The sequence below is a fragment of the Streptomyces sp. NPDC111606 genome (assembly GCF_055656945.1).
Window position 1 is genome coordinate 381,086 of record NZ_JBVKBY010000006.1, and the last position, 228,740, is coordinate 609,825.

General features: G+C 71.0%; 195 protein-coding genes and 6 pseudogenes (1 of these 201 cut by a window edge). 87 read left to right on the forward strand and 114 right to left on the reverse strand.

Translation table 11 applies throughout. The features are described 5' to 3' along the window. Positions 1-197 (reverse strand): annotated as a pseudogene (locus ACZ7M7_RS23265) (NPCBM/NEW2 domain-containing protein); the annotation flags it as partial. A 175-nt stretch (positions 198-372) separates the two neighbouring features. Between ACZ7M7_RS23265 and ACZ7M7_RS23270 the strand changes: the two are divergent. Beyond that, the gene (locus ACZ7M7_RS23270) at positions 373-1,269 is read left to right on the forward strand and encodes an ABC transporter permease (protein WP_472119900.1); all 897 of its coding nucleotides are present in this window, start codon (positions 373-375) and stop codon (positions 1,267-1,269) included. A 37-nt stretch (positions 1,270-1,306) separates the two neighbouring features. Further along, complete coding sequence (locus ACZ7M7_RS23275; protein ID WP_472119903.1) at positions 1,307-2,056, forward strand: ABC transporter ATP-binding protein; 750 nt, start codon at positions 1,307-1,309, stop codon at positions 2,054-2,056. Positions 2,057-2,097: 41 nt separating this feature from the next. Here the strand turns inward: ACZ7M7_RS23275 and ACZ7M7_RS23280 are convergent, their stop codons facing one another. Then, a complete protein-coding gene (locus tag ACZ7M7_RS23280; protein WP_472119906.1) occupies positions 2,098-3,339 on the reverse strand; it encodes an endonuclease/exonuclease/phosphatase family protein in 1,242 nt (413 codons plus the stop codon). Positions 3,340-3,515: 176 nt separating this feature from the next. Here ACZ7M7_RS23280 and cyc2 point away from each other — a divergent pair, with 176 nt between their 5' ends. Beyond that, positions 3,516-5,675 (forward strand): germacradienol/geosmin synthase Cyc2, encoded by a 2,160-nt coding sequence (cyc2, locus tag ACZ7M7_RS23285; protein ID WP_472119909.1) that lies wholly within the window; start codon positions 3,516-3,518, stop codon positions 5,673-5,675. On the opposite strand, the gene ACZ7M7_RS23290 is transcribed toward cyc2, so the two are convergent. After that, positions 5,668-7,188, reverse strand: a complete 1,521-nt coding sequence (locus ACZ7M7_RS23290) for a hypothetical protein (RefSeq protein WP_472119912.1) — start codon at positions 7,186-7,188, stop codon at positions 5,668-5,670. The two genes, cyc2 and ACZ7M7_RS23290, sit on opposite strands and share 8 nt — an antisense overlap. 187 nt (positions 7,189-7,375) lie before the next feature. Next, positions 7,376-8,119, reverse strand: a complete 744-nt coding sequence (locus tag ACZ7M7_RS23295) for a CTP synthase C-terminal region-related (seleno)protein (RefSeq protein WP_472119915.1) — start codon at positions 8,117-8,119, stop codon at positions 7,376-7,378. Positions 8,120-8,214: 95 nt separating this feature from the next. Here ACZ7M7_RS23295 and ACZ7M7_RS23300 point away from each other — a divergent pair, with 95 nt between their 5' ends. From ACZ7M7_RS23300 to ACZ7M7_RS23320, 5 genes are all read left to right on the forward strand, one after another. After that, positions 8,215-9,081: a LysR family transcriptional regulator gene (locus ACZ7M7_RS23300; protein WP_472119918.1), complete on the forward strand. Its 867-nt coding sequence runs from the start codon at positions 8,215-8,217 to the stop codon at positions 9,079-9,081. A gap of 151 nt (positions 9,082-9,232) precedes the next feature. Next, a complete protein-coding gene (locus tag ACZ7M7_RS23305; RefSeq protein ID WP_451175018.1) occupies positions 9,233-9,832 on the forward strand; it encodes a PDZ domain-containing protein in 600 nt (199 codons plus the stop codon). Positions 9,833-9,917: 85 nt separating this feature from the next. Beyond that, on the forward strand, positions 9,918-10,538 hold the full coding sequence (locus ACZ7M7_RS23310) for a LysE family translocator (RefSeq protein WP_472119922.1): 621 nt from the start codon (positions 9,918-9,920) through the stop codon (positions 10,536-10,538). Between the two features lie 123 nt (positions 10,539-10,661). After that, a complete protein-coding gene (locus tag ACZ7M7_RS23315) occupies positions 10,662-11,789 on the forward strand; it encodes an aminopeptidase P family protein (protein ID WP_383604053.1) in 1,128 nt (375 codons plus the stop codon). A 66-nt stretch (positions 11,790-11,855) separates the two neighbouring features. Beyond that, a complete protein-coding gene (locus ACZ7M7_RS23320) occupies positions 11,856-12,803 on the forward strand; it encodes an aminoglycoside phosphotransferase family protein (RefSeq protein WP_453822983.1) in 948 nt (315 codons plus the stop codon). A gap of 36 nt (positions 12,804-12,839) precedes the next feature. Here the strand turns inward: ACZ7M7_RS23320 and treZ are convergent, their stop codons facing one another. Further along, positions 12,840-14,585, reverse strand: a complete 1,746-nt coding sequence (gene treZ, locus ACZ7M7_RS23325) for a malto-oligosyltrehalose trehalohydrolase (RefSeq protein WP_472119926.1) — start codon at positions 14,583-14,585, stop codon at positions 12,840-12,842. 185 nt (positions 14,586-14,770) lie between these two features. Here treZ and ACZ7M7_RS23330 point away from each other — a divergent pair, with 185 nt between their 5' ends. The 3 genes from ACZ7M7_RS23330 to ACZ7M7_RS23340 all read left to right on the forward strand — a co-directional run bounded on the left by ACZ7M7_RS23330 (position 14,771) and on the right by ACZ7M7_RS23340 (position 17,247). After that, complete coding sequence (locus tag ACZ7M7_RS23330) at positions 14,771-15,322, forward strand: DUF1707 and FHA domain-containing protein (protein ID WP_328421918.1); 552 nt, start codon at positions 14,771-14,773, stop codon at positions 15,320-15,322. A gap of 138 nt (positions 15,323-15,460) precedes the next feature. Continuing rightward, entirely contained in the window at positions 15,461-16,831 is a 1,371-nt protein-coding gene (locus ACZ7M7_RS23335; protein ID WP_451175005.1) for a M14 family zinc carboxypeptidase, read from the forward strand. After that, a complete protein-coding gene (locus ACZ7M7_RS23340) occupies positions 16,828-17,247 on the forward strand; it encodes an SSI family serine proteinase inhibitor (RefSeq protein WP_472119930.1) in 420 nt (139 codons plus the stop codon). Before ACZ7M7_RS23335 ends, ACZ7M7_RS23340 begins: the two co-directional genes overlap by 4 nt. A 51-nt stretch (positions 17,248-17,298) precedes the next feature. Here the strand turns inward: ACZ7M7_RS23340 and ACZ7M7_RS23345 are convergent, their stop codons facing one another. Together ACZ7M7_RS23345 and treY are read right to left on the reverse strand one after the other, a co-directional pair. Continuing rightward, a complete protein-coding gene (locus ACZ7M7_RS23345; protein WP_472120267.1) occupies positions 17,299-18,549 on the reverse strand; it encodes a M14 family zinc carboxypeptidase in 1,251 nt (416 codons plus the stop codon). Positions 18,550-18,948: 399 nt separating this feature from the next. After that, entirely contained in the window at positions 18,949-21,324 is a 2,376-nt protein-coding gene (gene treY, locus ACZ7M7_RS23350) for a malto-oligosyltrehalose synthase (RefSeq protein ID WP_472119933.1), read from the reverse strand. 81 nt (positions 21,325-21,405) lie between these two features. Between treY and ACZ7M7_RS23355 the strand changes: the two genes are divergently transcribed. Continuing rightward, entirely contained in the window at positions 21,406-22,734 is a 1,329-nt protein-coding gene (locus tag ACZ7M7_RS23355) for an MFS transporter (RefSeq protein ID WP_472119936.1), read from the forward strand. Here the strand turns inward: ACZ7M7_RS23355 and glgX are convergent. Next, the gene (glgX, locus tag ACZ7M7_RS23360; RefSeq protein WP_383623014.1) at positions 22,731-24,905 is read right to left on the reverse strand and encodes a glycogen debranching protein GlgX; all 2,175 of its coding nucleotides are present in this window, start codon (positions 24,903-24,905) and stop codon (positions 22,731-22,733) included. The two genes, ACZ7M7_RS23355 and glgX, sit on opposite strands and share 4 nt — an antisense overlap. A 180-nt stretch (positions 24,906-25,085) precedes the next feature. Here glgX and ACZ7M7_RS23365 point away from each other — a divergent pair, with 180 nt between their 5' ends. The 4 genes from ACZ7M7_RS23365 to ACZ7M7_RS23380 all read left to right on the forward strand — a co-directional run bounded on the left by ACZ7M7_RS23365 (position 25,086) and on the right by ACZ7M7_RS23380 (position 29,522). Beyond that, a complete protein-coding gene (locus ACZ7M7_RS23365) occupies positions 25,086-25,907 on the forward strand; it encodes a Tat pathway signal sequence domain protein (protein WP_472119939.1) in 822 nt (273 codons plus the stop codon). Between the two features lie 85 nt (positions 25,908-25,992). Beyond that, positions 25,993-27,309, forward strand: coding sequence for a copper amine oxidase (locus tag ACZ7M7_RS23370; RefSeq protein WP_472119942.1), 1,317 nt, complete (start codon positions 25,993-25,995; stop codon positions 27,307-27,309). A gap of 103 nt (positions 27,310-27,412) precedes the next feature. Further along, positions 27,413-28,654: an SAV2148 family HEPN domain-containing protein gene (locus tag ACZ7M7_RS23375; protein WP_472120269.1), complete on the forward strand. Its 1,242-nt coding sequence runs from the start codon at positions 27,413-27,415 to the stop codon at positions 28,652-28,654. Positions 28,655-28,784: 130 nt separating this feature from the next. Then, positions 28,785-29,522: a 3'-5' exonuclease gene (locus tag ACZ7M7_RS23380; RefSeq protein WP_383623009.1), complete on the forward strand. Its 738-nt coding sequence runs from the start codon at positions 28,785-28,787 to the stop codon at positions 29,520-29,522. A 132-nt stretch (positions 29,523-29,654) separates the two neighbouring features. Here ACZ7M7_RS23380 and ACZ7M7_RS23385 read toward each other — a convergent pair whose 3' ends face one another. Beyond that, entirely contained in the window at positions 29,655-30,164 is a 510-nt protein-coding gene (locus tag ACZ7M7_RS23385) for a YbaK/EbsC family protein (protein WP_472119945.1), read from the reverse strand. Further along, positions 30,128-31,105, reverse strand: a complete 978-nt coding sequence (locus ACZ7M7_RS23390; RefSeq protein WP_472119947.1) for a DMT family transporter — start codon at positions 31,103-31,105, stop codon at positions 30,128-30,130. The genes ACZ7M7_RS23385 and ACZ7M7_RS23390 overlap by 37 nt, the downstream gene beginning before the upstream one ends. Positions 31,106-31,199: 94 nt before the next feature. On the opposite strand from ACZ7M7_RS23390, the gene ACZ7M7_RS23395 reads away from it, so the two are divergent. Beyond that, positions 31,200-32,114 carry a LysR family transcriptional regulator gene (locus ACZ7M7_RS23395; RefSeq protein ID WP_472119949.1) on the forward strand — a complete coding sequence of 305 codons (915 nt, stop codon included), beginning with the start codon at positions 31,200-31,202 and terminating at the stop codon, positions 32,112-32,114. Between the two features lie 33 nt (positions 32,115-32,147). Here ACZ7M7_RS23395 and ACZ7M7_RS23400 read toward each other — a convergent pair whose 3' ends face one another. Beyond that, a complete protein-coding gene (locus tag ACZ7M7_RS23400; protein ID WP_472119952.1) occupies positions 32,148-33,011 on the reverse strand; it encodes a phosphotransferase enzyme family protein in 864 nt (287 codons plus the stop codon). 181 nt (positions 33,012-33,192) lie between these two features. Between ACZ7M7_RS23400 and ACZ7M7_RS23405 the strand changes: the two genes are divergently transcribed. The 7 genes and pseudogenes from ACZ7M7_RS23405 to ACZ7M7_RS23435 all read left to right on the forward strand — a co-directional run bounded on the left by ACZ7M7_RS23405 (position 33,193) and on the right by ACZ7M7_RS23435 (position 39,932). After that, the gene (locus ACZ7M7_RS23405; RefSeq protein WP_383604008.1) at positions 33,193-34,131 is read left to right on the forward strand and encodes a carbohydrate ABC transporter permease; all 939 of its coding nucleotides are present in this window, start codon (positions 33,193-33,195) and stop codon (positions 34,129-34,131) included. Then, positions 34,128-34,961 carry a carbohydrate ABC transporter permease gene (locus ACZ7M7_RS23410; protein WP_472119955.1) on the forward strand — a complete coding sequence of 278 codons (834 nt, stop codon included), beginning with the start codon at positions 34,128-34,130 and terminating at the stop codon, positions 34,959-34,961. Before ACZ7M7_RS23405 ends, ACZ7M7_RS23410 begins: the two co-directional genes overlap by 4 nt. Continuing rightward, complete coding sequence (locus ACZ7M7_RS23415) at positions 34,961-36,250, forward strand: ABC transporter substrate-binding protein (protein WP_472119958.1); 1,290 nt, start codon at positions 34,961-34,963, stop codon at positions 36,248-36,250. Before ACZ7M7_RS23410 ends, ACZ7M7_RS23415 begins: the two co-directional genes overlap by 1 nt. A gap of 257 nt (positions 36,251-36,507) precedes the next feature. After that, positions 36,508-37,287 (forward strand): ErmE/ErmH/ErmO/ErmR family 23S rRNA (adenine(2058)-N(6))-methyltransferase, encoded by a 780-nt coding sequence (gene erm, locus ACZ7M7_RS23420; protein ID WP_472119961.1) that lies wholly within the window; start codon positions 36,508-36,510, stop codon positions 37,285-37,287. Further along, positions 37,284-38,550: pseudogene (mgt, locus tag ACZ7M7_RS23425) on the forward strand (macrolide-inactivating glycosyltransferase). Before erm ends, mgt begins: the two are co-directional and overlap by 4 nt. Positions 38,551-38,662: 112 nt before the next feature. Beyond that, positions 38,663-39,303, forward strand: a pseudogene (locus ACZ7M7_RS23430) (GAP family protein). 134 nt (positions 39,304-39,437) lie between these two features. Then, positions 39,438-39,932 (forward strand): hemerythrin domain-containing protein, encoded by a 495-nt coding sequence (locus tag ACZ7M7_RS23435; protein WP_472119964.1) that lies wholly within the window; start codon positions 39,438-39,440, stop codon positions 39,930-39,932. Positions 39,933-40,030: 98 nt separating this feature from the next. Here the strand turns inward: ACZ7M7_RS23435 and ACZ7M7_RS23440 are convergent, their stop codons facing one another. Further along, positions 40,031-42,298: an MMPL family transporter gene (locus ACZ7M7_RS23440; RefSeq protein ID WP_472119967.1), complete on the reverse strand. Its 2,268-nt coding sequence runs from the start codon at positions 42,296-42,298 to the stop codon at positions 40,031-40,033. A gap of 325 nt (positions 42,299-42,623) precedes the next feature. On the opposite strand from ACZ7M7_RS23440, the gene ACZ7M7_RS23445 reads away from it, so the two are divergent. Genes ACZ7M7_RS23445 through ACZ7M7_RS23455 form a run of 3 tightly spaced genes read left to right on the forward strand, consistent with a single transcriptional unit; the run spans position 42,624 to position 44,576 of the window. Next, the gene (locus tag ACZ7M7_RS23445) at positions 42,624-43,169 is read left to right on the forward strand and encodes a DUF1697 domain-containing protein (RefSeq protein WP_472119970.1); all 546 of its coding nucleotides are present in this window, start codon (positions 42,624-42,626) and stop codon (positions 43,167-43,169) included. Further along, complete coding sequence (locus ACZ7M7_RS23450) at positions 43,162-43,533, forward strand: nuclear transport factor 2 family protein (RefSeq protein WP_472119973.1); 372 nt, start codon at positions 43,162-43,164, stop codon at positions 43,531-43,533. Before ACZ7M7_RS23445 ends, ACZ7M7_RS23450 begins: the two co-directional genes overlap by 8 nt. 2 nt (positions 43,534-43,535) lie before the next feature. Beyond that, on the forward strand, positions 43,536-44,576 hold the full coding sequence (locus tag ACZ7M7_RS23455) for a ketopantoate reductase family protein (RefSeq protein WP_472119976.1): 1,041 nt from the start codon (positions 43,536-43,538) through the stop codon (positions 44,574-44,576). An 8-nt stretch (positions 44,577-44,584) separates the two neighbouring features. Here ACZ7M7_RS23455 and ACZ7M7_RS23460 read toward each other — a convergent pair whose 3' ends face one another. The 15 genes from ACZ7M7_RS23460 to ACZ7M7_RS23530 form a co-directional block, all read right to left on the reverse strand. Continuing rightward, positions 44,585-45,325, reverse strand: a complete 741-nt coding sequence (locus ACZ7M7_RS23460) for a sirohydrochlorin chelatase (protein ID WP_427839331.1) — start codon at positions 45,323-45,325, stop codon at positions 44,585-44,587. A 5-nt stretch (positions 45,326-45,330) separates the two neighbouring features. Beyond that, positions 45,331-46,221 carry an ABC transporter permease gene (locus ACZ7M7_RS23465; RefSeq protein WP_383603978.1) on the reverse strand — a complete coding sequence of 297 codons (891 nt, stop codon included), beginning with the start codon at positions 46,219-46,221 and terminating at the stop codon, positions 45,331-45,333. Then, the gene (locus ACZ7M7_RS23470; RefSeq protein ID WP_383622988.1) at positions 46,208-46,996 is read right to left on the reverse strand and encodes an ABC transporter ATP-binding protein; all 789 of its coding nucleotides are present in this window, start codon (positions 46,994-46,996) and stop codon (positions 46,208-46,210) included. Before ACZ7M7_RS23470 ends, ACZ7M7_RS23465 begins: the two co-directional genes overlap by 14 nt. A gap of 36 nt (positions 46,997-47,032) precedes the next feature. Then, entirely contained in the window at positions 47,033-48,133 is a 1,101-nt protein-coding gene (locus tag ACZ7M7_RS23475) for an aliphatic sulfonate ABC transporter substrate-binding protein (protein ID WP_472119979.1), read from the reverse strand. A gap of 208 nt (positions 48,134-48,341) precedes the next feature. Then, positions 48,342-49,676 (reverse strand): sulfate adenylyltransferase subunit 1, encoded by a 1,335-nt coding sequence (locus ACZ7M7_RS23480; protein WP_328878430.1) that lies wholly within the window; start codon positions 49,674-49,676, stop codon positions 48,342-48,344. Between the two features lie 2 nt (positions 49,677-49,678). After that, complete coding sequence (gene cysD / locus ACZ7M7_RS23485) at positions 49,679-50,626, reverse strand: sulfate adenylyltransferase subunit CysD (RefSeq protein WP_383603968.1); 948 nt, start codon at positions 50,624-50,626, stop codon at positions 49,679-49,681. Then, complete coding sequence (gene cysC, locus ACZ7M7_RS23490) at positions 50,623-51,201, reverse strand: adenylyl-sulfate kinase (RefSeq protein WP_383603965.1); 579 nt, start codon at positions 51,199-51,201, stop codon at positions 50,623-50,625. Before cysC ends, cysD begins: the two co-directional genes overlap by 4 nt. Positions 51,202-51,204: 3 nt before the next feature. Next, positions 51,205-51,915, reverse strand: a complete 711-nt coding sequence (locus ACZ7M7_RS23495) for a phosphoadenylyl-sulfate reductase (RefSeq protein WP_383603962.1) — start codon at positions 51,913-51,915, stop codon at positions 51,205-51,207. Continuing rightward, a complete protein-coding gene (locus tag ACZ7M7_RS23500) occupies positions 51,912-52,091 on the reverse strand; it encodes a hypothetical protein (RefSeq protein WP_314205404.1) in 180 nt (59 codons plus the stop codon). Before ACZ7M7_RS23500 ends, ACZ7M7_RS23495 begins: the two co-directional genes overlap by 4 nt. Beyond that, on the reverse strand, positions 52,088-53,785 hold the full coding sequence (locus ACZ7M7_RS23505; RefSeq protein ID WP_472119985.1) for a nitrite/sulfite reductase: 1,698 nt from the start codon (positions 53,783-53,785) through the stop codon (positions 52,088-52,090). The genes ACZ7M7_RS23500 and ACZ7M7_RS23505 overlap by 4 nt, the downstream gene beginning before the upstream one ends. 126 nt (positions 53,786-53,911) lie before the next feature. Beyond that, complete coding sequence (locus ACZ7M7_RS23510; protein ID WP_349817346.1) at positions 53,912-53,995, reverse strand: putative leader peptide; 84 nt, start codon at positions 53,993-53,995, stop codon at positions 53,912-53,914. A gap of 126 nt (positions 53,996-54,121) precedes the next feature. Continuing rightward, a complete protein-coding gene (locus ACZ7M7_RS23515) occupies positions 54,122-54,694 on the reverse strand; it encodes a GNAT family N-acetyltransferase (protein ID WP_472119987.1) in 573 nt (190 codons plus the stop codon). Between the two features lie 70 nt (positions 54,695-54,764). Beyond that, positions 54,765-56,054: a hypothetical protein gene (locus ACZ7M7_RS23520; RefSeq protein WP_383603956.1), complete on the reverse strand. Its 1,290-nt coding sequence runs from the start codon at positions 56,052-56,054 to the stop codon at positions 54,765-54,767. A gap of 144 nt (positions 56,055-56,198) precedes the next feature. Beyond that, complete coding sequence (locus ACZ7M7_RS23525) at positions 56,199-57,488, reverse strand: GAF domain-containing protein (protein ID WP_472120271.1); 1,290 nt, start codon at positions 57,486-57,488, stop codon at positions 56,199-56,201. A gap of 360 nt (positions 57,489-57,848) precedes the next feature. Further along, positions 57,849-59,483, reverse strand: coding sequence for an acyl-CoA dehydrogenase family protein (locus ACZ7M7_RS23530; RefSeq protein ID WP_472119989.1), 1,635 nt, complete (start codon positions 59,481-59,483; stop codon positions 57,849-57,851). A 136-nt stretch (positions 59,484-59,619) separates the two neighbouring features. Here ACZ7M7_RS23530 and ACZ7M7_RS23535 point away from each other — a divergent pair, with 136 nt between their 5' ends. Then, entirely contained in the window at positions 59,620-60,762 is a 1,143-nt protein-coding gene (locus ACZ7M7_RS23535) for a YihY/virulence factor BrkB family protein (protein ID WP_472119991.1), read from the forward strand. A 17-nt stretch (positions 60,763-60,779) separates the two neighbouring features. Here ACZ7M7_RS23535 and ACZ7M7_RS23540 read toward each other — a convergent pair whose 3' ends face one another. Continuing rightward, a complete protein-coding gene (locus ACZ7M7_RS23540; protein ID WP_383603948.1) occupies positions 60,780-61,631 on the reverse strand; it encodes an NmrA family NAD(P)-binding protein in 852 nt (283 codons plus the stop codon). Positions 61,632-61,711: 80 nt separating this feature from the next. On the opposite strand from ACZ7M7_RS23540, the gene ACZ7M7_RS23545 reads away from it, so the two are divergent. Together ACZ7M7_RS23545 and ACZ7M7_RS23550 are read left to right on the forward strand one after the other, a co-directional pair. After that, complete coding sequence (locus ACZ7M7_RS23545) at positions 61,712-62,692, forward strand: AraC family transcriptional regulator (RefSeq protein WP_472119993.1); 981 nt, start codon at positions 61,712-61,714, stop codon at positions 62,690-62,692. A gap of 69 nt (positions 62,693-62,761) precedes the next feature. Beyond that, positions 62,762-63,454, forward strand: a complete 693-nt coding sequence (locus tag ACZ7M7_RS23550) for a helix-turn-helix domain-containing protein (RefSeq protein ID WP_472119995.1) — start codon at positions 62,762-62,764, stop codon at positions 63,452-63,454. Here the strand turns inward: ACZ7M7_RS23550 and ACZ7M7_RS23555 are convergent. After that, entirely contained in the window at positions 63,431-63,838 is a 408-nt protein-coding gene (locus ACZ7M7_RS23555) for a VOC family protein (RefSeq protein WP_383603939.1), read from the reverse strand. The genes ACZ7M7_RS23550 and ACZ7M7_RS23555 overlap by 24 nt on opposite strands. A 722-nt stretch (positions 63,839-64,560) precedes the next feature. On the opposite strand from ACZ7M7_RS23555, the gene ACZ7M7_RS23560 reads away from it, so the two are divergent. After that, the gene (locus ACZ7M7_RS23560) at positions 64,561-65,613 is read left to right on the forward strand and encodes a sigma-70 family RNA polymerase sigma factor (RefSeq protein WP_472119997.1); all 1,053 of its coding nucleotides are present in this window, start codon (positions 64,561-64,563) and stop codon (positions 65,611-65,613) included. Between the two features lie 32 nt (positions 65,614-65,645). Here the strand turns inward: ACZ7M7_RS23560 and ACZ7M7_RS23565 are convergent, their stop codons facing one another. Then, positions 65,646-66,278 carry a VOC family protein gene (locus tag ACZ7M7_RS23565; protein WP_472119999.1) on the reverse strand — a complete coding sequence of 211 codons (633 nt, stop codon included), beginning with the start codon at positions 66,276-66,278 and terminating at the stop codon, positions 65,646-65,648. 583 nt (positions 66,279-66,861) lie between these two features. Here ACZ7M7_RS23565 and ACZ7M7_RS23570 point away from each other — a divergent pair. Next, positions 66,862-67,533, forward strand: coding sequence for a ThuA domain-containing protein (locus tag ACZ7M7_RS23570; RefSeq protein WP_472120002.1), 672 nt, complete (start codon positions 66,862-66,864; stop codon positions 67,531-67,533). Between the two features lie 46 nt (positions 67,534-67,579). Here the strand turns inward: ACZ7M7_RS23570 and ACZ7M7_RS23575 are convergent, their stop codons facing one another. From ACZ7M7_RS23575 to ACZ7M7_RS23590, 4 genes are all read right to left on the reverse strand, one after another. Then, the gene (locus tag ACZ7M7_RS23575) at positions 67,580-68,737 is read right to left on the reverse strand and encodes a ferritin-like domain-containing protein (RefSeq protein WP_472120004.1); all 1,158 of its coding nucleotides are present in this window, start codon (positions 68,735-68,737) and stop codon (positions 67,580-67,582) included. Between the two features lie 198 nt (positions 68,738-68,935). Then, a complete protein-coding gene (locus ACZ7M7_RS23580) occupies positions 68,936-69,400 on the reverse strand; it encodes an SRPBCC family protein (RefSeq protein WP_383603927.1) in 465 nt (154 codons plus the stop codon). Between the two features lie 118 nt (positions 69,401-69,518). Next, positions 69,519-70,571: a LacI family DNA-binding transcriptional regulator gene (locus ACZ7M7_RS23585; protein ID WP_472120006.1), complete on the reverse strand. Its 1,053-nt coding sequence runs from the start codon at positions 70,569-70,571 to the stop codon at positions 69,519-69,521. Between the two features lie 175 nt (positions 70,572-70,746). After that, complete coding sequence (locus ACZ7M7_RS23590; RefSeq protein ID WP_472120008.1) at positions 70,747-71,760, reverse strand: hydroxyacid dehydrogenase; 1,014 nt, start codon at positions 71,758-71,760, stop codon at positions 70,747-70,749. A gap of 276 nt (positions 71,761-72,036) precedes the next feature. Here ACZ7M7_RS23590 and ACZ7M7_RS23595 point away from each other — a divergent pair, with 276 nt between their 5' ends. Then, on the forward strand, positions 72,037-73,617 hold the full coding sequence (locus ACZ7M7_RS23595; protein ID WP_472120010.1) for a carboxylesterase/lipase family protein: 1,581 nt from the start codon (positions 72,037-72,039) through the stop codon (positions 73,615-73,617). 169 nt (positions 73,618-73,786) lie between these two features. On the opposite strand, the gene mmuM is transcribed toward ACZ7M7_RS23595, so the two are convergent. Next, positions 73,787-74,710 (reverse strand): homocysteine S-methyltransferase, encoded by a 924-nt coding sequence (gene mmuM / locus ACZ7M7_RS23600; RefSeq protein WP_472120012.1) that lies wholly within the window; start codon positions 74,708-74,710, stop codon positions 73,787-73,789. 74 nt (positions 74,711-74,784) lie between these two features. Further along, positions 74,785-76,890 (reverse strand): autotransporter-associated beta strand repeat-containing protein, encoded by a 2,106-nt coding sequence (locus tag ACZ7M7_RS23605; RefSeq protein WP_472120014.1) that lies wholly within the window; start codon positions 76,888-76,890, stop codon positions 74,785-74,787. Between the two features lie 172 nt (positions 76,891-77,062). Between ACZ7M7_RS23605 and ACZ7M7_RS23610 the strand changes: the two genes are divergently transcribed. Beyond that, entirely contained in the window at positions 77,063-78,181 is a 1,119-nt protein-coding gene (locus tag ACZ7M7_RS23610) for a glycoside hydrolase family 43 protein (protein WP_472120016.1), read from the forward strand. A 1-nt stretch (position 78,182) separates the two neighbouring features. Next, positions 78,183-79,595: a family 43 glycosylhydrolase gene (locus tag ACZ7M7_RS23615; protein ID WP_472120018.1), complete on the forward strand. Its 1,413-nt coding sequence runs from the start codon at positions 78,183-78,185 to the stop codon at positions 79,593-79,595. A gap of 7 nt (positions 79,596-79,602) precedes the next feature. Here ACZ7M7_RS23615 and ACZ7M7_RS23620 read toward each other — a convergent pair whose 3' ends face one another. Continuing rightward, positions 79,603-81,264 carry a rhamnogalacturonan lyase B N-terminal domain-containing protein gene (locus ACZ7M7_RS23620; RefSeq protein ID WP_472120020.1) on the reverse strand — a complete coding sequence of 554 codons (1,662 nt, stop codon included), beginning with the start codon at positions 81,262-81,264 and terminating at the stop codon, positions 79,603-79,605. Positions 81,265-81,451: 187 nt separating this feature from the next. On the opposite strand from ACZ7M7_RS23620, the gene ACZ7M7_RS23625 reads away from it, so the two are divergent. After that, positions 81,452-82,480, forward strand: coding sequence for a rhamnogalacturonan acetylesterase (locus tag ACZ7M7_RS23625; protein ID WP_472120022.1), 1,029 nt, complete (start codon positions 81,452-81,454; stop codon positions 82,478-82,480). 70 nt (positions 82,481-82,550) lie between these two features. Continuing rightward, complete coding sequence (locus ACZ7M7_RS23630) at positions 82,551-84,245, forward strand: DUF2264 domain-containing protein (RefSeq protein WP_472120024.1); 1,695 nt, start codon at positions 82,551-82,553, stop codon at positions 84,243-84,245. Here the strand turns inward: ACZ7M7_RS23630 and ACZ7M7_RS23635 are convergent. Further along, on the reverse strand, positions 84,235-84,897 hold the full coding sequence (locus ACZ7M7_RS23635; protein WP_472120026.1) for a hypothetical protein: 663 nt from the start codon (positions 84,895-84,897) through the stop codon (positions 84,235-84,237). The two genes, ACZ7M7_RS23630 and ACZ7M7_RS23635, sit on opposite strands and share 11 nt — an antisense overlap. A 152-nt stretch (positions 84,898-85,049) precedes the next feature. On the opposite strand from ACZ7M7_RS23635, the gene ACZ7M7_RS23640 reads away from it, so the two are divergent. The 3 genes from ACZ7M7_RS23640 to ACZ7M7_RS23650 all read left to right on the forward strand — a co-directional run bounded on the left by ACZ7M7_RS23640 (position 85,050) and on the right by ACZ7M7_RS23650 (position 86,830). Continuing rightward, positions 85,050-85,508: a hypothetical protein gene (locus tag ACZ7M7_RS23640; protein WP_472120028.1), complete on the forward strand. Its 459-nt coding sequence runs from the start codon at positions 85,050-85,052 to the stop codon at positions 85,506-85,508. Between the two features lie 26 nt (positions 85,509-85,534). Beyond that, entirely contained in the window at positions 85,535-86,287 is a 753-nt protein-coding gene (locus tag ACZ7M7_RS23645) for an isocitrate lyase/PEP mutase family protein (protein ID WP_472120030.1), read from the forward strand. Positions 86,288-86,404: 117 nt separating this feature from the next. Continuing rightward, entirely contained in the window at positions 86,405-86,830 is a 426-nt protein-coding gene (locus ACZ7M7_RS23650; protein WP_383603869.1) for an NUDIX hydrolase, read from the forward strand. Here the strand turns inward: ACZ7M7_RS23650 and ACZ7M7_RS23655 are convergent. The 5 genes from ACZ7M7_RS23655 to ACZ7M7_RS23675 all read right to left on the reverse strand — a co-directional run bounded on the left by ACZ7M7_RS23655 (position 86,817) and on the right by ACZ7M7_RS23675 (position 91,537). After that, complete coding sequence (locus ACZ7M7_RS23655) at positions 86,817-87,545, reverse strand: hypothetical protein (RefSeq protein ID WP_472120032.1); 729 nt, start codon at positions 87,543-87,545, stop codon at positions 86,817-86,819. The genes ACZ7M7_RS23650 and ACZ7M7_RS23655 overlap by 14 nt on opposite strands. Positions 87,546-87,597: 52 nt before the next feature. After that, positions 87,598-89,031 carry a prenyltransferase/squalene oxidase repeat-containing protein gene (locus tag ACZ7M7_RS23660; protein WP_472120034.1) on the reverse strand — a complete coding sequence of 478 codons (1,434 nt, stop codon included), beginning with the start codon at positions 89,029-89,031 and terminating at the stop codon, positions 87,598-87,600. Between the two features lie 59 nt (positions 89,032-89,090). After that, entirely contained in the window at positions 89,091-89,693 is a 603-nt protein-coding gene (locus ACZ7M7_RS23665; protein ID WP_383603861.1) for a TetR-like C-terminal domain-containing protein, read from the reverse strand. A 267-nt stretch (positions 89,694-89,960) separates the two neighbouring features. After that, positions 89,961-90,644: a response regulator gene (locus ACZ7M7_RS23670; RefSeq protein ID WP_472120036.1), complete on the reverse strand. Its 684-nt coding sequence runs from the start codon at positions 90,642-90,644 to the stop codon at positions 89,961-89,963. Further along, positions 90,641-91,537: a sensor histidine kinase gene (locus ACZ7M7_RS23675; protein WP_472120038.1), complete on the reverse strand. Its 897-nt coding sequence runs from the start codon at positions 91,535-91,537 to the stop codon at positions 90,641-90,643. The genes ACZ7M7_RS23670 and ACZ7M7_RS23675 overlap by 4 nt, the downstream gene beginning before the upstream one ends. A 139-nt stretch (positions 91,538-91,676) precedes the next feature. On the opposite strand from ACZ7M7_RS23675, the gene ACZ7M7_RS23680 reads away from it, so the two are divergent. Both ACZ7M7_RS23680 and ACZ7M7_RS23685 read left to right on the forward strand, forming a co-directional pair. After that, positions 91,677-92,384, forward strand: coding sequence for an ABC transporter ATP-binding protein (locus ACZ7M7_RS23680; protein ID WP_451172146.1), 708 nt, complete (start codon positions 91,677-91,679; stop codon positions 92,382-92,384). Then, positions 92,381-94,696, forward strand: a complete 2,316-nt coding sequence (locus ACZ7M7_RS23685; RefSeq protein ID WP_472120040.1) for an ABC transporter permease — start codon at positions 92,381-92,383, stop codon at positions 94,694-94,696. The genes ACZ7M7_RS23680 and ACZ7M7_RS23685 overlap by 4 nt, the downstream gene beginning before the upstream one ends. A 48-nt stretch (positions 94,697-94,744) precedes the next feature. Here ACZ7M7_RS23685 and ACZ7M7_RS23690 read toward each other — a convergent pair whose 3' ends face one another. Next, positions 94,745-95,335: a GNAT family N-acetyltransferase gene (locus ACZ7M7_RS23690; RefSeq protein WP_472120042.1), complete on the reverse strand. Its 591-nt coding sequence runs from the start codon at positions 95,333-95,335 to the stop codon at positions 94,745-94,747. A gap of 84 nt (positions 95,336-95,419) precedes the next feature. After that, complete coding sequence (locus tag ACZ7M7_RS23695; protein WP_472120044.1) at positions 95,420-96,739, reverse strand: jacalin-like lectin; 1,320 nt, start codon at positions 96,737-96,739, stop codon at positions 95,420-95,422. A gap of 234 nt (positions 96,740-96,973) precedes the next feature. Here ACZ7M7_RS23695 and ACZ7M7_RS23700 point away from each other — a divergent pair, with 234 nt between their 5' ends. Together ACZ7M7_RS23700 and ACZ7M7_RS23705 are read left to right on the forward strand one after the other, a co-directional pair. Then, positions 96,974-98,701 carry a PHP domain-containing protein gene (locus ACZ7M7_RS23700; RefSeq protein WP_472120046.1) on the forward strand — a complete coding sequence of 576 codons (1,728 nt, stop codon included), beginning with the start codon at positions 96,974-96,976 and terminating at the stop codon, positions 98,699-98,701. Between the two features lie 17 nt (positions 98,702-98,718). Then, a complete protein-coding gene (locus ACZ7M7_RS23705) occupies positions 98,719-99,210 on the forward strand; it encodes a hypothetical protein (RefSeq protein ID WP_472120048.1) in 492 nt (163 codons plus the stop codon). Between the two features lie 8 nt (positions 99,211-99,218). Here the strand turns inward: ACZ7M7_RS23705 and ACZ7M7_RS23710 are convergent, their stop codons facing one another. From ACZ7M7_RS23710 to ACZ7M7_RS23735, 6 genes are all read right to left on the reverse strand, one after another. Next, positions 99,219-102,098: a glycoside hydrolase family 2 TIM barrel-domain containing protein gene (locus ACZ7M7_RS23710; RefSeq protein WP_472120050.1), complete on the reverse strand. Its 2,880-nt coding sequence runs from the start codon at positions 102,096-102,098 to the stop codon at positions 99,219-99,221. A gap of 28 nt (positions 102,099-102,126) precedes the next feature. Next, positions 102,127-103,023, reverse strand: coding sequence for a carbohydrate ABC transporter permease (locus tag ACZ7M7_RS23715; protein ID WP_383603831.1), 897 nt, complete (start codon positions 103,021-103,023; stop codon positions 102,127-102,129). Further along, the gene (locus tag ACZ7M7_RS23720) at positions 103,020-103,985 is read right to left on the reverse strand and encodes a carbohydrate ABC transporter permease (protein ID WP_383603828.1); all 966 of its coding nucleotides are present in this window, start codon (positions 103,983-103,985) and stop codon (positions 103,020-103,022) included. The genes ACZ7M7_RS23715 and ACZ7M7_RS23720 overlap by 4 nt, the downstream gene beginning before the upstream one ends. A gap of 20 nt (positions 103,986-104,005) precedes the next feature. Further along, positions 104,006-105,271, reverse strand: a complete 1,266-nt coding sequence (locus ACZ7M7_RS23725; protein WP_472120052.1) for an ABC transporter substrate-binding protein — start codon at positions 105,269-105,271, stop codon at positions 104,006-104,008. 212 nt (positions 105,272-105,483) lie between these two features. Continuing rightward, positions 105,484-106,734 carry an ROK family transcriptional regulator gene (locus tag ACZ7M7_RS23730; protein ID WP_472120054.1) on the reverse strand — a complete coding sequence of 417 codons (1,251 nt, stop codon included), beginning with the start codon at positions 106,732-106,734 and terminating at the stop codon, positions 105,484-105,486. A gap of 117 nt (positions 106,735-106,851) precedes the next feature. Beyond that, on the reverse strand, positions 106,852-108,105 hold the full coding sequence (locus ACZ7M7_RS23735) for a D-arabinono-1,4-lactone oxidase (protein ID WP_472120056.1): 1,254 nt from the start codon (positions 108,103-108,105) through the stop codon (positions 106,852-106,854). A gap of 147 nt (positions 108,106-108,252) precedes the next feature. Here ACZ7M7_RS23735 and ACZ7M7_RS23740 point away from each other — a divergent pair, with 147 nt between their 5' ends. The 5 genes from ACZ7M7_RS23740 to ACZ7M7_RS23760 all read left to right on the forward strand — a co-directional run bounded on the left by ACZ7M7_RS23740 (position 108,253) and on the right by ACZ7M7_RS23760 (position 114,775). Continuing rightward, a complete protein-coding gene (locus ACZ7M7_RS23740) occupies positions 108,253-109,572 on the forward strand; it encodes a radical SAM protein (protein ID WP_383603816.1) in 1,320 nt (439 codons plus the stop codon). 190 nt (positions 109,573-109,762) lie between these two features. Then, positions 109,763-111,256 carry a cellulose binding domain-containing protein gene (locus ACZ7M7_RS23745; RefSeq protein WP_472120059.1) on the forward strand — a complete coding sequence of 498 codons (1,494 nt, stop codon included), beginning with the start codon at positions 109,763-109,765 and terminating at the stop codon, positions 111,254-111,256. A 241-nt stretch (positions 111,257-111,497) separates the two neighbouring features. Continuing rightward, entirely contained in the window at positions 111,498-112,592 is a 1,095-nt protein-coding gene (rsgA, locus tag ACZ7M7_RS23750) for a ribosome small subunit-dependent GTPase A (RefSeq protein ID WP_383603810.1), read from the forward strand. 159 nt (positions 112,593-112,751) lie between these two features. Beyond that, positions 112,752-114,239: a DNA-3-methyladenine glycosylase 2 family protein gene (locus ACZ7M7_RS23755; protein ID WP_383623381.1), complete on the forward strand. Its 1,488-nt coding sequence runs from the start codon at positions 112,752-112,754 to the stop codon at positions 114,237-114,239. Between the two features lie 2 nt (positions 114,240-114,241). After that, positions 114,242-114,775 carry a methylated-DNA--[protein]-cysteine S-methyltransferase gene (locus ACZ7M7_RS23760; RefSeq protein WP_383622902.1) on the forward strand — a complete coding sequence of 178 codons (534 nt, stop codon included), beginning with the start codon at positions 114,242-114,244 and terminating at the stop codon, positions 114,773-114,775. On the opposite strand, the gene ACZ7M7_RS23765 is transcribed toward ACZ7M7_RS23760, so the two are convergent. The 4 genes from ACZ7M7_RS23765 to ACZ7M7_RS23780 all read right to left on the reverse strand — a co-directional run bounded on the left by ACZ7M7_RS23765 (position 114,772) and on the right by ACZ7M7_RS23780 (position 119,244). Continuing rightward, entirely contained in the window at positions 114,772-115,143 is a 372-nt protein-coding gene (locus ACZ7M7_RS23765) for a PPOX class F420-dependent oxidoreductase (RefSeq protein WP_472120062.1), read from the reverse strand. The genes ACZ7M7_RS23760 and ACZ7M7_RS23765 overlap by 4 nt on opposite strands. 81 nt (positions 115,144-115,224) lie before the next feature. Beyond that, on the reverse strand, positions 115,225-117,540 hold the full coding sequence (locus tag ACZ7M7_RS23770; RefSeq protein WP_472120064.1) for a glycosyl hydrolase family 95 catalytic domain-containing protein: 2,316 nt from the start codon (positions 117,538-117,540) through the stop codon (positions 115,225-115,227). Positions 117,541-117,654: 114 nt separating this feature from the next. After that, on the reverse strand, positions 117,655-118,137 hold the full coding sequence (locus tag ACZ7M7_RS23775) for a DUF456 domain-containing protein (protein WP_383603798.1): 483 nt from the start codon (positions 118,135-118,137) through the stop codon (positions 117,655-117,657). Positions 118,138-118,254: 117 nt separating this feature from the next. Then, on the reverse strand, positions 118,255-119,244 hold the full coding sequence (locus ACZ7M7_RS23780) for a helix-turn-helix domain-containing protein (protein ID WP_383603795.1): 990 nt from the start codon (positions 119,242-119,244) through the stop codon (positions 118,255-118,257). Between the two features lie 240 nt (positions 119,245-119,484). On the opposite strand from ACZ7M7_RS23780, the gene ACZ7M7_RS23785 reads away from it, so the two are divergent. Both ACZ7M7_RS23785 and ACZ7M7_RS23790 read left to right on the forward strand, forming a co-directional pair. After that, complete coding sequence (locus tag ACZ7M7_RS23785; protein ID WP_472120067.1) at positions 119,485-123,225, forward strand: S8 family serine peptidase; 3,741 nt, start codon at positions 119,485-119,487, stop codon at positions 123,223-123,225. A 221-nt stretch (positions 123,226-123,446) separates the two neighbouring features. Continuing rightward, positions 123,447-124,751: a PP2C family serine/threonine-protein phosphatase gene (locus tag ACZ7M7_RS23790; protein WP_383622896.1), complete on the forward strand. Its 1,305-nt coding sequence runs from the start codon at positions 123,447-123,449 to the stop codon at positions 124,749-124,751. A gap of 12 nt (positions 124,752-124,763) precedes the next feature. Here ACZ7M7_RS23790 and ACZ7M7_RS23795 read toward each other — a convergent pair whose 3' ends face one another. After that, complete coding sequence (locus ACZ7M7_RS23795) at positions 124,764-126,113, reverse strand: helix-turn-helix domain-containing protein (protein ID WP_472120070.1); 1,350 nt, start codon at positions 126,111-126,113, stop codon at positions 124,764-124,766. 201 nt (positions 126,114-126,314) lie between these two features. Here ACZ7M7_RS23795 and ACZ7M7_RS23800 point away from each other — a divergent pair, with 201 nt between their 5' ends. Beyond that, positions 126,315-126,932, forward strand: a complete 618-nt coding sequence (locus ACZ7M7_RS23800; protein WP_472120072.1) for a hypothetical protein — start codon at positions 126,315-126,317, stop codon at positions 126,930-126,932. A 591-nt stretch (positions 126,933-127,523) separates the two neighbouring features. Beyond that, positions 127,524-128,006 carry an ATP-binding protein gene (locus tag ACZ7M7_RS23805; protein ID WP_383603780.1) on the forward strand — a complete coding sequence of 161 codons (483 nt, stop codon included), beginning with the start codon at positions 127,524-127,526 and terminating at the stop codon, positions 128,004-128,006. 119 nt (positions 128,007-128,125) lie between these two features. Here the strand turns inward: ACZ7M7_RS23805 and ACZ7M7_RS23810 are convergent, their stop codons facing one another. Both ACZ7M7_RS23810 and ACZ7M7_RS23815 read right to left on the reverse strand, forming a co-directional pair. Next, the gene (locus tag ACZ7M7_RS23810; RefSeq protein WP_383609346.1) at positions 128,126-129,163 is read right to left on the reverse strand and encodes a DUF2637 domain-containing protein; all 1,038 of its coding nucleotides are present in this window, start codon (positions 129,161-129,163) and stop codon (positions 128,126-128,128) included. Between the two features lie 304 nt (positions 129,164-129,467). Beyond that, positions 129,468-130,319 carry a (2Fe-2S)-binding protein gene (locus ACZ7M7_RS23815; RefSeq protein WP_472120074.1) on the reverse strand — a complete coding sequence of 284 codons (852 nt, stop codon included), beginning with the start codon at positions 130,317-130,319 and terminating at the stop codon, positions 129,468-129,470. 155 nt (positions 130,320-130,474) lie between these two features. On the opposite strand from ACZ7M7_RS23815, the gene ACZ7M7_RS23820 reads away from it, so the two are divergent. Beyond that, positions 130,475-131,332, forward strand: coding sequence for a GntR family transcriptional regulator (locus ACZ7M7_RS23820; protein WP_472120076.1), 858 nt, complete (start codon positions 130,475-130,477; stop codon positions 131,330-131,332). 5 nt (positions 131,333-131,337) lie between these two features. On the opposite strand, the gene ACZ7M7_RS23825 is transcribed toward ACZ7M7_RS23820, so the two are convergent. Both ACZ7M7_RS23825 and ACZ7M7_RS23830 read right to left on the reverse strand, forming a co-directional pair. Beyond that, positions 131,338-132,126 carry a hypothetical protein gene (locus ACZ7M7_RS23825; protein ID WP_383609354.1) on the reverse strand — a complete coding sequence of 263 codons (789 nt, stop codon included), beginning with the start codon at positions 132,124-132,126 and terminating at the stop codon, positions 131,338-131,340. 153 nt (positions 132,127-132,279) lie between these two features. Next, complete coding sequence (locus ACZ7M7_RS23830; RefSeq protein ID WP_451172081.1) at positions 132,280-133,956, reverse strand: PucR family transcriptional regulator; 1,677 nt, start codon at positions 133,954-133,956, stop codon at positions 132,280-132,282. A gap of 374 nt (positions 133,957-134,330) precedes the next feature. Here ACZ7M7_RS23830 and ACZ7M7_RS23835 point away from each other — a divergent pair, with 374 nt between their 5' ends. The 5 genes from ACZ7M7_RS23835 (at position 134,331) to ACZ7M7_RS23855 (ending at position 141,166) form a co-directional block, all read left to right on the forward strand. Further along, positions 134,331-135,224, forward strand: a complete 894-nt coding sequence (locus tag ACZ7M7_RS23835; RefSeq protein WP_383609360.1) for an FAD binding domain-containing protein — start codon at positions 134,331-134,333, stop codon at positions 135,222-135,224. After that, positions 135,224-135,808, forward strand: coding sequence for a (2Fe-2S)-binding protein (locus ACZ7M7_RS23840; protein WP_328421739.1), 585 nt, complete (start codon positions 135,224-135,226; stop codon positions 135,806-135,808). Before ACZ7M7_RS23835 ends, ACZ7M7_RS23840 begins: the two co-directional genes overlap by 1 nt. 4 nt (positions 135,809-135,812) lie before the next feature. Then, positions 135,813-138,197, forward strand: a complete 2,385-nt coding sequence (locus ACZ7M7_RS23845) for a xanthine dehydrogenase family protein molybdopterin-binding subunit (protein ID WP_383609363.1) — start codon at positions 135,813-135,815, stop codon at positions 138,195-138,197. 300 nt (positions 138,198-138,497) lie between these two features. Continuing rightward, positions 138,498-139,955: an NCS2 family permease gene (locus tag ACZ7M7_RS23850; protein WP_383609366.1), complete on the forward strand. Its 1,458-nt coding sequence runs from the start codon at positions 138,498-138,500 to the stop codon at positions 139,953-139,955. A gap of 59 nt (positions 139,956-140,014) precedes the next feature. Beyond that, complete coding sequence (locus tag ACZ7M7_RS23855; protein ID WP_472120080.1) at positions 140,015-141,166, forward strand: XdhC family protein; 1,152 nt, start codon at positions 140,015-140,017, stop codon at positions 141,164-141,166. Between the two features lie 44 nt (positions 141,167-141,210). Here ACZ7M7_RS23855 and ACZ7M7_RS23860 read toward each other — a convergent pair whose 3' ends face one another. Both ACZ7M7_RS23860 and ACZ7M7_RS23865 read right to left on the reverse strand, forming a co-directional pair. Next, entirely contained in the window at positions 141,211-141,378 is a 168-nt protein-coding gene (locus ACZ7M7_RS23860) for a hypothetical protein (protein ID WP_383609371.1), read from the reverse strand. Between the two features lie 27 nt (positions 141,379-141,405). Then, positions 141,406-141,762, reverse strand: coding sequence for a PRC-barrel domain-containing protein (locus ACZ7M7_RS23865; protein ID WP_383609374.1), 357 nt, complete (start codon positions 141,760-141,762; stop codon positions 141,406-141,408). 178 nt (positions 141,763-141,940) lie between these two features. Here ACZ7M7_RS23865 and ACZ7M7_RS23870 point away from each other — a divergent pair, with 178 nt between their 5' ends. The 3 genes from ACZ7M7_RS23870 to ACZ7M7_RS23880 all read left to right on the forward strand — a co-directional run bounded on the left by ACZ7M7_RS23870 (position 141,941) and on the right by ACZ7M7_RS23880 (position 143,474). Then, complete coding sequence (locus ACZ7M7_RS23870) at positions 141,941-142,117, forward strand: hypothetical protein (RefSeq protein WP_328421727.1); 177 nt, start codon at positions 141,941-141,943, stop codon at positions 142,115-142,117. Positions 142,118-142,216: 99 nt separating this feature from the next. Next, complete coding sequence (locus ACZ7M7_RS23875) at positions 142,217-143,215, forward strand: sialidase family protein (RefSeq protein WP_472120083.1); 999 nt, start codon at positions 142,217-142,219, stop codon at positions 143,213-143,215. 109 nt (positions 143,216-143,324) lie between these two features. Then, positions 143,325-143,474 carry a hypothetical protein gene (locus ACZ7M7_RS23880; RefSeq protein WP_472120085.1) on the forward strand — a complete coding sequence of 50 codons (150 nt, stop codon included), beginning with the start codon at positions 143,325-143,327 and terminating at the stop codon, positions 143,472-143,474. 82 nt (positions 143,475-143,556) lie between these two features. Here the strand turns inward: ACZ7M7_RS23880 and ACZ7M7_RS23885 are convergent, their stop codons facing one another. The 4 genes from ACZ7M7_RS23885 to ACZ7M7_RS23900 form a co-directional block, all read right to left on the reverse strand. Beyond that, the gene (locus ACZ7M7_RS23885; RefSeq protein WP_472120087.1) at positions 143,557-145,386 is read right to left on the reverse strand and encodes a glycoside hydrolase family 2 protein; all 1,830 of its coding nucleotides are present in this window, start codon (positions 145,384-145,386) and stop codon (positions 143,557-143,559) included. 66 nt (positions 145,387-145,452) lie between these two features. Further along, entirely contained in the window at positions 145,453-146,352 is a 900-nt protein-coding gene (locus ACZ7M7_RS23890) for a carbohydrate ABC transporter permease (RefSeq protein ID WP_383609384.1), read from the reverse strand. 2 nt (positions 146,353-146,354) lie between these two features. Beyond that, the gene (locus ACZ7M7_RS23895) at positions 146,355-147,305 is read right to left on the reverse strand and encodes a carbohydrate ABC transporter permease (RefSeq protein WP_472120090.1); all 951 of its coding nucleotides are present in this window, start codon (positions 147,303-147,305) and stop codon (positions 146,355-146,357) included. 21 nt (positions 147,306-147,326) lie between these two features. Then, positions 147,327-148,688 (reverse strand): extracellular solute-binding protein, encoded by a 1,362-nt coding sequence (locus tag ACZ7M7_RS23900; protein WP_472120092.1) that lies wholly within the window; start codon positions 148,686-148,688, stop codon positions 147,327-147,329. 261 nt (positions 148,689-148,949) lie between these two features. On the opposite strand from ACZ7M7_RS23900, the gene ACZ7M7_RS23905 reads away from it, so the two are divergent. Together ACZ7M7_RS23905 and ACZ7M7_RS23910 are read left to right on the forward strand one after the other, a co-directional pair. Further along, a complete protein-coding gene (locus ACZ7M7_RS23905; RefSeq protein ID WP_472120094.1) occupies positions 148,950-150,032 on the forward strand; it encodes a LacI family DNA-binding transcriptional regulator in 1,083 nt (360 codons plus the stop codon). Positions 150,033-150,284: 252 nt separating this feature from the next. Continuing rightward, positions 150,285-151,178, forward strand: a complete 894-nt coding sequence (locus ACZ7M7_RS23910; protein WP_472120097.1) for a S1 family peptidase — start codon at positions 150,285-150,287, stop codon at positions 151,176-151,178. A 9-nt stretch (positions 151,179-151,187) separates the two neighbouring features. Here ACZ7M7_RS23910 and ACZ7M7_RS23915 read toward each other — a convergent pair whose 3' ends face one another. From ACZ7M7_RS23915 to ACZ7M7_RS23925, 3 genes are read right to left on the reverse strand one after another with little or no spacing between them, the layout of a single operon-like run. Then, positions 151,188-152,477 (reverse strand): lanthionine synthetase LanC family protein, encoded by a 1,290-nt coding sequence (locus ACZ7M7_RS23915; protein ID WP_472120099.1) that lies wholly within the window; start codon positions 152,475-152,477, stop codon positions 151,188-151,190. 24 nt (positions 152,478-152,501) lie between these two features. Continuing rightward, positions 152,502-153,074, reverse strand: coding sequence for a class I SAM-dependent methyltransferase (locus tag ACZ7M7_RS23920; protein WP_472120101.1), 573 nt, complete (start codon positions 153,072-153,074; stop codon positions 152,502-152,504). Beyond that, entirely contained in the window at positions 153,071-153,511 is a 441-nt protein-coding gene (locus ACZ7M7_RS23925) for an SRPBCC family protein (protein WP_472120103.1), read from the reverse strand. The genes ACZ7M7_RS23920 and ACZ7M7_RS23925 overlap by 4 nt, the downstream gene beginning before the upstream one ends. Positions 153,512-153,695: 184 nt before the next feature. On the opposite strand from ACZ7M7_RS23925, the gene ACZ7M7_RS23930 reads away from it, so the two are divergent. Continuing rightward, positions 153,696-154,715, forward strand: coding sequence for a DUF2278 family protein (locus tag ACZ7M7_RS23930; RefSeq protein ID WP_472120105.1), 1,020 nt, complete (start codon positions 153,696-153,698; stop codon positions 154,713-154,715). Positions 154,716-154,773: 58 nt separating this feature from the next. Here ACZ7M7_RS23930 and ACZ7M7_RS23935 read toward each other — a convergent pair whose 3' ends face one another. The 3 genes from ACZ7M7_RS23935 to ACZ7M7_RS23945 form a co-directional block, all read right to left on the reverse strand. Further along, entirely contained in the window at positions 154,774-155,565 is a 792-nt protein-coding gene (locus ACZ7M7_RS23935; RefSeq protein ID WP_472120107.1) for a polysaccharide deacetylase family protein, read from the reverse strand. A gap of 78 nt (positions 155,566-155,643) precedes the next feature. Beyond that, the gene (locus ACZ7M7_RS23940) at positions 155,644-157,065 is read right to left on the reverse strand and encodes a family 43 glycosylhydrolase (protein ID WP_472120273.1); all 1,422 of its coding nucleotides are present in this window, start codon (positions 157,063-157,065) and stop codon (positions 155,644-155,646) included. Between the two features lie 52 nt (positions 157,066-157,117). Next, positions 157,118-158,617, reverse strand: coding sequence for a family 43 glycosylhydrolase (locus ACZ7M7_RS23945; protein ID WP_383622836.1), 1,500 nt, complete (start codon positions 158,615-158,617; stop codon positions 157,118-157,120). Positions 158,618-158,855: 238 nt separating this feature from the next. Between ACZ7M7_RS23945 and ACZ7M7_RS23950 the strand changes: the two genes are divergently transcribed. Next, complete coding sequence (locus ACZ7M7_RS23950) at positions 158,856-160,859, forward strand: flavin monoamine oxidase family protein (protein WP_472120109.1); 2,004 nt, start codon at positions 158,856-158,858, stop codon at positions 160,857-160,859. A gap of 31 nt (positions 160,860-160,890) precedes the next feature. On the opposite strand, the gene ACZ7M7_RS23955 is transcribed toward ACZ7M7_RS23950, so the two are convergent. The 7 genes from ACZ7M7_RS23955 to ACZ7M7_RS23985 form a co-directional block, all read right to left on the reverse strand. Then, positions 160,891-161,742 carry an ABC transporter ATP-binding protein gene (locus ACZ7M7_RS23955; RefSeq protein WP_472120111.1) on the reverse strand — a complete coding sequence of 284 codons (852 nt, stop codon included), beginning with the start codon at positions 161,740-161,742 and terminating at the stop codon, positions 160,891-160,893. After that, positions 161,739-161,930, reverse strand: coding sequence for a hypothetical protein (locus tag ACZ7M7_RS23960; RefSeq protein ID WP_383622827.1), 192 nt, complete (start codon positions 161,928-161,930; stop codon positions 161,739-161,741). Before ACZ7M7_RS23960 ends, ACZ7M7_RS23955 begins: the two co-directional genes overlap by 4 nt. Further along, complete coding sequence (locus tag ACZ7M7_RS23965; RefSeq protein WP_472120113.1) at positions 161,927-162,952, reverse strand: ABC transporter ATP-binding protein; 1,026 nt, start codon at positions 162,950-162,952, stop codon at positions 161,927-161,929. The genes ACZ7M7_RS23960 and ACZ7M7_RS23965 overlap by 4 nt, the downstream gene beginning before the upstream one ends. A gap of 6 nt (positions 162,953-162,958) precedes the next feature. Continuing rightward, positions 162,959-163,816, reverse strand: a complete 858-nt coding sequence (locus ACZ7M7_RS23970; RefSeq protein WP_472120115.1) for an ABC transporter permease — start codon at positions 163,814-163,816, stop codon at positions 162,959-162,961. After that, positions 163,813-164,766 carry an ABC transporter permease gene (locus ACZ7M7_RS23975; protein WP_472120117.1) on the reverse strand — a complete coding sequence of 318 codons (954 nt, stop codon included), beginning with the start codon at positions 164,764-164,766 and terminating at the stop codon, positions 163,813-163,815. The genes ACZ7M7_RS23970 and ACZ7M7_RS23975 overlap by 4 nt, the downstream gene beginning before the upstream one ends. A gap of 6 nt (positions 164,767-164,772) precedes the next feature. Next, positions 164,773-166,419, reverse strand: a complete 1,647-nt coding sequence (locus ACZ7M7_RS23980; RefSeq protein ID WP_472120119.1) for an ABC transporter substrate-binding protein — start codon at positions 166,417-166,419, stop codon at positions 164,773-164,775. A 67-nt stretch (positions 166,420-166,486) separates the two neighbouring features. Beyond that, entirely contained in the window at positions 166,487-167,623 is a 1,137-nt protein-coding gene (locus ACZ7M7_RS23985; RefSeq protein WP_451172024.1) for a C45 family autoproteolytic acyltransferase/hydolase, read from the reverse strand. A 111-nt stretch (positions 167,624-167,734) separates the two neighbouring features. On the opposite strand from ACZ7M7_RS23985, the gene ACZ7M7_RS23990 reads away from it, so the two are divergent. Then, positions 167,735-168,649 carry a MurR/RpiR family transcriptional regulator gene (locus ACZ7M7_RS23990; protein ID WP_383609442.1) on the forward strand — a complete coding sequence of 305 codons (915 nt, stop codon included), beginning with the start codon at positions 167,735-167,737 and terminating at the stop codon, positions 168,647-168,649. A gap of 39 nt (positions 168,650-168,688) precedes the next feature. Here the strand turns inward: ACZ7M7_RS23990 and ACZ7M7_RS23995 are convergent, their stop codons facing one another. The 4 genes from ACZ7M7_RS23995 to ACZ7M7_RS24010 form a co-directional block, all read right to left on the reverse strand. Further along, positions 168,689-171,388, reverse strand: a complete 2,700-nt coding sequence (locus ACZ7M7_RS23995; RefSeq protein WP_472120122.1) for a SpoIIE family protein phosphatase — start codon at positions 171,386-171,388, stop codon at positions 168,689-168,691. Between the two features lie 137 nt (positions 171,389-171,525). Then, on the reverse strand, positions 171,526-172,662 hold the full coding sequence (locus tag ACZ7M7_RS24000; protein ID WP_451172018.1) for a PP2C family protein-serine/threonine phosphatase: 1,137 nt from the start codon (positions 172,660-172,662) through the stop codon (positions 171,526-171,528). 104 nt (positions 172,663-172,766) lie between these two features. Continuing rightward, positions 172,767-173,546 (reverse strand): IclR family transcriptional regulator, encoded by a 780-nt coding sequence (locus tag ACZ7M7_RS24005; RefSeq protein WP_472120124.1) that lies wholly within the window; start codon positions 173,544-173,546, stop codon positions 172,767-172,769. A 71-nt stretch (positions 173,547-173,617) separates the two neighbouring features. Next, a complete protein-coding gene (locus ACZ7M7_RS24010) occupies positions 173,618-175,684 on the reverse strand; it encodes a SpoIIE family protein phosphatase (RefSeq protein ID WP_472120126.1) in 2,067 nt (688 codons plus the stop codon). A 253-nt stretch (positions 175,685-175,937) separates the two neighbouring features. On the opposite strand from ACZ7M7_RS24010, the gene ACZ7M7_RS24015 reads away from it, so the two are divergent. Continuing rightward, positions 175,938-178,409 (forward strand): SpoIIE family protein phosphatase, encoded by a 2,472-nt coding sequence (locus ACZ7M7_RS24015; protein ID WP_472120128.1) that lies wholly within the window; start codon positions 175,938-175,940, stop codon positions 178,407-178,409. A gap of 99 nt (positions 178,410-178,508) precedes the next feature. Here ACZ7M7_RS24015 and ACZ7M7_RS24020 read toward each other — a convergent pair whose 3' ends face one another. Continuing rightward, entirely contained in the window at positions 178,509-179,777 is a 1,269-nt protein-coding gene (locus ACZ7M7_RS24020) for a hypothetical protein (RefSeq protein WP_472120130.1), read from the reverse strand. Positions 179,778-179,991: 214 nt separating this feature from the next. After that, entirely contained in the window at positions 179,992-180,462 is a 471-nt protein-coding gene (locus ACZ7M7_RS24025; protein ID WP_472120132.1) for a flavodoxin family protein, read from the reverse strand. Between the two features lie 316 nt (positions 180,463-180,778). On the opposite strand from ACZ7M7_RS24025, the gene ACZ7M7_RS24030 reads away from it, so the two are divergent. Further along, positions 180,779-181,327 carry a DUF1062 domain-containing protein gene (locus ACZ7M7_RS24030; RefSeq protein WP_472120134.1) on the forward strand — a complete coding sequence of 183 codons (549 nt, stop codon included), beginning with the start codon at positions 180,779-180,781 and terminating at the stop codon, positions 181,325-181,327. A 63-nt stretch (positions 181,328-181,390) separates the two neighbouring features. Here ACZ7M7_RS24030 and ACZ7M7_RS24035 read toward each other — a convergent pair. After that, positions 181,391-181,582: pseudogene (locus tag ACZ7M7_RS24035) on the reverse strand (CorA family divalent cation transporter); the annotation flags it as partial. A gap of 811 nt (positions 181,583-182,393) precedes the next feature. On the opposite strand from ACZ7M7_RS24035, the gene ACZ7M7_RS24040 reads away from it, so the two are divergent. Genes ACZ7M7_RS24040 through ACZ7M7_RS24070 form a run of 7 tightly spaced genes read left to right on the forward strand, consistent with a single transcriptional unit; the run spans position 182,394 to position 188,924 of the window. Beyond that, a complete protein-coding gene (locus tag ACZ7M7_RS24040; RefSeq protein ID WP_472120275.1) occupies positions 182,394-183,665 on the forward strand; it encodes an NAD(P)/FAD-dependent oxidoreductase in 1,272 nt (423 codons plus the stop codon). Next, a complete protein-coding gene (locus ACZ7M7_RS24045) occupies positions 183,662-184,396 on the forward strand; it encodes a DUF1365 domain-containing protein (protein ID WP_472120136.1) in 735 nt (244 codons plus the stop codon). Before ACZ7M7_RS24040 ends, ACZ7M7_RS24045 begins: the two co-directional genes overlap by 4 nt. Next, a complete protein-coding gene (locus ACZ7M7_RS24050; protein ID WP_472120137.1) occupies positions 184,393-185,667 on the forward strand; it encodes a class I SAM-dependent methyltransferase in 1,275 nt (424 codons plus the stop codon). Before ACZ7M7_RS24045 ends, ACZ7M7_RS24050 begins: the two co-directional genes overlap by 4 nt. Then, positions 185,664-186,968 carry a class I SAM-dependent methyltransferase gene (locus ACZ7M7_RS24055; protein ID WP_472120139.1) on the forward strand — a complete coding sequence of 435 codons (1,305 nt, stop codon included), beginning with the start codon at positions 185,664-185,666 and terminating at the stop codon, positions 186,966-186,968. Before ACZ7M7_RS24050 ends, ACZ7M7_RS24055 begins: the two co-directional genes overlap by 4 nt. Then, complete coding sequence (locus ACZ7M7_RS24060; RefSeq protein WP_472120141.1) at positions 186,965-187,768, forward strand: DUF1295 domain-containing protein; 804 nt, start codon at positions 186,965-186,967, stop codon at positions 187,766-187,768. Before ACZ7M7_RS24055 ends, ACZ7M7_RS24060 begins: the two co-directional genes overlap by 4 nt. A 10-nt stretch (positions 187,769-187,778) precedes the next feature. Continuing rightward, on the forward strand, positions 187,779-188,498 hold the full coding sequence (locus ACZ7M7_RS24065; protein ID WP_472120143.1) for an alpha/beta hydrolase: 720 nt from the start codon (positions 187,779-187,781) through the stop codon (positions 188,496-188,498). 48 nt (positions 188,499-188,546) lie between these two features. Then, positions 188,547-188,924: a hypothetical protein gene (locus tag ACZ7M7_RS24070; RefSeq protein ID WP_472120145.1), complete on the forward strand. Its 378-nt coding sequence runs from the start codon at positions 188,547-188,549 to the stop codon at positions 188,922-188,924. 7 nt (positions 188,925-188,931) lie between these two features. Here the strand turns inward: ACZ7M7_RS24070 and ACZ7M7_RS24075 are convergent, their stop codons facing one another. The 3 genes from ACZ7M7_RS24075 to ACZ7M7_RS24085 all read right to left on the reverse strand — a co-directional run bounded on the left by ACZ7M7_RS24075 (position 188,932) and on the right by ACZ7M7_RS24085 (position 192,345). Beyond that, entirely contained in the window at positions 188,932-189,780 is an 849-nt protein-coding gene (locus tag ACZ7M7_RS24075; RefSeq protein ID WP_472120147.1) for a DUF4394 domain-containing protein, read from the reverse strand. Positions 189,781-190,021: 241 nt separating this feature from the next. After that, entirely contained in the window at positions 190,022-190,675 is a 654-nt protein-coding gene (locus tag ACZ7M7_RS24080) for a fasciclin domain-containing protein (RefSeq protein WP_472120149.1), read from the reverse strand. A gap of 71 nt (positions 190,676-190,746) precedes the next feature. After that, entirely contained in the window at positions 190,747-192,345 is a 1,599-nt protein-coding gene (locus tag ACZ7M7_RS24085) for a sulfite oxidase (protein ID WP_472120151.1), read from the reverse strand. A 263-nt stretch (positions 192,346-192,608) separates the two neighbouring features. Here ACZ7M7_RS24085 and ACZ7M7_RS24090 point away from each other — a divergent pair. Continuing rightward, positions 192,609-192,833 (forward strand): annotated as a pseudogene (locus ACZ7M7_RS24090) (RNA polymerase sigma factor); the annotation flags it as partial. A 185-nt stretch (positions 192,834-193,018) separates the two neighbouring features. Here the strand turns inward: ACZ7M7_RS24090 and ACZ7M7_RS24095 are convergent. The 6 genes from ACZ7M7_RS24095 to ACZ7M7_RS24120 all read right to left on the reverse strand — a co-directional run bounded on the left by ACZ7M7_RS24095 (position 193,019) and on the right by ACZ7M7_RS24120 (position 199,023). After that, positions 193,019-193,348 (reverse strand): TfoX/Sxy family protein, encoded by a 330-nt coding sequence (locus ACZ7M7_RS24095; RefSeq protein ID WP_472120153.1) that lies wholly within the window; start codon positions 193,346-193,348, stop codon positions 193,019-193,021. A 3-nt stretch (positions 193,349-193,351) separates the two neighbouring features. After that, entirely contained in the window at positions 193,352-193,816 is a 465-nt protein-coding gene (locus ACZ7M7_RS24100; protein ID WP_472120155.1) for an SRPBCC family protein, read from the reverse strand. A gap of 30 nt (positions 193,817-193,846) precedes the next feature. After that, a complete protein-coding gene (locus tag ACZ7M7_RS24105) occupies positions 193,847-195,178 on the reverse strand; it encodes a hypothetical protein (RefSeq protein ID WP_472120157.1) in 1,332 nt (443 codons plus the stop codon). Positions 195,179-195,917: 739 nt separating this feature from the next. Then, positions 195,918-196,670 (reverse strand): class I SAM-dependent methyltransferase, encoded by a 753-nt coding sequence (locus ACZ7M7_RS24110; protein ID WP_472120159.1) that lies wholly within the window; start codon positions 196,668-196,670, stop codon positions 195,918-195,920. A gap of 258 nt (positions 196,671-196,928) precedes the next feature. Continuing rightward, on the reverse strand, positions 196,929-197,891 hold the full coding sequence (locus ACZ7M7_RS24115) for a DUF389 domain-containing protein (RefSeq protein WP_472120161.1): 963 nt from the start codon (positions 197,889-197,891) through the stop codon (positions 196,929-196,931). A gap of 73 nt (positions 197,892-197,964) precedes the next feature. Continuing rightward, positions 197,965-199,023, reverse strand: coding sequence for a PucR family transcriptional regulator (locus tag ACZ7M7_RS24120; protein ID WP_472120163.1), 1,059 nt, complete (start codon positions 199,021-199,023; stop codon positions 197,965-197,967). Between the two features lie 242 nt (positions 199,024-199,265). Between ACZ7M7_RS24120 and ACZ7M7_RS24125 the strand changes: the two genes are divergently transcribed. Next, complete coding sequence (locus ACZ7M7_RS24125) at positions 199,266-199,694, forward strand: hypothetical protein (protein WP_472120165.1); 429 nt, start codon at positions 199,266-199,268, stop codon at positions 199,692-199,694. A gap of 60 nt (positions 199,695-199,754) precedes the next feature. Here the strand turns inward: ACZ7M7_RS24125 and ACZ7M7_RS24130 are convergent, their stop codons facing one another. The 8 genes and pseudogenes from ACZ7M7_RS24130 to ACZ7M7_RS24165 all read right to left on the reverse strand — a co-directional run bounded on the left by ACZ7M7_RS24130 (position 199,755) and on the right by ACZ7M7_RS24165 (position 207,288). Next, a complete protein-coding gene (locus ACZ7M7_RS24130; protein WP_472120167.1) occupies positions 199,755-200,015 on the reverse strand; it encodes a hypothetical protein in 261 nt (86 codons plus the stop codon). A gap of 17 nt (positions 200,016-200,032) precedes the next feature. Then, on the reverse strand, positions 200,033-201,331 hold the full coding sequence (gene nhaA, locus ACZ7M7_RS24135) for a Na+/H+ antiporter NhaA (protein WP_472120277.1): 1,299 nt from the start codon (positions 201,329-201,331) through the stop codon (positions 200,033-200,035). Between the two features lie 258 nt (positions 201,332-201,589). Beyond that, a complete protein-coding gene (locus ACZ7M7_RS24140) occupies positions 201,590-203,125 on the reverse strand; it encodes an alanine/glycine:cation symporter family protein (protein WP_472120169.1) in 1,536 nt (511 codons plus the stop codon). A 364-nt stretch (positions 203,126-203,489) separates the two neighbouring features. After that, complete coding sequence (locus ACZ7M7_RS24145; RefSeq protein ID WP_472120171.1) at positions 203,490-203,834, reverse strand: STAS domain-containing protein; 345 nt, start codon at positions 203,832-203,834, stop codon at positions 203,490-203,492. A gap of 520 nt (positions 203,835-204,354) precedes the next feature. Further along, on the reverse strand, positions 204,355-205,107 hold the full coding sequence (locus ACZ7M7_RS24150) for an anti-sigma factor (RefSeq protein WP_472120173.1): 753 nt from the start codon (positions 205,105-205,107) through the stop codon (positions 204,355-204,357). Beyond that, positions 205,104-205,688 carry an ECF RNA polymerase sigma factor SigK gene (sigK, locus tag ACZ7M7_RS24155; protein WP_472120175.1) on the reverse strand — a complete coding sequence of 195 codons (585 nt, stop codon included), beginning with the start codon at positions 205,686-205,688 and terminating at the stop codon, positions 205,104-205,106. The genes ACZ7M7_RS24150 and sigK overlap by 4 nt, the downstream gene beginning before the upstream one ends. A 783-nt stretch (positions 205,689-206,471) precedes the next feature. Continuing rightward, positions 206,472-206,836: pseudogene (locus ACZ7M7_RS24160) on the reverse strand (hypothetical protein). 14 nt (positions 206,837-206,850) lie between these two features. Next, positions 206,851-207,288 carry a tetratricopeptide repeat protein gene (locus ACZ7M7_RS24165; RefSeq protein WP_472120177.1) on the reverse strand — a complete coding sequence of 146 codons (438 nt, stop codon included), beginning with the start codon at positions 207,286-207,288 and terminating at the stop codon, positions 206,851-206,853. 18 nt (positions 207,289-207,306) lie between these two features. On the opposite strand from ACZ7M7_RS24165, the gene ACZ7M7_RS24170 reads away from it, so the two are divergent. After that, on the forward strand, positions 207,307-207,684 hold the full coding sequence (locus ACZ7M7_RS24170; protein WP_472120179.1) for a hypothetical protein: 378 nt from the start codon (positions 207,307-207,309) through the stop codon (positions 207,682-207,684). A 313-nt stretch (positions 207,685-207,997) separates the two neighbouring features. On the opposite strand, the gene ACZ7M7_RS24175 is transcribed toward ACZ7M7_RS24170, so the two are convergent. Then, positions 207,998-209,158, reverse strand: a complete 1,161-nt coding sequence (locus ACZ7M7_RS24175) for a magnesium and cobalt transport protein CorA (protein ID WP_472120181.1) — start codon at positions 209,156-209,158, stop codon at positions 207,998-208,000. A 144-nt stretch (positions 209,159-209,302) separates the two neighbouring features. Between ACZ7M7_RS24175 and ACZ7M7_RS24180 the strand changes: the two genes are divergently transcribed. After that, complete coding sequence (locus ACZ7M7_RS24180) at positions 209,303-210,424, forward strand: winged helix DNA-binding domain-containing protein (RefSeq protein WP_472120183.1); 1,122 nt, start codon at positions 209,303-209,305, stop codon at positions 210,422-210,424. Positions 210,425-210,457: 33 nt separating this feature from the next. On the opposite strand, the gene ACZ7M7_RS24185 is transcribed toward ACZ7M7_RS24180, so the two are convergent. The 4 genes from ACZ7M7_RS24185 to ACZ7M7_RS24200 form a co-directional block, all read right to left on the reverse strand. After that, on the reverse strand, positions 210,458-211,108 hold the full coding sequence (locus tag ACZ7M7_RS24185; protein ID WP_383609474.1) for a LysE family translocator: 651 nt from the start codon (positions 211,106-211,108) through the stop codon (positions 210,458-210,460). A gap of 135 nt (positions 211,109-211,243) precedes the next feature. Next, positions 211,244-212,029: a S1 family peptidase gene (locus tag ACZ7M7_RS24190; RefSeq protein ID WP_472120185.1), complete on the reverse strand. Its 786-nt coding sequence runs from the start codon at positions 212,027-212,029 to the stop codon at positions 211,244-211,246. A gap of 266 nt (positions 212,030-212,295) precedes the next feature. Continuing rightward, on the reverse strand, positions 212,296-215,115 hold the full coding sequence (locus tag ACZ7M7_RS24195) for a helix-turn-helix transcriptional regulator (RefSeq protein WP_472120187.1): 2,820 nt from the start codon (positions 215,113-215,115) through the stop codon (positions 212,296-212,298). Positions 215,116-215,308: 193 nt separating this feature from the next. Continuing rightward, positions 215,309-216,160 carry a helix-turn-helix transcriptional regulator gene (locus ACZ7M7_RS24200; protein ID WP_472120189.1) on the reverse strand — a complete coding sequence of 284 codons (852 nt, stop codon included), beginning with the start codon at positions 216,158-216,160 and terminating at the stop codon, positions 215,309-215,311. Positions 216,161-216,282: 122 nt separating this feature from the next. Here ACZ7M7_RS24200 and ACZ7M7_RS24205 point away from each other — a divergent pair, with 122 nt between their 5' ends. Both ACZ7M7_RS24205 and ACZ7M7_RS24210 read left to right on the forward strand, forming a co-directional pair. Then, on the forward strand, positions 216,283-217,953 hold the full coding sequence (locus tag ACZ7M7_RS24205; protein ID WP_472120191.1) for an AMP-binding protein: 1,671 nt from the start codon (positions 216,283-216,285) through the stop codon (positions 217,951-217,953). Beyond that, positions 217,950-219,548 (forward strand): AMP-binding protein, encoded by a 1,599-nt coding sequence (locus ACZ7M7_RS24210; RefSeq protein ID WP_472120193.1) that lies wholly within the window; start codon positions 217,950-217,952, stop codon positions 219,546-219,548. The genes ACZ7M7_RS24205 and ACZ7M7_RS24210 overlap by 4 nt, the downstream gene beginning before the upstream one ends. Positions 219,549-219,570: 22 nt before the next feature. Here the strand turns inward: ACZ7M7_RS24210 and ACZ7M7_RS24215 are convergent, their stop codons facing one another. Both ACZ7M7_RS24215 and ACZ7M7_RS24220 read right to left on the reverse strand, forming a co-directional pair. Further along, positions 219,571-220,086: a GNAT family N-acetyltransferase gene (locus ACZ7M7_RS24215; RefSeq protein WP_472120195.1), complete on the reverse strand. Its 516-nt coding sequence runs from the start codon at positions 220,084-220,086 to the stop codon at positions 219,571-219,573. A 41-nt stretch (positions 220,087-220,127) separates the two neighbouring features. After that, complete coding sequence (locus ACZ7M7_RS24220) at positions 220,128-220,817, reverse strand: hypothetical protein (protein ID WP_472120197.1); 690 nt, start codon at positions 220,815-220,817, stop codon at positions 220,128-220,130. Between the two features lie 248 nt (positions 220,818-221,065). Here ACZ7M7_RS24220 and gcl point away from each other — a divergent pair, with 248 nt between their 5' ends. After that, on the forward strand, positions 221,066-222,850 hold the full coding sequence (gene gcl / locus ACZ7M7_RS24225) for a glyoxylate carboligase (RefSeq protein ID WP_383609496.1): 1,785 nt from the start codon (positions 221,066-221,068) through the stop codon (positions 222,848-222,850). A gap of 208 nt (positions 222,851-223,058) precedes the next feature. Here the strand turns inward: gcl and ACZ7M7_RS24230 are convergent, their stop codons facing one another. The 4 genes from ACZ7M7_RS24230 to ACZ7M7_RS24245 form a co-directional block, all read right to left on the reverse strand. Continuing rightward, entirely contained in the window at positions 223,059-223,307 is a 249-nt protein-coding gene (locus ACZ7M7_RS24230; RefSeq protein ID WP_383609499.1) for a hypothetical protein, read from the reverse strand. Positions 223,308-223,707: 400 nt separating this feature from the next. Next, positions 223,708-225,165 (reverse strand): catalase, encoded by a 1,458-nt coding sequence (locus ACZ7M7_RS24235; RefSeq protein ID WP_383622790.1) that lies wholly within the window; start codon positions 225,163-225,165, stop codon positions 223,708-223,710. 195 nt (positions 225,166-225,360) lie between these two features. Continuing rightward, entirely contained in the window at positions 225,361-226,251 is an 891-nt protein-coding gene (locus tag ACZ7M7_RS24240) for a 2-hydroxy-3-oxopropionate reductase (protein ID WP_472120200.1), read from the reverse strand. Between the two features lie 159 nt (positions 226,252-226,410). Further along, positions 226,411-227,250 carry a TIM barrel protein gene (locus ACZ7M7_RS24245; RefSeq protein WP_472120202.1) on the reverse strand — a complete coding sequence of 280 codons (840 nt, stop codon included), beginning with the start codon at positions 227,248-227,250 and terminating at the stop codon, positions 226,411-226,413. A 136-nt stretch (positions 227,251-227,386) separates the two neighbouring features. On the opposite strand from ACZ7M7_RS24245, the gene ACZ7M7_RS24250 reads away from it, so the two are divergent. From ACZ7M7_RS24250 to uraH, 4 genes are all read left to right on the forward strand, one after another. Then, the gene (locus tag ACZ7M7_RS24250) at positions 227,387-227,638 is read left to right on the forward strand and encodes a YkoF family thiamine-binding protein (protein WP_328421642.1); all 252 of its coding nucleotides are present in this window, start codon (positions 227,387-227,389) and stop codon (positions 227,636-227,638) included. Next, complete coding sequence (locus ACZ7M7_RS24255) at positions 227,635-228,003, forward strand: helix-turn-helix domain-containing protein (protein WP_472120204.1); 369 nt, start codon at positions 227,635-227,637, stop codon at positions 228,001-228,003. The genes ACZ7M7_RS24250 and ACZ7M7_RS24255 overlap by 4 nt, the downstream gene beginning before the upstream one ends. A 152-nt stretch (positions 228,004-228,155) precedes the next feature. Further along, positions 228,156-228,665: a 2-oxo-4-hydroxy-4-carboxy-5-ureidoimidazoline decarboxylase gene (uraD, locus tag ACZ7M7_RS24260; RefSeq protein WP_389440398.1), complete on the forward strand. Its 510-nt coding sequence runs from the start codon at positions 228,156-228,158 to the stop codon at positions 228,663-228,665. A gap of 32 nt (positions 228,666-228,697) precedes the next feature. Next, positions 228,698-228,740, forward strand: the 5' portion of a protein-coding gene (uraH, locus tag ACZ7M7_RS24265; RefSeq protein ID WP_451171969.1) for a hydroxyisourate hydrolase. It continues 350 nt past the right edge of the window; only the first 43 of its 393 coding nucleotides appear in the window; it begins with the start codon at positions 228,698-228,700; the stop codon falls past the right edge of the window.

Here is a 228,740-nt window from a genome sequence, read left to right on the forward strand (position 1 = left end):
GCTTCCGGCTGTGGGGCGAGGGTGTCGATCGGGTCGGGGGCCGGGGTGGCTTCCGGCTGTGGGGCGAGGGTGTCGATCGGGTCGGGGGCCGGGGTGGCTTCCGGCTGTGGGGCGAGGGTGTCGATCGGGTCGGGGGCCGGGGTGCTTTCCGGCTGTGGGGCGAGGGCGTCCATCGGGTCCGGGGCCCGGGTGGCCACCGGTTCTGGGCCAAGGTGCCCATCGGCTCCCGGCCCGCGATGGCCACCGGCTCCCGGCCCCCGGCACCCACCGGCTCGAGCCACGCCGCTCCCCGGCTCCCGGCCCCGACCCGCCAGGCCGACGACCGCGGCGCACACACCGAACACTCCCCGCATCGCCCCGCGAGGACCCTGAATGAACGAGCCCCGCACCACCGCATCCGAACGCGCCGCACCCCCCGGCCGACGCCCACCCCCTCCGCGTAGCGTGCGCGTCCCCTCCCTCGTCCGCCGCGCCCTCGCCCCCGCCCCCGTACGGCACGCCCTGCTCCGCTGGCTCGTCCTCGCTCTCGCCGTGGCCGTCTGGCAACTGGTCACCCGAGCTCACGGCAGCGTCTACTTCCCGCCGCCCGCCGAGATCGCGGGGCACGCCCACGAGCTCTGGTTCTCGGGCCCCGCCCGGCACTTCTTCCTCACCGAGGCCGCCGTCGCCGACATCCTGCCCAGCCTCGGCCGGATGGCCGCCGGGTTCGGGATCGCCGCCGTCGCCGGGATCGCACTCGGTGTCGCCATCGGCCGCTCGCGACGCGTGTACGCCCTCTGCGACCCGGTCCTGCAGTTCGCCCGGGCCGTCCCGCCGCCCGCCCTGGTCCCCGTCTTCGTCGTACTCCTCGACTTCGGTACGCCGATGCAGATCGCGTCGATCGTGTTCAGCGCCGTCTGGCCCGTACTGATCAACACGGCGGACGGGGCCGGCAACACCGACCCGCTGCGCCTCGAAGTCGCCGCGGTCCTGCGCCTCACCCCGGCCGAACGGCTCCGCTTCCTGATCCTCCCCTCCGCGCTGCCCCGCATCTTCGCCGGGCTGCGTCTGAGCCTGTCGCTCTCTCTCATCCTCATGGTGTTCTCGGAGCTGCTTCCCGGCACCGCGAACGGCATCGGCTTCACCCTCACCGACGCCCAGTCCCGCTCCGACCTGCTCACGGTCTGGGCGGCGCTCGTCCTGCTCGGCGCCCTCGGCCATCTCCTCAACACTGTCCTGCTGGCGGTCGAGAAGCGACTCGTCGGCACAGGGAGGACGGCGACCGTATGACCCGTACACCCCCTACAACCTCTGCGCAGGGACATCCATGCTCCGCCTTGACGAGGTCGGCCAGCACTACGGCGACCACCAGGTCCTGCACGACATCACCCTCACCGTGCCGAGCGGCCAACTCCTGTGCGTGGTGGGCCCGTCCGGCTGCGGAAAGTCCACGCTTCTGCGGACCATCGCGGGCCTGCTGCCGGCGTACGACGGCACGATCACCCTGGACGGCACACCCGTGCGCGGTGTCCCCGACCATCTCGCCGTCGTCTTCCAGGACTACGCCCGCTCCCTCTACCCCTGGCTCACGGTCCGCGAGAACGTGGCGCTCCCGCTGCGCCGCAGGAGCCTGCCGAGAGCGGAGCGCCGGGCCGAGGCCGACCGCATCCTGGCCCGGGTCGGCCTCACCGACATGGCCCGCCGCCACCCCTGGCAGCTGTCGGGCGGCATGCAGCAACGCGTGGCGATCGCGCGTGCCCTGGTCTGCCGTCCCTCCCTGCTGCTCATGGACGAACCCTTCGGCTCCCTGGACGCCCAGACCCGCGAGGACCTGGAGGACCTCCTGCTGGAGGTCCACCGCACCGACGGCACGACGATCGTCTTCGTCACCCATGACATCGACGAGAGCGTGTACCTGGGCGATCGCGTCGTCGTCCTGTCCCCGGGGCCCGGCGCCAAGGTCGTCCTGGACCAGCCGGTCGAACTCCCCGGCACCCGGGACCAGATCACGACCCGGGGCCTCGCGGAGTTCGTCGCACTGAGGTCGGAGGTGGGGCGGGCGGTGCGCAACAGGTAGGGCATCCGAGAGCCGCCGCCACCTGCCCGTGCCCCCGCCGCTCAGCCCACGTGCACGTCCTGCCACACCAGCCGGTGGTCGGACGTCGGCACCGTCTTCCCGTCCCCCACCAGCCGGTACAGCGGGTCGTCGGAGGTCGGCCAGAAGACGCCGTTCGCGCCCGGTGTCAGACCCCTGGACGGGATGACGTAGTCGACACGCAGGTTCCCCGGAGCGGTGTCGCCGAAGTCGGAGGTGTCGTACGCCGGGTTGCCGAGGTGTGAGGCGTTGGCGCCGCCCTGGAGCCTCGCCGCCTCGACACCGCCCGCGCTGGCCGGCGGGGTGGCCGGGAGATTCACCGCCGGGTGGTCTAGCAGTTGCCGGATCGCGTGGGCGTAGCTGTCGCCGTCGTACGGGTCGGCGTTGTTGTCGCCCGCGATCACGAACCGTGCTCCGGACCGCAGTCCGCCGCGCACGCCCTGGTCGTCGTAGAGGTAGGAGCTGCGCCGGCGTCCTCCGATGTAGTCCGCCCACAGCCGGATCTCGTCGTGGTTGCGGCGGCCGTTGCGGTCCTCGGTGCCGTCGAAGGTGGGCGGCGTCGGGTGCGACACCAGGAAGTGCACGGTGGAGTGGCCTATGCACACCGGCACGTCCCAGTGGCTCTTCGACGACAGGCGCAGGATCGCGCGGGCCTGGTCGCTGTAGTAGCCCGGGGGCATCACGTGGCCCGGCATGTCCCGCCACAGGAAGCGCTGGAAGGTGCGCACCGCGCGCGTGTCGATCGGGTACTTCGACAGGACGACCATGCCGTACTGCCCCGGGAACCAGCCGTAGCCGTACGCGTCCTGCCCGTACGCGTCCGAACCGGGGGTCGTGACCGCGCCGTTCTTCCCGTCGAGGTCCACACCGGTGGCGACGCCTGTGTTCACCGGGCCGGTGAAGTGGTACGGGAAGCGGATCGGCTTGGCCCCGTTGTGGCCGACGGACAGGTAGTTGCGCAGGAACAGGCGGACCGCCCTGCCCCGCTCGTCGTGGTCGAACTCGTTGATCAGCAGGACGTCCGGGTCGACCCGCTGGATCGTCTCGGCGGCATTGCGCGCCTGGGCGTTGTCCGGTGTGGACAGGTCGGTGATCAGCGCGCCCTCGGTGCCGCGGTTCAGGGAGGCGTTGAAGGTGGCGAACCGTACGGACCGGCGGCCGTGCCGCTCGGCCGCCGAGGCCGGGAACGCCGCGGTCGTGGCCAGCGCCGCCCCGGCGAGGGAAGCGAGTGCTGTGCGGCGGGAGAGAGATCCGGTGTGGTTCATCGCGACTCCGGGGAGGGAGGGGGCACGGGGGACATGAGACTCGAAAAGTCTGCGCGCGTAGAGATGAACGCCGCAAGGCCCGTCGAGAACTCCCGGATTCACCCGCGATTCACGCGATGGTGTGATCATGTCCCGCCCCGCGGATGCCCGTTGGGGCCCAGGGGTAGGGCCCGGCCATGACGCAGCAGCCCTTCGAACTCCCCCACTTCTACATGCCATATCCCGCGCGGCTGAACCCACATGTCGACGAGGCCCGTGCCCATTCGACCGAGTGGGCACGCGAGATGGGCATGCTGGAGGGGTCCGGGATCTGGGAGCAGGCCGATCTCGACGCGCACGACTACGGCCTGCTCTGCGCCTACACCCACCCCGAGTGCGACGGCCCCGCGCTCTCCCTGATCACCGACTGGTACGTGTGGGTCTTCTTCTTCGACGACCACTTCCTGGAGATCTTCAAGCGCACTCAGGACCGCGTCGGCGGCAAGGCCTACCTCGACCGCCTGCCTCTTTTCATGCCGATGGACCTGTCGACCCCGATGCCGGAGCCGCAGAACCCGGTCGAGGCGGGCCTCGCCGACCTGTGGACGCGCACCGTGCCCTCGATGTCGGCCGACTGGCGCCGCCGCTTCGCCGTCGCCACCGAGCACCTGCTGAACGAGTCCCTGTGGGAGTTGTCCAACATCAACGAGGGCCGGGTCTCCAACCCGGTCGAGTACATCGAGATGCGCCGCAAGGTGGGCGGCGCCCCCTGGTCGTCCGGCCTCGTGGAGTACGCGACGGCCGAAGTGCCCGCGTCCGTCGCCGAGTCGAGGCCGCTGCGCGTCCTGATGGAGACGTTCTCGGACGCCGTGCACCTGCGCAACGACCTGTTCTCCTACCAGCGCGAGGTAGAGGACGAGGGCGAGCTCAGCAACGGCGTGCTGGTGCTGGAGACCTTCTTCGGCTGCACCACCCAGGAGGCCGCCGACACCGTCAACGACGTCCTGACCTCCCGCCTCCACCAGTTCGAGCACACCGCCCTCACCGAAGTTCCCGCCGTGGCCCTGGAGAAGGGACTCACCCCCGGCGAGGTCACCGCCGTCGCCGCGTACACCCAGGGCCTTCAGGACTGGCAGTCCGGCGGCCACGAATGGCACATGCGCTCCAGCCGGTACATGAACGCGCGCGCCGAACCGACGGCGCCCTGGAAGGGCCTGACGGGTCCGGGCACTTCGGCCGCGGACGTCGGCGCGCTGCTCGCGGCGGCCGGCGCCGAACGCCTGCGTGCGCACACGCACGTGCCGTTCCAGAAGGTCGGCCCGTCCCGGCTTCCCGAGTTCTACATGCCCTTCCAACTGGAGCTCAGCCCGCACCTCGAGGGGGCCCGGCACCGCCTGACCGAGTGGACGCACCGCATGGGCATCCTTGAGGAAGGTGTCTGGGACGAGGACAAACTGGCCGCCTACGACCTCCCGCTGTGCGCCGCGGGCATCGACCCGGACGCCACGCCCGAGGCCCTCGACCTCAGCTCCCACTGGCTCGCCTGGGGCACCTACGGCGACGACTACTACCCCCTCGTCTTCGGCCACCGCCGTGACCTCGCCGCCGCCCGGCTGACCACCCAGCGCCTGTCGGCCTGCATGCCCCTCGACGGCGAGGTGGCCACCGTGCCCCTCGACGCCATGGAGCGCGGCCTCACCGACCTGTGGGCACGTACGACCGTGGACATGAGCCCCGAGGACCGGCGTTTCCTGAAGGACTCGGTCGACGTCATGACCGAGAGCTGGGTGTGGGAGCTGTCCAACCAGCTGCAGAACCGCATCCCCGACCCGGTCGACTACCTGGAGATGCGCCGTGCCACCTTCGGCTCCGACCTCACCCTCAGCCTGTGCCGGATGGGCCACGGCCCCGCCGTCCCACCCGAGGTCTACCGCAGCGGCCCGGTCCGCTCGCTGGAGAACGCCGCCGTCGACTACGCCTGTCTCCTCAACGACGTCTTCTCGTACCAGAAGGAGATCGAGTACGAGGGCGAGATCCACAACGCGATCCTCGTTGTACAGAACTTCTTCGGCATCGACTACCCGGCCGCCCTGGACGTCGTCCACGACCTGATGACCCAGCGCATGCAGCAGTTCGAGCATGTGGCCGCGCACGAACTGCCCATCGTGTACGAGGACTTCGGGCTTTCGCAGGAGGCTCGGGAGATCATGACGAACTACGTGGTCGACCTCCAGAACTGGCTGGCGGGCATCCTGCACTGGCACCGGGAGGTCGACCGCTACAAGGCCGAGTACCTGTCGCGCCGCGCACACGGCTTCGTGCCGGACTGTCCGCCGGCCGTCCCCGTCCTCAGCTGAGCTCGCGCACCAGCGCGGCCGTCTCCTCGGCGAGCTCTCGTACGCCCTTCGCGGCGTTCTCCGAGAGCTCGCCGAGTATCGCCTCGGCGGCCGGGAGGAGCATGCGTGCCTCGTCGGGGAGGGCCTCTTCGGCCAGGGCGCGGGTGAGCCGATAGTGCTCCTCGGCTATGAAGCGGCCGAGGTTCACGCCTTCCCAGTGGCGCAGGGAGTCGTCCCCGGGAGTTGCAAGGATTTTCCGCAGCGCAGCCAAGGTCTGCACGGCTTGCTCCAGTTGACTGTCCGTACGCTCCAGACGGGCCTGGGTGAGGCGGGCCGAGACGCGGTGCCAGGCCGTCTCCTGCAATGCGGCGTGGAGGCGCTGGGCGCGCAGGGCCTGGGTGAGGTCGCCGAGTTCCTTGAAGTCGCCGGCGAGAGCGCCCAGCGTCGCCGTGTTCAACGCCTGCGGCGCGTCGGGCCGGCGGAGCCTGCTCTGGTCCATGACGATCGCGTCGAGTTCGCGGATCAGCGTCACCCGGGCGAGCTCGGTCATGCCCTGGTTCCGGGCGAGGTCGGTCCAGGTGGCCACCGGCTCGTCAGCGGGATCCGTACCGAACAGCGAGTCGTCGAGCCCCTGCGCCCAGTCCCGCAACTCCTGCGAGCTCGCGCCGGGTTCGGGCATCCCGCCGAGACCGCACGCTGTGTCGAAGTCCGTCTCACGCACCTCGTGCAGCAGCGGCAGATCGCCGACGTCTCCGCGCAGCCCCACCAGCACGGCTGCGAGCCGCAGTTCGTCCGTCATCGAGGACTGCGTCTCGTGCCGCAACAGATGCCGCAGCAGTTCCAGGTCGCCCTTGGCCCGGTCGAACTGCGCGGCCCGCAAGGCGAGCCGGCGCCGCACGGGATCCCCGGCCACCGCGTCCCACGCCACACCGTCGCCCGCACGCAGCAGCGTCAGATCGGCGCGGCCGCTCGCGAGCACCGGCTCCCACAGGGGTGGGCGCGGATACGAGTCGAGCAGCTGATAGGCGTTGTGATCCGCCCCGTTCAGCAGCAGGAAGTCGGGCTCGGTGCGCAGGAGCGCCGCCCGGAGCATGGCTTCGAGCTCGGCGGGGGAGCGCTCCGGAAAGCCCAGCGCGGCCCGCAGCTCGGTTCGCGCCGCTTCAAGGCGAGGGAGGCGGCTGCGCTCCGCTCCGTCCCGATCGTCGTCCTCCCCGTCGAACTCCTCCTCGTCCTCCTCGTCGTCGTCTTCGACCTCCTCCAGGCCGATCATGATCTCCAGCGCCTCGTCGACGCTGGAGCCGACGATCCCGGCCGAGCCCTCCGAGTCGGCGTACAGCATCGACCCGTCCGCGCACACGAAGTACGTACCGCCGGTGTCGTCCCCCGCCACGATGTCGAGCGGGCCGCCCGAGGCGAGGCGGACCTCTTCGACGTGGCCGTGGGCGGCACGGCCGATGTCGAAGTTGAAGGGGTAGGCCGCAAGTTCGGCCAGGCGGGGGTTCTTCCGGAGCACCCGCAGCGCATGATCGGTCATGTCACTGAACGTAACAGCCGCCACTGACAACGGACTTCCTGCCTACGGATGCCGTCGCCGAAACTTTTCGCGCGGAACGGGACATTCAGGGAACTTCGATGCTGAGCGGGCTGACGTACGGGTGCGTGGCGCGGTGACGGACGAATGGGCGTCACGCACGCGTGTGCGGGCGACGGACATGCGGGCCTCACGCGCGTGTGGAGACCCTCCGCGCCGCGTGCTCGACGGCGGCTCGTGCCAGCGCGTGGACGATCGGGTGCGGGCGCGAGCCGTCGCCGGACAGTTCCGGCTGGAAGAGCGTGGCCAGGAAGAAGGGATGGCCGGGCAGTTCGGCGATCCGGACGTGACCGTCCTCGTCGTGCCCCGAGAAGCGCAGGCCGTGCGCGCTCAGGGTGTCGAGGTGGCGGGAGGGGCCGTAGGCACAGAAGTACCGCTCCACGGTCCGTTCCGAGCCGATCACCGACTGGGCGAGCGAGCCCGACTCGACCCGGACCACCGCTTCGTGGCCGACCAGCGAGCAGGCCAGGGGTTCGATGAGGAAGTCGTCCGCGTCGGGGTCGTTCTCGGCGTGGGCGACCCGGCTCAGCCCGCACACCTCGCGGGCGTACTCGAGGAGCGCGTGCTGGAAGCCGCCACAGGTGCCGAGGAACGGGATCCCCTCCTCGCGCGCCGTGCGGATCGCGGACAGCACACCCGCCTCGCTGCGGTACGGGCTGCCCGGCAACACCCACACGGCGTCGAAGCCGCGTACGGCGTCATCAGCGACCGCGTCCTGCGACGGGATCCAGTAGGCGTCGAGGACGAGCCGATCGCGCTCCGCGAGAGCGTCCAGCAGCAGCGGCACGCGCGTGTGCGAGGCGACGCTGGGGGAGCGGTCCCCGACCAGGGCGAGCCTTGCGGTCGTTGCTGCTTGAGCAGCGGTGTTCGTCATGGCCGTCATCCTGGGCGCGGCCCGTCCTTCACGTCCAACGATGATTACTGGACCTCCGATAAGCAGCACTGATGGCGTGCGAGATGCTCTGGCGCATGGACCCGCACCTGCTGCGCACCTACGTCACCGTCGCCCGTCTCGCCTCGTTCTCCGAGGCCGCCCGCGAGCTCGGCTACACCCAGTCGGCGGTGTCCCAGCACATAGCCTCGCTCGAACAGGACCTCGGCGCACCGCTGCTCACCCGTCGCCCCGTGGCGCCCACGGCGGCCGGTGAGCGGCTCCTCGAACACGCGGGCCCGCTGTTGCTGCGCCTGGAGGCGGCCCGCGCGGACGTCGTAAGAATGGCGGCCGCGCCCGACCGCGGACTCACGCTCGCCGCCGCGTCGACCGCACTCGGACCCCGCGTCCTCGCCGCGCTCCCGGCCTCCGGCGTGACCCTGCGCGTGCTGCCCCGCGACGAGGTCCCCGCGGCCGTCGCCACCGGCACGGCCGACCTCGGCCTCGTCGACGGCCTCGCCGCCCCCAGCGACCCGCTGCGACTGCCGGACGTGGCCCCGCTGACCACGTACGGCGTGGGGGAGGAGCCCGTCTGCGTCCTCCTGCCCGACACCCACCCGCTCGCCGGGCGCACCGGCCTGCGCCTCGGCGACCTGGCCGACGCACGCTGGCTGGAGGCACCCGACGCGGGCCTGCCCCTCGCCCACCTCCGCGCCGCGAACGGCGGCCACGGCTTCCGCCCCGCCCTGCGCTACGAGGGCACCGACATCCACGCCCTCACCACCCTGGCCGCGACGGGCCACGGCCTGACCATGCTGCCGCGCTCGGTGGCCACCGGGGTGCCCGGCGCGGTCGCCGTACCGCTCACGGAACCGCGGGTCGTACACCGGACGGAACTGGTGTACGCCGGGGCCCTCCGGGGAGCGTCCGCAGCGGTCGCGGAGGCGTTGCTCGAACCGGTGTGAGGCAGGGCCCGCCCCGCCGCCGCCCCTCCCTGACGTCCCGTTTTCTGCCGTGACGCCTATGGCTTCCCGTTCTTGACCACTGGTCAGTCTCACTCGATCGTGGCTCGTCGTGCGCCGGTGCGCAGGGTAGTCACCAGCCGGAGGCGATCCGATGGAACAGACTGCGTTGCGACCCAAGCCCATGCCAGGTCAGGGGCCCGGCGACGAGGCCAAGCCCGCCCCCGGCGCACGGCGTCCGCACGCCGCGCCCCACCGGCGCGGCCGACGACTCACGACCCTGCTGTGCGCGCTACTGGTGGGAATGGTCCTGATCCTGTCCGGGGTCGGCCTCGGCACTCTCGGGGCCACGGTGATCGGCATGAGCAAGCTCGCCGAGCTGAAGCGACAAGCAGGCCTGGGCGCCCCCGGAAGCCCGTCCGGGTCGGCACACCCCGCTTCCTCCGCCCCCGCATCCCCGACGCCCACCTCCTCGCCGCGTCCGGCCGCCGTCGCCACTCTCGGCGTGGAGGCGGTGGACGCCGAGAAGCCGGGCGCCCTGCTCGTCGGCGTCCATGTCCCAGGACCGGGATACGCGGCCGGCCTGGTCCGCGGTGACGTGCTCCTGGCGTTCGGCAGGACCCGCATCGACTCGGCCGCCGACCTCGCGCGAGCCGTCGCCAGGGCCCGCCCGGGCCGCGAGGTCACCCTCACGGTGCGCCACCGCAGCGGCGGCTACCAGCAGCTGACGGCGATCCCGGGCGTCGTCACCTGACCGCCACGCGTCTCGAGCGAAGGCTTGAGGGAGGAGTCCACGAAATCCACTGGTCCCGTTCCGCCGGCCGGGCCACGATGACCCCATGCTGACCACGCTCATCGCCTTCCTGGGAGCCTGCTCCCTCGTCGCCGCCTCGCCGGGGCCCAGCACGGTGCTGATCATCAAGCAGTCCCTGCACAGCAGACGCTCCGGATTCCTGACCGTGTTCGGCAACGAGACCGGGGTCTTCGTCTGGGGCGTGATCGCCGCGTTCGGCCTGACCGCGCTGCTGACGGCCTCCGAGGTGGCGTACGACGTGATGCGGATCGTCGGCGCGGTCGTGCTCGTCTGGTTCGGCATCCAGGCGCTGCGGCAGGCCCGCCGCGCGAAGGGGGAGCAGGAGACCGCGTGGGAGGGCATGCGGAAGAGCGGCTGGGCCTCCTACCGTGGCGGGCTGCTGCTCAACCTCGCCAACCCCAAGGCGGCCGTCTTCGCCCTGTCCTTCCTCCCGCAGTTCGTCCCGGAAGGCGCGCCGCACCTGCCGACCATGATCGGCCTCGCCGCACTCTGGGCGGTCTACGAAGTCGGCTACTACGGCCTCTACGTGTGGTTCGTCGGCCGGATGAAGAACGTGCTGTCCCGCGCGGGCGTGCGCCGGCGCCTGGAACAGTTCTCCGGAGGCGTGCTGCTCCTCCTCGGTGTCCGCATGGCACTGGACAGCTGACTCACGCCGCGGGCCGGGCTGCCCGACGAGCCGCTCGAAAGACCCGCCGATCGGCTCGCGCCGCCCCCTCCGTACGGGCAGGATGCTGCCCGTAGTCCTTTCACGCGCCCAGGGAGGCCCCGGATGACCGGCACCGCACCCGCGCCCTTCACCGCCGACGACTACGAGGCCCGCATGGAACGTGCCGCGCGGGCGGCCGCGGACGCCGGCCTGGCCGGGCTGCTGGTGGCCCCCGGCCCGGACCTGGTGTGGCTGACCGGCTACGCGCCCACCGCGGAGACCGAGCGGCTCACCCTGCTGGTCCTCGTCCCCGGCCGGGCCCCCGTCCTCGTCGTCCCCGCCCTGGAGGCCCCGGACGCCGCGCAGGCCACCGGCGCACCCGGCCTGGCCCTGCGCGACTGGACCGACGGCAAGGATCCCTACGCCGCCACCGCCGCCCTCCTCGACGCGAGCGGCCGGTTCGGCATCAGCGACAACGCCTGGGCCCTGCACCTGCTGGCCCTGCAGAAGGCTTTGCCCGGCACCTCCTACGCCTCCCTCACCGACGCGCTGCCGATGCTGCGCGCCGTCAAGGACGCCGCCGAGCTGGAGCTGTTGGCGGCCGCGGGTGCGGCCGCAGACGCAACGTTCGAGGAGATCCGGAAGGTTCCCTTCGGCGGTCGCCGCGAGTCCGAGGTCGCCGCCGACCTCGCCCACCTGCTGCGCCGCTTCGGCCACTCCCAGGTCGACTTCACGATCGTCGCCTCCGGCCCGAACGGCGCCAACCCGCACCACGAGGTGGGCGACCGTGTGATCGAACGCGGCGACATGGTCGTCCTCGACTTCGGCGGCCTGAAAGACGGCTACGGCTCCGACACCTCCCGCACGGTCCACGTCGGCGAACCCACCGACGAGGAGCGCCGGGTCCACGACCTGGTGCGCGCGGCCCAGGAGGCCGGCTTCCGTGCCGTACGGCCCGGCGTCGCCTGCCAGGAGGTCGACCGGGCGGCCCGCGCGGTCATCGCGGAAGCCGGTTACGGCGAGTACTTCATCCACCGCACCGGGCACGGCATCGGCGTCACCACCCACGAGCCGCCGTACATGATCGAGGGCGAGGAGCAGCCCCTCGTGCCCGGCATGTGCTTCTCCGTGGAGCCCGGGATCTACCTGCCCGGCCGCTTCGGAGTGCGTATCGAGGACATCGTGACGGTTACCGAGGACGGCGGCCGGCGCCTCAACGACACGACCCGCGAGATGGTCATAGTGGACTGACCCGGCCACCGATCCGGGAACAAGGAGCCCGGCCCCCGTAGACCCCCGAGCGACGACGGCGCGACCATGACCCAGGCACCGACACCCACCGCGGACACCGTCCGCCGACTGGTCCGTTCCCTGCTCAAGAACGGCGCGGACGACTCGGCCGGACCGGAGGTCCGTCCTGCCGCCGCGGGCGCCGAGCCCGCCACCTGGTGGGTCGGCACCCGCCATGTGCTGCGCCTCGCCCCCGACCGTGAGGCCGCCGCCCGCCAGCGCCGCGAACTGCGCCTGCGCGACCTCGTCCGCCCGCACGTCCCCGTCACGCTGCCGACGAGCGTCGCGTACGGCGAGTGGGCGCCCGGACTGACCTGCACCCTGGACACCAAGGTGCCCGGCGGGGCGGGCGGGCAGCACGACGTGTCCGCCGTCGGCGAGGCCGACCTGGCCGGGCTGCTCACGGGGCTGCGCGAGGTCCCGGTACGGCAGGCCGAGACGCTCGGCGTGCCGCGCGCCGCACCGCGCTCCCTGGAGGCCCTGCGCCGGGCCGCCGAACGTGCCGCGGCCCGCCTCGACACCGCCGACGAGTTCGACGCCGCCCGCGTGCGCCAGCTCACCCAGCAGGCCGCCGGACAGCTCGCCGCCCAGTCCGCGACGGCCGTCCTCGTCCACCACGCCCTCACCGCCGACCACCTCGTCGTCAGCGCCGACGGCCGGGTCCGCGGCGTCCTCGGCTGGGCCGACACCGTCCTCGGCGACCCCGCCGAGGACATCGCCGGCCTGGCCCTCGCCGTCGGCTCCCCGGCCGCCGTACGCGCCGCCACCCTCGCCGGCTACGGCGCCCGCCCCTGCCTACGAGGCCTCTGGCTCGCCCGCTGCGACGCGGTCGTCCGCCTCGCGGACCGCCTCGGCGGCAAGGGCGAGTCACCGCCACCGCTGCTCAGAGCGCAGCTCCACCACGCGTGGGAGCCGATCCTGCTGGAGCGGGTGACGGAGCTCAGGGAGGACGACGACGGGGAGGAGGAGTTGTAGGGGCGGACCCGACGGCGCCCGCCGTGGCGGCCCCGCTCACCCCTGCAACAGCACCACACCCGACTCCCCGGGCACATGCAGCACCCCGTCCGCGCCCGGCGCCTCCACGGGTTCCCACGCCGCCAGTACGGCCGCCTGCCGGGGCCCCAGCGGGATCGCCGCCGGTTCCTTGGCGAGGTTGACGGCCACGCGTACGTCGCCGCGCCGGAAGGCGAGCCAGCGCCCCCGCTCGTCGTAGGCCACCTTGGTGTCGGCGAGGTCGGGATCGGTGAGGTCGGGCTGCTCGTGGCGCAGGGCGATGAGGCGCCGGTACCAGGCCAGCACGCGCGCGTGAGGCTCGCTGTCGAGCTCGGACCAGTCGAGGCAGGAGCGGTCCCGGGTCGCCGGGTCCTGCGGGTCGGGCACCTCCTCCTCGGCCCACCCGTGCGCCGCGAACTCCCGCCGCCTGCCGCGCCGTACGGCTTCGGCGAGCTCCGGATCGGTGTGGTCGGTGAAGAACTGCCAGGGCGTGCCCGCGGCCCACTCCTCGCCCATGAACAGCATCGGCGTGAACGGCGCCGTCAGCGTCAGCGTGGCCGCGCAGGCCAGCAGCCCGGGGGAGAGGACGGCCGCGAGCCGGTCGCCCTGGGCCCGGTTGCCGACCTGGTCGTGGGTCTGGCTGTAGCCGAGGAGGCGGTGCGCCGCCACGCGCGTGCGGTCCAGGGGGCGCCCGTGACGGCGGCCCCGGAAGCTCGAGTACGTGCCGTCGTGGAAATAGCCGCCGGTGAGGGTCTTGGCGAGGCCCGCCATGGGAGCGCGCGCGAAGTCGGCGTAGTAGCCCTGGGCCTCGCCGGTCAGCGCGGTGTGCAGAGTGTGGTGGAAGTCGTCGTTCCACTGGGCGTGCAGACCCAGGCCGCCCGCCTCGCGCGCGGTGATGAGCCGAGGGTCGTTCAGGTCCGTCTCCGCGATCAGACACAGCGGCCTGCCCAGATCGGTGGAGAGGGCGTCGACGGCCGTCGACAGCTCCTCCAGGAAGTGGCACGCGCGCGTGTCCACCAGTGCGTGCACCGCGTCCAGGCGCAGCCCGTCGATCCGGTAGTCCCGCAGCCAGGCCAGTGAGCTCTCCACGAGAAACGCGCGCACGTCGTCCGAGCCGGGCGCGTCCAGGTTGACCGCGGAGCCCCACGGCGTGTGATGCGTGTCCGTGAGGAAGGGGCCGAAGACGGGCAGGTAGTTCCCGGACGGGCCGAAGTGGTTGTGCACCACGTCGAGGAGCACGCCCAGACCCAGTTCATGGGCCCGGTCGACGAAGCGTTTCAGCGCCTCGGGGCCGCCGTACGGCTCGTGCACGGCCCACAGCGAGACGCCCTCGTAGCCCCAGCCGTGCCGCCCCGGGAAGGGGTTCAGCGGCATCAACTCGACGTGTGTGACGCCCAGTTCGACTAGATGCCCGAGCCGCTCGGCGGCCGCGTCCAGCGTGCCCTCACGCGTGTACGTGCCCACGTGCAGCTCGTACAGCACCGCACCGGGCAGCGGGCGCCCGGCCCACTCGGTACGCCACTGGTGGAGGCCGTGGTCGACGACCGCACTGAGTCCGTCCGGGCCGTCCGGCTGCCGGCGCGAACGCGGATCGGGCAGCACCGGCCCGTCGTCCAGTGCGAAGCCGTACCGCGTCCCGTCGCGCGCCTCCGCCTCCCCCCACCACCATCCCGCCCGATCAGGATCGCGCTCCAACGCGCGCGTGGCGTCCTCGCAATGGAGCGTCACACGGCCGGCCTGCGGTGCCCACACCTCGAACTGCACGGACGGTTCCCCTTCGTCTGCTCACCGTGATGTAGCCCGTCCATGGTGCTTCAAACGAGATCAATCCGCTTTTGAATCTTCCCTTTTGCGGCGGGTGTCGTGACCTGTCTCGGCGATCACGCGCGTGTGGTGGTCGTTTCCCCGTTTTCTGGACACCGGGGGTCCGCTGACCGACAATCAGCAGCGTGACGTCGTCTTTCGAGTTCAACACGTACCCCGCGCGGCTCTCCGACGTGGAGCGCGACAAGGCGCTGAAGGTGCTGCGTGACGGCGTCGCCATGGGACGGCTGTCGCACGACACGTTCGTGCGCCGCATGGAACTCGCCCTCTCCGCCCGCCGCGCGGACGAGCTCGCGGCGCTCACCGCCGACCTGCCCTCCGAGAGCCGGCTGTCCCGTCTGGTGTTCGGCACCGTCGAGGCGGTCTCCGGCTTCACGGTACGGCTGCGCAGGGCATGGCAGGCCGAGCGGCTGCCCAAGCTGCTGCTGCCCCACCCCGGGTCCGGTCATCCGCTGCGCATAGGGCGCGACCCCGCCAACGGGCTGCGGCTGACCCACGAGACGGTGTCCCGGGTGCACGCCGAACTGAGCCACCAGGCCGGCCTGTGGGTCCTGCGTGACCTCGGCTCCACCAACGGCACCACGGTCAACGGCAGGCGCGTCATCGGTGCCGTCGTGGTCCGCGAGGGCGACCAGGTCGGCTTCGGCCGGATGTCGTTCCGGCTCGCCGCGAACTGAGCCGACCAGCGGCTCGGGGCCTCCCCTTACTTGAAGCGTTGACTCAAGTCCCTTTGCCCTCGGTGGTGTTGACGTACTGGCCAAGTCGTGACTGACTGTGCGTACACCATGCACACCAGGTGAACCGACGGCACCGCATTGTGGAGGTGTGCCCTGCCGCCACTCCTCCGCTACCCGACCGTCGACGAGCTGAGCGCCCGGGCGGCCGCGCTCGTCGCCCGCCGTCCCCGTGACGCACGACTGCGCCGTGTCGGCACGTCCCGCGCGGGCACGCCCCTGTGGCTGCTGTCCGTCGGCCACGGCAGCCGCCAGGCCCTCGTCGTGGCCGGCCCGCACGCCAACGAACCGGTGGGCGGCGCCACCGTCCTGCGGCTGGCCGAACGGGTGCTCGCCGACCCCCGCCTGCACGAGGGCGCCGACGCCACCTGGAACCTGCTGCTGTGCCTCGACCCCGACGGCCTGCGCCGCAACGAGGGCTGGCTGCACGGCCCGTACGCGCTCGCCGACTACTTCCGGCACTTCTTCCGGCCCGGCTTCCTGGAACAGCCCGAATGGCTGCCGGACGGCGCGGACGCCGCCACGCTGCCCGAGACCCGCGCCCTGCTCGAACTCCAGGACGAACTGCGACCCTTCCTGCAGTGCTCCCTGCACGGCGTCGACGTCGGCGGCGGCTTCGTCGAGCTGACCCATGACCTGCCCGGCCTCGCCCAGCGCATCGCGCACACGGCGGCCCGCCTCGGCATCCCGCGCGAGCTGGGTCCCTACGACACCCTGTACTGGCCGGAACTGGGCCCCGCCGTCTACCGGATCCCCAGGCCCCGCCGGGGTGACCTGGCAGCCGCCATCACCGAGGCGGCCGTGGAGTCGACGTGGTTCCATCCGTACCGGCACGGCACCGTCACGGCGGTCGTGGAGGCCCCCATGTGGGGTGTGGCCGCCGTGCAGGACGGTGCTCCGCCCGCCGATGAGGAAACGGTCCTGCGGAGGGTGAGCCATACCCTCCGCCACGACACCCTCCTCCTGCAGCGGCTGCTGGAACGCCTGCGGCCCCACCTGCCCGCCGGACCGGACTCGGCCCGGCTGCTCGCTCCGGTCGACGACTATTTACTGGTCTGTCCAGGGCTCGCGAACACCTGGGACCCCGACGTGCGGGACCCGGTCGGCGTACACCCGCTTCCCCCGCTCAGCACCGCCCATCTGGCCGCCCTGCGCATCGCCGGCCGACGCCTCGCCCTGCGCACCGCCGGGCTGCTGCACCAGCTCGTGACGGGCGCCGGGCGCGACCCCGCCGGGGTGCTGCCGGAGCTGGACCGGCTCCTCGACGAGTGGTGCGACGACTACCGCGACGGCTGCGGGGCCCGCTGGATCCCGGTCGCGCGCCAGGTGGAGTACCAGGCGCGGGTGGTGCTCGCCGCGTTCGAACTCGCCGGACGGTACGCGCCCGCGTGCTCCCGTTCGGGTGAGTCGGGGTGGAATGCCGGGGCCGCTGTGCCGATGCATCGGGAATGACGCAATCAATCACGGCGAAAGCGGTACGGAGCGGCCTGCTGGCGGCGGCTGCCATGCTCCTCCTCGGCGCGACCCCGGCGCCGGCGGCGGCCCAGGAGTCGGACTCGGGGAACTGGCTCTTCCTGACGGTCACCCGGGGCGACGCCCGCCACGGTGACCCGCGCGGCACGCTGCTGCTGTGCGACCCGCCGCAGGGCCACGGGAAGGCGGCGCAGGCCTGCGCGGAGCTCGAGAGGGTGGGCGGCGACATCAGCCTGCTCCGGACGGCGGACGCCTTCTGCCCGATGATCTACGCCCCGGTGACCGTCCACGCACGCGGGGAGTGGCAGGGGCGGCCGGTCGACTACCGGGAGACATTCGCCAACGGGTGCGCGATGGGTGCTCGGACGGGAGCCGTGTTCGCGCTGGACGCCTGACGCCGTGCCGCATCGGCCGTATCGCACAGGGCGGCGCGGCTCACGCGCGGCTCACGTCGGCCGGTCGCGCGCGTGCAGCGCTGCCGCGACGACCGTGCGGGACTGGTGCTCGACCTGGTGCTCCAGCGGCACCCAGCGGGCGCGGAAGCGCTCGGCGAAGGCGTCGCTCCAGGTCGCCACCAGGTGTTCGAGGCGCTGTGCCCCGCGGTCGTCGGCCTCGCGCAGGACACGCAGCAGCATGGCCGCCGCCCGCAGCGGCAGCCGGCGCCCGAAGGCATCCACGCTCCCGACGTACGCCATGGTGTTGTCGGCGGGCGGCGTGCGCATCCAGTCGGCGGCCAGCCCCGGCACCAGCTCCAGCGCCCACTTCGAGGCCCGCAGCAGGGGCCCGTCGACGCCGTCCAGGTGGGGGAGCGCGTCGGTGAGGACCCGCTCCACCTCCAGCGCGTCCCGCAGCAGCCGGGCCGCCAGCCGCCGCAACGCCCTGGCCGGGGCCGGATGCGGCGCCGGGTCGTCCACCAGGTCGCTGGCCCACATCGGCACCTCGACGACCGCGGTCAGGCCGCCGTAGCGGTGCACGTGGTACCAGGTGCTGCTGCGCGCGTCGTCAGGCATGCTCGGATAGGCCGCGCCGGCGCCAGGCGCCGGCATCACATGCACCCCGGGTCCGGACGCGGGCCAGCCCGCCGCGTCCGAGGCTCCCGTCTCCACCGGGATGTGCAGCTGGGCCGCGGACTTCGCGAACGGCTCGGCGAGGCCGGGGACGTCCTTCGTCAACTGCACCCAGCTGCCGCCCAGATCGGTGCCGTGCAGGGTCACCTGGAGGTAGGGCCGCAGTTCGTCGATGACCCGGGTCAGCGCGCGCGTCTCGGGCGGCAGCCGGTCGGCCGGCAAAGTGGCCGGTGCCCACTCCGGCTGTTCCGAGGCCGCCGGCCGGAAGAAGCCGCGGTGGTAGTCGAGCAGGCTGCGAGGCGCCGGGGTGACGTGCAGGCTCGCCCCGTCGGGATCCGCGCACAGCAGGAAGTGCCAGGAGATGTCGCTCCGCAACTCCCGCTCGAGCAGGACGCGTTCGGCGACCGCGAGGACCGTGGGCCCGCCGGTCGGCTCGTTGGAGTGCGCTCCGGCGACCACCAGGACGGCGGGCCGGGCGTGACCGATGGACAGCAGGTGCAGGGGTCTGCCCGCTCGGGAGGACCCCACCTGTCTCAGGGTGCACAGGCCCGGTCGGTGAGCGGCCAGTGCACGGGCGGACAGGACCAGCTCGGTCAGCGTGGGGTAGCGCAGCTCCGGCAGGAGACTCACCCCCGTCATGTCCGCCCAGCCTTCGCAATCCGCAGTACCCCACGGTCTGGTTTACGTGTCAAGGACTTCACGGGGGAGGCTCCCGGGGGCGCTCAGTTGCATTCACCCCCGGCGGGTGGGGCAGCGGGAGCCGGGGGAGGCGAGAGGTCGTTCCGGCCCGGGTGTCCGCACCGGCAGCCCGCCGCCGACCGGCATGAACGGACGCCGGGAGCGCCGGATCGCAGAGGGCGCCAGAGCTCGTCACCATGCGCTGCCCGTGTGCACGGGCCCCGGGCGCGCACGCGGGCTCGAGCCGGGTCGCCGGCGCTCTGGCAGGGCGCAGGGCGCCTCGTACGCGCTGGACGTCGTGCTCTCGGCGGAGGACTTCGCCCCGGCTCCACGGCCGCTCCACGGTCGCCCCTACTGCTCGACCGCCGCCTCACCGACCCGCTCCAGCAACGCGACCGGGAGGCCCTCGAAGAGCTCCTCCACGGGCACGTGCCCGGTGAACTTCCGCTCCGGAGCCAGTACATCGGCCCACCGTCCCGGCGGCAGCGCCAGCACCGTGTCGCGCCAGCCACCCGACTGCGCCAGCCGCAGTGACAGCCGCGTCACGGCGGTGACCACCTCTCCGGAGCGTCCGAAGGCCACACAGTGCGCGGCGGCCGGGCCCTCGGCTGGCAGGGGCACGTACGACGCCGAGTCACCGAACACCTCGGGACGCCGCCTGCGCAGCCGTAGCGCGGCCGCCGTCAGCGCGCCCTTCTCCCCGGGGTCCTGGTGCGGGAACCGCACGCCCCGGCGGTTGTCCGGGTCCACCAGCGCCCGGTACTCCCCCTCCGTGCCCTGATAGACGTCCGGCACGCCAGGCATCGTCAACTGGGCCAGGGCCATGCCCAGCATGTTCGCCCGGATGTGCGGCTCCATACGGCTCCGGAAGGCGGCCACGCGCTCGCCGGGCGCCCCGCAGGGCCCCGCGGCGACGAACGCCGCCACCGCCTCCTCGTACGGCGGTTCCTGCTCCGTCCAGCTGGTGAACAGCCCGGCCTCGCGCACGTGCTTCAGCAGCGCCCCCTGAACCCGGTCCGCATCCGCCTCGCCCAGCCCGAACACGGTCTGCCAGGCGGCCCACGCCAGCTGCGCGTCCGGTACGCCCTCGCCGTCGCGGGTCACCTCGGTCAGGACGTCCGCCCAGTGCTCCGGGCACTCGGTGAGCACGGCCAGCGCGGCCCGTACGTCGGCACTGCGCTTGGTGTCGTGCGTCGAGGCGACCGTCCCCGTCACGGGCCAGTCGCGCTGCACGCGCGCGCAATAGGCATGGAACTCGTCGGCCGATACGGCGGGGCTCCCCGGGTTCCCGCCCACCTCGGTAGCCGACAGCAGCGGCACATAGCGGTAGAACGCCGTGTCCTCCACGGACTTGGCCCGCAGCGCCGACGCCGTCTGCGCGAACCGTGTCCGGAACTCCACGTGGTCCGGCCCGTCGCCGGCCCGCCCGAGCACCAGCTCGCGCACGACGTCCACCGCGCCGGCCTCCTCGGGCACGACGAAGGCGAGCCGGGCCTCGGCCGCGGCCTCCTCGGTGACCACACGGGCCGCGTCCCCGGAGACGTACGGCCGGTAGACGTCCAGCCGGACGAGCAACTCCTGCAGCGCCGTGCGCAGCGCCCAGGGGGCACGGTCGCGCAGCGCCGGCTCCGGAGACGTGGCGCATACGCGGCTCGCCACCCGCGTCAGCCGGTCGATCTCCGTGGCCAGTTCGTGCGTGAGCACCTTGTACGCGGCCCGCCGCACCGTCGCCTCCCAGTCGCCGCCGCGGTCCGTCTGTGGGGCCGCGAACCGCCGGTACTGGCCGAGGAGTTCCCCGAATCCGGCCGGATCGGTGAAGAGGCCGTCGATGTGCCGCAGGGCGTCGTAGCCGGTGGTGCCGGCCACGGGCCAGGAGGCCGGCAGGTGCTCGCCGTCCGACAGGATCTTCTCCACGACCGTCCAGCGCCCGCCGGTCGCCTCGTGGAGGAGCTGGAGATACGCGTCGGGGTCGGCGAGGCCGTCGGGGTGGTCGATGCGCAGCCCGTCGATCACGCCCTCGTGGAGGAGCTGGAGGATCTTGGCGTGGGTGGCCTCGAACACCTCCGGGTCCTCGACCCGCACCCCGATCAGCTCCGAGATGCTGAAGAACCGCCGGTAGTTGAGCTCCGTACGGGCCAGCCGCCACCACGCCGGCCGGTACCACTGCGCGTCCAGGAGCTGTGGCAGCGGCAGTTGCCGGGTGCCTTCGCGCAGCGGGAACACATGGTCGTAGTAGCGCAGAACGTCGCCGTCCACCTCCATACTGCCGAGCTCCTCGCCCAGCGGCCCCCCGAGCACCGGCAGCAGCACCTGTCCGCCCTGGGCCTCCCAGTCGACGTCGAACCATCGCGCGTACGGCGACTTGGGGCCCTCGCGCAACACCTCCCACAGGGCGCGGTTGTGGCGTGGAGCCATGGCCATGTGGTTCGGCACGATGTCCACGACCAGGCCCAGCCCGTGTTCGCGCGCGGTGCGGGCCAGTGCGCGCAGACCCTCCTCGCCGCCCAGTTCCTCGCGCACGCGCGCGTGGTCCACGACGTCATAGCCGTGCCCCGACCCCGGGACCGCCTCCAGGACGGGGGACAGGTGCAGATGCGAGACGCCGAGCGAGGCCAGGTACGGCACGGCCGCCGCCGCGGCCTCGAACGGGAACGAGGACTGCAGCTGCAGCCGGTACGTGGCGGTCGGCAAGGTCGGCACCGTCGGTTCAGGTCGCTCAGGTGTCATGGAAAGCTACGTACCCGCCCTGCCGCCCTTCGTGTCATCGTCCCCTCCACGTGGGCCCACGCGCGTGCCTAGCTTCGAGTGATGGGAACGAAGGCGACGACAGGACGCCGCAGCACATCTGCGGCCTACCGCGAGGTGATCGGCCTGACCGGGCCGCTGCTGCCGGTCATGTCCTTCCTGGCACGACTGCCGACCGCCACGATCCAGTTCGGCAGCGTGCTGCTGGTCGCGCGCACGAGCGGCTCCCTGGCCGCCGCCGGCCTGACCGGCGGTGCGCTCGCCGTCGGGCAGGTGGCCTGCGGTCCGCTGGTCGGCCGACTCGCCGACCGGCACGGGCAGCGGACGGTCGTGCTCGTCTTCTCGCTCGCCAACGCCGTCGCGGTCGCCGGGTTGGTCGCCGGTGCGCTCGCGGGACTGCAGACGGCGGTGCTGGCCGTGGTGGGTGCGGCGGCCGGAGCGACGGTGCCGCAGATCGGGCCGATGGCCCGCGCCCGGCTCGTCGCTCTCGCCCGCCGTGCGGGGGCTCACGACTCGACGGTGGGCGCCGCGCTGTCCTTCGAGAGCACCCTGGACGAGGTCTCCTTCGTGCTGGGCCCTGCCCTGGTCGGCCTGGCGGCCGTGACTGCGCATCCCGGGTACGCGCTGGGTGGCGCCGCGGTGTTGGTGGCGTTGTGCGGCAGCGGCTTCGCGTTGCATCGGACGGCGGTGGCGACACGGCCGGGGCCCGTCGCCACTTCGGCGGAACGACGGTCGGGTTCGGTCCGGACGCGTGCGGGGCGACGGAACGGTGCCGTCACGACGGCGCCCACAGGGGGAGCCGGCCCCGTCCCGCCGCCCCCCATCCCCAGATCCATCCACGCCCTCCGAGCCGCCCTCGCTCTCCAGGGCGCCATGTTCGGCGCCTGCCAAGCCGGCATCACCGCCCTCACCGAGCGACTCGGACAGCCGGACCAGGCTGGGCTCGTCTACGCCGCCATGGGAGTGATGAGCGCCGTAGCCGGGCTCTCCATGGCAGCCGTGCCCGCCCGTCTCGGACTCACCGTGCGCTGGCGGGCGGCCACCGCAGCGGCGTTCCTGCTCTCGCTCCCGCTGCTGTGGACGGAGGGCCTCCCCGCCCTCTACGCCACCGTCACGGTCCTCGGCGTCGCCTACGCCCCGCACCTCATCACGGTGTTCGGGCTCACCGAGCGCGTGGTGCCGCCCGCGCGGCTCTCCGAGGCGATGGCGTTCGCGACGAGCGCGCTGGTCGGCGGGCAGGCTCTCGCGCTCGCCGGCACCGGCAGGCTGGCCGAGTCGTACGGTCCCGTGACGGCCTTCGGCGCCGCGAGCCTCGCCGCGGCGCTCGCCTGCGCGATCGCGCTGACAGTGCGCCCGGCGTCGTACCCCGGACGCACCGCCACGTCGCTCTAGACCGGCCGCTGCAACACCGTCATGCTGCGGTCCACCAACGTCAACCGGTCCCCGGCCTGCACCTTCGCTGCCGTCTCCGGCGGCACCCCGTCCGCGCGCGCGGTGTCGACGACCACCTGCCACTCCCGGCCGTGGTTGACCGGCACGACGAAGTCGAGGGTCTTCGGGGAGGCGTTGAACATCAGCAGGAACGAGTCGTCGCCGATGCGCTCCCCGCGCGCGCCCGGCTCAGAGATCGCGTTGCCGTTGAGGAACACCGTCAGCGCCGACGCCTGCGCGCGGTCCCAGTCCCGCTGGGCCATCTCCTTGCCCTGCGGAGTGAACCAGGCGATGTCCGACAGGTCGTCATGGGTGCCCTCCACGGGCCGCCCGTGGAAGAAGCGGCGCCGGCGGAACACCGGATGGTCGCGTCGCAGCCACACCATCGCGCGCGTGAAGGCGAGCAACTCGCGGGGCAGACCGGCCAGGGCCTCGCCCTCAGGGCCGCCGTCCCCGGCCGGGCCCGCCGCACCGGCGTCCCCGTCCGTCGGCCATTCCAGCCACGCGAGTTCGCTGTCCTGGCAGTACGCGTTGTTGTTGCCCCGCTGGGTGCGCGCGAACTCGTCGCCGTGGCTGATCATCGGTACGCCCTGGGACAGCATCAGCGTGGCGACGAAGTTGCGCATCTGGCGGGCGCGCAGCTCCAGGACGGCCGGGTCGTCGGTCTCGCCCTCCGCCCCGCAGTTCCAGGACCGGTTGTGACTCTCACCGTCCCGGTTGTCCTCGCCGTTGGCGTGGTTGCGCTTGTCGTTGTACGAGACGAGGTCGTGCAGCGTGAACCCGTCATGGCAGGTCACGAAGTTGATGGAGGCCAGTGGGCGCCGCCCGTCGTCCTGGTACAGGTCGGACGAGCCCGTCAGCCGGGACGCGAACTCCGCCAGCGCGCGCGGCTCGCCGCGCCACAGGTCCCGTACGGTGTCGCGGTACTTGCCGTTCCACTCGGTCCACAGCGGCGGGAAGTTGCCCACCTGGTAGCCGCCCTCGCCCACGTCCCACGGCTCGGCGATCAGTTTCACCTGGGACACCACCGGGTCCTGCTGGACCAGGTCGAAGAACGACGACAGCCGGTCCACCTCGTGGAACTGCCGGGCCAGGGTGGCCGCGAGGTCGAAGCGGAAGCCGTCGACGTGCATCTCGGTGACCCAGTACCGCAGCGAGTCCATGATCAGCTGCAGGACGTGCGGGGACCGCATGAGCAGTGAGTTCCCGGTCCCGGTGGTGTCCATGTAGTAGCGCGGGTCGTCCGTCAGGCGGTAGTACTGCGGATTGTCCAGGCCCCGGAAGGACAGCGTGGGGCCCAGGTGGTTGCCCTCGGCGGTGTGGTTGTAGACCACGTCGAGGATGACCTCTATGCCGGCCTCGTGCAGTGCGCGCACCGCCGACTTGAACTCCAGGACCTGCTGGCCGCGGTCGCCCCAGGAGGCGTACGCGTTGTGCGGGGCGAAGAAGCCGATCGTGTTGTAGCCCCAGTAGTTGTTCAGGCCCATGTCGACGAGCCGGTGGTCGTTCACGAACTGGTGGACCGGCATCAGCTCCAGCGCCGTCACGCCCAGCTCGGTGAGGTGATCGATGACCGCCGGGTGCGCGAGGGCGGCATAGGTGCCGCGCAGTTCCTCGGGCAGCCCTGGGTGGCGCATGGTCAGGCCCTTCACATGGGCCTCGTAGATCACCGTGTGGTGGTACTCGGTGCGGGGCCGCCGGTCGTCGCCCCAGTCGAAGTACGGGTTCACCACGACCGACGACATCGTGTGCGGCGCCGAGTCCAGGTCGTTTCGCTTGTCGGGTTTGTCGAAGTGGTAGCCGTACACCTCCTCGCCCCAGCTGATCGCGCCGCTGACCGCCTTGGCATACGGGTCGAGCAGCAGCTTCGCGGAGTTGCAGCGCAGACCGCGCTCGGGCGCGTAGGGTCCGTGCACCCGGAAGCCGTACCGCTGCCCCGGCATGACGCCCGGCACGTACGCGTGCCGTACGAAGGCGTCGCTCTCCCGCAGTTCCACCGCCGTCTCCGAGCCGTCGTCGTGCAGCAGACACAGCTCTACTCGGTCCGCGGCCTCCGTGAAGACCGCGAAGTTGGTGCCGGCGCCGTCGTAGGTGGCACCGAGTGGATATGCCTCTCCAGGCCAGACCTGCATGGACACGACTCTTTCAGCTCGGGCACGCCGTGGTGGGCGCCTTGACGTCGAGTCTCCCCAAAAGTGATGGAACCACCTATGACTTACGTCCCTCTTATCGGTCGACCAGGCATACGCGTTATGCCGAACCAGTGGGGCCAACACGTACTCCCGGGGACGTACGGGGAGTAGGGGGAAGATGTGCGCAAGATAGTGCACCGCCATCTGGGCAAGGTGGTGGCAGGTGCGGCCATCGCGGTCGCGGGAACGGCCGTGATGGTCGGGATCACCCTGCCGGGGACGGCGGGGGCCGACGAAACGGGAGGAAGCAACAGCGGTCAGTCCGCCCAGCAGGCCGCCCAGGAGCAGGGGCAGGGCGCCGGCACGGTGCCGCCGGGCGTCGTCGAGGGGGCCCCGAGCGAGGGTGACAAGGGCACGGGCAACGACCCGCTGACCGACGACGAGATGGACCGGGCCGCGAAGCTCGCGGTCAACCCGCAGCTGCGCAGCGCCGGTGAGGACGTCGAGGGCGACCGCGGGCCGCAGCGACTCGGCGTCGACCTCGCCGAGCCGGACGCCGACGAACTGGACGACGCGAACGCGCCGCGCCGCGCCGAGGTCTCGTTCTACGACTACAAGGCCGACGCGCTCGTTACCAAGACCGTCAACCTCGACACCGGAAAGGTCGAGGGGACCGCCACCGAGCACGGTGTCCAGCCGCCGCTGAGCCGTGCCGAGTACGCCGAGGCGGCCAAGATCCTGATCGCCGACCCGCTGGGCGCGGGCATGAAGGCGGACTACAAGGACGCCACGGGCAAGGAACTCAGCTCCCCGGACCAGCTGCTGCTCAACGGCGCCGTGTACCGGGCCGCTCCGGGCGCCCAGCCCGCCGTACTCGACCAGTGCGGCGAACACCGGTGCGTGCGGCTGTTCCCGAAGGTGAAGAACGGGCCCTGGATCGACGCCCGCTCCTTCGTGATCGACCTGAGCGCCCGCAAGGTCGCCAAGCTCGACATCGGCTGAACCACTCTCCGTTCAGTTTTCCAACTCGCGCGCCACAGGCGTGCATCTCACGTACTTGCACCTCCTGTAAGGGAGTCACCTCTTCATGCGTGTGAACAGAATGAGCCGTGCCCGCAAGGGTGCGGCCCTGGGCCTGTCCGTGGCCGCACTGGCCGCCGGCGCGACGACCGGCGCCGGACCCGCCTCCGCCCAGCCGAAGAACGCCCCGGCGCCGGCGGCCGACTGCAGTGCCGCCTACCGCATCGAGCAGAAGCTCACCGGCGGCACGACCTGGCGGATGTGCTGGCGCTACGACGGCAAGGCCGGGCTCGTCCTGGAGAACATCTCCTACCAGCCCAAGGGCGAGGCCAAGCCGATCAAGGTCCTCAACAACGCCAGGCTCGGGCAGATCCATGTCCCGTACGACGACGGCAGCGTCGAGTACGACGACCTGACGGGCTTCGGCTTCGCCCAGGGCCTGATGAACCTCGCGCCCAGCGAGTGCCCGGGCGGCACCATCAAGTCCGTCAAGGTCCCGGAGGCCTGGGACCCGGAGCACCCCAACGTCAACGGTCTGTGCACGACGACCCGCGCGCGTGGCCATGCCTACCGCATGCAGGGCGACACCGCGAACAAGGTCTACCAGGCGCAGAGCAAGGACCTGCTCGTCTACACGGTCAACCAGGTCGGCTGGTACGAGTACATGACCGAGTGGCGCTTCCAGGACGACGGCACGGTCACCATGAACGTCGGCGCCACCGGCAGCCTGTCGTACGACGACTACGACGCCGGAGACGGCCGCGGCTGGCCGATCGGCAAGGGCGACAGGGCCAAGGCCACCAGCCACAGCCACAACGTCTTCTGGCGGCTCGACTTCGGCCTGGACGGCTCCTCCAAGGGCAAGATCGAGCAGTACGACTCGGCAGTGACCGCGCCCGCCTCCGGTGACCGTGCCCCGAAGACCAAGACCACCCGCACCAAGGTCACCAAGGAACTCGCGGGCGACGCCAAGAACTACCGCTGGTGGCGCATGGTCAGCGCGACCGGCAAGAACAAGGACGGCCACGCGCGGTCGTACGAGATCGTCCCCGGCGCCAGCACCAAGTACCCGGGCCGCAGCTTCACCAAGCACGACATGTACTTCACCGAGTACAACAAGTGCGAGAAGTTCGCCACGAACAACCCGGGTTGCGGCAATACCCACCCCAAGTCGGTCGACAAGTGGGTCAGCGGTCAGAACCTCTCCCACCCGATCGTCTGGATGAATGTGGGCTTCCATCACATCGCCCGTGACGAGGACCAGCAGCCCATGCCGGTCCACTGGCAGGGGTTCTCCATCGTCCCGCGGGACGTGACGGCTATGAATCCGCTCACTCCGAGCGAGCTCGCCTGGCAGAACGGACACTGGCAGCCTCGTAGTTGAGAAACGACCCTGTCCATCCGGCTGCACCGCCGACCGCTCCCGGAGTACCCTTCCTTGATCGTTGGGACGGGGAGTGCTCGGGGGAGCGGAAGGCGGTGCGCGGGTGGGCTCGGGAGGGCTGGAGTTGCCCCCTGGTGACGAGGGTCACGAGGGGAACTCCACAGACGTCCCGCCCGGCACGGTGTCGCTGGCCAGGCCGATGGAGACCAACTCCATCGGCCCGGAGCTGGACTGGGACACCGAGGCCTGGCGCGAGGTACGGACGCGCGCCCAGCGGGCCGGCCGGGCATACATCTGGCTGAACCTCGTCGAACAGCGGTTGCGCGCGGTCGTGGCCGCTGTGCTGCGCCCCATCTACGAACCCGTCCACGGCCACGACGACTGGGTGGTGGCGGCGGCCGGACCCGCCGGGCAGGAGTGGGTGCAGCGCGCCGTCGCCGTACGCGAAGTCAGCCGCCGCAAGGGCTACTTGCTGGACCCGGCCGACGACAACGTCCTCAGCTTCCTCACCCTGCCGCAGCTGCGCGAGCTGATGGTGCAGCACTGGCCGTGCTTCGAGCCCTACATCGACGACCGCAGGGACGTCGAACTCGCCCTGGACGAACTCGAAGTGACCCGGAACGTCGTCTCGCGCAACCGGGCCCTGTCCGAGGCGGTCCTCAACCAGGCCGAACGGGCCTCCGCGCGGCTGCTGGAGATCCTCGGTTCGAGCGGTGACGTCCCGTCCGCGCGCCGGCTGCCGATCGACGCGGTCGAGGACCTGGTCGGCGACCGGTACGCCGACGTGGTCGCCGTGCACTCCGACCGGGTGCGGCTGCTGCGCCAGTTCCCGGCCGAGGACATCTTCGGCGGCGCGCGCAGGCTCGACGCCATCGGCATCGGCCTCAACCTTCTCGTGCAGAACTTCTCCGGACGGCGCCTGGTGCGGCTCGCCGAGTCCGGCTGCCGGGTGCGACTGCTCTTCCTGAACCCGGCCTCCAGCGCGGTCAAGCGGCGGGAACGCGAACTCGGCATCAAGCGCGGCGAGCTGAGCCGGGCGGTCGAGATGAACATCCTGCACATGCGCCGGGTGCGCTCCCGGCTGCGCGACCCGGGTGCCTTCGAGATCCAGGTCTTCGACGAGACGCCCCGCTTCACGGCCTACCTCGTGGACGGCGACGGCTCCGACGGCATCGCGGTCGTGCAGACCTATCTGCGGCGGATGCGCGGTCTCGAGGCGCCGGTTCTGGTGCTGCGCAACGGCAGCAGAATGGTCAAGTCGGACGAGATCGACGAAGGCGGGCTCTTCCCCACGTATCGCGAGGAGTTCGAGCTCATGTGGGCTGATTCGCAGCCAGTGTCCTGAACTGTCGCAGTGCGGACCAGCCTCGAATGCCGTCCCGTCGCGGAAGCGGAATGCGGTCCCCTGATTGTCAGTGGCGCATGGGAGGGTGGAGACCACTGGGGGAAAGCACCACCAAGAAGGGGGACCGCCCATGGGCTGGCACCGTGAGCTGCTGATCGGCTTCGACCTGGAGACGACCGGGACAGATCCGCGCGAGGCGCGCATCGTCACCGCTGCCGTGATCGAGGTCAGGGACGGGCAGCCCCTGGGGCACAAGGAGTGGCTGGCCGATCCGGGCGTCGAGATCCCGGCGGACGCGGTCGCGGTCCACGGCATCAGCAACGAGCGCGCGGCCGCCGAGGGCCGCCCGGCCGACCAGGTGGCCGACGCCATCGCGGACGTCCTGGTGACGTACTGGAAGACGGGCGTGCCGGTCGTCGCGTACAACGCGGCCTTCGACCTGAGCCTGCTCTCCGCCGAACTGCGGCGGTACGGCCTGCCGTCCCTGAGCGACCGCCTGGGCGGTCCTGCCCCCGCCCCGGTCATCGACCCGTACACCATCGACCGCTGGGCCGACCGCTACCGCCGGGGCAAGCGCAACCTCGAAGCGGTCTGCCGGGAGTACGGCATCGCACTCGACTCCGCACACGACGCCTCTGCCGACGCCCTCGCCGCGGCCCGTCTGGCCGGCGCGATAGCCGTCCGCCACCCCAAGATCGCGTCCCTCGGCCCGGCGGAGCTGCACCTCCGTCAGATCGAGTGGTACGCCGAGTGGGCGGCGGACTTCCAGAACTTCCTGCGCCGCAAGGGCGACGCGACCGCGGTGGTCGACGGCACGTGGCCGCTGAAGGAAACGGCGGGGGAGCGGGTGGCGGGCGAGACGGTCTGAGGGCCGCAGGGCCGTGGGGCGCGGGAGTGCCGCGCCGGAGCAGCCGGTCCCGGCTTCCGACGGCGTCCGGCACGCCGGTGCGGCCACTGGACCCGCACCAACCGACCGGCAGCGCCCAGGCGACGGCCTCCGTCACTCGGACGCGGACGCCTGCGCAGCGATCCGCTCGACGCGCGGCTTGGCCAGCCGCTCGTAGTCCGCGCCGGAGATGAGGAGCGAGCGGTCCAGCCGGGCGGCGTTGAAGTACAGCTTCGGCTGGGCCACGACGTCCGGGTCGGCGACGAGTTCGAGGTCGGGGTCGAAGCTGAACGGCAGGACGGTGCCGGGCACGGCACGGGCCAGCCGCTCCGCGGTCCGGGGGTCACTGAAGCCGACGTAACGCGCTGCGAACAGCGCCCGGACGGCGTCCAGGTCCACCCGCCGGTCGCCCGGCACGACGGCGAGGACGTACCGGGTCGTGCGCCGGTCCACCTTGACCCGCAGCACGATGCACTTCGCGGCCTCGGAGGCCGGGTGACCGCGCAGGGCGCAGACCGCCTCGGTGGCGCCTTCTGGCTCGTGGTCGATGAGGTGGTGGTCGATGGAGGAGGCGTCGAGCAGGGAGATCAGGTGGTCGTAAGTGTCATATGCGTACTCGGACATTCGGGGTCCTTGCTGAGGGCGTTGGCGGGGGCGTGGGATGCGGTGAGCGAGAGGTCCGGTGTGCTGCGGTGCGCCCGTTCCACGGCCTGGCCCCAGTAGGTGCCGGCCACCATGAGGGCCGCTCCGAGGCCGGTGAGCGGGGTGAGGTGGTCACCGCCGAGGGCCACGCCCACGGCGACCGCCCAGACCGGCTCGGTGCCCAGCAGCAGACTGGCCCTGCTGGCGGAGGTGCGCTGCACGGCCCACGTCTGCGCCAGGAAGGCGAACACACTGCAGAACAGGGCGAGATAGACCAGCTGGGCCCAGGTCGCCGGGTCGGCGTGGACCAGCGTCGGCAGGTCGAAGGCGGCGGCCGGCAGGAACAGGGCCGTGCCGACGAGGGTCTGCACCGTCGTCAGCTGCAGCGGGCGGATCGCGCGCCCGGTGGTGAAGCGGCCGACGAGCGCGACATGCCCGGCCCGGATGAGGGCGGCACCGAGCATCAGCAGGTCGCCGAGACGGGGCGCGTGGAAGCCGTTGCCGGACATCAGGAGCCCGACGGCCAGGATGCACACACCGGTCGCGGCGAAGAAGGAGAGCGGTAGTGAGCCGTGGCGGCCGCCGCGGTCGAGGAGCGGGGTGAGGACGATGGTCAGGCTGATGATGAGCCCGGCGTTGGCGGCGCTGGTGTGGGCGACGCCGTACGTCTCCACGAGCAGGACCGCGGCCTGCGTCGCTCCCAGGGGCAGGCCGGCGCGCAGCTCGGCGCGCGTCCATCGGCGTGAGCCGCCCCGCCCGGACGCGACCAGGCCGAGACAGGCGACGGCGGACAGGCCGTAGCGGGCGAAGAGCACCAGCAGCACGGGCAGCGCGGCCGTGGCCGTCTGGGCGGAGAGATAGCTGGAGCCCCAGACGAGCGCGACCAGGAGGAGTACCGCATCGGTACGTCGGACATCGGACACCCGCCCACCGTGCATGGAAACGTCCGTGAAGCCCAGTACCACTTTCTAAAAGGATCATTTAGCAGCCCTACATCGTCGTCCCTACACTGAGGCTATGGACGAACGGCAGCTGAGGATCCTGCGGGAGCTCGGCGAACTGGGCAGTGTCACTGCGGTCGCCGAGGCGCTCCTGGTGACGCCGTCGGCGATCTCCCAGCAGCTGCGGCTGCTGCAGCGGGCCATCCCGGTGCCGCTCACCGAGCGGCAGGGGCGGCGCCTGGTGCTCACCGATGCCGGGCAGGCGCTGGCGGGCGCGGCCGTCGAGGTGGAGACGGCGCTGGCCCGCGCGAGGGGCACCGTCGACGAGTTCGTCGGGCGGCCGGACGGGGAAGTGTCGGTGGCGGCGTTCCACAGCGCGGGCGCCGCGTTCTTCCCGCTGTTGATCAGCGCGCTCGCCGGTCCGGGCAAGCCGGTGCCGCGGCTCGCCGACGAGGACGTACCGCAGGAGGACTTTCCCCGGCTCACCCGGGAGTACGACATCGTCCTCGCCCACCGCCTGGACCACGCTCCGCCCTGGCCGGACACGGTGGCCGCGACCACCCTGCTGCGCGAGCCGCTGGACGTGGCCATGCCTGCCGGCCATCCGCTGGCCGCCAAGCAGCGTGTCACGCCGCGCGATGTGGCGGACGAGCCATGGATCACGGTGCACGACGGCTTCCCGGTCCTGGCGGTCATCGAAGCCATCGCCGCGTCGACCGGCCGGCGCCCCCATCTGGCCCACCGCATCAACGAGTTCACGGTGGTGGCCGAGGTGGTGGCAGCCGGCGGCGGCATCGCCCTGATGCCACGCTGGACGACGCGCCCCCACCCCGCACTCACCCTCAGGCCCCTCAGCGGCGTCCAGTGCCGACGCCACATCGACGCCTTGTACCGCCCGGAGCGCACCGCCAGATCGGCGGTCCGCACGGTGCTGGCCGACCTCGGACGTGCCGCGCGCCGGATTCGGAGCTGGGAAGCCTCGGCTCGGTGATGCCGGTACGGCATCACGGGCCGGGTTGCGGGGTCAGAACGGATACCACCGCACAGCCTCGTCCCCCTCCCGCAGCGACGCCACCCGCCGCTCGAACTCGGTCAGCGCCTTCGGATTGCTCGGCGCATGCTGCGAAACCCAGGCGCAGCTCGCCGTCTCCCGAGCTCCGCGCAGCACCGAGCAGCCTTCCCACCCCCGCACGTCCCAGCCGTAGGTCTCGACGAAGGAGTCGTAGGCCGGCGCGGGCAACCCGTACCGATCCCGCGACAGCGCCATGACGACGAGGTCGTGCTCACGCAGATCGGCCGAGAAGGTCTCCAGGTCGACCAGTACCGGCCCGTCCGGGCCCACATGCACATTGCGCGGCAGTGCGTCCCCGTGGATCGGCCCGGGGGCCAGACGGGGCGTCAGCCCGGCCGCGGCCGCCGCGAACCCGTCCCGCCGCTCCCGCAAGTACGCCGCATCCGCCGGATCGATCGCGTCGCCCGCCAGCCGCAGCCACCGCTCCACGCCACCCAGCAACTCGCGCGGCGGCAGTTCGAAGGAGGGCGTGGGCAGGGCGTGCACGACCCGTAGGAGTTCGGCCAAATCCCTTGGCTCGGCAGGCCGTACCGGATCGGGGAGCCGGTGCCACACGGTCACCGGGTGCCCCTCCACCAGCATCGCCTTGGGCTCGGCCGCCCGCACCGCCGACACGCCCGCCTCCTCCAGCCACACCGCGATGTCCAGTTCGCGCCGCGCCCGGCCGAGGAGTTCGGCGTCGCGGCTCACCTTGACGACCAGGTCACCGGCGCCGAACACGGCGTTCTCGCCCAGGGCGAGCAGTCGCGCGTCCCGGGCCGGACCGGGCAGTACCCCTGCCGCACCCAGTACGTCCCGCGCCCGTGCCTCGTCCATCGTCCGCCTCCGTGTGGTCCTGCCTCGCCATGAACGGCGTCGGATTCCCGCCATCCACGGCTCAGTCTCGCATTTCCACAGGTCGGACCGCGTGCGCGCTGCCTTGACGGGAAAGAGCGCCTTCACGACCATGACGGGGCCGTTCCGAGCAGCGCAAAGGGGCTGATGTGAGGCTGATCCCGTGACATCGGTGACCGAGGCGGAGAGGCCGGTGAGACGCTCGCCGGGAGGCAAGCCGCGGCAGCGGCGCGTCACGGATCACGGCGCCTGGTTCCTCGTACTCCCCGCGCTGATCCCCATCCTCGTCCTGAGCGTCGGCCCGCTCCTCTACGGCATCCTGCTGTCCTTCACCGACGCCCAGTCCGGCCGGACCCGGGCCACCCAGTGGATCGGCGGTCTCAACTTCCGGGACCTGCTGCACGACACGCTGTTCTGGGACTCGTTCCGGATCGGCCTCGTCTGGGCCGTCGGCGTCACCGTGCCGCAGTTCCTGCTGGCGCTCGGCCTCGCACTCCTCCTCAACGAGAACCTGCGGCTGCGCTGGCTGGCCCGCGCCCTGGCGATCGTGCCGTGGGCCATGCCCGAGGTCGTCGTCGGCGTGATGTGGCGGCTGGTCTACAACCCCGACGCGGGCATCCTCAACGAGACACTGCGCGACCTGGGCCTCGGCGACGGCCGTGACTGGCTCAGCGGGCTCGGCACCGCCCTGCCCGCCGTGATCGTCGTGGGCATCTGGGCCGGGATGCCGACCACGACGGTCGCCCTGCTCGCCGGCCTGCAGAACACCCCGCGCGAACTGCACGAGGCGGCGGCCGTGGACGGCGCCGGCGCCTGGCGCCGCTTCCGCACGGTCACCTGGCCGGCCCTGCGACCCGTCGCCCTCTCCATCACGGCGCTCAACCTCATCTGGAACTTCAACTCCTTCGCCCTGGTCTACGTGCTGACCAGCGGCGGCCCCGGCGGCCGTACCCGCCTGCCCATGCTCTTCGCCTACGAAGAGGCCTTCCGCTACGGGCAGTTCGGCTACGCGGCGGCGATGGGATGCGTGATGGTCGCGCTGATCTCGATCGTCCTCGCCGTCTTCCTCGTCGGACGGCTTCGGGGAGGTGACGAGTCATGAGGACCAGCAGAACCGGCCGGGCCGGACAGTACGTCGCCCTGCTCGCCTACCTCCTCTTCCTCGCCTTCCCCTTCCTCTGGCTGATCTCCACCGCCTTCAAACCGCCACGCGAGCTGGGCAGCCTGCACCCCACCTGGATCCCGAAGGACCCCACCCTCGCCAACTTCCGCCAGGCCTTCGACGAACAGCCCCTCATGGACGCCGCACTCAACTCCCTGATCGCCGCGCTCGGCGCCGCCCTGATCGCCGTACTGATCGCGACCCCGATGGCCTACGTCATGGCCCGCCGGCGCACCCCGCTCGCGCGAGCGGCGACCGGCTGGGTGGTCGTCAGCCAGGCGTTCCCGCTCGTGCTGGTGATCATCCCGCTGTTCCTGGTGCTGAAGAACCTGCGGCTGATCAACTCGGTGCCGGGACTGATCATGGTGTACGTGGTGTGGGCGCTGCCGTTCGCGCTGTGGATGCTCGTCGGGTACGTGCGTGCGGTGCCGCCCGAGCTGGAGGAGGCGGCGTCGGTCGACGGGGCCGGGCGCTTGAGGACGCTGGTCTCGGTGACCGCGCCGCTGCTGGCACCCGGGATCGTGGCGACGGCGATGTTCGCGTTCGTCACGGCGTGGAACGAGTTCTTCTTCGCGCTCGTTCTGCTGAAGACCCCGGAGAAGCAAACCATGCCGGTCGTCCTCACGCATTTCATCGGCGCGGAGGGAGTCGCGGACCTCGGCCCGCTGGCCGCCGCCGCGTTCCTCGCGACGCTGCCCTCGCTGGTCGTGTTCGCGATCATCCAGCGGCGGATCACGGGCGGCATGCTCGCCGGGGCGGTGAAGAACTGATGCGGACGAGACTGCTGCCGGCCCTGATCGCCGCCCTGGCCCTGCTGCTCGCGGGCTGCAGTGGCGACGACCGTGACGGCGCCGACGACGGACGCGTCACCCTGCGCTTCCAGTCCCTGGCCTGGCAGGAGGAGTCCGTCGAGGTCAACAAGGAGCTGGTGAAGGAGTGGAACGACACTCACCCCGACGTCAAGGTCGAGTATGTCCAGGGCAGTTGGGACAGCGTCCACGACCAGCTGCTCACCTCCTTCGAGGGCGGTGAGGCCCCCGACATCATCCACGACGCCTCGGACGACCTCGCCGACTTCGCGTACGGCGGCTACCTCGCCGACCTGACCGACCTGCTGCCGCAGCGGCTCAAGTCCGACATCCCGCAGCGCAGTTGGGACACGGCGACCTTCGGGGACGGGATCTACGGTGTCCCCTTCCTCCAGGAACCACGCGTCCTCATCGCCAACGCGACATGGCTGAAGGAGTCCGGCGTACGGATCCCCACTCCTGAACGCCCCTGGAGCTGGCCGGAGTTCCGGCGCATCACGGACCGGCTGAGCGGCGACGGCAAGTACGGGGTCGCCTGGCCGCTGAAGGAGCCCGTCTCCGCCAGCCTCAACCTGTCCCTCTCGGCAGGCGGACAGCTGTTCCACCGAGGCGCCGACGGCAAGGTGACCGTCCGCTTCGAGGCGGCCGACGAGGTCATGCCCAGCACGGTCCACGACCAGGTCAACACCGATCGCAGCGCCTCGCCGACCACCCTGGGCAGCGGCGGCTCGGACACCCTGCCCGGGTTCTTCGGCGGCCGGTACGCGATGGTCCCGCTCGGCTTCTCCTACCGCCAGCAGATCGTCCAGCAGGCGCCCAACGGCTTCGACTGGCAGGTGCTGCCCGCCCCGGCAGGCGCCGACGGACTCACCCAGGGCGTCAGCCCGCAGACGCTGTCCATCGCCGAGGACAGCCCGCATCAGCGGGAGGCGGCCCAGTTCATCGACTTCCTGCTCCGCCCCGAGAACATGGTGCGACTGGCGCTCGGTGACTGGATGCTGCCCACCGGGACCGCGGCCCTGAAGGACCCCGCCCTGCACATCACCGAGAACGACTGGGCCACCGGCACCGCCCTCGCCGAACACCTGCGCTCGGCACCCGCACAGTCCGTGCGCGGCTACCCGGAGTGGAAGGACAAGGTCGCCACGCCCGCCTTCCAGGAGTACTACAGCGGCGCCATCGACGGCGACGAGCTGCGCGAGCGTCTGGAGGACGACGGGAACCTCGTGCTCGCCCGCTACCAGCGCTGACGTAATTCGGTTGTCCACGTCGCCCGGCCAGGCCTAACGTGCCGTCCGTGGCAGCGAACAACGCGATCATCATCACCGGTCTCGGCCGGGGCTACGCGCACTCCGTACGGATGCGCCGCGGCCCCGGAGCCCTGACCGGCCCGGGGAGCCACGCCCGCTGATCCGTCGCGGACCCGCATCTCCTTTCTCCTCCTGTCTTCCGGTCAGGGCCTTCGTCTGCCCTTTTCCCTCCCCACGGAAGACAAGGACCGCAGGCCATGGCCCGCCCCACCCGCGTATCCCGCGCGCTCTCCCAGAATTTCCTCACCGACCGCGCCGCCGCCGGACGTTTCGCCCGGTTCGCCGTACCGCATGGACGTGAAGCACCCCTGCTGCTCGAAGTCGGCGCCGGAAAGGGCGCCTTGACCGAGCAGCTCGCCCCGCGCTGCCGGCGCCTCCTCGCGTACGAGATCGACCCAAGCCTCGTCCCCGCTCTGCGCTCGCGCTTCTGGGACACGCCCCAAGTCCGCGTCGTCGGCGAGGACTTCCTCACCGCACGACCCCCGCGCACCCCGTTCTCCGTCGCCGGGAACGTGCCCTTCTCCCGCACCGCCGCCATCGTCGACTGGTGCCTGCGCGCACCCGCCCTCACCGACGCCACGCTCCTCACCCAGCTCGAGTACGCCCGCAAACGCACGGGTGACTACGGCAGCTGGACCTTGCTGACAGTCCTGACCTGGCCCCGTTACGAGTGGCGTCTGCTGGGCCGGGTCGGCCGGCGCAGCTTCCGGCCCGTGCCCGGCGTGGACGCCGGGATCGTCCGGATCGAGCGGCGCCGCACGCCGCTGCTCGACGCCGGGGCGTACGAGAGCTGGCGGCCACTGGTGGAGCTGGGCTTCTCCGGGCGCGGCGGCTCGCTGCACGCCTCGCTGCGCCGGGCCCACCCGAGGCGGCGGGTCGACGCGGCGTTCCGCAGGGCGGGCCTCGACACGACCGTGCTCGTCGGGGAGGTGCCGCCGGGGGCCTGGCTGAGGCTGCACGAGGTGCTGGCCCCGTGACGAAAGAGTTGTACGAGACGTATCGTCTCGTTTATGGTCTTGCCCATGACCAGTCCCGCTCACATCGCCATGTTCTCCATCGCCGCCCATGGGCACGTGAACCCCAGCCTCGAAGTGATCCGCGAGCTCGTGGCGCGCGGGCACCGGGTCACGTACGCGATTCCGCCGGCCTTCGCCGAGAAGGTGGCCGAGGCGGGCGCCGAGCCGAGGCTCTGGAACTCCACGCTGCCCGGCCCCGACGCCGATCCGGAGGCCTGGGGCTCCACCCTCCTGGACCACGTCGAGCCGTTCCTGAACGACGCGATCCAGGCACTGCCCCAGCAGATCGAGGCGTACGAGGGGGACCAGCCGGACCTCGTCCTGTACGACATCGCCGGGTACGGGGCCCGTGTCCTGGCCCACCGCTGGGGCGTGCCCGCGATCTCGCTGTCGCCGTGCATGGTCGCCTGGGAGGGGTACGAGCAGGAGGTCTCCGAACCGATGTGGGAGGAGCCGAAGAAGACGGAGCGCGGCCGCGCCTACTACGAGCGCTTCCACGCATGGCTGGAGGCGAACGGGATCACCCAGCACCCCGATCCGTTCGTCGGCCGCCCCGCGCGCTCCCTCGTCCTGATGCCCAAGGCCCTCCAGCCGAACGCCGACCGGGTGAACGAGGCCGTCCACACCTTCGTCGGCGCCTGCCAGGCCGACCGCACCGCCGAGGGCGACTGGCAGCGGCCGGCGGACGCCGAAAAGGTCGCGCTCGTCTCCCTCGGGTCGGCCTTCACCAAGCAGCCCGCCTTCTACCGCGAGTGCGTGAAGGCCTTCGGCGACCTGCCGGGCTGGCACCTGGTGCTGCAGATCGGCCGGCATGTCGATCCGGCCGACCTCGGTGACGTACCGTCGAACGTCGAAGTGCGCTCCTGGGTACCGCAGTTGGCGATCCTCAAGCAGGCCGACCTGTTCGTCACCCATGCCGGCGCGGGCGGCAGCCAGGAGGGCCTGGCCACGGCCACCCCGATGATCGCCGTACCGCAGGCCGTGGACCAGTTCGGCAACGCCGACATCCTCCAGGCGCTCGGCGTTGCCCGGCACATCGCGACGGAGGATGCCACGGCCGAGGTCCTGCGCGAGACCGCCCTGTCCCTCGTCGACGACCCCGAGGTCGCCCGGCGTCTGAAGGACGTCCAGGCGCAGGTGGCGGGGGAGGGCGGCACCAAGCAGGCTGCGGATCTGATCGAGGCGGAGCTGTTGGCCGTACGGGAGACCCGGCGGAACGGTTGAGTTCCTGTTGCTGAACCCTGGCCTGTCCCGCCGGGGCGTCGAGCGGCCGCGCGGTAAACATGAGCGTGGGCGTGCGCGCGACGGTGACGAGGACTCGGCTGTGAACGAAGTGATGGGCGAGGTGACGCCGCTCGCGCTGGGCATCGCGTTGTCGCCGTTCCCGATCGTTCCGGCGCTTTTCCTGCTGTTCACGCCTCGGCCCAGGGTGACCGGCGGAGCGTTCCTGGCCGGGTGGGCGGCCGGGATCCTCGCGGTCGCGACGGTGTTCACCGTCCTTGCGGCCTTCATCGAGACCCGCGAGGAAACGCCGACCTGGGCGTCCTGGACCAAGGTCGGGCTCGGTGCGGTCCTCGTCCTGCTCGCCCTGCGTCAGTGGCGCTCCGGTGCCGAGAAAGGCGCACCGGCCTGGATGCGGAGCCTCACGGACGCCACGCCGGCCAAGGCTCTGCGGCTGGGCCTGCTGCTGTCGGGGGCCAATCCGAAGACCGTCCTGCTGTCCGCCGCAGCCGGGCTGACCATCGGTCCGCCGAACTGGGTTCGTCCCAAGCTGTCGCCGCCGTGCTGGTGTTCACCGCGATCGCCGCCTTCACCGTCGCGCTTCCCCTCCTGCTCCACGTCGTGTGGGGAGAGCGCGTCCTCACTGCGCTGGCCAGGGCGAGGACGTGGCTGGAGACCTACAACAGCACCGTCACCGCCCTGGTCCTGGCCGTGATCGGCGTGCTCCTCGTCACGGAAGGTGCGGCCGGACTGTGATCGGCAACGCGCGGGCCACCGGGCGCGATTGACAGACCGTTTGTGACGTTGGTAGGACCTTGGATCAGCGTCGCGTGCACCCGGCGAAGAGACCGTCGAGGGCATGGAGGCGCCGAAGCCTTGGAACAGCCTTGGTGACATCCCACGGGCGCCTGACCGCGTTCGGCAACCAGTTGATCGAAGTACACCTCTGGCTCCGCGAGGAGCTCGCAGCACTGCGTCAGGACGTCGACGCCTACCTCGCAGGCGGCACGCGAGTCCGCGAGTTGCGAACCCACTGCCTGACCTTCTGCTCGGCCTTGGACCGGCACCACAACGGCGAGAACGATCTGGCGTTCGTCAAAGTCGCCGAGCAGTTCCCCGAACTGAGCCCCGTGCTGGAGGAGTTGCGGCGCGACCACCAGCTGGTGGACGACTCCCTGCAACGGCTCGAGACGCTCGTCGGCGCACTGGACCGCGAGTCGGACCCCACAGAATTCCGACGCGAGTTGGACAGCCTCGCCGCGCTCATCGAGACACACTTCACCTACGAGGAAAAGCGGATCGTCTCGGCGCTCAATGCGCTGCAAGTACCGAGCTGGGACCACACCCGGCCCGCGTTCCTGCTCACCCACGACGAGGAGCGCTGACCGGCCGCGGTCCGCATCAGTTCCCTCCGCAGCAGCAGGGCCCGTCGACTCCCCCGGAGTCGACGGGCCCCACTCGTAGGCCAGGCAGGCCGGGCAGATCAGACGGGCACGCGCTCGCCCTCGTCGTCCCGGGCCGCGCTTCGTGTCACGACCTCCGGCGCCTCGTCGTGCGTGAGGTCCGGCAGGCGGTGCAGCCACTTCGGCAGGTACCAGTTGCGCTCGCCGAGGAGTGCCATGACCGCCGGGAGCAGGACGCCCCGGATGATCGTCGCGTCGATGAGGACCGCGGCCGCGAGGCCGACGCCCATCTGCTTCATGGACTGCATGGACAGTGTGCCGAAGATCGCGAACACGGCGACCATGATGACCGCGGCGCTGGTGACGACACCGGCCGTGGTGACCACGCCGTGCTGGATCGCGTCCTTCGTCGTACGGCCGCGCAGCCGCGCCTCGCGGATTCGCGAGACCACGAACACGTGGTAGTCCATCGACAGGCCGAACAGGATCACGAAGAGGAACAGCGGCAGCCAGGTGACGATGGCGCCGACGCCCTCCGCACCCACCAGCGACGCGCCCCAGCCGTGCTGGAAGACGCCGACGAGGATGCCGTACGCCGCACCCACCGACAGCAGGTTCAGCACGATCGAGGTGATCGCGACCGTCAGCGAGCGGAAGGACAGCAGCATCAGCCCGAAGGCGAAGACCACGACGAACGCGAACACCGGGACGACCGCGCCGGCCAGCTGGTCGTTGAAGTCCTTCGAACCGGCGACCTGTCCGGTGATCGGCGCCTCGACGCCGTCGACCTTGCCGAGGGTGGCGGGCCGCACGGCGTCGCGCAGCTTGTCCAGGCTCGCGCCCGCCTTGTCGAGGTCGGAGCCGCCGACCAGCGGGACGTACACGAAGGCGACGTTCTGCTCGTCGTGCAGCTTGATCTCGACCGGGCCGCGAGAGGCACCCGAACTGATCGCCCGGTCACGGAAGTCGGCGAGCGCGGACTTCACCTCGGGAGCGTTGATGTCGTCAGCCTTGACGACCACCTCGGCCGGCTCGGAACCGCCCGGGAAGGCCTCGTTGACGCGGTTGTACGTCTGCACGATCGGCAGCGAGTCGCCGAACTCCTGGTCCAGCGTGAGGTTCTGGGTCTTCATGCCGACCGCCGGAGCCGCGATGGCGAGCAGCGCACCCGCCGCGACGACGACCGAGATCACCGGCCGGGCGAGGACGCCCTTCAGCACGGCCGTCCAGAACCGGCTCTCGCGGTTGCCCTGCCCCCGGTTGCGGCGGAGCTTGCTCTGCGGGTGCAGGAAGGGGATCTTGCCCTTCTCGACCCGCTCGCCGAGCAGCGACAGCAGCGCCGGAAGCACCGTCACCGAACCGACCATGGCGACCGCCACGACCATCAGCGAGGCCAGGCCCATCGCCTCGAACTCGGCGAGACCGGTGAACAGCATGCCCGCCATCGCCACGCACACCGTGACACCGGAGACGATGATCGCGCGGCCGCTGGTGGCGGCGGCGACCCTCAGGGCGGTCTGCGCGTCCCGGCCGGCCTCGCGCTCCTCGCGCTCACGGCGCAGATAGAACAGGCAGTAGTCGACGCCGACGGCCAGACCGACCAGCAGCATCACCGAGTTCGCGGTGTCGCTCATCGGCATCACATGGCTGACGATGCCCATCACGCCCATCGTCGCCATGATCGCGGTGACCGCCAGCAGCACCGGCAGCAGGGCCGCCACCAGCGCGCCGAAGGCGATGAGCAGAATGCCGAGGGCCACCGGCACCGCGGAGTACTCGGCCTTCTGGAAGTCGTCCCCGAACGCGTCGTCGAACGTCTTCATCATGCTGGCGCCGCCGATCTCCTCGATCCGCAGCGACTCATGGTCCTTCTGGACGTCCTCGACCGCCTTCAGCACCGGCTCCACACGCTCACCCGCGGTGTCCGACTCGCCGCGGATGTCGAACTGCACGAGCGCGCTGCGCCCGTCCTTCGAGATCGTCTGCGTGTCGTACGGCGATGTCACGTCGGTGACCTTGCCGGTGCCCTCGACCGCCTTGACGACCGCGGTGACGGCGGTACGGAACTCGCTGTCGGTCGCCTTGAGCGAACCGCCCTTGGCCTGAATCAGGACGGTCTCACTGGCCGGCTCCTCGATCCCGGCGTCCTCGATGATCTTGGCGGCGGTGTGCGTCTCGCCCTTCAGCTGGTCGCTGTCCTTGACGTCGACCCGGCCGGCCGCCGAACCGAGGCCCATCGCCAGTACTACGAACAGCACCCAGATGCCGACGGCAGCCCATCGATGGCGGGCGCTCCAGCCGCCGGCGCGGGCGGCGAGGCCCCGCACGCGTGTGTCTCGGTTCCCCATGACGGGCTTGCCCCCTTGGTTGCGGTGGCGGCCCCCTGCCGCCTCCTTTCGTTTCGAAGGTATGGGCCGGATAAAGCCATCTCCTCCTGCTACTCGGTGAAAGGCAGAGGCCAGAACTCATCCCCCTGGCCCGGGAGCCCTCCCCACTGGGGAGGATGAGGGTCCCCTACAGCTATCCGGCGGTGTCGGGGGTGACGATCAGGGCTGAAAGCTTGTGCTCGATGCTGACCGATGAGTAACTTACGGGTCCGGGCGGCCATCGTGCCCACCCCCACGGGGCACGACGGCCGCCTCGGCGCCGACCGGATCGCCTTAAGGTGGCCGGATGACGACGTATGCGGCGCTGCTGCGCGGAATCAACGTGGGCGGCAGCAGAAGAGTCCCGATGGCCGACCTGCGCACCCTGATGACCGGCCTCGGTCACGACGGCGTACGCACCTACCTCCAGAGCGGCCAGGCGGTGTTCACCTCCGACCACGGCGACGAGGAGTCCTTGGCCGTGGAACTCGCGTCGGCGATCGAGAAGCAGTTCGGCTTCGCCGTGGACGTGATCGTGCGCGACCACGCCTACCTGAGGGCCATCGCCGACAACTGCCCCTTCCCCGAAGCCGAGTTGGAAGGCAAGCAGCTCCACGTCACCTACTGCTCCGCCCCGGTCGACGCCGAGCGTTTCGCGGAGATCGACCAGGCCGCCTACCTACCGGAGGAGTTCCGCCTCGGCGACCGCGCGCTGTACCTGTACGCCCCGAACGGCCTGGGCCGCTCCAAGCTGGCCGAAATTCTGTCGCGGCCCCGGCTCAACAAGGGTTTGATCGCCACCAGCCGTAACTGGAACACGGTCGTAAAACTTGTGGAGATGACCGGTGACTGAGCACGAATCCGCCGTGAAGGCCGCCATCGAGGGCGAACTGAGGCTGCTGGACCCCGAAGTCCGCCGCTCGCCCGAACTGCTCGGGTCGCTGCTGCACCCGGAGTTCCACGAGTTCGGTTCGTCGGGACGGCGCTGGGACCGGGCGTCGACCACGTCCCGCGTGCCCGTGGACACCGATCCGCACCGGTACGTCGTCACCTCCGGGATACAGGGCGTCCAGCTGGCGCCCGACGTCGTCCATCTCACCTTCGACACGGAGTACAACGGCGGTCACGCACACCGCAGTTCGCTTTGGCGCCGAACCGACGACGGATGGCAGATGTACTTCCACCAGGGAACGCCGTTCGACCCCGAGGGAGAGTGACCGTGCGCTACGTCATCATCGGGGCAGGCGCCGTCGGCGGCGTCATAGGCGGACGGCTCGCAGGCGCGGGGCACGAGGTCGTGCTGGTCGCTCGGGGTGCCCACTTCGAGGCCCTACGGGACCACGGCCTGCGCCTCAGGGTGCCCGAGGGGGAGCTGACCCATCGGCTGCCGGTCGCCGACGGACCGGCCGCGCTGGGGGAGCTCCGCCCCGACGACGTCCTCGTCCTCGCCGTGAAGACACAGGACAGCGCGGCCGCACTGCGGACGTGGGGACCCGCTGCGGTCACCGGCGGCGGAACGGCGGCCGAGCGGCTGCCCCTGATCTGCGCTCAGAACGGCGTCGAGAGCCCGCGCCTCGCCCTGCGGGTGTTCCGGCGGGTGTACGGCGTCTGCGTCTGGCTGCCGTCGACGTACGTCGAACCCGGCGTCGTCTCCGCGCCCGGCAGCCCCCTCACCGGCATCCTCCATCTCGGCCGCTACCCGCACGGCGCCGATGAGACCGCCCGCCTCATCGCCGCCGACCTGGAGAAGGCGCACTTCGAGGCACCGGTCGTGGCGGACGTGGCGCGCTGGCAGTACGCCAAGCTGCTGTCCAACCTCGGCAACGCCCTGGAGGCGGTGACCGGCCCCGCCGACAGCGAGGAGGCCGCGGCGCTGTTGCGGCGGGTGCGGGCCGAGGGCGCGGCCGTGCTCGACGTCGCGGGGATCCCGTATACGAGCGCCGAGGAACAGCAGGCCGCACGGGGCGACAAGGTCACCCTCGTCCCCCTCGACGGCGCCCCGCGCGGCGGCGGCTCCTCCTGGCAGTCCCTGGCCCGGGGCACCGGCACCATCGAGGCCGACTACCTCAACGGCGAGATCGCCCTGCTGGGCCGCCTGCACGGCGTACCGACCCCGCTGAACGACTTCCTCCAACGCCTCGCCAACACCTTCGCGCGCGAGCGACGCGCGGCGGGGTCGATGCCGGTGGGTGAGCTGGTGCGGTTGGCCGACGAGGCGGCGGTCCAGGTACCGGGCGACGACGCCGAACTCTTCGGCTGAGGGCCGGCTCAGGCGCCGACGGCCGCAAGCACCGGCACCCGCGCGGCGTCGTACCGTTCCAGCAGCACCCGTGCCACTTCGGGCGCCGCGCCGAGCACGTCCGCCAGGACGTCCGCCTCGGCCGCGCCCCGCGCGATGCGGTCGGGCAGAAAGCCGGGGGCCAGGACGTACGGAGCCACGGCCACCCGCTCGCAGCCGAGTTCCCGCAGCTCGCGTACCGCGTCCTCGGTGCGGGGAAGGGATGCGGAGGCGAACGCAGGCCGCACGGCGCACCAACCGGTGTGCCGCCACTCCCGCGCGATTTCTGCGATCACTGCGATCGCCTCCGGGTCGGTGGACCCCGCCGAGGCCAGCACGACCCCGGTCGAGGACTTGTCGGCGGGCGTCAGACCCGCCTCGTACAGACGCCGTTCCAACGCCGCCATGAGCAGCGGCGACGGGCCCAGCACCTCCGCCTGGCGGATCCGCAGCTGGGGCGGCGCGTCCCGCAGCACCGCGGGGATGTCGGCCTTCGCGTGGAACGCGCGCGTCAGCAGCAGCGGCAGGGCCACGACGTCACGGACGCCCTGAGCCGCCAGTGACTCCAGCACCCCCTGCACGGAGGGGATGTTGAAGTCCAGGAAGCCGGTCTCCACCCGGACGTCCGGGCGCAGCGAGCGCACCCGCCGTACCAGGGCATGCACCGTCGCGGCGTGCCGCGGGTCGCGGCTGCCGTGGGCGATGACGAGAAGAACCGGCTTCGTGAACACAGGCGTCAGCTCCTTGGCAGCAGACCGCGGCTGCGCAGTACCGACCGCTCCAGTGGGCTGAAGATGAGCAGGTCGATGGCGATGCCGACGATCAGGATGAGGAGGATGGCGAAGAAGACCATGGACATGGAGCTGGTGTTGCGGCCGTTCTCCAGCAGCTGACCCAGCCCCACACCGAGGTCGGGGGAGGAGGCGATGATCTCCGCGGCCATGAGAGACCGCCAGGAGAAGGCCCAGCCCTGCTTCAGGCCGGCCAGGTAACCGGGCAGCGCGGCCGGCATCACGATGTGCCAGGTGCCCTTGAGCCCGGTCGCGCCCAGGGTGCGGCCCGCACGCAGGAACAGCGGCGGCACCTGGTCGACGCCCGACACGAGGCCGTTGGCGATGGAGGGGACCGCGCCGAGCAGGATCACCGCGAACATCATCTTGTCGTTCAGGCCCAGCCAGATCACCGCGGGCGGTACCCAGGCGACCGAGGGGAGGGACTGCAGACCGGACAGGATCGGCCCGATCGCCGCCCGCACGAACCGCACCCGTGCCACCAGCAGACCGAGCGGGGTGCCGATCGCGAGGGCGAGCAGGAAGCCGAGCAGGCCGCGTGAGACGGACGTCCAGATGTACTCGTGGAGGGTGCCCTGAAGCCACGCCTCACGCAGCTCGCCCCACACGTCGGACGGTGAGGGCAGCTTGGTCGGGTCGTCCGCGACGCCGGTGGAGATCAGCAGTTGCCAGACCACCAGCACCAGGGCGATGGCGGCGATGGGCGGCAGGACCTTCTGTGTCAGGGTCTTCCGGAACGGCGTCCGGCCCGTCTGGACCGTCTCCAGGGCGTCCAGGCCGGCTTCGAGTCCGGCGAGATCGTTGCCGTCCTTGACGGTCGTCTCAGTGCTGGCCATGGCGGCGGATCTCCCCACGCAGTTCTTCGGTGATCTCGACGGACAGCTCGGCGACCGCGGTGTCCTCGATACGACGCGGGTGCGGGATGTCCACCGTCCACTCCCGGGCGATCCGGCCGGGCCGCGACGACAGCAGCACCACACGCTGGGCCAGGCGGACCGCCTCGCGCACGTTGTGCGTGACGAACAGGACGGAGACCTGCGTCTCGCGCCAGATGCGGGTCAGTTCGTCGTGCAGGACGTCACGGGTGATGGCGTCCAGTGCGGCGAACGGCTCGTCCATCAGCAGCAGCTTGCTGTCCTGGGCGAGCGCGCGGGCCAGGGCGACGCGCTGGCGCATGCCGCCGGACAGCTCGTGCACCCGCTTGCCGTGCGCGCCCTTGAGGCGGACGAGCTCGAGGAGTTCCTCGGCGCGCTCGCGGCGCTCGTTCTTGGGTACGCCCCTGAGCTTGAGGGCGAGTTCGATGTTCTTGCCCGCGGTCAGCCACGGGAAGAGCGCGTGCTCCTGGAACATCAGCGCCGGGCGGCCGTCGGTCGTGATGCCGCCCGCGCTGGGCTTGTCCAGTCCGGCGACGAGGTTGAGCAGCGTCGACTTGCCGCAGCCGGATGCCCCGAGGAGGGTGACGAACTCGCCGGGTGCGACATCGAGCGTGATGTCGTCGAGGACGAGCTGCTGCCCGGCGGGGCCGGCGAAGGACTTCGAGACATGCTCGATACGCGCGGCCTGCTCCACGGACGTAACCGTGTCGGCGGCCTTGGCGAGGGCGGTTGCCATGGTCGTCACCTCCTGTGAACTCATCGGGTGCGGTGGTTACTTGACGCCGAGGCCGGCGTCGTCGACTTCGGGCTCGCCCTCGGCCTTGAGGACCTTGTTCAGTGGGGCCAGGTCGTAGATGCCGGTCAGGGCCGGCTTCTGCAGCAGACCCGCCTTGACCGCGTGCTCGGCCTCGGTGTTCAGCGTGGCCGCGAGCGGGTCGTCGGTGACCCGGATGGACTGCCATGCCGGGTCGAGCACGTCGGCGGGCAGCGGCTTGCCGGTGTCGGCCTTGAGCTGCGCGTTCGCCGCGGCCTTCGCCTTGTCCGGGTTCGCGTCGATCCACTTGTTGGTCTTCACCGAGGCGCGCAGGACGGCCTCCACGGCCTTCGGGTGCTCCTTCAGGAAGCTCTGCGACACGATCACGTTCGTGATCACGAACTTCTTGTCGGGCCACAGGTCGGCCTCGTCAAGGAGCACCTTGCCGCCCTCGGCGACCAGCTTGGACGCGGTCGGCTCGGGCACCCACGCGCCGTCGATCGAGCCGGACTTGTAGGCGTCCGGCGTGATCTTGTTGTCGGTGCGGACGACCGAGACGTCACCCTGGCCGCTCTCCGCGTCGACCTTCCACCCCTGCTCGGAGATCCAGTTGAGGAACGCTACGTCCTGCGTGTTGCCGAGCTGCGGCGTCGCGATCTTCTTGCCCTTGACGTCCGTCAGGGACTTGACCTTCTCCGGGTTGACCACGAGCTTCACCCCGCCCGACGCCGACCCCGAGATGACCCGCAGGTTCTTCCCGCCCGACTTGATGTAGCCGTTGATCGCAGGGCTCGGGCCGATCCAGCCGATGTCGATGGAGCCGGAGTTCAGCGCCTCGATCTCCGAGGGACCGGCGTTGAACGTGGCGTACTCCGCCGTCGTGCCGCCCAGCTCCTTCTGGAACAGCTCCTCGTGCCGGCCCACCAGCGCGGTGGCATGGGTGAGGTTCCCGAAGTAGCCGATCTTCACCGAGTCCAGGCCGTCGACCTTGGGCGCCCCCGCGATGGCCTGCTCGGTGTTCTCCTTGGCCTGCGAGCCGTAGCCGCAGGCTGCGAGGGCCAGCAGCGGCAGTGCGGCCAGGACGGCGAGGGTCCGTCGCAGGGCGGGGGTGGCAGGCACGGGAGGTGTTCCTCTCGGTGGCCCGGCGCTCACGCCCGATTCAGGTCGTGGCCGGGGAGTCGGCAGGTTCGTCCGGAGCGGCGCGCATACGGTGCACGCAGGTCAGCGCACACATCGCGGCACTCCGCCCTGCCCGCTTCCGAGGGCGCCGCTACCGACGCGGCCGCCCTCCTTGGCGAACGTGGAGAAGTAGTCGAGGGGCTTCATGTCAGAAGTCCCACCCGTCGTCGTCGGCCTCGTCCTTGACCGGCTCCGGCGAGGCGAACGACTCGCCGACCATGCCCGCGGTCAACGTCGTGCCGTCGTTGGGGTCGATCAGGATGAACGAGCCGGTGCGGCGGGAGTCGGCGTAGGAGTCGACGGGCAGGGGCTCGGCGGTGCGGATCTTGACCCGGCCGATGTCGTTGGCGACGAGCTGTCCGGGGTGCGGGTGCAGGGACAGGTCGTCGAGCGTGAGCCGGGACGGGATGTCCTTGACGATCGCCTTGACCGTGCGGGTGCCGTGCTTGAGCAGCACCCGGTGGCCGACGGTCAGCGCGGCGTCGGCGACATGGCAGACGGTGGCCTCGATGTCCTGCGTGGTCGCGGGCGCGTCCTTGGCCGGCACGATCAGGTCACCGCGCGAGATGTCGATGTCGTCCTCCAGCAGGAGGGTCACCGACTGGGTGGTCCAGGCGATGTCGACGGGCTCGCCCAGCAGGTCGATACCGGAGATCTTCGACGTACGGCCCGACGGCAGCACCGTCACCGACTCGCCGACCCGGAACGAACCGGCGGCGATCTGCCCGGCGTAGCCGCGGTAGTCGGGGTGCTCGGCGCTCTGCGGCCGGATCACGTACTGCACGGGCAGCCGCGCGTGGCAGTGGCTCAGGTCGTGGCTGACCGGCACCGTCTCCAGGTGTTCCAGGAAGGTCGGGCCGCCGTACCAGTCCATGTTCGCGGACGGGTCCACCACGTTGTCGCCGGCCAGAGCCGAGATCGGGATCGCGGTGATCTCCGGGACACCCAGCTCGAGGGCGTACGCCGTGAACTCCTCGGCGATGGCGGCGAACACCGACTCCTGGTAGTCGACCAGGTCCATCTTGTTCACGGCGAGCACGACGTGCGGCACCCGCAGCAGCGCGGCGATCGCGGCGTGCCGGCGGGTCTGCTCGACGACACCGTTACGGGCGTCCACCAGGATCACCGTCAGCTCCGCCGTGGACGCACCCGTGACCATGTTCCGCGTGTACTGCACGTGGCCGGGGGTGTCGGCGAGGATGAACCGGCGCCGGGGTGTGGCGAAGTAGCGGTAGGCCACGTCGATGGTGATGCCCTGCTCGCGCTCGGCGCGCAGGCCGTCGGTGAGCAGTGCGAGGTCGGGGGCGTCCTGGCCGCGGTTGCGGGAGGCGTGCTCCACGGCCTCCAGCTGGTCGGTCAGCACCGACTTGGAGTCGTGCAGCAGCCTGCCCACCAGCGTCGACTTGCCGTCGTCGACCGAACCGGCCGTCGCGAACCGCAGCAGGGTGGTGGCCGAGAGCTCCTCGGTCGTGATCGTGCTCATGCTTAGAAGTACCCCTCGCGCTTACGGTCTTCCATCGCGGCCTCGGACATCTTGTCGTCGGCGCGGGTGGCGCCGCGCTCGGTGAGCCGGGACGCGGCGATCTCGGTGATGACCTGCTCCAGGGTCACCGCGTCCGAATCCACGGCGCCCGTGCAGGACATGTCGCCGACGGTGCGGTAGCGGATGAGCCGCTTCTCGACGGTCTCGCCGTCCTTGGGCCCGCCCCACTCGCCGGCGGTCAGCCACATGCCGTTGCGGGCGAACACGTCGCGCTCGTGAGCGAAGTAGATGTCCGGCAGCTCGATGCCCTCGCGGGCGATGTACTGCCATACGTCCAGCTCGGTCCAGTTGGACAGCGGGAACACGCGCACGTGCTCGCCGGGCGCGTGACGGCCGTTGTAGAGGTTCCACAGCTCGGGCCGCTGGCGGCGCGGGTCCCACTGCGAGAACTCGTCCCGCAGCGAGAAGACGCGCTCCTTGGCCCGCGCCTTCTCCTCGTCCCTACGCCCGCCGCCGAAGACCGCGTCGAACCGCTCGCTCTGGATCTTCTCCGTCAGCGGCACCGTCTGCAGCGGGTTGCGGGTGCCGTCCGGGCGCTCCTTGAGCACCCCCCGGTCGATGTAGTCCTGCACCGACGCGACGTGCAGCCGCAGGTTGTGCTTCTCGACCGTGCGGTCGCGGTACTCGATGACCTCGGGGAAGTTGTGCCCGGTGTCGACGTGCAGCAGCGTGAACGGGACCGCCGCCGGCGCGAACGCCTTCAGCGCCAGGTGCAGCATGACGATGGAGTCCTTGCCGCCGGAGAACAGGATCACCGGCCGCTCGAACTCACCCGCCACCTCACGGAAGATGTGGACGGCCTCGGACTCCAGCGCGTCCAGGTGGGAGAGGGCGTACGGGGAGTCCGTACCGTCCTCGCCTCCCTTGACCGTGGCAACGGTCGTCGTCATGCCAGTCCCCTCTCGGTGAGCAGCGCGTGGACCGCGCCCGCGGATTCCTGGACGGTCTGGTTCTGGGACTCGATGCGCAGGTCGGGCGACTCGGGTGCCTCGTACGGGTCGTCGACCCCGGTCAGACCCGTCAGCTCGCCCGCGGCCTGCTTGGCGTACAGGCCCTTCACATCGCGGACCGAGCACACGTCGACCGGCGTGGCCACGTGCACCTCGAGGTACGGCGTCCCGTTCTCCTGGTGACGCTTGCGCACCGCCTCGCGGCTGTCGGCGTAGGGCGCGATCACCGGGACGAGCGCCTTCACGCCGTTGCGCGCGAGCAGTTCGGCCAGAAAACCGATGCGCTGCACGTTGGTGTGCCGGTCCTCGCGGCTGAAGCCGAGGCCCGCCGAGATGAACTCGCGGATCTCGTCGCCGTCGAGCACCTCGACGCGGTGGCCCTCCGCGCGGAGCCGGCCGGCCAGTTCGTAGGCGATGGTGGTCTTGCCGGCGCTCGGCAGACCCGTGAGCCAGACGGTGGCTCCGCTCGTCACGTGGTTCTCCCCATTCGCAGGAAACGTAGAAAGCTCAGTCATGGGTCAGCCGTGCAGCCCGCACTCGGTCTTGGTGTTGCCCGCCCAGCGGCCGGCGCGCGCGTCCTCGCCCTCAAGGACCCGGCGGGTGCAGGGGGCGCAGCCGACGGAGGCGTAACCGTCCATCAGCAGCGGGTTGGTCAGGACACCGTGTTCGGTGACATACGCGTCCACGTCGTCCTGGGTCCAGCGGGCGATCGGGGAGATCTTCACCTTCCGGCGCTTGTCGTCCCAGCCGACGACCGGGGTGTTCGCCCGGGTCGGCGACTCGTCGCGGCGCAGCCCGGTCGCCCAGGCGACATAGTCCTTGAGGCCTCGTTCCAGCGGCTCGACCTTGCGCAGCTTGCAGCACAGGTCGGGGTCGCGGTCGTGCAGCTTGGGCCCGTACTGCGCGTCCTGCTCGGCGACCGTCCGGCGCGGGGTGAGCGTGATGACGTTGACGTCCATCACGGCCTCGACCGCGTCGCGGGTGCCGATGGTCTCCTCGAAGTGGTAGCCGGTGTCCAGGAACACGACGTCGACGCCGGGCATCGCGCGGGAGGCGAGGTGGGCGACCACCGCGTCCTCCATCGACGAGGTCACACAGAAGCGCTTGCCGAAGGTGTCGGCCGCCCACTGGAGGATCTCCAGCGCGGATGCGTCCTCCAGATCACGGCCCGCCTGCTCGGCGAGCGCCTTGAGGTCCTCTGTCGTGCGCTCTTCCTGAATCGCGGTCATATCTCCTCTCCCCCTGCGTCGTTGTGCTGAAGGCCCCGGGCGAGCAGCCCGAGGAACTTCAACTGGAATGCGCGGTTGCACGCCGCGCATTCCCATGCGCCGTGGCCCTGCTCGCTCGGACGGAGGTCCTCGTCGCCGCAGTAGGGGCAGTAGAAGGGGGCGGCCCGCTCGCTCATGAGAGGGCCTCCTCGGACGCGCGGGTGACCCAGGTGGCGAAGCGCTCGCCGTCCTCGCGCTCGTCCTGGAAGCGCTTGAGGACACGCTCGACGTAGTCGGGCAGCTCGTCGGACGTGACCTTCAGGCCACGCACCTTGCGCCCGAACCCGGCCTGCAGACCGAGCGCGCCGCCCAGGTGCACCTGGTAGCCCTCGACCTGCTCGCCCTCGTCGTTCAGGACCAGCTGCCCCTTGAGACCGATGTCCGCGACCTGGATACGGGCGCAGGCGTTCGGGCAGCCGTTGAGGTTGATGGTGATCGGCTCGTCGAAGTCCGGGATCCGGCGCTCCAGCTCGTCGATCAGGGCGGCGCCGCGCGCCTTGGTCTCGACGATCGCGAGCTTGCAGTACTCGATGCCGGTGCAGGCCATGGTGCCGCGCCGGAAGGCGGACGGCCTGGCCGTCAGGTCCAGCGCCTCCAGGGCCTCGACCAGCGGATCGACCTGCGCCTCCTCGACGTCGAGGACGATCATCTTCTGCTCGACGGTGGTCCGCACCCGGCCCGAGCCGTGCGCCTCCGCCACTTCGGCGATCTTCGTCAGCGTGGCACCGTCGACGCGGCCGACGCGCGGCGCGAAACCGACGTAGAAACGGCCGTCCTGCTGCCGGTGCACCCCGACGTGGTCACGCCAGCGCTCCGTCGGCTCGGCCGGCGCGGGGCCGTCGACGAGCTTGCGCCCCAGGTACTCGTCCTCGAGGATCTGGCGGAACTTCTCCGGGCCCCAGTCGGCGACCAGGAACTTCAGACGGGCGCGCGTACGCAGACGCCGGTAGCCGTAGTCCCGGAAGATGCCGATCACGCCCGCCCAGGCGTCCGGCACCTCCTCCAGCGGCACCCAGGCGCCGAGGCGGACGCCGATCTTCGGGTTGGTGGACAGGCCGCCGCCGACCCACAGGTCGAAGCCGGGGCCGTGCTCGGGGTGCTCGACACCGACGAACGCCACGTCGTTGATCTCGTGGACGACGTCGAGGAGCGGGGAACCGGAGATCGCCGTCTTGAACTTGCGGGGCAGATTGGAGAATTCCTTGCTGCCGATGTAGCGGTCGTGGATCTCGTCGATCGCCCAGGTGCCGTCGATGATCTCGTCCTCGGCGATACCGGCGACCGGCGAGCCGATGACGACACGCGGGCAGTCGCCGCAGGCCTCGGTGGTGGACAGACCGACGGCCTCCAGCCGGTCCCAGATCTCCGGCACGTCCTCGATGCGGATCCAGTGCAGCTGGATGTTCTGCCGGTCGGTGATGTCCGCGCTGCCGCGCGCGAACTCCTCCGAGATCTCACCGATCACCCGCAGCTGCTGCGTGGTGAGACGGCCGCCGTCGATCCGGACGCGCAGCATGAAGTACTTGTCGTCCAGCTCCTCCGGCTCCAGGATCGCGGTCTTGCCGCCGTCGATCCCGGGCTTGCGCTGGGTGTAGAGGCCCCACCAGCGCATACGTCCGCGCAGGTCATTGGGGTCGATCGAGTCGAAGCCGCGCTTCGAGTAGATCGTCTCAATGCGTGTCCGCACATTGAGACCGTCGTCGTCCTTCTTGAACTGTTCGTTGCCGTTGAGCGGGGTGAAGTGTCCCGCGGCCCACTGGCCCTCACCGCGGTGACGGCTCACCTTGCGGCGGGGAGTCGCGGCGGCAGGCTTCTGCGGGGTGGCGGCCATGGTGGTTACGTCCTTCGGGACAGGCGGGAATGCGGCTCTGACCTGCGCGTACGGGCGCATGGGCATAGGAGCGCGTCGTTGCGCGGGAATGGCGAAAAGAGGGAGATGTCGGGCGCTGCGAGGCTGTCAGCGCACCGGACAGATGGCGCTGGACATGCGGCCGAGGTCGACGTGCCGCCGACTCACCAAGGCAATTCCAGTTCCAGACATGACGGAAGCGTGGCATGGCGATCTGGACACAGTCCAGCTTCGTCCGACATGCGGACACCCTTGTCCCGTAGAGTGAGACAAGGGTGTCGTCGGTCACATGGCCCGTATCGGCCGTTTCTGCCCAGCTCAGCCAGGGTACGCCCCGGGCCACGGTCCGGGCGTGGCCGCCTCGGCCTCCTCCTCGACCTTGGTGTCGAAGAGCGTGAAGCCGCGGCGCACGTAGTTGTCCATGGCGTGCTCCCCGTCCTTGCTGCAGGTGTGCAGCCACACCCGCTTCGTCCGGTCCAGCTCCGGACGGCGTTCCGCCAGGTCCCAGGCGCGGGCCGCGCCGTACGCCAGCAGATGCCCACCGATCCGCCGTCCGCGGAAGGCCGGAATCAGGCCGAAGTAGACGATCTCCACGACCCCGTCGCCCTGCGCCTCCAGCTCCACGTACCCCGCCGGCGTCCCGCGGTCGTAGGCCACCCACGTCTCGACACCCGGACGCTCCAGATGCTCCTGCCACTGCGCATACGTCCAGCCGAGCCGGTCGATCCACCGGATGTCCCCGCCCACGGACGCGTACAGAAACCGGCTGAACTCGGGAGAGGGCACCTCGGCCCGCACGATCCGTACATCCCCGTCCGGGGCGGCGGCCGGGAGGAGGTCGGCGGGGGAGTTCTGCTCCAGGGACCAGGTGGTCACGGGGATGTGGGTCATGACGGCCAGGGAATCATCCGGGTGCAGGGTCTGTCGATCGGCGTCCACGCGGGCCGCCCCTGCCGGGTGGCTACCCCAGCGCCTCGTCGATCGACTCCAGCGGCACCGCGAACAGCATCCGGCCCGACTGGGACCAGACGTCGCCCGTCGCCTCCCAGTAGGACAGGGGACCGGCCTGGGCGCCCCAGCAGCGGGGGGCGCTCTCCTCGCCGCAGCGAGTTGCCTCCGCTCCCTCGGTGTCCTGGCGCCAGAGGCTGCCGTGGCGGTCCGTGGGGGCCGGCGCGCGGCCCAGGTACCAGTCGGAGCGGTCCGCTCCGGACGCCCGGTGCGACAGGACCCCCTCGATACCGGAGGCCTCCGTCCGGTACGCCTCGACCGTGCGCACGGCTCCGGTCGCGTCTACGGCCGGCAGGCCGGGGCGGGCCGGGTCCTTGCTGAAGTCGTAGCGCCACAGGCGGGCGGGCCTGTCGCTGTCGGCGGCGGTCCACTCGCTCGCGACCAGGCTGTCGGGTGCCGTGCTGCGGTCCAGGGAGATGCCGCCGAGGCGCGGGGCTGCGCTCCCGCCGGTCAGTCGGTACGAGCCGACGGCCGGCAGGACGAAGCGGTGGCCGTGGGCCGACCAGCCCTCGTCCACGCGGCCCACCGCGGTGCTGTCGACCGTGGTGCGCTGGACGCGGTTCATGTCGTACACGTACAGCCCGTCGGCGGCCGTGACCAGCAGCTTGTCCTGGTACCAGACCATCCCGGAGAGGCGGGAGCTCAGGGCGCGGTAGTCGCGGCCACCGTCCACCGGGACGACGAGGAGGACCGACGCGTACCGCAGGCGGGCCAGGTCGTTCGCGTCGACGAAGGCGACCCGGGCGAGACCCTGGTCGGCGGTGCCCTGACTCCAGCCGGAGAGCAGCACCCGGTTGTCGTTCCACCAGCCGTCGTCGTCGGCGTCCCCGGAGGTGGTGACCGCCCCCGCCCGCCAGGCCCGGGTGTCGGCGGCGTCCCAGCAGTACGCGCGCGAGGCCGTCGGCGCGACCGGCAACGCGGTGCGCCGGCCGGCCGTACAGCCGTCCGCGGGGCGCAGGCTGCGGTCGGCGGTTTCCAGGACGGCACGGACGCCGACCGGCTTGCCCATCCCGGCGGCGAGTTCGTCGAGGGTGGCCTGCGGCACCAGCTGTTCCTGGAGGCGGAGCGCGCGGGTGTCGGCGGCCCTGGTGAGAGGCTCCAGAGCCCCGGGGTTGTCACCGACCGTGGCCTGCGAGGCGCTGATCATCGTGGCGGCTGCGGTGAGCGCGAGGGCGGTGCCGGCGAGGAACGCGCGCAGCGCACGCCCCTGCTTGCGTCGACGGTGTCTGCCGCGGTGCTTCATCAAACCTCCCGAGGCGGGCCAACTGCGGCCATTGGTCTGTGCGTTGACCAAAGGAGCAGGTGGGGCGGCCCGTACAGGGATGCTACGGCAGATGGGCACGCTTGCGGACTAAGACCCCGTAAATATGCGGAAGACACACGCCAGTCAGGGCAGATCGGCCGAGATCCGGCCGCGCACCACCGCGGGCGCCGTCGAATACGGCAGCAGATCGCGCGGGTCGTCGGGCAGCAGCACCTCGACCTCGGTGTCCTCGTGGAAGCGGTACGGCCGGTGCTCCAGAAAGCCCCCGAGATAGCGCCGTACCCGCGACATCTCGGCACGCACCGTCACCGTGCGGCCCGGGTCGCCGAACACGTCCTCCGCCAGCCCCGCCGCGCTGCGGCCGGTCCGGTGCAGGGCCAGCAGATAGAGCAACTCGGCATGCCGGGGACTCAGTTCATGGCTCCAGGAGCCCGCACTGCCGGACACCGTCACCGACCAGCGGCGCGGCTGCGTCAGGTCCAGCACGATCCGCGTGGCCCCCGGCGGCACCGGCTCCTCGGAGGCCCGCAGCAGCCAGCCGCCCGCCAGCGGCTCCACCGAGCACAGGCCGAGCGGCGGCAGCCACCGTCGGCCCGGCGACAGGGACTTGGGCAGCGCGATCCGGTTCGCGTACGGCATCCCGCTCACCGCGGCGGTCCAGCCGTCCCGGTCCACCACCAGGGCCCGCCCGGGCAGCCGCGCCAGCACCGGCGCCGCCACCGCGCGCAACCGCTCCAGCGAGCTCAGATGCAGCTCCCGCAGCCGGGCCTCGGCGAGCTTGGCCACCGAGTCGACCCAGGCGAGCGTGGCCGGATGCATGGTCTCCAGGGGGCCGCTGACGTCCACCACGCCGATCAGCCGGCCGTCCCGCGGATCCGTGATCGGGGCGCCCGTGCAGGTCCAGGAGGTCTGGGAGCGCTGGAAGTGCTCTGAGGCGAAGACCTGCACGGGCCGGCGCACCACCGCGGGCGTGCCCACCCCGTTCGTCCCGACGACGCTCTCCCGCCAGTCGGCGCCGAGTTCGAACCCGAGACTGTCGGCCTTGCGCAGCACGGAGGCGTTGCCCTCCCGCCACAGCACCCGGCCCTCGTCGTCGGCGACGACCATGATGTGGTGGGCGATGTCCGCGACCGCCAGCAGACCCTCGCGCAGCACCGGCAGGACATGCTTGAGCGCGGTGGTCTCCCGGCGCCGCTGCACCTCCTCGCGGGACAGCAGCCCGGACCGGGCGTCGTGGTCCGGATCGACACCGCTGCGCAGCATCCGGTCCCAGGACTGCTCGATCACCGGGCGCGGCGCGACGGGCGCGCGCTGTCCGGCGAGCGTGGCCGCGCGGACCTCGCTGAGGACCCGCGCGGCCCGCCCGGAGTCCACGACGGCCAGCTGTGTCACGTCCGTCGGCGAGAGCGCCAAGGGTCCCTCCCGGTTCGACTCGTCCACGTTTTGACTGTGTGTCTCATAGTGCCGCCCGACATTCGCGGAGGGACACACTCCGCACACAGTCGCCAACAAGTTGCAACCCCTTGCAACCCTGGTGGACCGCTCTGGCCTGATTGAGACTTGAGCAACGCCGTCCCGAGCGGCGTTCGTGGCCTCGAACGGGCCAAGCGCAGGGGTGGTGCCGTGTCGGCGCAGCACCACCCCTGTCTCCGACGGTTGGGCCGTTGCGCCCACGGGGATGCCCTTGCAGGTTCGTCAGCGTCTGCGGGCCGGTTGTGGCTGGTCGCGCCCACGCGGCGGAGCCGCATATCGACACGGCCCCGCGCCCCTCGATCAGGCCTGCGGCCTGGACCGATCCACGATCGACGCCAGGTCCAGGGTGTGTGGCAGCGTGCCGAAGGCCGCGCCGCCGTCGCCGCCCAGCCGTGAGGCGCAGAACGCGTCGGCGACCTCGGGTGGTGCGTAACGGACCAGCAGGGAACCCTGCAGGACCAGCGCGAGCCGCTCCGTCAGGCGCCGCGCGCGGGCCTCGATGCCCTCGAGATCGGCCAGTTCGGTCAGCAGGCCCTTGATCGCCGCGTCCAGCCGGTGATCGGCGCCGCGTGCCTTGCCGACCTCCTGGAGATAGGCGTTGAACGCCGCCGGCTCCCGCTGCAACGCCCGCAGGACGTCCAGCGCCTGGACGTTGCCCGCCCCCTCCCAGATCGAGTTCAGCGGCGACTCCCGCACCAGCCGGGGCATCCCCGACTCCTCGACGTACCCGTTGCCGCCCAGGCACTCGGACGCCTCGACCGTCAGCGGCGTACACCGCTTGGTGACCCAGTACTTGGCGGTCGGCACCGCGATCCGCAGCAGTGCCCGCTCCTGCTCGCCGCCGTCGTCGTAAGCGGCCGCGAGCCGCAGGGCGAGGGTGGTCGCCGCCTCGGACTCGACGGCCAGGTCGGCCAGGACGTTGCGCATGAGCGGCTTGTCGACGAGTTTCCCGCCGAACGCCTCGCGGTGCGTGCAGTGGTGGATCGCCTGCGCGACCGCCTGCCGCATCAGCCCCGCCGAGCCCAGCACACAGTCGAGCCTGGTCGCGGCCACCATCTCGATGATGGTGCGCACCCCGCGCCCCTCCTCACCGACCCGGCGCGCCCACGTCCCGTCGAACTCGACCTCGCTGGAGGCGTTCGAGCGGTTGCCCAGCTTGTCCTTGAGCCGCTGGATGCGGAACACGTTGCGCGAGCCGTCCTCCAGCACACGCGGCACGAGAAGGCAGGTGAGGCCGCCCGGTGCCTGCGCCAGCACGAGGAACCCGTCCGACATGGGTGCCGAGCAGAACCACTTGTGCCCGGTCAGCTCGTACGACTCCCCGTCGGGGAGGGGACGCGCGGCCGTCGTGTTGGCCCGGACGTCGCTGCCGCCCTGCTTCTCCGTCATGCCCATCCCGAACAGGGCACCCGCCTTGAGCCGGGCCGGCCGCAGCTCACGGTCGTAGATCATGGACGTCAGCCGCGGTTCCCACACGGCGGCGAGCTCGGGGTCGGTGCGCAGCGCGGGCACCGCCGCATGGGTCATGGACAGCGGGCAGCAGTTGCCGGCCTCGACCTGCGTCCACAACAGGAACGCGGCCGCCCGCCGCACATGCCCGCCCGGCCGCACCCAGGCCGCGGTCAGGCCCGCCGCGACGCCCTTGCCGAGCAGCCGGTGCCAGGACGGGTGGAAGTCGACCTCGTCGATGCGGTGGCCGTAGCGGTCGTGGCTGCGCAGCGTCGGCGGGTTCGCGTTGGCCAGCGCCCCCCACTCCTGCGCCTGCGCCGATCCACAGGACCTGCCGAGCCCCGACAGCTCGCCCCGGACCTCGTCCAGCAGCTCAGGCGCGAGATGACGTTCGACGGCCGAGCTCAGGGCCCGATCGGTGGTGTAGGCGTCGTAGCCGACCAGGGGCGGCGGCTGGTTGGTCACGGTGTGCGAGCTGCCTGCCATGACTGTGAACCTACCCCTCCGCAGAACGCTGACATCCAGCCTGACACGGCACCGGCGCGCAGGATCGGGCAGGTGGCGAGGGCGTGCACCCGGCGCCGCGGACAGTGCGCCCCCGTACGGCGGATACCTTTAGGTCGTGCAGCCAGCAAGTGAATCCCCCCAGCGGCCCTCCGGCCGTCTCCATCGGGCACGTGCCCTCTACCGGAACGTGTCGAAGCGCAGGACCGCCTGGCTGCTGCTCAAGGACACCGTCAATTCCTGCATCGAGTACCGCATCCTGGGGCTCGCGGCCGAGGCGGCGTTCTTCACGCTGCTGTCCGTGCCCCCACTCCTCCTCAGCCTCATCGGCCTCCTCGGTTACGTCGACGACTGGACCGGCACCGACACCATCACCAGCGTGGAGACCAACATCCTGGAGGCCTCCCGCACCGTCCTGTCCGACAAGGGCGTGCGCCAGATCGCCCAGCCGATCCTGGACGACGTGATGAACGGCGGCCGCCCCGACGTGATCTCCGTCGGCTTCCTGTTCGCCCTGTGGTCGGGGTCGCGCGCGGTGAACGTCTTCATAGACACGATCACTGTGATGTACGGGCTCGACGGCGTCCGCGGCATCGTCAAGACCCGGCTGGTGGCGTTCTTGCTGTTCCTCGCGGCGCTGCTTATCGGCTCGGTGGCGCTGCCGCTGATGGTGGCGGGGCCGGACGCGGTGGTGCGGATCGTGCCGTGGTCGGAGACCTTGGTGCAGGTCCTGTACTGGCCGGTCGTGATCGTCCTGTCGATCGCGTTCCTGACGACGCTCTACCACGTGTCCGTGCCGGTCCGCTCACCCTGGATCGAGGACGTGCCCGGCGCGCTGGTCGCCCTCGGCATGTGGGTGCTGGGCAGCTTCCTGCTGCGCATCTACCTGACGAGCACCATCGAGGGGGCGTCGATCTACGGCTCACTGGCCGCCGCCGTCGCCGTCATGCTGTGGATCGGCGTGTCCGCGTTCGCCGTGCTCGTCGGGGCCGCGGTCAACGCCGCCATCGACCGGGTCTGGCCGGCCGCCGCGACGGCCGCGGCCCGCGCCGCGAACGAGCGGATGCGCGAGGCCCAGGTCGCCGAGTACGTGGCCCGCCACGCCGCGAGCCGGGAGCAGGACCCCGACGACCCGGACATGCCGTCGGAGTTCCCCGAGCGCTGGTCGCGCTTCCTGCCGCCGGAGGACCTCTCGTCGCGGCTGCGGACGCATGTGAAGAGCACTCACACGCATCCGCCCCACAAGCCGGAGGACCGATAGGCCCGAAGGGCGGGGCCTCAGGCCTTCCACGCCCCCGCCGCCGCGGCCTCCCGCGCGAAGTCGGTGAAGTCGCGCGGCGCGCGGCCGAGCACCTCGCGGACGTCGTCCGTCACATGGGCGTTGCGGCCGTCCATGAGGGTCTCGAAGACCTCGACCAGGAGCTCCACCTCCTCGGGCGGCACTCCGAAACCCTCCAGGGCCTCGCCGTAGGCCGCCGTCGGGACCGGCGTGTACGTGATCGTGCCGCCCGTGGCCTCGGAGATCTCCGCGACCGCCTCCCGCCATGAGAGCAACCGCGGCCCGGTCAGCTCCAGCGTCCGCCCCACATACCGGTCGCCGGACGTCAGCACCGCCGTCACCACGTCCGCGATGTCGCGCACGTCGACGAACGGCTCCTTCACCTCGCCCGCCGGGAAGACCAGCTCCCCGTGGACCATCCCCTCCACCAGCGGCCCCTCGCTGAAGTTCTGCGCGAACCACGTGGCTCGTACGATCGTCCAGTCCGCGCCGGACGACCTCAGCGCCTCCTCGGTCGGCAGTGCCTGGTCCTCACCGCGTGCCGACAGCAGCACCAGCCGCCGCACCCCGAGCCCGACCGCCTCCCGCGCGAGCGCGCCGACGCCCTCCGCCGCCGCCGGGGAGCCGACGTCGGACGGGTACATCAGATACGCCGCGTCCGCGTCGCGCAGGGTCTCCGCCCACGTCGTCGGGTTCTCCCAGTCGAAGCCCTGCGCGCGGGAGGCGGCCCGTACCGTCAGCCCCGCCCCGCGCGCCGCTTCCGCAACCCGGCTCCCGGTACGACCCGAGGCACCGGTCACCACTACCGTCATCCGCTGCGTGTTCGCCTTGTCGGCTGCGTTTTCCGTCATGCCTCAAGTCAACTGGCGCGCGCCCCAACAGCCCATCGCCGAACGGCTCATTCCCATGCGCGGACGTCTACGCTGAGGCCATGGACGCTCTCGCCGGCCTACTGGAGGGCCCACGCGCGCGTGGCGCCTTCATGATCCGTGCGTGTTTCGAGCCGCCGTGGGCCATCCGCGTCGAGGACCGCGCCCCGCTCACCGTCATGGTCATGGTCCGCGGCGACGCCTGGGTGATCCCGGACCAGGGCGAGCGAAGCGAGATGGGGGTCCCCCCGGCCGAAGGGCGGGGGAGGCTCCGGCTGCGCCCCGGAGACCTCGCCATCGCCCGGGGCCCGGACCCCTACGTCTGCGCCGACGACCCCGGGACCGCACCCCAGGCCCTGATCCTGCCGGGCGCCGAGTGCCGCTACCCCGACGGCCGCTCCCTCAACGGCTCGATGGATCTCGGCGTGCGCACCTGGGGCGACCGGCTCGACGGCTCGGCCGTGATGCTGATCGGCACCTATCTGTGGCAGGGCGAGGTCAGCGGGCGGCTGCTGAACGCGTTGCCGCCGCTGCTGGCCCTCACCGCCGACGTGTGGGACTGCCCCCTCACGCCGTACCTCATGGAGGAGATCGTCCGCGACGAGCCCGGCCAGGAGGTCGTCCTGGACCGGCTGCTCGACCTGCTGGTCATCGCCGCGCTCCGGGCCTGGTTCTCCCGCCCGGAGGCCGCGGCACCCGCCTGGTACGCGGCGCTCGCCGACCCCGTGGTCGGCCGCGTGCTGCGGCTCGTCCAGGACGACCCCGCGCATCCCTGGACGGTCGCCACGCTGGCCACGAAGGCGGGAGTGTCACGGGCCGCGCTGGCCCGGCGCTTCACCGAGCTGGTGGGGGAGCCGCCGATGACGTACCTCACGGGGTGGCGGCTCGCGCTCGCGGCGGACGCGTTGCGTGACACCGACGACACGCTGGACGCGATTGCGCGGCGGGTCGGGTACGGGAGTGCGTTTGCGCTCTCCAGTGCGTTCAAGAGGGTCTACGGGCTGAGTCCGCAGGAGCATCGGGGCCGGGTCGTCGTGGGGTAGGGCACCTGGCAGAGCCGCAGACCGACACAGCCCGCGCCCCTGAAGGCGTTGCGGCGTAGCCTCGCCTCTATGTACGCGGAGCGCGCGTCCCGGCTGCCTGGTGCCGTCGTGTGGACGAACACCCCCGGTGAGCCCCGTGCGGGGCGGGTGCTGCCCGACGGGTGCATGGATCTGCTCTGGAACGACGGGCGGCTCCTCGTCGCCGGGCCCGACACCCGTGCGTACGTCACCGGAGACGAGCCGACCGCTTGGGCGGGCGTGCGGTTCTACCCGGGGACCGCGCCCGGCTTTCTCGGGGTGCCCGCGCACGAAGTGCGTGACCGGCGAGTCGACCTCGCGGACCTGTGGCCGGCCTCGGAGGTACGACGGCTGCGTGCCCGTATCGAGGCCTCGGCCGACCCGGTGACCGCGCTCGAGGACGTGGCGCTGGAGCGGGCCGCCGACGCGGAGCGGCCGGACCCGCTGCTACGGCAGGTCGTCACCGCCCTCGACTCGGGCCGCCCCGTCTCCGCCACCGCCGACCAACTCGGCTACGGCGCCCGCCAGTTGCACCGTCGCTGCCTGGCCGCGTTCGGGTACGGCCCCAAGACGCTGGCGCGGATCCTGCGACTGCAACGCGCGCTCGAACTGGCTCGAAACGGTGTCGCCTTCGCGGAGACGGCCGTCCGGGCGGGGTATGCCGATCAGGCTCATCTGGCGCGGGACGTCAAGGAGTTGGCGGGCCTGCCGCTCGGTGAGCTACTCGGCCGGAGCGGCGGCTAGCGGCGCGAAGAGGTCGACGCCGTTGCCGTCCGGGTCGTGGACGGAGGCGTACCGCTGGCCCCAGAAGGCGTCCCACGGCTTGAGCTCGCCGTGGTAACCGGCGCCCACCAGGTCCTCGTACACCGCGTCGACCTCCGCCGGGTCGTCGCACCGCAGGGCGAGCGAGTGACGGCCGCCGCCCGTGGGTGGCTGCCACTCCGGGAGGAAGGACCGCACCGTCTGCTCGGTGTCGAGCAGCAGCCGCAGCCCGCCCGGCAGTTCGGCCTCGGCGTGCGGCTCGCTCTCGGCGCCCGCGGGGAACGCGAACCCGAGGCGGCGGTAGAAGGTGACAGAGGCGGCCATGTCGGAGACGACCAGGCCGATGGCATCGAATCGTGGAGTCATGCGGTCACCGTAGGCACGCCGGAGCCGGCCGGTCTTGAAGGAATCGGACTCCTCCTCGACCGGCGGGTGTCCTGGGTGTGCGCCGGGGTGAGTGTGCTCTGGCAGTTGTCCGGGATCAACGAACCTTGTCCGCCGGACAACTCGGATCCGGTTGAGGCCAACGCGGCGCCACCGGCAGGCTGTTGCCCCCCGAAGCCCACCGGCCCGCGCCGACGGCTTCACGCAGTTCGTCGATGCCGCACACGATGGGAACCGCCCGTGCCGAGACCACACCTCACCCGACGTCGCATCCTCGTCCTGTTGACGGTGTTGTCCGGGGCCTCTCTGGCGGTATGGATCGCGCTACTGATCACCGGCGTGCCGGTCGCGGATGCCTCCGCCTTTGTGGGCACTCCGCTCGCCGTCGTCGCGATCGGGGTGACGGCGATGACCACGATGAGCACAGGGGCGTCGGCGATCCGCGCCGGGGAGCCGCCACGGGTGGACTCCGCTGGATTCCACGACGGACCGCCCGGAGCGCCAGGGAGCCGGCCGCCGGTCGGAGAGCCCGGGCTCACTGGGGACGACTCCTCGCAACGGCACCAGAGGTGACGCCCTCCCTTCCACCGTCGTGCGCCCTTCCCCCGGCGAAGGAGCGCACGGGGAGGAAGACCCGCCCGTGGGGCCCGTTGCGGGGCCGGTCCGCCGAATGCAACGCCGTTGCCAGGCTCATGCGCGCCTGGATGGACGAGGCCGGCGTAGACCTTGCCGCACTCCGGCGAGGATTCACCCTGGACCACTTTCCCGGCCGGAGCCTTCCGGCGCGCTCGACGATCGGGGATCGACTGGCCGGAGTCAATCCAACCCGGGAGTTCATCGAGGCGGTGGCCTACGTCTGTTCACCGGACGAAGAGACACGCGCCGCCCGCGTCAAGGCGGCACTGGACGCCTTGATCCCACGCCAGGACGGGACGCACGAGCTGGAGGACCCGAACGAGCTCACCGAGTGGCGCGCTGCGTTACGGTCCGTACTCAGTGAGAATCGGCGCCTGCGGCTCCAACTCGACTCGCTGCAGACCGAGATGGCCCAGCTCCGCGCTCATCTCGGAGAGCAGACACAGCATGAGACCGGCGACTCCGGGCCGGGACGGGTCGAGCCTCCTCAAGAGCACTCGCAATCACCGGAAGCGGATGCCGAGGTGGATGAGCAGCCCGGGGAGGAGCGCGGCGGCGATGCCGACGGGCATACGGAGGCCGACGACCCTCCGGGCGTATCTGAGACAGCGCATCTACCGGTAGGACCGTCGAAACCGATCCCCCCGGACTTCCAGGCCTTCTACGTGATGTATCACCCCGCCTACGTGGCCTACGCCGAGCTGGTCTACGGCGATCGCCGCCTCGCCGAGGACGCGGTGCACGCCGCGTGGGTCACGATCCTCGGCAAATGGTCGTCCTATCTGGGCTCCGAGCGTATGGAGTCGGCGGTCTGGGCGGAGGTGCGGCGCCGAGTGTCCCCACCCGGCCGGGGGTCGGGACTGAATCCGGTGCGGGCCGCGATGGCAGCAGCCCGTGAAAGGTTCTCCACTTTCGAGGAGTCGCTCGGTCTCTACTCGGCCATTGCGGAGCTTCCGCCCAACCAGTTCGACGTCATCGTCATGAAGTACGTCCTGGGATATTCGACCAGCAGGACCGCAGTTCTACTGGGGGTGAGCGAGGCGCTGGTCCGCAGCCAGGTCCACCGGGCGAAACGATCCTTGGCAGGTGCTCTCGGTCTGCCGTCTGTAGCCGAGTCGTGATCGGTGGGCCCGGTCTTCGTCCCGTGCGGGGTTCAGTCGAAGGTCACCGGTCCCAGAAGCGTGTCCACCGTGAAAGTGATCCCCACCGGGCCCGTCGTCAGGTCGAGGTCCGTGCCGAGGGCCGACAGCAGGGGCCGGATCTCGTCCGGCTCGGGGGCGCTCGCGGACAGGGACAGCAGGGGGGTGGTGGGCAGGTCCGAGGCGGTGGGGTGGACCGTGGCGCTCCAGTCGATGAGGAAGGGCACGAGGCCGGAGGGGTGGGCGTCGTCGCCGTCGGTGAGCCGCCATTCCAGGAGGGTGCCGTCGGGTCTGCGGCGGCTCATCGACTGCGCCGGGCCGGGATCGTAGCCCCGGCCCCGGGCGGCGGCGATGGCGGCGTCCAGGTCGGGCGGGCTGATCGCCCAGGTGACCGTGCGCGGGGCCGTGAGCCCGTCGACCTCGAAGGGGCGGGGCCCGCCGGGCGCGGACTGCTCGGAGTCCGGCCCGATGATCTCCAGGTAGCTCATGCCGCCCAGCGACACCAGGTAGTTGCGGGTGCCGAGCCCGACGTGCACGCCGCCCGGGGCGGGGGTCACGCCGGTGCGGCGGGCGAAGTCGGCGACCGTGGCGGACAGGTCGGGCGTCGCGAGGACGAGATGGTCAAGGAGCGCGGGAATGGCGTTCATCGCAGCCGAGGCTACGCAGAGCGGCGCGCGATAAGGAACACCTGTGCGCCGGCGGGAGGGCAAGCGTCACTCGGCGTGGATGATCGTGCCGTCCTCCAGCAGGGTCGGATGGATCTTCAGATCTGAACTCCCGTCCCGCCACCCGCGCCTCGTCGGCACACTCCAGCGCCCGGAACTTCTCGGCCGCCCGGCGTGTGCATGGCCCGCTCCGGGTCATGGCGGACGTCGGCGGGGAAGCGCACGCCTCGGTACGCGAAGTCCCGCAGCCCTGCCGTGGGGCGTTCCGCCGTCGGGCCGTCGTCCGCGGGGGTCCGGATCGAGGACGAGGCTCAGGTCGGGGGAGCGGGTGTGGTCGGCGCGCGGGTCCCAGGTGCGTTGGGCCGGCACCGGGGCCGCTCCAGCCCCATGCCGTTCACGACCTGCTTCAGCACCCGCCACTTGGGGGCCGACCCCCGTATCCTGCACCCGGCGACCCCGAACACCGGCCCATGCAGGGCGACCCCGGACAGTGCAGAGAAACGTCCATCGCGTCGCGGTGAAGTGGCCCAACAGCCCGGCCTGTCGGGCCGTTAGGCTCGGCCGTATGTCCGTGCGACTGCTCGTCCACACCCGCACCACCGCCTACCGGCACGCGTCCATCCCGGCCGCCGTCGAGGCCGTACGCACCCTCGGTGACTTCGAAGTCGACCACACGGAGGACCCGACGGTCTTCGAGCAACCCCTCGACGGTTACGCAGCGGTCGTCTTCCTCTCCACCAGCGGCGAGGTGCTCACCCCCGCCGGCCGCGAGCGGCTCGCGGCGTACGTCGATGCGGGCGGCGGCTTCGTCGGAGTGCACGCGGCGGCCTGCACCGAGTACGACTGGCCGTACTACGGCGAGCTGTTGGGCACCCGGTTCGACCGGCACCCCGAGTACCAGCCGGGCAAGGTGGTCGTCGAGGACCGCGAGCACCCGGCCACCCGGCACCTGCCCGCCGTATGGGACTTCGTCGACGAGTGGTACGACTTCCGCACCAACCCCCGAGGCACGGTGAGGGTGTTGGCCCGCGCCGACGAGTCGTCGTACGACGGTGGCTGCATGGGCGGGGACCATCCCCTGGTGTGGTGCCGTGCGCGGGGAGCCGGGCGCGTCTTCTACACGGCGCTAGGTCACGCCGCCGAGGCCTACGACGATCCCGACTTCCGAGGCCATCTCCTCGGCGGGATCAGCTGGGCGGCGAGGCCGGGCCGTGCGGGTCATGCGGAGCGACGGTAGTCGGATCGCGGCTCGGCCCGCCGAGCACCGCTGCCGTTTACGGGGGTCACGAGGCCGGAAGCCGCCTGCGGAGTGCGCGGAACTGGGGGCCGTAGGTGCCGGGGACGTAGGGGTTGCGGGTCTCCATCAGTTCCACGGCGGGCCCCTCCAAACCGCGCATGGCGTGGATGGCCGCGCCCAGGGTGCGGTGGCCGCCGCCGGCCCAGGCCGCGTCAAGGGTGTCCAGCACGGTGCTGTAGGTGGCGTCGAACTGGTGCAGGAGTCGGCGGACATGGGCGGGCGGGTTGGGCCAGCCGCCGACCGGGATCGGGGCCATGGGGCGCACGTCCGGGAAGGGCACGGGCCCGCCGACGTACTGCCAGCCGTCGTCCGTCCGGCGCAGCTCCCGGCCGTGGTAGATCTCGCCGAAGGCGTAGTAGTGCGCGGGGTGGTCGTCCTCGAAGGAAGCGGACGGTGAGCTGGTGGTGCCCTCGCCCTGCTCCATGATGATCCGGATGGCCTGCTCGACGTGGTCGAGGTTCTCGACTGGAGACAGGTCGTCGGAGAAGACGTACTGGGACAGCTGCCCCCGCACCGACAGTTCCGGCCGCACCGTCCGGAACGCGTTCAGCAGCCCCTCGTAGAACTCGCCGACGGTGGGTGAGGTCTGCACGCTCCGGACGAGCGATTCCTCGGGGGCCTCGATCGCCATCATCACATCGCGGACGAAGGCCTTGGTGAGGCCCGACAGGTAGACGTTCACCCCGGCACGGACACCGCCGGGCAGGGGGCCCGGGTAGACGGGCGCGGCGGCCTTGATCTGCGGCGTCCCGCCCACGGCCACGAGCAGGTTGCAGGTGATGCCGAGGTGGTACATCTCGTCGCCGACGATGCGCTGGATCAGCCGTGCGACCTCGCTGCGGCGGTCCTTCACGGACCACAAGCCGCAGAAGTAGGGCGGGATGGTGGCGAGTTCCAGTGCGAGGGCGACCTGAAGGGCCGACCTGATCCAGTCGACTCCGCGGCCTTCCTGGGGAACGGCCAGCAGCCGCGCCACGGACCCGAGGGCGGGCGCCGCAAGCGCACCGCCGGCCGGTAGTGCGGCAGCCTGCGCGGGACCGGCGGCCGCGACCGCGGCCGGGGTGCCGCTCGCCAGCGCGGCCGACGCCAGGAAACTCCTGCGCCTGAACGGGGCAACTGTCTGCCTGTCCGGCTCTTCGCTCATACCCGTCACTCTCGCCTCTCGCCTCAGCTCATCGCCATGGCCCCACCTCGGCTCGAGGCCCTCGGGACCCTCGGACAGCTCGCGAAGCTAGCAACGATCAACGTCGCCACCAGGGCGGACGGGCCGGGCGGCGCATCAACCACCCTGTCGGTCCAACGCGATCAAGGTGGTCATGGCAGCGCGGCGCCGGAGAGGCGCTCAGTGCATGTGGGCGTCAACGGTCCTGTCGTCGGCCTCCCGCACCGCGATCCGGGCGAGTTTCGTCAGCATCATGCCGTTGCGGATCCGGACGAGATAGTCGACGGGGAGACCGTGCATGCGCACGCCGGGGCCCCGCAGGGCATGCCAGTCGAGGATGAAGAGGGTGTTCTCGCCCCACGGGATCAACTGCATGGCGATGCGTGCCGCGCCGAAGGGGTCGGCCTTCGCCTCCAGCTCCAGACGGCGTTCCGGTTCGCAGATCCGCACGACGCACGTGTCGTCCAGGACTGCGGGGCCGAGGCCGACCCGTACCTGCAGACGGGCGCCCACGGCGGGCCAGTGCGAATCGGCGGCGCGGACCTGCTGGGTTCCCGACACCCACTCCCCGTAGCGACGGCCGTCGGACAGCAGGCTCCAGACCTTCGACGGGGAGCTCAGGATCAGACGGCGGTTCCGGGCCACACCGACCACGCTCCTTCTGGAAGATCCCGAGCTGCTCGACCTGTCCTTCGACGCTAGCGGCCCCGGGCACCCCCAGCACCCGTAGTGGGGGCCCGCCCCGGCCAACCAGGTGAAGGACTCAGCGGGACGGCCCGCGCGGCCCCGCCGTGCTCGCCCGCTGCACCAGCCGTGTCGACAGCTCCGTCCGGGTGCTCTCCGGCCGTTCCCCGTCCATCATCCGCACCAGCAGGTGCAACGCCGTCGCCGCCATCTCCGACAGCGGCTGGCGGATCGTCGTGAGGGCCGGGGCGATCCAACGGGCCTCCGGCAGATCGTCGAAACCGACGACGCTCATGTCGTCGGGCACGCGCAACCCGCGTTCCGCCAGCGCCTCGTACACACCGAGGGCCATCCGGTCCGAGCAGACGAAGACGGCCGTCGGCGGCTCGGGCAGGTCGAGGAGCTCCAGCATGCGGCGGTGGGCGAGACTCTCGTCGAAGCCCGCGTGCCGGACGTACTCGGGACGGTGCCGCACCCCGGCAGAGGCGAGCGCCGAGCGGTAGCCGGCCACCCGGGCGGTGCTGCACATCTTGCGCTGGTGACCGGCGATCACGGCGATCCGCTCATGGCCCAGCGCCAGCAGATGCTCGGTGGCGAGGACGCCGCCGTGCCAGTTCGCCGCGCCCACCGACACCACGCCCGGCGGCGGATCCAGCACCGGGTCGATCATCACGAACGGGACGCGGTGCTGCTCCAGCCACGCGTACTGCGACGCAGTCAGCTCGGCCAGGTTGAACAGCACCCCCGACGAGCCGCGCGCGATGAGTTTGTCCAGCCAGCCGCGCTCCGGACGGCCGCCCCGCGTCCGGGTCAGCCCGGCCGAGACCACCACCTCCAGGCCCGCGTCGTGGGCCGCCGCCTCCACCCCGTGCAGCACCGCGCCCGACCAGGAGCTGTCCAGGGAGTGCACGACGAGGTCGACCAGCCCGGGCGTCTTCGCCGCGTCGAAGCGTGGTCTGCGGACATAGCCGAGCCGGTCCAGTGCCTCGGTGACCCGGCGGCGGGTCTCGGGGGCCACGTCCTCGCGGCCGTTGACCACCTTGGACGCGGTCGGCACGGACACTCCGGCCTCACGGGCCACGACCGCCAGGGTAGGGCCGGCCGCCACGCTCGCACTGCCCGTACGGACCATCGGGAACCACCTCTCCGGCCCGCCCGAGGGCCCTGAAAAGTTTCGACCAGCACGGAAACAGTAAGCGCTTCCTACCCTAGGTTCGCCGCGCTGAGTCCGGAAGAGGCCGGAGTTCCGAGGGCCCTACGGACCGCGGCTTTCGAAATAGGGGCAAGCCGTCGCAACGACCCCACCCTCAAGCCACCCGCCCCAACTCTCCCTCCCGCACTTCATGCACCAACCCCTCGCCTCCCACCAGCCGTTCCAACTCCTCCACCACGATCCGCCCGAGCCGCTCCAGCTCGTTCCCCAGCGACCCGGCGACATGAGGGGTCAGGAAGACGTTGGGCAGGCGATACAGCGGCGACCCGGCAGGCAGCGGCTCCGGTTCGGTCACGTCGAGCACCGCGTGCAGCCGCCCGGAGACGAGCTCGTCCGTGAGTGCCGCGGGATCGACCAACGCCCCCCGCGAGGTGTTGATCAGTACGCCCCCGTCCCGGATCAGCCCCAGCCGCTCCCCGTCGAGCATCCGGTACGTCTCGGGGATGTCCGGCGCATGCAGGCTGACGATGTCGCTGCGCCGCAGGAGGTCGTCCAGCGACAGCAGTTCGGCGCCCAGTTCGGCGGCCTCGGCGGCGCTGACGTACGGATCGTGCAGCAGCACCGTGAAGTCGAACGGCCGCAGCAGCTCCAGCAGGCGTCTGCCGACCCGCGACGCCCCGATGACGCCGACCCTGCGGCCGACGTTGCCGGTCGCGGCGGTCTCGCGATGCGTCGGGTAGGCATGGGTGCTGCGAAAACGCTCCCGATGGCCGAAGGCGTCCTTCCCGGCGAGCAGAATCATCGCCAGCGTGTACTCCGCGACCGGCAGCGCGTTGCCGGTCACCGCGCTGGAGACGGTGACACCGGCCTTCCACAGCGCGTCGCCGACCAGCGCGCGGACCGAGCCGGCGGCGTGCAGTACCGCGCGCAGTCCGGGCGCGGCGGTGAGGGCGTCGGCGTCGAGGTGGGGGCAGCCCCAGCCGGTGATGAGTACCTCGGTCCGGGCGAGGACCCCGGCCGCGGCCGGGTCGGTGAAGTCCCGTACGACGAGCGTGGGGTCGAGCTCGGCCGCGTGCCGCAGCCGGGCCATGAGCGGTGGCGGGAACAGCAGGGGGAGGTGCACCGGATCCATCGCGAACACGGCCCTCAAGGGGTGCGGGCTGGGCATGACTCTCCTGAGGCGCCGAATTGAGCACTGAGTTGAGACACGGGCGACGTTGAACGGACAACGTGCAGAAAGCGCCTTCTACCGTAGATCCACTCATTGGACCGGTCAATCGGTCAGCGGCGGCTGCGACCAGCTCGGCTTCGGCACCCTGGATTACGCCAAGTAGCCGGGTAAGCCGAACAGCCCTCACAACCGCTCGTGCGCCGGAATATCGGGCCACAATGAGTTGCTCTGATCTTCACGGTGCACGAGCGCGGTGAGGAGGCTGGTGGACGTATGACGGCAGTCCAGGCAGACCCCGTGGTGAGCACGCCCTACGGTGCCGTGCGGGGCCGATACGAAGGCGGCGTCGCGGTGTTCCGGGGTATTCCCTACGCGGCGCCGCCGTTCGGCCCGCACCGCTTTCGGCCGCCCGTGCCGCCCGAGCCCTGGGACGGTGTGCGCGAGGCCGCGGACTTCGGGCCGACGCCGCCGAAGCCGCCGTATTCCGAGGCGTTCGCGCAGTACCTGTCCGACCCCGTCGTGCCCGGCGACGACTGTCTCAACCTCAACGTCTGGACCCCCGATCCCGGTCCCGCCGCCCGGCTGCCCGTCATGGTGTGGCTGCACGGCGGCGCCCTGACCCGTGGCTCCTCGGGCGTGCCCGTGTACGACGGCCGGCCCTTCGCCCGTGACGGCGTCGTCCTCGTGTCCGTCAACTACCGGCTGGGCGTCGAGGGCTACGGCTACTTCCCGGACGCCCCCGCCAACCCCGGCCTGCGCGACCAGCTGGCCGCCCTGGAGTGGGTGCACGCCTCGATCGAGGCGTTCGGCGGCGACCCCGGCCGCATCACCCTGTTCGGCCAGTCCGCCGGCGCGATCAGCATCGGCGCGCTGCTCGCCGCCCCGCAGGCCCAGGGCCTGGTCCGGCGGGCGATCCTGCAGAGCGGGCCGCCCGAGACCGCCGAGCGGGACAAAGTACGGCGGATGGTGCGCCGCATGGCCACCCGGCTGAAGATCCCGGCCACCGCCGCGGCCTTCGCCGACGTCGACCGGGAGCTGCTCCTGCGCACCCAGGCCGAGGTGGGCCGGCTCAGCAGCCCCGTCGTGGGCGGGCCCGCCTTCGGGATCGTCGTCGACGGCGACATCGTCCCCCGCGATCCCCTGGAGGCGCTCACGGAGGGTGACGCCGCCTCGGGCGTCGACCTGATGATGGGCTGGACCCGCGACGAGTACCGGCTGTGGCTGGTGCCCGGCGGGCTCCTTGAACGCGTCGACCGGCTCGGCGCGGTCGCCCTGGCCGGCGCCATGGCCCGCTGCCGTGTCGGCGCCGACGTGCCCCGCGGCTACCGCGCCCTGCACCCCGAGGCCGGCACCGCCGAGACAGTCGGCCAGATGGTCACCGACCACCTGCTGCGCGGGCCTCTGCACCGCCTGGCCGACGCTCGCCCCGGATCGTCGTACGTGTACGAGTTCGCCTGGCCCTCCACCCTCCCCGACCTCGGCGCCTGCCACGCCCTGGAGCTCGGCTTCGTCTTCGACACCGGGGACGTTCCCGAGTCCCGCAGGCTGGCCGGCGAGGGAGCGCCGCAGGAGCTGGCCCACGAGATGCACCGCACGTGGGTGCGGTTCGCGGTGGAGGGCGACCCGGGGTGGCAGCCCTGGGACGACTCGCACCCGGTGCGGATCTTCGGCGACGGCGAGACCCGCACCGCGCTCGGCCCCCGCGACCCCGAACTCGCCCTGTGGGCCACGGCCGCCCCGCCCGAGGCCATGCCCACGTCGGACCTTGCCGAGGGTGCGCCGCCGCCGCGCGGCACGGAGATGCGATCGGTCGTACGACGGCTTCGCCTGCCCGGCGCGGTCCGCCGCCACTGACACGACGACGTCGGGCGTTGGGGTGTCCTGCGTCAGGGCGTCGGCTTGCCCGTGTCGGGGCATCGGCGTCCCCGCCTCAAGCGTCGGCCCGTGCGTAGGCGATCCGCGCCCGTCGGTCGCCCCCCGACCGTGGCTGCCGCCTCACGATCCCGAGCCGGGCGCGTTTCCGCTACCGCGCCGCCGACAGAGTCCGGGCGATGGAGGCGATCGCCTCCGGGCCGACCCGGCAGCACCCGCCGATCAGCCGAGCCCCTGATGCCCGCCACGCCTCGACCTGTTCGGAGACGAAGCCGGCCTCGCCGGACCAGGCCCGGGCCTTCGCGTCCCAGGCCTCGCCGCTGTTCGGGTAGACCACGACCGGCTTGCCCGTGACGCGGGCGGCGATCTCGACGGCGCCCCCGACGTCCTGCGGCGCGCAGCAGTTCACGCCGACCGCGATCACCTCGTCGGCGTCGGCGGCCAGAGCGAAGGCCTCCTCCAGCGGCTGCCCGGCGCGGGTGCGCTCACCGGCGACGGAGTACGACAGCCAGGCCGGCACGCCCAGCCCACGCACCGCCCGCAGCAGCGCCTCCGCCTCGTCGGCGTCCGGGACCGTCTCCAGCGCCAGTACGTCGGGCCGCGCACCGGCCAGCACCTCGAGGCGGGGCCGGTGGAACTGCTCCAGCTCGTCGACGCTCAGCCCGTACCGCCCCCGGTACTCGGAGCCGTCCGCCAGCATCGCCCCGTACGGCCCGACCGACGCGGCCACCCACAGCGGCCGCGTGGCACCCTTGCCCCGCGCCTGCCGGGCCGCTTCCCGGGCCAACTCCACGCTCAGGGACAGCAGTTCGGCCGCCCGGTCCGCCGGGATCCCGCGCCTCGCGAACCCCGCGAAGGTCGCCTGGTAGCTCGACGTGATCGCCACGTCCGCCCCCGCCTCGAAGTACGCGAGATGCGCCTCCGTGATCGCCTCCGGCCGTTCCGCGAGCAGTCTCGCCGACCACAGCGCGTCGCTCAGGTCGTGCCCGGCGGCCTCGAGCTGGTTGGACATCCCGCCGTCGAGCACGACGGTCCCGGCGGCGAGGGCTTCGGCGAGGGTGATGGTGCTGGTCATGATGACGACGGTAGTCGAGGCGGGGCGCAGGACCGGCAAGCGGGACGTGCTCGGCGCCCCCGAGCGGCCGCTCCCTACGCCGCGTGCCGCCCACCGCGCCGGCGCCCGCGCCCGAACCTCGTCGCGGGTACGGCCAGCCCGATGAGCAGGCCCGCGGCCAGGACGTACGGCCACCAGCCGAGGCCGTTGGTCGCGGCGCCGGTGGTGCGGGGGACGGGAGAGGTGAGGGCGTCGGCTGCGGTGTGGGGGCGGTCGGAGGTGGGGGAGGGGCTTGTGGTGACGGCGGTGAGGACGACGTCGTTGCCGTCGCCGCCGCGGTAGCTGATCCGGTAGGCGGTGTCGTCCAGCTGGAGCTTCTCGCCCTCTTCGAGGCCGGTGAAGGTGCCGGTCGTCCTCGTACGCCCCCGGTGGTCGAGGACGGTGATCCTGCGGGGGGATTCAGGTGCGGTGGCAGCGGTCGCGAGGTCCAGATCCCCGGCCAGGCGGACCGCACCCGTCACCTTCAACGGGCCGTCGCGCAGGACCAGTTCACCCTGCGCCGACTGGGTGTAGTCACCGGAGACGGTCAAGCCGCTCGCGACCAGGCCGCCGTTCGTCACCGCTCCCCGCACGGTGCCCTTGCCGGTCAGTGTCTGCTCCTCGCCGACGCGCAGTCCCGAAGCCGACGTGTCCAAACGGGACTTCGCTGACGTGAGGCGGATCGCCCTGCTGCGGGCGAGGGTCGCGCCGTCGCGCAGGGCGAGGGTGCCCTGCTTGACCGTTGTCGTGCCCGTGTAGGTGACCGCTCTCCCCGTCAGGGTCGTCGTCGCGGCCCCCGACTGCGTGAGGGACCCGCTGCCGCCGACGCGGGACAGGGACTGGGGCTTGCTCCCGTTGTTCAGGACCAGCGAGCCGTGGTTGACGACCTTGTAGAGGCCGCCCTGCGTGTAGAGCCCGCCGTCACCGCCCGACCGGCCGCTGCCCAGCCGTAGCACGGCCCCCTTCTCGACGGTCGTCGAGCCGTCGTAGTGCTGCACGGCGGTGAAGGTGACGTCATTGCCGGGCGTCCCCTTGATGACGATGTCCCCGGCGCCGGGCGCGGCGAGTGTGTCGTGGAACCTGCCGCCGCCGATGGGGGCGCCCAGCGTCACCGGGCCGTTGTAGTCGAACGTGAGGAGTGAGCGGGAGCGGGCCGCGAGCAGGTTGATGTAGACCGTCTCGGCCGTGCCCGGCATGAAGATCTTGTTCGTCGTGCCGTCGCCCCACTGGACGTTCGCGCCCTTGATGTTGGTGCCGCGCTTGTTGACGTTCTTCCGCGCCGGCGTCCAGTTCAGTGCCGGGTCGCTGAGCGAGGGGTCGGTGTCGCCGCCCTGGTTCGACCAGCTGTACCGGCCCGTCAGGATCACTTTGCCGCCCGGCCGGGACTGGACGTTGATGTCGCTGCCGTACTCGCGCTGGTAGAAGTCCATGCCCACGGTGACGGTCCGGCCGAGCGGGGTGTCCACGGTCCACGTGCCCTGGTTGAGGACCTTGCGGACATGGGGCAGCGAGGTCGCGAACTCCGGCCGCCCGGCGTTGACCTGCGTGCCGTTGTCGATCACCCCGGAGAAGGAGTGGGTGCCCGACAGGTCCCAGGTGCCCCAGAGGAACCGCGGCTGGGTGATGAGCCCGGAGCCGCTGATCGTGCCCAGGTTGTAGGCGCTCCTCAGTGACAGCCGCAGGGTGCCGTCGACCCGGATGTTGTCCTGGTTCAGCCGGAACACCGGGGTGCCGTACGGGAAGTGGCCGATCAGCCCGGCCGTACCGCCGTTGCCGTACTGCAGGGTCGCCCCGCGCTCGACCGTGACGGCAGGCGGGTCGGCGTCGGTCGTGGTGACGTACGGGTGATTGCCGCCGAGGACGCTCACCTGCTGCCGTTGCCGGGACTTCGGCAGGGTGAACTCGCTGTCCCTGGTGAGGATCAGCGTCCCGGTGCCACGCACCGTGAGCGTGCCCTCCCCGCGGAAGACGCCGTCGTACGTGGTCGTCCCCGACGGCACGGTGACGACCGTGTCGCCGCTGAGCGTCACGTCCCGGTCGGTGAGGACGTCGGCGGTGACGTCACGGTCGGCGGCGGCCGCCGGGGGAGCGGCAACGGTCAGGGCGGCGAGGGCAGCCAGGGCGCCGACGGCCGCTGCTGTCCTGTGGGTATGGCTGCGCACGTGATCGGGGACGGGCGGAGCTGGGCGCCGATAACAGAAACTTGGCGCTTCGCTTTGTCCCGCCGGACTCGTTGACCTCCTGGTAACTCACCCTTACCTTTCAGTCGTTCGTAATGACAGATCCTGTTCGTTATCTCGAACGTCCGAACAGTCCCCGAGAGGCACCCCCCGCATGAGCCGCGATCACGATCTGCCCCAAGTGCCCCCTGCCCGCCAAGTCCCCAGTCGCAGACTGCTGTTGAAGGGTGCCGCAGTCGCCGGAGCCCTGACCGCAGCCTCTGCCCTGCCCGGTGTCGCCCACGCCGCACCCCCGAAGGCGGCCCCCCACGTGAACCCCCTCGTCCGACAGCGTGCCGACCCCCACATCAACCGCCACACCGACGGCTTCTACTACTTCACGGCCACCGCCCCCGAGTACGACCGCATCGTCCTGCGCCGCTCCCGCACCCTCAACGGCCTGTCCACGGCCGCCGAATCGGTCATCTGGCGGGCCCACCCCACCGGCGACATGGGCGCGCACATCTGGGCACCGGAGCTGCACCGCATCGGCGGCAAGTGGTACATCTACTTCGCCGCCGCGCCCGCCGAGGACGTGTGGCAGATCCGCATCTGGGTCCTGGAGAACTCCCACCCGAACCCCTTCAAGGGCGCCTGGGTGGAGAAGGGCCAGGTGAGGACCGCCTGGGAGACCTTCTCCCTCGACGCCACGACCTTCACCCACCGCGGCTCCCGCTACCTCTGCTGGGCGCAGCACGAGCCGGGGCTGGACAACAACACCGGTCTCTTCCTGTCCGAGATGGCGAACCCGTGGACCCTGACCGGGCCCCAAGTGCGCTTGTCCACCCCCGAGTTGGACTGGGAGTGCGTCGGCTTCAAGGTCAACGAGGGCCCGTACGCCCTCAAGCGCAACGGCCGGATCTTCCTGACCTACTCGGCCTCCGCGACCGACCACCACTACTGCGTCGGCATGCTGACCGTCGACGCCGAGGCCGACCTGATGGACCCGGCCAACTGGTCGAAGTCCCCGACCCCGGTCTTCACCAGCAACGAGATCACCAAGCAGTATGGCCCCGGCCACAACTGCTTCACCGTCGCCGAGGACGGCCGCAGCGATGTTCTCGTCTACCACGCCCGCCAGTACAAGGAGATCGTCGGTGACCCGCTGAACGACCCCAACCGCCACACCCGCGTCCAGAAGCTCGGCTGGAACCCGGACGGCACCCCGAACTTCGGCGTACCCGTGGCGGACACGGCCGCCGCGACCGCCGCAACTGTCGAGGAGAGTGCGTGAGATGAGACGTGCCTACGCCGCTCTGCTGGCCCTCTGTCTGGCCCTCGCCAGCGCCCTGGCCACCGCGGGGCCCGCCCAGGCCGCACCCCGGACCGTCACCAACGGCACCCAGTTCACCGACACCTCGGGCAACCCCGTGCACGCCCACGGCGGCGGTGTCATCAAGGTCGGCTCCTCCTACTACTGGTTCGGCGAGAACCGCAACGCCGACAACACCTTCCGGTACGTGGACGCCTACCGCTCGACCGACCTGAAGAACTGGGAGTTCAGGAACCACGTCCTGACCGAGGCCACCGACCCGGAGCTCGCCACCGCCAACATCGAGCGCCCGAAGGTCATGTACAACGCCTCCACCGGCAAGTTCGTCATGTGGATGCACAAGGAGAACGGCGTCGACTACAGCGAGGCCCGCGCCGCCGTCGCCGTGTCCGACACGGTCGACGGCAACTACACCTGGCAGGGCAGCTTCCGCCCGCTCGGCCGGCACATGTCCCGCGACATCACGGTCTTCGTGGACACCGACGGCGCCGGATACATGATCTCCGCCGCCCGCGAGAACTACGACCTGCAGATCTACCGCCTGACCGCCGACTACACCGGCATCGCGAGCCTCGTCGCCGACCCCTGGCACGGCGGCCACCGCGAGGCCCCCGCCCTCTTCAAGCGAAACGGCGTCTACTTCATGCTGACCTCGGGCGCGACCGGCTGGAGCCCGAACCAGCAGCAGTACGCCACGGCCACCAGCATCGCCGGTCCCTGGACGGCGATGACGAACGTCGGCGACTCCACGGCGTACGGCTCACAGACCGCGTACGTCCTGCCCGTGCAGGGCAGTTCGACCACCTCCTACCTCTACCTCGGCGACCGCTGGGGCAACTCCTTCGGCGGCACCGTCAACGACTCCCGCTACGTCTGGCTGCCGCTGACCTTCCCCACCTCGACCTCGATGTCCATGTCCTGGTCCCCGGAGGTCACCGTCGACACGGCCACCGGATCGATCAGCGGGACGAGCGCCACGTACAACACGCTGATCGCAAGGCACTCCTCCAAGTGCGCCGACCTCACCGGCCAGTCGCTGTGGCAGGGCGCCCAGATCAAGCAGTACGACTGCAACGGCGGCAGCAACCAGAGGTACTGGTTCAGGTCGGTGGGCAGCGGCTACTACCAGCTGATGATCAGGAACAGTTCCCTGTGCGTCCAGGAGAACGCGACCACGGTCACCCAGGAGAACTGCAACGCCTCCTCGACCGGCCAGCAGTGGTCGGTCACCACCACCGGCTCCTACGTGACCGTCAAGTCCCGCGCGACCGGGGAGTGCCTGGACGTGAACGGCGCGTCCACCGCCAACTCCGCCGCGGTCATCACGTACGCGTGCAACGGGGCGACGAACCAGCAGTGGACGCACGGAACCTGAGGTGACGTCAGGCGAGCAGGTCGATCGCGTCGATCGCCGTGCCCGCGCTGAGATAGCCGGTCGACCCCGAACCGCTCACCACGTTGATCCTCAGCACGTTGTACTGGCCGGTGTCCGTGAGCCAGGCACTCGCCGGGACGCTGTAGGTGAACGTGTGGTTGTTGCCCCGGTAGGACCCGTTGGTCAGGGACCGGGTGCCCGGCTGCGTGGGCGGGGAGGGGATCGCCGAGGTCCAGTCGTTGACGCCGATCTGCGGCCGGCCGTTGGCGTAGGCCGTCGTCACGCCGATGCGCAGCGTGTGCGCGGCGGCAGCCTGGGCGGCGGTCAGCCTGAAGTACACGAGCAGACCGCTGTTGACGTCCTTCCAGAGGTAGCAGGGGAAGGACGCCGTCTCGTTGTTGCCGATCACCACGTTCCCGGTCCAGGCGGCGGCCCGGGCGTCGGACGGATGCGCGTACGTCATCAGGTCGGCGTTCTTGAACCCGCTCGGGGTGCCGTTCCAGTCGCCGATCCGCCAGATCGCCGTGGCGTTGCCCGGGTCGTTCGAGGACGGTATGGCGATCGTGTTGAGGGTGGTCGTGCCACCGGCCGTGACGGTCACCGACTGCGTGTACACGGCGAGTTCGCCCTTGAAGACGGTCAGCGTGTACGTCCCCGGCAGCACACCTCCGATCGAGAACCAGCCGTCCGACGCCCGTGCCGAACCCCAGTACTGCGCCGCCGAGTTGGCGAGCCCGACCGTGTACGGGTAGGCCGTGTTGCGCCCCGTGATCCCGACCCCGGCCACCTTGCCGCGCCCGCTCGCGCCGACGTACCCGGACATGCCGAGCGAGTCCGCCCACCACGTGGTGAGCGTGCCCGGGAACAGCGACGGGGAGGGCGCCCCGCCGTCCGTGAGAGCGATGACGTACGGGCCCTGGAGGCCGAAGCGCTGGGCCTCGGTCTGGTTCTGGCCGTAGTGCAGGATCTCGTACAGGCCACCGCCGTCCGCGCTCTGGTGGCGCAGCAGTGAGCGGTAGAACGGGCCGCCGGACGCCTTCTCGTGGTTGCTGCGCACCATCCACAGGCCCACGCCGCCGGCCGACCAGCCGACGTGGTCGTAGTCCATCACCCGGCGCCTCGAGTAGTGCTTCGAGCGGGTCTGGCCGTCGGACTTCGCGAAGACGTCCGACGCCTCGATGGCGGTGGGCGCGTAGGTGTAGGAGTCCGGCTCGTCGTTGCGGAACAGGCCCTTCCGTACGCGCAGGATGTAGCGGGTCGCGGAGACCGACGTGTCGGCCTTGTCGGTCCACAGGTAGATGTTGTTCTCGCCGCTGCGGGCGGCGTAGTAGTGCCGCAGCGTGCCGTACGCGACCGAGATCAGGATCGTCGAACCCGACTGCCTGATGGACACGGTGGACGCGCCGAGGCCGGACTCGATGTGCGAGTTCATGCCGCCGTAGCCCTGGTACTCGGTGCCGCGGTGGACCAGCGAGGTCAGGTCGCCGTTGGTCTTGCTGACCTTGAAGACGAGGCCGGCGCCGGTGTCGACGACGTAGTTCGAGCCGTCGTCGATCCAGCCGAAGGCCGCGGCGCGCGCTGTCCCGGCCAGGGCCGCGGTGCCGGCGGCGGCCGTGGCGCCGAGGACGAAGGTGCGGCGGCGAACGGATCTGTCGGGGGATCCGGACATGGGGGAGCCTCCTTCGGGGTGGGGGGTGCGGGTGATGTGCAGGGTGACAGTTGAACCGATTTCGCGAAAGGGCTTGCGCTGGCTTGGTCTGGGCATGGCCTCGACTTCCCATCGACATCTAGAAAGCGCTTGTCAAAACGGGTACGGTCCAGGCGCACGCCGCGTCCACCCGAGCGAGGAGTCACGCATGAGACGTTTCAGCTCCGTCGTACTGCTGGCCGCCACCTTGGGTGCCGTGCCCGTGCTGACGGCGGCACCGGCCCGGGCCGCCCATGCCAACTGCACCGCCACCGCCTGCCACTTCGACGTCCCGCCCGGAACGTACGACGTGAAGGTCCTCCTCGGCGGCGAGGCCGCGTCGAGCACGAGTGTCACCGGGGAGACCCGCCGCTCCCTGCTCCCCGAGACGGCCGCCGCGGCAGGCGAACGCGTCGCCCGCAGCTTCACGGTGAACGTCCGCACCCCCGAGGGCGAGCCCACCGGCCCCGCCGGAACGCCCGGCCTTGACCTGCAACTCGGCGGCTCGGCCCGCGCCCTGGCCGACATCAAGGTGACCCCGGCCCGGCACGCCCGCCAGATCTACCTCGTCGGCGACTCCACGGTCTGCGACCAGCCCGGCGACCCGTACTCCGGCTGGGGCCAGCAGCTTCCGCAGTACCTTCGAAAGGGCCTGTCCGTCGCCAACTACGCCGACTCCGGCGAGAGCACGGTCAGCTACCTCGCCGACGCGCGCCTGTGGGCCACCGTCCGGCCGCGGATCCGGCCCGGCGACCTGGTCCTGATCCAGCTCGCCCACAACGACAAGACGACCGACGAGGCGACCTACCGGGCGAATCTGGAGACCCTGGTGGCGGGCGTGCGGGAGAAGGGCGGGGAGCCGGTCCTGGTGACGCCCGTCGTGCGCCGATGGTTCAACTCCGACGGCACGCTGAACAACGCCACGGCCCTGCTCGTGAACGGCCTGGGCGTGGACCACCCCGCCGTCGTCCGCTCCGTCGCCGCCGCCCACGACGTCCCCCTGATCGACCTCACGGCGAAGACGAAGGCGCTGGTGGAGTCCCTCGGCGTCGAGGCGTCCAAGGCGCTCTACCTCTACAACGAGAAGCGGGACAACACCCACACCTCCGTGCACGGCGCCATGACGTACGCGGGCCTGGTCCGCGACGAACTCGTCGCCCGGCGTCTGGTGCCGGAGCGCCTGATGCGGGTGGGATGAACTCCTGGGGCGCTCCGACCGGAACCGGGGCGTCCCAGGTCCGGAACCGAGCCGGCGAGAAAGAGACCCGATGCACCTGCCTCCCGAAGACCGCACCCGCAGCCCGCGCACCGGCTACACCCGTGCCCACTGGGAGGCGGCCGCCGACGCCCTGCTCGCCGCGGTGGAGCCGTACGCCACCGAGGACCGTGCCCTCTACCACCTCCCCGGCGACCACGAGAGCTGGTCGGGCCGCCTCTCCGACGGACTGGAGGGCTACGCCCGTACGCTGCTCCTGGCGGCGTTCCGCCGGGACGAGACGGTGTTGGAGCGCTATGCCGACGGCCTCGCGGCCGGCGTCCGCGGCATCTGGCCCCGCGTGGAGGACCGCAGCCAGCCCCTGGTCGAGGCGGCCTCGATCGCGCTCGCGCTGCGGCTGACGCGGCCGTTGCTGTGGGACCGGCTGGACGACCCGGTGCGGCAGCGGGCGGCGGCCTGGCTGGGCGACGCGGTGACCGCCGAGGCCTGGCCCTGCAACTGGGAGCTGTTCCCGGTGACCGTGGGCGGCTTCCTCCAGGAGATCGGCCATGACGCCGAGGCGTCGCGCAAGGCGATCGACCGGGGGCTGGAGCGCATCGAGAAGTGGTACGTCGGCGGCGGCTGGTACACGGACGGTGACGGCCGCAAGTTCGACTACTACAACGGCTGGGCCATGCACCTGTACCCCGTCCTGCACGCCTGGCTCGCGCAGGACGAAAAGCTCCTCGACCTGTACGGCGGCCGGCTCTCCCGGCATCTGGACGACTACGCCCGCCTGTTCGGCGGCGACGGAGGCCCCCTGCACCAGGGACGCTCCCTGACCTACCGTTTCGCCACGACCGCCCCCCTGTGGCTGGGCGCCCTCACGGGCCGCACACCGCTCGCGGCAGGGGAGACCCGGAGGATCTCCTCCGGCGCGCTCAAGTACTTCCTGGAGCGGGGCGCCGTGGACGCGAACGGGCTGCTGACCCTTGGCTGGCACGGCCCCGACGAGGCGATCCTCCAGGGCTATTCGGGCCCGGCGTCCCCGTACTGGGCGAGCAAGGGCTTCCTCGGTCTGCTCCTGCCGGCGGACCACGCCGTGTGGACGGCGCAGGAAGAACCGGCGCCCGCCGAGCGCGAGGATGCGGTCACCGCCATCGCCGCCCCCAACTGGCTGGTGCAGTCCACGAGTTCAGACGGCCTGGTCCGCCTCCACAACCACGGCAGCGAGGACGTCCGCTACGACCCGTACTACACGCGGCTCGCCTACTCGACGGCGACGACGCCCGCACCGTCGTACGACAACAGTGTGATCGTCGGCGACGATCCGAGCCGTACGGACATCGTGCCGCTCGGTGCGGGGGAGGGCTGGGCGGCCTCACGGCACTCGGGCGGTGACGGAACGCGGGTGACGAGCGTGGTGCTCGCGCAGGGGGCCGTGGAGGTGCGGGCCCACCTGGTGGCAGGTGCGGCGGCGGGAACGCCGGTTCGGATCACGGGCTGGGCCGCGCGGGACGGAGTCCGCGCCGAACTCCGCCCTGCCGCCCGGCTCGACGACGACCTCACCGGCGTCACCGACGCCGGACCCACCCTTTTCGTCGCCCTCGCCCGGCTCACGGCCGAACCGGAACCCGCCCCGCTGGACGCGCTGGTGACCGTGCGCGTGGACGACGACGGCGCGATCCATGTCCGCTGGAACGACGGCCGTTCGGTCCGCGTGCGGTTGGCGGACGGCGACGCTGTCCACGTGCGGGTCAGCGCCTGACCTCCTGGGTCGTGATGCCCGCCCGGTCGAGTGCTCTGGCGACGGCGGGCGGGTCCACCGGGTCACCGTCGGGGTGGGCGCACACGTGCTTCAGCAGCACCCGTGCGTCCAGCCCGTATGCCTCGGCGTCGGCCAGGAGGCTGTCCGCGCCCGGACCGGCGGTCGTGTCGTCGAAGTGGAGCTCCAGCTCCCTCAGCAGGCTGCCGCGGTCGACGAAGTCGCTCATGCCGCAGTCCAGACCGTCGTCTTTGAGGCTGTCGGGGTAGGGCGCCCGGCTCCACGCGCCGTTCTCGTACCAGTAGACGCAGCCGAGTTCGTACCCTTCCAGCCGGTCGCGCAGCTCCGCGTAGGGCAGCCAGTCGGGGCCGCCCGCCAGCATGTCGATCGGCGGTTTGTGCCACTTCACGCCGCTCGACTCGTCCTCGCCGTAGAGCACGAACCGGCCCTCGCCCATCCTGGACATGATCCACCAGGTGCAGCCGCAGTCGTCCCAGTGCAGGCCCACCTCGTCGATCCAGTGCCCGATCCGGTGCACGCTCGGGCGCTCCTCCTGCTCGGTGGTCGCCTTGACGGCGGCGAGCAGCGCCCACCGTGCCCACAGCACCTCGCCCGGCGGTAGGTCCTGCGGAAGTCCCGGTCGGTGAACGGTCATGCGTGCCCCGTGTGCTCTCGTCGCGATGGTGATCGCCGCAACAGTACGACGGGGCGCCGACGTCCTTCGTGGCGCTCCGGCACCTGGTGGGCGCTGTGAGGGCCGGGTCACTTCGGGCGTCGCCGAAACGACCGGCGCCTAGCGTTCGGGGCATGACCGAAACCGCCCGGCTCACCCCCGCCGATGCCGTCACCGCCATGGTCGACCACGTCCTGGCCCTGGCCGCGACCTGGCCGGACTGGGACGGCACGCTCGCCCATGTCGACGACCGCGTCTACACCCCGCACAAGGCGATCCGCCGCGTCGCCGACCACCTGATCGATCACCTGGCCGAGCTGGAGGCCCGGCTGGCGGGCGAGGAGCCCCGGCCCGACCACTGGCACGCCTCCGCCCTCACCACCGAGGCGGACCTCGCGCCCTTCACGCCGCAGGACCTCGACGAGGCCCGCAGCCGGCTGACCCGGCTCGCCCGCATCTGGGCCAACCGGCTGGACGCCTTGAGCGACGACCAGCTCGACGACTCGCCCGGCGACGGCTGGACCTTCCGCGAAATCGCCCGCCACCTGGAGGGATCGACGTACTACGCCGATGCCGTCGGAGACCTGTCCTGACCGCCCGACCACCGGAGGCCCCCCTCATGCCCGCGTTCGCCGAACTCCACCACCGCGACGACCCCCTGCTGCTCCCCAACGCCTGGGACCACGCCTCGGCGCGAGCACTGGCAGAGCGGGGATTCCGCGCGATCGGCACGACGAGCCTCGGTGTCGCGGCGGCCTCCGGTCTGCCCGACGGGACGTCGGAGACCCGTGACGAGACACTGCGGCTCGCCCTGGCCCTCGGCTCGGATCCGTACCTTCTCTCCGTCGACGCGGAGGACGGCTACAGCGAGGATCCCGACGAGGTGGGGGAGTTCGCGCGGCACCTCACGGCCGTCGGAGCCGTCGGTATCAACCTGGAGGACCGTCTCGGCTCGACCGCGCTGCACGCCGCGAAGATCGCCGCGGTCAAGTCGGCGGCACCGGGCCTCTTCGTCAACGCCCGCAGCGACACATATTGGACGGGAGACGGCACGGGGACGATCGACCGCCTCGACGCCTACCAACAAGCGGGCGCTGACTGCGTGTTCGTGCCGGGGCTCAGCGAACCCCGGGAGATCGCCGCCCTGGTGAGGCACGTCGACGTTCCGCTCAACATCCTCTACGCACCGACCGGCCCCACCGTCCCCCACCTGGCCGACCTCGGCGTTCGCCGCGTCAGCCTCGGATCGCTGCTCTACCGCCGGGCGCTGGGCGCGGCGTTGGAGGCGGTCGAGGGGATCAGGGAGGGCCGGGCACCGGACGGGGCGGCCCCCTCCTACGGCGCCGTGGACGCCCTCGCCCGCCGGGGATAGGTGGAGCCCGGCGGGGCGATCTGACTCACAGCGACGGTGAGTGCGTCCCTGTTAGGCTTGACTCTTTCCCGGGTATCAGACCCTTTGGACTCATCACCGGCGAGGGACCGAGGAACCATGACCATGGACATCCCCGGCGACAGGCGACTGGCGGCCGCCGTCGTGATGGACGACAAGCAGCGGGTGCTTCTGGTGCGCCGCAGCGAGAGGGAACGGTTCCTGCCACGGGTGTGGGGTGTCCCCTGCGGGAAGCTGGAGCCCGGCGAGAGTCCCGAGGACGGGGCCCTGCGCGAGCTGAAGGAAGAGACCGGACTGCTCGGCGAGATCGTCCGCAAGGTCGGCGAGTCCTCGTTCCTCAGCGACTACCGGGGTCACGAGATCAAGAACTGGCAGGAGAACTTCCTGGTAAGGCCCTTGTCCACGGCGGTCACCCTGCCCGAGCCCGACCAGGCCGCCGCCTGGCTCGACCGGGCCGAGCTGACGTCGGTCGAGATCGACGAGTACAACCTCGACATCGTGCAACAGGCGTTCACCGGGCCCTGAGCCGTTCCGCCAGTTCCCGCAGCGCATCCAGATAGTCCCCGACCGGCAGGGGCACCTTCGCCACCGCGCCCGGATGCGGGCCCGCGGCCGTGAACACATCGGTGTGGTCCCGTCGTTCGGCGCCCGTCTCCAGGAAGAGCGTCACCGTGGGGACGTCCGTGTCGCACCAGGCTCGGTGCAGGGTGTGCGCGGGCAGGGCGTACGAGCTGCCCGCCGCGTACTGTCCCACGTGCGTCAGCCGCAGCCGCGCCGGACCGGCCGGCCTCAGTACCCAGTCCGCCGAGCGCTCCGCAAGCGACTCCTCGTAGCGGGCCGCCGCCAGGTCGCCGACGCCGTCGCCGACCTCGTACAGCTCCATGGCCAGCCGGCCCCGTACGACATAGGAGGCCAGCGGCGAGCGGTGGTTGTGGATGTCCTCCTCGCCGATCGCGCCGGCGCCGGGATGCCACACGTGTGCGCGGAGCATCTGACGCGGGCCGCCGTCGATCAGCAGCAGCTTGTCGAAGCCGAGGACATGACGGTAAGACAGCCGTGCGCAGCCCTCCGGGTCGCCCTCGCCGGAGGCGAGTTCGGCGATCAGCTCCAACAGGCGGTCGGGTGAGCCGAGTTCGGTGACGACGCGCAGCGCCGCGGCCACCCGCTCGTGCTCGGGCAGTTCAACGTCCAGCGATTCGGCCAGCAGCCTCCGTGCCCCCAGGACCTGCCGACCGCCCATGCACCCATCCTCCAACGCCCGCTCGCTCCGACCCCGCTCGTCACATCCGGGTTCAGCCATCCGGCTGGTACATCCATACGGCATGCGCGCGCAGCGCCGAAAGACCTTGATAGGTCATCCACATGGGCCGCCGCAGCTCGGTGCTGCCGCCCCGGCCCCAGGACCAGATGCCGTCCGTCTGCCCGGCCCACACCGCGGCGACGGCCCCGTCCAGCCGTACCCGCCACTCGTCCTCCAGCCCGTCGGCGCGGGCGATCTCCAGCGCGCCCGGCGAGAGCAGGGCGCGAACCAGCCAGGAGGCGGTGAAGTGCCGTACGTTCAGCACCTCGTGGCGGGACGGGTCGTCCGTACGCGGCCGGCGTACCTCCTCGTGCAGGTTCTCCAGGTCCGGACAGGTGTCATGCGGTGCGTCCGGACAGGACAACAGCCAGCGGACGCCGTCCTCGCGGGCGGTCCGGGCCCGGGCGCCACGCGCGTCCGTGTCCTCGCCCAGAACCCGGGCGGCCCGGTCCAGGGCGACGACGGCCTGCGCGGTGTGCAGCGGGGACGGTCTGCCGTACGGCGGCTGCAACCGGTAGCCCCAGCAGCGCAGATGGTCGCGGCGCGGGTCGCTGATCGCGCCGTCCGCGAGTACCTCGCGCAGCGCGGGAAGGATCTCGGAGCGGGGTGCGGCGCGCAGCAGCCCGCGCAGCACGGTGGTCACGACGTGGGTCGACTCCAGTCCGGCGCGGTCGAGTTGCCGGGTGAAGGCGCCGGTGCAGCGGTCCACCTCGGCAGCCAGCCGCTCGGCGGACGTGCCGGCCCGGGCCAGTGCGCCCAGCACCAGGGCGGTGACCTCCGGGCGGGCCTCGGAGCCCTGCGACCGCGCCGACCAGCCGCCGTCCGGGAGCCGCAGCCGCCACAGGGTGTCCACCAGGTCGCCGGTGCTCAGCCCTCCGTCGGGCACGCCCAGGTCGAGCATGATGTGCAGGCCGTACGCCGTGCCGACGGGCGTCGGCCGTGAGGGCGTGTTCTCGCCGAGGGAGTGCGGCCAGCCGGTGAGGCGCCCGCGCTGCGGATCCGCCACGACCGACACCTGGTCGACGAGGGTGCCGTAGGCGGAGGCGAAGACCTTCGGGAGCGGGCCGGGCGCCCCCGGGGCCATGGCAGCAGGCCCTACCGCAGTGGCACGCGCGGGATCGGCGGCCGCTGCCGCTGCCGCCCGGGCCCGCAGCAGCGCCGCCGCCAGCCAGGCCGCGACGAAGGTGGCGAGCCCGCTGACCCCGGAGATCACATAGCGCGCGGCCGAACCGTCGAGGGAGTCGGGCAGCACACTGAACAGGAACTGGAACACGCCGTACCCGGCGGCCGCCGCTCCGAGGCCGCCGAGCCAGCCGACGAAGCGCGCCGGGGGCGAGGTGTCCGAGGGGTCCTCGTCGGGCGGGGGAGGGTCGGGGCGAGGCTGACGGGGCCTCAAGGGGCCGCGTCCGAGCTGCTGTTGGGACAAGACGCACCCTCCCCCGTGGTGGCGGCGTGTGACCTCCGCGAAGCTTCCAGTCTAAGTGGTCAGCGTGGCGCCTGGGGTGGCTGCCCGCCGTGCTCGTTCCGCGGCCAGTTCGCGAGCGCCACGTGCAGGGCGTCGACGGCACGCTCCCAGGACTCCCGTACGTCGCGGGGAGCGCCGAAGGCGCCGGTGGACTCCAGGGCGCAGTAGCCGTGGAAGGTACTGCGCAGCAGGCGGACGGCGTCGGTGAGGTCGGGTTCCTCCAGGCCGTACGCGCGGAGCATCCCGTAGGTGATCTCGGCGGTGCGGCGCATGGCGGGGGAGTCGGCGACGAGGGCCTGGTCGATGCGGATCTGGGTCGCCGCGTACCGGCCCGGGTGCTGCAGGGCGTACTCCCGGTATGCGTCCGCGAACGCGGCCAGCGCGTCCTTGCCGGCCCGCCCGGCGACGGCGGCGGCGATCCGGTCGATCATCTCGCCGCCCGCCAGCAGGGCGACCCGGGTCCGCAGGTCCTGCAGATTCCGGACGTGCGAGTACAGACTCGCGTCCTTCACCCCGAAGCGCCGGGCCAGCGCGGACAGGCTGACGTTCTCGAACCCGACCTCGTCGGCGAGTTCGGCGGCGGCCGCGGCGAGCCGGTCGGCGGTGAGTCCAGCGCGGGCCATGGGGTGGGTGACCTCCGGAGATATGAGACTGGCCTAGGTCGTGTCCGCAAAGTCCCGTCGTCCGCCCGGAGGGCGGGCCCCGCGGCGTCTGGTGCGTGCTCTCGGCGTGCCGGGCGGAGGCCTTTGTACTGGATGTACTCGGGGCTTCGCCCGGTGCGGCGGTGGGGGCCCTTCCCGCTCGAGCGAAGCCGAGAGTGGGGGAGCGTGCCAGGCGTCGCGGGGCAGGCGGGACTTTGCGGACACGGCCTAGGGCCCCTAGGGGCCATCCTAGTGAGTGCCGGGCCGGACCAGCCCCGTCTCATACGCGAGGACGACGGCCTGAGCGCGGTCCCGCAGGTACAGCTTGGCGAAGATGCGGGCCACGTGGGACTTCACCGTGGCCTCGCTCAGCGTGAGGTAGGCGGCGAGCTCCGTGTTGGACAGGCCTCGGCCCAGGAGCGTCAGGACCTCCAGCTCGCGGGGTGTCAGGGAGGCCAGGTCGGCGTGGACGGCGGGGGCGTGAGCGGTGGGGGTGGAGGCGAAGCGCTCGACCAGCCGACGGGTGATGGTGGGCGCCAGCAGGGCGTCACCGGTGCCGACCAGTCGTACGGCGGCCGCGAGGTGCTCGGGCGTGACGTCCTTGAGGAGGAAGCCGCTCGCGCCGATCGACAGGGCCGTGTAGACGTAGCGGTCCAGGTCGAACGTCGTCAGCATCAGCACCCGGCAGCCCGGCGCCTCTTCGAGGATCCGGCGAGTGGCGTCCAGGCCGTCCATGGTGGGCATGCGGATGTCCATCAGCACGACGTCCGGGCGCAGTTCGCGTGCCAGCGACACCGCCTCCAGGCCGTCCGCCGCCTCGCCGACCACCTCGATGCCGCGTACGGTCAGGATCAGCCGGAAGCCGGTCCGGATCAGCGTCTGGTCGTCGACGATGAGGACGCGGGGAGTCGGCTCGGTCTCCGGTGTCGTCATGACGGGTCCGGGGAGCGGTCCACGGGACGGTCCAGCGGGATGCGTGCCCGGACCCGGTAGCCGCCGCCCAGGCGCCGACGGGCGTCCAGATCGCCGCCGTACACCGCGACCCGCTCCCGCAGGCCCAGCAGGCCGCGCCCCGTTCCCTCCCGGTGCCGCTGGAGGGCCCGGCGGGGCGGCGCCGGCGTCGCGCCGCCGGTCAGCACGCTGGGGCCGGTGTTCAGCACCTCCACGCGCAGCGCGCGGTCCGCGTAGCGCACGGTGACCTCGGCCTTTCCGCCGTCGCCGTGCTTGAGCGCGTTCGTGAGCGCCTCCTGGATGATGCGGTACGCCGTCACGTCGATGCCTTGCGGAAGGGGGCGGGGTTCGCCGGAGATCCGGACCTCGACGGGCTGCCCCGCGAACGAGACGCGGTCGACGAGTTGGCCGAGCCGGTCCAGGCCGGGCTGCGGGGTGAGGTCGGCGGGGGTGGTGGTGCCGCACGCGTCCCGGCCCTCGTCCGAGTCGTCGTCCTCGCCGCTGGGTGACGGTGCCAGCAGCCCGAGCAGATGCCGTAGATCCGTCATCGCGCCCCGCCCGGCGTCCTCCACCGCGCGCAGCGCCGCCGAGGCCTCGTCAGGCATGGTGCCCAGTACCTCGCGGGCGGCTCCGGCCTGGACGACCATGAGGCTGACGGTGTGGCTGACGATGTCGTGCAACTCGCGGGCGATACGGTCCCGTTCGGCCGTCACCGCCGCGCGGGCCGCGCTTTCCCGCTCCCGCTCCAGCAGCCAGCCGAGCTCTCCGACGGCCTGCAGTCGGCGGCGCCGCGTCCGCAGCAGCGCGACGGTCAGCACGAGTACGGCCGCACCCGCCGCCGCCGCCGTGACCCAGCCAGGTTCCCAGTCCCCCATGGGGATCACCCTGACAGACGATCACCGCGAACGCATCGGCCCGGAGATGCAGGCCCTGCATCCGGAGGATGAGGTGCCCGGCGATGTGCCATCCGGGGAGGGATGTCAGGGCGTCGGCCTGCCTCGTAGCGTCCTGTCCATGAGCAGTGAAGACAGCAGGGGAGAGACCGTCGTACGGCTCGACGGCGTGCGCAAGGAGTACGGCGAGACGAACGCCCTGGCCGGCGTCTCGTTGGAGATCCGGGCCGGGGAAGCCGTGGCCGTGATGGGCCCCTCGGGGTGCGGGAAGTCCACGTTCCTCAACATGGTCGCCGGGCTGGACCGGCCGACGGGTGGCACGGTCGTCGTACACGGGGAGAACGTGGGGGAGCTGAGCGAGAAGGGGCTCGCGCTGTACCGGCGGCGCCGGATCGGTATGATCTTCCAGTTCTTCAACCTGATCGACGACCTGTCGGCCCTCGACAACGTGGCGCTGGCGGCCCAGTTGACCGGCACCCCGGCCCGGCAGGCCCGCCGTCGTGCCCTGGAGCTGTTCGGCGAACTCGGCATCGCCGACCGGCGCAACGCCTACCCCGCCGTGCTCAGCGGCGGCGAGCGCCAACGCGTCGCAGTCGCGAGGGCGTTGATGAACCGCCCCGCCCTGCTGCTGGCCGACGAGCCGACCGGTGCCCTGGACAGCCGCTCCGGCGAGCAGGTGATGGACCTGCTGCTCGACCTCAACCAGATCGGCCAGACACTGATCCTGGTGACCCACGACGAGCATCTGGCCCGGCGCTGCGCCAGTCGTCTGATCCAGTTCGCCGACGGCCGGGTGACCGGCGAGCACACCCTGGAGCCGTCCGTATGAGCGCCGTGTGGCGCGCCGCTCGGGCGGCGGTACGGCGGCGCAGACTCCAGACGCTCGTCATCGCGCTGGTCACGCTGACCTCGACGGCGGCGATGGTGGTGGCCCTCGGCCTGCTCGACGCGGCCTCCGCCCCCTTCGACAAGGCCTTCGCCGAACAGCGCGGCCCGCACGTCGTCGCCGCCTTCGACCCCGCCGAGGTCTCCGACGCGCAGCTGACGCAGGCCGCTCGGCAGCCCGGCGTCGAGGCCGCCGCGGGCCCCTACGCGCAGGCCACGGTCGAACTCCCCGACGGCAGCATGCACTTCGGGCTCGGCAACGAGATCACGGTCGTCGGCCGCGCCGACCCCGACGGCCCAGTGGACCGGCTGGACCTGTGGGCCGGCCGATGGGCCACCCGGCCCGGCGAGGTCGTCCTGAACCGGCAGTCCGACTGGACCGCGGACGACCTCGGCAAGCGGCTCCCGATGCCCTCGGGCGGCCCGGACCTCACCGTCGTGGGGTTCGCCTTCGACCTGAGCCGCACCGCGGACGCCTGGGTCGCGCCCGAGCAGATCGACGCCCTGCACCCGACGGTCACCCAGATGCTGTTCCGCTTCCCCGACGCCGCCACGGACGACGCGCTGCGCGCACAGCTCGCCACGGTGACCGAACAGCTCCCGGCGGACGCGCTCGCCGCCTCCCGGTCGTATCTCACCCTCAAGCACCAGGTGAGCAGCTCGGCCCGGGCGTTCACGCCCTATCTGATGGCCTTCGGCATCCTGGGCATCGCGGTCGCGATCCTCATCGTCGCCAACGTCGTCAGCGGTGCCGTGATCTCCGGCTTCCGGCACATCGGCGTGCTGAAGGCTCTGGGGTTCACCCCGGGCCAGGTCGTCGCCGTGTACCTCTCGATGATCTCCGTACCCGCGGTCCTCGGCTGCGCGTTCGGCACCGTGGTGGGCAACCTGCTGGCACGCCCGTTCCTCGGGTTCGTGTTCACGGGCCCGGACGCGGGGGTGTTCCACGACACCGTTGCGGTCGCGCCCTGGATCAACGCCCTCACCCTGCTCGGCATGCCCGCCGTCTGCCTCCTCGCCGCGCTCGGCCCCGCGCTGCGCGCCCACCGGATGTCGGCGGCGCGGGCCATCAGCGCGGGCAGCGCCCCACGCGCCGGCCGTGCGCCGGGGATCCAGCGCCGGCTGGCCGGCAGCAGACTGCCGCGCTCGGTGAGCCTGGGGATGGGCCTGCCGTTCGCCCGGCCCGGCCGCAGCGCCCTGACGCTCGCCGCCGTGGTCCTCGGCGTGACCACGGTGACCTTCGCGACCGGCCTGGCGACGACGATGACCCGGTTCGGCGAGGCCGGACGCGACACGTACCAGGTCACCGTGTACGCCTCCAACGTCAAGAACGGCAAGGAGCTCCAGCCGGAGCACGATGACCGCGAACTCCACGCACTCCTGGGCGAGTTGCCCGGTGCCACCGAGGTCACCGCCCGGGCGGACGTCGACGTACGCCTCGCGGGGTCCGCGCACCCGGTGATGCTCGAAGGGCGTCGTGGCGATCGGATTGAGCTGGACAGCGTGCTCACGGCGGGCCGATGGACGCGGGGCGACGGCGAGGTCGTGGCCGGCTCGGCCTTTCTGCGCCAGAACGGCGTGCGGGTCGGCGACCGGGTCAGCCTGGAGAAGGGCAGCCGGACCGAAAAGGTGCTGGTCGTCGGGGAGTTTATGGAAAGCAACGCCCGGATCGTGGTCGGCGGCTGGACGACGCTGACGGCACTTGCCCCGGACGAGCGGCCCATCGCCTACCACGTCGGCCTCCGCGACGGCACCGACCCGAAGGCCTACGCCCGCGCGGCCCGAGCCGCCGACTCCGGGATCACACCCGATGTGAGGGGCGCGAACTCCATCACGCAGACCGTCATCGGCTCGGCCACCGCGCTCACGGTGATGCTCACCGTCGTCGCGTCCCTCGGCGTCTTCAACACCGTCGTCCTCAACACCCGTGACCGCAGACGGGACTTGGGCATGCTGAAGTCGATCGGCATGACCCCGCGGCAGGTCACGGTGATGACGGTGACGTCGATGGCGGTCCTCGGCGCGCTCGGCTCCCTGCTCGGCATCCCGCTGGGCGTGGCGGGCTACGAGCTGGTGATCCCCCGGATGGTGGACGCCGTCGACATCACCCTGCCCGCTTACATGACGGACGTCTGGCGGGCGCCGGCCCTGGCCGGACTGGCCCTGGCGGGCGTGGTGATCGCGGTGCTGGGAGCGTTCGTCCCGGCGCGCAGGGCCGGGCGGCTGACGATCGCGGAGGTGCTGCGGAGCGAGTGACTTCCCCCGGGCGGGCCGCTCGGACCGCATGAGATCGAGCAGGCGCTCTCATGACTCGTCAGTCACCCGGCGGGACATGAAGAGCGCCTGTTCACCGGCCGACTCCGTGCCGTCGTACAGCGAGGTGTCCAGCCCGCAGAAGGAGAAGCCCATGCGGAGGTAGGCGCGAATCGCGGGAGCGTTGATGTTGCTGACCTCGAGCCAGACATGGCCCGCCCCGCACTCCCGCGCGAAGTCGAAGGCGTGGTTCATCAGGGTCCGCCCGATCCCCTTGCCGCGCCACGCCGGAGCGACCTCGATGTCGCGGATGGTCAGGCGGGCGTTCCACGGGGCGAACGAGGTCTCCACCACGCCGCACAGCCGGTCCCCGTCGAAGGCGACCACCGTCCGGTCCGGTCCGGGAGGGCCGTCGTCGTCCTCGCTGCCGTCCTCGGCGGGGAAGACCTTGTGGAGGGGAGGTTGCACGGGAGTCTGCCGGATGCTGAATCCGTCGTCGGTCGCGGCCACCTCGAACACGGAGTCCGTCGTGAAGGACCCGTCGAGTTCCGCAAGGGCCGTCCCGTCCTCGGGCCGCGCCGGCCGGTAGTGGATGGTCCCCGTCGCGCCGAGCACCGTCGTTTCGTCCCCAGTCGTCTCCATGCCACGACCGTACGGCGGACGTGGAGCTCCCGCCCGGACGGGGTGCACAAGACCGTCCGGGCGGGAGCCTCCCTGCGGGCGGGGTCAGCTGATCGGCGCGTACAGCACACCGAGCTTGTCGAGCTCGTCCCCCGACCGGCCCGTGAACCCGACGATCTGCCAACCGGACGGGGCCGTGAAGGTCGTGGTTGCCGAGGTGGCCGTACCGGCGGAGACGGCGCGGCCCCGGTCCGTGGTGAAGGCGGCCGAGAAGATCCGCGTACGGCCGTCCTTCTGGCCCTGCGTCAGCTTTACGGCGGTGAGGTGCTCGCCACCGGCCAGGGTCAGGGACGCCGCCGTGCCACCCGCGCCGCCGTGGGTGAGGGCCGTGCCGCCGTCGTGCGTGAGGGACACCGCGTCCAGGCGGGTGCCGCCGCGCAGGGTGAGGGTGCGCGGGGACACGGACGCCGGCAGGTCGTCCGCGTCGTTGAAGGCCGTGCCGTGCGGGCCGCCGAAGAAGTCGCTCGCCTTCAGGGACGAGTTGAGGGTGTAGGAGAAGTCGACCGTGTGCGGGAAGTGGTCGGAGAGGTGCTTGCCGTCCGAGCGGAGGAACTTCGCCCAGTCGTTGTTGTAGCGGGTGGCGGTCAGGCCCAGCAGCTTGCTGCCGCGGTAGAGGACCTTGTCGACGACCTCGCAGTCATTGGTCGGTGCCGTCGCGTCGCACAGCAGGGCGTCGCTGCCCGCCGCCGGGGGAGTGCCGCCCTTGACCAACTGCACCCAGGCGTCGGTCAGGCCGTTCTCGGCGACCAGTGTGCGGATGTTGTCGCCGGCGCGGGTGTAGCGGGTGTTGGTGTCGCCCATGACGACGACGGCGTTGCCGGACGAGTGGGCCTGGATGAAGTCCGACAGCTGCTCGACGTTGGCGCGGCGCGCGGCGAGGGCGGCGTCGTCGGAGTCGGCGTTGGTGTGGACGTTGTAGAGGTCCACGAACACGCCCTCGGCGAGGCGCACCCGGGACAGCGTGAAGCCCTTCGGGGTCAGGCAGTTCGTGCCGGTGCAGCTGTTCCACCTCACCCGCTCGAAGTCCTCGAAGGAGTGGTCCGAGAGGGTGTTGAGGCCGTCGCCGATGCCCGCGCCACCGCTGGTCGCCGTGCGGTACGGGTGGGTGTCGTTGGCGTACAGCGAGGCGTGGTAGTTGAAGTCCTCCTGGACGTTGACGATGTCGTACGGGGCCAGCCGCTGCCCGATGAGCGGGGTGTTCGTCTCGGGGTCGCTGTCGCCGAGGCCGAGCGGGAGACCCGCGACGTTGTACGTCAGGACGTTGAAGGTGCCGGAGTCGGCGGCCGTCGCGGGCGTGGCCGCGGTCGTGGCGAGGCCGGTGAGGGCCAGTGCGGCGGCCGCGAGGGTGCCGATGAGTCTTCTCATGGTGGGGGAGTCTCCGGGGTCGACGGGGGCCAGGAAGATGAGCGCTGTTCAGGTTCTGTGTCAACGAGGGTGACGCACAAGGGCCGTTGGGGAAACAGTGAGGGGCGCGGCGTTCCGCCGCGTCAGGGGCACCCGGCCGCCACTCGCCGCTCGTTCAACGTTCATGTTTCGCCTTGATCCTCCACACACGGCGCAGCAGCGCCGTCGAAGGCAGCGGCATCCAGGAGGCCTTTCATGGGACACGGGCACGCGCACGGTCATCACCATCACGGACACGGCCATGACCACGACCACTCGCACGACGCGGCGGCATCCGCCCTGCCCGCCGCCTTCGACACCGCCGTGCCCGACGATGTCCTGACCCCCGAGCAGCAGTCGCGCCGCACGCTGCTGCGCCGGGCGGGTCTGCTGGGCGCCGGGCTGGCCGCCGGCAGCGTCGTCGCCCCGGCCACGGCCGCTGCCGCCACACCCGCCGCGTCCTCGGCCCCGGCCTCGGGCGGCCGTAGACCGAACGGCTTCCTGTGGCTGGCCGGTGACCACCACATCCACACCCAGTACAGCAGCGACGGCAAGTACCGCGTCGTCGACCAGGTCCGTCAGGGCGCCAAGCACGGCATGGACTGGCTGGTCATCACCGACCACGGCAGCACCACCCACGCCAAGATCGGCGTCGAGAAGGTCAACCCGGACATTCGGGCGGCCCGGTCCGCGTACGAGGACACACTCGTCTTCCAGGGCCTGGAGTGGAACATCCCGGCCGCCGAACACGGCACCGTCTTCGTGCACCCCGGCAAGAACGAGGTCTCCGTCCTCAAGCAGTTCGAGAACGACTACGACGGCAGCGTGAAGAACGCCGGTGACTCGACGCCCGCCAACGAGGCGCTCGCCGTCGCCGGGCTCAACTTCCTTGCCGAGCAGGTGGAACGGCGCAAGGTCCAGGACGCGCTGATGCTCGCCAACCACCCGGCGCGGCGCGGTGTCGACTCCCCGCACGAGATCCGCGGCTGGCGGGACGCGGGCGGTACCCGGCAGATCGCCATCGGCTTCGAGGGCGCCCCGGGCCACCAGGCGGCCGGCCTGCCCGCACCCCTCGGCATGGCCCGCGCCCGCGGCATCTACGACAACAACCCCGGCGCCAACTCCTTCGCCGGCTACCCCCTGGAGAGCTACCGCACCTGGGGCGGCTTCGACTGGATGACCGCGACCGTCGGCGGCCTGTGGGACAGCCTCCTCGCCGAGGGCAAGCCGTGGTGGATCACCGCCAACTCCGACTCCCACCAGGTGTACGGGGACACGGCCGCGCGCGGGGGCGGTGACTTCAACGCCAACGGGCGCTACGACGACCCGGTATACGCCGGCCAGATCGACATCACCCAGGGCGACTACTGGCCCGGCCAGTACAGCCGTACGCACGTCGGCGCCGACGGCTTCTCCTACGCCGCCGTCATGGACGGCATCCGCGCGGGCCGCATCTGGGTCGACCACGGCCAGCTGCTCAGCGGCCTCGACGTCCGTGTGATGGGCGGCCGCCGCTGGGCCACGCTCGGCGGCGCCCTGCACGTCAGGAAGGGCACGAGCGTCACCCTGACGGTCGACGTGGCGATGGCGGGCGGCCCCAACTGGGCCGGTTTCGTCCCCAAGCTGGCCCGCGTGGACGTCATCAAGGGCGATATGACCGGCCCGGTCGCGGACAGGGACACCTTCACCGCGCCGACGGCGAAGGTGGTCAAGTCGTACGAGGTGAACAAGTCGGCCGGCGTCGTCAGCCTCACGTACGACCTCGGCAAGGTCGACCGCCCCGTCTACGTCCGCCTGCGCGGCACCGACGGCAACCGCGGCGCCGTCGGCGCGATGGGCGCGGCCGTCGACCCGGCCGGCCCGGCGATCGACGTCGTCGGCGACGCCGACCCGTGGCGCGACCTGTGGTTCTACACCAACCCGGTGTGGGTCCTGCCCTTGTGACACCGTACGTTCTGAGTGTGGACGCGGGTGTCAGGGACCTCCGCAGCGCCGACCACCTGCTCCACTCCCTGGCGTCGGAACTCGCCCTCCCCGAGGGCACGTTCGGCTGCACCCACCTGGTACGGGGAGCCCGCCCGAGGGTCGTCGTCTCCCTCACCCTGCCGTCGGAGCCGCTCCTGCGTACCGCCCAGGAGCGGCTCACGGCCGGCGGATACGAGGTGTCACCCGGCCCACCCGACACGGTGGGCCGGGCGGTGCTCTACCCGGGCGCCCCCGGCCTCACCGGCACCCTGACGATCGCCGAACTACTGTCCCGTTCGGCGATCGACCGGGTGACGGTCCTGGGCACACCGGGCCAACCGTCCCCGGCCACCCGGCTGATCACCGGCGACCACGTACGCCCGCAGTGGCAGAACGACGAACTCGTTCTGACCACCATGCCGGCGGTGGGCGGCACGCTGGTGCCCTTCGAGGTGGCGGATCCCACGCCGTGCTGTGCGGATCACTGACGGGTCCGTCACTCAGCGGTCGAGAACACGAACGAGAACTCCGTCGGCTCCGCCTTCAGGAAGTACTGCGGCAGCGGGCCCGGACCGCAGGACTGCGAGCCGATGCCGTGCTGCCCGTGGTCGAGGTTGATCCAGAGCGTGTCACCCGGCGTGAGGTCGGTCGGATGACGGGCCGCGTCCAGCTGCTCGTTGGTCCAGCGGCGGGCGCTGAACCAGAACTCCGGGTCACCCTCGATCCTCAGTCCGCCGAGTTCGGCCCAGCGGACGTCGGCGCGGGCGCCGTTCTCCTGGGGCCGTACGTACGGGGTGTGCAGGGTGTCGATGCTCGGCAGCCACTGACCGAGCCGCGAGGCGGCACGGGTGTCGGGGTACGCCTCGCCGCCGCCACCGAAGTACAGGACCTCCTGCGCGGCGTCGGCAGACAGGCCGAAACGGACGCCGAGGCGGGGAAGCGGAACCGTCCAGTGGCCCTCGGGAGTCACGGACACCGTCAGTTTCAGCAGGGCGCCGTCGGACGTCCAGCGGTACACCGTGCGCAGGCCCAGGTCGGCGGCGGCGGGTGCCACCCGGGTGCGGACGGTCAACGCGTCGTCGGCCAACTCCACGGCGTCCAGCCGGTGCTGCATGCGGTGCAGGCCGAGCTTGCGCCACAGCACGCCGTAGCGCGTGTCGTCCTGCCAGGACGCGCCGTCGTCGTTGTCGGTCGTCGCCCGCCACACGTCCAGGCGCAGCCCGGTCACATCGAGGCCGCAGATCGTCGTCGGACGCCCCGAGCGGGCGTCGAAGGCCGCCGGGCCGAGGGCGATCAGCCGCTCGCCGGGCACGGGCCGCTGCGAGGCGGCGACGGTGACGGGCGTGCGGGGGGTGACGGTCTCCTGGCCCCACGCCACCTCGTGGCCCTTGGGCCCCCACGGCGTGTCCTCGGCGAGCAGCGCGCGGACCGTCCACTGGACGTCGTCGCCGTTGCCGTCGGGCGCGGCCGCCGGCAGCTTGACCTCCGCCGACTCACCCGGCGCGAGCGGCGGCACGGTGAGCGTGTGGGCGCCCGTGGGGAGTCCGTCCACCTGGTGCGAGAACTCGAACTCCAGGTGCGACAGATCGCCGAAGTCGTACGCGTTCGTCACCCGTACGGTGCCGTCGGCGCCGTCGCCCTCGATGCGGACCGGCTCGATGACCTTCTTGTACTCGACGAGTCCCGGGGAGGGGGTCCGGTCCGGGAAGATCAGGCCGTCGCAGACGAAGTTGCCGTCGTGCAGCTCCTCGCCGAAGTCGCCGCCGTAGGCGTAGCCCAGCTCGGGGTGCTTGATGCCGTGGTCGATCCACTCCCAGATGAAGCCGCCCTGGAGCCGGTCGTGCGCCTCGAAGATCCGCTGGTAGTCGGCGATGCCGCCCGGACCGTTGCCCATCGCGTGCCCGTACTCGCACTGGATGAAAGGGAGTTCACGCCTCTTCCCCGCACCCCCGTCCAGGCCCCGCCCGATCCGCTCGACCTCCTCGTGGGAGGCGTACATCCGCGAGTACACGTCCGTGTCCCGGCAGTTCCAGTCGCCCTCGTAGTGCACGAGCCGCGAGGCGTCCCGGCCGTGGATCCACTCGGCCATCGCGGTGAGGCCGCGCCCGGTGCCGGCCTCGTTGCCGAGGGACCAGAAGACGACGGACGGGTGGTTCTTGTCGCGCTCGACCATGCGGGCCGCCCGGTCCAGGAGGGCCGGGGTCCAGCGGTCGTCGTCGACGGGGTTGTCGCGCCAGCCCTGCTCGGTGAATCCGTGGGTCTCCAGGTCGCACTCGTCGATGACCCACAGGCCGTACTCGTCGCACAGGTCGAGGAAGGCCGGGTGCGGCGGGTAGTGCGAGGTGCGCACCGCGTTGAGGTTGTGCCGCTTCATCAGCAGCACGTCCGCCCGCATGGTCTCCACGTCGAGGGCGCGGCCCCGCTCGGGGTGCCACTCGTGCCGGTTGACGCCCTTGAAGAGGATCGCCTTCCCGTTGACCTTGATCAGGCCGTCCTCAAGGGCGACCGTGCGGAAGCCGATGCGCAGCGGCACGCGCTCGCCGGCCGTGACCAGCTCGCCCTCGTACAGCTTCGGAGCCTCCGCCGACCACGGCTCGACCGGGACCGTCACCGGCTCGCCGGTCGCGACATCGATGTCGAGGCCGGGCACGGACACCCGCCCCTCGACGTCGGAGTCGACGCGCAGGGTGCCCTCGCCCGTGGTGTGGTCGTAGGAGGCGTGCACGAAGAAGTCGCCCGCCGCGCCCGCCGGGCGGTGCAGCAGCGTGACGTCACGGAAGATGCCGGGCAGCCACCACTGGTCCTGGTCCTCCAGGTACGAGCCGGCCGACCACTGGTGCACACGGACGGCGAGCACGTTGCCGGCCGGCTTCAGCAACTGGCCGACCGCGAACTCGTGCGGCAGGCGGGAGCCCTTGAACTCGCCGAGCTCCGTGCCGTTCAGCCAGACGCGGGCGCAGGACTCGACGCCGTCGAAGCGCAGCACGGCGCCGCCGTCGTCCGGGGCGGGCCAGTCGTCCGGCAGGTCGAAGACGCGCAGGTGGTCGCCGGTCGGGTTCTGGGTCGGCACGTGCGGCGGGTCCACGGGGAACGGGTAGAGGTGGTTGGTGTAGATCGGCGAACCGAAGGCGCCGTCGCCCTGCAGGACCCAGTGGCCCGGGACCGTGACCTCGGCCCAGCCCCCGGCGTCGTATCCCTCCCCGGCGAACGAGTCGTCCTCGGCGTCGGCGGTCGCCGACAGACGGAAGCGCCAACTGCCGTTCAAGGACAGGGACTTCGCGTCCGAGGAGGCGTACCAGGCGCGGGGCGGGAGGGCCCCGCGGCCCGGGGAGACGTCCTCGACGTAGTCGACGGAGTCAGTGGTGCGGAAAGACATCGGTCTCCAGCTCTTGGGAATGAAGGCGTCAGCCCTTGATGCCCGTCTGTGCGATCCCCTGCACCAGCCAGCGCTGAAGGAAGAGGAAGACGAACACCAGGGGCAGGATGGAAACGGCCGTGGCCATGAAGATCAGATGGAAGACCACGGTCTGGTTGGTCATATAGCTGGAGAGTGCGACCTGGACGGTCCACGCACTCGGATCCTGCCCGATGACCAGCGGCCACAGGAAGGCGTTCCAGCCGTTGATGAAGGTGATGGTCGCCATCGCCGCGAAGAAGTTGAGCGAGTTGGGTACGACGACACGCCAGTACGCGCCCCAGTAGCCCAGGCCGTCCATGCGTGCCGCCTCCTCCAGTTCCTTGGGGAACCCCAGGAAGTACTGCCGAAAGAGGAAGCAGGTAAAACCACTGAACAATCCCGGAATGATGAGACCCCGGTAGGTGTCCACCCAGCCGAGCGAGGAGACCAGCACGAAGCTCGGCACGAAGGTGACCGCGGTCGGCACCATCAGCGTGCCCAGGACGGCGTAGAACACCTTGTTGGCGTGCTTGTACGGGATGCGGGCCAGGCCGTAGCCCGCGAGGGAGCACACCAGCAGGACGCCGACGGTGTGCAGGGTGGCCACCACCGCCGAGTTCCACAGGGACTGGGCGAACGGGACCGTCCCGTCGCTGAAGAGCTCGCTGATGTTGCCCCACTGGACGTCCGTCGGGAAGAACTTCCAGTTCTCTCCGGTGATCTCGGCGTCGGTGGAGAGGGCGTTGCGGACGAGGATGTAGAACGGGATCAGGAAGAGGAAGGCAGCGACGCCCGTGGCGATGTAGAGGCCGGTGGAGCTCATCACGCCGCCACCGCGCCTGACCGGGCCGGGCGTGTCCGACTTCGGCGCGGAGCCCCGCGCCTTGGGGATGGTGGTGGTCACTTGGACTCGTCCCCCCTTCCGAAGCCCATGATCTTGCCCTGGAGCAGGGTCACGGCACAGATCAGCACGGTCAGGATCAGCGCGCCCGCGCTGCCGGCACCGTAGTCCTGGCTCTCGCCCAGGGCCTTGTAGTACAGCTCGACGAGCGGCGGACGGCCCCAGGTGGTCTTCGACAGCAGGTTGTAGAACTCGTCGAAGGCCTGATAGGCGGCGATGAGCAGCAGCAGGATCACCGCGGTGGACGTGGCGCGCAGCTGGGGCAGGGTGATGTACCGGAAGGTCTGCCAGCCCGACTTGGCGCCGTCGATGGCGGCGGCCTCGTACAGTTCCTCCGGGATGTTCTGCAGCGCGGCGATGAACAGGATCATGTAGAAGCCGGACTGCAGCCACAGCCGGGCGGTCACGATGACCAGCCAGTACCAGGGCGGGTTGGGGTCGATCAGCCAGGCGATGTTCTCGATCCCGAACCAGCCGAGGAACGTGTTCATCAGGCCGAAGCGGACGCCGCTGAAGATGGACATCTTCCAGATCAGCGCCGCGGCGACATAGCTGACCGCGGTCGGCAGGAAGAAGACCGAGCGGAAGAACGCCCGCATGAAGCGCATCCGGTTCACCAGCAGGGCCAGACCCAGCGAGAGCGCCCAGGTGGTGGGCACGATGAACGCGGCGAAGACGGTGAAGGTGCCGAGCGAGCCGACGAAGTCGTCGTTCGTCAGCATGTACGTGTAGTTGTCGAATCCGACGAACTTGTCCGGCGTGACGGTGAAACGGGCCTCGAAGAAGCTCAGCCAGAGGCTCCAGAGGATCGGCGCGTAGACGAAGATCGCCAGACCGATCAGGAACGGCCCGGTGAAGAGCCAGAAGGCGAACGTGGGGCTGCCCCGCAGACCCCGCCGCGGCTTGGCCGGGGAGGCCTTCGCCGGGGCGGAGCTCGCGAGGTCGAGCTTGGTGGTCGTCGACATGTCGTGGTCCGTCCCGCGGCCTATCCGAACAGCTTCTTGAGCTCGCGGTCGACGGCCGCGTCGCACTTGTCGAGGGCGGCCTCCGGGTCCATGTCCTTGCGGACACAGTTGGCGAAGACGTCCTCGAATGCGGTGCGCATGGCCTGGGTCCAGCCGATGTTGTCGAAGTGGCCGAACTCGTTGAAGAGCCGGACGCCCTCAGCGGCGTTGCCCGACTTGAGCTTGGTGGCCTCCTTGGCGAGCGAGGTGCGCGGCGGGATGTGGAAGCCGTAGGAGGTGGCCCAGTCCTCCTGGTACTCCTTCTGGTCGAGCCACAGCCACTTCACGTACTCCTTGGCCGCGTCGACGTTCTTGCCCTTGGCGTTGACGAACATCGACCAGCCGCCGTTGTAGACCGACTGCTTGCCGTTGTCCGTGACCTTCGGGAAGGGGAAGACGCCCCAGTCGTCGCCGAGCGCGTCCTGGATCTGCGGCATCGCCCACATTCCGCAGAACTGGATGGCACACAGGCCCTGGTTGAGCGAGGAGGGGTCCCAGGACTCGGTCGGGGCGCCGAGGAGAAGGTCGCCGCTGGTGAACAGCCGGCGCATCTTCTTCAGGCCCTCGACGACGCCGTCCGTGTGATAGGCGATCTCGTTCTTCTCGGTGAGGTGCTCGGCGCCGGCCGACCAGATCAACGTGTCGTTGACGCTGTGCAGGTCATTGCCCATGTACAGGCCCTTGACCTTGCCGGTGGTCAGCTTGGCCGCGGCCTCCATCAGCTCGTCGAGCGTGGTCGGCACCTCTACCTTGGCCTTCTCCAGCATCGACTTGCGGTAGAAGAAGAACTGCGGGTCGTCGATCATCCGGACGCCGTATATCTTCCCGTCGACCGTGTGCGACTTGATGTCGGCCGGGTTGAAGTCGTCCTTGACCGGGTTGATGATGTCGGTCAGGTCCGCCACCTGGCCGCTCTTGACCATCTGGATCTGCGGGTGGAACTCGAAGAGGTCCGGCGCGTTGTCGGTGAGCAGGGCCGAGAAGAGCTTGCTCTCGAAGTCCGCGCTCGTGATCCACTGCGTGGTCACGTTGGCTTCCTTGTACGCCTTCGCGTACCGCTTGATGGCCTGCTCGGTGCCCGCCTCGCCGTACGCGTGGAACATCTGCACGAGGCTGGTGCCCGAACCGGACCCGCCCCCGCGTCCGTTGTTGCCGCCGCACGCGGCAAGCCCGCCCGCGGCGGCCAGACCCATCGCGGCCCGCAGAACGGTTCGGCGGTCCCAGTTGCTGTTGCTCGATGCCGACATGCTGACGTCCTTGTCTCGAGTACGGCTCGGCCCTGTGCCTGGCTGGAGCGGCTCAGCGCCAGATGGCTCAAAGGGGGTTGCGGTGCCGGACGTTAACCTTCGGCTAAGGCTTCGGCAAGGGGTTGGACGAAGTCTGTGCGAAGCGTTGCGCGGCGTTCGGGATACCGGACATGACGGGCCGTCAGGGCGTCCCCCGGCGCGCCCCTGAGCGGTCACGCAGGCGGTGCGGTACGGCTCCTCGCGGGCGTGGCGCGCTTGGCGGGCGTCCTCTGGCCCACCGACTGCAGGGCACCTTCGAGGGCGAACGTCGCCGCGCCCAGGCACACCGGATCGGTGGGGATGGGGGAGAGGACGATCTCGGTGGCCGCCATCGGGCGCGGCAGCGCGTGCCGGGCGACGGCCTCGCGGACCTTGTCGACCAGGGGCTCACCGAGGGCGGCCGCGACCCAGCTGCTGAGCACGACCACCTCGGGGTTGAACAGGTTCACCAGGTCGGCGATGCCGGCCCCGAGGTAGCGCACGGTGTCGCGAACCACCTCGAGCGCCACCGGGTCGCCTCCCCGCAGTCCCCGGGCGAGCGCGTCGATGGTGGCCGTCTGGTCCTCCGTGTGCAGCAGCGGGCTGTCGCCGCTCAACTCCCGCAGGGTCAGCATGATCCCGGACGCGCCGACATACGCCTCCACGCAGCCGTGCCTGCCGCACCGGCACAGCCTGCCGTCCAGCACGATCGTGGTGTGACCCCACTCGCCGGCGCTGTTGCTCACCCCCCGGTGCAGCCCGCCGCCCAGCACCAGTCCGGCGCCGACGCCGGTGCCGAGGTTGACCACCACGGCGTCCCCGCGCCCCCGTGCGGCCCCGAACCACAGCTCGGCCACCGCGGAGGCACGCAGCGGGTTGTCCAGGTACAGCGGGTAGGCGATGTGCTCGGTGAGCAGGTCGAGCAGCGGCACGTCGTGCCAGTCCCAGTTGGGCGCGTACTCCGAGAAGCCGGTCGCACGGTCCACCTGCCCCGGCACGCTCACCCCGACGCCGAGCACGCGCGCGCCCTCCACGCCTGCCTGCGTGACCACCGAGCCGACGGCGGCGGCGACATGGGCGACCACCTGCTCGGGGAGACTCTCGCCGGGGCGGACGTCCTCCTCGGCACGGGCCAGCACGTTCAGCGCGAGGTCGAACAGCTCGACGTGGACGTACGTCTCCGCGATGTCGACGCCGATCAGGGCGCCGCCGGACGCGTTGACGGCGACGAGCCCCCGGGGGCGGCCGCCGGCCGAGTCCTCGAACCCGACCTCCGTGATCATGCGCAGGTCGAGCAGCTCGCCGACGAGCGTGGCGACCGTGGCGAGACTGAGCCCGGTGGCGGCCGCCAGCTCCTGCCGGGAGGTGGGTGACGCGGCGATGATCTGGCGCAGCACCTCGTAGCGGTTCGCGGTGCGGATGTCGCGTGATGTGCCGCGCTTCATCGAACTCCCCTCACGGCATGCCGGTTCGTGGTCGGCACCGGCGCGGCGCAAGGCTATGGCGTGCGGGAATATTCGACAAGGGGTTAGGAAAGGGGGTTTACGAAGTCCCCCGGGCGTTCAGTCACCCAGTATGTCCTGCACGAAGGCGTTGGTGAACGTCCGACCGGGGTCCAGCTCGCGCGCCAGTGCCCGGAAGTCGGCCAGCCGCGGATAGCGCCCGCGCAGCACCTCCGCCGACGTCGTGAACACCTTGCCCCAGTGCGGCCGCGGCTCGAAGGCCTCCAGCGCCTCCTCCAACCGCCGCACCACGGGCAGCACGGCCGCGGTGTCCTCGACCCATGTGAAGTGCAGCGCCACCGTGTCCCGCCCGTAGGAGGGGCTCAGCCACTGGTCGTCGGCGGCGACCGTGCGGACCTCGCAGGTCTGCAGCACGGGGGCGACCGTCGCCCGGACCGCGTCGATCGCGTGCAGCGCGTCCATCGCGTACCGGCGCGGCATCAGATACTCCGACTGCAGCTCGGCCCCGCTGCTCGGCGTGAACTCCGCCCGGAAGTGCGGCAGTCGCTGATGCCACGGCCCCGGCACCCCGAACTGCTCCGTGCAGTTGACCGCCGGCATCCCCGGCACCGGGTGCATCTTCTCGACGGCGGGTGCCGCCCACGGGAAGACGGGCAGCGGCTGGTCGGTGCGCCGCTTGAGCCACACCTGCCGGAAGCCGGGCTCGCGCCAGTCGGTGAACAGGCTCACGCTGTACGCCGATGCCATCACCACCTCGAAAGCCGCCGAGTCCAACCCCTCCAGCGGCAGTTCGGTGAAGACGTGCTGCTCGACGTCGAAGGTCGGCTCAAGGTCGAGGGTGAGTGCCGTGACGACACCGAGGGCACCCAGCGAGGTGACGGCGCCGCCGAACCGCTCGTCGCCCCGCCCGACGGTCAGCACCGCCCCGTCCGCCGTGACCAGCTCCACCTCCCGCACGGACGTGGCCAGCGAGCCGTTGCCGACCCCCGACCCGTGCGTGCCGGTGGCGACCGAGCCGGCCACCGAGATGTGCGGCAGGGACGCCATGTTCGGCAGCGCGAGCCCCTCCGCGTACACCGCCCTGGCGAGCTCGGCGTACCGTACGCCGCCGGAGACCCGGACGGTGCGGGCCGTACGGTCCACGTCGATCACCGGCGGCAGATCGGCGATCGACAGCAGCGTGCCCTCGGAGCCCGGCTCGGCGATCTCGTTGAAGGAGTGCCCGCTGCCCAGCACCCGCACCTTCGCGCTCCCGGCCACCAGGGCGCCGATCGCGTCGAGCGAGGACGGCCGGTGCAGCTCCTTGGCGGCGTAGGTGATGTTGCCCGCCCAGTTGGTCACGGTTTCGGCCATGTGATCGCCCCTCCCGAGGACAACGTCAACCAGAAATTCCCAGGTGGAAACTACCTCGACGGGCAACATGAGGCCCCCCGCCCCCACCCGGAACGGCACGGGGGCATAACGTGAGGAGTCGTACGCCTGAGCCGGGAGGAGACACGGATGGGCAGCCGCACCGCACTGGTCGAGGATCTGATGGAGCGATTCCCGCACGTTCCGCGGGAAGCCGTTTTCAAGGAGGATCTGCTCCGGGGCGGGGTGGCCTTCGACCCCTCCGCCCTCAGCGACAACGAGGACGGCGAGGTCAAGCCGAAGTCGTACTTCATCTTCTCCTTCGACCACGGCACCCTGCCGGAGCTGGGCGAGGCCGCGCTGCGCCGCCCGCCGGAGGAGATCATCCTCACCGGCGGCCCGTACGACCTGCGCCGCACCGTCGTCTCGGTGCGCGTGAACCCGTCGTCGCCGTACCGCGTGGCGGCCGACGACGAGGGTGTGCTCGGCCTCTACCTCGACGGCAAGCGGATCGCCGACGTCGGTGTGCCGCCGATGCCGGAGTACTACCGGCACACCCTCGCCAACGGGAAGTCGGTGATGGAGGTCGCCCCGACCATCCAGTGGGGCTACCTGATCTACCTCACCGTCTTCCGGGTCTGCCAGTACTTCGGCGCCAAGGAGGAGTGCCAGTACTGCGACATCAACCACAACTGGCGCCAGCACAAGGCGGCGGGCCGGCCGTACACGGGGGTGAAGGACGTCGAGGAGGTCCTCGAGGCCCTGGAGATCATCGACCGGTACGACACGGCCAGGACGTCCACCGCCTACACGCTCACCGGCGGCGCGATCACCAAGACCGTCTCCGGCCGTGACGAGGCCGACTTCTACGGCCACTACGCCAAGGCCATCGAGGAGCGCTTCCCCGGCCGCTGGATCGGCAAGGTCGTCGCCCAGGCGCTGCCGCGCGACGACGTGCAGCGGTTCAAGGACTACGGCGTGCAGATCTACCACCCCAACTACGAGGTGTGGGACGAGTACCTGTTCAAGATGTACTGCCCGGGCAAGGAGCGCTACGTCGGCCGCGACGAGTGGCACAAGCGGATCCTCGACTCGGCGGACATCTTCGGCGCCCGCAACGTCATCCCCAACTTCGTGGCCGGCGTGGAGATGGCGGAGCCGTTCGGCTTCACGACGGTGGACGAGGCGATCGCCTCGACGACCGAGGGCCTGCGCTTCTTCATGTCGAACGGCATCACGCCCCGCTTCACCACCTGGTGCCCCGAACCGACGACCCCGCTCGGCAAGGCCAACCCGCAGGGTGCGCCGCTGGAGTACCACATCCGTCTGCTGGAGGCGTACCGCGCGACCATGGAGGACTTCGGTCTGTCGTCCCCGCCCGGCTACGGCCCGCCCGGCCCCGGTAACGCGGTGTTCTCGGTGAGCTCCTTCATGGACAGCCTGCCCGCGGAGAATTCCGCCACCGTGTAGTTGAGACGGACGGGGCCCGCGCCCGTACAAGTGGCTGCAGTTGTGGGGGCGCGACGGTCTGTCATGGCATGTGAACACAGCGCTTGTCAGTTGTGTTGAATACGTGAAAGGCTCATGTCCTGCCGCGAGGTTCCCCCCAACTCCACTGCCAATATGGCGAGTTGACCTCGCATGTGGATGCAGGAGACCCATGCCCGACCTGCCGACTCCCCAGGACGCCACCGAGGCCGCGCTGTTCTCCGAGTGCTGGGACGCCGTGCTGTCGTACGCCGACCTGTGCACGGCGGGTTCCGACGCGGCCAACCAACTGGCCACCGAGGCGTTTTCGACCGGTATACGCGAGGCCCGCGACGTTGAGGCCGGGAACCTCAGGAGCGCGGGCCGCCGCCCGGCCCGACTGCCCCGCATCCCCCTGCTGCTGACCGCCGTACGCACCACGGCGGCCGCCTGGGAGGAGCGCGGGCAGGGCCACAGGCTCGACCCCGACCTGCGCCTGTGGCTCAACTCCGACAAGGCCGCCCGCTACACCGGCCCCCCGCTGCAGCGCCCGCTCGCGCTGCGCGGACTGCGCGACATGCAGGAACCGGACGCGGTCCTGCTGTGGCTGGCCGAGGTGGAGGCGCTGCCGCTGCAGGTGATCGCCCGCCGGCTCGGCCTCGACCCGGCGACCTTGTCCGACGAACTCTCCCAGGTCCGGGGCCTGTTCAGGGACCGCTGCCAGCGCAACCACCTCGACACGCCGATGGCCGCGCGGTGCCGCAGCTACGCCCGTCTCCTCGACGCCGTCACCCGCTCGACCGGCGCCGACACCCCGAACGACCTCTCCCGCCACCTCGCCACCTGCGTGGCGTGCGCCGAGGCCGCAGCCTGTCTGCGCCTGCACGGCGGCGGACTGCCCGGTGCCCTCGCGGGCGGGGTGATCGGCTGGGGCGGCCTCGCCTACCTGGAGCGCCGCCGCCGGGCCGCCGAGGTACGCCTCAGTGGGCGGCCGGACCCGGCCGACGCGGACGGGGGCCCGACCGACCCCGGCGCGCACAAGGCGCGTGTCGTGCGCAGCGGCCTCCTCGTCGCCGCCGTCCTCGTCTCCGCGCTCGCCCTCGCGGTGTCGATGATGCCGGGCGGCTCCACCGGTGACGGCGCCACGGCGGGCGGCGACCCGTCCGACCGGCAACCCGTCGCCGACCCCGGCTTCACCTTGCCGGTCACCGCGGCCACACAGCCCTCCTCGGACTCCCCGGCCCCCTCCGAGAGCGCCACCGGCGGCGGTGACGACTCGCCCGAGCCGTCAAAGCCGAAGAACCCCCGCCCCGGCCCGCAGGGCACGACCTCGGCCACGGCCGGCGAGGACGACCCGGACCCGGCCCCGAGCGAACCGGTGACCTGCAGCGTCGACTACCACCTGGTCAACGAATGGCCCGACGGCTTCCAGGCCACCGTCACCGTCACCACCGAACGCGCCCTGGACAACTGGCGCGTCGCCTGGTCCTTCCGGGACGGCCAGGAGGTCGGCCAGATGTGGGACGCGAGCTTCGGCCAGGACGGCTCCCGCGTCACCGCCACCGCCGCGGACTACAACAGGACCGTCCCCGAGGGCGGCAAGCTCGCCTTCGGCTTCCTCGCCTCCTGGGAGGGCGAGAATTCCCCGGCGCACGACTTCACACTGAACGGACGCGACTGCGCGTAAAACCGGTTGACGGGCCTTCGTGGGGCCGGGCTAGAGTGACGGAAGATCAGGGCGGTGGCCGGATGGCCGCCGCCGTCGAGCGGACATGAGTGAGGAGGTGTCGACCGATGGCTGTCTTTGCGACGAGCGCTGCCCGCATCCAGTTCATCAAGTCCACCTCCGTGGCCGCCGGCTGATCTCACTGACCTCTCCGCGTCCGATGTACGCGGCTGCCGGGGCCACCCTTGTGAAGGGTCACCCGTTGACTTCCACCTCTGTTTTCTCCGCGTTGGCTCCCTACGGCTGGGACTCGGCCTGGGCCGACGCGTTCACCCCGCACGACGCGGAAGGGCTGCTGCCCGGGCGCGTCCTGCGGGTCGACCGCGGGCAGTGCGACGTCGTCACCGCCGACGGTGTCGTACGGGCCGACACGGCGTTCGTCACCCCGCACGATCCGATGCGGGTCGTGTGCACGGGCGACTGGGTCGCCGTCGAACCCGCGGGCAGTCCGCGTTACGTACGGACGTATCTGCCACGCCGTACCGCCTTCGTACGCTCCACCTCCTCCAAGCGGTCCGAGGGGCAGATCCTCGCCGCCAACGTCGACCACGCCATCGTCGCCGTGTCGCTGGCCGTCGAGCTCGACCTCGGCCGCATCGAGCGGTTCCTCGCGCTGGCGTGGGAGTCGGGCGCACAGCCGGTCGTGGTGCTCACCAAGGCCGACCTCGTACCGGACGCGGTGACGCTCTCGCATCTCGTCCAGGACGTGGAGACGACCGCGCCGGGTGTGCCGGTGCTGCCGGTCAGCGCGGTGGACGGGGACGGACTCGAAGTCCTCGTCGCGGTCGTCTCCGGCGGTACGTCCGTGCTGCTCGGGCAGTCCGGCGCGGGCAAGTCGACGCTCGCGAACGCGCTGCTCGGCGAGGACGTGATGGAGGTCCAGGCCGCGCGCGACGTCGACGGCAAGGGCCGCCACACGACCACCACGCGCAACCTGCTCGCCCTGCCGGGCGGCGGGGTCCTGATCGACACCCCGGGGCTGCGAGGCGTAGGGCTGTGGGACGCCGAGACCGGGGTCGGCCAGGTCTTCTCGGAGATCGAGGAACTGGCCGGGCGGTGCCGCTTCCAGGACTGTGCCCACGAGAGCGAGCCGGGGTGCGCGGTGCTGGCCGCGATCGACTCCGGGGAGCTGCCCGTGCGGCGGCTGGAGAGTTACCGGAAGCTGATGCGCGAGAACCAGTGGATCGTGGCCAAGACCGATGCGCGGCTGCGGGCCGAGATCAAGAAGGACTGGAAGCGGAAGGGAGCGGAGGGGCGCGCGGCGATGGAGGCGAAGCGGGGTGGGCGTGGGCGGTGACGGTGCCGGTGTCCTCCTGGCCGTGGCTGGGGGCTGCCGCCCCCAGACCCCCGCTTCGGCCTGAACGGCCTCGTCCTCAAACGCCGGACGGGCTGGATCGGCTTGATGTCCGATTTCCGCTAGCCCGCACCACTGTCACGGCGGAGACTGGACACCGTGATGGACGAAGACACCAGGTACGAGGCGGTGCGCAGCCGGGACGCCCGGTTCGACGGCGAGTTCTTCTTCGCTGTCGAGACGACCGGGATCTACTGCCGTCCCAGCTGCCCCGCAGTCACGCCGAAGCGGCGTAACGTGCGGTTCTTCGCGACGGCCGCCGCCGCGCAGGGCTCGGGTTTCCGGGCCTGCCGGCGGTGCCGGCCGGACGCCGTGCCGGGGTCCGCCGAGTGGAATGTGCGGGCCGATGTCGTCGGGCGGGCGATGCGGCTGATCGGCGACGGAATCGTCGACCGGGAAGGCGTCGCCGGGCTTGCCGCACGGCTCGGCTACAGCGCCCGGCAGGTGCAGCGGCAGCTCACCACCGAGCTGGGCGCCGGGCCGGTCGCGCTGGCCCGGGCGCAGCGGGCGCACACCGCGCGTGTGCTCCTGCAGACCACCGAGCTGGCGATCACGGAGATCGGATTCGCCGCCGGGTTCGCCAGCGTGCGGCAGTTCAACGACACGATCCGGGAGGTGTACGCGTCGACCCCGAGCGAGCTGCGGGCCGCCGCCGCACCGAAGGGCGGCCGTGGCGACCGGCGTACGGGCACTCCGTCGGCCGGGATCCCGCTGCGGCTCGCTTACCGGGGGCCGTACCAGGCGGGCCTCGTCCTCGACCTGCTGGAGCGCGAGGCCGTGCCCGGCGTCGAGGACGTCGGCGGGCCGGCCGGGCGCCGGACGTACCGCCGCACCCTGCGGCTGCCGCACGGCACCGGCATCGTGGCGGTGCAGGAGCGGATGGGTGGCGTGCGCAAGCGGGCGCCCGCGGACGTCCACGCCGCACCCGGCCCGAGCACACCGGGACCTCTGGCCGCCCCCGCTTCCCGCCTGCGCGCCACACCTGCCTCCGCGACCCACCCCGGCGGCTGGCTCGACGCCCGTCTGCACCTCACCGACCCGCGCGACCTGACGACCGCCGTGCAGCGGCTACGGCGCCTGTTCGACCTCGACGCCGATCCGTACGCCGTCGACGAGCGGCTCGGCGACGATTCCCGGCTCGGTCCCATGGTCGCGGCGCGACCGGGTCTGCGGTCACCCGGGGCCGCCGACGCGGAGGAACTGGCCGTGCGGGCAGTGGTCGGGCCGGTGGAGGCCGAGCGGCTGGTGCGGCGGTACGGCAAGGCACTGGACGCGCCCTGCGGCAGCCTCACCCATCTGTTTCCCGAGGCGGCCGTTCTCGCCGAGGCCGAGCCCGACGGGCCGCTGGGCGCGCTCACCGCCGCCCTCGCCGACGGTGCCCTACGGCTGGACCCGGGCGCCGACCGGGACGAGGCACACCGCGCGCTGCTCGACCTGCCCGGCCTGGATGCCCGTACCGTCGCCGTCATCCGCACCCGTGCCCTCGGCGACCCGGATGTCGCCCCGCCGGGCACCGACACCCCCGACAGCTGGCGCCCCTGGCGCTCCTATGCCTTGCAACACCTGCGTGCAGCAGGGGAGTTGGAGTAATCATGACCACCCCGAACCCGGCCCTGCCCACTGTCCCCACCCCGACCGCTTCCCCGACCCACTGGACCGAGGCCGACAGCCCCGTCGGCCCCCTCCTCCTCACCGCCGACCCGGCCACCGGCGCCCTGACCTCCCTCTCGGTGCCGGGCCAGAAGGGCGGCCGTACCGTCCAGGACGGCTGGCGGCGCGACCCCGCGCTCTTCGGAGCGGCCGAGGAACAGCTCGCCGCCTACTTCGCCGGTGAACTCAAGGAGTTCCAACTGGAGTTGCGGACGGCAGGCAGTGAGTTCCGGGAGAAGGTCTGGGCCGCTCTCGACTCCGTTCCCTACGGCGCCACCACGACGTACGGCGAGATCGCCGCGCGGATCGGTGCCTCCCGTGCCGCCGTACGGGCCGTCGGCGGCGCGGTCGGCGCCAACCCGCTGCTGATCGTCCGCCCGTGCCACCGGGTGATCGGGGCCGACGGGTCGCTGACCGGGTACGCGGGCGGCCTCGAGCGCAAGATGAGGCTGCTCACGCTGGAGGGCAGGCTCTAGTCCGCCTCCAGCCCCCAGCTGTGGACCCACCGCGGGTGGATGCGGATGACCTCCTCGCTGAAGTGCGGGCCCAGCTCGTGCGGGCCCGTGAGGAGCTCCGCGTCCCCGCGGATCTCGATCCCGCGCACCCGCCACGGCCGTACGCTGACGAGATCGTCGACGACCAGGGCCAGATTCGGGTTCTTGCACAGATTGCGCCACTTCTTGGTGGTGCCCATCGCGAGGCCGCCGATCAGGATCGTCCCATCGTCCTGGGGGAAGAAGCCGACCGGGTTCGCCTGCGGCCGGCCCGCCGGGTCGACGGTGGCCAGCCGCCCCAGCCGCTGCGACCTCAGATACGCCCGTTCCGCCTCGCTGAATTCGGTCATACGGCCGGCGAAACACTCGCGCCTCACGCGCGCATCGGCTGCTCGCCCTAGGGCCAATGGCCTACTCCGCCCGCACCGCCACTACGCGGGAAGCCCCCAGCGCGGGGCCTCCTCGTTCGGGCGCACCGGCGCGATCGTCAGGTCCGGCCGGTCGCCGCGCGCAGTGATCAGCGCCGAGTCGCCCTTCCGCAGGGCGATGCGGATCGCGCCCTCGCCGGCGGCGGCCCACCGCAGCGGGCGGCCCCGTCCGTCCCGTACCTCGACCGGCCCGGGGATGCCGTGCCGGACGACGCACGGCGCGCCCGCCTCGCTGACCAGCCGCACCCACCGGGTGACCCCGCCCTCGCGGACCGCCGACAGCAGGAACGCGCCCTGCGTGCGGAACTCGTGCACGGTCAGGTCGGCCCAGGCGTCCGGCAGTGCGGGGAAGACCCGGATCACACCGCCCCAGGACTGGCAGAGCATGTCGTGCAGGGACTGCGCCGCCGACAGCGGTGTCTCGATGACCGGGCCCGACTCCTTGTACATGGTGTTGGGCTGGACGAAGCGGGACATCAGCTCGCCCAGGTACGTCAGCGCGTCCTCGCCCTTGCCGAGCAGCGCGGACATCGACGCGGCGCCGGTGAAGGTGTAGCCCTGCAAGGCGCCCTCGAAGCCGACCCAGTGCGCCAACGACCTCTCGATCAGGGCCCGTTCGCCGGGCGTGCTGCCGGTCAGCTCGTACAACGGGTACACCGCGAGCAGATGCGAGTAGTGGCGGTGGGACTTCGCGAAGGGGATGTCCGCGCCGATCATGAAGCCGTTCGCGTCGGTTGGGTACGGCGCCCGCCGGGCCAGCACGTCCCGCCAGCGCGGCGCCGACTCGTCCTCGACGCCGAGGAGTTCGGCCGCTTCGAGCAGGGTGCGGCAGCCCCAGGTCAGCAGCATCAGGTCGTAGTTGCAGTCCCGTGAGTTGCCGCCGTACTCCGGGGAGAACGTGGCCGGCAGGTGCAGTCTGCCGTCCGGGCCCGGCTCCAGGAAGTGCAGGTAGTAGTTGATCGCCTTGCGGAGCAGGGGGTACAGGACGTCCCTGAGGATCGACTCGTCCATCGTGTGGCGGTAGCTGAGCCATACGTTGTGCAGCGCCCAGGTGAGGTTGCCGACCTCAGGCGTCGGCGGCTCCTGGCCGGGGACGCCGACGCCGTAGCCGGTGAGGGGGCCGTCGGCGCCGTTGATCAGGTGGGGGTCCGTGGTGCGCGGGATGCCCAGGGAGTCGGCGCGGTACGGGACGGCCGTCTCCTTGGCCAGGTTGTCCCGGAACTCGCTCAGCGACCGGGTGATCGCGTCGAGTTCGAGGTGGTTGGAGCCGTGGATCAGCCAGTACTCCAGCTGGGCGTTCAGGTTCCACCAGGTGTTGGGCCACGGGGTGGGCTCCAGCCAGGGGCCGCTCGTCGCCATCACGGGGGCGTCGCGGCGGGCGGCGGAGGCGGTCTTGTAGAGCTGGATCCAGTAGAAGCGCTGCATCCGCGCGTCGGGGAGGGAGAGGAAGCTCTTGCGGTAGAAGGCATGCCACCAGGCCCGGTGCGTCAGCGCCAGCGCGGAGTAGGGCAGCGCGCTCGTGCGGCGTACGGCCTCCAGCGCCCGGGCCAGTGCCGTCGTCCCGGGGTGGGAGTGCGCGACATGGACGTACAGCGTCCGTGCCCTGCCCGCGCTCCGCTCCCGCCACGCCGTCACGTGCTGCCCGCCCGCCAGGAGGGGCTGTTCGGCCGCCCACACGCCGGCGTGCTCGGCGACCTCGGCGGGCGGATTGCCCCGGTAGCCCTCGGGGAGCGGTTTGAAGGCCGCGCGGGGGCTGATCGCGTCCGCCGGGTGGAACACCCACCGGAAGTCGCGCTCACCCGCGCTCGGGGTGACCTCGACGGCCAGCACCGAGCGGTCGGTGTGCACGAGGGCCCGCAGGGTGAGCGTGCCCTGGTCCGTGGTGAGCGTGCCGGTCAGCTCGGCGTCGCGCAGGCCGAGCCGCCAGTCCAGGCCGGTGATCGCGCCCACCGGCTCCAGCGTGAAGTGGCCGATCGGAAGGCGGGCCAGCCCGAACAGCGAGCCGAACTCGGGGCGGTGGTCCTGCACCTCGGAGTGCTGGACGTTGAAGCGCACGGCGCGGGTACCGCCGTTCGCCCCGGTGCCCGGCTCGGCGTAGATGCCGGAGCCGAGGAAGCCGTTGCCGAGGAAGGGGCCCTCGTACCAGGCCGTCGGCATCCGCTGCCAGACGAGGTCGGCGTCGTCGAGGACGGCGCGCCAGGGGTCGGAGGGGGCCGCAGCGTCGGCTGCGCTCGCCTGTGCGGGCAGGCCGCCTGCGAGGAGGGTCCCGCCGAGGGCGGACCCGGTGGCGAGCACGGTACGTCTGGACGGGCTGGGCATTACGCCTCCATCTGTACGGCGATACGTCAGAGCCCCGATTCATCGGAGCTATCCCGCGACGCAACGTAGAGAAGGGGTGCCCGGTCGTCAATATGGCGGAAGAGACCCGATGTATCAGCCCCAGATCACCGCGCCCAGCCACGCCCCCGCGATCAGCTGGCAGGTGAACAGCTCCGCCAGCACGCTCGAACCGCCCGCACGCATCGCCGTCCGCAGCGCGGCCCTCGCCTCGCCGTGGCGGCCCAGCCGGAGCCGTTCCCCCAGGTAGATGCCGGCCATGAAGCCGGGGATCGAACCGAGCACGGGGATCAGGAAGAAGCCCAGGAACGATCCCGCTCCGGCGTAGGCCACGATGCGAGGGGCGGCCCAGTTTGGGCGCAGCCGGCGGGGCGGGAGCGCCCAGCGCACCACCTGGGAGAGGAACAGTGCGACAGTCGCCCCGACGAGCACCCACCAAGCGACCGGCTGGGGGTCCTTCAGCGCCCACCACAAGACCGCGGCCCACACCAGCCACGACCCCGGTACGCCGGGTACCAGCACTCCGCAGAGGCCGAGCAGGAGGACCAGGCCGACCAGCACAAGGTCCCACACTCCCATCTGACCAGACTGCCGGAGCCCGGGAGAAAGCGCAGATCAGCCTGGCCGGTGCGGGTGCCCCACCGTCACCCTGCCCGTGCCCGGGAGCCCGTCATGCTGCCCGTACCCGGGAGCCCGTCACCCCTGCCGCTCCCGCGCCACCCAACCCCGCTCGTACGCGTGCCACCCCAGCTGCAGTCGCGTCGTCACCCCGGTCAGCTCCATCAGCCGCTTCACCCGGCGCTGCACGGTCCGCAGCCCCAGGTCCAGCTGCTTGGCCACGCTCGCGTCGGTCAGGCCGGCCAGTAGCAGGGAGAGCACCTCCAGGTCGGTGTCGTCGGGGCCGTCCGGCTGCTGCTCGGTGATGCCGGACGTGCCGAGGCGCACCGGCAGCGCCTCCCGCCACACCGACTCGAACAGCCCGGAGAGCAGCTCCAGCAGCCCGCTCGCGTGGACCACCAGCGCGGCCGGCTCCGCGGTGTGAGAGGTCAGCGGCACCAGGGCGAGCGTGCGGTCGGCGATCACCAGCTTGGTCGGCACCTGGTCCACGACCCGCACCTGCTCCTCACGGCCGAGCGCGGCGGACAGCTCGGTGATGCCGTGCGGCTGGTCGAGGACCGAGCGCTCCAGGACCACCCGGTAGCGGACGCCGCGATGGGCGGCCTGCTCCTCCGCCTCGTTCTCGATGCCGGTGACGGCGACGGGGTTGCCGGTGACCAGCGCGCACACCTCCTCGCTCGCCCCGAGCTGGAGCTGAAGGAAGCGCTGCGACACCGCGGCCGCACCGATCACCACCTCGACCAGGTCGTGCACGGCCGGTTCGGCGACCCCCGCCCGGTACTCCTCGGCCAGTAACGCGGCCGCCAGCTCCGCCTTCTCCAGTTCGTGCCGCTGCTGGGTGAGCAGCGCGCCCAGCGCCACCCCGGGCGGCGCGGCGACCCAGCGGCCGGGCCGGGCCGAGGACTGCGCCGCGAGACCGTGTCGCTCCAGGCGGCGCAGGGCGCGCTCGGTGTCATGCTCCCCGAGCGTCAGCCGGCGCGCGAGATCGGGTACGTCGGCGGCGCCGGCGGACACCAGGGCGCGGTACGCCGACTCGTGTGCCTCGTCGAGACCTATCGCTCCCAGCATCGGGCCGCGCCCTCCCCGAAAGAACATCCGCACATCCGCAAAAAGAACACCGGCGTTCGGGCCGTGGCGGGAAACGGCCACGGCGCAAAACCGCCTCCGCACATCATCGCCGTACCACCCGCCACTCTGCCAAGGTGACGCCACCGCAGCATCAACCACCGCCCGCTTTGCCCGACTTGGGACTTCCTGGCCTGCGCTTTCGCGCCCGTCGGCAGGCGGCAGCAAGGGAAGAGGGCGATCTTGGGGAGAGCGATATCGCGTACGGCCACGGTTGCGGCGACCGCCGCGATCCTGGCCGTGACGACAGCCGTACCCACGCATGCGGCCACCGCCGTAACCGCGCACCCGGCGACCGACGGCCCGAGGCAGCTGACCGGCGACCGGGCCACCCCCGGCGCCGGCTCCGTCGTCACCCTCGTCACCGGCGACCGCGTCCTCGTCACCCGCGACGGGGCCGTCGCGCTGCCCGGCGAGGACGGCTCGACGTCCTTCACGCAGACCCGCCGCTCCGGCGACGATCTGTACGTCTACCCCGCGGGCGCGGTAGAGGCGATCGCCGCCGGCCGCGTCGACGAGGAGCTCTTCAACGTCACGGGCCTGATCCGCCAGGGCTACGACGACGCCCACCGCAAGACGCTCCCGCTGATCGCCACGTACGACCGCTCCGTCGCCCGAGCCGTCCCGCCCGCCCCGCGCGGAGCCGAACGCGGTCTCGTCCTCGACCCGATCGACGGTGTGGCCCTGGAGGCCGACAAGAAGAAGGCCGCCGACTTCTGGGCCGACGTCACGAGCCCCCGCTCCCGCGCGGCCGGCGACCTGAAGAAGCTGTGGCTCGACGCCAAGATCCGGGCCACCCTGGACCGTTCGACCCGCCAGGTGCACGCCCCCGAGGCCTGGGCCGCCGGTTACGACGGCAAGGGCACCGAGGTCGCCGTCCTGGACACCGGGGCCGATGCGGAACACCCCGACCTCAAGGGCCGTATCACCGCCTCGAAGAACTTCACCGACTCCCCGGACGCCGACGACCACGACGGCCACGGCACCCACACCACCTCCACCGTCGGCGGCACCGGCGCCGCGAGCGACGGCAGGAAGAAGGGCGTCGCGCCCGGTGCCGACCTCCTCCACGGCAAGGTCCTCAACGACTACGGCCAGGGCGAGACCTCGTGGATCATCGCCGGCATGCAGTGGGCCGTCGACCAGGGCGCCGACGTCGTCTCGATGAGCCTCGGCAACCCGGCCCGCACCGACTGCACCGACCCGATGGCCCAGGCGACGGAGGAGCTCGCCCGGTCGAGCGAGAACACCCTGTTCGTCATCGCCGCGGGCAACACCGGGCCCGGCAACAACACGGTCTCGTCCCCGGGTTGCGCCCCGAGCGTCCTCACCGTCGGTGCCGTCGACCGTGACGACGCCACGGCCTCCTTCTCCAGCCGCGGCCCGGTGTACGGCTCGCACACCCTCAAGCCGGAGATCGCCGCCCCGGGCGTCGGCATCTCCGCCGCGCAGGCCGGCGGCCGTGGCGTGTACGCCTACCAGTCCATGAGCGGTACGTCGATGGCGACCCCGCACGTCGCGGGCGCGGCCGCCGTCGTCAAGCAACGCCACCCGCAGTGGAGCGCCCGGCAGATCAAGGCGGCGCTCGTCTCCTCCGCCGACACGGACATCCCCGGCGACACCCGTGCGACGGGCGGTGGACGCCTCGACGTCCGCGCCGCGATCGGGCAGCAGGTGCTGGGCGCACCCGCGCTCCAGGCCGGCACGTTCAACTGGCCCCAGGACTCGAGCGACCGTACGACGGTCGCCGTGCCCTACACCAACATCACGGACAGGGCGGTGGAGCTGAAGCTGTCGGTACCCGCCGTAACCGGCAACGACGGCTCCACCGTCCGCTCGTCGATCGTCCGCCTCGACGCCCGCTCGGTCACCGTTCCGGCGGGCGGGACGGTCGAGGTCCCGCTGCGGATCGATCCGACGGCGACGCTCGAGCGGGCCCAGTACGGCGACGTCACGGGCCGCGTCCTCGCCACGGCCAAGGACGGCCGCACGGTCTCGACCCCCTTCGCGCTGCACGTCCAGCCGGAGACCGTCACCCTGCGCGTGAAGCTGATCGACCGCCTCGGTGAGCCCGCCGACGGCGCCTCCTCCGTCGACCTGATCGGCACCGACGACGCGGTCGGCGAGCGCCGCTTCAACGAGGGCGCCGCGGACCAGACGTACCGGATCCGTCCGGGCGCCTACTTCCTCTCCAGCTTCGTCACGACCCCCGAGACCGGGGGAACGCTCCTCGACTCCCTCACCTACCTCGGCCGTCCGCAGCTGGAGATCCGCGACGACACGACCGTCGTCCTCGACGCCCGCAAGGCTCACCGGCTGAACATCAGGGCGGACCGGCCGACCGAACTCCGCGGCGCCACACTGGGGTTCGCGCGCAGTTGGGACGACACCTGGCTGCACGCGGGCACGGCGGCCGGCGGGCGCGAACTGCGCGGCTACTACGCCTCCGTCACGGGCCGGGCGGCCGACGGGGACTTCGAGTTCGACAGTTTCTGGCGCGCGGCGGCCCCGCAGATCACCGAACTCGCCGTGGTGGGCGGCCGGTCGCTGCATCCGACGACCGCGTCCTTCAACTCGGCCAACCTCGACGGCACGGGCCGGGCGCCGCTCTTCGATGCCAAGTCAGGTACGCAGGAGGAGCTTTCGGGAGCGGCGGGAAAGATCGCGCTCGTCGGAATCCCGGACGGCGGGAGCGCCTACGAGGTCGCGAGGCGCGCGAAGGAGGCCGGTGCGGTGGCGGTCCTCGTCCACCGTGACGCCCCCGGCCGCTGGTACCCGTCGGCCGGCTTCACCGGCGGCCCGCTGCCGGTCCTCGCCGTCCCGGCCGAGGAGGCGAAGGCGCTGCTCGCGGCCGGGGACGTGACCCTGCGCTGGAAGGCCACCGCCAAGAGCCCGTACGTCTACAACCTCGCCTTCCCGGAGCAGGGCCCGATCGGCGGCGACCGCACCTACCGCGTCCGGGACCGGGACCTGGCGGCGACGACGGCGACGTACAACTCGATGGCGTCCGCCACCACCGACCACATCGACCTGACGGCCATGACCCGCCCGAACGGACTGAGCGGCTACTTCGGCGGGTTGGAGACGGTCCCCGCGCCCTTCACCCGCACCGAGTACCACTCGCCGGGCACGACCGGCTGGGAGCACGAGGTGTCCAGCAGCTTCCCGTGGGGCGAGTTCATGATCGACCCCATGCGGACGTACCGGAAGGGGGAGCGGCGGACCGAGGAGTGGTACGGCGGTGTCCTCGCCCCCACCACCCCGCTCGACGACAGCGGCTGGCCCGCCCTCGCCGCCGAACGGCAGGGCAACCTGATCGGCGTGGCACCCGGCTTCTGGGGCGACGGTCACCATCAGGGCGTGCAGGGCAGCTTCGGCGACATCGGCGGCATGACGCTGCGGCAGGACGGCGAGACGCTCGGGGAAAGTCCGTACCCGTTCGGGGTGTTCACCGTCCCGGCCGCCGGGTCGACGTACGAACTCACCCTGAACACCGCGAAGATCGGCCCGCCGGCCGCGGCCTGGAAACGCTCCACGAGCACGACGACGACGTGGACCTTCCGTTCGGCACTGGACGAGGACGCCTACTCACAAGGCATACCGATGCTCTTCCCGAGGTACGCGCTGCCGGAGGACGGCCTGAAGACGCTCCCCGCCGACGACGGACAGGAGGTCACCCTCACGGCGACCGGCCACGCGGGCTACCGGCCAGGTGAGCTGACACAGGCCCAACTCGCCTACTCCTACGACGAAGGCGGTACCTGGACCGAGGCGCAAACGGCACAGCAGGACGACGGGACCTGGACCGCGAAAGTGAACCACAGCGGAGCGACAGGAAAGCAGGTCACACTCAAAACCGTCCTGACCGACGCGAACGGCACCTCGGTCACCCAGATCGTGACCCGGGCCTACGACGTGCGCTGAGGCGCGCGAAGGGGATCCGGGCCCGGGTCACCCGACAGTCGCCGGGCGGTCCTCCCGTGGGGGGTGGGGCCGCCCGGCGACCTGTTTCACGTCCTGTTCCGTCACTTGCCTCGCACGACTGTTCACCACCTCACTCGACCACGCCTTTTGAGGTGCTTCCCCGGGTCGGATTTTCCGGATGCCCCGTTTTCATACGGGCCGTGCGGTGGACAATTGGGGGCATGAGCCAGCAGGGGGGAAAGGCCACCGGTCACGACGACGACTGGTGGGGGCAGCTGTACGGTGACTTCACCGATGACACGGGCCCGACCAAGGCGCCCGACACACTGGACGACCGGTTCGCCTCGGCGGCGGGGGTGTCAGGAACCGGCGCCCCGGTTCCGGCTCCGCGGGCCGGCGCGGATGCCGTGGCGGGTCCGGGTCCCGGTCCGTCGACCTTCCCCGCGGGCTTGCCGAAACCGCCGGGATTCACCGTGGAGGAGCCCCGGGGGCGGGCTGCGCCGGCGACCGACGACGAGCCCCGCACAGCGACCCGGGTGGACCTCCCCACCCACCCCCCGACGCCCCTCGACTACGTGGGCGACGGCCCTCCCACCTACGCCCCCGAACCCACCGCCCTCCCACCCGCGGACCCCGACGACCTCGACGACCTGGTCGCCGACACCGTCCTCGACGGCGCCCGCTACGGCGCCTCCACCCTGCGGGCCGTGTCCCTGCGCGGCGACTCCGCCCGCTACCGGGGCGAGCCCCGCCGCGACTCCCTTCTCACCGCCCGCTTCGGCACCGGCGAGAACGCCCTGATCCTGGTGGCGATGGCGACCGGCGCCCGCGCCACCCCGGGCGCGCACCGCGCCGCCGCCGAGGCATGCCACTGGATCGGCCGGGCCGTCGGCCGAAGTCACGGGCGCCTCGCGGACGACATAAGGGCCGCCAGGCGCGGCGACCTGAAGTCCGGCCTGCACCGCCTCACCGACCGCAGCCTCGGCAAACTCCGCGCCAGCGCCGCCGAACAGGGCATCGAACCCGAGGAGTACGCGGCGACCCTGCGCTGCCTCCTTCTCCCCGCCGACCCCGAGTGCCGGACCCGGGTCTTCTTCGGAATCGGCGCGGGCGGACTGTTCCGCCTGCGGGGCGGCGAATGGCAGGACATCGAACCCCGCGTCACGGACATCACCGGCGAACCCGTCGTCGGCTTCGGCTCGCTCCCCGCCGAGACCCCCGAGGGCGACCGCCTCACCATGGACCTCGGCATCCCCACACCCCCGAGCCCCTATGACCCTGCCCCCGAACCGCCCCGCGAGCCCTTCCGCTTCCGCGCGTCCGTGGCCCGCCCGGGCGACACCCTCCTCATGTGCACCGGCGGCCTCGCCGACCCCCTGCGCGGTGAGCCCGAACTCGCCGCCCACCTCACCGGACGGTGGTCCGCTCCCGAACCGCCCGGCCTCGCCGAGTTCCTCGCCGACACCCAGGTCCGGGTGAAGGGATACGCGGACGACCGTACGGCGGCCGCCGTCTGGGAGGCCTGACGGCGGCTCCGGCTACGGCCGGTACGTCACCCACGAGCGGGCCGAGGTGTCGTACACGTACATGGGCAGCCCCTTGATGCCGGTCGTGCGGAAGGGGCGGCCGTGGTCGTCGATGCGGACCGTGCCGGTGCGGCCCTGGGAGGACCAGTCCAGCTCCAGGTACCAGCTGCAGTCGCAGCTCTCCGTCCGCGCGTCGACCAGCAGCACCTCCGGGTCCTCGGCGGACACGCGGTACGGCAGGCGCATGGCCGGGATCGTGACGCCCGAGTCGTTGCCGTCGGCCGGGCGGGCGATGGGGCGGTCCTTGTCCAGGTCGACGTCGAAGTAGCGAGGCGTCAGCGCTCCGCCGCAGCCCTGGTCCATGGTGTAGACGGTGCCCCCGGAAGGCGCCGAGCGGCCGACGACGCGCACCCTCAGGGCCTTCAGGACGACAGCCGTGGAGGTCTTGCCCTGCACGGAGATCTCGATCATCGTCTGCTCCCCGTGCACCGCGCTCTGCGAGCCCGCCCACGCCTCGGCGTCCTGCGGCGGGGGAGGCGGCGGTACCTGGCTGGGCGGCCTGGCGACGACGTAGTCGTGGCCGCAGCCGGCCTGCCACACATGGGAGTTGGCGCTCCAGGTGAGCGGCACCCCGGCCGGGGTCTGCTGCCGGCCGGCTTCCTTCGAGGGGCTGCCGCCTGACGGAGTGGACTTCGGCGAGGACTTCTTCGAGGCGCCGTCCGACGGTGACGGTGTGGTGGGGGAGGGGCTCGGCGAGCCCGTCGGCTTGGGGCGGGGAGTGCCCGTCGGCGTCGTACGGGACGGATCGGAGCCCTGGACGGAGTCGCTCGCGCGGGGACCGTCGTCGTCCGGCAGGGCGGAGAGGCTGCCCAGCGTGGCGAGCAGCGCCGTCGCCACGGCCGCCGACACCAGCAGGCGCCGACGGCGGTACCAGGGGTGGCGAGGAGGGGTGTCGGCAGGTGTCGGGTCCGCGGTCACGAGTCCCGTGGGCTCCTCGGCCGCGTCCACCGGGGAGCCGTCCGCTGCGGAAGGGCCGCCGTCCGCCGTGGCGGAAGCCGCCGAACGGGACCGCTGCCGTGCCGCCACCGCCAGGATCCACAGCCGGTGCAGCTCCAGCCGCTCCTGCGACGTCGCCTCGCACAGCGCGGCGAAGCGTTCCACAGGGGCGAAGTCGACGGGGACCGCGTCTCCGGCGCAGTAGCGGTGCAGCGTGGAGGTGTTCATGTTCAGGCGGCGGGCCAGCTGACCGTAGCTGCGGTCGGTGCGGGCCTTCAGGCGTCTGAGCAACGCCGCGAACTCCTGGACGTCGTCCTGTGCTGCCGACACCGTTCCCCCGTGTCCTTCGCCGTCCCGGGACGGCATCCCAGGCACTCCATATACCTGCACGTCAGAAGGGCTGGGATGGTTCCACCGTCGCGGATCGGGTGTCGGCCCTTGCGGTCGCCCGCTGTGACGGCTGATGCTCTTGGTGTCGCACCGACCAGGGCCGGACGGACCATCCGCCGTCGGTGCCGGCTCACTTCCGATCGTTCACGCTGTCATGTCATTCACGGGGGGACACCCATGTCCAAGCGCACTCGCACCGGCTCGCTCGCCGCACTCGCCGTCGCGGGCCTCGCCGCGGGCGCCGCACTCACCGCCGTACCCGCCGGCGCCGCGACGAAGGCGCCCGCGCCGAAGTTCCTCTCGGCGACCGAACTCCCGCCGCACCCCTCCTCCGGCTGGACCGCCGCCCCGGTCGCCGACGGGGTGCCGGAGGAGATGCAGTACTGCTTCGGCGAGGCGCTGCTCGCCTACGACTCCCGCTACCGCACCTTCCGCACCGACCTCGACACCGGTGCCGAGCAGCTCAACGTCGTCGTCGGTGACAACGCCAAGGCCAAGGCCCTCGCCACCCGCCTCGACAAGGAGATCAAGCGCTGCGTCACGCGCATGGACGCCGACCCGGAGATCGAGGCCGACTACAAGAGCTACGGCAGCCTGCCGGTCGAGGAGGGCGCCCGCGTCCACGGCTTCGCGACGCGTGCCTCGTGGGGTGCCATGGACATCCACCTCGTCTCCGTGGGCCGGGACGGCGGCACCGTCACCGTCGTGCAGTGGGGGCAGATGGGCGACTTCACACACGCGCCGGTGAAGGCCTTCAAGAAGACGACCACCACCGCGGTCAACAAGCTCTACTGACCGGCGCACCACAGGACCACCTCACCAGCGGGGCCGCCCTCCCGGACGGGGGTCGGGCGGGCGGCCCCGCCACCACACGGCACGACCGGGGCGGCTGCGGTAGCGAATTCCGGCCAGATTCGCAGACTTCGGGCATCGGCTCGGACGGCGCCTCGACGTCGAGGCGCGCCCGCCGGTCGTCCGGGTCGCGTACGGCCGGATCCGCAGAGCGGGATCGTCGAACTGTCCGATCCGCAGCGGTCCGCAGGCCCTCGATGGCATCGGCACGATGCCGTGCAGGACTGCCCTGGTCGGCCGCCTTCGCCGGGGCGGATTGAACCGCCTTGCCTCCCCTCGCCGGAATCACACCTATGGCCCGCAGCCCGAGGCCGTGGCCGGTGGCCGACTCGATCCGGTCGTCGTCCGCGGCGCCCTTCGGGCGGCCGGTGGGTGACGTTCCGGGTTTCATCCACCGGCACGGCCTGCCGCAACCGTGGCCGAACACCTGGTCGTTGACGATTCGACATGACTGCCGCCCGTCCGACTGGGAAATGGTTCCCGTGAACGTGTTCGAGCAGGAGGGGAACCGACATCGGCACGCGGGCGGGGGTCATGAAAAGGCAGGCACGAGGAGGCGGTCCCATCACCATCGGGGCCTCCTCGGCACAGACAGTGGAGGACAAGGCCGCGAGCGCCGGGGAACACACGCAGTCGCCTCAGCTCAGGCGCAGACTCGGACGGGCGGACCTGCGGGCCGTACCGGAGGCACGCAGGGCTCTGCGCGAGCTGTTACGGCACTGGGGGAGGCCCGGACGATCGGACATAGCCGAACTGCTCACCAGCGAGCTCGTCACCAATGCAATCGTCCACACCGACCATGACGCCGTCCTGACGGCGATCGTCGGACCGCACGGACTCAGGGTGGAGGTGAGGGACTTCGTGGCCCGCCGGCCCAGACTGCGCGTACCGAACGCCGACAGCTGTACGAACGGCAGAGGCCTGGTGCTGGTCCAGTCCCTCGCGGACGACTGGGGCGTGCGGACGCACGGGGTGGGGAAGGCGGTGTGGTTCGAACTCGACGCGGATGCCGCTTGATGCGGGCCGCCGGGACGCAGGCCGTACGACGACGGGAAGGGGCGCGACCCGAGTCCCGGGTCGCGCCCCTTCCCGTCGATGCTGTCAAAGGCCGTCGATGCCGTTGACGAGCGGAGTGCTCAGCCGAACTGCTGCTCGAGATCCTTGAGCTTGCGCTCCAGGGAGTCGAGCCGTGGCAGGGCCATTGTGTCGTCCTCCGAAGTGAGGTCGACGGTCACCGGGTCAGAACCGGTGCGGACGGGCTGAAGTGACGGACGTGAGCGTACGGGCAGTTGTTCCGGCGCCGATATGGCAGGCTCCGCGGAGACTTGGGCCGACGCACGCTCCAGAGCCTGCGTCTCGACCTGCCGGCCGCCACGGCCGACGAAGCCGCGGTGGCCCCGGCTGATGGCCTTCAGCTGGGCCCGCTCCATGCGCTCCTGCTCGCGCCGGCGCAGGCGGGCCGCCTCCTTCTGGCGCTTGTCCTCGCGGACCTCGTCGACCGCCTCGTCGAGGCTGCGCACGCCCTCCAGGAGCATCAGCGACCAGGCCTTGTAGGTCTCGCGGGGTGCCCGCAGCCAGCGGACGATCCGGATCTGCGGGAGGGGCCTCGGGACCAGACCCTGCTCGCGCAGGGCGGCCCGGCGGGTCTGCTTGAGCGCCCGGTCGAAGAGAACAGCCGCGGAGAGGGACATGCCGGCGAAGAAGTGCGGGGCGCCGTCGTGGCCGAGGCCCCGGGGCGCGTGCACCCAGTTGAACCAGGCCGCGGCGGCCGCGAACGTCCACACGAGTATCCGGGAGCCGAGGGCCGCGTCACCGTGGCTGGCCTCGCGCACCGCGAGCACGGAGCAGAACATCGCTGCGCCGTCCAGTCCGAACGGCACCAGGTACTGCCAGCCGTTGTGCAGGTTCAGGTTCTGCTCACCGAAGCCGACCAGGCCGTGGAAGGAGAGCGCGGCGGCCACGGCCGCGCAGCAGAACAGCAGCACATAGGAGGCGGTGCCGTATATGGCCTCCTTGCGCCGGCGGCGCTCCTCGCTGCGCTCCCACGAGTCGTCCGCGCTCGTGTCCTTCCCCGAGGCCTTCCCGCGCCGAAGCACCGCTATCGCCGCCAGCAGGCCCAGGAGCAGGACGGCGCCCGGAAGCAGCCAGTTCAGCGATATGTCGGTCAATCTCATCTGGGGTCCCTTGCATTGGGATAGGGCGTAACGCCCGCCATAGTGGCCCAATCCCACTGGCCCTCAGGGGGTTTCGGGGCAAGAGGCCGCCAAGGAAGTGCAAGGGGATGCCCAGGGCGGCGTTCTGCTCGAACTGCCGCTTGAGGGGCAGGAGTTGAGTTCGAACAACACTACCCGTGCGGGTGGTTCAACGGAAAGTTCCTGCGCGAAGTGAGGAATTTGTGAAACGCCTGTAACCGTAACGGGTGTCCTGCGCGCGGGTGATCTTACGGCACGAAGTCTGACGCACGTGTCTGACGGTGCCTCAACTGGCCGCGGCCAGAAGCTTGGTGACCCGGTCCGCGTCGCAGGTGCGCGGGCAGGTGGCGCAGGTGTCCTCGGGGCGCAGTGTGTAGAACATGCAGCAGCTCGCCCGGTCCCGGGTGGGCAGCGACTCGCCGTTCGGACCGGTCAGTTCACGGAAGGCGGCCGAGCCGACGTACGGCTTCGTCGCGCCCGGCAGCAGCAGCTCCAGGTCGCGGCGCGCCCGCTCCTGCTCGCCGTCGCCGAGCAGATGGGCGACGTACCACAGGCTCTCGACGACCTCGTCGGTCGCCATGCCCCACAGCGCGCGTCCGCGGCGTCGCATGCGGGGGCCGAAGCCGGTGAGCACGGGTTCGAGGTGCTCCGCTATCGCCGTCCGTACCTCTGCGCGCAGCGCCTCCTCATCGGGTACGACCCGCGCGCCGGGCAGGGTGGCGGCCGGGTCGCCGGGGAGGCAGGCGAAGGTGGCGGGGCGGGCGGCGAGGGCGCCCATCGGGAGGTCCGGGGCCGTGCGGTCGTACGAGACATGCGTCACGGGGAAGCGGGGGACGCGGCGGAGCAGGAACCAGGGGACGGTGATCAGCAGGCAGACGGGCCAGGCGTAGCGGTGCAGGCCGAAGCTCGCGACGACGTCTGCGCGCGCGGACTGTCCGTAGTCACGCTGTACCTGCGCGTCGTCCCAGGCCAGGAACGTGTCCAGGCCGTTGCCGCCCTCCGTGAGCGTGGCTGCGGTGACCCAGCCGTCGTGTCGGGGGAGCTGCGCGTCGGTGGCCGGCTGGGTGATGGCAAGCCCCGGCAGGACCTCGGTGAGACGGGTGTAGGCGTCCGCGAGGGCTGAGGGGGGCACAGGCATTCCGGACCGCCGATTCGTGAGGTGGTGAAGGTAAGGCTTACCTTACCCAAGATCGCTGCGGTTTGAACTGTCGCGTTCTGCGCCTAAGGTGCTTGACGGGTGAGTAACAAGCCGCCGTAATGACCCCAAGTACCGATACGTCCGGAGGAGGACCCGTGAAGCAGGGCGCGCAGGGCTCCGCGGTGACGGGGAATCCGCCGGTGTCGCAGGGCCTGGAGGCCCGGGCGGGTGCGGACGGTACGGGTACGGGTGTGGCGCGGGTGCCGTCGCAGGGGCGAGCCCCGGGTGTGGCCTCGGGTGTGGACGCGGGGCGGGGTGCCCCGGCGCCGACGGCTCGGGGTGAGCACACCCACAGTGAGACGCCGATTCCGCGGCCGCGGGCGATTGTCCAGCGGGCCTCGGTGCGGGGACAGATCGTCGACGCCCTGCGCACCGCGCTCGTCACCGGTGAGCTGACGCCCGGGGCGGTCTACTCGGCCCCGGCGCTCGGCGAACGCTTCGGCGTCTCCGCGACGCCGGTCCGTGAGGCCATGCAGCAACTCGCGCTGGAGGGAGCCGTCGAGGTCGTCCCGAACCGGGGGTTCCGGGTGGTCGAGCGCGGGGCCCGGGAGTTGGCGGAGCTGGTCGAGGTGCGGGCGCTGATCGAGGTCCCGGTGATGCTCCGGCTCGCCCGGACCGTCGCCGCCGAACGGTGGGCGGAACTACGGCCGTTGGCGGAGGCGACGGTCCGTGCGGCGTCGACCGGCTGCCGGGCGACCTACGCGGAGACGGACCGCACCTTCCACCGCGCTGTGCTGTCCCTGTGCGGCAACGAACAACTCGTCCAGATCGCCGACGACCTCCACCGCCGGGCCCAGTGGCCCCTGGTGAGCCCCGCCCGCCCGTCCGGCCGCGGCCACGCCGACCTCGTCGCCGACGCGGCGGAACACACGGCCCTGCTGGACGCGTTGATCGCCGGGGACGTGGATGTGGTGCGGGCGTTGGTCGGGGAGCATTTCGCCGGGGCGCGCTGAGCGGGTCACGCCGTGGCGGCGTCCGCTGCCGGGGGTGTCGGGGACAGGTGGGCGGCCAGCCACGTGGGCACACCGCCCAGGAGGCGGAAGAGGCGTCGCGCCTCCTCGCGCAGCCGCGTCGCTTCCGGTTCGGTCTCCGTGTCGGCCAGGGACGCCAGCGCGGGGGCGGTACCCACCAGGTAGCCCAGCTCCTCGCGGATGCGGAGAGATTCGGTGAACCCGTGCCGCGCCTCCGCCAACTCCCCCTCGCGCAGGGCGAGTCCGGCCAGGTGGCGCCAGGTGAACGACAGGAGGAGCGGGTCCGCATGGGCCGTCGCACCCGCATGTGCCCGGCGGTACGCGGCCCGGGCCGCCTGCGGCGAATGTGCGAGGTTCTCCGCCAGCAGACCGCGGCGGAAGTCCAGCAACGCCCTCCCCGCCACCCCCGGAGGGATCAGCGCCGCCGCCCGCCCCAGCGCGGCCCGCGCCTCGTCGGCCCGGTCGCGCACTGAGTGCAGCGTCGCCGCGTAGGCAAGTTGCCCGCGTTCACAAGCGGCAGCGCCCCGCTCGTCGTCACTGTGAGCGAGCGCCTCGGCCGTACGGAGTGCGTCCTCGGCCTCCTCCCAGCCCTGCTCGGTGTAGAGACAGCGCTCCACCAGCAACGCCGCCCGCTGGAGCGCGGCCTGCGCGGTGACCGGCTGTAGCAGCGCCGCCGCGTCCGCCCAGCAGGCGCGTGAGCGCAGCCGCCATACCGCGGTCTGGAGTGGATCGTCACCGGCGGTCGTTCCGTTACCAGACATGGCGGTATACGCCACCTCGCCCTCCCCGAGCACACCATTGAGCTGTTGAGTGGTGGCGGCATCTCAGCACGAATCCGCGCGCCCGGCCAAGAGGGTGGGTGAAGGATTTCACAAAGTCGTGGGACAGTGGCGGCACTTGGTGCCATCCGGCGGAGGGCCGGTGTGAGCTCAACTCATCCGCAATGCCAAGAAGAAATCCAGCTTGTCCTCCAGGCGGGAGAGGTCCCGACTCGTCAACTGCTCGATCCTGCCCACGCGGTAGCGCAGTGTGTTGACGTGCAGGTGGAGACGGGTCGCACAGCGGGTCCAGGAGCCGTCGCAGTCGAGGAAGGCCTCGAGGGTGGGAATCAGCTCCGCGCGGTGGCGGCGGTCGTAGTCGCGCAGCGGGTCGAGGAGGCGGGCCGTGAAGGCTCGGCGTACGTCGTCCGGGACGAACGGGAGCAGGAGGACGTGGGACGCCAGCTCCTGGTGGCCCGCCGCGCAGACCCTCCCGGGGCGCGCCGCCGCCACCCGGCGGGCGTGGCGGGCCTCCTCCAGGGCGCCGCGCAGACCCTCCGCCGAGTGCACCGCCGCGCTGACGCCGAGGGTGACCCGGCCGTCGTCGTCCAGGCCGGCGGAGAGCGGGTCGCGGACCGAGTCCAGGAGCGCGTCCGCGTGGATGCCCGCCTCCGAGCCGTCGTGCTCCGCGGAGACCGCCGGGAGGGGGACCAGGGCGATGGCCTCGTCGCCCGTGTGCGCCACCGCGATGCGGTCGGACGGCTCGGGGCCGGTCGCGAGCGGGTCGACCAGGATCTCCTCCAGGAGGGACTGGGCGGTCGGGCCGGCCTCGATGTCGCTGCCCTCCCATTCGACTCGGGCCACCACGACCTGCCAGTGCGGGGCGGCCCCCAGGCCCGGCAGCAGCACCGGTGCCGCGACCCGCAGGCGCGCGGCGATCTCGGCGGGCGCCGCACCCGTCTGGACCAGTTCGAGGACTTCCTGCGCGAGGCGGCGGCGGACCGTGCGTGCCGCGTCCCTGCGGTCCCGTTCCACCGCGATCAGCTGGGTGACGCCCTGGAGCAGGTCGAGCCGCTCCTCGGGCCAGTCGCTCGCATCCGCCTCCACGGCCAGCAGCCAGTCCGACAGGACCGTCTCGCGCACGTCCCGTGCCCCCTGCGCCGCGGAGCGACCGCTGCTGCGGATCGGGAAGAGGGAGTACAGGGTGGTGCCGAGGGTCATCCGGTGCGGTCCGCGGCGGCCCGTACGGGCGGCCGAGAGATGCTCCGCCGCCAGCCTCGCGCACACGTCGGCGGGCAGTGCCGGACCTCCGACCTTCGAGCCCGCGATGAGCCGCCCCGCCGGCGACAGCACCCAGGCCTGCAGGTCCAGGTCCGAGCCGAGCAGGTCGAGGACCACGTCCGGGCCGCCGCCCGCGGGGCCCGAGGTCATCATCCGGCGGTGCCGGTCCACCACGGCCGCGAGATCCCCGGCCCGCTCGCCGCTGACCTGCCGTACGACATGCTCGGTGATCGTCGCGAACGCCACCGACTCGTGCACCGCGAAGAGCGGCAGACGGTGACGGGCGCAGGCCAGCACCAGGTCGTCGGGGATGTCGCCGAGCTCGGCCTCACCGGCCCCCAGCGCCGCCACGCCGGCCTGGGCCAGGAGCCGGACGAAAGGCTCGGAATCCGCGGCGTTGCGACGCCACGCCAGTCCCGTGAGCACCAGCTCCCCGCCGGAGAGATAGCGGCTGGGGTCCCTGAGGTCGGTGGTCATCACACCGCGCACGGTGCGGTCCAGCTCGTCCTCGCCGCCGAGCAGCTTGAGGCCCAGCGCGTCGGTGTCCAGCAGTGCGCGCAGCCGCATTCTCGTCGCCGCCGTTCTTTGTCTCGAAATCTACGATGGATCTTGATGGTCTGTGGGTGGGGCCCGGTCGACGGGCCGATGAGCGGCGCCGGGGGCGGTGCTCGTCGTCTTTCGGACGGTGTCCCAGGTCACAAGCCTGTGCCCGGTGTTTCCAGAGAAAAACGCGGAGGTCACTGGTGACCCCCGTTCATACGAATCTACAAGATGCCCGCCCTGGCCAGCCAACTCCTTCATGGTTTCCGTGACTGACCGCGATGGAGCACGGCGCTGTGTACTGACGTCAATCCGCGTTAACAGCACATGAACGAGCCGGGCCCGCCGCACCTGATCTGGCTCAAACCGTACGACCCACGAGACGAAGAAGAGAGCCGGTCATGGACTTCCTTCGCCCCGCCAGCTGGGAGGAGGCGCTCGCCGCGAAGGCCGAGCACCCCACCGCTGTGCCGATTGCGGGTGGCACCGATGTGATGGTCGAGATCAACTTCGACCACCGCCGGCCCGAGTACCTCCTCGACCTGAACCGCATCGGCGACCTCACCGAGTGGGAGGTCGGCGAGGACAGCGTGCGGCTCGGCGCCTCCGTCCCGTACACCAAGATCATGGAGGAACTGCGCGCCGAGCTGCCCGGCCTCGCCCTTGCCTCGCACACGGTCGCCTCCCCGCAGATCCGCAACCGCGGCGGCGTCGGCGGCAACCTCGGTACCGCCTCCCCGGCCGGTGACGCCCACCCCGCCCTCCTCGCGGCAGGCGCCGAGGTCGAGGTCGAGTCGGCCGAGCGCGGCACGCGCCTCATCCCGATCGACGCGTTCTACACGGGCGTCAAGCGCAACGCGCTGGCCGCCGATGAGCTGATCCGGGCCGTGCACATCAAGAAGGCCGACGGGCCCCAGCAGTACTCCAAGGTCGGCACGCGCAACGCCATGGTCATCGCCGTGTGTGCCTTCGGGCTCGCGCTGCACCCCGAGACGCGGACCGTGCGTACCGGGATCGGCTCGGCCGCCCCGACACCCGTGCGGGCCAAGGCCGCCGAGGAATTCCTGAACGCGGCGCTCGAAGAGGGCGGCTTCTGGGACAACGGCAAGATCATCACCCCGTCGGTCGCCAAGCAGTTCGCGGAGCTGTGCTCCGGCGCCTGCAACCCGATCGATGACGTCCGGGGCACCGCGAGCTACCGCCGCCACGCGGTCGGAGTCATGGCCCGTCGCACGCTGACCTGGACCTGGGAGTCGTACCGCGGCACCGCCGCCCGCACGGAGGGAGTCGCCTGATGCGCGTCAACTTCACTGTCAATGGACGTCCGCAGGAAGCCGACGACGTGTGGGAGGGCGAGTCCCTGCTGTACGTGCTGCGGGAGCGGCTCGGTCTGCCCGGTTCCAAGAACGCCTGTGAGCAGGGCGAGTGCGGATCCTGCACGGTTCGCCTCGACGGCGTGCCGGTGTGTTCGTGTCTGGTCGCCGCCGGTCAGGTCGAGGGCCGTGAGGTCGTGACCGTCGAGGGGCTCGCCGACTTCGCCAAGCAGCGTGCCGAGCACGGTGGCTGCGCCACCGGTGCCTGCGGTACGTCGCTCCAGGACGCCCAGCAGTGGGCCGCCAAGGGGCAGGACTCGCAGACCGGTGAGGGCACCGAGCTCTCCCCGATCCAGCAGGCGTTCATCGACGCCGGCGCCGTCCAGTGCGGCTTCTGCACGCCGGGTCTGCTCGTCGCCGCCGACGAGATGCTGGAGAACAACCCGAACCCCAGCGACGCGGACATCCGCGAGGCGCTGTCGGGCAACCTGTGCCGGTGCACGGGCTACGAGAAGATCATGGACGCGGTCCGCCTCGCGGCCGCCCGGCAGGGAGAGGCGGTCTGAGCACATGCCCACCAACGGCGCTCCCACCAAGATCACCCAGGGTTCGCAGACCAAGGGCGGCATCGGTGAGTCGACGCTGCGCCCGGACGGCACCCTCAAGGTCACCGGCGAGTTCGCGTACTCGTCCGACATGTGGCACGAGGACATGCTCTGGGGGCAGATCCTCCGCTCGACCGTCGCGCACGCCGAGATCGTGTCCATCGACACCAGCGAGGCGCTGGCCATGGCGGGCGTCTACGCCGTCATGACCTACGACGACCTGCCGACCGAGGTGAAGAACTACGGCCTGGAGATCCAGGACACCCCGGTCCTCGCGCACGGCAAGGTACGCCACCACGGTGAGCCGGTCGCGATCGTCGCCGCCGACCACCCGGAGACGGCCCGCCGCGCCGCCGCCAAGATCAAGGTCGACTACCGCGAGCTGCCCGTCATCACCGACGAGGCCTCCGCGACCGCCCCGGACGCGATCCTCATCCACGAGGGCCGCGACGACCACCACATCGGTCACGTCCCGCACCCGAACATCGTGCACCGCCAGCCGATCTTCCGCGGTGACGCGGCTCAGGCCGCCGAGCAGGCCGACGTCGTCGTCAAGGGCGAGTACACCTTCGGCATGCAGGACCAGGCCTTCCTCGGCCCGGAGTCCGGCCTCGCCGTGCCGGACGAGGACGGCGGCGTCCACCTCTACATCGCCACCCAGTGGCTGCACAGCGACCTGAAGCAGATCGCCCCGGTCCTAGGCCTGCCCGAGCGCAAGGTGCGGATGACGCTGTCCGGCGTCGGCGGTGCCTTCGGTGGCCGCGAGGACCTGTCGATGCAGATCCACGCGTGCCTGCTGGCGATGCGGACCGGGAAGCCGGTCAAGATCGTCTACAACCGCTTCGAGTCCTTCTTCGGACACGTTCACCGTCACCCGGCCAAGCTCTACTACGAGCACGGCGCCACGAAGGACGGGAAGCTCACCCACGTCAAGTGCCGGATCGTGCTGGACGGCGGCGCGTACGCCTCCGCCTCACCGGCAGTCGTCGGCAACGCCTCGTCGCTGGCGATCGGCCCGTACGTGGTCGAGGACGTCGACATCGAGGCCATCGCCCTCTACACCAACAACCCGCCCTGCGGCGCCATGCGCGGCTTCGGCGCGGTCCAGGCGTGCTTCGCCTACGAGGCGCAGATGGACAAGGTGGCCAAGCAGCTGGGCATGGACCCGATCAAGTTCCGGCAGCTCAACGCCATGGAGCAGGGGACCATCATGCCGACCGGGCAGCCGGTCGACTCCCCGGCGCCGGTCGCCGAACTCCTGCGCCGCGTCAAGGCGATGCCCATGCCGCCGGAGCGCCAGTGGGAGTCCAGCGAGGGCGCGGACGTACGGCAGCTGCCGGGCGGTCTGTCCAACACCACGCACGGTGAAGGCGTCGTACGCGGTGTCGGCTACGCGGTCGGCATCAAGAATGTCGGCTTCTCCGAGGGCTTCGACGACTACTCCACCGCCAAGGTGCGCATGGAGGTCGTCGGCGGCGAGCCGGTGGCCACCGTGCACACCGCGATGGCTGAGGTCGGCCAGGGCGGTGTCACCGTTCACGCGCAGATCGCCCGCACCGAGCTGGGCGTCACCCAGGTGACGATCCACCCGGCGGACACACAGGTCGGCTCGGCGGGTTCGACCTCGGCCTCCCGGCAGACGTACGTCACCGGCGGCGCCGTCAAGAACTCCTGCGAGCTCGTTCGCGAGAAGGTCCTGGAGATCGGGCGCCGCAAGTTCGGCTCCTACCACCCCGCCTGGGCCACCGCCGAGCTGCTCCTCGAGGGCGGCAAGGTCGTCACCGACGGCGGCGAGGTCCTCGGCGACCTGGCGGACGTCCTGGAGGGCGAGGTCGTCGAGATCGAGGCCGAGTGGCGGCACCGTCCGACCGAGGCCTTCGACCTGCGCACCGGCCAGGGCAACGGCCACGTCCAGTACTCCTTCGCGGCGCACCGCGCCGTCGTCGAGGTGGACACCGAGCTCGGCCTGGTCAAGGTCATCGAGCTGGCCTGCGCCCAGGACGTCGGCAAGGCCCTCAACCCGCTGTCCGTCATCGGCCAGATCCAGGGCGGTACGACCCAGGGTCTCGGCGTGGCGGTCATGGAGGAGATCATCGTCGACCCCAAGACCGCGAAGGTCAGGAACCCCTCCTTCACGGACTACCTCATCCCCACGATCCTCGACACGCCGACCATCCCCGTCGATGTGCTCGAACTCGCCGACGACCACGCCCCGTACGGGCTGCGGGGCATCGGCGAGGCCCCCACCCTGTCGTCGACCCCGGCCGTCCTCGCGGCGATCCGGAACGCGACGGGGCTGGAGCTGAACCGCACGCCGGTACGGCCGGAACACCTCACCGGTACGGCGTAGGGATCAGCGAGGAATCCGCAAGGAATCCAGCAAGGCTCTCCGGGCGGCGCCGGGAACGTCACACTTCGCCGCGCCGTCCGGAGGAACCAAGTACCGCACCGCTCGCGGAACTTGACACACCAGCAGTACCAGCAGCACAGCACGTACCAGCACCACAGTTGCATCCTGTTCGTTCGTCTCGGGCCGTCCCCCGGGTCGTGCGGCCGAAGCACCTTCCCAAATCCCGCGCCACACGCGTGGTCGGTCGACCGTCAGGGCGGTCGATGCGGGTGCCCCTTTGAACCTTGGGAGTAGGCCCACATGACCCAGCAGTCACTGGAGCCGGCGACCACAGCCGACGACGCGGGAGAAGGCACCCGCGTCCCGGCCGGACGGTCCTGGCTCGACCGGTACTTCCACATATCCCACCGGGGATCCACGGTCGCGCGAGAGGTGCGCGGCGGCGTCACGACCTTCATGGCGATGGCGTACATCCTCCTGCTCAACCCGCTCATCCTGTCCGGCAAGGACGCGGCGGGGGACACGCTCGCCCAGAAGGCGCTGATCACCGCGACCGCGTTCGCGGCAGCCTTCACCACGCTTTTGATGGGCTTCTTCGGCAAGGTGCCGCTCGCCCTCGCCGCCGGCCTGTCCGTCTCCGGCGTGCTCGCCTCGCAGGTCGCCCCGCAGATGACCTGGCCGCAGGCCATGGGCATGTGCGTGATGTACGGCGTGGTCATCATGCTGCTGGTCGTCACCGGCCTGCGTGAGATGATCATGAACGCGATTCCGCTCGCGCTGAAGCACGCGATCACCATGGGCATCGGCCTGTTCGTCGCCCTGATCGGCTTCTACAAGGCCGGCTTCGTGCACCAGGGCGAGGCGACCCCGGTCACCCTCGGCCCCGCCGGCGAACTGGCCGGCTGGCCCGTGCTGCTCTTCGCGGTCACGCTGCTCGCCATCTTCATGCTCCAGGCGCGCGGCATCCCCGGCGCCATCCTGATCGGCATCGTCGGCGGCACCGTGCTCGCCGTCATCCTCAACGCCTTCGACGTCATCGACCCCAAGCAGTGGGCCAGCGGCGCTCCCGAACTGCACGGCACCGCGGTGTCCATGCCGGACTTCTCGATCTTCGGCAACGTCGAGTTCGGCGGCTGGGGCGAGGTCGGCGCGATGACCGTCGGCATGATCGTGTTCACGCTCGTGCTCGCCGGGTTCTTCGACGCGATGGCGACGATCATCGGCGTCGGCACCGAGGCCAAGCTCGCCGACGACAAGGGCCGGATGCCGGGCCTGTCCAAGGCGCTGTTCATCGACGGCGCCGGCGGCGCCATCGGCGGCGTGTCCGGCGCCTCGGGCCAGACGGTGTTCGTCGAGTCGGCGACCGGCGTGGGCGAGGGTGCCCGCACGGGTCTCTCCTCGATCGTCACCGGCCTGTTCTTCGCGGCCTGTCTGTTCTTCACCCCGCTCACCGCGATCGTGCCGGGCGAGGTGGCGGCGGCGGCCCTGGTGGTCATCGGCGCCATGATGATGATGAACGCACGGCACGTGGACTGGTCCGACCGGGCCACCGCGATCCCGGTGTTCCTCACCGTCGTGATCATGCCGTTCACCTACTCGATCACGGCCGGTGTCGCGGCCGGCGTCGTCTCGTACGTCGCCATCAAGATCGCTCAGGGCAAGGCGCGGGAGATCGGGGCGTTCATGTGGGCCCTGACAGGCATCTTCATCGTCTTTTTCGCCCTCAATCCCATTGAGAGCTGGATGGGCGTGCACTAGCCGGTGCGCCGGTCAGTGTGAACCGCCCTCCGCACAACCGCTGTCAAGGAGACCGAGAGATGTTGGACATCGCCGAGGAGTTGCACCGGTGGGTCGAGCAGGGACGCGACTTCGCCGTGGCCACCGTGGTGGCGGTCGGCGGCAGCGCGCCCCGCCAGCCCGGCGCCGCGCTCGCGGTGGACGCCGACGGCACGGCGATCGGCTCGGTCTCCGGCGGCTGTGTGGAGGGCGCGGTCTACGAGCTGTGCCAACAGGCGCTCGAGGACGGCCAGACCGTCCTGGAGCGCTTCGGCTACAGCGACGAGGACGCCTTCGCGGTCGGCCTGACCTGCGGAGGCATCATCGACATCCTGGTCACGCCGGTACGCGCCGGGGACCCGGCCCGCCCCGTGCTCGCGTCCGCGCTGCGGGCGGCCGCGAGCGGGGAGGCGGCGGCGGTCGCACGGATCGTGTCGGGGCCGGACGACCTCAAGGGCCGCGCGCTTCTCGTCGGCCCCGACGGCTCGTACGAGGGCGGCTTCGGCGCCCACCCCGAACTGGACCGTACGGTCGCGGCGGAGGCGGGTGCGTTCCTCGACTCGGGCCGCACCGGCACCCTGGAGATCGGCGAACAGGGCTCGCGCTGCGGCGCCCCGCTCACGGTGCTGGTCGAGTCCTCCGTCCCGGCGCCGCGGATGATCGTCTTCGGTGCGATCGACTTCGCGTCGGCGCTGGTGCGGATCGGCAAATTCCTGAACTACCGCGTGACCGTGTGCGACGCCCGCCCGGTCTTCGCGACGAAGGCCCGCTTCCCGGAGGCCGACGAGATCGTCACCGAGTGGCCGCACAAGTACCTGGAACGGACGTCCGTCGACGCCCGGACGGTCCTGTGCGTCCTCACCCACGACGCCAAGTTCGACGTACCCCTGCTCCAGCTCGCCCTGCGCCTGCCGGTGGCGTACGTCGGCGCGATGGGCTCCCGCCGCACCCACCTGGACCGCAACGAGCGGCTCAGGAAGGTCGGTGTGACCGAACTGGAGCTGACGCGGCTCAGGTCCCCCATCGGACTGGACCTCGGCGCCCGTACGCCGGAGGAGACGGCCCTGTCGATCGCCTCGGAGATCGTCGCCAACCGGCGGGGCGGCAGCGGCGTTTCCCTCACCGGCGCCCACACCCCGATCCACCACGACGCGACGTCGACGCCCGCGGGGCGGATCGGGTCGGTGGCGTGAGGGCCACCGCGTCGGTCGGCCACGGCCACCGCTGACCGCGAGGCCTAGCGAACCGGGCGCCTGCCGCCTCGCCGGATCTTCATTCCGACGTAGAGGACGTCGACGATCGCCACGAGCACCCCGATGACCAGCAGGTAGAACAGACCTTCGGCGAGCACTCCGATGAAGCCGAGCACCACCGCCACAAGAAGCAGGAACAAGAACAGAGCCACGGCCGCCTCCCGGATCGTCGTTGGCCGTCAGCGGCGCGCCAGCCGGCGCTCGCCGTCCGCACCGGGCTTGTACGCCAGGTCGTAGTGCGCAAAGACCGCCCCTTCGTCCCCGGCCGGCAGGACACCGTCCATGTCGATGGACGGCGCACCTTTGACCAGGTGCTTCGCATAGGCGACCTTCAGGTACCCAGGGCCGACCGTCGCTCCGGCGAGGGGGACGAACACCAGGCGGTGCCGAGTCGGCATGCCGACCGTGACGGTGGCGAAAGACGGCGCGTCGGTAGCGGTGTCCACATAGACCGACTCCAGTCTGCCGATCTTGCGTGCGCTGTCGTCGACCACATCGTGGCCGCGCCACTCTCGGATGTCACCGGCCTCGAACATCGCGATCCTCCACTCGTCGTCCCTTTCGGCCGCGTACCCCCTTTCGCCTTCTCTGCACGATGCGCGCGATGTGTCCGGCAGGGCAGCGACCAAGGCCGCAGTGCGTGATGCGGTCGGCCGGGGGCATACGCGAGAGACGGCACCATCGGTCGATTCCCCTTCGCCAAGGAGGCACATCGTGCTGGGCATCATCGCGGCGGTCCTGTTCTTCATCGCCTTTCTCATCAATGCGGCAGACATATCCACCAACGACGTCTTCACGTCGACCAACGTCATGCTGCTCGGGCTCACATGTCTCGCCCTGCATGTCGCGGGGATCGGCAGCGGCTGGGCGGCGCGAGGCCGCCGCCGCTGAGCACAACCCCCGCTGAGCGGAACCTCTCCAGCCCATTTACATCGATGTACACGCGGCTCTAACCTGACGCGGAATTTCACCTTCGAGGAAGGAAGAACGGTGCTGCTTCCGCGCATTCCGCATGCCTTCAGACGCCGTCGTGGCCCCTCCGTACGCCGGCCGGCCCGAGCGCTCCTGGTCGCCCTGACCGGCGCGCTCGGCCTGGCACTGGCCATGCCCGCCGGCGCCACCGCTTCCCCGCCGCCCGCCTCGCGTGCCGCGACGGACATCGCCCCCTCGGCGACAGGCACTCCGTTAAGGGACGGAACCGGCCTGTACCCGCGTGCCATCCGGCTGGCGCACAGCGGATCGGCCAACGGTCGCGTCCTCGCCGGTGTCGTGACCTTCGACGGCAACAACGGCATCGGCGCCATCCACGAGAGCACGGACTCCGGGGCGACCTTCCGCCAGGTCGGCGCAGTCGCCGACCCGGAGTCCGCGGCGGGCCAAGGTCTGTGCTGTTCCACGCTGTTCGAGCTGCCCCGGCAGGTCGGCGCGATGCCGGCCGGCACGCTGCTCTGGGCCGCCTCCGCGGGCCAGGACGAGTCGAACCGGCGTATGGCATTGCGGATCTGGCGCAGCAACGACATCGGGCGCACCTGGTCCCACCTGTCGTCCTGCGCCGTCGCCGAGGGCACGGGCGGCCTGTGGGAACCCGAGTTCTCCGTGGCGGCCGACGGAGCACTGGTCTGCCACTACGCGGACGAGACCGACGCGGCGCACAGCCAGAAGCTCGTCGCCGTACGCAGCTACGACGGGGTGAACTGGCAGGGTCGCCACAACACCGTGGCGAGCAACTGGGCACCCGACCGGCCGGGCATGCCGGTGGTGCGGAAGCTGCCCAACGGCACGTACTTCATGAGCTACGAGAGTGCAACCCGGGCGGTCAGTACCAGTGCGTCGTGCACTATCGGACGTCCGCCGACGGCTGGAACTGGGGAGATCCGGCCCACCTCGGCTTCCGTCCCGAGACCGCCGACGGCAGGTACTTCCGCGCCGCGCCGACCATCGCCTGGGCGCCCACACCGGGCGGCGGTTCCGACGGGCGCATCCTGCTGATCGGACAGCGCCTGCTCAACCGGGACGGCCCCCCGCCGCAGGCAGCGGGCGCACGATCCTCACCAACACGCAGAACGGCAGCGGACCGTGGTCCACGATGCCGTCTCCGGTGACCGTGCCGAATCCCGAAGTGAACTACTGCCAGAACTACAGTTCCCCGCTGCTGCCTTCGCCCGACGGCAGCAGGGTGCTGCAGATCGCGACCGACTTCGAGGGCACCGTCTGTCGCGCGTATTTCGCGAGCGGCAACATCACCTGAGGGTGTGTGCACCGCAGATGCCGCAGTGGCGGCTCCCCGTCGTGTGGCGGGGGGCCGCCACTTTCCTCTCCTGCTCTCGCTGTCAGGCCCGGTCGTCGTCCTGGTTCTCGATCGCTGCCGGGCGCAGCTGTGCGGCACGGATGCGGTCGACGTCCAGCTTGAGACCGCGGTCGAAGCGGTAGATGCCGTTCTGTTCCTGGAAGACGTCGGTCAACTGGGTGTAGCAGTAGCCGAACATGTCACGGTCGCTCAGCAGCACCTCGGTCAGGCCGCTGAAGCGGGCGTGGAACTCCTCCTCGTCGCGGACGCGTTCGCCGTAGCCCCAGGACTCGGTGCGGTCCTCGCCGGACTGGGCGGCGGCTGCCTCGGGGTCCCACCAGATGCCGCCGAACTCGCTGACGAAGTACGGCTGGCCGCCGTAGGGAAGGGAGTAAGGCGCCCCGCTCTCATGGGAGTTGACGAAGGGGTCGCCCTTGGCGAGCCCTGACATCAGCTGCCGGAAGGTCTCCGGGTCCTGCTCGTAGTGATGCGAGTCGTAGATGTCGGTCTCGGCGACGCGGTGGGCGTAGCCGGAGGCGTCGATCACCGGGCGGGTGGTGTCCATCGCCTTCGTGGCCAGGAACATCGCGCGGGTGACGTCGTCGAGCCGGGTGATGCGGTCGTGCAGCTTCTGGTACGTCTCGTTGAGCGGGCACCAGCCGATGATCGAGGGGTGGGAGTAGTCACGTTCGAGGGCCTCCAGCCACTGGGCGACGTACGAGGCGTCGGGCTGCTGGTTGTCGCCCGAGGAGCCGCCGACCTCGCAGCCCCAGTCGCCGAACTCGCCCCAGACCAGGTAGCCGAGGCGGTCGGCGTGGTGGAGGAAGCGCTCCTCGAACACCTTCTGGTGCAGCCGGGCCCCGTTGAACCCGGCCGCCATGGCCAGCTCGATGTCCCGGACCAGCGCCTCGTCGGTCGGCGCGGTCATCAGTCCGTCGGGGTACCAGCCCTGGTCGAGGACGAGGCGCTGGAAGACGGGGGAGCCGTTGAGTAGGACGGTCCTGCCGCTGAGTCCGACGGAGCGCAGTCCCGCGTAGCTCTCGGCGCTGTCGACCACCTCGCCCTTGGTGTCGAGGAGTTCGAGGCGCAGGTCGTACAGATGCGGGTCGTCCGGCCCCCAGTCACGGCGCCGGTCGTCGGGCACGGGCAGGTGCAGGCGCGGGGCCAGGTCCAGGTCGGCGCGGGCCTCGGCGCGGCTCACCTCGCCGTGGGCGTCGCTGAGGATGGCGCGTACCCGGTGGCCGGGGCGGTTGCCGGACAGTGGGAGTTCGAGGTGGAAGGCGGAGCCGGCGAGGTCGGGGGTGATGCGGGGGCGCCGCAGGTGCAGATCGGGGACGGGCTCCAGCCAGACGGTCTGCCAGATGCCGCTCACGCGGGTGTAGTTGCAGTCGTGGTTGGCGTACTGGATCGCCTGCTTGCCCCGGGCCTGCGGGCCGGACCTGGGGTCGCGGGCCCGGACCGTGATGACGACCTCCTCGCCCCCGCCCGCGATGTCGCCGAGGTCGGCGCTGAAGGGGGTGAAGCCGCCGCGGTGCCGGGCGACCTCGCGGCCGTCGGCCCACACGGTGGTGTCGTGGTCGACGGCGCCGAAGTGCAGCAGTACGCGGCGTCCGGCCCATTCGGCGGGCAGGGTGAGGGCGCGGCGGTACCAGACGGCCTCCAGGAAGTCGGTGTCGCCGATGCCGGACAGCTCGGACTCGGGCGGGAAGGGCACGAGGATCTCGTCGCGCAGCTCGCGGCCGAGCAGGCCGCGTTCGAGCCCGCTGTCCCCTCGGTCGGTCTCGAACTGCCAGGCGCCGTTCAGGTTGAGCCAGTCGCGCCGCACGAACTGCGGTCGCGGATACTCCGGGCGCGGTACGGAGGGGGTGGGCACACATGCTCCAGTCGATCGGGGGCCGGCAGGATGCGGCCGGCCTGTGAGTACGGCGAGGGGGTGGGGTCAGGAGCCGCCGAGGCCGGTGGTGGCCACGGAGTCGACGATGCGGCGCTGGAAGAAGAGGAACACCACGATCAGTGGCAGCGCGGCCAGCAGCGCGGACGCCATGGACTGGGCGTACTGGATGCCGAAGGCGTCCTTGACGGTGGCCAGGCCGACGGGGAGCGTCATCAGGTCCGGGTCGTTGGTGACGATGAACGGCCACATGAAGTTGTTCCACGCCCCGATGAAGACGAAGATCGCCACGGCAGCCACGATCGGCCGCGACAGCGGCAGCACGATCGACAGGAACACCCGGAACTCGGAGGCCCCGTCCATCCGGGCCGCGTCCTCCAGCTCCCGGGGGATGGCGTCGAAGAAGCGCTTGAGGATGAAGACCATCATGGGCGCGACGACCTGCGGCAGGATGACGGCCGCGTAGGTGTCCACCAGGTTGAAGAGCAGCATCTGCTCGAAGAGCGGTACGACGAGCAGCTGCGGCGGCACCAGGATCGCGGCGACGGTGACGGCGAGCAGGGTCCGGCGGCCGCGGAAGGTGCCGCGCGAGAACCCGTATGCGGCGAGCGTGGACACGACGACCGTGATCAGCGTGACCAGGCCGGCGATCAGGAAGCTGTTGAAGGCCCAGACGGTGACGTTCCCGCGCTCCAGGATCTGCTGATACGCCTCGGTCGTGAAAGCGCCCTTGATCGGGGACAGGCCGGGCGACGCGGCGTCCTGCTCGCTCTGCACCGAGGTGGCGACCGCCCAGACGAACGGCAGCAGCCAGACGGCGGCCAGGACGGCCAGCGCCGTGCCGGCCAGCGCGCGCGGCAGCCGGCCGTGGCCGAGGAGCAGGGACGATTCGGCAGCTGCCAAGGGGGGACGGCGCCGCGGGCGAAGGGGTGTTGCGGTGGCGGACACGGTCAGTCCTCCTGGCGGAAGAGACGCAGCTGCGCGAGCGAGACGACGATGACGAGGGCGAAGAAGAGGTAGGAGACGGCGGAGGCGTAACCGAGCCGGTAGCCGGTGAAGCCGACGTCGTAGACGTATTCCAGGACCGGCCGGGTCGAGGCGTTGGGGCCGCCCTTGGTGAGGATGTAGATCTGGTCGAACACCTTGAGCGAGGCCAGTACTTGGAGCATCGCGACGAGCACGGTGGTCCTGCGCAGCTGCGGCAGGGTGATGGACCACAGCCGCCGCCAGGCTCCGGCGCCGTCCAGCGCGGCGGCCTCGTAGTAGGTCGAGGGCAGGGACTGGAGCGCGGCGAGGTAGAGCAGGAAGTTGAAGCCGACCGTCCACCAGACGGTGAGGGCGGCGATCGACCACATCGCGACGGCTTCGTCGGAGAGCCAGCCGACGGGCTCCAAGCCGAGGGTGTCGAGGAACTGGTTCGCCAGGCCGAGCTCCGGCTGGTAGAGCCAGGTCCAGATGAGCGTCACCACGGTCACGGGCAGCAGGTAGGGAGCGAAGAAGGCCAGTCGCCACACCCATTGCCCGGCGAGGCCGCTGTGCACCAGCAGCGCCATGGCCAGCGCGATCAGGACCAGCGGAACACTGGAGATGGCGGTGAAGACGACCGTGTTGCCGAGGCTGCTCCAGACGTCCGGATCGCCGAACGCCTCGGTGTAGTTGTCGAAGCCGACGAACGCCGTGTCGCGCAGCGCGAGCGAGCTGTCGGTGAAGCTCATCCACAGCCCGTGCACGATGGGCCAGACCAGGAACAGGACGAAGACGAGCAGGAACGGCACGACGAAGACGAGGCCGGGGCCCTTCGCGGTCCGGCTGCCCTTGAAGCCGATACGGCGCAGGCCGCCGGGGCGGTCGCCGGCCGGGCCGGTCACGGCGTCGGTGCCCGGGGGTGCGGTGGTGGTCACGTGGGTCACTCCTTCTGCTCGTCAGGCCACCGGGTTGGGCTGCCGGAGCAGCGCGTCCGCCTCGCGGACCATCTGACGCACCGCCTTCTCGGCGGAGGTGTTGCCCAGCAGCGCCGACTGGAGCGGCTGGCACATCCGGTTCTGGAAGTTCGAAGCGGCCCCGGCGAACCAGTTCGGCGGATCGAGCACCGCCACCTCTCCCGCGTCCGCGTAGGAGGACTGCGGGTCGAGGGCGGCGTACTCCGGTTCCGCGATCACGGGCTGGTAGGCGGGGATGTGACCGGCGCTCGCCCAGGTGAGGCTCTGCTTGACCATCTCCGCGACGTACCGGTGGGCCCGGCGGCGGCGCGTCGGATCGGGGTTCTCCTGGTGCGGGAGGACGAAGCTGTGGCTGTCCGTGTAGACGGCCGGCGTGTCGAAGACCTGTGGGAAGGGGGCGGCGCCGAGCGGGATGCCGGACTTCTTCAGCGTGGGCAGCTCCCACTCGCCGAGCATGACCATGCCGCCGCGACCGCCGATGAAGCCGGCCATCGCGCCGTTGTAGTCCAGGTTGTTGGGGTTGGTACGGCCGTCGAAGAGCCGCTGCATGAAGTCGACGACGCGTACCGCGGCGTCGACGTCGATCTGCGGGGGCCCGCCGTCCGGCAGGGTGAAGGCGGCACCGGTCTGGGCATAGAGGGCTGCGAACTGCCGCCAGGTCTGGGCGGTGTCGGTGACATGCCCGAACAGGATGCCCTTCTGCCCGGTCGCCTCGGCGAGCGCCTTGCCGGCGTCGAGCAGGGCCTCCGGGGAGCCCATCGGCGCCAGTTCGCCCGAGGAGTCGAGGAGCCCCGCCTTGTCGGCGGCCTCCTTGTCGTAGAACACGATGAAGGGGTGGACGTCGAGCGGGATGGCGTAGACGGTCCTGTCGTGCTGCGTCCGCGACCAGACCGCCGGTGCGAAGTCCTTCTGGCTGACGCCGAATTCGGCGAGCAGGTCCAGGTCGAAGGGGTCGAGCAGGCCGCCGGGCGCATAGCCGGCCAGCCTGGAGAGGTGCATGATCGCCACGTCGGAGGCCCGGCCGCCGGCGGCCGACATGGCCAGCTTGGTGTAGTACGAGGGTCCCCAGTCGAGGATCGTGCGCTCCACCTCGAAGCCCTGCGGTCCCTCGGAGACGGCCTTGATCATGTCGTCCATCAGCATGCCGTCGCCGCCCTGGAACAGGTCCCAGACGCTCAGCGCGGAGGCGTCGGCGGCGGCCGGTGACGCGCAGCCGGACAGCGGGCCGGCGGCGAGCAGCGCGCCCGCGGCGGCCGTGCCGTGCCGCAGTAGGCGACGGCGGGTGGGACCAGGTGCCGCGCCGGGTGCGGGGGCTGGTGGTGAGGCAGAGAAGCGGGTGAACATCGCGGACCTTCCGACGGCCGGACACGCATGCCGGACCGACGGTGGAGCGCCCATGGCAAAGGGCGGTCCACCGCCAGGGTCAGGCGGGGGCGCACCGGTCGAGCCGATGCGATGGCTCGTTTTTACATCGATGTACATTGGCTGTAAAGAGCCAGGAGGCACGGCCGGAAATCGAGGGCCGAACGGGCCGGAAAGACGCGCTGCCGATCCGCGACCTGCCGGGACATAAACTCAGCAGCGCTGAGGGGCAGGGAGGTTCCGGTGGCACGACCCAGGATCAAGGACGTCGCGCGGCTCGCAGGCGTGTCGGAGAAGACGGTGTCCAACGTCATCAACGACTACACCCACGTCTCCGACCGCACCCGACGCGTCGTCCGCGATGCCATCGAGGAACTCGGCTACAAGGTGAACCTCGCCGGTCGCCACCTGCGCCAGGGCCGCACCGGCATCATCGCTCTCGTCGTTCCCGAACTCGACGTCCCGTACTTCGCGGAGCTCGCCCGGCACGTCATCCGCGAGGCCGAGCGGCGCTCCCTCACGGTTCTGATCCACCAGACGGGGGCGGATCGCGAGCACGAGCTGGCGGCACTGACCGGATTCGGCTCCAGCTTCGTCGACGGAGTCATCCTCAGCCCGCTCGCCCTCACCCCGGACGATCTGCGCGACCGCGCGGGCGCACCGCCCACCGTGCTGATCGGCGAACTGCTGGAGGAGGGCGCCGACCACGTCGCCATCGACAACGAACAGGCCGCGCGGGAGGCGACCAAGCACCTGCTCGGGCTCGGCCGCCGCTCCATCCTGGTCATCGGTGGACGCAGCGGCGCGGGCCTGGGCACGGCCGAGGCCCGCACCCGCGGCTACCATGCGGCGCTGGCGGAAGCGGGCATCGCCCACGACCCGGCCGCTCTCCTGCCCGTCGAGTCCTTCCGGATGCCGGACGGCGCCGAGGCCGTGGCCCGGGCGCTGAGCGAGGGCGCCCGCCCCGACGCACTGCTGTGCCTCAACGACCAACTGGCGCTGGGTGCCCTGCGCGCACTGCACGAGCACGGCATCCGGGTTCCCGAGGAGGTCGCCGTCGTCGGCTTCGACGACGTCGAGGCCGGACGCTTCAGCGTCCCCACCCTCAGCACCGTGGCCCCCGACAAGGCCGCGGTGGCCGAGGTCGCCGTCGAACTCCTGCAACACCGGATGGACGAGGCGACGGGGTCCGCCTCGCCGGACGCCGACTCGGCCGAGGTGCGGTCACCTCAGGACCTCGTGGTGGCGCATCGTCTGGTGCTGCGTGAAAGCACGGAGGGTTTCGTTGGGGTGCGGCCTTCGGGCTCTCGGCGGAAGTCGTCCTGAACCTTGACGGCGTGCTGACCGCGACCGCCGACGCCACGGCCCGCGGCTGAACACGCCCTATCCCCGCTATACGCGTCCGGGCACAATGAGCGCTGCTTCGCCTCCGCCCGGCGTCGCAGGCGACATCATGACGGCGCTCGGGCTCGCCTTCGAATCCCGCACGACACCAGCACCACGGCATGCAAGCCCGGCACGCCCGGTCACCGGTCGGGCGTGCCCGAAACCGACCGGCCGTCCTCGGGGAGATTCGGGATGACAGCACGCCGTACAACCAACAGACGCTCACAACTGATCGCCTACGTACTGAGTTTGCTCGGCGTGGCCGCCCTGACGGTATCCGGCACCGGCGCGACGGCAGCGTCCGCTGCCCCGCCGCCCACACCGTCCTCGGCGTCCGGCCCGGCCTCGACGATCACATCACTGGGGATCGACGGGACGGCGTGGGCCCTGGACGAGGGGAGCGGGACGTTGCGAGTCCTCGCCGACTCCACGGTCACGGACGCCGAGCTGGCCCGACTCCGCCATGCCGCCGCCCGGTTCGCCGGTGCTGTCACCCTCGAACGGCTCGACGGCCGCCTGCGCACGCTCCTGTCCGGCGGCGACGGCATCCACGCCCCCGGCCGGCGCTGCACCGCGGGCGTCAATGTGCAGAGCGGCTCCACGTATTACTTCATCACCGCCGGACACTGCACCGCGGACCTGCCCACCTGGTACACCAACGCAGCTCTGGACATGGCCGTCGGCCCCACCACCGGCAGCAGCTTCCCCGGCAACGACTTCGGGGTCGTCCGTTACGCCAACGCGTCCGTGCCGCACCCCGGCACCATCGGAACGGTCGACGTGACCGGGACCGCGTCCGCCTACGTCGGTCAACGGGTCTGCACCCGGGGCGCGACGACCGGAGTCCGATGCGGCGTGGTCACCGCCCTCAACGCGTCCGTGAACTACGGCGGCGGTGACATCGTCCACGGGCTGATCCGGACCGACATCTGCGCCGAACCCGGCGACAGCGGCGGTCCGCTGTACGCCGGCGACAAGGTCATCGGCATCCTCTCCGGCGGCTCCGGAAACTGCGCCACGGGAGGAACCTCCTACTACCAGCCGATCCAGGAAGTGCTGAGCGCCTACGGCCTGTCCGTCTACTGACGGCAGGGCCTAGGCCAAGTCGGCCTGACGCGCGCGAGTCACCCCGGGCTGGTCCGGCCACGTGAACGCGTAGTCCGGCTCGCCTCCCCGTACGACCCGTACGAAGCGCAGCAGTTCGCGCACGATGCCCGCGTTGCCCATCGCCCATCCCGGCTGCGGTTCGAGCTCGCTCGGCGTGGCCCGGTGTTCGACGTTGGACCAGCGGGCGCCGTCGGCGTCGCGGGTGGCGTGCGCGGCGAGGTCGGCGGCCAGGAGCCGGGCGAACTCGGGGGAGTCGTCCTGCTCGGCGATGCGGTCGACGGCGAGGGCGAGGACGCCCGCCGTGCCGCAGCAGCGGCCGTTGTTGTCCCAGAAGCCGGGGCGCAACCGGTTCGGCAGGCCGCAGTGCGTGACGGTGTGCCAGCAGCGGTCGGCGAGGGCCGCCCAGGCAGGGTCGGGGGACAGGTCCCGCAGCTGGCGGAAGACCTGGGCGTCGCCGGTGGGGCCGTGGCACCAGCCGTAGTTGTGGCGTTCGACCAGGTCGGGGCGGTGGTGCGGGTCGGAGTGGGGGACGAGAAAGCCATCGGGTCCGCCCTCGTCGCGCGAGACGACATCCGCGGCACCGGCCAGCGCGAGCTCGACCAGGTCCTTGCGGCCGGTCGCGTGGCCGACCGCGGCCAGGCCGTACACGATGCCGAGAGTGCCGTGCGAGATGTGGTGCATACGGCCGGGCGCGCCGGGCCTGTGCTGCCAGTTGACCCCGGCGGGAGTGCGCTCGGCCGTGCGGGCGTACGGCTCCACCGCCAGGACGGCGAGGTCCTCCTGCCCTGTCAGGAGCGCGCCCAGGCCGATCCCGGCGTTGCCGCCCATCAGCTCGAACAGCTCGCCCCAGCGGGTCCCGTCGAAGCGCGAGCGCACGAGCTCCAGGGCCCGGTCCGCGGCGCTGCCGGCGGCGTCGTCGCTAAGGTCGACGTGGACGGCACGCAGCGCGAGGGCCATGCCGGTGCGGCCGAAGTACAGGGAGTCGTCCTCCCAGCTCTCGACGGAGTCCGCCAGCCCGCGGGCCGCGCGCACGGCGGTGTCCGCGTAGGAGTCGTCGCCGAAGTGCCGCCACGCTTCCAGGAGAACCGGGACGACTGAGGCCGTGCCGCTGTAGAGCATGGGGTTGAGCTCGTCGTCGGAGGGCCTGGTCGGCCATATGAGACCGCCGTCCCCGCTGTCACGCCCGGCTGACAGCAGCCACCGAAGGCCGTCAACGGCCAGGGCCTCGACCTCGTCCGGCGTCATGTGCGTCGCCTCCCTCTCCTTGTCGGCGCCCATTCGGGCATGTCCCCTTCGTGGGTCTCAGGCACGCAGTACGAAACATCGCATCCCGCCCGCGTCGAGGTCGTACCACTCACCTCGGTCCCACCCCTCCGTCACGATCGCCACGTCCTGTGCCGTCACCCCGATGTGTCGCCGCTCCTGCGGCAACCGCTCCGCCAGCGGCGTCGTCACCACCCACACCCCGCCCGGCGCCAGCAGCCCCCGCACGCGCTCCGAGACCGCCCTCTTGTCCGACATGAAGGCCAGGACCAGCCGCATCGTCACAAGGTCGAACCGGGTCCGGGGCAGCTTCGCCGCGACGTCGGCCCCGTCCTCGAAGTCCAGGCGTAGCACGCGCAGTCGGGGCTCCAGGTCCGTGTACCGGTCACGGGTCGCCGCCACCGCCGCATCCGCCCAGTCGACGGCGAGCGTGTCGTGGCCGAGGCCGGCGAGCGCGGCGGCGTAGGTGCCGAGCCCGCAGCCGATGTCCAGGGCCCGGGCGCGTGGCCGCATCGCCTCACCGAGCAGCCGCAGTTCCCGCTCCGTGACGCCCCGGAAGCCGCGGCCCCGCGCGAAGTGGTCCTCCCAGCGCGCCCGTTCGACGGGGGTCACGGCTGCCTCAGGAGCCGATTCACCGCACGCCCGAACACATACCGAGCCGTCCGCTCCAGCACACCGTCGGCCACCCCAGGCAGGAACCGCACCCGCACCTCCTCGCGCCACACCACCCGCGCCCGCCCTCCCGGCCCGGGCCGCACCTCGATCTCGGCCCACCCCGTGATCACCCGGCCCCGCTTCTCCAGTCGGCACAGGCCCGGCGAGTCGTCCCCCGGCGGCTGCCACACCGTGACCTCCATGGGGTCGTCGAAGGACAGCGGGCCGACTCCGGAGCGGGCGATGACGAGGGTGCCCGCACGGGTCGGTTCGGGTGGGGTGACCCGGATGCGGGTCAGTGGGACGGCCGCGGCATGGCGGGGCCACTCCGTCAGGCGGCGCCAGGCCTCGTCGAGGGGGAGTGGAACCGTGCGTTCGAGGAGAAAGTTCGCCACGGAACGATCTTAGGGAATCCGAGCTGGTCATCGGCGCAGTCGTATACGCGTCGTGCAGTCGGTCCAGCCGGACGTCGGCGGGCGGACGTACGCGAGGTGAACTCGGCTTCGGCCGCGCCGTCCGCGCCCTACGCTGCCACCTAAGGGCGGGCAATCCGTCCACCTCCCGGGGGAGTTGGTCGTCATGCCACTGAAGACCTACGGCGTACTGATCGGACGAGCGGTCGACACCCGGCGCGAGGGCGCCGACGACACGCCGCACTACCAGATCCACCTCACCGACGATCACGGCACGCAGTACCGCGCCGCCGTCAACGTCCTTTCCCAGCAGCAGCCCTCCGAGCTGCTCTACCTCGTCGCCGAGGACTTCCGGCATCCGATCACGGCCCGTCTGGAGGGGCTGGAGAGCGGCTGGAACACCCTGCCGCCCGGGCCCGGCGGTCCGAACCTCGACTTCGTGCGCGGCAACCTCTTCGACCCGTCCCTGATGCGCAAGCTGCCCCCGGACCTCGAAGGCCCCGACAACGACCTCGCCGACCTCCTCGACCACTCCGTCCGCCGCGCGGTCGCCGACCCGGAGGCCCGCGTGCATCTGTTCGGCGAGCGCTGGGGGCCCGAAGCCAAGGTCAGGGACAAGGTCTTCGGCTTCCTGCCCGGCAACGGCGTCCACGACATCCACATGAACCAGGGCAACAGCCGCCGCTTCCGCGACGACGACGGCGTCTGGCAGGACGGCGGGCTGCTCATCCACTTCCCGGCGCAGTCGCGCTGGGTCGGGATCTTCCTCGCCTTCCAGAGCCAGTCCTGGAAGACGGACGACGTGACCGGCCACGCCATCGAGGACGTCGACGGTTCGCGCCCCGTGCCCGGCAGCCGGCCCGTCCGTATCGTCGCCGCCCTCGTCAACCCGCGCGGCCCCGCCCCCGAGGCCGAGACGGTGACCCTCCTCAACGCCTCGCCCGCCCCGGTCGACCTCACCGGCTGGCACCTCCAGGACCGGGTGGGCCGGCTGTCCGCCGTGCCGCCGGGACCGCTCGCGGCCGGCGCCTGCCTCACCGTCCGCCTGAGCGGTGGCGCCCAACTCGGCAACCACGGCGGCGAGATCAGCCTCCTCGACGCCAAGAGGCTGAAGGCGGACGGGGTTTCGTACACCGCCGATCTGGCAGGGCAGGAGGGGTGGTCGGTCGTCTTCTCCGCACGCTGATCCACCGCTCCCCGCATCGCCTTCACCCCACCGCTTTCACCTCACCCGGTGAGACGGCTCACCGGTACACCTTCCCGGGCTCGGCCTTCCCCGGCGCGAGCAGCTGCGGGACGGTCACGAACACGAACCCGCGCTTCTTCAGCGCGTCGATGATCCCGGGCACCGCCGGCACGGTGCCGTCGTAGATGTCGTGCAGCAGGATGATCCCGTCCCGGTCGGTCTGGTCCAGGACACGCTGCTCTATGAGCTTGGAGTCATTGGTCTTGTAGTCCTTGGCCGTCACGCTCCACAGGACCTCCGACATCCCCAACTCGCGGCAGACGTCGTGCACCGTGTCGTTCGTACGGCCCTGAGGCGGGCGCATCAGGGTGGGGCGCCGCCCGGTGAGGCGCTCTATCTCCTTGTTGGGGCGCTCTATCTCCTCGCGTATCTCGTCGGCGTCCAGGTCCGTGAGTCTCTCGTGGTCCCAGGTGTGGTTGGCCACCTCATGGCCCTCGTCGGCCATCCGCCTGACCAGCTCCGGGTACTTCTCGATGTGCCGCTTGCCGAGCAGGAAGAAGGTCGCCGGAACCTTCTCCTCCTTCAGGATGTCGAGCAGTCGTGCGGAGTGTTCGCTCGGGCCGGCGTCGAAGGTCAGCGCGACGCACTTGGCCTCGCGGCAGTCGACGCTGCCGATGCGGGCCTGGACGGTGGAGGAGGCCTGGGCCCGGGCGGTGCTGGGTGACGTGGTGTCCAGGCGCACGTACTGCGTGAACGCCACCAAGGAAGCGGCCGCCACCAGAACGGCGGCGGCAGACAACCAAGCCCACGACTTTTTCATCTTCTTGATCGGAATGATCGGAAAAGGCATGTCGCGACTATACATGGCGGGTATACTCGCCATGTATAGAGGGCGTTCATAGGGTCTGAACTGCAGATTCCGCCGGTTTTACTGGGCGTGGAACGTGGCGTCCGCCCGATCCGTCGCCGTGCTCGGCGCCTGGACCACCAGCAGGTAGTCGTGGTGCCGCACGTAGCGCCCGGCGTAGTTGTACGACTCGTACGAGACTCCCGCCGCGTCGGAGAGCCCGGCCCGCTTGTAGAAGCTGGCGTCGGACGCGAACTGCGCCGTGCCGTCGCTCTTCTCCAGCCACACCTCGAAGTTCTTGTGCCGCAGGTAGTACCCGGGGAAGTTGGCCGACTCCAGCGACACCGTGCCGCTGCCGGTCAGGCCGGTGACGACGCGGAACTGCGAGTCCGCGAGCGGGGAGACGCCGGCCTCGATGCGGGCGCGGTACTCCCAGTGCCGGACGAACCGGTCCGCGAAGTTGTACGAGGAGAAGCGCTGGGGCGTGACACCGTCGGCCACCGGGATGCCGAAGTCCGGGGTGCCGTCGGCCTTCCAGTACAGCTTCTGGACGCGGGTGCGGCGGTTGGGGTCGTTGAGCGGGTCTCCGGTGATGTCCTTGTAGCTGCGGTCGTGGTAGACGAGGATGTCGCTCCTGCCGTCCTCGGAGACGGTGAAGGAGTTGTGGCCCGGCCCGTACTGGCTGGTGGCGGCGTTGCTGGTGAACACCGGCGTGGAACTCTTGGCCCAGCTCGCCGCGTTGAGCAGGTCGGCGCTCGCGGAGGCGGACAGCAGCCCCAGGCAGTAGTTGCTGTCGGTGGCGCTCGCCGAGTACGACATGAAGACCTTGCCACCGTGCTGGATCACCGCCGGGCCCTCGTTGACCTTGTAGCCGACGGTCTCCCAGGAGTAGGTGGGCCGCGACAGCATCACCGGAGTGCCGGTGATGGTCCAGGGGTTGGTCATCCTCGCCAGGTAGATGTCCGTGTTGTTGTTCACGGACGGGTCGCGCTGGGCCCAGGCCAGATAGCGCACGCCGCCCACGACGAAGGTCGTGGCGTCCAGGGAGAAGCTCTCCCACTGGGTCCTGATCTGCCCCTTCTCCGTCCAGGTGGCGGTCAGCGGGTTGGCGCCGGTGCCCTCCAGGACGTACATCCGGATCGCCCACACGTCGCTGGTGGCGCCGGCGGCGAAGTAGACGTACCACTTGCCGTCGATGAAGTGGATTTCCGGCGCCCAGATGTGCGCGCCCATCACGCCGCTGGTGTGCTTGGTCCAGATGGTGACCTCCGGGGCCGTCGAAAGGCCCTGGACGGTCGTCGCCCGGCGCAGCACGATGCGGTCGTACTCGGGCACGGTCGCGGTGAAGTAGTAGTAGCCGTCGGTGTGTTTGAAGATGTGCGGGTCGGCCCGCTTCTCCGCGATCGGGTTGGTGTAGGTCACGGCGGGGGAGTCCGGTACGGCCGCCTGGGCGGCCGGAGCGGGTCCGGCGAGGCAGGCCGCCAGGACGACGAGGACGGCCATGAGCAACCGTACGGCTATGCGTCTCAAGGGAGTTCTCCAGAAGTGCGGGTGATCAGGTGGTGGGGACCAGGCGCCACTGCTGGCAGTTGTTGTTGAGCCACGTCCACTGCCGTACGTCCGCGCCGTTCGCGGCGGAGCAGTCGGCCACGTCGGCGACCTTGCCGGTGGCCTCGTTGACGATCCGGACGTAGTCTCCGCCGGCCGTGAACACGAGCCGGTGGCGCTGGCACTTGTTGTCCAGCCAGGACCACTGCCGGATGTCGGCGCCGTCGGAGGCGGAGCAGTCGGCGACGTCCATCACCTTGCCGGTGGCGACGTTGACCAGCCGGTTGGTGTCGTCGCCGAGGTCCTCGACCTTCCACTTCTGGTTGGCCCCGCCGGTACAGGTCCACTGGAAGATGTTGGCGCCGTCGGCGGTGCTGCCGCCGTTCACGTCCAGGCACTTGCCGCTGTTGCGGTTGACGAGGGTGTACGACGTCGGCGTCGCGGCCGTCTCGCCGGACGGGCCGGGCAGCGTGCTGCCGAGGGCGACGGGGGTGCCGAAGTTCGGGGTGCCGTCGGCGTTCCAGGTGAACTCCTGGGCCCGGGTGGTGCGTCCGTTGCCGCAGCCGCCGCCGGACGAGGAGTTGGCGTGGTAGACGATCCAGTTCTCGGTGCCGTCGGGCGAGGTGAAGAAGCCGTTGTGGCCGGGGCCGTAGGCGCCGTTCGCGTCATTGCGCTGGAAGACCGGCGTCTGCTTCTTGGTCCAGGAGGCGGGGTTCAGCGGATCCGAGCCGGTCAGCTCCAGTTGGCCGAGCTTGTAGTCGGCGGTGTTGCAGTAGCTGGCCGAGTACGTGAGGAAGGTGCGGCCGTTGTGGTAGAGCGGTTCCGGGGCCTCGTTGACGGGTATGCCGGACCGCTCCCAGCCCAGGGTCGGGCTGGAGATGATCGTGAAGGTGCTGCTCGCCAGGGTGTACGGGTTGCTCAGCGGCGCGATGACCAGGCTCTGCGTACTGCCGTTGATGAAGCCGCTGCCGACCAGGTACAGCTTGTTGTCGGCCTGCAGCACACTCGCGTCGATCAGCCAGCCGCCCGGTGTGAGGTTGGAGCCGGTGAGCGAGCCCTTGTAGGTGTACGGGCCCATCGGGTCCGTGCCGGCGCTCTCCAGTACATGCGTGCGCTGCGAGTCGCAGCACGCCACACCGCCCTGTCCTGCCGAGTAGTACACGTACCAGCGGCCGTTGAAGAGATGCATCTCCGGCGCCCAGATGTTGGTGTTGCGGGTCGACGTGGTGTCCGACCACACCTGCACGTTCGGCGCGGTGGCCAGACCCGCGAGAGTCGGCGACTTGCGGATGCCGAGGATGCCGGTGAACGTCGTGGTGATCAGGTAGTAGTTGCCGTCGTGGTACTGCAGCCAGGGGTCGGCGCCCTTGAACGACTTCAGCGGGTTCGTGTACGGGCGGCCGTCCGCCGCGGACGCCGGTTGCGTGGTCGCCACCAGGGCCAACAGTGCGGCGAGCACGCACAGGATGAGTGATCTGCGGCGTCTCCTGAGGGGTGTACGAGACATCCGAGGCATACGAGACCGTCCCTGTCCGTAATGTCGAACGAAGTTCGTGATTCCGATCGTGATTGGGACAGAAGATAGAAGTGGGCCATGTCCCCGTCAACGGTTTCGTCATCCACGCCGCACAAACCCGCGTGCGGACGCATGCCCGGCGTGGCCGGCCGACGATGCGCTTGCCCGTTCAGGTGATGAACCGACCGATGCGCCACCAGCAGGCCAATTGCCCCCGTATCCAGTGCACATGGACAATCACCGCGCGCCCGTCGGCTCAACTTCCTTCTCCCGACGGCGGTTCACGGCCGCAACCACCACGACGGCCGCCCTGGCCGCGTTGACCCCGACCGCGGCCGCCGCCGCGCCCGCCGTTCCCCAACAGGCCCCCGGGCGACCGCGATCCACCACCGACTGGGACACCTGCCTGGCCGTCGCACGCGCCCTGCTGGTCGTCGACGAACACGACAAGCCGCTCGTCCCGGGGTACCGGAAGATCCTCGACTCCGGGCTGCCGCGCGCGAAGACGAAGACGGCCAAGAGAATCCTCGTCATCGGTGCCGGACCGGCCGGTCTCGTCGCCGCCTGGCTCCTCAAGCGGGCCGGACACCGGGTCACGCTCGTCGAGGCCAACGGCAACCGCGTCGGCGGCCGCATCAAGACGTTCCGCACCGGCGGCCACGAGCAGGCGGCCCAGGCGTTCGCCGACCCCGACCAGTACGCGGAGGCCGGCGCCATGCGCATCCCCGGCAGCCACCCGCTGGTGATGACCCTGATCGACCAACTCGACGTGAAACGCCGCCGGTTCCACCTCGTCGACGTCGACGGCGAGGGCAAGCCCGTCAACAACGCCTGGCTGCACGTCAACGGCGTCCGCGTACGCCGCTCCGCGTACGCGAAGTCACCCCGCAGGATCAACCGCTCCTTCGGCGTCCCGCGCGAGTACTGGGACACGCCGTCCGGCACCATCCTGCGCCGCGCCCTGGACCCCGTACGCGACGAGTTCAGCACCGTCGGCCCGGACGGCAAGCGCGTCGACAAGCCGATGCCGGAGCGGGTCAAAGGCTGGGCGCGGGTCGTGCAGAAGTACGGCGACTGGTCGATGTACCGGTTCCTGACCGAGGAGGCGGGCTTCGACGAGCGGACCATCGACCTGATCGGCACGCTGGAGAACCTCACCTCACGGCTGCCGCTCTCCTTCATCCACAGCTTCATCAGCCAGTCCCTGATCAGCCCCGACACCGAGTTCTGGGAGCTGATCGGCGGCACCGCGACGCTTCCGGACGCGCTGCTCGAGGAGGTCGCCGACGTCCTGCGCCTGGACCGGCGCGCGACCCACATCGAGTACTGGGCACCGGACCGGCCCGGGGCCGACGACACCTCCCACGTCCACGCCAAGGGCCCGCACGTCTGGATCGACACGGTCTCCGAGGGACGCGACGGCAAGGTGGTGCGCGAGGAGTTCACCGGCGACCTCGCGATCGTCACCGTGCCGTTCTCGGGGCTCCGGCACGTGCAGGTCAGCCCGCTGATGTCGTACAAGAAGCGGCGCGCGGTCGCCGAGCTGCACTACGACAGCGCGACCAAGGTGCTCCTCGAATTCGGCCTGCGCTGGTGGGAGTTCACCGAGGCCGACTGGAAACGGGAGCTCGACGCCGTACGGCCCGGGCTCCACGACGACTACCGCAAGGGCAGGGCCCCGGCCGACGGCAGCCTCCTGGGCGCCCACCCGTCCGTCCCGGACGGCCACATCAGCGACGCCCAGCGCGCCCACTACGCCGCCAACCGCTGGGCCACCCGCGACCAGCCCGAGGCCGCGCACATCATCGGCGGCGGCTCGGTCTCCGACAACTCCAACCGCTTCATGATCAACCCGTCCCACCCGATCGAGGGCGGCAAGGGCGGCGTCGTCCTCGCCTCCTACAGCTGGGCCGACGATGCCTCCCGCTGGGACTCCCTCGACGAGGACGCCCGCTACCCGCACGCGCTGCGGGGCCTGCAACAGGTCTACGGCCAGCGCGTCGAGGTCTTCTACACCGGCGCCGGGCGCACCCAGAGCTGGCTGCGCGACCCGTACGCGTACGGCGAGGCGTCCGTGCTGCTGCCCGGCCAGCACACGGAGTTGCTGGAAGCCATCCGCGCCGCCGAGGGGCCGCTCCACTTCGCCGGGGACCACACCTCGGTGAAGCCGTCGTGGATCGAGGGCGCCCTCGAATCCGGGGTGCGGGCCGCGTTGGAGGCGCACGCGGACTGAGCCCCCTACGGGCCGCGCGGACCCCGCGGGGTCACGCGGCATCCGCCTGGGCCCTGGCCCGTACCGCGTCGGCCGGATCCCAGCCCCGGCGCGGTACGGAGGCCAGCAGGAGGCGGGTGTACGGGTCCTCGGGCGCACCGAGGACCCGGTCCGTCGGGCCCTGCTCGACCACTCTGCCGCGCCGCATCACCACCGTCTCGTCGGTGATGTGCCGGACGACGGCCAGGTCATGGCTGACGAACACCAGGGCCACCCCCGTGTCCCGCCGGATCTCGCCGAGCAGGTGGAGGATCTGCGCCTGGATCGACACGTCCAGCGCGGCGACCGCCTCGTCCAGGACGAGAACACGCGGATCGACGGCGAGGGCCCGCGCGATGGCCAGGCGCTGGCACTGACCGCCGGACAACTCGTGCGGGCGCGCCCCCGCCTCCCGGGCGCCGAGGCCCACCTGGTCCAGGAGGTCGGCGATCCGCCGGTCGTCGGCATCGCGGCCGTGCAGCCGCAGGGCGGTGCGCAGGCACTGGCGGGCGGTGAGGCGCGGATCGAGGGAGACGTACGGATCCTGGAAGACCATCTGGATCTCGCGGGCGCGGGCGAGGCGGTGCGCCCGCCTCCGACTCGGGGACGGCGGCCGGGCGGCACGGTTCCGGCCGTCCACCGCGACCGTGCCGGCGTCCGGCCGCACCAGGCCGACCAGCATGCGGGCGACGGTGCTCTTGCCCGACCCGGACTCACCGACCACACCGAGTGAGCCGCCGCGCGGGACGATGAAGGAGACCTGGTCTGCGGCGGTGAGGCGGTCGCCGCCGGGCAGCCGGTAGGTCTTGGTCAGGCCGTCGGCCACGAGCAAGGACGCCTCGGGCCGGGTGTCGGTCGTGGTCACGGCGTGCTCCTGTCGGCCGGGGAGGACGGGGCGACGGCCGGTCGTGAATCGGCGGATGCCCCGTCGCGGTCGGTGTCCGGGCCGGGGTCGTGTGCGCAGGGCAGGTCGGGGAGGCGGCGGCAGATGCCTTGCCTGCCGTCGTCGGCCGTACGCACAGACGCCTCGGGTCGGGTCTCGGTCGCGGTCATGCTGTGCTCCTCTTGGCCAGGGGCGCCGACGGGACGGTGGCGAGTGGCGGCTCGGTGGGCTCCTCGGACAGGTCGGCGAGCCTTCGGCACGAGGCGGTCCCGCCGCCCGGGACCGCGACCGGCTCCGGGAGCCAGGTGGTGCACTCCGGCTCGGCGTGCTCGCAGCGCGTCGCGAAGGGGCAGCCCGTGAACGCGTCGGACAGGGACGGGGGGCGACCGGGGATCGGCTGCAACGCCCGTTCGGTGTCGCCGAGTTCGGGGGAGCAGGCGAGCAGGCCGCGGGTGTACGGATGCCGGGCACGGGTGAAGAGGCGCTCGGCGTCCTGCTGCTCGACGACGCGGCCCCCGTACATGACGTACACGCGGTCGCAGAACGCGGCGGCGAGATGCAGGTCGTGGGTGATGAACAGCATCCCCAGGTCCCGTTCCTCGCGCAGGGTGCGCAGCAGGGCGAGGATCTCCGCCTGGGTGGTGACGTCGAGCGCGCTGGTGGACTCGTCGGCCAGCAGCAGCCGAGGCTCGGCGGCGAGGGCCCCGGCGATGACCACCCGCTGGAGCATTCCCCCGGACATTTCGTGCGGCCGTTGACGAAAGCGCCGCTCGGGGTCGGACAGGCCCACGGCGCCGAGGAGTTCGACGGCCTTCTCGCGCGCCGCGCGCCGGTCGCCCGCGCGGCCCGCGCGAACCAGGCGTTCGACGAGGAAGTCGCCGATCCGGCGCACCGGGTTGAGGGCGGAGCGTGGGTCCTGGTGGACCATCGCGACCGTGCCGGCCCGGTGTTCGCGCAGCCCGGCCCCGCTCAGGCCGAGCACGTCCGTGCCGTCGACCAGCACACGGCCGGTGACCGTCGCCTCCTCGGGCGTCAGCCGCAGCGCCGTCTTCGCGGTGGTGGACTTGCCCGAGCCGGACTCGCCGACGAGGCCGACGGTCTCCCCGGAGCCGACCCGCAGACTCACGTCGGCGAGCAGGGGCCGGGCCGCACGCGGCAGGCCCAGGGTCAGGTTCTGGATGTCGAGCAGCATCGCGGGCTACCTCCTGGCGCCGAGCCGGTCGGCGGCCCAGACCCCGACCACGTTGAAGGCCACCACGACGGCGGCGATGGCGGTGCCCGGCACCAGCGCGGGCAGCAGGGCGCCCTGGACGATGGCGGCCTGGCCCTCCTGGACCATCAACCCCCAGTCGGAACTGGGTGGTTGGGAACCGAACCCCAGATAGCTGAGAGTGGCCAGGCTCATCAGGGCCTCGCCGAACAGCACGACGAGGTACCCGACGATCGACCGGGCGAGGCCCGGCACCAGATGCCGTACGCAGATGCGCAGACCGCCCATGCCCTGGACGCGATAGGCGTCGACGTACGGCTTGGACCGCTCGGCCAGCGCCACACTGCGGGTGTACTTGGCGATGGTCGGCGCGAACGCGAGACCCAGGCCCAGGACCGACGTGGTGATACCCGCGCCGAACACGGCGATGATCAGCACGACGAACAGCAGGCCGGGGAAGGCGTACATCACGTCCGTCACCCGTGACACGAGCGTGTCCACCCAGCCGCCGCGCCAGGCGGCGACCGTGCCCAGGGTGACGCCGAGCAGCGCGGCGATGGCCAGCAGCGCGAGCGGGGCGATCAGGCTGGTACGGGCGCCGTACAGGACCCGCGAGAGCAGGTCCTGCCCGGAGGCGTCGGTGCCGAGCAGGTGGTCGCCGGTGGTGCCGATCAGGGAGGACGACAGGTCCACGGCGTCGGGCGCGTACGGCGCGAGCAGCGGGGCGAAGGCGGCGGCCAGGACGACGAGGGCCAGGAAGCCGGCCCCGACGATCACGAGGACGGGACGGCGGCGGGCGCGCCTGCGGCGGGCCGGGAGCAGCACATCGGCGGATACGGTGGTCATGCGGGGCTCCTCATGGCCTTCAGGCGTGGGTCGAGCAGCGGGTGCACGAGGTCCACGAGGGTGGTGACGAGGATGTAGCAGGCGACCATCAGCAGCAGCACCGCCTGGGCGACCGGGAAGTCATGGCTGTTCACGGCACCGACCAGCAGCGAGCCGATGCCGCTCAGGCCGAAGACGGTCTCGATCGCCACCGTGCCGGCCAGCATCCCCGCGGTGACCAGGCCGCACATGGTGACGACCGGGCCCAGCGCGTTGCGCAGCACGTGTCGGCGGATGATCTGCCGCTCCGGCAGCCCGGCCGCGCGGGCCACCTCGACATGGTCGGCCGAGCCCGCGTCGACCATCGCCTGCCGGGTGACCCGGGAGATGACGGCCACCGCGCCGAGCGCCATGGCGAGGGCGGGCAGCGTCAGATGGTGCAGCGTCCCGCCGAAGCCCTCGCCGCTGCCCGTCACCGGGAACCAGCCCAGCCGCACCCCGAAGAAGGCGACCAGTGCGATGCCGCCCACGAACGAGGGAACGGAGGCGGTGAGCGTGGTGGTGCCGACGACGGCGGAGTCCACCCAACTGCCGCGCCGGACCGCGGCGAGCACTCCGGCGCCGACCCCCAGGACGACGAACAGGACCGTGGCGTAGCCGACCAGCGCGAGCGTCGTCGGGAAGCGGGACGTCAGCAGGTCGGAGACCTGGTCGCCGTACTGGAAGGAGCGGCCGAGGTCGAGGTGGAGGCAGTCCCACAGCCAGCGGCCGTACTGGACGACCAGCGGCTCGTCGAGGTGGTACTGCTCCCGCACGGCGGCCAGCCGCTCCGGGGTGAGCTTGTCGCGGCCCCCCGCCAGGAACACGGCGGGGTCGCCGGGAGCTGCGTACACGGCGGCGAAGATGACGAAGGACGAGGCCAGCAGCGTGGCCAGCAGTCCCGCCAGCCGCCGTCCGATCGAGGCGAACATCGGTGCTCAGCCCTTCTTCGCGCCGAGCTTCGCGGCCCAGGGGTGGTAGAGGTACGCCATCGAGGCGGGCGGACCGGTCAGCTTGTCGTCGATGACGAGCGCCGTGGGCACCTGCGCGACGGGGATCCACACGGCCGCGTCCGCGAACTGCCGCTGCACGTCGATCGCGAGGGCGGCGCGCTTGGCGTCGTCCAGGGTGCGCAGGCCCTCCTGGAGCTTGGCGTCGTAGGCCGAACTCCTGAACCCGACCCAGTTGTTGGAACTGTCCGACAGAGCGTTGTCGTAGAAGCCCAGCGGGTCGCTCTTGGAGATGTACCAGTCGGCCACCAGGACGTCGATGTCGGCGCGGGCTTCCTTGTCGCCGTAGAACTCGCCGTACTGGGCGGCCGGGACGGTCTTGATCCGGGCCTCGAGCCCGATCTGCGTGAGCGCGGCGCGCACGGCGTTGGCGATGACCATACGGCCCTGGCTGCTGTCGGTACCGATGACGATCGGCTCGTCGGGCGCCTTCCCGGCGCTCTTCACCAGCTCCTTCGCCTTCGCGAGGTCGTCCGCGTCCGGGCTGGCCGGGGCATCGGTGAGCTGCTTCTGCGCGGCGGCGAAGGTGGCCTTCTCATAGCCCCAGGCGCCGGAGCCGACCGGGGTGGCCCAGGGTTCGACCAGGCCGCCGTAGCCGGACTTGGCGATGCCCGAGCGGTCCAGGGCGAGGGAGAGGGCCTTGCGGATGCCGGGGTCGGCGAGGCCGCCGCGCTCGGTCGGGATGAGCGCGAGGGTGGAGGTGCTCGGGCCGAAGTACTCGTCGAGGCCCTTCTTGCCGCGCAGGGCGGCCGCGGTGCCTATGTTGTCGGCGTAGGTGCCGTCGGCCGCTCCGGTGGCGAGCGCGTTGACCATCGCGCTGTCGTCGGCCCAGCGGAAGACGACCTTGCCGGTGAGCGGCTTCTCGCCCCAGTAGGAGTCGGCGCGGGTCAGCGTGATCGAGTCGCCGGACTTCCAGCCGGACAGCTCGTACGGCCCGGAACAGGCGTCACCCTGACCGGGCGTCCCGAACTCCTTGCCGGCCTTCTCCACCTGCTCCCGGTTGTAGACGAGCCCGGCGTCACCGGCCAGCGCCTTGGTGAACAGGGCGTCGGGCTCCTTGAAGGTGATCGTGATCTCGTCCTCGCCGGTCTTGCGTATGGCGGAGACGTTGGCGAACTCGTCCGACTGTTCCATCTCCGGTGCCGCGTGCCGCTTCAGGCTGAACAGGACGTCGTCCGCCGTCATCCTCGAGCCGTCGTGGAAGGTGACGTCGTCGCGCAGGGTGAGGACCAGGTGGGTCGCGTCGGGGCGGGCGGTCTGCCGGGCGAGGAAGGGGCGTACGGACATGTCGGGCTGGAGCTGGTAGAGGCGCTCGCAGACGTTGGTGAGCACGGTGCGGCCTGCGCTGCCGCCCTGGGTGTCGAGGTCCAGGGAGTCCGGCTCGTCCTCCAGCAGCCAGTTCACGGCGGCGACGGGCCCGGCGGCCTGCGGGGTGGTGGGCGTGAGTCTGAGGTCGGCGGCGTCGGCGGACTTGCCGCCGCTCGCGGAGGTGCCGGTGGTGGCACCGCTGCATGCGGCGAGCAGGGCCATCGCCCCGGCGACACCGGCGGCGGTCGTGGCGGTCCTGAGCTTCATTGCGGGGGCTCCTGAGCGGGGAAGGTGAACGGGAGCGGGGGGATGGGCAAAGCTTGGTGATGGTGCGTCAGTTAGGGGCGTGGGGGCCGTCGTAGAGGTTCCAGGGCAGGTGTTGGTACTCGCGGTCGCACGGGGTGCCGGCGGTGACGTGGTAGTCGCCGGCGGTGAGGTCGACACAGGAGGAGACGAGGGTCGTCCAGTGCCTGACGGCGGGCTTGCGCGGGTCGGCGTGGGTGCACAGCGACTCCGGGAAACCGAGGTGGTCCGACAGCGCGTCCTTGATCAGCTTGCGCGACTCGTCGGCGCCGCCGGAGTCACGCAGTCGTCGCAGGCCCTGCTCGGCGCGGGGTACGCGCACCAGGGAGTCGGCGGCGATCGGGCGGTAGCCGTCGGCGAGGGCGGCGGGGATGCCCGCCTGGTAGTGGTTGCCGTGCACCAGGAGCCCGTCGTCGGGGTACAGCCAGCCGTGGCCGGCCGGGGTGGTCTCCAGGTCGATGGCGAAGCCCTCGCGGCAGGTGAGGAGGGCGTTGCTGGCGATGTGCGCGCGGGTGTGGCACAGCACGTCCAGCGCGTCGCTGATGTTCGCCTGGTCGAGGACGCTGCGGCGGACCACGGTCTGCGGCAGGCCGACCGCTTCTCCGAACCGCCCGCCGAGGCCGTTGGCGTTGAGCGCGATCCCGGCCGAGTTGGCGCCCTGGCGGCCGATCTGGCCCGCCTCCACCTGCATGATCAGGGTGGGCCTGGGCGGCTGGACGATCCGCAGCATGACGACGGTGTCGGCGACGCCGGCCCGCCAGTCCCAGTTCTGCCCGGCCCACACGTGCCCGTCGCCGCTGGCCGGGCCGTGCACGGCGAAGGAGGTGCAGCCCTCGGCGGGCTCCTCCTCGCGCATCAGGGCGAAGGACTCGTCGTAGATGACCTCGCCGCGGGCGTTCAGGGCCAGGATGTCGAGCAGGTCCAGGCCGGCACCGTCCGCGATGCCCTGCATCTCCTCCAGCAGGTGCGGGGCGTGGTCGCCGACCGGTTTCAGCCAGCGGGCGGCCCGGGCGGTCACCTGGCGCCAGGTCAGGCCGGAGGACACGCCGAACGCCTCCGCGTAGTAGCCGAGCGCGATCCCGAGTTGGGGAGCCACGGCCTCGCCGTACTGTCGTCCCCGTTCGAGGGGGGTCCCGGAGATCTCGATGACCGGCAAGCTCTGTTTCACGCGGGGCTCCTCGGGGACACGTCAGTGCTGTAACGTCTGTTCCGAAAACTCTTCACCTTGGAACGAGATGTTCAGAGCGTAATGGCCGAAACGTGAGAGTCAATACCTGTAATGAAGAATCCAGAATCCGGTAGTGCGGGACCCGGGGGTCTCACGCGGCTGCGCGCCGCCGTCCGCGACATGTGGGAGGAGCTGTCCGCGTCGGAACGGACCGTCGCCCAGTACCTCGCCAGCGCCCCCGCCGAGCAGTTGATGTTCGCCAGCGCGCAGGAACTGGGCGCGGCCAGCGGCACCAGCAATGCCACCGTCGTACGCGCTCTGCAGCGCCTCGGCTACGCCGGCCTGCCCGCGCTCAAGCGGGAACTCGCCGCCGACTTCACCTCCGCGCTCGCCCCCGAGGTGCGGCTCCAGCAGCGCATCGCGCACGTGGGGCAGGACCTGGAGGGCATCTGGAACGACGTCTTCGACGAGACGCAGGAACGCATCGACCAGTGCCGGCGGCTGACCGGCGCCGACGCGCTGAAGCGTGCGGTCGAGGTGCTCGCGGAGGCGCGTGAGGTGTTCTGTTACGGCGTCGCCGCGTGCGAACTCGCCGCCCGGCACCTGGCGTTGTCCCTAGGCCGGATCGGGCGCCGGTCCCGTTTCGTCGGCGAGACCGGCTTCGCCCTCGCCGACCCGCTGCTCACACTCGGGCAGGGCGACGCCGTCGTCGTCTTCCAGCCGGGGCGTCGGCTCGCCGAGCTGAATGTCGTCGTCGAGCGGGCGCGCGCGGTCGGCGCCAGGGTCGTCTTCGTGACCGACGAGCTCGGGGAGGTCTTCGAGGACCGCATCGACGCCGTCCTCACCGCCCCCCACACCCCGACCGGCAACACCAACGAGGCCCTGACCGGCCTCGTCGTCGCCGACGCCCTCGTCCTCGCCCTGACCACCCTGGACGAGACCCGAGCGGTCGAGCACTCCCACCAGCTGACGGCATTGCGGGAGCAGTTGCTGGCGCAGAAGGAGCCGCGCCCGCGCAAGACCTGAGCCGCCGGCTGCCTACGGCTGCAACGGCCGTAACGGTCCTTACGACTCGGCCGGAGCGGCCCCCGGATCCGCCAGGGGCTGTTCCGTCCAGATCACCTTGCCCGCCGCCGAGTACCGGGTACCCCAGCGCTCGGCGAACTGCGACACCAGGAACAGTCCCCGGCCGCCCTCGTCCGTCGCGGCCGCGCTGCGCAGGTGGGGGGCGGTGCTGCTGCCGTCGGAGACCTCGCAGATCAGGGCGCGGTCGCGGATCAGGCGGACGCGGATGGGGCCGGTGGCATGGCGCAGCGAGTTGGTGACCAGCTCGCTGAGGATCAGCTCGGTCGTGAACGCCTCCTCCGACAGACCCCAGTCGTCCAGCGTCCGGGTGGCCGCCGCCCGGACCCGGGCCACGGCGGAGGGGTCGTCCGGGACGTCCCAGGTCGCCGAGTGATCGGCGCTGAGCAGCCGCGTCCGGGCGACGACGAGGGCGATGTCGTCGCGCGGCCGCTCCGGCAGCAAGGTCTCCAGTACGGCCTTGCACGTCTCCTCCGGCGTCCGGCCACCCGTCGGCGGCGTCGCCGCGAGTGCCCCGCGCAGCCGCTCCAGGCCCTCGTCGATGTCCTGCCCCTGGCGCTCGACCAGCCCGTCCGTGTACAGGACCAGCCCGCTGCCCTCGGGCAGCCGCAGCTCGGTCGCCTCGAAGGGCAGGCTGCCGCTCAGACCCAGCGGCGGCCCGCCGGCGACGGCCGGGAACTCGACGCCGCCGTCGGGGTGGACGAGCGCGGGTTCGAGGTGGCCGGCGCGGGCGAGGGTGCACAGCCCGGTGGACGGGTCGTACACGGCGTACAGGCAGGTGGCCCCGGTGACCGGTGCGCTCTCGTTGTCGCCGTCGTCCTCGTCCTGGTCGATCCGGGCGACCAACTCGTCCAGATGTCCGAGGAGTTCGTCGGGCGGCAGGTCCAGGGTGGAGAAGTTGTGGACCGCCGTACGGAGCCGCCCCATCGTCGCCGCCGCATGCAGTCCGTGTCCCACGACGTCCCCCACGACCAGCGCCACCCTCGCCCCCGGCAGCGGGATCACGTCGAACCAGTCCCCGCCCACCCCGCCCTGCGCCGCGTGCGCGGGCAGATAGCGGTAGGCGACGTCCAGGGCGCTCTGGTCGGGCAGCGCACGGGGCAGCAGGCTGCGCTGGAGGGTGACCGACAGGGTGTGCTCGCGGGTGTAGCGACGGGCGTTGTCGATGCTGACGGCGGCGCGAGCCACCAGCTCCTCCGCGAGGGACACGTCCTCCTGCTCGAAGGGCTCGGGCCGGTCGGCGCGCCAGAAGGTGGCCATCCCCATGATCACGCCGCGGGCGCGCAGCGGGACCGTGAGCATCGTGTGGATGCCGAAACCCACGATGCGGCGGGCGTTCTCGGGATCCTGCACCTGCCAGCCGGAGAAGGCGGGCATGTCCGCCTCCAGCACGGAATCGCCCGTACCGAATCCGAAGGCCTGCGGTGTGCCCTCGCGGAAGTGGATCAGCTTGCCGATCGGATAGAGCGGGCTGCCGTCCCGTGCGCCCCGGAAGGCGACCCGGCGCATGTCCGCGCGGCCCTCCCTGGGCTCCCCGCCGCGCAGCACCGGATCCGCCAGGTCGACGGAGACGAAGTCCGCGAACCGCGGCACCGCGAAGTCGGCCAGCTCCTGCGAGGTGCGGGTGACATCAAGGGTGGTGCCGATCTCCAGACCCGCGTCGTACAGCAGTTTCAGCCGCTCCTGCGCCACGTCCGCCCTGCCGGTCAGCGTCCGCAGCTCGGTGGTGTCCCGCAGGGTGGCCACGCTGCCCGGCGGACCGCCGTCCTGGTCGGTCGACCGCTGGCTGACGGCCAGCAGCCGGCCCCGGGCCAGGTGCACCTCGTCGGTGGCGTCCCGCCCGGAGGCGAACAGCCCGGCGAGGTCGCGCGCGATGCCCAGGTCGGGGCAGGGCCGCCCCTCCGCGTCCGCGGGCAGTCCGAGCAGCCGGCGCGCCTCGTCGTTCGCCAGCGCCAGTCGGCGGCGGCCGTCCATGATCAGGACGCCCTCCCGTACCGAGTGCAGGACGGCGTCGTGATGCTCGTACATCCGCGTCATCTCGGCGGGCCCCAGCCCGTGCGTCTGGCGCAGCAGCCGCCGGCTGACCAGCGCGGTGCCGCCGGTGGCCAGGGCGAGGGCGGCCGCCGCCGAGCCGAGCAGCACCGGCAGCTGGTTGTCGACGACCCCGCCCACGCTGGCCAGCGTCACCCCGGCGGACACCAGCCCGACGACCTTGTCGTCGCCGTCGGTCACGGGGACCACGGCGCGCACGGACGGCCCCAGGGTGCCGGTGTACGTCTCCCGTACGACCCCGCCCGCCAGGGCCGGTGCGATGGTGCCGACGAAGTGTTTGCCGATCCGGTCGGGGTTGGGGTGGGTGTAGCGGATCCCGTCCGTGCTCATCACGACGATGAAGTCCACGTCGGTCGCCTCGCGCGCCGCCTCGGCACGTGGCTGGAGCGCAGCGCTCGGATCCGGATCCGCCAGGGCGTCCACGACACCCGGCGCCTTCGCGAAGGACTCGGCCACGGCGAGGGACCGGTTGCCTGCCTCCCGTCTGGTGTCGGTGCGGACCTGCAGCACCAGGGCCACCACTGCGGCGGCGACGAGGAGGACGACGATCGCCGCCTGCAGCACGAAGACCTGCCGGGCGACGGTACGCAGGCTCACCAGCGACCGCAGGCGGCCGATGACTGCGGCCATGCCTCATTTCTAACACCGTTGGACGAGGTGGGCACGGTTCGTTCCGTGAGCAGGGCCGGGAGGGGGTGCCGGGTGGTGCCGTCGTTCGGGTGCGGCGCCGTTGTGGTCGGTCGCACGGTTCCCCGCGCCCTGCGGTACTACGGCGAGCAGGAACCGACGCGTCCGGCCTCGGGCACCTCACGGTCGGCGGGGGTGCCGGCCGGGGCCGGCATGCGCAGCAGCAGCAGTGCCGCGTCGTCGTGGAGCCGGCCGCCCACATGGGCCAGCAGCTCGTCGTGGAGGGCGGTGACGGTGTGTGCCGGTTCGTCACACGTGTGCCGTTCCAGCCCCTCGGCGAGCGGGTAGAACTCCCGCTTGTGGTCGCGGGCCTCGGTGACGCCGTCGGTGTACAGCAGCAGCTGGTCCCCGTCGGCGAAGGGCAGCACATGCAGTGCCGGCGTCTCACCCGAGAGGGTGCGCAGCCCGAGGGGCGGGGCCGGACGTTCCGGGTCGACCGCCACGACGACGGAGTCGCGCACCAGCAGCGGCGGCGCGTGACCGCAGTTGACCACCTCCAGCTGCCCGTCCCGGGGGTACCCGGCGACCACGGCGGTGACGAAGTCGTCGCTGCCCAGGTTGCGCGCCAGGCTCCGCTCGATGCGTGCGACGACGGCGAGGAGGTCGGGCTCGTCGTACGCGGCCTCGCGGAACACCCCGAGCACCAGAGCCGCGGTCCCCACCGCCGGCAGCCCCTTGCCGCGCACGTCGCCGACGATCAGCCGGACACCGTACGGCGTGGACACGAGCGCGTACAGGTCGCCGCCGATCCGGGCCTCCGCCGCGGCGGCGCTGTAGCGGACGGCGACCTGGAACGGCCCGACCGTCGCCGGCACCGGCTGCAGCAGCGCGTGCTGGGCGGCCTCGGCGACGGAACGCACGGCGGCGAGCACCCGCTCGCGTCGCCCGCGCAGCGCGCTGGCCAGGCTCCCGGCCAGGGTGACGGCCATCAGGGCGGCCAGCACGACGGCCAGCTCACTGGCTCCGGCGTCGTCACGGATGCCGAGGACCGCGCCCAGGGCGGCGGCGAGAAGTCCCAGCCACAGGACTCCGCGCGGCCCGTTGGTGGTGGCCGCGAGCGCGGGACCCACGGCGAGAAGCGGCAGCCAGGTCATCCCCGATCCACAGACGAGATCGACGAGCACGATCGCGGAGACGATCAGTATGGGCAGTACGGGCGTGGCGGCGACCAGTCGCCTCGGCCAGTGGTAGCGACCGTGGTGCGGGGCCTGGCTCATGTCTTGTGGGATGTCCTCACCTGTGAGTGGGGGGCGCTTCCGGGGTTTATGTCCGGTTTATTCAGGAAAGCGGTTCGACCCCGGATGGGACAAGGACACGGATTTCAGATAGTGAGCGAGAGGCCCCGGGTCACGCGGCTCGCGGTCGGGAGCAGGCGCGCCCGGACCTCCTCCAGACGGGCCCGCGTCTCCTCCAGCCGGGTGCGCCGGTCGGCCCGCAGCGACACTCCGAGCGAGCCGAGGGTGCCCCCGCTGTAGACGGGCACCGCGACGCAGACCGTGCCGAGGGTGTACTCCTCCATGTCCGTGACCGCCGGGGCCAGGGGCTCGGAGTCGAGCCGCCGGATGAGCTCCGGAGGGTCGGTGATGGTCCTGGGCGTGAGGTCCGCGAGCCGATGCCGGGACAGGTAGTCCTTGCGTGACTCCTCGTCCAGCTCACGCAGCACGGACTTGCCCAGCGCGGTGGCGTGTCCCGCGTCCTCGAACCCCACCCAGAGATCGACCCGGGGAGCGCGGGGGCCGTCCACGATCTCGGCGACCCGGATCTCGCCGTCCTCGTAGAAGGTGAGGTACGCGGCGGTCGACAGCTCGTCCCGCAGCGCGGCGAGCGTCGGGCGTATCCGGCTGAGCAGCGTCTGCGCCCGGCCCGATGTGTGCAGGGTGCCGATCCGGTCGCCCAGGATGAACCCGCCGTCGTCGAGCTTGCGCACATATCCGTCGTGGACCAGCGTCCGCAGCAGGTGGTACGCCGTGGCCAGGGGCAGGCCCGTCTCCCGAGCCAGCTGCTTGGCCGGCGCGCCGTTCTCGTGCGCGCTCATCGCCTCCAGCAGGCGGAAGGCGCGCTGTACGGAGCCGATGAGCGTAGGGCCCTCCTGAGCACCCATAGGAACAGCGTGCGCCGGGCGCCCGCCGCGGGCAAGGCGGGCCCGCTCCCCGGGACGGGACCGAACCGGGCTTACAGCACCCGCGCCACGAGAAGAGCCACGTCGTCGTGGTCGTCGGGGTGGCGCAGGCCGTACAGCAGGAGGTCGCAGGTCTCCTCCAGCGGCCTGCGGGGTTCGTCGAGGAAACCGAGGAGGACGCTCAGGCGGTCGTCTATGGGGTGGAGCCGGGTCTCGACGAGGCCGTCGGTGTAGAGGACCAGCAGATCGCCGGGGCCCAGCTCGACCGTGGTGGTCCCGAACGGGATGCCGCCCACCCCGAGCGGGGCGCCGGCCGGCAGTTCGAGCAGCTCCGGGGCGCGGCCGGGGCGGGCCAGCGCGGGTGGCATGTGTCCGGCGTTGGCGATGTGGCACTGCCGGGAGCGGGGGTCGTACACCGCGTACAGGCAGGTGACGATGTAGTGCTCCAGATCGCAGGTGATCTTGTCCAGGTGCTGGAGCACGGAGCCGGGCTCGAGGTCGAGGTCGGCGTAGGCACAGGTGGCGGTGCGCAGGCGGCCCATGGTGGCGGCGGCGTCGATGCCGTTGCCCATGACGTCGCCGACGACCAGCGCGGTCTTGTCGTCCTCCAGCGGAATGACGTCGTACCAGTCGCCGCCGACCTCGCTGGTGGCCTGGGCGGGCTGGTAGCGGGAGGCCAGCTCCAGACCCGTGTGGTGCGGCGGATGGTCGGGCAGCAGGCTGCGCTGGAGGGTCAGGGAGGTGTTGCGCACGCTCTGGAACCAGCGGGCGTTGTCGATGGCCACGGCGGCCCGGCCGGCCAGCTCACTGGCCAGGACGACGTCGTCCTGGTCGAACGGCAGTGGATTGCGGGTGCGCTTGAGGTCGAGGGCGCCGAGCACCTCACCGTGCGCGATCAACGGCACGGCCAGATAGGAGTGGACGCCCGCCCGCGCCAGCAGGGCGGTGGCCTCGGCGTCCTTGGCGATACGCGGCAGATCCTGCTCGCCGACATGGCGTACGAGGATCGGCCGGCCGGTGTGCACGCACAGGGTGACCAGCCGGTCGCCGTCGTACGCGGCGAGGTCGCCGGGGGAGTCGGCGGCGCGCAGCGCCACGCTCGGGTAGGCCGCCTTCAGCGCGAGCGCGCGGAACAGCTCCGGGCCGTTGTCCGGCTTGCGGTTGCGCCGGCAGGCCAGCGCGGCGTCCAGGACGTCCACGGCCACCACGTCGGCCAGCTCGGGAGTGGCGACCTCCGCCAGCTCGTGGGCGGTCCGGTCCACCTCCAGCGTGGTGCCGACCCGGGTGGAGGCGTCGGCGATCAGGGCCAGGCGCCGCCGGGCCCGGTCGGCCTCGGCTGCCGCGCGGTGCCGCTCGGTGACGTCGACGAACGAGATGGCCGCGCCCAGGACCCGCCCGCCCGGGTCCTCCAGCCGATAGAAGGACAGCGACCAGGCATGCTCGGTCTCGGGGTCCGCCGGCGGGCGGCCCACGTGGTACTGGTCCAGCAGCGGCGTACCGGTGGTGAGCACCTGGCGCAGACAGGACTCGATCGTGTCGATGTCGGGCAGCGGCAGCGTCTCCCGCAGCCGGCGGCCGACATGGTCCTCCGCCGGGGTGGCGTCGATACGCTCCAGTCCCGGGTTGACCAGCAGATAACGCAGGTCCGGGTCCAGGAGCGCGATCCCGATCGGGGACTGGTTGATCAGCCGCTCGCACAGCGCCAGGTCCGTCTCGACCCGCTGGAGCAGGGAGTGGTCGGCCGCGATGCCCAGGGCGTAGACGTCACCGAGATCGTCCAGCAGCCGCATGTTGCGGAACTCCGTCAGCCGGGTGCTGCCGTCCTTGTGCCGCACCGGGAAGGTGCCGGCCCAGCTGCGGCCGGTCTCCAGCACCTCCGTGAACAGCTGCACCACGGCCGGCAGCTGGTCGGGGTGGATGAACAGGCGCGTCGCATGCGTGCCGAGGGCCTCGTCGGCGGTGTAGCCGAAGAGCTCCTCGGCCTGCGGGGTCCAGAACACCACGCGCCCGTCGGCGTCGACGACCACCGCGGCCACGCTCAGCACATCGAGCAGCCCGGTCGGCCGGGGCGGCTCCGGCGCGTACCCGCCGCCCGCGGACTCGAAGGATCCAGCTGTCATCCCAGCTCCTCCTTCACCGCCGGCATGGCCTGCCGGCCTCTGCCACGATCGGGTACCACGATTGGGGCGAACGGCACATCCATGCTCCCTCCGGCCTCTCCGCCCTGCCCGGTGAGAGGCCGTCGACGAGTGGCCCGGTCCCGCCCGCACCTCCACGCAACGGGACCGGGGCCGTCGGCCCGTGCACATCGGGCGGACAAGCAGGAACATGGTCGTGTGGAGGACGGGACCCATGGACGCTGCTTGAGGACCCATGGATGATGCGCGAGAAGAACCGCAGGCGCCCACGTCCGGAGGACCGAGCGCCCTCTTCGACGCGTCCACCGACGCGGCGGCGGTCGTGTCCGGACGCGGTGTGGTGATCGGCTGGACCCGGGCCGCGGAGGAACTCCTCGGCCACCCCGCCGCGCAGATCGTCGGCTCGCCCGCCACGCGGCTGCTTGCGATACCGAGTGACCCGGTCCGTGCGGCCGGCGTCGCCGAGCGCTGCCGGGCCGGCATGGGATGGAACGGACTCATTCCGCTACGGCACCGTGACGGCCGCCGCGTCGACGCGGACCTGCGGGTCTCCGCGTCCTTCCGCATCGCGGCGGACGAGTGCTTTCTGATCTCGGCACGGGAGCTGCGGCAGCAGTGGGCGGTGGGCCAGTCCATGCTCGACGGATTCCTGACCCGCTCACCGGTCGGCATGGCCGTGATGGACACCGAGCTGCGCTACGTCTGGCTCAACGACACCCTGGAACGCTTCGGCGGTGTCCCTCGCGAGCAGCGCCTCGGCCGTCGGCTGAGTGAACTGCTGCCAGGGCTGCAGGCGGAGACCATCGAGGGCCGGATGCGCAAGGTCCTGGAAACCGGCCTGCCCGTCACCGACTACGAGTACGTGGGATGGAGTTGGGCCGACCCGCACCGCCAGCACGCCTACTCCACCTCCTTCTTCCCTCTCGTGGACCCCGACAACTCGATCACCGGCGTCTGCTACATGGTTCTGGACGTCACCGAGCGGTGGAACGCCCGGCAGCTGTTGTCGCTGGTCAGCGAGGCCGGAACACGCATCGGTACGACGCTGGACGTGCTGTGGACGGCTCAGGAACTGGCCGACTTCGCCGTTCCGCGCTTCGCGGACTTCGTCGTCGTGGACCTGCTGGAGCCGGTGCTCAGCACCGAGGGGCACGGCACGTGGCTGACCGACGCGGGCCCGGCCCCCGCCAAGCCGGTGATGCGCCGGGCCGGTATGAGCTCGGTGCGCGAGGGCTGCCCGGAGGCCGTGGCGCGAGTGGGGGAGCGGGTGGACTTCGTCCCGCCGCCGCACGACGCGCATCTGCTCATCGACGGAGGGCCGATCCTCATCCCGGTCCTCGACCCCTCCGACGAACTGTGGACCTCCGAGCAACCCGCGCGAGCGGCCAGCATCCGCGAGTTCGGCCTGCACTCCCTCATCTCCGCGCCGATGCGGGCACGGAACACCACCCTGGGCCTCACCACCTTCGTACGCTCGCGCAATCCCGTCTCGTTCCAGCCCGACGACGTCCTCGTCGCCCAGGAACTGGTGGCCCGAGCGGCCCTGTGCGTCGACAACGCCCGCCGTTACACCAGGGAACACACGGCCGCAGTCACCCTGCAACGCAGTCTGCTGCCACAGGCCCTGACGGGGGGTACGGCACTGGAGGTGGCATCCTCGTATCTGCCGGCGGACCCCAGCGGCGGGGTCGGCGGGGACTGGTTCGACGTGATCCCGCTGTCCGGGGCCCGGGTGGGCCTCGTCGTCGGCGACGTCGTCGGCCACGGCATCACCGCGGCGGCCACCATGGGCCGGCTGCGCACCGCCGTACAGACCCTCGCCGACCTGGAGATGCCGCCCGACGAACTGCTCGCCCACCTCGACGACCTCGTACTGCGCCTCAGTGAGGAGCGGCCCGAGGGCGACACGGCCGGGGCGGCCCACCAGGGCACGACCGGCTTCCTCGGCGCGACCTGCCTGTACGCCGTGTACGACCCGGTCACCCGATGCTGCACGATGGCCCGGGCCGGACATCCGCCGCCGGTCGTCATCGCGCCCGACGGGCAGGTCTCCTACCCGGAACCCCCTGCCGGGCCCCCGCTCGGGCTGGGCGGCATGGCTTTCGAGGCCGGCGAGATCGAACTCGCCGAGAACAGCCTGCTCGGCCTGTACACCGACGGCCTCGTCGCGGACGCCGACCGCGATGTGGAACGCGGCATGGCCCGGCTCGGCGAACTGCTGTCCCGACGGGACCTCGACCTCGACACGCTGTGCTCCTCCGCGGTGCGGGAGCTCGTGCCCGTGCCGCAGCCCGACGACATCGCCCTTCTCCTGGCGCGCACCCACGCCCTGGGCGCCGAGCAGGTCGTCTCGTGGGACGTGCCCGTCGACCCGGCCGCCGTCGCCGATCTCCGGGCCCGGGCGACCCGTCAGGTCACGGACTGGGGTTTCGCGGAACTGGCCATGACGACCGAGCTGGTCGTGAGCGAGCTGGTCACCAACGCCATCCGCTACGCCGAACCCCCCATACGCCTGCGCCTCCTCCGCGACACCCGTCTGACCTGCGAGGTCGCCGACGGCAGCAGCACGGCCCCCCGACTGCGACACGCCCGCAGCATGGACGAGGGCGGCCGCGGCCTGTTCCTGGTGGCCCAACTCTCCCACCGCTGGGGCGCCCGCTACACGGCCGGCGGAAAGATCATCTGGGCCGAACAGGAAATCCCCTGACCCCCGACAGCGGTGTGCCGGGCCCGAGTACACGGGCCCGGCACTTCAACCGACGTGCGAATCCCCTAGGGGACCAGGATCAGCTCCTCGTCTCCGCCATCACCACCCGTGCTGCTTCTTGTCGTGGCCGGAGTGCTTGGGCTTGTCGGGGTGCTTCGGGTAGTCCGGCTTGACGGGCTTGTCGGGGTGCTTGGGGTAGTCGGGCTTGACCGGCTTTACGGGGTGGGCCGGCTTGCTGGGGTAGTCGGGCTTGACGGGGTGGGCCGGCTTGCTGGGGTAGTCGGGCTTGACGGGCTTTACGGGGTGGGCCGGCTTTGCGGGATAAGCGGGCTTCACCGGGTGGGCGGGCTTCACCGGCTTTGCCGGGTAGGCAGGCTTCGCCGGGTACTCAGGCTTGACCGGCTTGGCGGGGTAAGCGGGCTTGACGGGGTGTGCCGGCTTGGCCGGGTAGTCGGGCTTCACGGGCTTGGCCGGGTACGCGGGCTTCGCCGGGTATTCAGGCTTCACCGGCTTGACGGGGTGTGCCGGCTTGGCCGGGTAGTCGGGCTTCACTGGCTTGGCCGGGTAGGCAGGCTTGGCGGGGTATTCGGGCTTGACCGGCTTGGCCGGGTACGCAGGCTTGCTGGGGTATTCCGGCTTGACTGGCTTGGCGGGGTACGCGGGCTTGGCCGGGTAGTCGGGCTTCACTGGCTTGGCCGGGTACGCGGGCTTGGCGGGGTATTCGGGCTTGACCGGCTTGGCCGGGTAGGCAGGCTTGGCGGGGTATTCGGGCTTGACCGGCTTGGCCGGGTAGGCAGGCTTGGCCGGGTATTCGGGCTTGACCGGCTTGGCCGGGTAGGCAGGCTTGGCGGGGTAGTCGGGCTTGACCGGCTTGGCCGGGTACGCAGGCTTGCTGGGGTATTCCGGCTTGACTGGCTTGGCGGGGTACGCGGGCTTGGCCGGGTATTCGGGCTTGACCGGCTTTGCCGGGTAGGCAGGCTTCGCCGGGTATTCAGGCTTCACCGGCTTGGCGGGGTACTCCGGCTTGACCGGGTGCACCGGCTTGGCCGGGTATTCAGGCTTCACCGGCTTGGCGGGGTACTCGGGCTTGACCGGGTGAACGGGCTTGGCCGGGTACTCCGGCTTCACCGGCTTGACCGGGTACTCGGGTTTGACCGGGTGCACCGGGTAGGCGGGCTTCTCCGGGTGCACCGGATACGCCGGCTTGGCGCCGTGTGCCGGGTGCGCGGGCTTGGCCGGGTACGGCGGGTGCGGGGTGGTGTCGTCCTGGGCGTGGGCGGTGCCCGCGCTCGCCAGTGCGGCTGCGGCGAGCGCGGCAGCCATGGCCGCAGGCGCCAGAACAGATCGCCATTTCGGCGATGTCGTCATCTTCCACTCTCCTCGACTTGGTTCAGGGCCTCGTGACGGTTGGTCAGCACCAAGAGCCGGACAGTGGAATGAATAGGAAATACGGTGATATGAATAACGCCGCGACGGTCATAAGCCACCGGATGGTGTAGCCCCCGGGGGCCAGTTGGCCCGGAGCCCGGCGAGACTCAGGGGGTCCTGCCCGACGGAGGCGAGGCGACCACGACCCCGGGTGTCAGGACACCGGCCCTCGCCCGTCCCGCAACCTCTCGGCGAACGCTCGCGCCGCGGCCAGGTCCACGGCGTTCGGCCGCTGCTTGTTGATGCCGCCGACGAGCTTGAACGGCGTCCAGGTGTCGAACGCCCGGCACGAGAAGCTCCCGTCCACCTCGAAGCCCTTGCCCTTCAGGAGCTGCACGAGGGGGCGAGTGAAAGGCGCCGGCGGAATCTCGGGGAGCCCGCTGGTGGCGAACACGAACGCCCGGCCCCGCCCGGCCGGCAGTGCTTTGACGAACTCGGTCAGCCGAGGGTGGAGCCTGCCGTGGAAGACGCCCGAGCCGAATCCCACGAGGTCGGCCCCGGCCAGCTCCGCCAGGTCGGCCTGCTCGGGCGCGACGACCTTCGCGCCGAGTACCCCGGCCATGCTGTCGGCGACACGACGCGTATTGCCGTGCGACACGGAGGCGCACACGATGACGGTCTTCATCCTCACGATCCCTTCTCTCGCTTCCGTAGAGGGGACCGCGCAGAGGTGCTCAGACGTGACAGCACCTGAATGTGACGCAGCGTCATCACCTGTGCAGCGGTGGCCACGTGCGCGCTGAACCTCCTGGTGAGGCGCTCGAAAACCAGTGGCGCGGCGCCGGTGTGCGCCCATACCGTGCTGCCGATCCAAGTCGCCCAGGCAAGGACGTGCCGTTGTACACCGTGTGAGACCTCCCGAGAGCTGATCTGTCGCGCGTCGCGCATGTGCGCCGCGCTCCTTTTTGCTGCGGATTTCTCACTGAAACCGGTGTACTCCTGTGCTCAATAGCTGGGTGGTTATGCCCACCTGCCTGCCGCTCGTTCTCCGCCGTTGCCACACATGCGCGTCCGAGCGCTTCCGGGCGAACGGCAAGTTTCGCGTCAACGCAAACCACAAGCTCCTCGACGCCTGGCTCCTCGTGCTCTGTATCTCTTGCGGGGAGACCGCGAAGCTCACGGTCCTGGAGCGGATGAACGTGCGCTCCGTACGACCTGACCTGCTGGACCGGCTGCACGACAACGACCTTGGTCTCGCCGCCGAGTTGCTCCAGGATCCGGTCGTGCAGCGCCGCAATCGCATCGCCCTCGACTGGGACAACGCCTGGCGCCTCGACACCGGCGGATCGGATCACCTGGACCGTGAGGTGATCGACGTGTCCGTCCGCTTCGAGGCGCGGATCCCCGTCCGGCCGGTGCGACTGATCGCTGAAGGCTGCGGTCTTTCACGGGCCGAGGTCGAGAGACTGATCGCGGAGGGGAAGCTCGTTTCGGCAGCCCGGCTGAGCGGCAAGCTCTCCGGCGACTTCACCTTCACACTCAAGCGCTGAGCCTGCCCTCCAGGGTCTGTCCGGCAAGACTCGCCGGACGGCCCCTGGCGGGCCACTCCCCGCCTAGAGCCAGTCCCGCCGCTTGAAAATCACGTACAGACTCACGCACACCACGCCCATCAGGCAGATCGCGAAGGGATATCCGAAGGTCCATCCCAGCTCCGGCATGTGCTGGAAGTTCATCCCGTAGATCGTTCCGACGAGTGTCGGCGCGAACAAGATGGCCGCCCACGAGGAGATCTTCTTGAAGTCCTCTACCAGGCGGCCCTGACCTGTGGCGATGTCGCAGGACTGGTCTCTGACCTGGGCTGATCCGTCTTTCTGGATCTTTCAGATTCCTGTCCGGTTACGCAGTCGATTCTCCCCAAGCACTCCCCACGCTGCTCGTCCTCCCCAGATTCTCCCCGAAGCCCTCCCTCGTCAGTGGTAGTTGAGGCATTGCGGGAGACTCCTTCGATAACTTTCCACGGTCACTGAGAGTGGTCAGGCAGCACATGTATGGCTGGGACCGAGCCCCGTCCTGGTGCCTCGACGCGTGGCCCTTCTGCTTCTTGTCGCAAGTGTTCGCACCCCACTTGGTGCGCAGAGCGGTGGGTGAAGGGGTCGGCGTGGACCCCGGAGAAGGCCTCCATGCATGTTCCGTTCAATCGGAACACGTGATCGGTGGCGACAAACGGGGTGCCAAGCAGTGTTGATGCGGCGTCCCCGACGCTGCCGGTGGCCGCGTGGGCGATGCCGGCTTAGAAGCGTCGGCTCACACCGGGCGTTTCCGACGTCCTGATAGTGGCCCTCCTGCTCCATGCGGGCGCCGTTGCATCCGTATGGCTTGGAAGGGGCGAGGGCGAAGGTCGACGGCCCTTGCCCGCCTCCTCGGGCCGTCAGGAGTCAGTCAATCAAGGTCCGCCCGCATGCAACGGCATGCGGGCGGCCCGCCTCGGCGGATGCCGAGGGCCCGCCAATCCGCCGTCGGACCTGCTCCGGATTACACCGGGACGCCGATCACGGGAGAGCGAGAGAAGTGACGATGACATCGACGCCGTGGGACGACCGCTGCAGCCCGGAGCGCATGGCACGCTTCGGGCGCAGGACGGCCGTTGTGGGTTCCGGGGTCGCGGGACTGACCGCCGCGTACGTCCTCGGGCTGGGCGGTCACGTCACCCTGTATGAGGCCGACGACCGGCTCGGCGGACACGCGCACACCCACGAGGTGACGTCGTCGCACGACGGGCGGGTGCACCGCGTCGATTCCGGATTCATCGTGCACAACCGGCGCACCTACCCGCATCTGCTGCGGCTGTTCGACGAGCTCGGCGTCGCCACACAGGAATCCGAGATGAGCATGTCGGTGCGGTGCGAGGGGTGCGGGCTGGAGTACGCCGGCGCGCGCGGCCCGGCTGGACTGTTCGCCCAGCCCCGCAACCTGCTGCGCCGTCCCTATCTGCGGCTGCTGGCCGAGGTGCCCGCCTTCCACCGGGCAGCCCGCAGGCTGCTGGCTTCCGACGGACGGGACCGACTGACGCTGGGCAGGTTTCTCGACCGGGAGGGGTTCTCCTCCTACTTCCGTACCCACTTCATGACACCGCTGGTCTCGGCCGTGTGGTCCTGCGACGCCGCCACCGCCCAGCGCTACCCGGCCGCCTACCTGTTCCGCTTCCTGGCACACCACGGGTTGCTGTCGGTCGGCGGCTCACCGGTGTGGCGCACGGTCAGCGGAGGTTCACGGGAGTACGTCGACCGGATCGCCAAGCACATCGATGATGTCCGTACCGCCACGCCCGTGCGGACCGTGCGGCGGCACGCGGACGGGGCCGACGTCACCACCGCGGACGGCTCCACGGAGTCGTACGACGCCGTGGTGATCGCCGTCCACCCGGATCAGGCGCTGCGGCTCCTGGCCGACCCGACCGAGCGGGAGCAGGAAGTGCTCGGCGCCTTCCGCTATGCGCGCAACACCACGCTCCTGCACACCGACACCCGGCTGCTGCCGCGCACGCGCGGGGCTCGTGCCTCCTGGAACTACCTGATGCCGTCGTGCTCGGCCGGCGTGGACCGGGTGCGGGTCAGCTACGACATGAACCGGCTGCAACGCCTGGATGCCGCTGAGAAGTTCGTGGTCACTCTGGGCGGCGAGGACCGCGTCGACCCGGGACGGGTACTGGCCCGCATGGTCTACGAACACCCCCTCTACACGCCCGAGTCGGTGGCCGCGCAACGGTGCTTGCCCGAACTGGCCAGTGCCGTCTGTGTGTTCGCGGGCGCCTATCACGGCTGGGGGTTCCACGAGGACGGCTGCCGCTCCGGCGTCCAGGCCGCCGCGAGTCTGGGAGCGCGCTGGTGAACGCCGTACCCGCCCTCTACTCCTGCACGATCACCCACATACGGACCGAGCCCCGGCGCTCCGCGCTGCGCCACCGCACGTACATGTGGCTCGTCGACCCCGACAGTCCGCCGATGCTCCCGCGCCCGCTGAGGCCGCTCGCCGGGTTCGATGCCCGTGACCACTTCACCGGCGAGGCCTCCTCGATCCGTGCCGGTCTGGACGCCTTCCTCGCCGCGCACGGCACACGACTGGACGGCGGGCGTGTGCTGATGCTCACCCACGCCCGCGTCTTCGGGTACGTCTTCAACCCCCTCACCCTGTACTGGTGCCACGGTCCTGCGGGCGACCTGCGCTGTGTGGTCGCCGAGGTGCACAACACGTACGGCGGCCGCCACTGCTACCTGCTGCGCCCGGACGAGACCGGGAGCGCACGCACCGAGAAGGCGTTCTATGTCTCGCCGTTCTTCCCTGTCGACGGGCACTACCGCATGCGGCTGCCGCGCCCCGGTCACGGGCTCGACCTCACCGTTCACCTGGACCGCGAGGAGGGCCGCGCCTTCACCGCGACGGTGCGGGGCAGCCGGCGTGCGGCGACCGTCCCCCACCTGCTGCGGCAGGCGCTGCGCCACCCCTGGTCCACCCTCGCCGTGTCGGCCGCGATCCGGTTCCACGGCATACGCCTCTACCTGCGGGGGCTGCCCGTCCGGCCCCGACCCGACGACCACCGCACCCCGGAGAACGTGACGTGAGAACAGCAGAGCAGCACACCACACCCGACGGGCGCACCCCCGCCGCAGTGTCTCCCGCCCGCTGGCCGGACATAGCCGCGGCTCCGCGGGCATCATGGCCCCGCAGGACCATGACCGAGGCCGTCGTCCGGCGAGCCCTGCGCGCGCTGCCGGTGCGGGCCCGGTTCGCGGGCGCGGACACCGTCGGGCTGGGCGGGCCGCTGCTGGAGGTACGCGACCCTGCCGCCTTCCACGCCCGCGTCGGCACCGGCGGTCTGGTGGGGTTCGGCGAGTCCTACATGGCCGGGGAGTGGGACGCGCCCGACCTGGTCGCCGTCCTCACGGTGCTCGCCGCGAACGCCGCGGAACTGGTCCCGGTCCCGCTGCAACGGCTGCGCGGCCTGTGGGCGCTGCGGCACCCGCACCACGAGCGCAACACACCGGACGGCTCGCGGGCCAACATCAGCCGTCACTACGATCTGTCCAACGACCTGTTCGCCCTGTTCCTCGATGACACCCTCTCCTACTCCTCGGCTCTCTTCCGCGGTTTCCCGGCGAGTTGGGACCTGTTGGCAGCCGCCCAGCACCGCAAGATCGACCGGTTGCTCGACCTGGCTGACGTCGGCGAGGGCACCCGGCTGCTGGAGATCGGCACCGGCTGGGGCGAACTGGCCCTGCGCGCCGCCGCCCGCGGTGCCCGCGTCACGTCACTGACCCTGTCGCAGGAACAGCGGGCGCTGGCCCTTGAGCGGGTGCGCGCGGCAGGCCTTCAGGAGCGGGTCACGGTCGAGTTGTGCGACTACCGCGAGGCACGCGGGGAGTACGACGCCGTCGTCAGCGTGGAGATGATCGAGGCGGTCGGCGCGGAGTTCTGGCCGGTCTACTTCCGCGCCCTGGACGCGCGGCTGGCGCCGGGCGGCCGGGTGGCGCTTCAGGCCATCACGATGCCGCACGACCGGATGCTCGCCACCCGTTCCACGTTCACCTGGATCCACAAGTACGTCTTCCCCGGCGGGTTCATCCCGTCCACCCGGGCGATCGAGGAGACGGTCCGCGACCACACGCGGCTTCGACCCGCCCGGCGTGACGGCTTCGGCGCGCACTACGCCGAGACACTGCGGCTGTGGCGGGAGCGCTTCACCGAACGCGCCGACGAGGCCGAGGCGCTCGGCTTCGACGCGACGTTCCGCCGGCTGTGGACCTTCTACCTGGCCTACTCCGAAGCAGGGTTCCGCTCCGGCTATCTCGACGTCCAGCAGTACCTGTTCACCAAGGAGAACCCCGCCCGATGAGTACCGCACCCACCACAGTCCGGCGGGGCGCCGCACACCAGCTCGCGGCCCTGGTCCAGGGCGTCCTCGGCGGCCCCCTGCCGGTGCGCCTGCGCGCCTGGGACGGCAGCGAGACCGGCCCGGCCGACGTGCCCGTCGTCGTCCTTCGCTCCCGGCACGCCCTGCGCCGACTGCTGTGGCAGCCCGGGGAGTTGGGCCTGGCGCAGGCATACGTCACCGGCGAAATCGATGTCGACGGCGACCTGGCCCAGGGGCTGCGGACGGTGTGGACCGCCCAGCGGGACCGGGCCCGGCGCCCGCCCCGGTTCACGCCCGCAGACCGCGCCCGCGCTCTCGCCACAGCCGTTCGGCTCGGCGCGATGGGGCCGCCCCCGCCCGCCCCCGCGTCCCAGGCCCGGCTGCGCGGCGGCCTGCACAGCAAGGCTCGCGACCGGGCGGCGATCAGCCACCACTACGACCTGTCCAACGACTTCTACCGCTTGCTCCTCGACGACACGATGGCCTACTCCTGCGGCTACTGGGCGAGCGAGGACCCCAGATTCGGGCCCGCCGACGCCCAGCGGGCCAAACTCGAGCTGGTCTGCCGCAAGCTCGCTCTCATGCCGGGGGCCCGGCTGCTGGACATCGGCTGCGGGTGGGGCTCGCTCACCCTGCACGCGGCCGAACGGCACCGGGTCCGGGTCACGGCGATCACGCTGGCCCGGGAACAGGCGGCGTACGTGCGCGAGCGGGTGCGGACGCGCGGTCTGACCGATCTGGTGGAGGTGGAGTGCCGCGACTACCGGGACATCGAGGGCGGCGGGTACGACGCTGTCGCCACGATCGAGATGGGCGAGCACGTCGGCGACGCCGAGTACCCGGCTTTCGCCGGCGCCCTGCACCGGCTCGTCAAGCCGGGCGGGCGGGTACTGGTGCAGCAGATGTCGCGTGGCCGTGACGCGCCCGGCGGCGGGCCGTTCATCGAGGCGTACATCGCGCCCGACATGCACATGCGGCCGCTGGGCGAGACGGTCGGCCTGTTGGAGAGTGCGGGCTTGGAGGTTCGGCACACCGAGTCGCTGCGCGAGCACTACGTCCGCACCGTCGGCGCCTGGTACCGCACCCTGGAAGAGCGCTGGGAGTCGTTCGCCGCGCTGGTCGGCGAGGAGACCGCCCGGGTGTGGCGGCTGTACCTGGCCGGCGGGGCGCTGGCGTTCGAGGAGGGCCGGATGGGAGTCGACCAGATCCTGAGCGTACGGCCCGGACCCGGGGGCGTCAGCGGCATGCCGCCAACCACGCACCAGTGGTATGAGGGACTGTGAACGGCTTCCCCTGGAACGCGTTCGCGCTCAACCTCGCCTGGGCCGCCGCCGCTGCTCTTGCGGTCATGCTGGTGACCTTCGCCAGCGCGGTGCGCGCGGGTGTGCACCGTATCGTCGACGTGGCCTGGGGGATTGGCTTCACCGCCGTGGCCGTGGTGACCTTCGCTGCCTCCGCCGGGGAGGGGGACCCCGTACGACGGCTGCTGGTGACCGTCCTGACGGCCGTGTGGGGGCTGCGTCTCGCCGTGCACATTGCCCGCCGGGGCCGGGGGCACGGCGAGGACCCGCGCTATGAGGCCATGCTGGCCAAGGCGCCCGGCAATAGGAACGCCCACGCCCTGCGGATGGTCTATCTGTTGCAGGGCATCCTGGTCTGGCTGGTGTCCCTGCCTGTCCAGGCTGCGCAGTACGTTTCCGGGTCGCCGTCGGTCCTCGACTGGGCCGGTGTGGCGCTGTGGGCGGTCGGCCTCGGCTTCGAGGCGGTCGGGGACGCCCAGCTCGCCCGGTTCAGGGCCGATCCCGCCCACCGAGGCAGGATCATGGACCGCGGGCTATGGGCCTGGACCCGGCACCCCAACTACTTCGGGGACTTCTGCGTCTGGTGGGGCCTGTTCCTCCTGGCGTGCGACTCCCCGGCGGCGGCCGCGGTGTCCTTCGTGTCCCCGGTGGTGATGAGCCTGCTGCTGACCCGGGGCAGCGGAAAGCGGCTGCTGGAACGGCACATGGCCGAGCGGCCCGGCTACGCCGAGTACGCGGCGCGCACCAGCGGCTTCTTCCCCCGCCCACCGAAGCAGAGGTGACGGTCCTGACATGACGGAACCGTGCGAGAAGGACGTGATCACGGCCCAGCCGCACGCGAGCGTGCTGCTCCCCGTGTCGTGCCCGCCCCGGCCCAGGGCAGCCGTACTTGTGCTGCCGGGCGGCCGCGAGGTGAGCTACAGCCCCGCCCGGCCCTGGCAGCCGGCAGCGCTCCGCATGGTCCCCGTCGCGCGGTCGGTCTCCGCCGTGCTCCGGGGGCAGGACGTCCTGGTCGCCCGGGTCCGCGACCGGCTGCGGGGCTGGAACGGCGACGCTGCCGACCCGGTACGGGACACCCTTCTGGCGCTGCGGGAACTGACCGAGCTCGCGGGCTCCGTTCCCGTGGTGCTGCTGGGCCACTCCATGGGAGGCCGCGCCGCGCTGCACGCAGCCCGCCATCCACACGTGCGGGGCGTGGTGGGCCTCGCGCCGTGGTGGCCTGTCGGCGAGCCGGTGGAGCAATTGAAGGGGCGGCAATTGGTGGCGTTGCACGGCGACCGGGATCGTGTCACCTCACTGGCCGAGACGGCCGACTACCTGCGCCGAGCGCGGGTCACGGCAGTACGCGCGGGGCTGGCCGTCGTCGGGGGCGGCGACCACGCAATGCTGCGCCGCGCCCGCCTGTGGCACCACACGGCCTCGGCTGTCGTCGCCCACTTGCTCGACCCGGACGGTACGCCGGATCCACTGCCCGAAGGCTCCTATGGAACAACGGACTTCCCCGTACTCTGACCGCCCGGCGCCCGGCGCACCTCCGTGTCCCTGGGGGACAAGGGGCCGATGGCTGCGGCAGCAGTCACCAACGCCGAGTCAGTCAAAGTGGCATCGACCGTCGGGCAGAACCCCCGCGATGATCACCCAGGCAAAGAGATCAACGGCCGCGAACGGCATCTCGTCGTCGACACTCGGGGCCGGCTGCTGATGGTCCAGGTCACCACCGCCGAAATGCGGGATCGTGCCTCGGCCGAGGGGGTCGTCCCCCGTCTGCGGCTGACGTACCCCGAGATCACCATCATCCGAGCCGGTCGCCTGTACGGCAGCCCCGTGCCCTGGAACAAACACCATCGGAACCTCACATCTGCGATCCGGCGCCGCTTCACGGACAACGCCGGGGGCCCGCAGAGCAGCGCCCTGCCGACCACCCGGCCATGCCAGTGATACGTGGCTACCTCTGGTCGAGCGGGAGGGCCAGGTCGGTGACTTGGTACTTCTTGGGGAAGGCGCCCTTGTCGGTGGCCTTGCCGGTCAGCAGGTTCACCCCGTAGAGGCGGTAGGCACCGGCCGTGCCGACGGCGGCGAATCCGTGGTTTCCGCCGCTTGCGCGGTCGTAGTAGATGTCGAAGCCGACGTTCAGGGCGGCGTTGACGCCGAGGCTTCCGGTGGGGGCGAGGGTTCCGGCGTTGGCGGGGGACTGCAGGGAGACCCTGTCGGCCATCGTGTCGAGGTCGAACAGGGTTGTCGCGGTCGCGTCGTTGAGGTCATTGTTGGAGTAGGCGGCGCCGGTGACGCCTCTGGCGGTGGAGGGCGGGGTGGTGGGGTTGGTGAGGGTGCCGTCGACGGTGGTGGTGCGCGGGGCGGCGGGGTCGTCGATGTTGTGCCGCAGGTTCTGCCCGGTGTCGGAGATGACGCGGAGCCGGTTGGCGGCCGGGTTGAAGTCCACGCCGAACGAGGTGCCGGACAGCGCGACGGTCAGCTGGGAGACCTTCTTGGCTTTCGCGTACCTGTTGAGGGTGTAGACGCCGCCCCGGTTCCCGACGCCGTACAGTTTCCCGTTCTGCACGCGGAAGTCGATTCCCACGAGTCGTCCGTCTCCGGCCAGTCCGGAGACCTTGCCAAGCGACCAGACATCGCCGGGCTCGTCCACCTCGAAAGCGACGAGACGCTGATCTGCGGTCAGACCGACCGACGTCAGCTCACCGTGCCTGGCGGAGGCTGGGGCCTCAGCGGCTGCGACGGGGGCGGCGCTCGACGCGGCGAGGATGGCAGCGGCAGTCACAACTGCGCTTTTGCGCATCTTCGTTCCCTTCTTTCCTCGTACCCCGGACCGAATCACCGAGGGCTCTGAGGGGAATCCGGCACTGGATGCGCGGCGGATGGGCAGTGGTCGCCTGCGCCACCCGAATGGCCCGCGAAGAACCCCCCAGGTGATTCATTGGGGCGGAGCGCGGATGCACTCCTGTCGGCCGGTCCGTGACGCGGGGAAACCTGAAAGGGCCCGGCCACCGCGTGTGCGATGCCCGGGCCCTGAGTGCTCGTCAACTGGCGGGCATGAGGACGGTGTCGATGATGTAGACGTTGGCGTTGGCGGTCTTGACGTTGCCGCAGACGACCTTGGCGGAGTCGTTGACGGTGTAGGACTCGTCGGAGCCGGCGGTGGTGAGCTTGGACTTCTCCAGGGTGTCGTAGGAGCCGTTCTCCAGGTCGGCGGGCGTGAGCTTCTGGCCGACGACGTGGTAGGTGAGGATCTTCGTCAGCTGGGCCTTGTCATTGAGCACCTTGTCCAGGGTGGCCTTGGGAATCTTGGCGAAGGCATCGTTGGTCGGCGCGAACACGGTGATGTTCTGAGCGTTGTTGAGGGTGTCGACGAGGCCGGCCTTCTTGACCGCGGTCACGAGGGTGGACAGTGCGGGGTTGTTGGAGGCGGCGGTGGCGACGGGGTCCTTGGCCATGCCGTCGAAGGAGCCGGCACCGTTTGCGGGCACCGAGGAGCAGGCCGTTCCGAAGGGCTCGTCCGCCGAGGAGTTGCTGCCGGAACCGGTCATGCCGTCTTCGGAGGCGGAGGCGGACGCCTTCGGCGAGGAGTCGGACTTGGCTGAGTCGCTGCCGCTGTCGGAGCAGGCGCTCAGAGCCAGGGGCACGACGGCCACGGCGGCCAGGGTGACGGCGGTACGGCGGATACGGGTGTTCATGGTGTCTCTCCTGTTGAGTCGTGCAGCCGGAGCCGCATCGGTACGGGGATGGGGAAAGGTGGCTTGAGGGGTCATTCGACGGTCACGGCCACGGAGTGCCATCCGCTGGCGCCGTCGGGGATGGTGCGGGTGCGCTTCTCGGTCTGCACACGGCCGGTGCGGTCGGTGGCGCGCACGGTGAGGGTGTGGCTGCCTTTGGCGGCCTGCCAGGGGAAGGACCACTGGCGCCAGGTGTCGCGAGAGTCCTCGGCGGCGAGCCGGGCCTCCTGCCAGGGGCCGTCGTCGACGCGGACCTCGACCTTGTCGATGCCGCGGTGCTGGGCCCAGGCGACACCGGCGACCATCACCGTCCCGGTGCGGGGACGTGCGAAGGGCTTGGGGGTGTCGATGCGTGCCTGGGTCTTGATGGGTGCCTTGCGGGCCCAGTCGCGCTTGACCCAGTAGGGGTCGTAGGCGTCGAACGTGGTGAGCTCGAGGTCCTCGATCCACTTGCAGGCGGAGACGAAGCCGTAAAGGCCGGGTACGACCATGCGGACGGGGAAGCCGTGAGCGAAGGGCAGCGGCTCACCGTTCATGCCCAGGGCGAGGAGTGCGTCGCGGCCGTCCATGACGTCCTCGACGGGGCTGCCGATGGTCATGCCGTCCACCGAGCGGGCCACAAGCTGGTCGGCCGGGCCGCCCTTCGACGGGGGCCGTACCCCGCACTCGGACAGCAACTCGGCCAGTCGCACGCCGATCCAGCGGGCGTTGCCCACGTACGGGCCACCGACCTCGTTCGACACGCACGTGAGCGTGATGTCCCGCTCGACCAGCTCACGCCGCAACAGGTCGTCGAACGACAACACGAGTGGCCGGGAGACGCCCTTGCCGTGGATGCGCAGCCGCCAGGTGGTGGCGTCCACCTTCGGCACGACCAGCGCGGTGTCGACCCGGTAGAAGGAGCTGTTCGGCGTGGTGAAGGAGCTGACCTCGCGGATCCGCAGCTGGGCGCCCCGGGGTATCGGTTCGGCCGCGGAGGCGGGAGGGGGCAGCACGATGTTTTGGCGGGAGGCCACCGCGTCCCGGCGGTTGGAGCCGCTCAGAGACCGGCCCAGCGCCCCGGCCCCGGCCGACGCAGCAGCGGCAGCAGCCGCCATGACGACGAACCCGCGCCGGTCCCACTGAACACCGGAAGGCGTCGCACCCTTCGCGGTCGTGGCCGGGCGTCGGGAGGGGAGGCGGCCCGCGAGGATGTACAGCAGTGCGGCCCCGGCCACGGCGCCCGCCAGGGAGGGCAGAGCATCCAGCACACCCGTCGAGTCGGGCCTGCTCGTCGCCGCGAGGGCGCCGACCGCACCGAACAGCAGCACACCCGACGCCGCGGTCCGCCGGAACCACAAAGCGGCAACTCCCAGCAGCAGTGCGAAAGCAGTCAGCACCGCGAGAATTCCGAGCTGGAGAACGAGCTTGTCGTCCGTCCCGAAATTGCGGATCGCCCAGTCCTTCACGGCGGCGGGCGTCCGGTCGATCGCCGCACCGCCGACCGCGACGACGGGACCTGACTGCGGGCGCAATGCCCCGGCCAAAGCCTCGGCCGACGCAAGCGCCGCGAAACCCGCCAGCACACCGCTGAGGGCGCCCAGCGCTGACAGGCCAGGCCTTGTCCGGCGTTCCTTCTCGCTCTCGGTCACGTGGGGAATCCGGTCCCGGAGCCCGGGTGGATTGGCCGTACCCACGATCGAATGAATTGCCTTCTCCGACCAATCCGGGCCCGCTGCTGCTACGGATGAAAGGAAAGTTGTCAATTTCTGCAGCCGCCGTGCGGAACCCTGCTCCGTAACAGGGACGGCTTGGCAATGTCCAACCCGCGAAAGACCGGGAGGAGTTACGAGGTGGCGCCAGTCCGAAACACGGGGCGCACCGCCGGAGGCCGGCGGGCGGGACGATACGGCCGATGTCCTGCCGCTCGTCCGCACCGCGAAGGAGACGAGGACGCCTTCGCCATGCTCGTGCAGGCCACGTTCCTGTGCTGATCCGGCTGGCCAGGAGCCTGCCCGGGACCTGCCACTGGTTCCAGGACGTCGCACAGGACGGCCCCATCGGAGCCTGGCCGTGGCCGTCGGCGTTTCAGGGGGGCGCTTCCTTCGGCTGGTTGTTCAGGATCGCTGCCAACCGCTGCTTGAACTTGCTGCCTGCGCGGTCGGCCGGCAGGCCCCCTGGAGATGACGGAGAGGGAATGGTCGCCGTGCACACCGCGCCCCGGCCCGCTGGTCAGGGACTCTGCGTGGTCAACAACGAACGCCATTGGGCATCGTTACCGGTGTGGCGCGGCGGCCTCACATGTCCTACATGCACGCTGCGGCTTCACTTGGGCGGCAGGCTCGCCGCGAAGGTGCATCCCTCCTCCACCCAGGCGCCGAGCGCCTCGTCCTCCGCTACCGCGGAGCCGTCCACAACGACCCAGCCGCGCATCGGACGACCGGTCATGTCGAAGATCCGCGCCCCCGGTCGTGCCAGTGCCGCGTCCGTCGCCTCCGGGCCGACTCTGACCATGAGGTCGTTGCCCGTGACGCCCACGGCCATGTTGCCGCGGTACAAGAAGGCCAGCCCTCCGAACATGCGCTTCTCGCTGATCTCCGGGTCCGAGCTCAGCCGTTCCCGGATCCGCTCGGCAAGTCCTTCGTCGTATGCCACGTCTCACCCCTGTTCTACTTCCCCTTGCTCCATGAGGCGTGCTTCCAGATCCCGGAGGTCCTTGACGAGGTTGCCCCGCACCTGGCGTGCGAGCAGCGGGGCGGCGAGCCGGTAGAAGCCGCCCTCTCCGCCTCGGACACGGATGCGGGCCAGGGTGCCGTCAGGGCGGGGCTCGAAGCTGTACGTGACGTGCATCGGCATCGGGCCCGCCACCGAGACCATGTCCAGCAAGCCGGGCGGATCGTACGCGGCGACCCGCAGCACATAGTCGATGCGTCGACCCAGAAAGTGCGCCGTTCGGGTGACCTCGGCCCCAGCGCCGAAACCCCCGCCGTCCGCCTCTCTTGTCAGCTCGGCCATGCGGATTCCCTGGGTCCACTCGGCGTCGTACCGCCAGTCCATGGCGTATGCGGCCACCCGCTCGCGCGGCAGTGGGACGACCCGCTCTGCCGTCACGTCGATCGTCATGAACTCCACCTTCCTCGCTACCACCCGGCGTCACCACCCGGTGAGCAGCAGATGGTTGAGGAGGAGGGTGAGTACGGCCTGGGCGGTGAGCCAGACGCGGGGTCGGGTGAGGAACGCGCAGGCAGGCAGAAGCCACACCGCGAAGGGGAGCCAGATGCGTTCGGTCTCGGCCTTGCTCATGCCGGAGAGGTCGGCCACCAGGAGGGCCAAGAGGGCCGCGGACACGAGAATGGCGAGGGCGACATGGCCGGGCGGTTCGGTGCGATGCCGAACCAGCACGGCACCCGTCCGCCGCAACCCCGCTGCCGTCGCCAGACCCATGATCAGGACGGCGCAGGCGAGGTTCGCCCACACCCAGTAGCCGTAGGGGCGGATGCCCCCCACGCCCTGGTAGTAGCGCCTGACCAGGAGGTGGTACGCCTCCCACCAGTCGAACCCGGCGAGGGTGAAGGCCACAGGCACCACGGCCAGACCGGCGATCAGCGCCGCGAGCAGCACGGGCCGTTCTCGCAGACGATGTCGGCCCAGCAGCAGGACCGCCGCGCCGATCACCGCGAGGAGCGCGAGGCCGTACGAGAGGTAGCAGGTGAGCCCGAACAGTAGGCCGGCTGCTGCCGCCCACCACGACGACCGTCCGCTGACCGCGAGCGCCAGCAGCGCCACGGCCCACGCCCCGACCGCCGCGAAATACGCGTCAGCCGAGGCGCCCATCCACACCGCGGCCGGAGCCAGGACCAGGAAGGGCGCCGCTCGTCGCGCGAGGCTCTCACCGACCAGCGCCCGTACCGCGATCAGCACGGCCACACATGCCGTCGCGCCGACCACGACGCACCAAACCCCGGCCCACCCCCCGCCCCGCAGGCCCATCCGGTCGAGGAGCACGAACGTGAGGGGCGCTGCCGGAGGGTGCCCGGCGACGTGGGCGGGCCAGTTGTCCGGTGCTCCCACGAGGATGTGGTCGGTGAAGTCCCGAATGGTGGCCGGGATGTCGTCGAAGCGGTCGATGACCTGGAGGTATTCGTGTCGGGCGGTAAGACGGCCCGCGATGCCGCGCTGCCAGCCGTCGATCAGGGCGAGAGAGGCGATCCAGGCCGTTGCCGTCGCCCAGGCCGTCGCGAGCAGGGCGCGCCAGGGCAGCCGTGCGGCGAGGACGGGGCCGTACACGACACCGGCTGCCCCCACGACCAGGGCTGCTGGGGTGCCGGGGCCGATGTGCGGGTCCCAAGTGGCAAGCAGTGGTGGCCACTTGACGAACAGAGTGTGGCGGGAGTGCTGGATGTGCCGTCCGACCAGGACAGCCGCCGTGACGAGGAGAGCGGCGGCCAGGGCGGCGTACAGATCGCGTCGGAAGGGGCGGGTCACATCCGAACGCTAGGCCGGGAGATCTGCCAGATACGGCCGTCCGGGCCGGATGTCAGCGTGTCGACGTGGGTCGCGGGCCCGTTTGCGGGGTGTGCTGGATCTACGGTAGAGCCATGACGCGGTCACCGTCCTCGCCGGGCCTCTGGCGCACCCCCTGCGCGGCCTGTGGCCGACCCCGGCGCTCGGCGTCGTCCTGCTGGCAAGATCGCGGTGCTGTTCGTGACCGGGCTGGTGTCCTGCGCCGTCCACAACCCGAACCTCGCGCATGAATAACCAGACTCTCGACAAGGGGATCCTGGGCTTTCCCCTCCTCCCCTGGCCCACAGGCCCGGCCTGGCTGCACCGACTCAACTAGGCGTCCACGTCCTCCCCGGCATCACCCTGATCCCGTTGCTGCCGACCAAGGCGTTCGGAGACCTCTGATGCGCCTACCGCGGATCCCCGTCGGCAGTCCCTTCCAACTCGTGCTGCTCGCCGCCTCGTTCGCCCTCGCCGGTTATGCGGGCGTTCGCCTCCTCGCCGACGACTGGTTCGGCGTGACGGTGTGGTTCGTGGGAGCGGCGCTGCTGCACGACCTCGTCCTGCTGCCGCTGTACGCGATGGCCGACCGGGCCGTCATACGAGGGCTCGACGCGGCAGGCCACCGGGAGTGGGTGATGTACGTCCGTGTCCCGGCGGCGTTGTCCGGGCTGCTCCTGCTCGTGTGGTTCCCGCTGATCAGCGGAAAGGTGGAGGGGCGCTACCAGTTGGGAACCGGACTGTCTTCGGACGGCTTCCTCGCCCGATGGCTGCTGATCACCGCGGTGCTCTTCGCCGGCTCGGCGCTGCTGCTGGCGCTGCGGCTGCGCAGGGCGAGGAAGCAGCGGCCGCCGGCCGTCCAGTGACCGACGGCAGCCCACCGTGTGCGGCGGGCGTGCCGCAGCAGGGCCGGGGTGCCGAGCCGTGCCCAGAGGAACGCGCCGTCGGACTCGGGACTGTCTACGACGTCGACGACCTGCACCTCGACGCGCTCGTCGACGTCCACCGGCGCGGTCTCGGCGATCAACAGGCCGCCGGGGGAGAGGAGCCCGGCCACCCGGTCCAGCAGGGCGCGTGGATCGCCGCCGATGCCGATGCTGCCGTCCATGAGCAGGACGCTGTCCCATCGTCCCTCGCCAGGCAGGGGGTCGAAGACGGAGCGCCGCAGCGCCTCACCCCCCAGCCGTACGGCGTGGTGGACGGCGGCCTCGCTGACGTCGATGCCGAGGGCGGTCCGGCCACGGGCCGCGAGTGCCGCGACCAGGCGCCCGGGGCCGCAGCCGACATCGAGCACGGCACCCTCGCACCGGTCCAGTACGTCCAGATCGACCGGGTCGGCGTGTGCGCACCAGCGTTCGACGTCGAGCGGCAGCAGCCAGCCGTCGGCGCGACGCAGGAACAGCGGGCCACGGCCGGCGCGCAGAGCGGTGGCGTACGGGTCGGCGGCTGCCCAGGCCGGGGGCGGGATGGTCACCGGCGCGTAGCCGCCCGGAACCGGGGCGGCCGGGCCGTGAACTTCCCTTGATCCGGGTCGGTGGTCACGGCTCACACCCTACGAAGGAAGCCGCGCATATCGGGCTGCGCTCCTCACGAAACGCGGACATCGGCGCAACTGGCGCCGCCCGCTGGAGGCGGCCTGGAAGCGGGACCGATACAAGTCCGAGGGATGCAAAAGTCGTACGCGGGTGCCCGTGGTGGGGTGCTGCTCCTCGACGACTGCCGGGGCTCGGAGTCAGGGGCTCGACGCGGACTGCCTTCCGGGGGCGGACGCGATGCGCAGGCCGAAACGCGCCCAGAGCAGCCGTTGAACGAGCAGCGTGAGGATACCGGCGATGATCATGCCTGCGAGGTTCACGCCGAGCTGGTTGAGTGACGCACCTACCTCTCCCCAGTGCGCCAAGGGGATCGCAACGGCGATGTTGCCCGCCGCCGGTACGGTCGTGACGGAGATGAAGACTCCGACCAGCGCGGAGGACTTGCCCGCGGTCAACGACAGGATCCCGGCGATGCCTGCCAGGAGCGCCACGATGAAGGACCAGCGGTCGGGATGCGCGATGAACTCCGTCATCGGCCTGTTGTCCAGCATCGCCGGCGTGATCCAACCAAGGAGGCGGCTCACGCCGGCGCACGCTGCAGTCACAGCGATCGCGACCGCGAAGCCGACCGCCAGCGCGCGCACAGCGGCGCCCATCAGAGAGGGTCGGCGCCGCAATATGCCGAAGCACAAAGCGGCCACCGGGCCGAACTCCGGACCGAGCACCATCGCGCCAACGATCAGAATCGGTTGGTCCAACAGCACACCGATGCCGGCAATTTGTGTGGCCAGTGCCAGAAACGCGAGGTAGGACCAGCTCAACCGAGTATCCGCGGTGACACGGGCAGCCAACTCATCCCAGACTACGGCGTCCTGGGGATCGCCTGGGGCGGCCTCCTCGGCTTTCTCTGCCGCTGCCGAGATGGAGAGGTCGATCTGCTCGACGGTGATCGAGCCGCTGTCCCTTAGTCCGAGTTCTTGCAACTGGTCGAGCACCGCGTTGGCGGCTTCCCTGGTGAGACTGAACTCGACCACGTCGCCCTCAGGCGATGAGGCAGCGCCGAGGAACTTCACGACATTGGCGGCGCCCGGACACTCCAGGGCGATCTGGTGCACCTTTGCCGTCCGGTGGGCGGGGCTGATCACTCGTACATGCAGCACGCCCCGCATTGTGCCCGTTGCTGCCGAGCTTGCGTACTCCTTCTGACACCTGCAACGGGCGGCACCGCCGGTGTCAGAGTTCCTTGTGCGGCCAGTCCAGCAGCCGGGCACCGATCACCGCGGTCTGGAGCATGTATCGATGGGCCGGATCAGCGGGATCGGCGCCGGTGAGTTTGTGGATGCGCTCCAGTCGGTAGGTCAGGGCGCGCACGCTGAGCGAGAGGCGGCGGGCGGCCTCAGCGGCGACGCAGCCGGAGTCGAAGTAGGCGGTGAGAGTGTCGAGGAGAGGCTCGGCGCCCCCGCGAGCCGTGGTGAGCGGGCCGAGGCTGCTCACCACGAGATCCGCCATGGCTTGCCGATCGCGGGTCAGGACGGGGTAGACAAGCAGGTCGGAGGCACGAAGGACCGAGTCCTCCAGGCCCAGGCGTTCGCCCAATTCCAAGGCGTTGAGCGCCTCTTCGTACGACTGGACGACTCCGCCGGGGCCGGGCTGCGCGCGGCCGATGGCGACCCGGCCGCCTTCTGTGGTCGCGTGGGCCTGCTTGGCGAAATATGCGAGGACCTCGTCCTGGTGGCCGGGGGCGATGCACAGCAGGCGGCCGTCCTTGGTGGTGAGCAGGATGTTGCGGTCGCCGAAACGGGAGATGAGGGCACGTTCCACCTGCTGGGGAATCTTGTCGCCGTCGTCGTAGGCGGTCGGCCCTTGGGCGACGGCCACGGCGTGGGCGTGTGAGAGGCGCAGGCCGAATCGCTCGGCGCGTTCGGCGAGGCGACCCAGGTCGCTGCGGCCGTAGAGGAGGTCGTCGATGAACTCCCGGCGGGCGACCTCCTCTTGGCGCACGGCGTGGCGTTGGGCGCGTTCGTAGCCCTCGGAGAAGGCGTCTATGACCTGCTGCGTTGCCGCCAGAGCGCTGTCGGTCGTGCCGGGAGCGGTCGGCCATGCCGCGCGGGCGGCGGTCAGGTGGGCGCTGATGAGGGCGCGCAGGCCGTGGCCGGCGTCTGCGGCCTGTTCACCGAGCGTCCTGCGGGAGGCCAGTTCCTCCCGAGTGAGGCGCCGGCCGGTGGCCGAGACGTCGGCCAGGATCTGGGCATAGCCCTCCAGATAGTGCTCTGGAATCTCCCGCTCCGTCACGTCACTCCCGGGGTTCTTAACGTGCCGATGACGGTTTCTTAGCGGCTCACCGGCATGCAGACCCTAGTGAACGCTGCCGGAATCCGGCAATGCGAAGCCGGGTGAGCGCCGTGCACCATGGCTCGTGGGGAGCACTACGGGGGATTCCGGTGCCGGACACCGGCAGGTGTCCGGCACCGGAGCCCGCGATGCGCTACCGAACACGGCTGACTAGCGCCGCGGGCAAAGGAGGGGGACAAGCCATGCGGATGTTTCTGGCGGTCGCCACCGGCCTGCCGACGATCGTGCTGACGGCCGCCCTCGTCGTGGTGGTGTGCTTCTGGGTCCTGGTCGCCGTGGGCTTCACGAACACCCAGGGCTTCGACGCGGATCTGGACCTTAGCGGGTGGGGAATGGGTGGTGTCCCGGTGACGCTCGCCATCTCCTCGCTGACAGTTCTGGCCTGGTCCCTGAGTGTCGGCGGGACTCTCGTCCTGGTCGTGTTCACGTCCCCCGGACTCGCCACCGGACTGCTGCGTATGGTCGTGCCCGTCCTGGCACTGCTCGCCGCATGGCGGATGACTCGCCTGATCGTGCGGTCCCTGTACCGTCTCTTCCCCGATGAACCCGGTCCGTCCGGCCTTGACCGGACAGAGAACCGGGACCGGGGCCACATGGGCCACGCAGCCTGAGGCTCGGCGCCACCGGGCCGCGCCCCCGCGCTGCGGCGTGCAGGGAACACACGCGGTACGTCAGCGCGTGGAACGCCGGCCCATCAATTGGGCGACCAGGAGTCCGGCGAGCAGGGCCCACGCCACTGCCCCGTACTCTCCGTACCTCCAGCCCAAGGCGCCTACGGCAACAGCGGTCAGCGCACCGCCGCCCAGTGCGACCCCGTCGGTGACAAAGGCCCACTCCCGCCGGGCGCTGCCGGGGTCCCGCCGCTCCAGCACCGCGGTCTTGATGACCAGGACGGCGGCGATGGCCAGCGCTGTGGCGAGTGAAGGTTCCACGCTTATCTCCTCTCCGGTCAGCGTTGGGTGGTGGCGTCGACTTGGTAGATGTCGGGGATGCCGTCGTGGTCGTCGTCGCGGTTCTCCTCCTCGTACAGGCGCCGGTAGACGCCGTTGCGGCGCTTGACGAGCATGGCCGCCAGCGCTGCCGCGGTCAGCGAGCCGATGAGGACCGCGGCCTTCACGGGTCCGGCGGCCGCCGGGTCGGGGAAGGCGAGTTCGCCGATCAGCAGGGCGACGGTGAAGCCGATCCCGGCCAGTGCCGAGAGGGCGAAGACGTCGGCCCAGGCCAGTTCCGGGTTGAGCCGGGCGCGGGTGAAGCGGGCGGCCAGGTAGGTTCCGGCGAATATCCCGACCGTCTTGCCGAGCACGAGTCCGAGTACCACGCCGAGCGGTTCGGGCTTGGTGAACACGTCGGTCAGTGACGCGGCGGAGACGCTGACACCGGCGGCGAAGAGCGCGAAGAGGGGGACCGCGACCCCTGCCGAGACCGGGTGCAGGAGGTGGGAGGTGCGTTCGCCGGGAGAGCGGTCCTCGCCCTTGTCGCGGGTGGTGCGCAGGATGAGGCCCATGGCCACGCCGGCGACGGTGGCGTGGACGCCGCCGTTGTACATCAGCGCCCAGATCGTGAGCCCGAGCGGGGCGTACCACCACCATCCGCGGACGCGGAAGCGCTGGAGCAGGTAGAACAGGACGAGGCCCGCGAACGCGCCGCCGAGTGCCGCGAAGTTGAGGTCGCTGGTGAAGAAGACGGCGATGACGAGGATGCCGCCGAGGTCGTCGACGACGGCGAGGGTGAGCAGGAAGGCGCGCAGCGCTGCGGGCAGGTGTGTGCTGAGGACCGCGAGTACGGCCAGCGCGAAGGCGATGTCGGTGGCCATGGGCACGGCCCAGCCGTCCAGGCTGCCACCTCCCGCGGACGCGGTGATCGCGTAGAACGCGGCGGGGACGGCCATGCCCGAAAAGGCGGCGATGACCGGCAGGGCGGCGGTGGCGGGAGTGCGGAGCTCACCCACGACCAGTTCGCGCTTGAGCTCGATGCCGGCCACGAGGAAGAAGAGCGTGAGCAGGCCGTCAGCGGTCCAGTGCCCGATGGAGAGGTCCAAGCCGAGCGCCGGTATGCCGAAGTGGAAGTCGCGGATGCGCTCGTAGGCGTCGGACCATGGAGTGTTCGCCCACACCAGCGCCACCACGGCCGCCCCGAGCAGGACCAGCCCGCCGACGGTCTCCGTCCTCAGGGCCTGGGCGATGGCCGTGCGCTCGGGCAGCGGCAGGAGGCCGAGAAAGGGGGAACGTTCGCGCGGCGCGGCAGCCATGAAGGAGTCCTCCGGGGATCGTCTTTTGGGCATACGAGCCCCTGACGCCGACCAGACTTCCCGGCACACCGCGCGCCGGTCGCAAGCCCCTGCGGGCTGCGTGTTGACGCGTTCTTAACACCCTAACCGGCGTCATTCCGTTTCGCCAGGGGCCCGTTCACCTGCGGAAACACCGTTCTCGGGCATGACGAGCGGGCCCGTGGTCACCAAGGCGCGAGGTGAGCACGGGCCCGCTCAGGAGCCGGGCCGCGGGGGCGGTCAGACGGTGGTCTTCACCGACTCCTGGTCATCGTCGCCGTCGGCGATCTCGCCGGCCTTGCGGGCGCGGACGAACTCCAGGAAGGAGTTGAGCTCGCGCTTGACGACCGGGGCGAGGAGGTAGAGGCCGATGATGTTGAAGACCGACAGCATGAAGAGCGCGGAGTCGGCGAGGCTGATCAGCGAGTCGAGGGACATCAGGGCGCCCAGGACCACGAACAGGCTCCAGACGACCTTGAAGACGGTCTCGCTGGTCTTGCTCTTGCCGAACAGGTACGACCAGGCCTTGAGGCCGTAGTAGCCCCAGGTCAGGATCGTGGAGAAGGCGAACAGCAGCACCGCGACCGTGAGTACGGCCGGGAACCAGGGCAGCACGGTCTCGAAGGCGTCGGAGGTGATGACGACGCCGCCGATGCTCTCGCCCTCGCGGGCCTCGCCCCAGCTGGCCGGGTTGGCGATGACGATGGTCAGCGCGGTCATGGTGCAGATGACGACCGTGTCGATGAACGGCTCCAGCAGCGCGACCAGACCCTCGCTCGCGGGGTGGTTGGTCTTGACCGCGGAGTGGGCGATCGGTGCGGAGCCGAGACCGGCTTCGTTGGAGAACGCGGCGCGCTGGAAACCGATGATCAGGGCACCGATCACACCGCCCGCGACGCCGTCGGCCTCGAAGGCGCCCTGCACGATGGTCTGGAAGGCGTCCGGCACGTGGGTGACGTTGACCAGGATGACGACCAGGCAGGCCACCACGTAGATGCCGGCCATCGCGGGCACCAACTTGCTGGTGACCGAGGCGATGGAGCGGATGCCGCCGAGCAGCACGAGACCGACCAGCGCGGCGACGACCAGGCCGAAGAGGACGGCGCCGGCGGAGGAGGACAGGAAGCCGTCCTCGCCGCCGAAGGTCGAGGCGACCTGCGCGTAGCTCTGGTTGGTCTGGAACAGGTTGCCGCCGAACAGGCCGAAGAAGAGGACCATGATCGAGGCGAGGACGGCGAGCACCTTGCCGAACTTGGCGCCGCCGCTGCCGAAGCGCTCTGCGAGTCCCTTGGGCAGGTAGTGCATCGGACCGCCGGAGACGGTGCCGTCGGCGTGCACCTCGCGGTACTTCACGCCAAGGGTCACCTCGACGAACTTGGTGGCCATGCCGAGCAGGCCGCACAGGATCATCCAGAACGTGGCACCGGCACCGCCGATGGACACGGCGACGGCCACACCGGCGATGTTGCCGAGGCCGACGGTGCCGGAGACGGCCGCGGTCAGGGCCTGGAAGTGGTTGACCTCGCCGGTCGACCCCTTCTCGTCGTACTTCCCGCGCACCACGTCGAAGGCGAGTCTGAACTTGCGGAACTGGACGAACCCGAACCAGCCGGTGAAGACGAGACCCGCGACCACGAGCCAGGCGACGATCAAGGGAAGGTCGGCCCCTCCTACGGGGACCGTGTAGAAGACGACTTCCCCGAGCCATGTGGCTATGGGCTCGAAGAATCCGCTGACTGCTTCGTCGACGGACGTGGTGATGGAGTCGAGTGACACTATGGCTACCTCGGTGGCGCGGGGACCGGCGCAGAAACCTGCGCCGGAGGAAGTGCGGTCTTTGAGCGAACGCCGTTGTCCGATCGGCGACCTGGGATGACGTGTCCGCGGACTCGGAACGTCACGGCCCTGGCCTGTCGCCGGCGCGCACGCCGGCGCTCCGCGCAGCAGCGAGGGGGGCACGCCGCCTGCGGAGTTGCGACGTTCTACCACGGCCTTTGCCAGATCTTTAGTGACGCGGATCACTTATCCGGCGGGCATCGCAAAAGCGCCAGGTGGCGAAATCAGACCGTTATCCGAGAAGGAAAGTCCGTTCATCGGACACATACCTCTGTGTGAGGAGATCGTGACGCGGTACCACGGTCTACCGGTCGCCCCTCGTTCCGGCCGACAGGGCGCGGGAGAGGCCGATCTGCCGCATGACGGATCGCGCTCGTTCGTCCGCATGCGTGATGGTCAGCCGCGTACCGTGCGCTCTCGCGGCGCGGAGCGCCATGAAGAGTGCCGCGCATCCGTCCGGGCTGAGGTACTTCACGTCGGCGAGATCGACTTCCAGAACCTCCGGCCCGGCATCGGCCAGCCGGACCAGGCGCCGACCTGTCGCTTCGGCGCTACGACCGTCCAAAGACCCGTGCAGCAGGACCACGCGGTGAGCGTGCGTGCCCTGGGCTTCAGGCTGTGCGCGGCGGCGCGAGCGGAAGATGCGCATCGAGAACTCCGTGATGGCAGGGCCAGTCTTCGCCGACCAGGCTTCCCGGCACACCTGGCCGCAGCGTACCGAGCTGTCCGGCAGGTCGCCTTTCCTGCGTCCGGCGGTCAGATGGCGGGACGCTGCCCATAAGCTGCGCAGGCGCCGGCCATGAGGTCTTGGTTGCTCGAAGCCCAGCGCCCCATCACGCCGCGCATCCCACGGACGCGGCATCCACCTGCCCTTCCCATCGCGACGGGCATGATCCCGAACCTGCGCAGACGGGTGGCCGAGGACATATCGGGCCCAGCTCCCGCCAGCACACCGGCCGTGCCGACCAGGCGACCGGGAGCGAGAGCCCGGGCCACCTGCTTCTCGAGTGGCCGCACGAAGCCGTGCCGGGGTTCGCTGGGACGGGCAACGGAGCCGACCCGTCCCGACGCGCGTGAAGCGTGGGCCCGGGGTACGAGGATGAATCGGGATGAGCGCAAGACGATCAGTAGCTGCTCCCTGTGACCCCGGGGGGGCAGGGCCGGGCAATTCAGCCGGGAAAGCTCATCAGGGCAATCGGAGCGGAGGTGGGATGCTTCGAGCCTCCGCTGGGTTCGACTGTGATGCCCATGCCCGACGCCCCGTCGACGGCGCCCTGCATGAGGACGGTCTGGTTGCTACGGCCGGAATCCATGACACCGGCTGACCGCATGGTGCCGTCGTCGTCGAACCACAGCTGGTAGACCTTGCCACTCGGGGGAGCGGTCATGCCGGAAACGGCGAAGACGGCCTGGTCCCGGCTGGGGGAGACCACGACGATTCCGGTGGCCTCGCCGGTGAGTTCGGAGGCACGCGTCCTGGCATCCGGTGCGGTCAGCACGGCGGCGATCCGGTCCGTCTCCTGCGCGGCACGGCGCGCCTCATCGCGGGCCTCCTGCGCCTGCTGGTGCTGCCAGACGGCCGTGCCGCCCAGCGCCGCGGCGGCAGCGAGGCAGGCCGCGAGCACCCACCGCGACATCACCCGGGCCCGCAGCCCGTACCGGCCACGAGAGGCCTTGGCCGGCGCGCTCGGTGTCTCCTGCCTGACGGTGCGGATCCGCCGCAGCACCTGCTCGCGCGTCTCGGGTGTCGGCGTCCTGGCGACAGCGAGTCCCAGGCGGGCGGCGGACGCGCGCAGTTCGGCCGTCTCCTGCGCGCACGCCTCACACCCCGTGAGGTGGCGCTCGAACGCGGCGCTCTCTTCGTCGGACACGGCATGCAACGCGTAGGCCCCCGTCATCCGGTGCAGATCGGTGGTCGTCACGCGGTCACCCCCAGGCAGTCTCGCAGCCGGATGAGTCCGTCACGCAGGCGGGTCTTGACGGTGCCCAGCGGCAGCGCCAGCGCCTCCGCAACCTCTCGGTAGGTCAGCCCCCTGTAGTACGCCAGGGTGACGGCCTGGCGCTGGATCTCGGTCAGTGTGCGCAAACAGCGCCGCACCTGTTCCCGCTCCAGGCGAGCCTCGACGTGCTCGACCACGTCGTCGTATTCGGGCACCTGGTCCAGCAGTGCGGCCTTGTGATCCCGGGCGGCCGCGGCCTCCACCGATCGCACCCGGTCCACGGCCCGGCGGTGTGCCAGCGTGAGGATCCAGTTCATGGCCGTGCCACGCTCGGGCCGATAGCGCGGGGCGGTCCGCCACACCTCCACCAGCACCTCCTGGACCACCTCCTCCGACTGCGCCTGATCCCGTACAACGGCACGCACGACTCCCAGCACCCCACCGGCGACCGCGTCATAGACGCCCGAGAACGCCTCCTCGTCGCCCAGTGCCACCCGGCTGACCAGTTCCTGCAGGCCAGGCCCAGCCGATGGGCTTCTGCCGATATGCACTGCTTCCTTCACCGAGGGCCTCCGTGGTCGGGACATGTCCGGGCGTAATCCGTTCCTGTCGAGACCGTGGATTGGTTGCGGGGGAGATGAATTCGCAGGTGGCCAACCCAACCCGCACGGGGTCTGGTGTGGGCTCGACGCACTCGAGGCGGACGACCTTTCCCCGCAATACCCGCCGAGTGGTGGGCCGCATAGTCCTGACTGACAGTGGTCCCGTCCCACTGTCGTCCCACAAGCGACAGTACGTCCGCTTGGGCTCATGGCCCTTAGTCGAAGTCCGCAAGGTGCTCGGCGGCGCCTCCGCGCCACTCGACCACGAAGAGGTTGGCATCGTCGCTGGTTGTCCGCCCCGTTCCCTCTTCGGCAGACTTTCGCGGATGTGGGGGCTCTCGATCGAGTGGGTCGCTCAGTTGCCTGCGGACTGGTCCACTGCTTCGAGCAGGTCCCCAGTCTGTGTCTGAGAGCCACGCCTTGCCCATGAGATGGGCCGTCCACAAGACGAGGTCCGCCCAGGTTCGGCATCGGTGGACTTCGATCGTGTACGCATTGGCGTCGAGGGCAGGGTCACAGGCCACGTGGTGGACTTGCCAGCGGGCAGGTTCCGCGTGGGTCATGAGGTCCGGGCCCCAGCTGTTCGCTTTCGAGCTGTTCCCAAGCACGTCTGTTGACCGTTGCCTGGTCGACTTCCGTCATGTCGCCCCAGAGACTGCCCTCGCCATCAACGACGGGTTTCCTGTATCCATCGCAGATGGCGAGATGCTCGTGCGTCAAGGCGTCCCGCCAGTGGGTCTGCGGCTAATTCGCGGCGTCCTCGATGACCTCGAAGATGTCGGCGTCGGTCTCCTTCTGCCAGTCGGGCAGGTCGGGCCAGTCCGCGACATAGCCGGGCTTTGGGTCCTCGAAGTGCCGGTACATCTGGGCGGTCCAGCAGGTGGCGACGAAGCGGCTCTTCTGTTCGCGAGTGAGGCGGGAGGCGTGGCGGTCGCTGAGGTCGAGGAACTGTCGCACCTGGTCGTGGACTGCGCCGGCGGCCTGCCGTTCCCACTCCGGGTTTCCTCCCAGGGGGTGACGTAGCCGGGCTTGGGTTCGCCGGGGAAGTGCTTGCGTACCCCGGTGATCCAAGCCTCGCGGAACAGTCGTGCGCCCTCGGACTGCGACATGCCTTCCCCTCACGTCACGTCGTGCACAGTGCGTCGATTTCGGCGCCCAGTTCGACCACGCGAGCGTCGCGGCCGAGAGGGCCGAGCTCGGTTTGCAACCTCTGGAGTCTACGGGCGACGTAGCCGGAGGAAGTTTGCCGGGCGAGGCGCAGTGCCTCGCGACCGTAGGTGAGGACATAGTCCGGGTCCTGGCGCTTGGCGCCGATGGAGGCGAGGTCGGTCAGGACGGCGCCGCGGCGCCGGAAGGACTGGCCCGAGGCGAGAACGTCCTGGCCGAGAGCGGCGGTTAGGGCTCTCTCGGCGAGGTCCAGGCGCCCGAGTTGGAGGTAGCGGGCGCCGCGTTCCTCTGAGAGAGTCCCAGAAGTGTCCCAGCAGTGCCCCGCAGACGCCGGTGGTCTGCGCCAACGCGGGCCGGTTTCCTGGACGTTGACAGCAACGACAACGGTGGACACCGGAGAAGAGGTGCGGTCATGGGTACGCAGAGCGCCACGACACCGTCCGACTCGGCGCAGTTCCCGGTCCTCATGGACGGGGTCGACGAGTCCGTGGAGACGGCACTCGCCGTGGGGCTCGCGATGCCCGAGCGCTCGGTGATCGACGCGACGACCCGGGACCTGGTCGGTCACCTAAGAGCGCTGATGGGCGAAGACCTCGGCTTCGAGGAGGACCCCGTCGTGCAGGCGCTGTTCCAGGAGGGCTACCGGGTCCTTGACCTGACGCGCCGGCCGACGGCGGAGTCCACCCACTTCGGCGCCTACCAGTACATGCGCGAACTCGGACTGCTCACCCGGCGATTCGCCGACGTCTACCGCGAGACGCAAGAGAAGAAGGACGAGGCCGATGGCTAGCGAAGCCCCCACCGATCTGCCCGCGCGCCGCCCCGGAGCAACCCCTCCCGACCAGAAGCGAGCACGGCGCCTGTTCATCAGCCCGATCGGCCTCGCGCCCATCATCCGGCAGCCTGTCGAGCTGGGCGAGGTCCGTCTCGACGCCTTCGGGCCTGGCGGCGCTCTCGCAGGTCAGCGGCTGCGATCGCAGGAGCCAGCCCGGTTCGGGGCGCGGCTCATTCTCCCCAGATTCTCCCCAGCGGCCTCACGCGCTCCGGCAGCGCCTGCGATCGGAGCCGCATTCCCTCATGGAAGCGCCTCTCGCGGCGACTACTCAGAGCCAGTCCTTCCGTTTGAAGATGAGGTACAAACTGGTGCAGACCCCCGCCATCAGTAGCACTGCGAAGGGGTATCCGAATACCCAGTGCAACTCCGGCATGTGATCGAAGTTCATGCCGTAGATCGTCCCGACCAACGTGGGCGCGAACAGAATCGCCGCCCACGACGAGATCTTCTTGATCTCCTCGTTCTGCTCGAACCCCGCCTCCGCCAACGCCCGCATCTCCGCGTTCTGCTGCTGCGTGACCAGCGTCGTGTTCACCGTGAGGATCTCGGTGAGGGCCTGGCGGAAGCCGTCGACGCGCTCGCTGGTGTGGGTGACGTGGTCGGCCACGTCGCGCAGGTAGCGCTGGAGTTCCTCGTCCGTGCCGTACTTGGAAAAGCCGGCCATCAGGCCGTGCAGCATGCCGACGAGCGGGCGGGTGGCGCGCTGGAACTCGACCATTTCTCGGGAGAGTTCGTAGATACGGCGGGAGACCTCGGGGTCGCCCCGGAAGACCTCGGTCTCGATCTCGTCGATGTCGTTCTGAACGCCCACCACCACCGGCTCGTAGCCGTCGACCACCGCGTCCAGTATCGCGTAGAGCACCGCCTCCGGACCGAGTTTGAGCAGCTCCGGAGTCTCCTCCATGCGTTGGCGGACCGCCGACAGATCGGGGGCCGCGCCATGGCGGACCGTGATCACGAAGTCGGGGCCGACGAAGACATGCAGTTCGCCGAAGTCGACCTCCTCGGGTGCGTCCAGGTAGCGGGCCGCGCGCAGGACCACGAACAGCGTCTCGCCGTAGCGCTCCAGCTTGGGCCGCTGGTGCGCCTCCATCGCGTCCTCGACCGCGAGCGGATGCAGGTCGAACTCGGCGGCCAGGGAGAGCAGTTCGGCCTCCGTGGGGCGGGCCAGGCCGATCCAGGCCATGCCGGAGGGCTGGTCGCGCAGCTCGCGGTAGGTCTCGGCGAGGGTGGCGGGGGCGGACACCCGCACGCCGTCCCGGTACAGCACCGCCTGCACGACGCTCGCCACCTCGGAGGAGTCGGAGGCCGTGGTGCGTGCCGCGGGCGCCGGCTCCGGTGGCTCGGGTTGCGGCGGGGGAGTGACGGCTCGGCGCCAGGCGGACTTCACGGGATTCTTCGAGGCGGGGCGTGCGCGTCGCTCGGACATCGCGGCTGCCTCCCGGTCTGGACGACGACTGGGTGATCTCCGGTGCAGGATACGGGGCGAATGGCACGGGAGCAGTGAGGTGATCCGGGACTCCGTGAGAGTTGCGGACCGAAGGTGTCCGCAAGCCTCGCTAGCGTGCGGAGCATGACGAAGCGCAGCACCAAGAAGACGACGGCCGCGGCCGGCCCCGTGCTCGGCACCCGCGCCCTCAACCGCGCCACCCTCGACCGGCAGTTGCTGCTGCGTCGCTCGCCGCTGTCCGCCCTGGCGGCCGTGGAGCATCTGGTCGGCCTCCAGGCCCAGGAGGTCAAGCCGCCCTACTACGCGCTCGCCGCCCGCCTCGAGGGCTTCACGCCCGACGAGCTGTCCGGCCTGCTGGCCGACCGTGCCGTCGTACGGATCGTCACCATGCGCTCGACGATCCACCTGCACACCGCCGACGACAGTCTCACCCTGCGTCCGCTGGTCCAGCCGGCCAGGGACCGCGAGATCAACTACTTCCGCAAGGGCCTCGTCGACGTCGACGTGGACCGGCTCGCCGGCATCGCCCGCGACCTCGTCGAAACCGAGCCCCGCACCATGAAGCAGCTGCGCGAAGCCCTCAGCGTCGATTGGCCGGACGCCGACCCGCAGTCCCTGGCCGTCGCCGCGCGCTGCAAGCTCCCCCTCGTGCAGGTCACCCCGCGCGGACTGTGGGGCCGCAGTGGCCAGGTCTCTCTCACCACCGCCGAGCAGTGGCTGGACCGTCCCACCGAGCCGGCCGCCTCACCCGATGCCACGGTGCTGCGCTACCTGGGCGCCTTCGGACCCGCCTCCGTGAAGGACATGCAGACCTGGTGCGGCCTGACCCGGATGCGCGACGCCTTCGAACGGCTCCGCCCCCAGCTGCTCACCTTCCGCGACGAGAACGGCGTCGAGCTCTTCGACCTCCCCGACGCCCCGCGCCCCGATCCGGACACCCCGGCCCCGCCCCGCTTCCTGCCCGAGTTCGACAACCTGCTCCTCTCCCACGCCGACCGCACCCGCGTCATCCCGCCCGCGAACCGTGGCCGTACCTGGCAGGTGAACACGGTCTACTGCCCGCTCCTCGTCGACGGCTTCCTCGTGGGCGTGTGGCGCATCCTCGGCGACGAGCTCGTCATCGAGGAGTTCACCGAGCTCACCAAGGCGCAGCGCGGGGAGGTGACGGAGGAAGGGGAGCGCATGCTGAAGGTGATGCACCCGGAGGCGTCGTACGACATCCGCTTCGGGACCGTCATCCCCTAGGGCCTGCCCCTGGCAGGCAGCACGGTGCAGGCGTCAGTCCGCCCGTCCCGTCACCGCCACCGTCACGCCGAGCCCGATCATCGTGCACCCGCCGGCCCCGCCCATCAGGGACAGCCGGCGGTCGGAGCGGGCGAACCAGCCGCGGGCCGCCGACGCGGTCAGGCCCCACAGGGTGTCCGTCACCAGGCCGATGGTGATCGGAACCAGGCCCAACAGCAGCATCTGCAGCGGGACGTGCCCCGCCGAATGGTCCACGAACTGGGGGAGCACGGCGGCGAAGAACACCACCCCCTTGGGGTTGGTGACGCCGACGAGGGCGCCGTCGAGAACCGTACGGAGGTCACCCCGTGTCGGTTCCGTCGGCTCCTGCGTCCGTATCGCCGAGGCCTTCAGCTCCTTGCGGTGCCGGAACGCCTGCACGCCCAGGTGGACCAGATAGGCCGCGCCGACCAGCTTCACCGTCAGATAGATCGTCACGGACCGCTCGACCAGTGAGCCGATGCCCACCGCGACGGCGACCACCAGCAGATACGAGCCGAAGACATTGCCCAGCGCGGTCGCCACGGCGGTGCGGCGGCCGTGCGCCAGGGCGCGGCCGATGACGAACAGGACACTTGGCCCCGGAATCACGATGACCAGCAGCGACATCGCCGCGAAGGCCAGCACACGATCTGTGGACACCATGCCCATCACCCCCATCCGGAGCCCATTCAAACAGGCACCACTGACAACGGGACAGGGCCGTGGACATGGATAGGGGGCGTTGCGGGCCGCTCGTGGAGGCCCGCAACGCCCCCTGGTCTTTCACCTGAGGTGTGCTCAGGAGACCTGTTCGCCGACCTCGTCCGAGAACGTGGTCAGCCGGGTGTAGATGCCCGGGTACCCGGCTTGGGCACAGCCCTCGCCCCAGGAAGTGATGCCTGCCAGGACGCCCCCGATGAGCAGGGGACCGCCGCTGTCGCCCTGGCAGGTGTCGACGCCGCCGGAGGTGTATCCGGCGCAGACCATGTCGGACGAGATGAAGTCCGAACCGTAGGAGCTCGCGCAGCTGGAGTTGGACACGATCGGCACGGTCGCCGTGCGCAGCTGGTTGGAGGAGCTGCCGCCCGAGGAGGTGGTGCCCCAGCCGAGGATGCGGGCGGTGGCGCCGGTCGCGTACACGCCGGTGTCCGAGGAGTCGACGTACGAGGCCGGCGTGTACGGCATCGACGTGGACAGGGTCAGCACGGCCACGTCGTTGCCCTCGGTGACGTCCGAGTAGTCCGGGTGGATCCATATGTCGCTGATCCGGCTGACGGTGCCGTTCGTGCCGTTGAGGTAGGTGCGGCCGCCCACGACCCGGACGCTGCTGTTGCTCTCGCCGACCATGCAGTGGGCCGCGGTGATCACCTTGGTCGCGGAGACCAGCGTGCCGCCGCAGAACTGGTCCTGCGAGGCGTCCGTGATCTGCATGATGAAGGGATACGAGGTCGTCGTGGTCGTCGTACCGCCCACGATGCGGGAGGACGCCGCCTCAGCGGTGGGGGCGCTGAGCAGTGCGGCCGCGGCGGCGGCAGCGGTCGCCGCGACGGCGGCGGTCTTTCTGGCACGGGTGAGCCCGAACATGAGACTCCTCATTGGGGGTTGCCGGTGGGGGGTCGCGCGGGTGTGGGGGGTGTGCACGGGGGCCGCGGGACCGATCCCCGTGTGCCCGAGCGAGCGGCACGAACTCAAGGTAGGTCCCGGAAGTTTCCCTTCCCAATGAGGGAACCCCCTAAGGGAGTTGGGCAGGGAAAACCCTCGGTCCGCCCCGATAAACCACGCGGACCGACAAAGACGGGTGAACTCACCTCGTACGGCGCCGGGATCTCATGCCGTACGGCGCCCCGACCTCAGGTCTTGCGGCGCCCCGCCGCCAGTCTGACGATGTCGACCCGCGATCGGATCCCCAGCTTGCGATACACGCGGGTGAGCGTCGCTTCGACGGTTTTGACGCTGATGAAAAGGCGCGCGGCGATCTCCCGGTTGGTCGCGCCCTCCATGACGAGCGCGGCGACCTGACGCTCCATCGAGGCGAGCCCGTCCAGGCCGTCGAGCCCGTCCGGGGCGGAGGCGGGGGCGGGGGCCGCCTCCGCGGGCCGGGTGGCTGCGGCCACCTCGACCTGCCGCAGCCAGGGCAGGGCCCGGCAGCGGCGGAACAGCCGCGCCGCCTCGTCGTACGACGCCGGGCCGGCGTCGCCGGAGCGCAGCTGGGCCAGGGCGAAGGCAGCCCGGGCCTCCTCCAGGCTGTAGCCCAGCTTGCCGAGCCGGTCCTGAGCCGATGTCAACTGAGCCGTGGCGGCGTCGTGTTCGCCCCGGACCGCGCGGATCAGCGCCTCGGCCCGGTCCAGTACGGCCAGTACGCCCTCGCGGTCCAGCCGCAGCGCGATCTCGCGTGTGCCGTCGATGACGTCCTGTGCCTCCGCGATCTCACCGCTGCGCACCAGGGCCTCGGCCAGGTCGCCGTGCCACCGGCCGCGCGCCGGGTCGGTGATGCCGAGGCCCTGCTCCACCTCCCGCACCCGGCGCAGCGAACGCACCGCCGCCGCCACGTCCCCGGCCACCAACTGGGCGTGCCCCAGGGCGGCCAGGGCACGCGACACGTACATCTGGTCGCCGTCCTCCTCGGCGTGCGCCACCGCTTCCCGCGCCAGCTCCAGCGCCCGGTCCACCTCCCCGCCCGCGGCCTCCGCGAGCGAGGTCAGCACGGCGGAGGCCACCTCGCCGATCCCGGTGTCCCGGGCCATCCGCAGGCTCTCGCGGGCCAGGTCGAGGGCGCGTCCGCAGTGCCCGGAGTGCAGTTCGGTCTCGGCCACCCCGCGCAGGAAGTGCACCTCGCTCTCGACCGACCCGCGTCGCCGCACCTCCCGCAGCAGGGCGGTCACCGTGGCGCGCGCCTCGGCCAGCTGGTCGCTCATGATCAGCCAGCGGAACCGGGAGTAGCCGGCGCCGTTGTGATGGCACGCCACCCTCGGGTCCTGGGGCTCCTCGAGCGCCCGCCTGATGGTCGCGGGGGCGTCCGGGTGGCCCATGAGGGTCTCGATCTGGGCCTGGAACGCGAGCGCCATCAGCTCGGTGTACCGGTCGCCGGCCCGCGCGGCCAGCTCCGCCGAGTACGCCGCCTCGCCGCGGGCCTCGTCGAAGTCGCCCTCCACGAGCAGCGCCCGCCAGGTGAGCTGGTAGTGGACCAGGGCGAGCAGCCGCGGGTCGTCGCCGGCGTCGGCCAGGGCCTGCGGGAAGATCGCGTCGACCTCCGTCATGGCGTGGCCCGCCGTGTCGATCACGATGATCCAGGCCCGCACCCGGTCCTCGGGCACGGTCGTGCGGCTGAGCACCTCACGGGCGATGTCCCGGGCGAGGTCCAGTTCCCCGGCGGTGATCGCGTCCTCGGCGGCGGCCAGGCGCATCACTTCCGGACCCGGGGTGCCGTCCGCCGGAGTGTGCCGGGCGGCGAGCAGCCCCAACTGCGCGGCCACCGACGGCGCTCCCCGGTCCCGGGCCAGGGCGGCGGCCTCGGCGAGCCGGGCGGCGGCCTCCGGGTCGGTGCCATGGGTTGCGAGGGCCAGGTGCCGGGCCCGTTCGATCGGGTCGGACGCGGCCGTTGACAGCGCCGCGTGCGCGGCCCGGCGGTCCTGCGCGGGCGCCTCCGCGTACAGCGCGGCCGAGATCATCGGGTGCGCGAACCGTACGGCGGGACCCTCGGGTTCGGTGGCCAGCAGCCCGAGTTCGGCGGCCTGGGCGGTCTCGGCCTCGGCGTTGCCACGGCCGGCCGCGTGCAGCAGGGCCAGCGTGGGGCGGGCGCCCGCGCTCGCCACGAGCAGGGTGCGGCGGGCTTCCTCCGACAGCATCTCCAGACGGTTCAGCACCAGGGCGCGCAGCGAGGTGGGCACCGGCAGGGGCTCGCCGGGGCGGGGCGGCGTGGGGTTCTCTGCCAGGGCGCGGCCCAGTTCGAGGGCGAACAGGGCGTTGCCGCCGCTGGTGCGGTGGATGTCGCGGACCGTGGAGCGGGGCAGGCCGGTGTAACCGCGGTGGTCCAGCAGGGCGGACAGCTGGGCCCGGGAGAGCGGGCCCAGCCGGACGGCGAGGGTGTCCGGCGGAGACGCGCGCAGATGGCGGTCGTACTCCTCGCCCTCGGTCCGCACCGCGCACAGCATCCGCACGGGGGTGTCGCCGAGGCGCCGGGCGGCGAAACCGAGGAGTTCGGCACTGGCCGGGTCGAGCCACTGGAGGTCGTCGGCGACGACGAGGACGGGCCCGGTGTCGGTGAGGGCCCGCAGGGCGGACAGCACGGCCAGGCGCAGGGCGAGACCGTCGCGCTGGAGGGTGGACTCGCCGCGGCCGGTGAGCGCCGACTCCAGGGCGGTGCGCTGGGCTGCGGGCAGCCGCTCGGACACCTCGTCCAGGACCAGGCCGAGGAGGTCGGCCAGGGCGAGGAAGGGAAGATGAGATTCCGACTCCGTGGGCGAGCAGCGCAAGACGGTGCGTGCCGCGCCGCCGTATTCCCCGGCCAAAGCCCGCAGGACCGTCGACTTCCCAATTCCGGCAGGTCCGTGAAGCAGCACGCTGCCGCCCCGCCCGAGCTGCTCACGCGCCGCCGTGAACAGCTCCTCCCTGCCGATGACCTGGTCGGAGTGGCAGCCGGCAGGCTCCTTGAAGTCCCGTCGCACGGTCACCGCTCCCCTCCGTGTGTCGTGTCCGGGCCAATATTAGGCAACAGGTCTTTGAATTTCGGACCGACGACATGGTGAGGCAAATAACAGCGACGGGCATAGGGAAATTCAAAGCGCGGATGAATGAATGGAGGGTCGTCGGGGTGGACCGGCCCACGACGGGCAACCCACGGCCCGTGACAGGCAGCCCGCAGGCCTACGGAAGCAACCCCGCCCGGCGTGCCGCGACCACCGCCTCCCCGCGCGTGTGGGTGCCCAGCTTCCGCATGGCCGACCGCAGATAGCTCCTGACCGTCTCCACCCGCAGTCCGAGCCGCTCGCCGGCGACCGCGTTCGTCGAGCCGGCGGCCACGCACGCCAGCACGTCCAGTTCGCGCGGGGCCAGCCGCACGCCGCTCGGCGCACGCGCAGGGCCCTCCGCCAGCAGGCCGCAGGCGTCCAGCAGTTCCGCGCGCAGGGCGGGGTCGCCGATGCGCGGGGCCAGGGCGCGCAGCGCCGCGTGGGCATCGCGGACCCGCTCCCAGTCGGCGCCCCGGTCGACCGGCGGCGTCTCCACCGGCGCCGTCTCCACCCGCGCAGCCTCCAGCAGCCCCCGCACCTCGTCCCGCACCACCAGCGCCTGCTCGACGTCCCGGGCCGCCTCCACGGCCGCCGTCAGCGTGCGGTCGCCCAGGGGCTGGGCCGTGCGCAGGGCGCCGTACAGGACTCCGCGCACCCGGCGTCGTACGACGACCGGGACCGCCAGCACCGAACGCAGTCCCTCCACGGCGACGGCGGCGTCGTACTCATGGGTGATCTGCCGTGAGGCGGAGTAGTCCGTGACCGCGCACGGGCGGGCGAGGGCCACCGCCTTGCCGCCCAGGCCGTTGCCGGCGGTCACCGCGAGCCTGCTCAGGGACTCGGTGGCCGTGCCGTTCAGTTCGCTGATGCGCACGCGCGGACGCCCGGGTTCCACCAGGCCGCCGAAGGCGACCGGCAGCCCGGTCGAGCGGCGCAGGCGCAGCAGGGCGCCCCTTATCTCCACTGATGCGGCCGCGTCCACTGCCACCTGCTCGCCCTTTCCTGCGACTTTCCCGAGCGCACACCCCCGATCGGGGGTAGTGAGACCCACGTCACGGATTACACGATGGCAGAGAGCCGCTCGGCAAGGTCCGGTAACCAGGAGGACAGATGACGACGGGGACGGAGCTGTTCCGCAGTGCGCGGAACTTCCTGCTCGACCACCGCGAGGACTACACGACCGCCTACGAGGGCTTCACCTGGCCCCGGCCCGAGCGGTTCAACTGGGCGCTCGACTGGTTCGACGTCATCGCGGACGGAAACGACCGCACCGCGCTGCACATCGTCGAGGAGGACGGCAGCGAGGTCCGCCTGTCCTTCGCCGAGATGGCCGAGCGCTCCGACCGGGTCGCGGGCTGGCTGCGGGCGCGCGGCGTCCGTGCCGAGGACCGCGTCCTCGTGATGCTCGGCAACCAGGCCGAGCTGTGGGAGACCGCCCTCGCCGCCATGAAGCTGCGCGCGGTCGTCATCCCGGCCACCCCACTGCTGGGCCCCGCCGACCTGCGCGACCGGGTGGAGCGCGGACGCGTGCGGCATGTGCTCGTGCGGGCCGAGGACACCGGCAAGTTCGACGAGGTGCCAGGCCGCTACACGCGCATCAGTGTCGGCGGCGCACGCGAGGGCTGGCAGACGTACGAGGACGCGTACTCCGCCCCGGCCGACTTCACCCCCGACGGGCCGACGGCGGCCGACGATCCGCTGATGCTCTACTTCACCTCCGGCACCACCGCCCGCCCCAAGCTGGTCGAGCACACCCACACCTCGTATCCGATCGGGCACCTGGCCACCATGTACTGGATCGGCCTCAAGCCCGGCGACGTGCACCTGAACATCTCCTCGCCCGGCTGGGCCAAGCACGCCTGGTCCAACCTCTTCGCGCCGTGGAACGCGGAAGCGACCGTCTTCATCCACAACTACACGCGCTTCGACCCGGCCCGCCTGATGGCCGAGATGGACCGCGCCGGAGTCACCACCTTCTGCGCCCCGCCGACCGTCTGGCGCATGCTCATCCAGGCCGACCTGAGCGTCCTGCGCACCCGCCCGCGCGAGGTCGTCGCCGCCGGTGAGCCGCTCAACCCCGAGGTCATCGAACGGGTCCGCGAGGCGTGGGGTGTGACCATCCGGGACGGGTTCGGGCAGACCGAGACCGCGGTCCAGGTCTCCAACAGCCCCGGCCAGCCCCTGAAGACGGGCTCCATGGGCCGCCCCAGCCCCGGCTTCCGCGTGGAACTCCTCGACCCGGTCTCGGGCGCGCCCGGCGCCGACGAGGGCGAGATCGCGCTCGACCTGTCCGCCCGTCCCGTCGGCGTGATGACCGGCTACCACGGGGACGCGGACCGCACCTCGGAGGCGATGGCCGGCGGCTACTACCGCACCGGCGACATCGGCTCCCGGGACGCCGACGGCTACATCACCTACGTCGGCCGCTCGGACGACGTCTTCAAGGCATCGGACTACAAGATCAGTCCCTTCGAGCTGGAGAGCGCCCTGCTGGAGCACGAGGCGGTGGCCGAGGCGGCCGTCGTGCCCGCGCCGGACGAACTGCGGCTCGCGGTGCCGAAGGCGTACGTCGTCCTCGCGGAGGGCTGGGAGCCCGGCCCCGACACGGCCAAGGTGCTCTTCGAGCACTCACGGGAGGTCCTGGCGCCCTACAAGCGCATCCGCCGCCTGGAGTTCGCGCCCCTGCCCAAGACCGTCTCCGGCAAGATCCGCCGTATCGAGCTGCGCGAGGCCACGGCAGCCGGTTCCGACGCCGAGTACCGCGAGGAGGACTTCCGGTGAGTTCAGAGCTGTCCTACACCCACGGGACGAGCGACACCGTCCTGCTCGGCGACACGATCGGGGCCAACCTGGACCGGGCGGTCGCCGCGTGGCCGGACCGGGAGGCGCTGGTCGACGTGCCGTCCGGACGGCGCTGGACGTACGCCCGGTTCGCCGCCGACGTCGACGAGCTGGCGTACGCGCTGCTCGCGAGCGGTGTCGCCAAGGGCGACCGGGTCGGCATCTGGGCCGTCAACTGTCCCGAATGGGTCCTGGTCCAGTACGCCACCGCCCGCATCGGCGCGATCATGGTGAACATCAACCCCGCCTACCGCACCCATGAGGTCGAGTACGTCCTCAACCAGGCGGGCATTTCGCTGCTCTTCGCCTCCCTGAGCCACAGGACGAGCGACTACCGGGCGATGGTCGAGCAGGTGCGCGGAAAGTGCCCGCAGCTGCGGGAGACCGTCCACATCGGGGACCCGAGCTGGGAGGCGCTGATCGCGCGGGGGACGCCTGCCCCGTTCGAGGAACTGTCCTGCGACGACCCGATCAACATCCAGTACACGTCGGGCACGACGGGCTTCCCCAAGGGGGCCACCCTCTCCCACCACAACATCCTCAACAACGGCTATTTCGTGGGGGAGTTGATCGCGTACACCGAGCAGGACCGGATCTGCATCCCGGTGCCCTTCTACCACTGCTTCGGCATGGTCATGGGCAACCTGGCCGCCACGTCGCACGGCGCCTGCATGGTGATCCCGGCCGCGTCCTTCGACCCGAAGGCCACACTGGAGGCCGTCCAGCAGGAGCGCTGTACATCCCTGTACGGCGTCCCGACCATGTTCATCGCGGAGCTGAACCTCCCCGACTTCGCGTCGTACGACCTCTCCTCCCTGCGCACCGGCATCATGGCGGGCTCGCCCTGCCCGGTGGAGGTGATGAAGCGGGTCGTCGCCGAGATGCACATGGAGGAGGTCTCCATCTGCTACGGCATGACCGAGACGTCCCCGGTGTCCCTCCAGACACGACGGGACGACGACCTAGAACACCGTACGGCCACGGTGGGGCGCGTGCTGCCGCACATCGAGGTGAAGATCGTCGACCCGGCCACCGGCGTGACCCGGCCCCGCGGCACGGCGGGCGAGCTGTGCACCCGCGGCTACAGCGTGATGCTCGGCTACTGGAACGAGCCCGAGAAGACCGCCGAGGCCGTCGACGCGGGCCGCTGGATGCACACGGGCGACCTCGCGACGATGCGCGAGAACGGCTACGTCGAGATCGTCGGCCGTATCAAGGACATGATCATCCGGGGTGGCGAGAACATCTACCCGCGCGAGATCGAGGAGTTCCTCTACGCCCACCCCAAGATCGCCGACGTCCAGGTCGTCGGAGTGCCCCACGAACGGTACGGCGAGGAGGTACTGGCCTGCGTCATCCCGCGCGACTCGGCCGATCAGCTGACGCTGGAGGAGCTGCGGGCCTTCTGCGACGGGCAGCTCGCGCACTACAAGATCCCCAGCCGGTTGCGGATCCTCGAGTCGTTCCCGATGACGGTGTCCGGGAAGGTGCGGAAGGTGGAGTTGCGGGAGACGTACGCGGACAGCAGCGGCTGACCGCGTCGAGCAGGCGGTCGTGCTACCGGCCGTCCAGGGCGCACCGCATGCAGACACGGGGCCAGCGGTCGAGGCCGAGCTCCGCCTCATGGGCGCGGATCTTCCGTAGCCCCGGGGTGAGTTCGGCCTCGTCCAGCGCCCGAAAGCCCAGGCGGGCGTAGTACGGCGCGTTCCACGGGACCTCGGTGAACGTGGTCAGGGTGAGGGCGGTGAGGTCCTGCTCGGGTGCGCGGTCGGCGGCGTACGCGAGGAGGGTGCGGCCCACGCCCCGGCGGGCGACGGCCGGGTGGACCGAGACCTGCTCGATGTGCAGGGCGCCGTCGACGGGCTCGCAGATCAGATAGCCGACGGGGTGGTCGCCCGCGTCGCACGCGACCCAGGCGCGGCCCGCCCGGCGGTAGTGCTCCAGGACGTCCAGGGTGGGCGGCTCGTCGTCGGCGATCGCCGCCATGCCCAGGTTGTGGAAGGCGGCTCCTGCCGCGCGCTCGATGTCCTGGAGGACGGGGAGGTCGTCGGACGTCGCGGGGCGGATGCGCATGGGCCGAGTCTCCGTCGGCGGCGGTGTCGGGCGCGAGCGGATTACCGGGCGCCCGTCGCGTCCAGCTCGTCGGCGAGGCTGTTGACCGGCTGGGGCGTCCCCGTCAGGTCGAGGATGAAGAGGGGGACGCCCAGGCCGTCGGCGCGAACGCGGGCGTCGGGGGCGTACCCGGCCAGGGAGAAGTAGACGCAGGCCGCGGACTCGGACATGGCGGTCAGCCACAGGCACTCCACGTCACGCAGCGAGGCCGGGCTGACCGTCGGGTCGACCTGCGCGAGCAGCCCGTGGGCGGCGATGCCGACCCCCGACGTGGGCCGCTGGTCGGCACGGCGGATGTCCTGGTAGCCGAGCCACCGCAGATAGACGGCGGCCGCGGTGACCGCGTCACGGGCGGTGCGGATCGTGACCGGCTGGAAGGCGCGGCGTGCCGCGGGCGGCGTCTCCCGCCGCGCCGCCGCCGTGTCGGCTCCCGCCTCCGCCACCGGCACCCGCACCATCGTCCCGCAGGGGCACCCCAGCTCCGGACGTGGCCAATGGCTCTCCTGGCCGCACGCCCCGCAGCGCACGCCGATCCATTCGTCGTCCCAGGCCCGATGGGCGACGGCCGTCGCGGTCCCGTCCGGATCGAGCTCCGGCGTGACGGGCGCCCCGCACGCGCACGGATAGGCGGGTGCCTCGTAGAGATGCTCGCGCCGGCAGGCCGGGCAGCGCACCGACACGCTCTCGGACATGGCCCACTCCAGGACGACCTCGCATCTCGGGACAGCGCTCCCATCGTCCTCCACATGGTGCCCGGTTGTCCGCCCGTTGACGGTCTTCGCCTCTTGACGCTCCTCGGCCACCCACTTACATTGCTTCCAGATAGTAGAAAACAGTTTCCGCAATGTGGAAAATGCAAAGCGGAACGACATCGTCACGGAATTGCTCACCGCGGGGCGCGACGGGAGTGCGAATCCGACAGCCGAAGCAGGAGTACTCAATGGCACGTATGACCGCTGCCCGAGCGGCAGTCGAGATCCTCAAGCGCGAGGGCGTCAGCAACGCGTTCGGCGTGCCGGGCGCGGCGATCAACCCCTTCTATGCGGCGCTCAAGGCCTCCGGCGGGATCAACCACACCCTTGCCCGCCATGTGGAGGGCGCCTCGCACATGGCGGAGGGCTACACCCGCACGCACGCCGGCAACATCGGCGTCTGCATCGGCACGTCCGGCCCCGCCGGCACCGACATGATCACCGGCCTGTACTCCGCGATCGGCGACTCCATCCCGATCCTGTGCATCACGGGCCAGGCGCCGACCGCCGTGATCCACAAAGAGGACTTCCAGGCCGTCGACATCGCCTCGATCGCCAAGCCGGTCACGAAAATGGCGGTGACCGTCCTGGAGGCCGCCCAGGTCCCCGGCGTCTTCCAGCAGGCCTTCCACCTGATGCGCTCCGGCCGTCCCGGCCCGGTCCTCATCGACCTGCCGATCGACGTCCAGATGACGGAGATCGAGTTCGACCCGGAGACCTACGAGCCCCTCCCGGTCTACAAGCCGGCCGCGAGCCGCGCCCAGATCGAGAAGGCGATCGGGCTGCTGAACGCGTCCGAGCGGCCGCTGATCGTCGCGGGCGGCGGTGTCATCAACGCCGACGCCGCCGAACTCCTCGTCGAGTTCGCCGAGCTGACGGGCACGCCGGTCGTTCCCACCCTGATGGGCTGGGGCCTGCTGCCCGACGACCACGAGCTGAACGCCGGCATGGTGGGCCTGCAGACCTCGCACCGCTACGGCAACGCGACCTTCCTCGAGTCCGACTTCGTCCTCGGCATCGGCAACCGCTGGGCCAACCGCCACACCGGCAAACTGGACGTCTACACGGCCGGGCGCAAGTTCGTCCACGTCGACGTCGAGCCCACCCAGATCGGCAAGATCTTCGCGCCGGACTACGGCATCGCGTCGGACGCGAAGGCCGCCCTGGAGCTGTTCGTCGAGGTGGCCAAGGAGCTGAAGGCCGCCGGCAAGCTGCCGGACCGCTCCGCTTGGGCCGCGTCCGCGCAGGAGAAGAAGGCGACCCTCCAGCGCCGTACCCACTTCGACAACATCCCGATCAAGCCGCAGCGCGTCTACGAGGAGATGAACAAGGCCTTCGGCCCGGAGACCCGGTACGTCTCCACCATCGGCCTCTCGCAGATCGCGGGCGCCCAGATGCTGCACGTCTTCAAGCCGCGGCACTGGATCAACTGCGGCCAGGCGGGCCCGCTGGGCTGGACGATCCCGGCGGCGCTGGGTGTCGCGAAGGCCGACCCCGAGGCGCAGGTCGTCGCCCTGTCCGGCGACTACGACTTCCAGTTCATGATCGAGGAGCTGGCGGTCGGCGCGCAGCACAAGATCCCGTACGTCCATGTCCTGGTGAACAACTCCTACCTGGGCCTGATCCGTCAGGCGCAGCGGGCGTTCGAGATCGACTTCCAGGTCAACCTGGAGTTCGAGAACATCAACTCGCCCGAGCTGGGCGTCTACGGCGTCGACCACGTCAAGGTCGCCGAGGGCCTCGGCTGCAAGGCGATCCGCGTGACCGACCCGAGCGAACTGGGCGCCGCCCTCGAGCAGGCCAAGAAGCTCGCGCAGGAGTACCAGGTCCCGGTGGTCGTCGAGGCGATCCTGGAACGCGTCACCAACATCTCCATGTCGACCACGAACGACATCAGCAACGTCGTCGAGTTCGAGGAGATCGCGACGGAGCCGGGTCACTCGCCGACGTCGATCAGGACGCTGAAGGTCTGACGCGACCGATCAGCGAGGGGCGGTCCGGCCGAAAGGCCGGGCCGCCCCTTTCGCATGTCCCGGTGCGGTGCCCGCCGCCCCCGTGCCGGCGGGCACCACGTGACGAGAATGTGCCCGCGCGAGGGGGCGGTTGAAGCCTCCTGGCGCCTGTTCAGAGGTTCATCTGAGGATTCCGTAGCCGGCGTACGGCCGCTGGTGTACGCGGCCCCTACTCCTCGTGGTGCTCGTGATGCTCCGACAGCCCCGGCCAATCGTCGGGGCCGCCGCCCTGCCATTCGATGAGGTCGCTCTCCGCCACGTCGGTGACGTACAGGTCGGCGAGGCGCAGGATCTCGCTCACGTCGTCCACGTGCGTGGCGATGCCCAGGGTCTCGTCGCCCTCGGTGACCCGCCTGGAGCCGTCCAGGGCCGGTGGGTGCACCACGACGTGCGGATGCTCGGTCGGATGTGCTGCCATGCCTTCAGCGTCCTGCGGCCGGGCCGCTTCCGCACCCCGGAGGACGCCGAAGAGCGCCGGGCACAGGACCGTCCGTGCCCGGCGCTCTTCGGCCGGTGAGATATCCGGTTGTGGCCGTCCGACGGTGCGAGGCTGGGCGCGACAGGACGTTCGCGCCGCCGGACGGGGTCTGGAGGGGGTTCGGGACCGCGGCGGTTGCGATGGAACCGGGTGCTCCTTCCCTCAGGTCGAAGAAGGAGACCGGGACCTTTACCACCGCACTGGCTCGCACGCCGCCGCGGTCCTCGTGTTGCCCGCGCCAGGGCCGGGCGACCACCCCTCATCCGGGTCGCTCGGCGTCGATGCGGGCGATGCGTCCGTCTCATGACCTCCCGTCAGGAGACGGACGCAGCCTTGGGGTTCAGTCCTCGCGCAGGGCGCGGACCGCCTCCTCCACGCGCTTGCCGTACTCCGGGTCGGCGGCGTGGAAGTGGGCCAGGTTCTTCTCGATCACGTCGTCGCGGGAGACCTGGGACAGGCCACCGGCGATGTTCGCGATCAGGCGGGACTTCTCCTCGGCGGACATCAGGCGGTACAGCTCGCCGGCCTGGAAGAAGTGGTCGTCCTTGGTGTGCAGAGGCGCCTCGTGGGTGCCCGTGTGGCCGGTCACCGCGAGCGGGGCCGACAGCGGGCGGCCGGTCTCGACCGGGCCGTCGTAGGAGTTCGGCTCGTAGTTCTTCGCCCCGCGGCCCTGGGAGTTGGCCGCCATGAGGCCGTCGCGGCCGTAGTTCTGCGCGGTCGTCGCCTTCGGGGCGTTCACGGCCAGCAGGGTGTGGTTGACGCCCAGACGGTAGCGGTGGGCGTCCGCGTAGGCGAACAGGCGGCCCTGGAGCATCTTGTCGGGGGAGGGGCCGATGCCCGGGACGAAGTTGTTCGGGGAGAACGCGGCCTGCTCGACCTCGGCGAAGACGTTGTCCGGGTTGCGGTCGAGGACCAGCCGGCCCACGCGCTGCAGCGGGTAGTCCTTGTGCGGCCACACCTTGGTGAGGTCGAACGGGTTGAAGCGGTAGTCGGCCGCCTCGGCCGCCGGCATGAGCTGGACGTAGAGCGTCCACGACGGGTGCACGCCCCGCTCGATCGCCTGGAGCAGGTCGGTCTGGTGGGAGTTGGCGTCCTTGCCCGCGAGCTCGGCGCCCTGCTCGGCGCTCAGGCAGCGGATGCCCTGGTTGGTCTTGAAGTGGTACTTGACGAAGAAGGCCTCGCCCTCGGCGTTCGTCCACTGGTAGGTGTGCGAGCCGTAGCCGTTCATGTGGCGGTACGACGCCGGGATGCCGCGGTCGCCCATCAGCCAGGTCACCTGGTGCGTGGCCTCGGGGGCGTGCGCCCAGAAGTCCCAGACGTTGTCCGGCTCCTGGCGGCCGGTGAACGGGTCGCGCTTCTGCGAGTGGATGAAGTCGGGGAACTTGATCGGGTCCTTGATGAAGAACACCGGAGTGTTGTTCCCGACGAGGTCGTAATTGCCCTCGGCCGTATAGAACTTGAGGGCGAAACCGCGCGGGTCGCGGACCGCGTCCGCCCCGCCGAGGCTGTCGGCCACGGTCGAGAAGCGCAGGAACACCTCGGTCCGCTTGCCCACCGTGCTCAGGAAGTCGGCGTGGGTGAAGCCGGTGACGTCGTCGGTCACCTCGAAGTGGCCGTACGCGCCGGAGCCACGGGCGTGCACCACGCGCTCCGGAATGCGCTCGCGGTTGAAGCGCGCCAGCTTCTCCAGCAGGTGCTGGTCCTGGAGCAGGAGCGGGCCGCCGACGCCGGCGGAGGCTGAGTTCTGGTTGTCGGCGACCGGGGCGCCGGACTCGGTGGTGAGCACGCGCTTCGACATCGTGGACCTTCCGTGCGGGTGTCAGCGGAAAACTGTTTCCGCTTTGTGGAGCCTAGAAGTGGGGCGAACGAGCGTCAACAGTTTGTTGAACAAAATCAACGGTTTGTTGAAGGTGATTCCGGGCCGCGGCGACGCCTGGGCGCGACAGGACAGGTGTCAGCGGCGCCGCGGCCCGGAAGTGTGGGCGGGCCCGGATCAGACCTGGGCGCCGGACAGGCGCTCCACGGCCCGCAGCAGGGCCGAGTGGTCCAGCCCGCCGTCGCCCTGCGCACGCAGGGAGGCGACCAGCTGGGCGACCACGGCACCGACCGGAAGGGCGGCGCCGACGTTGCGGGCGGCGTCCGTCACGATGCCCATGTCCTTGTGGTGCAGGTCGATACGGAAGCCGGGCTTGAAGTCCCGGTTCAGGAAGTTGTCCTTCTTCCGCGTCAGCACGGTCGAGCCCGCGAGGCCGCCGTTGAGGACGTCCAGCGCCGCCTGCAGGTCCACGCCGGACTTCTCCAGGAAGACCACGGCCTCGGCGCACGCCTGGATGTTCACGGCGACGATCAGCTGGTTGGCGGCCTTCACGGTCTGACCCGAGCCGTGCGGACCGCACAGCACGATGGTCTTGCCGAGGGCGTCGAAGATCGGCTTCGCCTGGGCGAAGTCGGCCTGCTCGCCACCGACCATGATCGACAGTACGGCCTCGATGGCGCCGGCCTCACCGCCGGACACGGGGGCGTCCAGCACGCGGATGCCCTTGTCCTTGGCCGCCTTCGCCACGTCGACCGAGGTCTGCGGGGTGATCGAGGACATGTCGATCAGCAGCGCGCCGGACCTCGCGTTCTCCAGGATGCCGTCGGGGCCGTAGCAGATGGCCTCGACGTGCGGGGAGGTCGGCACCATCGTGATGACGACGTCGGCGTCCTTCACGGCCTCGGCGATCGAGCCGGCGACCGTGCCACCGGCGGCGGCCAGGCGGTCCAGCTTGTCCTGCTCCAGGGTGAAGCCGGTGACGTCGTAACCCGCCTTGATCAGGTTCTCGGACATGGGGGAGCCCATGATGCCGAGGCCGATCCAGGCGATCTTGGGAAGGGTGCTCATGATGGGGTACCTCTCTGAACTGCGGTGGTACGTCTGCGAATTGGCGCCGGTACGGCACTTCTCGGCGCCGGTCGGTGGCATTTCAGCCCGTCCGGCGTTTGAGGACGAGGCCCGTTCAGGGCCGAAGCGGGGGTCCGGGGGCGGCAGCCCTCAAGGCGTTCAGCGGGCCGCGCGGTGTTCTGCAGGCAGCCACTCGAAGGCCTCCGCGCTCGGGCGGTCGCCCGGCTTGTACTCCAGGCCCACCCAGCCCTCGTAACCGGCCTCCCTCAGCTGGTCGAGCAGCTCCTCCAGCGGGAGGGTGCCCGTGCCCGGGGCGCCGCGGCCCGGGTTGTCGGCGATCTGCACATGGCCGGTCCTCGAGGCGTACTGCTCGATCACCGACGGCAGGTCCTCGCCGTTCATGGACAGGTGGTAGAGGTCCATGAGGAACTTGGCGTTGCCGAGACCGGTCGCCTCGTTGACCCTGTCGACGACGCCGACTCCGGCCGGTGCGGTCACCAGCGGGTACAGCGGCGACTCCGGCTTGTTCAGGGTCTCGATGAGCAGGATCGCGCCGATCCGGTCGGCCGCCCGCGCCGCGAGGACCAGGTTCTCCAGCGCGAGCGCGTCCTGCTCGGCCGGGTCCACGCCCTCGACGCGGTTGCCGTACAGGGCGTTGAGCGCCCGGCAGCCGAGGGAGGCCGCGAAGTCCGCCGCCACGTCGATGTTCGCGCGGAACCTCTCCGACTCCTCGCCCGGGACCGACAGGGCGCCACGGTCGGGGCCGGGCAGCTGACCGGCGTAGAAGTTCAGGCCGGTGAGCTGCACGCCCGCGTCCTCGATCGCCTTCTTCAGGGCGTCGAGCTCGGACTGCTCGGGGGTGGGGGAGTCGATCCAGGGCCACCACAGCTCGACCGCGGAGAAGCCGGCCGCGGCGGCGGCCGCGGGGCGCTCCAGGAGCGGGAGTTCCGTGAAGAGGATCGACAGGTTGACGTTGAAGCGCTGCTCTGCGAATCCCATGTCGCCGGCGCTCCCTTCCGTTGTCGAGTTTCCGTATTACGGAAGATGTTTTCTGCTTACTGGAAGATTGCCGTCGTGTGTCGAAGCTTGTCAAGAGGGGTCGGCGGAAAGCGTCACCGCGCGTTAGGTTGACCGCGTGCGATTGAGAGTGGAGTTCACAACCGAGCCCTTCGACCTCGACGAGGCGCCCGCGCATGCGCTGGCGGCCCGCGAGGTCATCGAGGCGGCAGAGCTCGACGAGGTGGACGTCGGCCCGTTCGGGAACACGGCGGAGGGCGGTGCCGACACCGTGCTCACCGCCGTGGACGCCCTGCTGCGCAAGAGCCTGGAGGCCGGTGCCACCCGGATCTCGCTCCAGGTCAATGTGGTCGGGGAGGGTGACGCGTGACCGGCACCGGCGACGAGCCCTTCATCGCGGCCGTGAAGCCGCTGGTCGACGCCATGGGCGGCGAGATTCTCCCGCCGGACGAGGCGGGGCCCGAGGATGTCGTGCTCTCCTGGGAGGGTGCCGACGTCGTCGCCGTACGCCTGCCGCAGCTGGCCGACTCGCTGGATCACATCCTGGTCGCCATGGAGCGCAGGAAGGGCAGGCCACTGGCCGACCTGGACCGCAAGGCCAAGCAGGAGGTCGTACGGATACTCGAGGCGCGCGGCGCCTTCTCTGTGCGGCATGGGGTGGAGACCGTGGCGAGCGCGCTCGGGGTGAGTCGCTTCACCGTCTACAACTACCTGAACCGGGAGAAGAACCCCTGAGCGGCCCGAATCAGGTGAAATACCCCTGAGAGGGCTCGCCCGGTTTCGTTACCGCGAATTTTCAACAAAGTGTTGACGTCTCGTCGTCGTAGGGCGTTAGCTAACGGCACGCCCGTTCAGTACGAAGGCCCTTCGCGGCCACGGAGGCTCCCGTGACGTCGAATTCCACGCCCCCGGGCCTGGCCCGGTTCAACGCCCTGGAGGAGCACGCGGCCCACGCCGCTCTCCACGAGGCGTGCGCCTCCACGGCCTGGGCGAACCGGCTGCTGGGCGCCCGCCCCTACGCCACCGCCGACGATCTCTACGCCGCCAGTGACGCCGCCATGGCCGAGCTGAGTGCGCAGGACCTGGCCGAGGCGATGGCCGGCCACCCGCCCATCGGCCGCCCCAAGCCCGGCGACCCGACCTCGTCCCGGGAACAGCGCGGCATGGCCGGCGCCTCCGAGGAACTCAAGGCGGAGATGTTGGAACTGAACCTCGCCTACCAGGAGAAGTTCGGCCACGTCTTCCTGATCTGCGCCACCGGCCGGACCGGGGAGCAGATGCGCGACGCGGTCAAGGAACGGATCGGCAACTCGCCCGAGCAGGAGCGGGAGATCGTCCGCACCGAGCTGGGCAAGATCAACCGAATCCGGCTCGCCCGGCTCGTCGACGAAGACTGATCTTCGAGGAAGACCGAAGAGGACGCCTGACCATGAGCACCAGCACCACCGCCTCCGTGTCCACCCACATCCTGG

Bases quoted from the DNA above. Each gene is read 5' to 3' on its own strand.
- ACZ7M7_RS23270 (WP_472119900.1), top strand. From the start codon at position 373: ATGAACGAGCCCCGCACCACCGCATCCGAACGCGCCGCACCCCCCGGC.
- ACZ7M7_RS23275 (WP_472119903.1), top strand. From the start codon at position 1,307: ATGCTCCGCCTTGACGAGGTCGGCCAGCACTACGGCGACCACCAGGTC.
- ACZ7M7_RS23280 (WP_472119906.1), bottom strand. From the start codon at position 3,339: ATGAACCACACCGGATCTCTCTCCCGCCGCACAGCACTCGCTTCCCTC.
- cyc2 (WP_472119909.1), top strand. From the start codon at position 3,516: ATGACGCAGCAGCCCTTCGAACTCCCCCACTTCTACATGCCATATCCC.
- ACZ7M7_RS23290 (WP_472119912.1), bottom strand. From the start codon at position 7,188: ATGACCGATCATGCGCTGCGGGTGCTCCGGAAGAACCCCCGCCTGGCC.
- ACZ7M7_RS23295 (WP_472119915.1), bottom strand. From the start codon at position 8,119: ATGACGAACACCGCTGCTCAAGCAGCAACGACCGCAAGGCTCGCCCTG.
- ACZ7M7_RS23300 (WP_472119918.1), top strand. From the start codon at position 8,215: ATGGACCCGCACCTGCTGCGCACCTACGTCACCGTCGCCCGTCTCGCC.
- ACZ7M7_RS23305 (WP_451175018.1), top strand. From the start codon at position 9,233: ATGGAACAGACTGCGTTGCGACCCAAGCCCATGCCAGGTCAGGGGCCC.
- ACZ7M7_RS23310 (WP_472119922.1), top strand. From the start codon at position 9,918: ATGCTGACCACGCTCATCGCCTTCCTGGGAGCCTGCTCCCTCGTCGCC.
- ACZ7M7_RS23315 (WP_383604053.1), top strand. From the start codon at position 10,662: ATGACCGGCACCGCACCCGCGCCCTTCACCGCCGACGACTACGAGGCC.
- ACZ7M7_RS23320 (WP_453822983.1), top strand. From the start codon at position 11,856: ATGACCCAGGCACCGACACCCACCGCGGACACCGTCCGCCGACTGGTC.
- ACZ7M7_RS23340 (WP_472119930.1), top strand. From the start codon at position 16,828: ATGACGCAATCAATCACGGCGAAAGCGGTACGGAGCGGCCTGCTGGCG.
- treY (WP_472119933.1), bottom strand. From the start codon at position 21,324: ATGACACCTGAGCGACCTGAACCGACGGTGCCGACCTTGCCGACCGCC.
- ACZ7M7_RS23355 (WP_472119936.1), top strand. From the start codon at position 21,406: ATGGGAACGAAGGCGACGACAGGACGCCGCAGCACATCTGCGGCCTAC.
- glgX (WP_383623014.1), bottom strand. From the start codon at position 24,905: ATGCAGGTCTGGCCTGGAGAGGCATATCCACTCGGTGCCACCTACGAC.
- ACZ7M7_RS23370 (WP_472119942.1), top strand. From the start codon at position 25,993: ATGCGTGTGAACAGAATGAGCCGTGCCCGCAAGGGTGCGGCCCTGGGC.
- ACZ7M7_RS23380 (WP_383623009.1), top strand. From the start codon at position 28,785: ATGGGCTGGCACCGTGAGCTGCTGATCGGCTTCGACCTGGAGACGACC.
- ACZ7M7_RS23385 (WP_472119945.1), bottom strand. From the start codon at position 30,164: ATGTCCGAGTACGCATATGACACTTACGACCACCTGATCTCCCTGCTC.
- ACZ7M7_RS23395 (WP_472119949.1), top strand. From the start codon at position 31,200: ATGGACGAACGGCAGCTGAGGATCCTGCGGGAGCTCGGCGAACTGGGC.
- ACZ7M7_RS23400 (WP_472119952.1), bottom strand. From the start codon at position 33,011: ATGGACGAGGCACGGGCGCGGGACGTACTGGGTGCGGCAGGGGTACTG.
- ACZ7M7_RS23410 (WP_472119955.1), top strand. From the start codon at position 34,128: ATGAGGACCAGCAGAACCGGCCGGGCCGGACAGTACGTCGCCCTGCTC.
- ACZ7M7_RS23415 (WP_472119958.1), top strand. From the start codon at position 34,961: ATGCGGACGAGACTGCTGCCGGCCCTGATCGCCGCCCTGGCCCTGCTG.
- erm (WP_472119961.1), top strand. From the start codon at position 36,508: ATGGCCCGCCCCACCCGCGTATCCCGCGCGCTCTCCCAGAATTTCCTC.
- ACZ7M7_RS23440 (WP_472119967.1), bottom strand. From the start codon at position 42,298: ATGGGGAACCGAGACACACGCGTGCGGGGCCTCGCCGCCCGCGCCGGC.
- ACZ7M7_RS23445 (WP_472119970.1), top strand. From the start codon at position 42,624: ATGACGACGTATGCGGCGCTGCTGCGCGGAATCAACGTGGGCGGCAGC.
- ACZ7M7_RS23465 (WP_383603978.1), bottom strand. From the start codon at position 46,221: ATGGCCAGCACTGAGACGACCGTCAAGGACGGCAACGATCTCGCCGGA.
- ACZ7M7_RS23470 (WP_383622988.1), bottom strand. From the start codon at position 46,996: ATGGCAACCGCCCTCGCCAAGGCCGCCGACACGGTTACGTCCGTGGAG.
- ACZ7M7_RS23480 (WP_328878430.1), bottom strand. From the start codon at position 49,676: ATGAGCACGATCACGACCGAGGAGCTCTCGGCCACCACCCTGCTGCGG.
- cysD (WP_383603968.1), bottom strand. From the start codon at position 50,626: ATGACGACGACCGTTGCCACGGTCAAGGGAGGCGAGGACGGTACGGAC.
- cysC (WP_383603965.1), bottom strand. From the start codon at position 51,201: ATGACTGAGCTTTCTACGTTTCCTGCGAATGGGGAGAACCACGTGACG.
- ACZ7M7_RS23495 (WP_383603962.1), bottom strand. From the start codon at position 51,915: ATGACCGCGATTCAGGAAGAGCGCACGACAGAGGACCTCAAGGCGCTC.
- ACZ7M7_RS23500 (WP_314205404.1), bottom strand. From the start codon at position 52,091: ATGAGCGAGCGGGCCGCCCCCTTCTACTGCCCCTACTGCGGCGACGAG.
- ACZ7M7_RS23505 (WP_472119985.1), bottom strand. From the start codon at position 53,785: ATGGCCGCCACCCCGCAGAAGCCTGCCGCCGCGACTCCCCGCCGCAAG.
- ACZ7M7_RS23510 (WP_349817346.1), bottom strand. From the start codon at position 53,995: ATGTCTGGAACTGGAATTGCCTTGGTGAGTCGGCGGCACGTCGACCTC.
- ACZ7M7_RS23515 (WP_472119987.1), bottom strand. From the start codon at position 54,694: ATGACCCACATCCCCGTGACCACCTGGTCCCTGGAGCAGAACTCCCCC.
- ACZ7M7_RS23520 (WP_383603956.1), bottom strand. From the start codon at position 56,054: ATGAAGCACCGCGGCAGACACCGTCGACGCAAGCAGGGGCGTGCGCTG.
- ACZ7M7_RS23530 (WP_472119989.1), bottom strand. From the start codon at position 59,483: ATGGCAGGCAGCTCGCACACCGTGACCAACCAGCCGCCGCCCCTGGTC.
- ACZ7M7_RS23540 (WP_383603948.1), bottom strand. From the start codon at position 61,631: ATGACGGAAAACGCAGCCGACAAGGCGAACACGCAGCGGATGACGGTA.
- ACZ7M7_RS23545 (WP_472119993.1), top strand. From the start codon at position 61,712: ATGGACGCTCTCGCCGGCCTACTGGAGGGCCCACGCGCGCGTGGCGCC.
- ACZ7M7_RS23550 (WP_472119995.1), top strand. From the start codon at position 62,762: ATGTACGCGGAGCGCGCGTCCCGGCTGCCTGGTGCCGTCGTGTGGACG.
- ACZ7M7_RS23555 (WP_383603939.1), bottom strand. From the start codon at position 63,838: ATGACTCCACGATTCGATGCCATCGGCCTGGTCGTCTCCGACATGGCC.
- ACZ7M7_RS23560 (WP_472119997.1), top strand. From the start codon at position 64,561: ATGGACGAGGCCGGCGTAGACCTTGCCGCACTCCGGCGAGGATTCACC.
- ACZ7M7_RS23565 (WP_472119999.1), bottom strand. From the start codon at position 66,278: ATGAACGCCATTCCCGCGCTCCTTGACCATCTCGTCCTCGCGACGCCC.
- ACZ7M7_RS23570 (WP_472120002.1), top strand. From the start codon at position 66,862: ATGTCCGTGCGACTGCTCGTCCACACCCGCACCACCGCCTACCGGCAC.
- ACZ7M7_RS23575 (WP_472120004.1), bottom strand. From the start codon at position 68,737: ATGAGCGAAGAGCCGGACAGGCAGACAGTTGCCCCGTTCAGGCGCAGG.
- ACZ7M7_RS23585 (WP_472120006.1), bottom strand. From the start codon at position 70,571: ATGGTCCGTACGGGCAGTGCGAGCGTGGCGGCCGGCCCTACCCTGGCG.
- ACZ7M7_RS23590 (WP_472120008.1), bottom strand. From the start codon at position 71,760: ATGCCCAGCCCGCACCCCTTGAGGGCCGTGTTCGCGATGGATCCGGTG.
- ACZ7M7_RS23595 (WP_472120010.1), top strand. From the start codon at position 72,037: ATGACGGCAGTCCAGGCAGACCCCGTGGTGAGCACGCCCTACGGTGCC.
- mmuM (WP_472120012.1), bottom strand. From the start codon at position 74,710: ATGACCAGCACCATCACCCTCGCCGAAGCCCTCGCCGCCGGGACCGTC.
- ACZ7M7_RS23610 (WP_472120016.1), top strand. From the start codon at position 77,063: ATGAGCCGCGATCACGATCTGCCCCAAGTGCCCCCTGCCCGCCAAGTC.
- ACZ7M7_RS23615 (WP_472120018.1), top strand. From the start codon at position 78,183: ATGAGACGTGCCTACGCCGCTCTGCTGGCCCTCTGTCTGGCCCTCGCC.
- ACZ7M7_RS23620 (WP_472120020.1), bottom strand. From the start codon at position 81,264: ATGTCCGGATCCCCCGACAGATCCGTTCGCCGCCGCACCTTCGTCCTC.
- ACZ7M7_RS23625 (WP_472120022.1), top strand. From the start codon at position 81,452: ATGAGACGTTTCAGCTCCGTCGTACTGCTGGCCGCCACCTTGGGTGCC.
- ACZ7M7_RS23630 (WP_472120024.1), top strand. From the start codon at position 82,551: ATGCACCTGCCTCCCGAAGACCGCACCCGCAGCCCGCGCACCGGCTAC.
- ACZ7M7_RS23635 (WP_472120026.1), bottom strand. From the start codon at position 84,897: ATGACCGTTCACCGACCGGGACTTCCGCAGGACCTACCGCCGGGCGAG.
- ACZ7M7_RS23640 (WP_472120028.1), top strand. From the start codon at position 85,050: ATGACCGAAACCGCCCGGCTCACCCCCGCCGATGCCGTCACCGCCATG.
- ACZ7M7_RS23645 (WP_472120030.1), top strand. From the start codon at position 85,535: ATGCCCGCGTTCGCCGAACTCCACCACCGCGACGACCCCCTGCTGCTC.
- ACZ7M7_RS23650 (WP_383603869.1), top strand. From the start codon at position 86,405: ATGACCATGGACATCCCCGGCGACAGGCGACTGGCGGCCGCCGTCGTG.
- ACZ7M7_RS23655 (WP_472120032.1), bottom strand. From the start codon at position 87,545: ATGGGCGGTCGGCAGGTCCTGGGGGCACGGAGGCTGCTGGCCGAATCG.
- ACZ7M7_RS23665 (WP_383603861.1), bottom strand. From the start codon at position 89,693: ATGGCCCGCGCTGGACTCACCGCCGACCGGCTCGCCGCGGCCGCCGCC.
- ACZ7M7_RS23670 (WP_472120036.1), bottom strand. From the start codon at position 90,644: ATGACGACACCGGAGACCGAGCCGACTCCCCGCGTCCTCATCGTCGAC.
- ACZ7M7_RS23675 (WP_472120038.1), bottom strand. From the start codon at position 91,537: ATGGGGGACTGGGAACCTGGCTGGGTCACGGCGGCGGCGGCGGGTGCG.
- ACZ7M7_RS23680 (WP_451172146.1), top strand. From the start codon at position 91,677: ATGAGCAGTGAAGACAGCAGGGGAGAGACCGTCGTACGGCTCGACGGC.
- ACZ7M7_RS23685 (WP_472120040.1), top strand. From the start codon at position 92,381: ATGAGCGCCGTGTGGCGCGCCGCTCGGGCGGCGGTACGGCGGCGCAGA.
- ACZ7M7_RS23690 (WP_472120042.1), bottom strand. From the start codon at position 95,335: ATGGAGACGACTGGGGACGAAACGACGGTGCTCGGCGCGACGGGGACC.
- ACZ7M7_RS23695 (WP_472120044.1), bottom strand. From the start codon at position 96,739: ATGAGAAGACTCATCGGCACCCTCGCGGCCGCCGCACTGGCCCTCACC.
- ACZ7M7_RS23700 (WP_472120046.1), top strand. From the start codon at position 96,974: ATGGGACACGGGCACGCGCACGGTCATCACCATCACGGACACGGCCAT.
- ACZ7M7_RS23710 (WP_472120050.1), bottom strand. From the start codon at position 102,098: ATGTCTTTCCGCACCACTGACTCCGTCGACTACGTCGAGGACGTCTCC.
- ACZ7M7_RS23720 (WP_383603828.1), bottom strand. From the start codon at position 103,985: ATGTCGACGACCACCAAGCTCGACCTCGCGAGCTCCGCCCCGGCGAAG.
- ACZ7M7_RS23725 (WP_472120052.1), bottom strand. From the start codon at position 105,271: ATGTCGGCATCGAGCAACAGCAACTGGGACCGCCGAACCGTTCTGCGG.
- ACZ7M7_RS23730 (WP_472120054.1), bottom strand. From the start codon at position 106,734: ATGAAGCGCGGCACATCACGCGACATCCGCACCGCGAACCGCTACGAG.
- ACZ7M7_RS23735 (WP_472120056.1), bottom strand. From the start codon at position 108,105: ATGGCCGAAACCGTGACCAACTGGGCGGGCAACATCACCTACGCCGCC.
- ACZ7M7_RS23740 (WP_383603816.1), top strand. From the start codon at position 108,253: ATGGGCAGCCGCACCGCACTGGTCGAGGATCTGATGGAGCGATTCCCG.
- ACZ7M7_RS23745 (WP_472120059.1), top strand. From the start codon at position 109,763: ATGCCCGACCTGCCGACTCCCCAGGACGCCACCGAGGCCGCGCTGTTC.
- ACZ7M7_RS23755 (WP_383623381.1), top strand. From the start codon at position 112,752: ATGGACGAAGACACCAGGTACGAGGCGGTGCGCAGCCGGGACGCCCGG.
- ACZ7M7_RS23760 (WP_383622902.1), top strand. From the start codon at position 114,242: ATGACCACCCCGAACCCGGCCCTGCCCACTGTCCCCACCCCGACCGCT.
- ACZ7M7_RS23765 (WP_472120062.1), bottom strand. From the start codon at position 115,143: ATGACCGAATTCAGCGAGGCGGAACGGGCGTATCTGAGGTCGCAGCGG.
- ACZ7M7_RS23770 (WP_472120064.1), bottom strand. From the start codon at position 117,540: ATGCCCAGCCCGTCCAGACGTACCGTGCTCGCCACCGGGTCCGCCCTC.
- ACZ7M7_RS23775 (WP_383603798.1), bottom strand. From the start codon at position 118,137: ATGGGAGTGTGGGACCTTGTGCTGGTCGGCCTGGTCCTCCTGCTCGGC.
- ACZ7M7_RS23780 (WP_383603795.1), bottom strand. From the start codon at position 119,244: ATGCTGGGAGCGATAGGTCTCGACGAGGCACACGAGTCGGCGTACCGC.
- ACZ7M7_RS23790 (WP_383622896.1), top strand. From the start codon at position 123,447: ATGAGCCAGCAGGGGGGAAAGGCCACCGGTCACGACGACGACTGGTGG.
- ACZ7M7_RS23795 (WP_472120070.1), bottom strand. From the start codon at position 126,113: ATGCCGTCCCGGGACGGCGAAGGACACGGGGGAACGGTGTCGGCAGCA.
- ACZ7M7_RS23800 (WP_472120072.1), top strand. From the start codon at position 126,315: ATGTCCAAGCGCACTCGCACCGGCTCGCTCGCCGCACTCGCCGTCGCG.
- ACZ7M7_RS23805 (WP_383603780.1), top strand. From the start codon at position 127,524: ATGAAAAGGCAGGCACGAGGAGGCGGTCCCATCACCATCGGGGCCTCC.
- ACZ7M7_RS23810 (WP_383609346.1), bottom strand. From the start codon at position 129,163: ATGAGATTGACCGACATATCGCTGAACTGGCTGCTTCCGGGCGCCGTC.
- ACZ7M7_RS23815 (WP_472120074.1), bottom strand. From the start codon at position 130,319: ATGCCTGTGCCCCCCTCAGCCCTCGCGGACGCCTACACCCGTCTCACC.
- ACZ7M7_RS23830 (WP_451172081.1), bottom strand. From the start codon at position 133,956: ATGCGGCTGCGCGCACTGCTGGACACCGACGCGCTGGGCCTCAAGCTG.
- ACZ7M7_RS23835 (WP_383609360.1), top strand. From the start codon at position 134,331: ATGGACTTCCTTCGCCCCGCCAGCTGGGAGGAGGCGCTCGCCGCGAAG.
- ACZ7M7_RS23840 (WP_328421739.1), top strand. From the start codon at position 135,224: ATGCGCGTCAACTTCACTGTCAATGGACGTCCGCAGGAAGCCGACGAC.
- ACZ7M7_RS23845 (WP_383609363.1), top strand. From the start codon at position 135,813: ATGCCCACCAACGGCGCTCCCACCAAGATCACCCAGGGTTCGCAGACC.
- ACZ7M7_RS23850 (WP_383609366.1), top strand. From the start codon at position 138,498: ATGACCCAGCAGTCACTGGAGCCGGCGACCACAGCCGACGACGCGGGA.
- ACZ7M7_RS23855 (WP_472120080.1), top strand. From the start codon at position 140,015: ATGTTGGACATCGCCGAGGAGTTGCACCGGTGGGTCGAGCAGGGACGC.
- ACZ7M7_RS23865 (WP_383609374.1), bottom strand. From the start codon at position 141,762: ATGTTCGAGGCCGGTGACATCCGAGAGTGGCGCGGCCACGATGTGGTC.
- ACZ7M7_RS23900 (WP_472120092.1), bottom strand. From the start codon at position 148,688: ATGTTCACCCGCTTCTCTGCCTCACCACCAGCCCCCGCACCCGGCGCG.
- ACZ7M7_RS23910 (WP_472120097.1), top strand. From the start codon at position 150,285: ATGACAGCACGCCGTACAACCAACAGACGCTCACAACTGATCGCCTAC.
- ACZ7M7_RS23915 (WP_472120099.1), bottom strand. From the start codon at position 152,477: ATGGGCGCCGACAAGGAGAGGGAGGCGACGCACATGACGCCGGACGAG.
- ACZ7M7_RS23930 (WP_472120105.1), top strand. From the start codon at position 153,696: ATGCCACTGAAGACCTACGGCGTACTGATCGGACGAGCGGTCGACACC.
- ACZ7M7_RS23935 (WP_472120107.1), bottom strand. From the start codon at position 155,565: ATGCCTTTTCCGATCATTCCGATCAAGAAGATGAAAAAGTCGTGGGCT.
- ACZ7M7_RS23940 (WP_472120273.1), bottom strand. From the start codon at position 157,065: ATGGCCGTCCTCGTCGTCCTGGCGGCCTGCCTCGCCGGACCCGCTCCG.
- ACZ7M7_RS23945 (WP_383622836.1), bottom strand. From the start codon at position 158,617: ATGTCTCGTACACCCCTCAGGAGACGCCGCAGATCACTCATCCTGTGC.
- ACZ7M7_RS23950 (WP_472120109.1), top strand. From the start codon at position 158,856: ATGGACAATCACCGCGCGCCCGTCGGCTCAACTTCCTTCTCCCGACGG.
- ACZ7M7_RS23960 (WP_383622827.1), bottom strand. From the start codon at position 161,930: ATGACCGCGACCGAGACCCGACCCGAGGCGTCTGTGCGTACGGCCGAC.
- ACZ7M7_RS23965 (WP_472120113.1), bottom strand. From the start codon at position 162,952: ATGCTGCTCGACATCCAGAACCTGACCCTGGGCCTGCCGCGTGCGGCC.
- ACZ7M7_RS23970 (WP_472120115.1), bottom strand. From the start codon at position 163,816: ATGACCACCGTATCCGCCGATGTGCTGCTCCCGGCCCGCCGCAGGCGC.
- ACZ7M7_RS23975 (WP_472120117.1), bottom strand. From the start codon at position 164,766: ATGTTCGCCTCGATCGGACGGCGGCTGGCGGGACTGCTGGCCACGCTG.
- ACZ7M7_RS23980 (WP_472120119.1), bottom strand. From the start codon at position 166,419: ATGAAGCTCAGGACCGCCACGACCGCCGCCGGTGTCGCCGGGGCGATG.
- ACZ7M7_RS23990 (WP_383609442.1), top strand. From the start codon at position 167,735: ATGAAGAATCCAGAATCCGGTAGTGCGGGACCCGGGGGTCTCACGCGG.
- ACZ7M7_RS23995 (WP_472120122.1), bottom strand. From the start codon at position 171,388: ATGGCCGCAGTCATCGGCCGCCTGCGGTCGCTGGTGAGCCTGCGTACC.
- ACZ7M7_RS24000 (WP_451172018.1), bottom strand. From the start codon at position 172,662: ATGAGCCAGGCCCCGCACCACGGTCGCTACCACTGGCCGAGGCGACTG.
- ACZ7M7_RS24005 (WP_472120124.1), bottom strand. From the start codon at position 173,546: ATGGGTGCTCAGGAGGGCCCTACGCTCATCGGCTCCGTACAGCGCGCC.
- ACZ7M7_RS24010 (WP_472120126.1), bottom strand. From the start codon at position 175,684: ATGACAGCTGGATCCTTCGAGTCCGCGGGCGGCGGGTACGCGCCGGAG.
- ACZ7M7_RS24015 (WP_472120128.1), top strand. From the start codon at position 175,938: ATGGATGATGCGCGAGAAGAACCGCAGGCGCCCACGTCCGGAGGACCG.
- ACZ7M7_RS24020 (WP_472120130.1), bottom strand. From the start codon at position 179,777: ATGACGACATCGCCGAAATGGCGATCTGTTCTGGCGCCTGCGGCCATG.
- ACZ7M7_RS24025 (WP_472120132.1), bottom strand. From the start codon at position 180,462: ATGAAGACCGTCATCGTGTGCGCCTCCGTGTCGCACGGCAATACGCGT.
- ACZ7M7_RS24040 (WP_472120275.1), top strand. From the start codon at position 182,394: ATGGCACGCTTCGGGCGCAGGACGGCCGTTGTGGGTTCCGGGGTCGCG.
- ACZ7M7_RS24055 (WP_472120139.1), top strand. From the start codon at position 185,664: ATGAGTACCGCACCCACCACAGTCCGGCGGGGCGCCGCACACCAGCTC.
- ACZ7M7_RS24065 (WP_472120143.1), top strand. From the start codon at position 187,779: ATGACGGAACCGTGCGAGAAGGACGTGATCACGGCCCAGCCGCACGCG.
- ACZ7M7_RS24070 (WP_472120145.1), top strand. From the start codon at position 188,547: ATGGCTGCGGCAGCAGTCACCAACGCCGAGTCAGTCAAAGTGGCATCG.
- ACZ7M7_RS24075 (WP_472120147.1), bottom strand. From the start codon at position 189,780: ATGCGCAAAAGCGCAGTTGTGACTGCCGCTGCCATCCTCGCCGCGTCG.
- ACZ7M7_RS24080 (WP_472120149.1), bottom strand. From the start codon at position 190,675: ATGAACACCCGTATCCGCCGTACCGCCGTCACCCTGGCCGCCGTGGCC.
- ACZ7M7_RS24100 (WP_472120155.1), bottom strand. From the start codon at position 193,816: ATGACGATCGACGTGACGGCAGAGCGGGTCGTCCCACTGCCGCGCGAG.
- ACZ7M7_RS24125 (WP_472120165.1), top strand. From the start codon at position 199,266: ATGCGGATGTTTCTGGCGGTCGCCACCGGCCTGCCGACGATCGTGCTG.
- nhaA (WP_472120277.1), bottom strand. From the start codon at position 201,331: ATGGCTGCCGCGCCGCGCGAACGTTCCCCCTTTCTCGGCCTCCTGCCG.
- ACZ7M7_RS24145 (WP_472120171.1), bottom strand. From the start codon at position 203,834: ATGCGCATCTTCCGCTCGCGCCGCCGCGCACAGCCTGAAGCCCAGGGC.
- ACZ7M7_RS24170 (WP_472120179.1), top strand. From the start codon at position 207,307: ATGGGTACGCAGAGCGCCACGACACCGTCCGACTCGGCGCAGTTCCCG.
- ACZ7M7_RS24175 (WP_472120181.1), bottom strand. From the start codon at position 209,158: ATGTCCGAGCGACGCGCACGCCCCGCCTCGAAGAATCCCGTGAAGTCC.
- ACZ7M7_RS24180 (WP_472120183.1), top strand. From the start codon at position 209,303: ATGACGAAGCGCAGCACCAAGAAGACGACGGCCGCGGCCGGCCCCGTG.
- ACZ7M7_RS24185 (WP_383609474.1), bottom strand. From the start codon at position 211,108: ATGGTGTCCACAGATCGTGTGCTGGCCTTCGCGGCGATGTCGCTGCTG.
- ACZ7M7_RS24190 (WP_472120185.1), bottom strand. From the start codon at position 212,029: ATGTTCGGGCTCACCCGTGCCAGAAAGACCGCCGCCGTCGCGGCGACC.
- ACZ7M7_RS24205 (WP_472120191.1), top strand. From the start codon at position 216,283: ATGACGACGGGGACGGAGCTGTTCCGCAGTGCGCGGAACTTCCTGCTC.
- ACZ7M7_RS24215 (WP_472120195.1), bottom strand. From the start codon at position 220,086: ATGCGCATCCGCCCCGCGACGTCCGACGACCTCCCCGTCCTCCAGGAC.
- ACZ7M7_RS24220 (WP_472120197.1), bottom strand. From the start codon at position 220,817: ATGTCCGAGAGCGTGTCGGTGCGCTGCCCGGCCTGCCGGCGCGAGCAT.
- gcl (WP_383609496.1), top strand. From the start codon at position 221,066: ATGGCACGTATGACCGCTGCCCGAGCGGCAGTCGAGATCCTCAAGCGC.
- ACZ7M7_RS24230 (WP_383609499.1), bottom strand. From the start codon at position 223,307: ATGGCAGCACATCCGACCGAGCATCCGCACGTCGTGGTGCACCCACCG.
- ACZ7M7_RS24235 (WP_383622790.1), bottom strand. From the start codon at position 225,165: ATGTCGAAGCGCGTGCTCACCACCGAGTCCGGCGCCCCGGTCGCCGAC.
- ACZ7M7_RS24240 (WP_472120200.1), bottom strand. From the start codon at position 226,251: ATGAGCACCCTTCCCAAGATCGCCTGGATCGGCCTCGGCATCATGGGC.
- ACZ7M7_RS24245 (WP_472120202.1), bottom strand. From the start codon at position 227,250: ATGGGATTCGCAGAGCAGCGCTTCAACGTCAACCTGTCGATCCTCTTC.